This is a genomic window from Variovorax sp. PAMC 28711, from assembly GCF_001577265.1.
Classification (GTDB): Bacteria; Pseudomonadota; Gammaproteobacteria; order Burkholderiales; family Burkholderiaceae_C; genus Variovorax.
The window spans coordinates 3,600,970-3,825,821 of the sequence record NZ_CP014517.1 but is presented as its reverse complement, the minus strand read 5'-3'; the positions used below and the strand labels follow the sequence as shown (position 1 = coordinate 3,825,821).

At 66.6% G+C, this 224,852-nt stretch carries 204 protein-coding genes, 6 tRNA genes, 1 pseudogene and 1 riboswitch; of the genes and pseudogenes, 103 read left to right on the top strand and 108 right to left on the bottom strand.

The window, feature by feature from the left end:
- Nucleotides 1-16: 16 nt before the first annotated feature.
- The 11 genes from AX767_RS18425 to AX767_RS18375 all read right to left on the bottom strand — a co-directional run bounded on the left by AX767_RS18425 (nt 17) and on the right by AX767_RS18375 (nt 12,736).
- Nucleotides 17-109: transfer RNA gene (locus tag AX767_RS18425), tRNA-Leu, on the bottom strand.
- Nucleotides 110-205: 96 nt separating this feature from the next.
- Nucleotides 206-279, bottom strand: a tRNA-Cys gene (locus tag AX767_RS18420).
- 55 nt (nt 280-334) lie between these two features.
- A tRNA-Gly gene (locus AX767_RS18415) sits at nt 335-410 on the bottom strand.
- Nucleotides 411-461: 51 nt separating this feature from the next.
- Complete coding sequence (lon, locus tag AX767_RS18410) at nt 462-2,909, bottom strand: endopeptidase La (RefSeq protein ID WP_068632645.1); 2,448 nt, start codon at nt 2,907-2,909, stop codon at nt 462-464.
- A 9-nt stretch (nt 2,910-2,918) separates the two neighbouring features.
- Nucleotides 2,919-4,187, bottom strand: a complete 1,269-nt coding sequence (gene clpX, locus AX767_RS18405) for an ATP-dependent Clp protease ATP-binding subunit ClpX (RefSeq protein ID WP_068632644.1) — start codon at nt 4,185-4,187, stop codon at nt 2,919-2,921.
- Between the two features lie 100 nt (nt 4,188-4,287).
- Complete coding sequence (gene clpP, locus AX767_RS18400) at nt 4,288-4,896, bottom strand: ATP-dependent Clp endopeptidase proteolytic subunit ClpP (protein WP_068632643.1); 609 nt, start codon at nt 4,894-4,896, stop codon at nt 4,288-4,290.
- 92 nt (nt 4,897-4,988) lie between these two features.
- On the bottom strand, nt 4,989-6,302 hold the full coding sequence (gene tig / locus AX767_RS18395; protein ID WP_068632642.1) for a trigger factor: 1,314 nt from the start codon (nt 6,300-6,302) through the stop codon (nt 4,989-4,991).
- Between the two features lie 26 nt (nt 6,303-6,328).
- Nucleotides 6,329-6,415 (bottom strand) — tRNA-Leu (locus tag AX767_RS18390).
- A gap of 74 nt (nt 6,416-6,489) precedes the next feature.
- Complete coding sequence (locus AX767_RS18385) at nt 6,490-9,672, bottom strand: efflux RND transporter permease subunit (protein WP_068632641.1); 3,183 nt, start codon at nt 9,670-9,672, stop codon at nt 6,490-6,492.
- Nucleotides 9,669-10,775: an efflux RND transporter periplasmic adaptor subunit gene (locus AX767_RS18380; protein ID WP_068632640.1), complete on the bottom strand. Its 1,107-nt coding sequence runs from the start codon at nt 10,773-10,775 to the stop codon at nt 9,669-9,671. The genes AX767_RS18385 and AX767_RS18380 overlap by 4 nt, the downstream gene beginning before the upstream one ends.
- Nucleotides 10,776-10,855: 80 nt before the next feature.
- On the bottom strand, nt 10,856-12,736 hold the full coding sequence (locus AX767_RS18375) for a potassium transporter Kup (RefSeq protein WP_443082754.1): 1,881 nt from the start codon (nt 12,734-12,736) through the stop codon (nt 10,856-10,858).
- A gap of 7 nt (nt 12,737-12,743) precedes the next feature.
- On the opposite strand from AX767_RS18375, the gene hpnC reads away from it, so the two are divergent.
- From hpnC to AX767_RS18355, 4 genes are read left to right on the top strand one after another with little or no spacing between them, the layout of a single operon-like run.
- The gene (hpnC, locus tag AX767_RS18370; protein ID WP_068633868.1) at nt 12,744-13,673 is read left to right on the top strand and encodes a squalene synthase HpnC; all 930 of its coding nucleotides are present in this window, start codon (nt 12,744-12,746) and stop codon (nt 13,671-13,673) included.
- A gap of 13 nt (nt 13,674-13,686) precedes the next feature.
- The gene (gene hpnD, locus AX767_RS18365) at nt 13,687-14,526 is read left to right on the top strand and encodes a presqualene diphosphate synthase HpnD (protein ID WP_068632639.1); all 840 of its coding nucleotides are present in this window, start codon (nt 13,687-13,689) and stop codon (nt 14,524-14,526) included.
- Nucleotides 14,523-15,773: a hydroxysqualene dehydroxylase HpnE gene (gene hpnE / locus AX767_RS18360; protein WP_068632638.1), complete on the top strand. Its 1,251-nt coding sequence runs from the start codon at nt 14,523-14,525 to the stop codon at nt 15,771-15,773. Before hpnD ends, hpnE begins: the two co-directional genes overlap by 4 nt.
- Entirely contained in the window at nt 15,770-16,069 is a 300-nt protein-coding gene (locus AX767_RS18355; protein ID WP_068632637.1) for a hypothetical protein, read from the top strand. Before hpnE ends, AX767_RS18355 begins: the two co-directional genes overlap by 4 nt.
- On the opposite strand, the gene AX767_RS18350 is transcribed toward AX767_RS18355, so the two are convergent.
- Nucleotides 16,066-16,833: an HAD family hydrolase gene (locus AX767_RS18350; RefSeq protein WP_068632636.1), complete on the bottom strand. Its 768-nt coding sequence runs from the start codon at nt 16,831-16,833 to the stop codon at nt 16,066-16,068. The two genes, AX767_RS18355 and AX767_RS18350, sit on opposite strands and share 4 nt — an antisense overlap.
- 15 nt (nt 16,834-16,848) lie before the next feature.
- Here AX767_RS18350 and hemH point away from each other — a divergent pair, with 15 nt between their 5' ends.
- A complete protein-coding gene (hemH, locus tag AX767_RS18345) occupies nt 16,849-17,901 on the top strand; it encodes a ferrochelatase (protein ID WP_068632635.1) in 1,053 nt (350 codons plus the stop codon).
- A gap of 3 nt (nt 17,902-17,904) precedes the next feature.
- On the opposite strand, the gene AX767_RS18340 is transcribed toward hemH, so the two are convergent.
- From AX767_RS18340 to AX767_RS18300, 9 genes are all read right to left on the bottom strand, one after another.
- Nucleotides 17,905-18,411, bottom strand: coding sequence for a DUF1993 domain-containing protein (locus AX767_RS18340; RefSeq protein WP_068632634.1), 507 nt, complete (start codon nt 18,409-18,411; stop codon nt 17,905-17,907).
- A gap of 64 nt (nt 18,412-18,475) precedes the next feature.
- On the bottom strand, nt 18,476-19,351 hold the full coding sequence (locus AX767_RS18335; RefSeq protein WP_068632633.1) for an alpha/beta fold hydrolase: 876 nt from the start codon (nt 19,349-19,351) through the stop codon (nt 18,476-18,478).
- Nucleotides 19,348-20,415 carry a branched-chain amino acid ABC transporter permease gene (locus AX767_RS18330; protein ID WP_068632632.1) on the bottom strand — a complete coding sequence of 356 codons (1,068 nt, stop codon included), beginning with the start codon at nt 20,413-20,415 and terminating at the stop codon, nt 19,348-19,350. Before AX767_RS18330 ends, AX767_RS18335 begins: the two co-directional genes overlap by 4 nt.
- Before the next feature lie 13 nt (nt 20,416-20,428).
- On the bottom strand, nt 20,429-21,370 hold the full coding sequence (locus tag AX767_RS18325) for a branched-chain amino acid ABC transporter permease (RefSeq protein ID WP_068633866.1): 942 nt from the start codon (nt 21,368-21,370) through the stop codon (nt 20,429-20,431).
- Between the two features lie 38 nt (nt 21,371-21,408).
- Nucleotides 21,409-22,137 (bottom strand): ABC transporter ATP-binding protein, encoded by a 729-nt coding sequence (locus AX767_RS18320; RefSeq protein WP_068632631.1) that lies wholly within the window; start codon nt 22,135-22,137, stop codon nt 21,409-21,411.
- Nucleotides 22,134-22,898 carry an ABC transporter ATP-binding protein gene (locus tag AX767_RS18315; protein WP_068632630.1) on the bottom strand — a complete coding sequence of 255 codons (765 nt, stop codon included), beginning with the start codon at nt 22,896-22,898 and terminating at the stop codon, nt 22,134-22,136. The genes AX767_RS18320 and AX767_RS18315 overlap by 4 nt, the downstream gene beginning before the upstream one ends.
- A gap of 129 nt (nt 22,899-23,027) precedes the next feature.
- Complete coding sequence (locus AX767_RS18310) at nt 23,028-24,215, bottom strand: substrate-binding domain-containing protein (protein WP_068632629.1); 1,188 nt, start codon at nt 24,213-24,215, stop codon at nt 23,028-23,030.
- 155 nt (nt 24,216-24,370) lie between these two features.
- Entirely contained in the window at nt 24,371-25,909 is a 1,539-nt protein-coding gene (locus tag AX767_RS18305) for a sigma-54 interaction domain-containing protein (protein WP_082755073.1), read from the bottom strand.
- 40 nt (nt 25,910-25,949) lie between these two features.
- Entirely contained in the window at nt 25,950-26,411 is a 462-nt protein-coding gene (locus AX767_RS18300) for a hypothetical protein (protein WP_156481084.1), read from the bottom strand.
- A gap of 252 nt (nt 26,412-26,663) precedes the next feature.
- On the opposite strand from AX767_RS18300, the gene AX767_RS18295 reads away from it, so the two are divergent.
- The 8 genes from AX767_RS18295 to AX767_RS18260 all read left to right on the top strand — a co-directional run bounded on the left by AX767_RS18295 (nt 26,664) and on the right by AX767_RS18260 (nt 36,476).
- Entirely contained in the window at nt 26,664-26,930 is a 267-nt protein-coding gene (locus tag AX767_RS18295) for a hypothetical protein (RefSeq protein WP_156481083.1), read from the top strand.
- Nucleotides 26,931-26,990: 60 nt separating this feature from the next.
- A complete protein-coding gene (locus AX767_RS18290) occupies nt 26,991-28,775 on the top strand; it encodes an L-lactate permease (protein WP_068632625.1) in 1,785 nt (594 codons plus the stop codon).
- A gap of 85 nt (nt 28,776-28,860) precedes the next feature.
- On the top strand, nt 28,861-29,556 hold the full coding sequence (locus AX767_RS18285) for a CerR family C-terminal domain-containing protein (protein ID WP_068632624.1): 696 nt from the start codon (nt 28,861-28,863) through the stop codon (nt 29,554-29,556).
- Nucleotides 29,553-31,058, top strand: coding sequence for an efflux transporter outer membrane subunit (locus AX767_RS18280; protein WP_068632623.1), 1,506 nt, complete (start codon nt 29,553-29,555; stop codon nt 31,056-31,058). Before AX767_RS18285 ends, AX767_RS18280 begins: the two co-directional genes overlap by 4 nt.
- Nucleotides 31,055-32,194, top strand: coding sequence for an efflux RND transporter periplasmic adaptor subunit (locus tag AX767_RS18275; protein ID WP_068632622.1), 1,140 nt, complete (start codon nt 31,055-31,057; stop codon nt 32,192-32,194). The genes AX767_RS18280 and AX767_RS18275 overlap by 4 nt, the downstream gene beginning before the upstream one ends.
- A complete protein-coding gene (locus AX767_RS18270) occupies nt 32,191-35,307 on the top strand; it encodes an efflux RND transporter permease subunit (RefSeq protein WP_068632621.1) in 3,117 nt (1,038 codons plus the stop codon). Before AX767_RS18275 ends, AX767_RS18270 begins: the two co-directional genes overlap by 4 nt.
- A gap of 1 nt (nt 35,308) precedes the next feature.
- Complete coding sequence (locus tag AX767_RS18265; RefSeq protein ID WP_068632620.1) at nt 35,309-36,043, top strand: hypothetical protein; 735 nt, start codon at nt 35,309-35,311, stop codon at nt 36,041-36,043.
- A gap of 82 nt (nt 36,044-36,125) precedes the next feature.
- Nucleotides 36,126-36,476 (top strand): hypothetical protein, encoded by a 351-nt coding sequence (locus AX767_RS18260; RefSeq protein WP_068632619.1) that lies wholly within the window; start codon nt 36,126-36,128, stop codon nt 36,474-36,476.
- Between the two features lie 6 nt (nt 36,477-36,482).
- Here the strand turns inward: AX767_RS18260 and AX767_RS18255 are convergent, their stop codons facing one another.
- The 3 genes from AX767_RS18255 to AX767_RS18245 form a co-directional block, all read right to left on the bottom strand.
- Nucleotides 36,483-38,003 (bottom strand): tripartite tricarboxylate transporter permease, encoded by a 1,521-nt coding sequence (locus AX767_RS18255; RefSeq protein WP_068632618.1) that lies wholly within the window; start codon nt 38,001-38,003, stop codon nt 36,483-36,485.
- 13 nt (nt 38,004-38,016) lie between these two features.
- A complete protein-coding gene (locus AX767_RS18250; RefSeq protein ID WP_068632617.1) occupies nt 38,017-38,559 on the bottom strand; it encodes a tripartite tricarboxylate transporter TctB family protein in 543 nt (180 codons plus the stop codon).
- Nucleotides 38,560-38,691: 132 nt separating this feature from the next.
- Nucleotides 38,692-39,657 (bottom strand): Bug family tripartite tricarboxylate transporter substrate binding protein, encoded by a 966-nt coding sequence (locus AX767_RS18245; RefSeq protein ID WP_068632616.1) that lies wholly within the window; start codon nt 39,655-39,657, stop codon nt 38,692-38,694.
- Nucleotides 39,658-39,768: 111 nt separating this feature from the next.
- On the opposite strand from AX767_RS18245, the gene AX767_RS18240 reads away from it, so the two are divergent.
- The 3 genes from AX767_RS18240 to AX767_RS18230 are packed head-to-tail and all read left to right on the top strand — an operon-like array spanning nt 39,769 to nt 42,283.
- On the top strand, nt 39,769-40,449 hold the full coding sequence (locus AX767_RS18240) for a response regulator transcription factor (protein WP_068632615.1): 681 nt from the start codon (nt 39,769-39,771) through the stop codon (nt 40,447-40,449).
- On the top strand, nt 40,446-41,846 hold the full coding sequence (locus AX767_RS18235) for a sensor histidine kinase (RefSeq protein ID WP_068632614.1): 1,401 nt from the start codon (nt 40,446-40,448) through the stop codon (nt 41,844-41,846). Before AX767_RS18240 ends, AX767_RS18235 begins: the two co-directional genes overlap by 4 nt.
- 14 nt (nt 41,847-41,860) lie before the next feature.
- Entirely contained in the window at nt 41,861-42,283 is a 423-nt protein-coding gene (locus AX767_RS18230; protein ID WP_082755072.1) for an RNA-binding S4 domain-containing protein, read from the top strand.
- A gap of 19 nt (nt 42,284-42,302) precedes the next feature.
- Here AX767_RS18230 and AX767_RS21445 read toward each other — a convergent pair whose 3' ends face one another.
- Nucleotides 42,303-42,479 (bottom strand): hypothetical protein, encoded by a 177-nt coding sequence (locus AX767_RS21445; RefSeq protein ID WP_156481082.1) that lies wholly within the window; start codon nt 42,477-42,479, stop codon nt 42,303-42,305.
- Nucleotides 42,480-42,531: 52 nt separating this feature from the next.
- Here AX767_RS21445 and AX767_RS18225 point away from each other — a divergent pair.
- The 5 genes and pseudogenes from AX767_RS18225 (at nt 42,532) to AX767_RS18205 (ending at nt 47,648) form a co-directional block, all read left to right on the top strand.
- Nucleotides 42,532-43,337, top strand: a pseudogene (locus AX767_RS18225) (polyphosphate kinase 2 family protein).
- A gap of 58 nt (nt 43,338-43,395) precedes the next feature.
- Nucleotides 43,396-43,701, top strand: a complete 306-nt coding sequence (locus AX767_RS18220; RefSeq protein ID WP_068632612.1) for a hypothetical protein — start codon at nt 43,396-43,398, stop codon at nt 43,699-43,701.
- Nucleotides 43,702-43,784: 83 nt separating this feature from the next.
- On the top strand, nt 43,785-45,383 hold the full coding sequence (locus tag AX767_RS18215; RefSeq protein ID WP_068632611.1) for an MFS transporter: 1,599 nt from the start codon (nt 43,785-43,787) through the stop codon (nt 45,381-45,383).
- 19 nt (nt 45,384-45,402) lie between these two features.
- Entirely contained in the window at nt 45,403-46,179 is a 777-nt protein-coding gene (locus AX767_RS18210; protein WP_068632610.1) for an NUDIX hydrolase, read from the top strand.
- A gap of 5 nt (nt 46,180-46,184) precedes the next feature.
- Nucleotides 46,185-47,648 (top strand): MFS transporter, encoded by a 1,464-nt coding sequence (locus AX767_RS18205; protein ID WP_068632609.1) that lies wholly within the window; start codon nt 46,185-46,187, stop codon nt 47,646-47,648.
- Nucleotides 47,649-47,656: 8 nt separating this feature from the next.
- Here AX767_RS18205 and AX767_RS18200 read toward each other — a convergent pair whose 3' ends face one another.
- The 3 genes from AX767_RS18200 to AX767_RS21100 are packed head-to-tail and all read right to left on the bottom strand — an operon-like array spanning nt 47,657 to nt 50,510.
- On the bottom strand, nt 47,657-48,955 hold the full coding sequence (locus AX767_RS18200; RefSeq protein ID WP_068632608.1) for a lytic murein transglycosylase: 1,299 nt from the start codon (nt 48,953-48,955) through the stop codon (nt 47,657-47,659).
- 10 nt (nt 48,956-48,965) lie between these two features.
- Nucleotides 48,966-49,889 carry a cation diffusion facilitator family transporter gene (locus AX767_RS18195; protein ID WP_068632607.1) on the bottom strand — a complete coding sequence of 308 codons (924 nt, stop codon included), beginning with the start codon at nt 49,887-49,889 and terminating at the stop codon, nt 48,966-48,968.
- Nucleotides 49,890-49,916: 27 nt separating this feature from the next.
- A complete protein-coding gene (locus AX767_RS21100) occupies nt 49,917-50,510 on the bottom strand; it encodes a DUF4142 domain-containing protein (protein ID WP_168164838.1) in 594 nt (197 codons plus the stop codon).
- A 117-nt stretch (nt 50,511-50,627) separates the two neighbouring features.
- On the opposite strand from AX767_RS21100, the gene AX767_RS21620 reads away from it, so the two are divergent.
- Nucleotides 50,628-50,945, top strand: coding sequence for a hypothetical protein (locus AX767_RS21620; RefSeq protein WP_068632605.1), 318 nt, complete (start codon nt 50,628-50,630; stop codon nt 50,943-50,945).
- Here AX767_RS21620 and AX767_RS18180 read toward each other — a convergent pair whose 3' ends face one another.
- Both AX767_RS18180 and AX767_RS18175 read right to left on the bottom strand, forming a co-directional pair.
- A complete protein-coding gene (locus tag AX767_RS18180) occupies nt 50,946-52,085 on the bottom strand; it encodes an MFS transporter (RefSeq protein ID WP_082755165.1) in 1,140 nt (379 codons plus the stop codon). It lies immediately after the preceding gene.
- Nucleotides 52,086-52,129: 44 nt separating this feature from the next.
- Nucleotides 52,130-52,549 carry a RidA family protein gene (locus tag AX767_RS18175; protein ID WP_068632603.1) on the bottom strand — a complete coding sequence of 140 codons (420 nt, stop codon included), beginning with the start codon at nt 52,547-52,549 and terminating at the stop codon, nt 52,130-52,132.
- Between the two features lie 56 nt (nt 52,550-52,605).
- Between AX767_RS18175 and soxR the strand changes: the two genes are divergently transcribed.
- Nucleotides 52,606-53,076, top strand: a complete 471-nt coding sequence (soxR, locus tag AX767_RS18170; RefSeq protein WP_068632602.1) for a redox-sensitive transcriptional activator SoxR — start codon at nt 52,606-52,608, stop codon at nt 53,074-53,076.
- An 11-nt stretch (nt 53,077-53,087) separates the two neighbouring features.
- On the opposite strand, the gene AX767_RS18165 is transcribed toward soxR, so the two are convergent.
- From AX767_RS18165 to cysS, 8 genes are all read right to left on the bottom strand, one after another.
- On the bottom strand, nt 53,088-53,921 hold the full coding sequence (locus tag AX767_RS18165; protein WP_068632601.1) for an alpha/beta hydrolase: 834 nt from the start codon (nt 53,919-53,921) through the stop codon (nt 53,088-53,090).
- Between the two features lie 11 nt (nt 53,922-53,932).
- Entirely contained in the window at nt 53,933-54,187 is a 255-nt protein-coding gene (locus tag AX767_RS18160; protein ID WP_068632600.1) for a helix-turn-helix domain-containing protein, read from the bottom strand.
- Nucleotides 54,188-54,260: 73 nt separating this feature from the next.
- Nucleotides 54,261-54,353 (bottom strand) — tRNA-Ser (locus AX767_RS18155).
- Nucleotides 54,354-54,391: 38 nt separating this feature from the next.
- Nucleotides 54,392-55,660: an aspartate kinase gene (locus tag AX767_RS18150; protein WP_068632599.1), complete on the bottom strand. Its 1,269-nt coding sequence runs from the start codon at nt 55,658-55,660 to the stop codon at nt 54,392-54,394.
- Between the two features lie 72 nt (nt 55,661-55,732).
- The gene (tilS, locus tag AX767_RS18145) at nt 55,733-56,701 is read right to left on the bottom strand and encodes a tRNA lysidine(34) synthetase TilS (RefSeq protein ID WP_082755069.1); all 969 of its coding nucleotides are present in this window, start codon (nt 56,699-56,701) and stop codon (nt 55,733-55,735) included.
- Nucleotides 56,702-56,721: 20 nt separating this feature from the next.
- Nucleotides 56,722-57,702: an acetyl-CoA carboxylase carboxyltransferase subunit alpha gene (locus tag AX767_RS18140; protein WP_068633862.1), complete on the bottom strand. Its 981-nt coding sequence runs from the start codon at nt 57,700-57,702 to the stop codon at nt 56,722-56,724.
- Between the two features lie 17 nt (nt 57,703-57,719).
- Entirely contained in the window at nt 57,720-58,373 is a 654-nt protein-coding gene (locus AX767_RS18135; protein ID WP_068632598.1) for a DNA-3-methyladenine glycosylase family protein, read from the bottom strand.
- A gap of 13 nt (nt 58,374-58,386) precedes the next feature.
- Complete coding sequence (gene cysS, locus AX767_RS18130; protein WP_068632597.1) at nt 58,387-59,763, bottom strand: cysteine--tRNA ligase; 1,377 nt, start codon at nt 59,761-59,763, stop codon at nt 58,387-58,389.
- 209 nt (nt 59,764-59,972) lie between these two features.
- Between cysS and AX767_RS18125 the strand changes: the two genes are divergently transcribed.
- The 5 genes from AX767_RS18125 (at nt 59,973) to AX767_RS18105 (ending at nt 63,341) form a co-directional block, all read left to right on the top strand.
- Nucleotides 59,973-60,575 (top strand): tetratricopeptide repeat protein, encoded by a 603-nt coding sequence (locus AX767_RS18125; RefSeq protein WP_068632596.1) that lies wholly within the window; start codon nt 59,973-59,975, stop codon nt 60,573-60,575.
- A gap of 61 nt (nt 60,576-60,636) precedes the next feature.
- The gene (locus AX767_RS18120; RefSeq protein ID WP_156481079.1) at nt 60,637-61,218 is read left to right on the top strand and encodes a peptidylprolyl isomerase; all 582 of its coding nucleotides are present in this window, start codon (nt 60,637-60,639) and stop codon (nt 61,216-61,218) included.
- Nucleotides 61,219-61,250: 32 nt separating this feature from the next.
- Complete coding sequence (locus tag AX767_RS18115; protein WP_068632595.1) at nt 61,251-61,763, top strand: peptidylprolyl isomerase; 513 nt, start codon at nt 61,251-61,253, stop codon at nt 61,761-61,763.
- Nucleotides 61,760-62,533: a UDP-2,3-diacylglucosamine diphosphatase gene (locus AX767_RS18110; RefSeq protein WP_068632594.1), complete on the top strand. Its 774-nt coding sequence runs from the start codon at nt 61,760-61,762 to the stop codon at nt 62,531-62,533. Before AX767_RS18115 ends, AX767_RS18110 begins: the two co-directional genes overlap by 4 nt.
- A 16-nt stretch (nt 62,534-62,549) precedes the next feature.
- Nucleotides 62,550-63,341 carry a zinc-dependent peptidase gene (locus tag AX767_RS18105; RefSeq protein WP_068632593.1) on the top strand — a complete coding sequence of 264 codons (792 nt, stop codon included), beginning with the start codon at nt 62,550-62,552 and terminating at the stop codon, nt 63,339-63,341.
- A gap of 16 nt (nt 63,342-63,357) precedes the next feature.
- On the opposite strand, the gene AX767_RS18100 is transcribed toward AX767_RS18105, so the two are convergent.
- Together AX767_RS18100 and AX767_RS18095 are read right to left on the bottom strand one after the other, a co-directional pair.
- The gene (locus AX767_RS18100) at nt 63,358-66,219 is read right to left on the bottom strand and encodes a DUF349 domain-containing protein (protein WP_068632592.1); all 2,862 of its coding nucleotides are present in this window, start codon (nt 66,217-66,219) and stop codon (nt 63,358-63,360) included.
- Nucleotides 66,220-66,325: 106 nt separating this feature from the next.
- Entirely contained in the window at nt 66,326-70,063 is a 3,738-nt protein-coding gene (locus AX767_RS18095; protein WP_068632591.1) for a DUF748 domain-containing protein, read from the bottom strand.
- Between the two features lie 612 nt (nt 70,064-70,675).
- Here AX767_RS18095 and AX767_RS18090 point away from each other — a divergent pair.
- The 3 genes from AX767_RS18090 (at nt 70,676) to nrdR (ending at nt 73,414) form a co-directional block, all read left to right on the top strand.
- Complete coding sequence (locus AX767_RS18090; RefSeq protein WP_156481078.1) at nt 70,676-71,509, top strand: lytic transglycosylase domain-containing protein; 834 nt, start codon at nt 70,676-70,678, stop codon at nt 71,507-71,509.
- Nucleotides 71,510-71,532: 23 nt separating this feature from the next.
- Nucleotides 71,533-71,664, top strand: a riboswitch (ZMP/ZTP riboswitch).
- 42 nt (nt 71,665-71,706) lie between these two features.
- Nucleotides 71,707-72,951, top strand: coding sequence for a serine hydroxymethyltransferase (gene glyA, locus AX767_RS18085; RefSeq protein WP_068632590.1), 1,245 nt, complete (start codon nt 71,707-71,709; stop codon nt 72,949-72,951).
- 19 nt (nt 72,952-72,970) lie between these two features.
- Nucleotides 72,971-73,414 (top strand): transcriptional regulator NrdR, encoded by a 444-nt coding sequence (gene nrdR / locus AX767_RS18080; protein ID WP_068632589.1) that lies wholly within the window; start codon nt 72,971-72,973, stop codon nt 73,412-73,414.
- Nucleotides 73,415-73,427: 13 nt separating this feature from the next.
- On the opposite strand, the gene AX767_RS18075 is transcribed toward nrdR, so the two are convergent.
- The 6 genes from AX767_RS18075 to AX767_RS18045 all read right to left on the bottom strand — a co-directional run bounded on the left by AX767_RS18075 (nt 73,428) and on the right by AX767_RS18045 (nt 80,086).
- Nucleotides 73,428-73,856 (bottom strand): type IV pilin protein, encoded by a 429-nt coding sequence (locus tag AX767_RS18075; RefSeq protein ID WP_335338835.1) that lies wholly within the window; start codon nt 73,854-73,856, stop codon nt 73,428-73,430.
- A 33-nt stretch (nt 73,857-73,889) separates the two neighbouring features.
- Nucleotides 73,890-77,192: a PilC/PilY family type IV pilus protein gene (locus tag AX767_RS18070; RefSeq protein ID WP_068632587.1), complete on the bottom strand. Its 3,303-nt coding sequence runs from the start codon at nt 77,190-77,192 to the stop codon at nt 73,890-73,892.
- A 71-nt stretch (nt 77,193-77,263) separates the two neighbouring features.
- Nucleotides 77,264-78,211 (bottom strand): pilus assembly PilX family protein, encoded by a 948-nt coding sequence (locus AX767_RS21095; protein ID WP_082755067.1) that lies wholly within the window; start codon nt 78,209-78,211, stop codon nt 77,264-77,266.
- Complete coding sequence (locus tag AX767_RS18055; protein WP_068632584.1) at nt 78,212-79,024, bottom strand: PilW family protein; 813 nt, start codon at nt 79,022-79,024, stop codon at nt 78,212-78,214.
- On the bottom strand, nt 79,021-79,548 hold the full coding sequence (gene pilV / locus AX767_RS18050; RefSeq protein ID WP_168164837.1) for a type IV pilus modification protein PilV: 528 nt from the start codon (nt 79,546-79,548) through the stop codon (nt 79,021-79,023). Before pilV ends, AX767_RS18055 begins: the two co-directional genes overlap by 4 nt.
- A gap of 7 nt (nt 79,549-79,555) precedes the next feature.
- Entirely contained in the window at nt 79,556-80,086 is a 531-nt protein-coding gene (locus tag AX767_RS18045; RefSeq protein WP_156481077.1) for a GspH/FimT family pseudopilin, read from the bottom strand.
- Nucleotides 80,087-80,303: 217 nt separating this feature from the next.
- Between AX767_RS18045 and ribD the strand changes: the two genes are divergently transcribed.
- The 10 genes from ribD to tolA are packed head-to-tail and all read left to right on the top strand — an operon-like array spanning nt 80,304 to nt 88,014.
- A complete protein-coding gene (gene ribD / locus AX767_RS18040) occupies nt 80,304-81,362 on the top strand; it encodes a bifunctional diaminohydroxyphosphoribosylaminopyrimidine deaminase/5-amino-6-(5-phosphoribosylamino)uracil reductase RibD (RefSeq protein WP_443082786.1) in 1,059 nt (352 codons plus the stop codon).
- A 44-nt stretch (nt 81,363-81,406) separates the two neighbouring features.
- Nucleotides 81,407-82,066 (top strand): riboflavin synthase, encoded by a 660-nt coding sequence (locus AX767_RS18035; RefSeq protein WP_068632580.1) that lies wholly within the window; start codon nt 81,407-81,409, stop codon nt 82,064-82,066.
- A complete protein-coding gene (ribBA, locus tag AX767_RS18030) occupies nt 82,063-83,217 on the top strand; it encodes a bifunctional 3,4-dihydroxy-2-butanone-4-phosphate synthase/GTP cyclohydrolase II (protein WP_068632579.1) in 1,155 nt (384 codons plus the stop codon). Before AX767_RS18035 ends, ribBA begins: the two co-directional genes overlap by 4 nt.
- A 5-nt stretch (nt 83,218-83,222) precedes the next feature.
- Nucleotides 83,223-83,687 carry a 6,7-dimethyl-8-ribityllumazine synthase gene (gene ribH, locus AX767_RS18025; protein WP_068632578.1) on the top strand — a complete coding sequence of 155 codons (465 nt, stop codon included), beginning with the start codon at nt 83,223-83,225 and terminating at the stop codon, nt 83,685-83,687.
- 5 nt (nt 83,688-83,692) lie between these two features.
- Nucleotides 83,693-84,247 (top strand): transcription antitermination factor NusB, encoded by a 555-nt coding sequence (gene nusB / locus AX767_RS18020; RefSeq protein ID WP_068632577.1) that lies wholly within the window; start codon nt 83,693-83,695, stop codon nt 84,245-84,247.
- Nucleotides 84,244-85,428, top strand: coding sequence for a pyridoxal phosphate-dependent aminotransferase (locus AX767_RS18015; RefSeq protein WP_068632576.1), 1,185 nt, complete (start codon nt 84,244-84,246; stop codon nt 85,426-85,428). The genes nusB and AX767_RS18015 overlap by 4 nt, the downstream gene beginning before the upstream one ends.
- Nucleotides 85,425-85,862, top strand: coding sequence for a tol-pal system-associated acyl-CoA thioesterase (ybgC, locus tag AX767_RS18010; protein ID WP_068632575.1), 438 nt, complete (start codon nt 85,425-85,427; stop codon nt 85,860-85,862). The genes AX767_RS18015 and ybgC overlap by 4 nt, the downstream gene beginning before the upstream one ends.
- Nucleotides 85,859-86,581, top strand: a complete 723-nt coding sequence (tolQ, locus tag AX767_RS18005; RefSeq protein ID WP_068632574.1) for a protein TolQ — start codon at nt 85,859-85,861, stop codon at nt 86,579-86,581. Before ybgC ends, tolQ begins: the two co-directional genes overlap by 4 nt.
- Nucleotide 86,582: 1 nt before the next feature.
- Nucleotides 86,583-87,023, top strand: coding sequence for an ExbD/TolR family protein (locus tag AX767_RS18000; protein ID WP_068632573.1), 441 nt, complete (start codon nt 86,583-86,585; stop codon nt 87,021-87,023).
- A 4-nt stretch (nt 87,024-87,027) separates the two neighbouring features.
- Nucleotides 87,028-88,014 carry a cell envelope integrity protein TolA gene (gene tolA / locus AX767_RS17995; protein ID WP_068632572.1) on the top strand — a complete coding sequence of 329 codons (987 nt, stop codon included), beginning with the start codon at nt 87,028-87,030 and terminating at the stop codon, nt 88,012-88,014.
- 11 nt (nt 88,015-88,025) lie between these two features.
- Here tolA and AX767_RS17990 read toward each other — a convergent pair whose 3' ends face one another.
- A complete protein-coding gene (locus AX767_RS17990; protein WP_068632571.1) occupies nt 88,026-88,892 on the bottom strand; it encodes a hypothetical protein in 867 nt (288 codons plus the stop codon).
- Between the two features lie 88 nt (nt 88,893-88,980).
- Entirely contained in the window at nt 88,981-92,493 is a 3,513-nt protein-coding gene (dnaE, locus tag AX767_RS17985) for a DNA polymerase III subunit alpha (protein WP_068633856.1), read from the bottom strand.
- Nucleotides 92,494-92,555: 62 nt separating this feature from the next.
- On the opposite strand from dnaE, the gene AX767_RS17980 reads away from it, so the two are divergent.
- Nucleotides 92,556-93,341, top strand: a complete 786-nt coding sequence (locus AX767_RS17980) for a sulfurtransferase (protein WP_068632570.1) — start codon at nt 92,556-92,558, stop codon at nt 93,339-93,341.
- Nucleotides 93,342-93,359: 18 nt separating this feature from the next.
- Here the strand turns inward: AX767_RS17980 and AX767_RS17975 are convergent, their stop codons facing one another.
- From AX767_RS17975 to AX767_RS17950, 6 genes are all read right to left on the bottom strand, one after another.
- Nucleotides 93,360-93,740, bottom strand: coding sequence for a hypothetical protein (locus tag AX767_RS17975; protein ID WP_068632569.1), 381 nt, complete (start codon nt 93,738-93,740; stop codon nt 93,360-93,362).
- Between the two features lie 34 nt (nt 93,741-93,774).
- On the bottom strand, nt 93,775-96,894 hold the full coding sequence (locus tag AX767_RS17970; protein ID WP_068632568.1) for an efflux RND transporter permease subunit: 3,120 nt from the start codon (nt 96,892-96,894) through the stop codon (nt 93,775-93,777).
- Between the two features lie 326 nt (nt 96,895-97,220).
- Nucleotides 97,221-98,324, bottom strand: coding sequence for an efflux RND transporter periplasmic adaptor subunit (locus AX767_RS17965; RefSeq protein ID WP_068632567.1), 1,104 nt, complete (start codon nt 98,322-98,324; stop codon nt 97,221-97,223).
- Nucleotides 98,321-98,881 (bottom strand): hypothetical protein, encoded by a 561-nt coding sequence (locus tag AX767_RS17960; protein WP_068633854.1) that lies wholly within the window; start codon nt 98,879-98,881, stop codon nt 98,321-98,323. The genes AX767_RS17965 and AX767_RS17960 overlap by 4 nt, the downstream gene beginning before the upstream one ends.
- 20 nt (nt 98,882-98,901) lie before the next feature.
- Complete coding sequence (locus AX767_RS17955; RefSeq protein ID WP_237288491.1) at nt 98,902-100,095, bottom strand: TolC family protein; 1,194 nt, start codon at nt 100,093-100,095, stop codon at nt 98,902-98,904.
- Nucleotides 100,096-100,278: 183 nt separating this feature from the next.
- Nucleotides 100,279-100,608 carry a hypothetical protein gene (locus tag AX767_RS17950; RefSeq protein ID WP_068632565.1) on the bottom strand — a complete coding sequence of 110 codons (330 nt, stop codon included), beginning with the start codon at nt 100,606-100,608 and terminating at the stop codon, nt 100,279-100,281.
- A 58-nt stretch (nt 100,609-100,666) separates the two neighbouring features.
- On the opposite strand from AX767_RS17950, the gene AX767_RS17945 reads away from it, so the two are divergent.
- Both AX767_RS17945 and AX767_RS17940 read left to right on the top strand, forming a co-directional pair.
- Nucleotides 100,667-101,353 carry a response regulator gene (locus AX767_RS17945; RefSeq protein WP_068632564.1) on the top strand — a complete coding sequence of 229 codons (687 nt, stop codon included), beginning with the start codon at nt 100,667-100,669 and terminating at the stop codon, nt 101,351-101,353.
- Nucleotides 101,334-102,464 (top strand): sensor histidine kinase, encoded by a 1,131-nt coding sequence (locus AX767_RS17940; protein ID WP_068632563.1) that lies wholly within the window; start codon nt 101,334-101,336, stop codon nt 102,462-102,464. Before AX767_RS17945 ends, AX767_RS17940 begins: the two co-directional genes overlap by 20 nt.
- On the opposite strand, the gene AX767_RS17935 is transcribed toward AX767_RS17940, so the two are convergent.
- The 7 genes from AX767_RS17935 to AX767_RS17905 all read right to left on the bottom strand — a co-directional run bounded on the left by AX767_RS17935 (nt 102,436) and on the right by AX767_RS17905 (nt 107,966).
- Entirely contained in the window at nt 102,436-103,959 is a 1,524-nt protein-coding gene (locus AX767_RS17935; protein WP_068632562.1) for a tripartite tricarboxylate transporter permease, read from the bottom strand. The genes AX767_RS17940 and AX767_RS17935 overlap by 29 nt on opposite strands.
- Nucleotide 103,960: 1 nt before the next feature.
- Entirely contained in the window at nt 103,961-104,389 is a 429-nt protein-coding gene (locus tag AX767_RS17930) for a tripartite tricarboxylate transporter TctB family protein (protein WP_237288664.1), read from the bottom strand.
- Nucleotides 104,390-104,489: 100 nt separating this feature from the next.
- Nucleotides 104,490-105,188, bottom strand: a complete 699-nt coding sequence (locus tag AX767_RS17925; RefSeq protein WP_068632561.1) for a tRNA-uridine aminocarboxypropyltransferase — start codon at nt 105,186-105,188, stop codon at nt 104,490-104,492.
- A 62-nt stretch (nt 105,189-105,250) separates the two neighbouring features.
- Complete coding sequence (locus AX767_RS17920) at nt 105,251-106,162, bottom strand: pirin family protein (RefSeq protein WP_068632560.1); 912 nt, start codon at nt 106,160-106,162, stop codon at nt 105,251-105,253.
- Between the two features lie 29 nt (nt 106,163-106,191).
- On the bottom strand, nt 106,192-106,743 hold the full coding sequence (locus AX767_RS17915; RefSeq protein ID WP_068632559.1) for a flavodoxin family protein: 552 nt from the start codon (nt 106,741-106,743) through the stop codon (nt 106,192-106,194).
- Between the two features lie 12 nt (nt 106,744-106,755).
- Nucleotides 106,756-107,199, bottom strand: a complete 444-nt coding sequence (locus tag AX767_RS17910) for a DoxX family protein (protein WP_068632558.1) — start codon at nt 107,197-107,199, stop codon at nt 106,756-106,758.
- A 65-nt stretch (nt 107,200-107,264) separates the two neighbouring features.
- Nucleotides 107,265-107,966 (bottom strand): pirin family protein, encoded by a 702-nt coding sequence (locus AX767_RS17905; protein WP_068632557.1) that lies wholly within the window; start codon nt 107,964-107,966, stop codon nt 107,265-107,267.
- Between the two features lie 142 nt (nt 107,967-108,108).
- On the opposite strand from AX767_RS17905, the gene AX767_RS17900 reads away from it, so the two are divergent.
- The 5 genes from AX767_RS17900 to AX767_RS17880 all read left to right on the top strand — a co-directional run bounded on the left by AX767_RS17900 (nt 108,109) and on the right by AX767_RS17880 (nt 113,895).
- A complete protein-coding gene (locus AX767_RS17900; protein ID WP_068632556.1) occupies nt 108,109-109,062 on the top strand; it encodes a LysR family transcriptional regulator in 954 nt (317 codons plus the stop codon).
- A gap of 57 nt (nt 109,063-109,119) precedes the next feature.
- Nucleotides 109,120-110,193 carry an NAD(P)/FAD-dependent oxidoreductase gene (locus tag AX767_RS17895; RefSeq protein WP_068632555.1) on the top strand — a complete coding sequence of 358 codons (1,074 nt, stop codon included), beginning with the start codon at nt 109,120-109,122 and terminating at the stop codon, nt 110,191-110,193.
- The gene (gluQRS, locus tag AX767_RS17890; RefSeq protein WP_068632554.1) at nt 110,190-111,104 is read left to right on the top strand and encodes a tRNA glutamyl-Q(34) synthetase GluQRS; all 915 of its coding nucleotides are present in this window, start codon (nt 110,190-110,192) and stop codon (nt 111,102-111,104) included. The genes AX767_RS17895 and gluQRS overlap by 4 nt, the downstream gene beginning before the upstream one ends.
- Nucleotides 111,104-111,859 carry a tRNA (guanosine(46)-N7)-methyltransferase TrmB gene (gene trmB / locus AX767_RS17885; protein WP_068632553.1) on the top strand — a complete coding sequence of 252 codons (756 nt, stop codon included), beginning with the start codon at nt 111,104-111,106 and terminating at the stop codon, nt 111,857-111,859. Before gluQRS ends, trmB begins: the two co-directional genes overlap by 1 nt.
- A 173-nt stretch (nt 111,860-112,032) precedes the next feature.
- On the top strand, nt 112,033-113,895 hold the full coding sequence (locus tag AX767_RS17880; protein WP_068632552.1) for a M48 family metallopeptidase: 1,863 nt from the start codon (nt 112,033-112,035) through the stop codon (nt 113,893-113,895).
- 19 nt (nt 113,896-113,914) lie between these two features.
- Here AX767_RS17880 and AX767_RS17875 read toward each other — a convergent pair whose 3' ends face one another.
- The gene (locus AX767_RS17875; RefSeq protein ID WP_068632551.1) at nt 113,915-115,813 is read right to left on the bottom strand and encodes an AI-2E family transporter; all 1,899 of its coding nucleotides are present in this window, start codon (nt 115,811-115,813) and stop codon (nt 113,915-113,917) included.
- 355 nt (nt 115,814-116,168) lie between these two features.
- On the opposite strand from AX767_RS17875, the gene AX767_RS21990 reads away from it, so the two are divergent.
- Nucleotides 116,169-119,450, top strand: coding sequence for an autotransporter family protein (locus tag AX767_RS21990; RefSeq protein WP_068632550.1), 3,282 nt, complete (start codon nt 116,169-116,171; stop codon nt 119,448-119,450).
- Between the two features lie 43 nt (nt 119,451-119,493).
- Here AX767_RS21990 and AX767_RS17865 read toward each other — a convergent pair whose 3' ends face one another.
- Complete coding sequence (locus tag AX767_RS17865) at nt 119,494-120,273, bottom strand: TerC family protein (protein ID WP_068632549.1); 780 nt, start codon at nt 120,271-120,273, stop codon at nt 119,494-119,496.
- 164 nt (nt 120,274-120,437) lie between these two features.
- Between AX767_RS17865 and AX767_RS22290 the strand changes: the two genes are divergently transcribed.
- Nucleotides 120,438-120,794 carry a DUF2256 domain-containing protein gene (locus tag AX767_RS22290; protein WP_443082753.1) on the top strand — a complete coding sequence of 119 codons (357 nt, stop codon included), beginning with the start codon at nt 120,438-120,440 and terminating at the stop codon, nt 120,792-120,794.
- Nucleotides 120,795-120,831: 37 nt separating this feature from the next.
- On the top strand, nt 120,832-121,725 hold the full coding sequence (locus AX767_RS17855; protein WP_156481076.1) for a hypothetical protein: 894 nt from the start codon (nt 120,832-120,834) through the stop codon (nt 121,723-121,725).
- A gap of 70 nt (nt 121,726-121,795) precedes the next feature.
- On the opposite strand, the gene AX767_RS17850 is transcribed toward AX767_RS17855, so the two are convergent.
- Both AX767_RS17850 and AX767_RS17845 read right to left on the bottom strand, forming a co-directional pair.
- Nucleotides 121,796-122,224 carry a surface-adhesin E family protein gene (locus AX767_RS17850; RefSeq protein ID WP_068632546.1) on the bottom strand — a complete coding sequence of 143 codons (429 nt, stop codon included), beginning with the start codon at nt 122,222-122,224 and terminating at the stop codon, nt 121,796-121,798.
- 50 nt (nt 122,225-122,274) lie between these two features.
- Complete coding sequence (locus AX767_RS17845) at nt 122,275-122,997, bottom strand: Crp/Fnr family transcriptional regulator (protein ID WP_068632545.1); 723 nt, start codon at nt 122,995-122,997, stop codon at nt 122,275-122,277.
- Nucleotides 122,998-123,092: 95 nt separating this feature from the next.
- Between AX767_RS17845 and AX767_RS17840 the strand changes: the two genes are divergently transcribed.
- Genes AX767_RS17840 through AX767_RS17830 form a run of 3 tightly spaced genes read left to right on the top strand, consistent with a single transcriptional unit; the run spans nt 123,093 to nt 125,178 of the window.
- The gene (locus tag AX767_RS17840; protein WP_068632544.1) at nt 123,093-123,698 is read left to right on the top strand and encodes an HD domain-containing protein; all 606 of its coding nucleotides are present in this window, start codon (nt 123,093-123,095) and stop codon (nt 123,696-123,698) included.
- 11 nt (nt 123,699-123,709) lie between these two features.
- A complete protein-coding gene (locus tag AX767_RS17835) occupies nt 123,710-124,477 on the top strand; it encodes a class II aldolase/adducin family protein (RefSeq protein ID WP_068633850.1) in 768 nt (255 codons plus the stop codon).
- Nucleotides 124,477-125,178, top strand: coding sequence for an ABC transporter substrate-binding protein (locus tag AX767_RS17830; RefSeq protein ID WP_068632543.1), 702 nt, complete (start codon nt 124,477-124,479; stop codon nt 125,176-125,178). Before AX767_RS17835 ends, AX767_RS17830 begins: the two co-directional genes overlap by 1 nt.
- A 15-nt stretch (nt 125,179-125,193) precedes the next feature.
- On the opposite strand, the gene AX767_RS17825 is transcribed toward AX767_RS17830, so the two are convergent.
- The 5 genes from AX767_RS17825 to alaS are packed head-to-tail and all read right to left on the bottom strand — an operon-like array spanning nt 125,194 to nt 131,955.
- Nucleotides 125,194-126,447 (bottom strand): D-amino acid dehydrogenase, encoded by a 1,254-nt coding sequence (locus AX767_RS17825; RefSeq protein ID WP_068632542.1) that lies wholly within the window; start codon nt 126,445-126,447, stop codon nt 125,194-125,196.
- Nucleotides 126,448-126,474: 27 nt separating this feature from the next.
- Entirely contained in the window at nt 126,475-127,488 is a 1,014-nt protein-coding gene (locus AX767_RS17820) for a 2-dehydropantoate 2-reductase (protein ID WP_068632541.1), read from the bottom strand.
- Nucleotides 127,489-127,537: 49 nt separating this feature from the next.
- Nucleotides 127,538-128,215 carry a DUF4276 family protein gene (locus AX767_RS17815; protein WP_068632540.1) on the bottom strand — a complete coding sequence of 226 codons (678 nt, stop codon included), beginning with the start codon at nt 128,213-128,215 and terminating at the stop codon, nt 127,538-127,540.
- A 2-nt stretch (nt 128,216-128,217) separates the two neighbouring features.
- Nucleotides 128,218-129,321, bottom strand: coding sequence for an AAA family ATPase (locus AX767_RS17810; RefSeq protein ID WP_068632539.1), 1,104 nt, complete (start codon nt 129,319-129,321; stop codon nt 128,218-128,220).
- Between the two features lie 9 nt (nt 129,322-129,330).
- Nucleotides 129,331-131,955 (bottom strand): alanine--tRNA ligase, encoded by a 2,625-nt coding sequence (alaS, locus tag AX767_RS17805; protein ID WP_068632538.1) that lies wholly within the window; start codon nt 131,953-131,955, stop codon nt 129,331-129,333.
- Between the two features lie 139 nt (nt 131,956-132,094).
- Here alaS and AX767_RS17800 point away from each other — a divergent pair, with 139 nt between their 5' ends.
- The gene (locus AX767_RS17800) at nt 132,095-132,481 is read left to right on the top strand and encodes a DUF2784 domain-containing protein (RefSeq protein ID WP_068633846.1); all 387 of its coding nucleotides are present in this window, start codon (nt 132,095-132,097) and stop codon (nt 132,479-132,481) included.
- Here AX767_RS17800 and AX767_RS17795 read toward each other — a convergent pair.
- Complete coding sequence (locus AX767_RS17795) at nt 132,454-134,037, bottom strand: GGDEF domain-containing protein (RefSeq protein ID WP_237288490.1); 1,584 nt, start codon at nt 134,035-134,037, stop codon at nt 132,454-132,456. The two genes, AX767_RS17800 and AX767_RS17795, sit on opposite strands and share 28 nt — an antisense overlap.
- Before the next feature lie 210 nt (nt 134,038-134,247).
- Here AX767_RS17795 and AX767_RS17790 point away from each other — a divergent pair.
- The 6 genes from AX767_RS17790 to AX767_RS17765 all read left to right on the top strand — a co-directional run bounded on the left by AX767_RS17790 (nt 134,248) and on the right by AX767_RS17765 (nt 139,142).
- Nucleotides 134,248-134,321: transfer RNA gene (locus AX767_RS17790), tRNA-Gly, on the top strand.
- 258 nt (nt 134,322-134,579) lie between these two features.
- Nucleotides 134,580-135,443, top strand: coding sequence for a branched-chain amino acid ABC transporter permease (locus tag AX767_RS17785; protein ID WP_068632537.1), 864 nt, complete (start codon nt 134,580-134,582; stop codon nt 135,441-135,443).
- Complete coding sequence (locus AX767_RS17780) at nt 135,443-136,450, top strand: branched-chain amino acid ABC transporter permease (RefSeq protein WP_068632536.1); 1,008 nt, start codon at nt 135,443-135,445, stop codon at nt 136,448-136,450. Before AX767_RS17785 ends, AX767_RS17780 begins: the two co-directional genes overlap by 1 nt.
- Nucleotides 136,443-137,237 carry an ABC transporter ATP-binding protein gene (locus AX767_RS17775; RefSeq protein WP_068633845.1) on the top strand — a complete coding sequence of 265 codons (795 nt, stop codon included), beginning with the start codon at nt 136,443-136,445 and terminating at the stop codon, nt 137,235-137,237. Before AX767_RS17780 ends, AX767_RS17775 begins: the two co-directional genes overlap by 8 nt.
- A complete protein-coding gene (locus AX767_RS17770) occupies nt 137,224-137,931 on the top strand; it encodes an ABC transporter ATP-binding protein (protein WP_068632535.1) in 708 nt (235 codons plus the stop codon). The genes AX767_RS17775 and AX767_RS17770 overlap by 14 nt, the downstream gene beginning before the upstream one ends.
- A 53-nt stretch (nt 137,932-137,984) precedes the next feature.
- Nucleotides 137,985-139,142 carry an ABC transporter substrate-binding protein gene (locus AX767_RS17765; protein WP_068632534.1) on the top strand — a complete coding sequence of 386 codons (1,158 nt, stop codon included), beginning with the start codon at nt 137,985-137,987 and terminating at the stop codon, nt 139,140-139,142.
- 182 nt (nt 139,143-139,324) lie between these two features.
- Here AX767_RS17765 and AX767_RS17760 read toward each other — a convergent pair whose 3' ends face one another.
- The 3 genes from AX767_RS17760 to AX767_RS17750 form a co-directional block, all read right to left on the bottom strand.
- Nucleotides 139,325-139,735 carry an Hsp20/alpha crystallin family protein gene (locus AX767_RS17760; RefSeq protein ID WP_068632533.1) on the bottom strand — a complete coding sequence of 137 codons (411 nt, stop codon included), beginning with the start codon at nt 139,733-139,735 and terminating at the stop codon, nt 139,325-139,327.
- 31 nt (nt 139,736-139,766) lie between these two features.
- Entirely contained in the window at nt 139,767-140,201 is a 435-nt protein-coding gene (locus tag AX767_RS17755; protein ID WP_068632532.1) for an Hsp20/alpha crystallin family protein, read from the bottom strand.
- Nucleotides 140,202-140,325: 124 nt separating this feature from the next.
- Nucleotides 140,326-140,589, bottom strand: coding sequence for a hypothetical protein (locus tag AX767_RS17750; protein ID WP_068632531.1), 264 nt, complete (start codon nt 140,587-140,589; stop codon nt 140,326-140,328).
- Between the two features lie 248 nt (nt 140,590-140,837).
- Between AX767_RS17750 and AX767_RS21435 the strand changes: the two genes are divergently transcribed.
- The 6 genes from AX767_RS21435 to AX767_RS22080 all read left to right on the top strand — a co-directional run bounded on the left by AX767_RS21435 (nt 140,838) and on the right by AX767_RS22080 (nt 142,620).
- Nucleotides 140,838-140,975, top strand: coding sequence for a hypothetical protein (locus tag AX767_RS21435; RefSeq protein ID WP_156481075.1), 138 nt, complete (start codon nt 140,838-140,840; stop codon nt 140,973-140,975).
- Nucleotides 140,976-141,076: 101 nt separating this feature from the next.
- Nucleotides 141,077-141,232 (top strand): hypothetical protein, encoded by a 156-nt coding sequence (locus AX767_RS17745; protein WP_156481074.1) that lies wholly within the window; start codon nt 141,077-141,079, stop codon nt 141,230-141,232.
- Between the two features lie 23 nt (nt 141,233-141,255).
- The gene (locus tag AX767_RS17740) at nt 141,256-141,618 is read left to right on the top strand and encodes a hypothetical protein (RefSeq protein WP_156481073.1); all 363 of its coding nucleotides are present in this window, start codon (nt 141,256-141,258) and stop codon (nt 141,616-141,618) included.
- Between the two features lie 8 nt (nt 141,619-141,626).
- Nucleotides 141,627-142,007: a phage holin family protein gene (locus tag AX767_RS17735; RefSeq protein ID WP_156481072.1), complete on the top strand. Its 381-nt coding sequence runs from the start codon at nt 141,627-141,629 to the stop codon at nt 142,005-142,007.
- Complete coding sequence (locus tag AX767_RS17730; protein WP_068632527.1) at nt 142,000-142,449, top strand: hypothetical protein; 450 nt, start codon at nt 142,000-142,002, stop codon at nt 142,447-142,449. Before AX767_RS17735 ends, AX767_RS17730 begins: the two co-directional genes overlap by 8 nt.
- Before the next feature lie 45 nt (nt 142,450-142,494).
- Entirely contained in the window at nt 142,495-142,620 is a 126-nt protein-coding gene (locus AX767_RS22080) for a hypothetical protein (protein WP_257721701.1), read from the top strand.
- 3 nt (nt 142,621-142,623) lie between these two features.
- On the opposite strand, the gene AX767_RS17725 is transcribed toward AX767_RS22080, so the two are convergent.
- On the bottom strand, nt 142,624-143,754 hold the full coding sequence (locus tag AX767_RS17725; RefSeq protein WP_068632526.1) for a sensor histidine kinase: 1,131 nt from the start codon (nt 143,752-143,754) through the stop codon (nt 142,624-142,626).
- 299 nt (nt 143,755-144,053) lie between these two features.
- Between AX767_RS17725 and AX767_RS17720 the strand changes: the two genes are divergently transcribed.
- Nucleotides 144,054-145,031, top strand: a complete 978-nt coding sequence (locus tag AX767_RS17720; protein WP_068632525.1) for a ferritin-like domain-containing protein — start codon at nt 144,054-144,056, stop codon at nt 145,029-145,031.
- A gap of 51 nt (nt 145,032-145,082) precedes the next feature.
- Here the strand turns inward: AX767_RS17720 and AX767_RS17715 are convergent, their stop codons facing one another.
- The 8 genes from AX767_RS17715 to AX767_RS17685 all read right to left on the bottom strand — a co-directional run bounded on the left by AX767_RS17715 (nt 145,083) and on the right by AX767_RS17685 (nt 157,516).
- On the bottom strand, nt 145,083-147,251 hold the full coding sequence (locus AX767_RS17715; protein WP_068633842.1) for a hypothetical protein: 2,169 nt from the start codon (nt 147,249-147,251) through the stop codon (nt 145,083-145,085).
- Between the two features lie 47 nt (nt 147,252-147,298).
- Nucleotides 147,299-148,489, bottom strand: coding sequence for an OmpA family protein (locus AX767_RS17710; protein WP_068632524.1), 1,191 nt, complete (start codon nt 148,487-148,489; stop codon nt 147,299-147,301).
- Nucleotides 148,480-150,075, bottom strand: a complete 1,596-nt coding sequence (locus tag AX767_RS17705; RefSeq protein ID WP_168164836.1) for a serine/threonine protein kinase — start codon at nt 150,073-150,075, stop codon at nt 148,480-148,482. The genes AX767_RS17710 and AX767_RS17705 overlap by 10 nt, the downstream gene beginning before the upstream one ends.
- 106 nt (nt 150,076-150,181) lie before the next feature.
- Nucleotides 150,182-150,304 carry a hypothetical protein gene (locus tag AX767_RS22075; protein ID WP_257721700.1) on the bottom strand — a complete coding sequence of 41 codons (123 nt, stop codon included), beginning with the start codon at nt 150,302-150,304 and terminating at the stop codon, nt 150,182-150,184.
- Between the two features lie 254 nt (nt 150,305-150,558).
- On the bottom strand, nt 150,559-151,452 hold the full coding sequence (locus tag AX767_RS17700; RefSeq protein WP_068632522.1) for a LysR family transcriptional regulator: 894 nt from the start codon (nt 151,450-151,452) through the stop codon (nt 150,559-150,561).
- A 147-nt stretch (nt 151,453-151,599) separates the two neighbouring features.
- Nucleotides 151,600-152,544, bottom strand: coding sequence for an ornithine cyclodeaminase family protein (locus AX767_RS17695; protein ID WP_068632521.1), 945 nt, complete (start codon nt 152,542-152,544; stop codon nt 151,600-151,602).
- A gap of 31 nt (nt 152,545-152,575) precedes the next feature.
- Nucleotides 152,576-156,043, bottom strand: a complete 3,468-nt coding sequence (locus tag AX767_RS17690) for a molybdopterin-dependent oxidoreductase (protein WP_068632520.1) — start codon at nt 156,041-156,043, stop codon at nt 152,576-152,578.
- Nucleotides 156,044-156,058: 15 nt separating this feature from the next.
- A complete protein-coding gene (locus tag AX767_RS17685; protein ID WP_068632519.1) occupies nt 156,059-157,516 on the bottom strand; it encodes a short-chain fatty acid transporter in 1,458 nt (485 codons plus the stop codon).
- Between the two features lie 113 nt (nt 157,517-157,629).
- Between AX767_RS17685 and AX767_RS17680 the strand changes: the two genes are divergently transcribed.
- The gene (locus AX767_RS17680) at nt 157,630-158,574 is read left to right on the top strand and encodes a LysR family transcriptional regulator (RefSeq protein WP_068632518.1); all 945 of its coding nucleotides are present in this window, start codon (nt 157,630-157,632) and stop codon (nt 158,572-158,574) included.
- A 144-nt stretch (nt 158,575-158,718) separates the two neighbouring features.
- Here AX767_RS17680 and AX767_RS17675 read toward each other — a convergent pair whose 3' ends face one another.
- From AX767_RS17675 to AX767_RS17650, 6 genes are all read right to left on the bottom strand, one after another.
- Nucleotides 158,719-161,004: an ATP-dependent DNA helicase gene (locus tag AX767_RS17675; RefSeq protein ID WP_068632517.1), complete on the bottom strand. Its 2,286-nt coding sequence runs from the start codon at nt 161,002-161,004 to the stop codon at nt 158,719-158,721.
- Complete coding sequence (locus AX767_RS17670; protein WP_068632516.1) at nt 161,001-161,777, bottom strand: hypothetical protein; 777 nt, start codon at nt 161,775-161,777, stop codon at nt 161,001-161,003. Before AX767_RS17670 ends, AX767_RS17675 begins: the two co-directional genes overlap by 4 nt.
- A gap of 18 nt (nt 161,778-161,795) precedes the next feature.
- Nucleotides 161,796-165,143: an error-prone DNA polymerase gene (locus tag AX767_RS17665; RefSeq protein ID WP_068632515.1), complete on the bottom strand. Its 3,348-nt coding sequence runs from the start codon at nt 165,141-165,143 to the stop codon at nt 161,796-161,798.
- Nucleotides 165,136-166,446, bottom strand: a complete 1,311-nt coding sequence (locus AX767_RS17660; protein WP_068632514.1) for a hypothetical protein — start codon at nt 166,444-166,446, stop codon at nt 165,136-165,138. The genes AX767_RS17665 and AX767_RS17660 overlap by 8 nt, the downstream gene beginning before the upstream one ends.
- Complete coding sequence (imuA, locus tag AX767_RS17655) at nt 166,415-167,209, bottom strand: translesion DNA synthesis-associated protein ImuA (RefSeq protein ID WP_068632513.1); 795 nt, start codon at nt 167,207-167,209, stop codon at nt 166,415-166,417. Before imuA ends, AX767_RS17660 begins: the two co-directional genes overlap by 32 nt.
- A 94-nt stretch (nt 167,210-167,303) precedes the next feature.
- Nucleotides 167,304-168,233: a MerR family transcriptional regulator gene (locus tag AX767_RS17650; protein WP_168164835.1), complete on the bottom strand. Its 930-nt coding sequence runs from the start codon at nt 168,231-168,233 to the stop codon at nt 167,304-167,306.
- 144 nt (nt 168,234-168,377) lie between these two features.
- On the opposite strand from AX767_RS17650, the gene AX767_RS21085 reads away from it, so the two are divergent.
- The 9 genes from AX767_RS21085 to AX767_RS17610 all read left to right on the top strand — a co-directional run bounded on the left by AX767_RS21085 (nt 168,378) and on the right by AX767_RS17610 (nt 177,332).
- Nucleotides 168,378-168,875, top strand: a complete 498-nt coding sequence (locus AX767_RS21085; protein WP_082755062.1) for a thiol-disulfide oxidoreductase DCC family protein — start codon at nt 168,378-168,380, stop codon at nt 168,873-168,875.
- 64 nt (nt 168,876-168,939) lie between these two features.
- A complete protein-coding gene (locus tag AX767_RS17645; protein WP_068632511.1) occupies nt 168,940-169,350 on the top strand; it encodes a fasciclin domain-containing protein in 411 nt (136 codons plus the stop codon).
- A gap of 83 nt (nt 169,351-169,433) precedes the next feature.
- Nucleotides 169,434-170,261, top strand: a complete 828-nt coding sequence (locus AX767_RS17640; protein ID WP_210392510.1) for a bacteriorhodopsin-like — start codon at nt 169,434-169,436, stop codon at nt 170,259-170,261.
- 55 nt (nt 170,262-170,316) lie between these two features.
- Nucleotides 170,317-171,264 carry a polyprenyl synthetase family protein gene (locus AX767_RS17635; RefSeq protein WP_068632510.1) on the top strand — a complete coding sequence of 316 codons (948 nt, stop codon included), beginning with the start codon at nt 170,317-170,319 and terminating at the stop codon, nt 171,262-171,264.
- Nucleotides 171,261-173,693, top strand: coding sequence for a phytoene desaturase family protein (gene crtI, locus AX767_RS21080; protein ID WP_082755060.1), 2,433 nt, complete (start codon nt 171,261-171,263; stop codon nt 173,691-173,693). Before AX767_RS17635 ends, crtI begins: the two co-directional genes overlap by 4 nt.
- Entirely contained in the window at nt 173,623-174,864 is a 1,242-nt protein-coding gene (locus AX767_RS17625) for a lycopene cyclase family protein (protein WP_082755059.1), read from the top strand. Before crtI ends, AX767_RS17625 begins: the two co-directional genes overlap by 71 nt.
- Nucleotides 174,861-175,793 carry a Brp/Blh family beta-carotene 15,15'-dioxygenase gene (locus AX767_RS17620; RefSeq protein ID WP_068632508.1) on the top strand — a complete coding sequence of 311 codons (933 nt, stop codon included), beginning with the start codon at nt 174,861-174,863 and terminating at the stop codon, nt 175,791-175,793. Before AX767_RS17625 ends, AX767_RS17620 begins: the two co-directional genes overlap by 4 nt.
- A gap of 7 nt (nt 175,794-175,800) precedes the next feature.
- Nucleotides 175,801-176,571, top strand: a complete 771-nt coding sequence (gene ubiG, locus AX767_RS17615; RefSeq protein WP_068632507.1) for a bifunctional 2-polyprenyl-6-hydroxyphenol methylase/3-demethylubiquinol 3-O-methyltransferase UbiG — start codon at nt 175,801-175,803, stop codon at nt 176,569-176,571.
- Nucleotides 176,568-177,332, top strand: a complete 765-nt coding sequence (locus AX767_RS17610; RefSeq protein ID WP_068632506.1) for an SDR family NAD(P)-dependent oxidoreductase — start codon at nt 176,568-176,570, stop codon at nt 177,330-177,332. The genes ubiG and AX767_RS17610 overlap by 4 nt, the downstream gene beginning before the upstream one ends.
- A gap of 41 nt (nt 177,333-177,373) precedes the next feature.
- Here the strand turns inward: AX767_RS17610 and AX767_RS17605 are convergent, their stop codons facing one another.
- A complete protein-coding gene (locus AX767_RS17605; RefSeq protein WP_082755058.1) occupies nt 177,374-177,937 on the bottom strand; it encodes a cytochrome b in 564 nt (187 codons plus the stop codon).
- An 83-nt stretch (nt 177,938-178,020) separates the two neighbouring features.
- Here AX767_RS17605 and AX767_RS17600 point away from each other — a divergent pair, with 83 nt between their 5' ends.
- On the top strand, nt 178,021-179,523 hold the full coding sequence (locus tag AX767_RS17600; RefSeq protein WP_210392508.1) for a glycosyltransferase family 2 protein: 1,503 nt from the start codon (nt 178,021-178,023) through the stop codon (nt 179,521-179,523).
- 411 nt (nt 179,524-179,934) lie between these two features.
- The gene (locus tag AX767_RS17595; RefSeq protein ID WP_237288489.1) at nt 179,935-180,744 is read left to right on the top strand and encodes a fasciclin domain-containing protein; all 810 of its coding nucleotides are present in this window, start codon (nt 179,935-179,937) and stop codon (nt 180,742-180,744) included.
- Nucleotides 180,745-180,781: 37 nt separating this feature from the next.
- On the opposite strand, the gene AX767_RS17590 is transcribed toward AX767_RS17595, so the two are convergent.
- Nucleotides 180,782-181,591, bottom strand: a complete 810-nt coding sequence (locus tag AX767_RS17590) for a DODA-type extradiol aromatic ring-opening family dioxygenase (protein WP_068632505.1) — start codon at nt 181,589-181,591, stop codon at nt 180,782-180,784.
- Between the two features lie 131 nt (nt 181,592-181,722).
- Here AX767_RS17590 and AX767_RS17585 point away from each other — a divergent pair, with 131 nt between their 5' ends.
- The 4 genes from AX767_RS17585 (at nt 181,723) to AX767_RS17570 (ending at nt 187,344) form a co-directional block, all read left to right on the top strand.
- A complete protein-coding gene (locus tag AX767_RS17585) occupies nt 181,723-183,567 on the top strand; it encodes an ABC transporter ATP-binding protein (protein WP_210392506.1) in 1,845 nt (614 codons plus the stop codon).
- A gap of 321 nt (nt 183,568-183,888) precedes the next feature.
- Entirely contained in the window at nt 183,889-185,265 is a 1,377-nt protein-coding gene (locus AX767_RS17580; protein ID WP_068632503.1) for a DUF2868 domain-containing protein, read from the top strand.
- Entirely contained in the window at nt 185,262-186,716 is a 1,455-nt protein-coding gene (locus AX767_RS17575; RefSeq protein ID WP_068632502.1) for a GTPase/DUF3482 domain-containing protein, read from the top strand. The genes AX767_RS17580 and AX767_RS17575 overlap by 4 nt, the downstream gene beginning before the upstream one ends.
- 10 nt (nt 186,717-186,726) lie before the next feature.
- Nucleotides 186,727-187,344 carry a CDP-alcohol phosphatidyltransferase family protein gene (locus AX767_RS17570; protein ID WP_068632501.1) on the top strand — a complete coding sequence of 206 codons (618 nt, stop codon included), beginning with the start codon at nt 186,727-186,729 and terminating at the stop codon, nt 187,342-187,344.
- Nucleotides 187,345-187,353: 9 nt separating this feature from the next.
- Here the strand turns inward: AX767_RS17570 and AX767_RS17565 are convergent, their stop codons facing one another.
- Nucleotides 187,354-188,793: an amidase gene (locus AX767_RS17565; RefSeq protein WP_068632500.1), complete on the bottom strand. Its 1,440-nt coding sequence runs from the start codon at nt 188,791-188,793 to the stop codon at nt 187,354-187,356.
- Between the two features lie 121 nt (nt 188,794-188,914).
- Between AX767_RS17565 and AX767_RS17560 the strand changes: the two genes are divergently transcribed.
- The 5 genes from AX767_RS17560 to AX767_RS17540 are packed head-to-tail and all read left to right on the top strand — an operon-like array spanning nt 188,915 to nt 193,864.
- Nucleotides 188,915-191,311 carry a penicillin acylase family protein gene (locus AX767_RS17560; protein ID WP_068632499.1) on the top strand — a complete coding sequence of 799 codons (2,397 nt, stop codon included), beginning with the start codon at nt 188,915-188,917 and terminating at the stop codon, nt 191,309-191,311.
- 5 nt (nt 191,312-191,316) lie between these two features.
- Nucleotides 191,317-191,961, top strand: coding sequence for a histidine phosphatase family protein (locus AX767_RS17555; RefSeq protein WP_068632498.1), 645 nt, complete (start codon nt 191,317-191,319; stop codon nt 191,959-191,961).
- A 20-nt stretch (nt 191,962-191,981) separates the two neighbouring features.
- Complete coding sequence (locus tag AX767_RS17550) at nt 191,982-192,959, top strand: DnaJ C-terminal domain-containing protein (RefSeq protein ID WP_068632497.1); 978 nt, start codon at nt 191,982-191,984, stop codon at nt 192,957-192,959.
- A gap of 4 nt (nt 192,960-192,963) precedes the next feature.
- Nucleotides 192,964-193,302 (top strand): chaperone modulator CbpM, encoded by a 339-nt coding sequence (locus AX767_RS17545; RefSeq protein WP_068632496.1) that lies wholly within the window; start codon nt 192,964-192,966, stop codon nt 193,300-193,302.
- Nucleotides 193,303-193,306: 4 nt separating this feature from the next.
- Nucleotides 193,307-193,864, top strand: coding sequence for a DNA-3-methyladenine glycosylase I (locus AX767_RS17540; RefSeq protein ID WP_068633832.1), 558 nt, complete (start codon nt 193,307-193,309; stop codon nt 193,862-193,864).
- An 80-nt stretch (nt 193,865-193,944) separates the two neighbouring features.
- On the opposite strand, the gene AX767_RS17535 is transcribed toward AX767_RS17540, so the two are convergent.
- Together AX767_RS17535 and AX767_RS17530 are read right to left on the bottom strand one after the other, a co-directional pair.
- Nucleotides 193,945-194,298 carry a hypothetical protein gene (locus AX767_RS17535; RefSeq protein WP_068632495.1) on the bottom strand — a complete coding sequence of 118 codons (354 nt, stop codon included), beginning with the start codon at nt 194,296-194,298 and terminating at the stop codon, nt 193,945-193,947.
- Between the two features lie 155 nt (nt 194,299-194,453).
- Nucleotides 194,454-195,353: a LysR family transcriptional regulator gene (locus tag AX767_RS17530; protein WP_068633829.1), complete on the bottom strand. Its 900-nt coding sequence runs from the start codon at nt 195,351-195,353 to the stop codon at nt 194,454-194,456.
- A gap of 103 nt (nt 195,354-195,456) precedes the next feature.
- On the opposite strand from AX767_RS17530, the gene AX767_RS17525 reads away from it, so the two are divergent.
- Both AX767_RS17525 and AX767_RS17520 read left to right on the top strand, forming a co-directional pair.
- Nucleotides 195,457-196,437, top strand: a complete 981-nt coding sequence (locus AX767_RS17525; RefSeq protein ID WP_068632494.1) for a Bug family tripartite tricarboxylate transporter substrate binding protein — start codon at nt 195,457-195,459, stop codon at nt 196,435-196,437.
- Nucleotides 196,438-196,439: 2 nt separating this feature from the next.
- A complete protein-coding gene (locus AX767_RS17520; protein ID WP_068632493.1) occupies nt 196,440-197,408 on the top strand; it encodes a succinylglutamate desuccinylase/aspartoacylase domain-containing protein in 969 nt (322 codons plus the stop codon).
- Between the two features lie 20 nt (nt 197,409-197,428).
- Here AX767_RS17520 and AX767_RS17515 read toward each other — a convergent pair whose 3' ends face one another.
- The 8 genes from AX767_RS17515 to AX767_RS17475 are packed head-to-tail and all read right to left on the bottom strand — an operon-like array spanning nt 197,429 to nt 207,365.
- On the bottom strand, nt 197,429-199,039 hold the full coding sequence (locus AX767_RS17515) for an AMP-binding protein (protein WP_210392504.1): 1,611 nt from the start codon (nt 199,037-199,039) through the stop codon (nt 197,429-197,431).
- A gap of 2 nt (nt 199,040-199,041) precedes the next feature.
- Nucleotides 199,042-200,241 (bottom strand): acyl-CoA dehydrogenase family protein, encoded by a 1,200-nt coding sequence (locus AX767_RS17510; protein WP_068632492.1) that lies wholly within the window; start codon nt 200,239-200,241, stop codon nt 199,042-199,044.
- 6 nt (nt 200,242-200,247) lie between these two features.
- Nucleotides 200,248-201,378: an acyl-CoA dehydrogenase family protein gene (locus AX767_RS17505; RefSeq protein ID WP_068632491.1), complete on the bottom strand. Its 1,131-nt coding sequence runs from the start codon at nt 201,376-201,378 to the stop codon at nt 200,248-200,250.
- Between the two features lie 38 nt (nt 201,379-201,416).
- Nucleotides 201,417-202,121 (bottom strand): ABC transporter ATP-binding protein, encoded by a 705-nt coding sequence (locus tag AX767_RS17500; protein WP_068632490.1) that lies wholly within the window; start codon nt 202,119-202,121, stop codon nt 201,417-201,419.
- Nucleotides 202,114-202,893 (bottom strand): ABC transporter ATP-binding protein, encoded by a 780-nt coding sequence (locus AX767_RS17495; RefSeq protein ID WP_068632489.1) that lies wholly within the window; start codon nt 202,891-202,893, stop codon nt 202,114-202,116. Before AX767_RS17495 ends, AX767_RS17500 begins: the two co-directional genes overlap by 8 nt.
- Nucleotides 202,890-204,848, bottom strand: a complete 1,959-nt coding sequence (locus tag AX767_RS21720) for an ABC transporter permease (protein WP_210392502.1) — start codon at nt 204,846-204,848, stop codon at nt 202,890-202,892. Before AX767_RS21720 ends, AX767_RS17495 begins: the two co-directional genes overlap by 4 nt.
- A 2-nt stretch (nt 204,849-204,850) precedes the next feature.
- Nucleotides 204,851-206,104: an ABC transporter substrate-binding protein gene (locus AX767_RS17480; RefSeq protein ID WP_068632488.1), complete on the bottom strand. Its 1,254-nt coding sequence runs from the start codon at nt 206,102-206,104 to the stop codon at nt 204,851-204,853.
- A gap of 10 nt (nt 206,105-206,114) precedes the next feature.
- A complete protein-coding gene (locus AX767_RS17475) occupies nt 206,115-207,365 on the bottom strand; it encodes an ABC transporter substrate-binding protein (RefSeq protein ID WP_082755055.1) in 1,251 nt (416 codons plus the stop codon).
- A 170-nt stretch (nt 207,366-207,535) separates the two neighbouring features.
- Here AX767_RS17475 and AX767_RS17470 point away from each other — a divergent pair, with 170 nt between their 5' ends.
- The 6 genes from AX767_RS17470 to arsH all read left to right on the top strand — a co-directional run bounded on the left by AX767_RS17470 (nt 207,536) and on the right by arsH (nt 211,938).
- Nucleotides 207,536-208,174 carry a DUF938 domain-containing protein gene (locus AX767_RS17470; RefSeq protein WP_068632486.1) on the top strand — a complete coding sequence of 213 codons (639 nt, stop codon included), beginning with the start codon at nt 207,536-207,538 and terminating at the stop codon, nt 208,172-208,174.
- Nucleotides 208,165-209,058 (top strand): DMT family transporter, encoded by an 894-nt coding sequence (locus AX767_RS17465; protein ID WP_068632485.1) that lies wholly within the window; start codon nt 208,165-208,167, stop codon nt 209,056-209,058. Before AX767_RS17470 ends, AX767_RS17465 begins: the two co-directional genes overlap by 10 nt.
- A 77-nt stretch (nt 209,059-209,135) precedes the next feature.
- A complete protein-coding gene (locus AX767_RS17460) occupies nt 209,136-209,459 on the top strand; it encodes an ArsR/SmtB family transcription factor (protein ID WP_068633824.1) in 324 nt (107 codons plus the stop codon).
- Nucleotides 209,460-209,467: 8 nt separating this feature from the next.
- Complete coding sequence (locus tag AX767_RS17455; protein WP_068632484.1) at nt 209,468-210,754, top strand: arsenic transporter; 1,287 nt, start codon at nt 209,468-209,470, stop codon at nt 210,752-210,754.
- Nucleotides 210,755-210,797: 43 nt separating this feature from the next.
- On the top strand, nt 210,798-211,235 hold the full coding sequence (gene arsC / locus AX767_RS17450) for an arsenate reductase (glutaredoxin) (RefSeq protein WP_068632483.1): 438 nt from the start codon (nt 210,798-210,800) through the stop codon (nt 211,233-211,235).
- Nucleotides 211,186-211,938: an arsenical resistance protein ArsH gene (gene arsH, locus AX767_RS17445; RefSeq protein WP_068632482.1), complete on the top strand. Its 753-nt coding sequence runs from the start codon at nt 211,186-211,188 to the stop codon at nt 211,936-211,938. Before arsC ends, arsH begins: the two co-directional genes overlap by 50 nt.
- Nucleotides 211,939-211,969: 31 nt before the next feature.
- On the opposite strand, the gene AX767_RS17440 is transcribed toward arsH, so the two are convergent.
- A complete protein-coding gene (locus tag AX767_RS17440; RefSeq protein WP_068632481.1) occupies nt 211,970-212,872 on the bottom strand; it encodes a LysR family transcriptional regulator in 903 nt (300 codons plus the stop codon).
- Between the two features lie 158 nt (nt 212,873-213,030).
- On the opposite strand from AX767_RS17440, the gene AX767_RS17435 reads away from it, so the two are divergent.
- Complete coding sequence (locus AX767_RS17435) at nt 213,031-214,095, top strand: phosphotransferase (RefSeq protein ID WP_068632480.1); 1,065 nt, start codon at nt 213,031-213,033, stop codon at nt 214,093-214,095.
- Between the two features lie 5 nt (nt 214,096-214,100).
- Complete coding sequence (locus tag AX767_RS17430) at nt 214,101-214,790, top strand: VOC family protein (protein ID WP_068632479.1); 690 nt, start codon at nt 214,101-214,103, stop codon at nt 214,788-214,790.
- A gap of 11 nt (nt 214,791-214,801) precedes the next feature.
- Here AX767_RS17430 and AX767_RS17425 read toward each other — a convergent pair whose 3' ends face one another.
- On the bottom strand, nt 214,802-216,895 hold the full coding sequence (locus tag AX767_RS17425; RefSeq protein ID WP_068632478.1) for a 3-hydroxyacyl-CoA dehydrogenase NAD-binding domain-containing protein: 2,094 nt from the start codon (nt 216,893-216,895) through the stop codon (nt 214,802-214,804).
- Between the two features lie 162 nt (nt 216,896-217,057).
- Between AX767_RS17425 and AX767_RS17420 the strand changes: the two genes are divergently transcribed.
- Together AX767_RS17420 and AX767_RS17415 are read left to right on the top strand one after the other, a co-directional pair.
- Nucleotides 217,058-217,516, top strand: coding sequence for a MaoC family dehydratase (locus tag AX767_RS17420; protein ID WP_156481068.1), 459 nt, complete (start codon nt 217,058-217,060; stop codon nt 217,514-217,516).
- 39 nt (nt 217,517-217,555) lie between these two features.
- Nucleotides 217,556-218,815 carry an acyl-CoA dehydrogenase family protein gene (locus AX767_RS17415; RefSeq protein ID WP_068632477.1) on the top strand — a complete coding sequence of 420 codons (1,260 nt, stop codon included), beginning with the start codon at nt 217,556-217,558 and terminating at the stop codon, nt 218,813-218,815.
- 39 nt (nt 218,816-218,854) lie between these two features.
- Here AX767_RS17415 and AX767_RS17410 read toward each other — a convergent pair whose 3' ends face one another.
- The 4 genes from AX767_RS17410 to AX767_RS17395 all read right to left on the bottom strand — a co-directional run bounded on the left by AX767_RS17410 (nt 218,855) and on the right by AX767_RS17395 (nt 223,773).
- Entirely contained in the window at nt 218,855-220,525 is a 1,671-nt protein-coding gene (locus tag AX767_RS17410) for an AMP-binding protein (RefSeq protein WP_068632476.1), read from the bottom strand.
- Between the two features lie 181 nt (nt 220,526-220,706).
- On the bottom strand, nt 220,707-221,711 hold the full coding sequence (locus AX767_RS17405; RefSeq protein WP_068632475.1) for a tripartite tricarboxylate transporter substrate binding protein: 1,005 nt from the start codon (nt 221,709-221,711) through the stop codon (nt 220,707-220,709).
- Between the two features lie 38 nt (nt 221,712-221,749).
- Complete coding sequence (locus AX767_RS17400) at nt 221,750-222,829, bottom strand: tartrate dehydrogenase (protein ID WP_068632474.1); 1,080 nt, start codon at nt 222,827-222,829, stop codon at nt 221,750-221,752.
- A 14-nt stretch (nt 222,830-222,843) separates the two neighbouring features.
- The gene (locus tag AX767_RS17395) at nt 222,844-223,773 is read right to left on the bottom strand and encodes a dihydrodipicolinate synthase family protein (RefSeq protein WP_068632473.1); all 930 of its coding nucleotides are present in this window, start codon (nt 223,771-223,773) and stop codon (nt 222,844-222,846) included.
- 127 nt (nt 223,774-223,900) lie between these two features.
- Here AX767_RS17395 and AX767_RS17390 point away from each other — a divergent pair, with 127 nt between their 5' ends.
- Complete coding sequence (locus AX767_RS17390; protein ID WP_068632472.1) at nt 223,901-224,809, top strand: LysR family transcriptional regulator; 909 nt, start codon at nt 223,901-223,903, stop codon at nt 224,807-224,809.
- The last annotated feature ends 43 nt before the right edge of the window (nt 224,810-224,852 follow it).

Sequence of the window (224,852 nt, the reverse complement as noted above, 5' to 3'; positions counted from 1 at the left end):
CTCCCTTGTGTCTGGTTGGTGCCCGGAGCCGGAATCGAACCGGCATGCCCCTTATGCAGGAAGCGGCGGATTTTAAGTCCGATGTGTCTACCAGTTTCACCATCCGGGCGGCGGGTCGATGAGCGACGATACCCCAAACAAAAACAGCCCCGACAACGACGGTTGACGGAGCTGCCTGGTGGGTTTCGATGGGGTTCAAATTGGGTGGAGGCGCGACCCGGAGTCGAACCGGGCTACACGGATTTGCAATCCGTTGCATAACCGCTTTGCTATCGCGCCACGCTTGAATCTGTCAAAAAAAAGGGAAAGCAAACGCTTTCCCTTTTTCGAAATCTGGAGCGGGATAAGAGACTCGAACTCTCGACCTCAACCTTGGCAAGGTTGCGCTCTACCAACTGAGCTAATCCCGCGTTTCGAGCCTCGAATTATATACCAGCTTTCGGTGGCTCGGCAAATCTCGCTCAGTGCTTCACCGAAGAAGAGTCGTCTGCCGGCGGCTGGAGGCTGCGCTGCTTTGCCAGCTCGGCCACCGCAGCAGCCGATGCCGCGACTTCCTCGTCGGACAGCGGCGTGGGCATCTTTTCCAGCGCGATTTCCAACACCTTGTCGATCCACTTGACCGGCACGATCTCGAGGCCGTTCTTCACGTTCTCGGGAATGTCCTGCAAGTCCTTGGCGTTCTCTTCCGGAATGATCACGGTCTTGATGCCACCGCGCAGCGCGGCGAGCAGCTTTTCCTTCAGTCCGCCGATGGCGGTGACTTCGCCGCGCAGCGTGATCTCGCCCGTCATCGCGACATCGCCACGCACCGGAATGCCGGTCAGCGCCGACACGAAGGCCGTCGTCATCGCCGCGCCCGCGCTCGGACCGTCCTTCGGCGTCGCCCCGTCGGGCACGTGGATGTGGATGTCGCGCTTCTCGAAGACTTCGTCCTTGATGCCCAGCCGGCGAGCGCGACTGCGCACCACCGTGCGCGCGGCCTCGACCGATTCCTTCATCACGTCGCCCAGCGAGCCGGTGCGGCTGATGATGCCCTTGCCGGGCATCGAGACGGCTTCGATCGTGAGCAGATCGCCACCGACTTCCGTCCACGCCAGACCGACCACCTGACCGACCTGGTTCTGCTTCTCGGCCAGGCCGAAGCTGTACTTGCGCACGCCGAGGAAGTCGTTGAGGTTGCTGCCATCGACCGTCACCTTGGGCGTCAGCTTCTTGAGCAACAAGCCCTTGACCGTCTTGCGGCAGATCTTCGACAGCTCGCGTTCGAGCGACCGCACGCCGGCTTCGCGGGTGTAGTAACGCACGATGTCGCGCACCGCTTCTTCGGTGACCAACAGTTCCTCTTCCTTCACCCCGTTGTTCGTCATCTGCTTGGGCAGCAGGTAACGCAGCGCGATGGCGGTCTTCTCGTCTTCGGTGTAACCCGACAGGCGGATCACTTCCATCCGGTCCAGCAGCGCCGGCGGAATGTTCATCGAGTTCGAGGTCGCCACGAACATCACGTCGGACAAGTCGAAATCGACCTCGACGTAATGGTCGCCGAAGGTGTGATTCTGTTCGGGGTCGAGCACTTCGAGCAGCGCGCTCGACGGATCGCCGCGGAAGTCTGTGCCCAGCTTGTCGATCTCGTCCAACAAGAACAGCGGGTTGCGCGTACCGATTTTGTTCAGGCCTTGCAGCACCTTGCCCGGCAACGCGCCGATGTAGGTACGGCGATGGCCGCGGATCTCGGCCTCGTCACGCATGCCACCGAGGGCCATGCGCGTGTACTTGCGGCCGGTCGCCTTCGCGATCGACTGCCCGAGCGAGGTCTTGCCGACACCCGGCGGGCCGACCAGGCACAGGATCGGCGCCTTCACCTTGTCGACACGTTGCTGCACCGCGAGGTATTCCAGGATGCGGTCCTTGACCTTCTCGAGCCCGAAGTGGTCAGCATTGAGCACCGCTTCGGCGTTCGCGAGGTCGTGCTTGATCTTGGTCTTCTTGCTCCACGGCAAGCCCACGAGCACGTCGATGTAGTTGCGCACCACCGTCGCCTCGGCCGACATCGGCGACATCAGCTTGAGCTTCTTGAGTTCGCTCTCGGCCTTCTTGAGCGCTTCCTTGGGCATCTTGGCGAGCTTGATCTTCTTCTCGATCTCCTCGATGTCCGCGCCGTCCTCGCCTTCGCCGAGTTCCTTCTGGATCGCCTTGACCTGCTCGTTCAGATAGAAGTCGCGCTGGTTCTTTTCCATCTGGCGCTTCACGCGGCCACGAATCTTCTTGTCGACGTTCAGGATGTCGACTTCGCGCTCGAGCTGCCCATACAGGTTTTCGAGCCGCGCCTTGATGTCGTCGAGGTCGAGCACCGCCTGCTTGTTGTCGAGCTTGAGCGGCAGGTGCGCGGCAATCGTGTCGGCCAAGCGGCCCGGGTCGTCGATGCTCGAGATCGACGTCAGGATCTCGGGCGGGATCTTCTTGTTGAGCTTCACGTACTGGTCGAACTGCTGCATGACCGCACGGCGTAACGCCTCGACCTCGGTGCCCTTCTGGGCGCCCTCGACTGCTTCGACCGGCGTCACGTTGGCCGTGAAGTGCGTTTCGCTGTCGTCGATACGGTTGACGCGTGCGCGCTGCTGCCCTTCGACCAGCACCTTCACGGTGCCGTCGGGCAGCTTGAGCATCTGAAGAATGGTCGAGACGCAACCGACCTCGAACATGTCCTCGACAGACGGCTCGTCCTTGGCCGCGGCCTTTTGCGCCACCAGCATGATGCGGCGCTCCGCCTCCATGGCCAGTTCGAGCGCCTTGATGCTCTTGGGACGACCCACGAACAGCGGGATCACCATGTGGGGGAAGACCACGACATCGCGCAGCGGCAACAGCGGCAGGTCGAGGGCTTCGGGGGGGAGCGGTGTATGACCGGACATCAAAATCCTTTAGGCCTTTTTCGCAGCTTCGCGGTACACGAGCAGCGGGGGCTTGTTTTCGTCGATGGTCGATTCCTCGACCACCACCTTGTCGACGTTGATCGCGTTCGGCAATTCGAACATGGTGTCGATCAGCGACTGTTCAAGAATCGACCGCAACCCGCGCGCGCCGGTCTTGCGGGCCAGCGCCTTGCGGGCGATCGCCTTCAGCGCGGCCGGCCGGATCTCGAGGTCCACGCCCTCCATCTGCAGCAGCTTGGTGAACTGCTTGACGACCGCATTCTTGGGCTCGGTCAGGATCTGCACCAGCGCGTCTTCGCTCAGTTCCGCCAGCGAGGCGACCACCGGCATGCGGCCGACCAGTTCGGGGATCAGCCCGAACTTGATCAGGTCTTCGGGCTCGACCTCGCGGAACACCTCGGTGATGCTGCGCTGCGCCTTGCTCTTGACCATGGCGCCGAAGCCGATGCCCGAGGCCTCGGTGCGGTTCTCGATGACCTTTTCCAGGCCCGAGAAGGCACCGCCGCAGATGAACAGGATGTTGGTCGTGTCGATCTGCAGGAAATCCTGGTTCGGGTGCTTGCGGCCACCCTGCGGCGGCACGCTGGCCATCGTGCCTTCGATGAGCTTGAGCAGCGCCTGCTGCACGCCCTCGCCCGACACGTCACGCGTGATCGACGGGTTGTCCGACTTGCGCGAGATCTTGTCGATCTCGTCGATGTAGACGATGCCGCGCTGCGCCTTCTCGACCTCGTAGTTGCAGCTTTGCAGCAGCTTCTGGATGATGTTCTCGACGTCTTCGCCGACGTAGCCGGCTTCGGTCAGCGTGGTGGCGTCGGCCATCACGAAAGGCACGTCGAGCATGCGGGCGAGCGTTTGCGCCAGCAGCGTCTTGCCCGAACCGGTCGGGCCGATCAGCAAGATGTTGCTCTTGTTGAGCTCGACCTCGTCGCCCTTGGTGTTCTTTTCCTTGTGGCGCAGGCGCTTGTAGTGGTTGTAGACCGCCACCGACAGCATGCGCTTGGCCGGCTCCTGGCCAATCACGTAGTTGTCGAGGTTGGTCTTGATCTCAAGTGGGGTCGGCAGGTCGTTGCGGGCATCGCGCGCCTCGTCGCCCGCAGGCAATTCGTCACGAATGATTTCATTGCACAGGTCGATGCACTCGTCGCAAATGAAAACCGACGGGCCCGCGATCAGTTTCTTGACCTCGTGCTGGCTCTTGCCGCAAAACGAGCAGTAAAGCGTTTTTTCGCTCGAAGAGCCTTTTTTCTCGGCCATGCAGGTGCCTCGTAACTGGGATAAACAATGATAGCGAAACAAAAACGGCGTTTCCCGTGTGGGAAACGCCGTTTTCAGGCCCGCTCATGCGGTGCGCCGATCAGTCGCGCTTGTGGATGACCTTGTCGACGAGGCCATAAGCCTGGGCTTCGTCAGCCGACAGATAGCGGTCGCGTTCCATATCGAGTTCGATCTTTTCGATCGGCTGACCCGTACGCTCCGAGTAGATCTTGTTCAACTGATGGCGCGTCTTGATGATCTCGCGCGCATGGATCTCGATGTCGGTGGCCTGTCCCGATGTGCCGCCCGACGGCTGGTGAATCATGACCTTCGAGTTGGGGAGCGCAAAGCGCTTGCCCTTGGCGCCGGCCATGAGCAGGAACGAACCCATGCTCGCCGCCATGCCCATGCACAGGGTCGAGATCTCCGGCTTGACGAACTGCATCGTGTCGTAAATCGCCAAGCCGGCCGTCACGCTGCCGCCCGGGGAATTGATGTAGAACGAAATGTCTTTGTCGGGGTTTTCGCTCTCGAGGAACAGCAGCTGCGCCACCACCAAATTGGCAACCTGATCGTTCACTTCGCCGACCAGGAAGATCACGCGCTCCTTGAGGAGGCGCGAATAAATGTCATAAGACCGCTCACCGCGGCCCGACTGCTCGATCACCATCGGCACCATGCCGAGGCCTTGAATGTCCAGTGCGCTCATGTTTTCTCCGGAAGTGGTCTGACTGTAAGTCCTAACGAAATGGGGCTCGTGCCGTAAAGCACAAGCCCCATCCTGGCGAAGGCCGATCAGGATCAGCCTTGCTGGGCCATCAGTTCGTCGAACGACACCGACTTGTCGGTGACCTTGGCCTTGCCGAGGACGAAGTCGGTGACATTGTTCTCGATGACGACCGCTTCGACTTCGGCCAGGCGGTTGTTGTCACTGAAGTACCAGCGGACCACGTCGGCCGGCTTTTCGTAGCTGGCAGCGAGCTCGTCGATGTGTGCCTTGATCTGGTCCGGCTTGGCTTGCAGCTCGTTGCTGCGCACCAGCTCGGCCACGACCAGACCCAGGCGCACGCGGCGCTCGGCTTGCGGACGGAACACTTCGTCGGGAATCGGCGCCTTGTCGGCGTCCTTGATGCCGCGTTGCTTCAGTTCGGCGCGGGCGCCCTCGACCATGCGGTCGACTTCGGCCTGCACGCTCGAATTCGGCAGGTCGAGCTCGGCATGGGCGACCAGCGCATCCATCACGGCGTTTTTGTTGCGGGCCAAGAGGCGGAACTTCACTTCGCGCTCGAGGTTGCGCTTGATGTCGGCGCGCAGGCCGTCGACCGTGGCGTCGGCGATGCCGAGCGACTTGGCCAGCTGTTCGTTGACTTCCGGGAGGTGCGAGGCTTCGATCTTCTTCACGGTGACCATGAAGTCGGCTTGCTTGCCGGCTACATCCTTGCCGTGATAGTCCTCGGGAAACGACAGCGGGAAGGTGCGGCTGTCACCGCTCTTCAGGCCGCGGACCGCGTCTTCGAATTCCTTCAGCATCTGGCCTTCGCCGATGATGAACTGGAAGTCTTCGGCCTTGCCGCCCTGGAAGGTTTCGCCTTCGATCTTGCCTTCGAAGTCGACCGTCACGCGGTCGTTGTCCTGCGCCTGGGCGTCCATCGCGCGCTGCGCGAAGGTGCGGCGCTGCTTGCGCAGGATGTCGATCGTCTTGTCGATCGCGTCGTCGCCGACTTCGGCGGTGAGGCGCTCGACTTCGGCGCCGGCGAGGTCCTTGATCTTGACTTCAGGGAACACTTCGAAGACCGCGTCGAAGGAAAGCTCGCCTTCAGGCGATTCTTCTTTTTCGGTGATGCGGGGCTGGCCGGCCACACGCAGCTTGGCTTCGTTGGCGGCCTGCGAGAACGCCTCGCCGACCTTGTCGTTCATGACCTCGTAGTGCACCGAGTAACCGTAGCGCTGCGCCACGACGTTCATCGGCACCTTGCCGGGACGGAATCCGTCCATCTTGACGGTGCGGGCCAGCTTCTTGAGGCGCGAATCGACTTCGTTCTGGATGGTGCCGACCGGCAGGGTCAGCGTGATCTTGCGCTCGAGTTTTTCGAGGGTTTCAACGGTCACGGTCATTTTGGGTTCCTCAAGAGAAATGGGGCTGGTGCGCGGGGCCGGACTCGAACCGGCACGTTCTTGCGAACGTCAGGACCTAAACCTGGTGCGTCTACCAATTTCGCCACCCGCGCGATCAGGTGAATGGATGCGAAAACGGGCGGCCTCTGAATGCAGACCACCCGCTCGAAATCGGTAACCGCGCATTTTAGCCGCTAACCGGCAGCTGTTCCGGTTCCCGCTTGACACGGAACGCTGCGGCGTACATCGCCGGAAGCGCCAGCAGGGTGAGCACGGTCGCGACGATCAATCCGCCCATGATCGCGACCGCCATCGGCCCCCAGAACACGCTGCGCGACAGCGGGATCATCGCCAGCACCGCCGCCGCCGCCGTCAGCACGATCGGCCGAAGGCGTCGGACTGCCGATTCGACGATCGCGTCCCAGGCCGGCACACCGGCCGCCCGGTCGCTCTCGATCTGGTCGATCAGGATCACCGAGTTGCGCTGGATCATTCCCATCAGGGCGATCACGCCCAGCAGCGCGACGAAGCCGAACGGCCGGTTGAGCAACAGCAGCGCGCCCGCCACGCCGGCGATGCCGAGCGGTCCGGTGATGAACACCAGCAAGGAGCGGCTGAAACTGTGCAGCTGCAGCATGAGCAGCGTGAACACCAGGAACAGCATGATGGGCACACCGGCCACGATGGACGACGACCCCTTGCTGCTCTGCTCGACCGCGCCCGCCACGCCGATGCGGTAGGCGCCCTGCCCGGCCGCGAGCCACTTCGCTTCGAGCGCTCGCAGTTGCGGCAGGAGTTCGTTCGTCACCGTCGCGCCCTGCAGCCCTTCGACGATGTCGCCCTGCACGGTGATCGCGTAGTCGCGGTTTTCGCGCCACATCACGCCCGGTTCCCAGTCGAACACCGGCTTGGCGATCTGCGTCAACGGAATCGAGCGTCCTGACGCGGTCGGCAGGTAGGCGTTGCCGATGTCGGAAATGGCCTCGCGCTCGTCGGGCGACTGGCGCAGCACGATGTCGATCAGGCGATCGTTCTCGCGGTATTGGCCCACCGTCGTGCCGCTGAACATGGTTTTTGAGGCCTGGGCGATCGCCTGGCTCGTCACACCCAGCGCGCGCGCCTTGGCCTGGTCGACCTCGAGGCGGATCACCTTGACCGACTCGTTCCAGTTGTCGTTCACCCCGCGCATGCTGGCGTTGTCGCGCAGGATCGCCTTCACCTCGTCGGCATGCACGCGCAGTTGCGCCGGGTCGTTGCCGATCACGCGGAACTGCACCGGATACGCCACCGGCGGCCCGTTCGGCAGCAGCTTCACACGGCCCCGCACTTCCGGGAATTCCTGCGCGAGGATGCCGGGCAGCTTGAGCCGCAGCAGTTCGCGCTGCTTCAGATCCTTGCTCAGGACGATCAGCTGTGCGGCATTGCTTTGCGGAAAGATCTGGTCGAGCGGCAGGTAGAAGCGCGGCACGCCGGAGCCGATCCAGGTGCTGACCGTCGCCACGCCGGCCTCGGTCAGGAAACGCTTCTCGACCCGCTTGGCCACGTCTTCGGTCGCCGCGAACGACGTGCCTTCGGGCGACCACAGATCGACCAGGATTTCCGGCCGGCTCGAATCGGGAAAGAACTGCTGCTGCACGCGCCCCATGCCGACGATGCCCAGCGCGAAGATCAGCACGGTCGCGCCGATGGTGAGCCAGCGGTATTCAACGCACCCGTTCACCGCACGCCGGAAGCCGTTGTAGAACGGCGAGTCGAAGAGTTCGTGCGGGGGCGCCTCGGGATCATGGGCCTTCACCTTGAGGATCAGCGTGCCGAGGTACGGCACGAAATACACCGAGACGACCCAGCTCAGCACCAGCGCGATCACGGTCACCGCGAAGATCGCGTAGGTGTATTCGCCCGTCGTCGATTTCGCGAGCCCGATGGGCAGGAACCCGGCCGCCGTGATCAGCGTGCCCGTCAACATCGGCTTGGCCGTGACGTCGTAGGCGAAGGTGGCGGCGCGCACCTTGTCGTAGCCTTCTTCCATCTTCCGCACCATCATTTCGACCGCGATGATCGCGTCGTCGACCAGAAGGCCGAGCGCGATGATGAGCGAGCCGAGCGAAATCTTGTGCAGTCCGATGCCGAAGTAGTTCATTCCCAGAAAGGTGACGGCCAGCACCAGCGGAATCGTGATTGCCACCACCAGGCCGGGCCGCATGTCGATGTACCAGCCGCGCGTGTAACGCGTCCAGCGCGGGCCGCCGCCCTGGTGCAATCCGAGCGCGATGAAACTCACGGCCAGCACGATCGCCACGGCTTCCATCAGCACGCTGACGAATTCGCTGACCGAACTGGCGACCGATACCGGCTGGTCTTGCACCTGCGCCAGCTTCACGCCGGCGGGCAGCTGCTTGTCGATCAAGGCCGTCGTCTCGCGCAGCGCCTTGCCGAGCGCGATGATGTCGCCGCCCTTGGCCATCGAGATGCCGAGCGCCACCACTTCCTTGCCCTGATGCCGCACTTTGATCGACGGCGGATCGACATAGCCGCGACGGATGTCCGCGATGTCGCCGAGCTTGAGCTGGTTGCCCGAACTGCCGCGGATCGGCATGTTGCGCAGCTGCTCCACACTGGTGAACTGGCCGGCCACGCGCACCTGCACCACATCGAGCGGCGACTGGATCGTTCCCGCGCTCTCGACCGCGTTCTGCGCGCCGATCTGCTGCAGGACCTGGTTGAAATCGAGCCCCAGCTGCGCCACGCGCTTTTGCGAGACTTCGATGTAGACCTTCTCGTCCTGCACGCCGAACTCGTCGACCTTGGCCACGTCTTTCACCCGCAACAGCCGCTGGCGCACATCGTCGGCCAGGTTGTGCAGCTCCGCGTGGCTGAAGCCCTCGCTTTCCAGCGCGTAGATCACCCCGTAAACGTCGCCGAAATCGTCGTTGAAGAATGGGCCCTGCACCCCGGCCGGCAGCGTGCCCCGCATGTCGCCGATTTTCTTGCGCACCGTGTACCAGACGTTCGGTACCTCGTTCGCCTTCGAGGAATCCTTGATCTCGAAAATGATCTGCGACTCTCCCGGCTTCGAATAGCTGCGGATCTTGTCGGCGTAGGGCGCCTCTTGAAGCGTGCGCTCCAGCTTGTCGGTGACCTGCTCGGCCACCTGCTGCGCCGTCGCGCCTGGCCAGTAGGTGCGCACGACCATGACGCGGAAGGTGAACGGCGGATCTTCGTCCTGGCCGAGCTGGAAGTAGGCGGCGAAGCCCAGCAGCATCAGCACCAGCATCAGGTAGCGGGTGAGCGGGCCGTGGTCGAGCGCCCATTTCGAGAGATTGAATCCGCCGGACTTCGCCTCTTCGACCGACTCGTGGCCGGTCGTCATGGCTTGGCGCCCGGTGCGGTCTTCTCATCGTAGATCGACACCTTCTGGCCGGGCGACAGCACATGCACACCGGCCACAACGACCAGCATGCCGGGCGTCACGCCGCCTGCGATGACGGCGGCATTGCCATCGGCCGTCGCCACCTGCACCGGCTGCGAGCGCACCTGCATCGACGCCTTGTCAAGCACCCAGACTGCCGTGCCCTGACCTTCATGTCGCAGCGCGCTGGTCGGCAACTTGATCACCGCCGTGCCGGTGCGCGACAGGCTCGCGGGCCGCGCGTAGACCGTGGCACCGAGCGGCGGCGCGGTGGCGGCGTCGATCGCCACCTTGACGGTGAAAGTGCGCGTCACGGCATCGGCGCTGCCCGCCACCTCGCGGACCTTGCCTTCCAGTTCGGGCCCGCCCGACCAGGCGCGCACTGCGACCGACGATCCCGGCGTGATGAGCGAAGCGCGGTCTTCCGGTACCGCGAACACCACGTCGCGTGCGCCGTCCTGCGCGACGCGAACGACGGGCGAGCCGGCGGAAACCACCTGCCCCGGCTCGGCCTCGATGGCGGTGACGATGCCCGGCACGTCGGCCACCAGCGTCGTGTAGTTCGCCTGGTTGCCCTGCGACGACAGCTGCGCCTGCGCCTGCTCGTACTGCGCTTGTGCGGCCTTGAACGTGGTTTCGCGGCGCTCGATCTCGGCGCCGCTGATGAAGTTCTGCTCGCGCAAGCCCTGATAGCGTCTGAGGTCGGCCGCCGCCAGATCGCGGTTCGTCATCGCGGCCGCGAGTTGCGCCCGGGCGCCGTCGGCGGCCAGCTTGTAGTCCTGCGGATCGAGCTGCGCCAGTACCTGGCCGGCGTTCACGTGCTGCCCGAGTTCGGCTTGCCGCTTGGTGATCTTGCCGGCCACCCGGAAGCCGATGCGCGATTCGACACGCGCACGCACCTCGGCGGAAAACTCGGGTTCGGTGTCGTAGGCCGACGCGCCCACGGTCATGACCTTGACCGCACGGACCGGATCTGCCGGGGGCGCCGGGCGGGAACAGGCAGTCAGCGCCAGCGCGGCGACCAGCAGCCAACCACCGCTGTGAACAGGAAATGAACGGGACATGAAACCACCTCGAAAAGCGTAACGGCGGCCATTACTGACCAAGCGGTTAGTAATCTAGGGTAAACGCGAACCGCTGTCAATTAGGTCAGCTGGCCGAGCTCCACCACGCGGTTGCCCGGCAAGTGGAAGTAGTCGGAGGCCCGGCTGGCGTTGCGCTGGAGCCAAACGAACAACGCTTGCCTGACCGGGTTCATGCCAGGCAGATGACCTCTCACGACGGTCGCACGCGACGTGAAATACGAGGTCGTCATCGCGCCGCACGCCAGCCCCTGCTGGTACGCGAAGATGCCGACGAACGCGGGCACGTCGGGCGTTTCCATGAAGCCGTGCCGGGCAATCACCGTCCAGATGCCGTGGCCGAGCGACTCGGCCTCGATGCGTTCGGCGGCCTGCACGCGGGGCGTGTCGCAGGGCTGCACCTTCAACACGATCACCTGGTCGTGCATCACCTGGTTGTGCTTCAGGTTGTGCAACAGGGCGTAGGGCACCGAGGTCACGTCGCCGTTCGGGAACACGGCGGTGCCCTGCACCCGGTGCGGCATGCTCATCGCCAGCGAGGCGATGAACGGCTTGAGCGGCAACTGGTCAGCCTCCGCGGCTTGCAGCCCCAGTCGGCGGCCCTTCGCCCAAGTCGTGAACACCACCATCACCCCGGCCGCCACCGCCAACGTCAGCCAGCCGCCCTCGGCGATCTTCAGGCTGTTGGCGACCACGAAGGTGATGTCGACCACGGCGAACAGCACCACGCCGACGACGACCGCGATCCGGTTCCAGTGCCAGAGGCCATACGCCACCACGCCGGCCAGCAGCGTGGTCGTCACCATCGTGATCGACACCGCGATGCCATAGGCGGCGGACAGCGCGCTCGAACTCCTGAAGCCCAGCACCAGCAGCAGCACGCCGACCATCAACAGCCAGTTGATCGCCGGCACGTAGATCTGTCCGATCGCTTCGCCCGAGGTCTGCACCACGCGCATGCGCGGAAGGTAGCCCATGCGCATTGCCTGCGCGGTCAGCGAGAACGCGCCGGAGATCACCGCCTGCGAGGCGATCACCGTCGCCATCGCGGCCAGCACGACCATCGGCAGCACGCCCCACGACGGAAAGAGCCGGAAGAAGGGGTTGTCGATGGCCGCCGGATTGCCGAGCACCAGCGCGCCCTGCCCGAAATAGTTGAGCACGAGCCCTGGCAGCGCGATGAACGTCCAGGCCAGCCGGATCGGCCGCGCGCCGAAATGCCCCATGTCGGCGTACAGCGCCTCGCCGCCCGTGAACGCCAGGAACACCGCGCCGAGCACCGCCAACGACTGCGCCCGGTGCGTGAACAGAAAGCCGATGGCGCGGCGCGGGTCGAGTGCTTGAAGCACCTGCGGATATTGAACGATCTGCCACAGGCCGGCCACCGCCAGCACGCCGAACCAGAGCAGCATGACCGGCCCGAACACCTTGCCAACCACGTGCGTACCCTTGCTTTGCACTGCGAACAGCACCACCAGGATCACCATCGTGATCGGAATGACGAAGCGCTGGAGCGCCGGCGCCTGAACCTCCAGACCCTCGACCGCCGACAGCACCGAGATCGCCGGTGTGATCACGCTGTCGCCGTAGAACATCGCCGCGCCAACCAGCCCGAGCAACCCCAGCCCGCGCCAGAGCCAGGACGAGGTATTGCGCCCCTCCATCGCGCGCCGTGCCAACGCCTGCAGCGCGAGGATGCCGCCCTCGCCGTCGTGGTCGGCCCGCAGCACGAACACCACGTACTTCAGCGTGACCACGAACATCAGCCCCCAGAAAATCAGCGACAGCAGCCCGAGCACCGCATCGGGCGTGAATGCCACACCGTGCTCCGGGTTCAGCGTTTCCTTGAAGGCGTAGAGCGGCGAAGTGCCGATGTCGCCGAACACCACGCCCAGCGCGGCGATCATCAGGCCCGGCCCGGCGGCCTTCGTAGGAGCGGTCATAAAGAAGATGCGGAATGGAGAGGCCGCGAGCATAGGCCGACTCGCTGACAATCGCCGCGTGCCCCAATCCCTTGCCCCCGACCATTACGAAAACTTTCCCGTAGCCTCGTGGCTCTGCCCGCCCCGCTTGCGCCCGCCGATTGCCGCGATCTACCATTTCGCGCGGACTGCGGACGACATTGCCGACGAGGGCGATGCATCCCCGGACGAGCGCCTCGCCGAGCTGCACGCCTACCGGACCGATCTGGCCGCCGCCGCGCGCGGCAACGGCACTTCGGTTCGCTGGCCTGCCGTGTTCGGCCCCTTGCGCACGGCCGTCGCGCAGTTCGACCTGCCCGAGTCCCTGCTGGCCGACCTGCTCTCGGCCTTCGTGCAGGACATCGAGAAGACCCGCGACGGCACCGCCTACGCCGACCGCGCTGCGCTGCTCGACTACTGCCGCCGCTCCGCCAACCCGATCGGTCGCCTGCTGCTGCACCTGTACGGCGTGTCCGATGCTGCGGCACTCGCGCAGAGCGACGCGATCTGCAGCGCGCTGCAGCTCATCAATTTCTGGCAGGACCCGAGCGTCGACCTGCCGCGCGGTCGTTTCTATTTCCCGCTGACGGACTGCGCGGCGCGTGGCCTCGTGCGCCAGGACTTCGACGCGTGCTGCCCTCTGATCCCCAGCCGACCCCCGCGAGCGGTCATCGACCTGATCGCTGACGAGGCGCGATGGGCGCGCGAACTGATGCGCGAAGGCGCGCCGCTCGTGCACCGACTGCCCGGTCGCGCCGGCTGGGAGCTGCGCTTCGTCGTGCAGGGCGGCCTTTGCATCCTCGACAAGATCGAGGCGCTCGGCTTCGACACGCTTTCCAGCCGTCCGACCCTCGGCAAGGGCGATGCGCCTTTGCTGACATGGCGCGCCTTGCGGATGCAGGGACAATCGCCCGCATGAAAGTGCACCCGCGATGAACCCCGAGCAATACGTCCAGGAGAAGGCCGCCGCATCGGGCAGCAGCTTCTACTACGCGTTCCTGTTCCTGCCCAAGTCGCGTCGCGCGGCGATCACGGCGTTCTATGCGTTCTGCCGCGAGATTGACGACGTGGTCGACGAGGTGCGCGACCCCGGCGTGGCGGCGACCAAGCTGGCCTGGTGGCGCAGCGAAGTCGCGCAATCCTTTGCCGGCGAGCCGCACCACCCGGTGATGAAGGCGCTGATGCCGCACGCCACCGCGTTCGGCATCGAAGCGAGGCAGCTGCTGGAAGTGATCGAAGGCTGCCAGACGGACCTCGACCAGACGCGCTATCTCGACTTCCCCGCGCTGCGCCGCTACTGCCACCTCGTCGCCGGCGTGGTCGGCGAAGTGGCGGCGCGCATTTTCGGCCAGACCGATCCGCGCACCACCGAATACGCCCACAAACTGGGCCTGGCGCTGCAGCTCACCAACATCATTCGCGACGTCGGCGAAGACGCGCTGATGGGCCGCATCTACCTGCCGGTGAACGAGCTGCAGCAGTTCGACGTCAAGGCGCACGAGATCCTGAACCGCGTGCACTCCGAGCGCTTCGTTGCGCTCATGAAATTCCAGGCGGCGCGCGCCCACGCGACTTACGAAGAAGCCCTCGCGCTGCTGCCCGCCGCCGACCTGCGGGCGCAAAAGCCCGGATTGATGATGGCGAGCATTTACCGTTCGCTGCTGCGCGAGATCGAACGCGACAACTTCCAGGTGCTGACCCAGCGCACCAGCCTCACGCCGCTGCGCAAGCTCTGGCTCGCGTGGCGCGTTCAGGCGCTGGGCCGGATTTGAAGGTCGCGATCGTCGGTGCGGGCTGGGCGGGCCTGGCCTGTGCCGTCGAGGCCACGCGGCTCGGCCACGCGGTCACGCTGTTCGAGGCGGCGCGCACGCCCGGCGGACGCGCCCGCCGGATCGACGGCGACCGTGGGCTGGCGCTCGACAACGGCCAGCACATCCTGATCGGCGCCTACCGCGCCACGCTCGCATTGCTGCGCGACGTTGGCGTCGACCCCGACGCGGCGCTGCTGCGCCTCCCGCTGTCGCTGCGCTTCGCGGACGGTGGCGGACTGAAGCTGCCCCGGCTGCCGGCGCCGCTCGACCTCCTCGCCGGCATCGCAACGGCACGCGGCTGGACGCTGCGCGACAAGCTTTCTTTACTGCGCGTGGCGCTGCGCTGGCGCCTGACCGGATTTCGCTGCGCCTCCGCCGACAGCGTCGCGATACTGTGTGCCGGCCTCACGCCACGCGTCATGCAGGAGCTCGTCGAACCGCTGTGCGTGTCGGCCCTCAACACGCCGGTGGAGCGCTCGAGCGGCACCGTGTTCCTGCGCGTGCTGCACGACGCGCTGTTCAGTGGCTCAGGCGGTGCCGATCTGCTGCTGCCGCGCGTCGACCTCGGCGCGCTCTTTCCCGATGCGGCGATGGCGTGGCTCGCGCAGCGCGGCGCCGACCTGCGCGTCGGGCATCGCGTTCGGACGATCGCGCCCGATGCCGGCTGCTGGCAGGCCGACGGCGAACCCTTCGAACGGGTCGTGCTGGCCTGCGCACCGTGGGACGCCGCGCGCCTCGTTCGCACGAGCGGCGCGGCGGCCGACGCATGGTGCGAGACGACCGAGGCACTGCGCTTCGAAGCCATCGCCACGGTCTACCTGCGCGGTGCCAGCCCGCTCGCCGAACCAATGCTGGCATTGCGCAGCGATGCGAACGCACCGGCGCAATTCGTGTTCGACCGCGGCCAGCTCGGGGGCCCCGCCGGGCTGCTCGCGCTGGTCGTGAGCGCGAACGAGGCACCGCGCGACGCACTGGAACGGCAGTCGCTCGCACAAGCCGCCGCGCAGCTGGACCAAGCCGGTCTCGACGTGGTGCAGACCGTCGTCGAGAAGCGCGCGACCTTCGCCTGCACGCCCTCGCTGGTGCGACCCGCGATGACCATCGCGCCGGGGTTGCTGGCCTGCGGCGACTACATCGACGGGCCGTACCCGGCAACGCTGGAAGGCGCAGTGCTGAGCGGCCTCGCCGCGGGCGAGGCGCTCGCATGACGACGCTGCGCTACCTCGACTTCGACTACAGCGAAGACACCGAAGGCATCGGCACCTTCGACGCGATGGCGTCGACCGCGCCGGATCGCATCGCCGAAGTGCAGGCCGAGATCGATGCGGTGATCCGCTGGGCCGAAAGCGTTTTCCCGGACACGCGGGGCGCGCTCGCCGACGGCGCCGATTGGGATGCCGACCTGCAGGAACTCGACGACGGCCCTGACCGCCGCACGCTGGTCCTGTCGCTCAGCGGCAGCGAGGCCTTTTGCGAGGCCCTGCGCGAGCGCTTCGGCCTCTAGTCCGCCAGTTCCTGGTACGTCGACGCGCCCTGCCCCGCCTCGAGCGCCATGCAGAGCGCGTGCAGGTTGGGCACGATCAGTTGCGGGCGCCCCTCCTGATCCCACGCACGCTCGTCGCGCACCAGCCAGGCTGCCTGCATGCCGGCGTCGAGCGCGCCCACCACGTCCAGATGGGCATCGTCGCCGACGTGCAGCATGTCGCGCGGCAGCAGGCCGACCGAGGCCGCCGCCGCCCGAAAGATCGGCGCATGCGGCTTGCCGCTGCCGAAGGCGCGCGCGCTGAACGCGGTGCGAAACCAGCGGCCGACACCGGTGCGGTGGATGTCGGCATTGCCATTCGAAATCGCGACCAGCGGATAACGTTCGCTGAGCCACTTGAGCGCAGGCAGCGCATCGTCGTAGAGCACCACGCGCTGGCGTTCTGCGAAGAAGGCCTCGAAGGCCGGGTCGGCCAATTCCGGGTCTTCGCCTGCACGCTTGAGCGCGGTGCGGATCGATTCGCGGCGCAGCGCGCTGAGGTCATGGGCGAGGTCCGACCGTTCTTTGGCCGTGGCCTCGCGCAATTCGCGCAACACGCCGGGCGTCAGGAGCAGTGCGGCGGTTCGAGGCGCCTCTTTGAGCAGCCAGGCCTGCAGCACGCGCTCGGCGCGTTCGATGGTCGGCCACACCGGCCAGAGGGTGTCGTCAAGGTCGAGGGAGATTGCCGAAATCCGCTTCACGTCGAGCGGTGCCGGCACGACGGGGGCCGAGGCTGCAGAGGTCATGCGAGAGAATATCGCATGCCTTCAAGCCCTGCGCCCCGCACTGTCTCCCCCGTTCCAGCCTCCGCTGCGACCGCGCTCCCCGAGCCCACCGCCGTGCTCTGGTGCAACCTCGGTTCACCCGACGAACCCACCGCGCCCGCGGTGCGTCGCTACCTCTCGCAGTTCCTGCACGACATCCGCGTGGTCGAAATCCCGCGCGCCATCTGGTGCCTGATCCTGCACGGCATCATCCTGCGGGTGCGGCCGGCCAAGTCGGCCGCCAAGTACGCGAGCATCTGGCTGCCCGAAGGCTCGCCGCTCAAGGTGTGGACGAAGAAGCAGGCCGGCATGCTGGCCGGCTGGCTCGGCGAGCGCGGTCATCGCGTCACCGTGCGCGACGCGATGCGCTACGCCAACCCGTCGATCGCGTCGCAGCTCGACGCGCTGCAGGCCGAAGGCGTGACCCGCGTGCTCGTGATGCAGGCCTACCCGCAGTACTCGGCGACGACCACCGCCAGCGTGATCGACGCGGTCACCGCCTGGACGCGCCGCCAGCGCCGGCTGCCGGAGTTTCGCTTCGTCAACCGCTACCACGACGATGCCGGCTATATCGATGCGCTGGCGCAAGGCGTCGAGCGCTACTGGCAGCTCAACGGGCGCGGCGACGTGCTCGTGATGAGCTTCCACGGCATCCCGGCGCGCAACATCGCGCTGGGCGATCCATACCAGGGGCAGTGCCTCGAAACCGCCCGGTTGCTCGCGGAACGATTGCAGCTCTCGCCCGCCCAGCATCGCGTGACCTTCCAGTCCCGCTTCGGCCGCGCCAAGTGGCTGGAGCCCTACACCGAGCCGACGCTGCGCGAACTCGGCGCCGCCAAGACGCGGCGCGTCGACGTGATGTGCCCCGGCTTTCCCGCGGACTGCCTGGAGACGCTCGAAGAAATTGCGATGGAGGGCCGTGAGGCCTTCGTCCACGAAGGTGGCGGCGAGTTCCACTTCATCCCCTGCCTCAACGACAGCCCGGCGTGGATCACCGCGCTGGCCGATATCGCCGAGCGCCACCTCGCGGGCTGGTCGACGAAGTCCTGACGGTCAGGCGCGGCCGAGGAAGTCGCGCTTGCCGATGTCGACACCGCTGTGGCGAAGGATCGCGTAGGCGGTCGTCACGTGAAAGAAGAAGTTCGGCAGCGCGAAGTGCAGCAGGTAGGGCTGGCCGACGAACTCGATTTCGGTCGGGCCGGCCTTCATCGTGAACTGGCGTTCTTCGCTGCCGGCGAAGGCCTCGCGCGGCACCGACTTCAGGTAGTCGCGCGTTTTTTCGATGCGCGCCTTCAGTTCCTCGAACGTGGTCTCGGTGTCGGCAAAACTCGGTGCCGCGACGCCGGTCAGGCGCACCACGGCCAGCTTGCTCGCGTCGCTCGCGCTCTGGATCTGGAACGACAGCGGACGCATGTCGTCGGCCAACTTTGCGTTCACCAGCGTGGCCGGATCGATGCCCTTCGCCGTGGCGTGCACCATGCCCTTGTCGAGCAGATACGAGAGCTGCTGCAGGTTGTGCATGAAGACGGTGACAGAAGCGTCGTACATGGTGAGGGACATGGCTTTTCCTTGGGGTTGTTAGGGTGTGCGCAATGGCGCGGCGCGATTCTCGCGCCGAACGCCTTCACACGCCGGCTGCACGGATGAAGGCCTCGATCGGTTCCAGATGCGCCGACACGTTCAACGCGGGCGCGTGCCCGCAGCCCGCCACTTCGATCGTCTGCAACGCGCCCGCCGCGCCGGGGCCGCGACCGCGCATTTCGTCGATGACGGCCGGCAGCACCAGATCGGAATCGACGCCGCGCAGGCTCAGCACCGGCACCTCGATCGCGTCGTAGTGCGGCCAGATCAGATAGTCGTTGTCGTGTGCGCTGAACTGCCGGACCATGAGTGGGTCGTAGTGCGGCGTGATCTTGCCGTCGGGCAATCGGCGCGTCGACGTTTCGGTGAGCCGCCGCCACTGCGCATCGCTCAGCCAGCCGTACGGCTTGTAGACCGTGCGAAAGAAGTTCTCGAGTTCGGCGACCGTGTGGAACGCCGGCGGGCTCCCCGCATAACCGCGAATGCGTGCGATCGCCGCGTCGGCCACTTGCGGGGCGGTGTCGTTCAGCACGAGGCTCACGATGCGCTGCTTCATGCGCGGCTCGAACAGGCCCGAGGCGCACACCATGCCAATCGCCCCGCCCATCGACGTGCCGACCCAATGCACGCGATCGAGCGCCAGCGCGTCGCAAAAGTCGGCCGCGATTCGCGCATAGAACGAGAGCTGGTACTCGTCGTCCGGCAGCGGGCTCCACTGGCTCAGGCCGCGGCCGATGGTGTCGGGGCACAGCACGCGGAACCCCTTGCCCGCGAAATGCACCGCGAGCTCGTCCATGTCGCGGCCCGTGCGCGCCAGGCCGTGCCACGCCACGATGACCGGGCCGTCTTTCGGACCCCAGTCCATCCAGTGGATTTCGCGACCTGCGAACGTGGCGTAGTTCGATGTCGACAGGTTCATTTCAATGCCCTCGTGCGCAATTTGCCGACGATGCCCGTCGGGAAGTAATAGACCGACAGCACGAACAGCACGCCGAGCCACAGCAGCCAGCGGTCGGGCGACAGCAGCGCGGCGAGCCAGGGCAAGCCGCTCGAGGCATCACTCGCCAGCTTGAGCAGGTCCTGCAGGTAGCTCTGCGCGACGACGAACAGCGCCGCGCCGATGACCGCACCGTAGATCGTGCCCATGCCGCCGATCACGACGATGAGCAGCACGTCGACCATGATCTCGAAGCTGAGCGAGGTGTCCGGCCCGTTGTAGCGCAGCCAAATCGCGAGCATCGCGCCGGCCAACGTCGCGAACAGCGCCGACAGCACCGCGGCCGTGGTGCGATAGACCACCACGCGATAGCCGATCGCCTCGGCGCGGAACTCGTTCTCGCGGATCGCCTGCAACACACGGCCGAAGGGAGAGTTCACGATGCGCAGCAGCGCCAGCACCAGCACCACCGTGGCGACGAACAGCAGGTAATAGCAGAGCAGCCGCCCGTCGAGCGACACGCCGAGGAATGGCGCTTGCGCGAACTCGAAGCTCGGCGAGATCAGTTCGGGCAGCTTGAAGGTCAGACCGTCTTCCCCGCCGGTGAACTCGGAAAGTTGCGACGCCAGCGTCTGGAACGCCGACGCCACCGCCAGTGTGATCATCGCAAAGAAGATCGCGCGCACCCGCAGCGAAAAGAGGCCGATGGCGAGTGCGAGCAACAGCGAGACCACGAGCGATGCGCCGAGGCCAATAAGCAGCGCGTCCCACCCCGCGCCGAGGCGCGAGGCCGAGATCGCGATGCCATACGCGCCGATGCCGAAGAACATCGTGTGGGCGAAGCTCACGATGCCGGTGTAGCCCAGCAGCAAGTCGAAGCTCGCGACCAGCACGATGAAAACGAGGACTTTGGCCGCGACGCTCAGCGCCTTGACGCCCGGAAACAGGAAAGGCGCGAAGGCCAGCGCGAAGAACAGCGCGATGAGGATCAGCGCGAGCCAACGGCTGCGCGGCATGTCGTTGGAGAAAAGGCGTTTCAGGAACATGACGTCGCTCTTTTCACCGGCTGCTCGCCACGGGATAGACGCCCTGCGGCCGCCACAGCAAGATCGCCACCATCAGGAAAATGCTCGCGAACTGCGTGAGCGTTGGCACCAGGAAGCCGACGTAGTTGGTCATCAGCCCGACCAGCAGCGCGCCAATGAGTGCCCCGCCCGTCGAGCCCAGCCCGCCGATGATGATGACGATGAAGATCAGCGTGTTGACCTGCGCGCCCATCTGCGGAACCAGGTTCTGCTGGAACAGCCCCCACATCACGCCGCCCAGCCCCGCCAGCGCGCTACCGACGACGAACACGCCGACGAAGAGCTGGCCGATCCGATAGCCGAGCGACTCGACCATCTCGCGGTCCTGCACGCCGGCGCGGATCAAGAGGCCGATCTTGGTCCGGCCCAGCGTCCAGGCCAGCAGCCCGAACACGACGACGCCGACGGCCACCGCGAGCAAGCGGTATTTGCTGATGGCCGCATCGGCCAGGAACACCGACCCGCGCAAGGCCTCGGGCAGCGGCAGTGGAATCTGCGCCGGACCCCAGATCACCTTGATCAGCTCCTCGCCGATGATCATTCCGCCCATCGTGATGAGAATCTGCTTCAGGTGCTGGCCGTACACCGGCCGCACGATGAAGCGCTCGAACGCGAGGCCCACCGCGCCGGCGACGAGCATCGCCACCAGCATGGCCGGGAACACCGCGACGAGGTTGCGCCAGAGCTCGCCGGAGCCCGTCCAGTCGCCCATCAGGCCGAGCACGCTGCTCGCCACGAACGCGCCGAGCGCGATGAACACGCCGTGGCCGAAATTGAGCACGTCCATCAGACCGAAGATCAGCGTGAGGCCCGAGGCGATGATGAAGATGATCATGCCCATCGCCAGACCCGCCACGGTGAGCGTGAGCCAGGTCGAGAACGAACCCGTGAGCGGCAGCGCGACCAGCGCGACCATCGGCGCCAGCAACAGTGGCTTCCAGTCCAGATCGAATTTCACAGTGCCAGCCCCAGCAGCGATTGCTGCAGTTGTTCGTCGGCCGAGAACGCGGCCATGGTGCCGGCGTGCACGACGCGGCCGTTGTCCATCACCGCCACGTGGTCGCCCAGGCGCTGCGCGAAGTGGATGTTCTGTTCGACCAGCAGGATCGTCACGCCTTGGCGCTTGAGCTCGCCGAACGCATCGATCAGGTTGTTGATGATCGCGGGCGCCAGGCCCTTGCTGGGCTCGTCGACGATCAGCAGCTCGCGCGGCTCGACGATGGCGCGTGCCACCGCCAGCATCTGTTTCTGCCCGCCCGACAGCTTGCCGGCCGGGTGGTTCCAGAACTTCTCGACCGCAGGGAAGAGCTTGAAGATCCACTTCAGGCGGGTGTCGTCCATCGCCTCCGCGTTCTTCGCGCCGCGCGCGGCCAGCAGCATGTTCTCCTTGACCGTGAGGTCGCTGAAGATGCCCATGTTCTCGGGCACGTAGGCGATGCCGAGTGCGGCGATGTCGGGCGTGCGCAGGGCCGTGATGTCGCGGTCACCGAAGCGCACGCGCCCTTGCGAGGCATGCCACAGGCCCATCACCGTGCGCAGCGTGGTCGTCTTGCCCGCCCCGTTGCGGCCCAGCAGCATCGTGAGCTGGCCTTTGGGCACGGCGAGGTCGACGCCGTGGAGGATGTGGTACGCGCCGATGTGCGTTTGCACGGCCTCGAGCATCAGCAGGTTGGCGGTGCTCATGCGGCCTCCTTCGTCACGCCCAGGTAGGCTTCCTGCACCACCGGCGAGGCGATGACTTCCGCCGGCTCGCCATCGGCCACCAGCTGCCCGTTGTGCAGCACGATGATGCGGTCGGCCAGCTCGCGCACGACGTCCATCTTGTGTTCGACCAGGAGGATGGTCTTGGTCTTGTCCTGCTTCAGTTGCCGGATCAGGTCGAGGATGACCGGCGCTTCCGCCGCGTTCATGCCCGCGGTCGGCTCGTCGAACATGAAGACCTTCGGCTCCAAGGCCATCAGCAACGCGACTTCGAGCTTGCGCTGGTCGCCGTGCGGCAGGCTCGCCACGGTGGCGTGCTCCTTGGCCTTCAGGTTGACCTGCGCGAGCAGCTCATCAGCGCGCGCGGTTAACGCCTTGTGGTCGCTCCAGATGCTCCACAGGTTGAGGCCGTGGCGGTGCGCGCCCGCGCGCGTGGCCTGCACCGCGAGGCGCACGTTCTCCAGCACCGTGAGATTCGGGAAAAGGTTCGTGAGCTGGAACGCCCGGCCCAGCCCCGCGTGCGTGCGCGCCGACGGCGACAAGCCCGACAGCGATTGCCCGTCGAGCGACACCGTCCCGGCGCTCGCCTTGAGCTGGCCCGAGATCAGGTTGAAGTAGGTCGTTTTACCCGCGCCGTTCGGGCCGACGATGGCAGTCAAAGTGCCCGGTGCAAAGCTGCACGAGACATCGTTGACCGCGACGTGACCGCCGAAACGGATGGTTAGATTTTGGGTTTCAAGCATGGAGGCAAGCGAAGCGAGGCCCGTTCGTGGAACACCGCGGAACCGGCTGTGCCGGGCCGCAGGTGTTGCCCCCGGAAGGGGGTTGGCGAAGCGACACGAAGTGCGCGGAGACTGGGGGGGAGCCCAGGACTAGCGCTTGTTTTTGATAGGGATGTCCATCTCTTCCGGCTTGATCTCGTGGACCAGCTCGGGCACGCCCCAGGCGAACGCCGGGTCGTTCTTGATCTTGAAGTGGTACATCGACTGCATGGCCTGATGGTCTTCCTTGCGGAAGGTCATCTTGCCCTTGGGCGTGTCGAAGCTCATGCCTTCCATCGCGGCGATCAGCTTGTTGGCGCTGGCGTCGCCGTTGGTCTTCTTGAGCGCGGTGACGGCGGCCATCGCGGCCGAGAAACCACCCGCGGTGAAGAAGTCTGGCGGCGTCTTGAACTGCTTGTAGTGCTGCGCGACCATCGCCTCGTTCACCGGGTTCTTCGGGATGCCGAAGTAGTAATACGCCGCGCCTTCCATGCCCGGCAGATTCTTGTAGGCGGCCATGGCCGGCAGGATGTTGCCGCCGGTAGCGATCTCGATGTTGTAGCGCTTGAGGTCGAGATCGACGATCTTGAACGGGTTGCCCGCGCCGGCCCAGACGATCCAGATGATCTTGCGGCCCGGCACGTCTTTCAGCTTGTCGATCAGGCGCTGTGCGCCGGCCGTGAAGTCGGTGGTCGCCGGCGGCAGGTATTCCTCGTGCACCAGCTTCGCCTTCTTGATGGCGCCGGCAAAGGCCTTCACGCCGTCACGGCCGAAAGCGTTGTCCTGCGCGAGCGTGGCGAGCGTGACGCCCGCCTTGTCGACCGCCACCGCGTTGGAGATCGCGTCCTGCGAGCTGTTGCGGCCGGTGCGGAAGATGTACTTGTTCCACTTGTCGCCGGTGATCGAATCGGCCACGGCGGGCTCGACGATCAGGATCTTCTTGTATTCCTCGGCGACCGGCAGCATGGCCAGCGCCACGCCTGACGACGTCGGGCCGATGGCCAGCGCGGCCTTGTCATCGGAGTACGCGGCGGCGAGCAGCGACTTGCCCAGGTCCGGCTTGCCCTGGTCGTCTTTTTCGATCAGGACGATTTTCTTGCCGTTGACCATCATCGTGCCGCCCGTGGCGTACTCCAGGCCCATCTGCAGGCCGACCGCGGTCTGCTTGCCGTAGGCCTCGAGCGGGCCGGTCTTGCTGTAGATGTGGGCGATGCGGATTTCGTTGGACTGCGCAAGCGCAGTGCCCGATGCGGCAATGGTGGCCAGCGCGGCGGCGGCGATGAGATGACGACGGATCATGGTGTGTCTCCTGGTTGGAATGGCTGAATATTGCACAGGTCATGCCAACCCGGGAAACGCGTCCATTCACTGGAATTCGCCTCTTGCGCACCGCGAGATGCACAACGCGCAGACAACCAAATTGCCTGCAATTCAGACAACTGTCTGGGATTTATTCAGGGTTTTCCAGCGCTTCGCATTCCATCGCCGGCCATGCGGTCGTACAGCGTCGCGCGCGAAATCCCGAGCAGGCGCGAGGCCGCCAGCTTGTTGCCGCCGGTCGACGCCATCGCGGCGTCGATGGCGCGCTGCTCCAGTTCGGCGATCTGGGCCGCCAGCGGGCGCAGCAGCGCGGCCTCGTCGTCGGCCTGCACGGCGGTTGCCGACGCATCGGGCAGCGCGATCTTTTCGAGGCCGGTCTCGGCCAGCACGCGCTTCATTTCCGTCGCGTCGATACGCTGCAGATCGCTGCGCATGCCCATCTGTTCGAGCACGTTGCGCAGCTCGCGAATGTTGCCGCGCCAGTGCTGGCCCGCGAGCAGCGCCAGCGCGTCGGGCATGAGTTCCGGTGGCGCCTCGCCATTGCTGCGCAGTGCGATGTCTTCGCCGAGTGCCTCGACCAGCGCCGGAATGTCGCTGCGACGCTCCCGCAGCGGCGGCACGCGCAGCGGCAGCACATTGAGGCGGTAGTAAAGATCTTCGCGAAACAGCCCCTTGCGCACCAGCTCGGGCAGATCGCGTGAGGTCGCGGCGATCACTCGCGCATCGAAGGGCACGAGCTTGTTGGAGCCCAGCGGCTCGATCTCGCCTTCCTGCAGCGCACGCAGCAGCTTGGCCTGCAGGCCGAGCGGCATGTCGCCGATCTCGTCGAGGAACAAGGTGCCGCCGTCGGCCAGCTTGAACTTGCCGTCGCGCCCCTTGCGGTCGGCGCCGGTGAAGGCGCCGGGTGCGAAGCCGAAGAACTCCGACTCGAGCAGCGTGTCGGGCACCGCCGCGATGTTGACGCTCACGAACTGGCCCCGGGCCCGTGCCGATGCCGCATGGATCGCGTGCGCGAGCAGCTCCTTGCCGGTGCCGGTTTCGCCCAGCAACAGCACCGGGCTCGACGACTGCGCCGCACGCCGCGCGTGGCGCTTCACTTCGACCGCCGCCGGGCTGCTGCCGATGAAACTGGCGAAGGTGTATTTGGAGCGCCGCTGCCCGTCGACGGTCTGCTGGTACAGCGGGTTGTTGCGTTGGCTCGCCAGCTCGCGCCGCGCATCGTCGAGGTCGCGCTGCAGCAGCGCGAATTTGCTGATGAGCGGTTGCAGCGTGGTCTCGGGCTGGTCGAACAGCACGATGCCGATGGCACCGATCACGTCGCCCAGCACGTAGCCGGCATCGCCTTCGCGCTCTTCGTGCAGCGGGATTCGGCTCACCACGAACGTGCCGGCCTTGTTGGTCAGCAGGTCGATGAGGATGGGCTGGCCCGTTTCGAGCACCTGCCGCATCTGCGTGTTCGGGATCACGTCTTCGACCATGCGGCCGAGGAACTGGTCGACCGACGAAAACCCGAGTGCCGGCAGGAAGCGCTTGTAGCCTTCGTTGACCCACACGATGCGCCCGCTCCGATCGACCAGGAACATGCCCTGGCTGATGCTGGAGAACAGGTGGAACATCGATCGCGCAGCAAGCGCGAGGATGCCGTCAGGGTCGAGAGGGAGCGCAGGGGGCATGGCGCGGATCGTAGCGCGCAGCCCGCTGAGGCCGGGCGGGCTACGGGTTCTTGCGCGTCAGCTGGCCGAAGCGTTCGTAGACCGCAGCGGTCAGCTTTCTGATCTCGGTCTTGGCATCGACCTTGGGCAATTCGCGACCCTCGAGAATGGCGGCCGAATGCTCGGCCAGCCGGGCCGAAGACTGCGCCTCGTTCGCGCAACGCTGCGACTCCCTCAAGCGCTCGGGGTACTCCATTTGCGACAGGTCTTTCATGAGCGCCTCGCACACGCGCAACGACGCTGCGGCCGACGCCAGGGCCGCATGCACGCCCGCACGCACGCGGTTGCCATACGCAATTTCTTCTGCGTTGCGGAGCTCAGCTTCCTGCATCGAGGGCGGCAGGACACCGATCTCGGTGGGTGCGAAATAGGGCACGGCGGCCGTGGCGTGCGACCGCTCGCTCATCGCGTTCTTGACCAGTGCCAATGCCTTTTGAACTGCTCCCAGATCAGGGGATTCCATAGCGACTTCTCGTTGATACAACGTGGCAGTCTGAGCCGGAACCGGGGTCGCGGGTGTAGTCAATGGACGGGCATGCCCCCTTATTTGAAGAGGCGTGGACTTAAGTAGTCACTTTCGGGCTGTCGTGCTGCAACCTCGTCGCGTCGCACACCGCTGGCCCGTCGCAGACCAGATGCAGCGGGGGTCGCAATCGCGTGGTGCGGGCCTTCCAGAAGGCCAATGGCGCCGCGACGACCGGCAGGCTGCCGCCGCGTGGAAGGTTCCGATGCGCTGCCGCTCGGCACGATGAAGATCACCAACGAAGTGAAGAACCTCCCCGCGGGCCAGCTCGCGTCCTACGACGCGCCGAACGCACCCCACCTTCACTTCGCGGTGTTCCGGCTGGGGCCGGAAAGACAGTGGTGGGAGAGACCGCGCTCAATCTGTACCCCGCGCTACCGCGCATGCCCTGAAAGCGCAAGAAAAACCGCGATGCTGCAGGGCGATAAGCGCATCCAGCGGAACAGGGAGCCCGCTTAATATCTTTGTCACAAGCGCCTCGCACGGGACGCACCCTTCGACGTTCACCAAGGTTCTTGCATGAGTCCCGTCTACAGTCTTCTGGCCCTCGGGCCCATCGTCGTCGTCTTTCTGCTCATGGTCGTGCTTGGCCGCTCTGCCCGTCTTTCGATGGGCGCCGCCTATGCGATCACGGCGTTGATGGCGCTGTTCGTCTGGCAGGCAAGTGGCGCGGTCGTCGCGGCGGCGACCGTCAATGGTCTGCTGACCGCGATCACCTTGCTCTTCATCGTGTTCGGCGCAATCGTCTTGCTGAACACGCTGAAGGAGAGCGGCGCGATCGCGTCGATACGACAGGGCTTCATCGACGTATCGCCTGACCGGCGCGTGCAGGTGGTGATCGTGGCCTGGCTGTTCGGCTCGCTGATCGAAGGTTCTTCCGGTTTCGGCACGCCTTCGGCCGTGGGTGCACCGCTGCTACTGGCACTGGGGTTTCCGGCCATGGCGGCGGTGATGTCGGTGTTGGTGATCCAGTCCACCCCGGTCTCCTTCGGTGCCGTGGGTACGCCGATGCTGGTGGGTGTTCGTGCAGGCGTGGACAACAAGGCCGACGTGGCTGCAGCCATTGCGCCCATGCAACCGATGGACTATCTCCAGCAGATCGTGGAGAACGTCGCGCTGCTTCATGCGCTGACCGGCTTCGTGATTCCACTGATCCTGTGCGGCTTGCTGACGCGCTTCTTCGGCGAGCGCCAGTCGTTCACCGAAGGACTGAAGGCCTGGAAATTTGCCCTCTTCGCCGGCGTCGCTTTTACCGTGCCCTATTACCTGATCGCACGGCTCCTCGGCCCTGAATTCCCATCCATGGTGGGCGCAATGATCGGGCTGCTGATCGTCGTACCCGCCGCGCGACGCGGATGGTTCGTGCCGAAGGAGACCTTCGACTTCCCACCGCGGGAACGCTGGCTTCCTAGTTGGCTCGGAACGGTCGAAGCGCACGACGAGAAAATGCCCGCGCGCTTTTCGGTTCTGCGCGCGTTCTCCCCCTACGCGCTGGTCGTGCTGCTGCTGATCATCACGCGGACCGTGGCGCCGGTGAAAGCATTCCTGACCGGTCCCGATACGACGCTGCGCTTTGCAAATCTGTTCGACACCCCCATCTCCGCCTCGGCGCAATTCCTGTACTCGCCGGGCTTCATCCTGATTCTGGTGTCGCTGCTGTGTATCGCCCTGTTCCGCATGAGCGGGCAGCAGTATGTGCGCGGCATCAAGGACTCGGCCCGCACGATGCTCGATGCCGCACCAGCGCTGCTGCTGGCGGTGCCCATGGTCCAGGTGTTCATCAATTCGACGTCCGCCGATGGCAGCTTGGTGAGCATGCCGATGGCTCTGGCCGAGGGCGCGGCCGCGCTGGCCGGACAAGCGTGGCCTAACGTGTCGCCGTGGGTCGGTTCGCTCGGCGCGTTCATCGCCGGGTCCAACACCGTCAGCAACATGATGTTCTCGTACTTCCAGTTTTCCACGGCTCAGCAGATCGGGCTCGGCGTCAACGGCTCGGCCATCGTCGTGGCGTTGCAGGCGATCGGCGGGGCAGCCGGCAACATGATCTGCGTTCACAACGTGGTGGCCGCCGGCGCGGTGGTCGGAATGATGAATCGCGAGGGCGAGATCATCCGCAAGACCCTGATCCCGATGGCCTTCTATTGCATCCAGGGCGGCCTGATCGGCCAGGCACTGATCAGCGGCGATATGGTCTGGTGGGCGGCTGCAGCGATCTGGCTGGCCATCTTCCTTGCCATGATGTCTTTTGCAAAGGGCACTCCGCTGACTACCGCCCGCCGCACAGGAGCACCGCTCACCGCCTGAGTGGGCGCCTGCCCGATCCGGATCCAAAAGGGTCTCTAGCGGATAGATCAATCAATCGATTGATCTAGTGGTTTAATCACGCTCTATGAGCACTTCCATCCTCCCCGACGCGACAGTGCGCGTCTCGCGCAGCGACGGCATCGAAGCCCGCTCGCGCCTTCTCTACGCCGCGCTCGCCCTCTTCGCCGCCAAGGGCTACGCCAAAACCTCCACGCGGGAGATCGCCAAGGCGGCGGGGGCCAACATCGCGGCGATCAGCTATTACTTCGGCGACAAGGCCGGGCTCTATGCAGCGACCTTCACCGAGCCTTTCGGCGGCGATCCGCAGGAACTGATCGCGCAGTTCACGGCGCCCGGCCTCCCGCTCGAGGCGGCGCTGCGCATCTTCATGGTGGGCTACCTCGACGGGCTGAAGCAAGGCGACATCGCGCGGCAATGCATGCGGCTGCACATGCGCGAACTGATCGACCCGACCAGCGAGTGGAAGCACGCGATGGAGAAGGACATCCAGGCGCCGCACGAGGCACTGGCCAGCGTGCTGTGTCGGCACCTCGAAGTGAAGCGATTCGACGACGACATCCATCGCCTCACCTTCTCGGTCACCGGGCTCGCGATCCAGCTCTTCGTGATGCAGGACATCGTGGACGCGCTGCAGCCCCAACTGCTCGGCTCGACCGCGCAAATCGATGCATGGGCCGACCGGCTTGTCGCGTACGGTCTCGCGCTGGTCGCTGCCGAAGCGGCCCGCCGCCGCAAGTCATCAAGGAAGCAAGAGAAATGAGAAGACTGCAACGCATCGGCGTGCTTTGTTGCCTGCCCTTGGCGCTGGCGGCGTGCGTGACGCGCCCGCCGCCGCAAGTCGAGAGCCGCGCCCCCGCGCAGTGGAACGCCCCGCTGCCGCACGGCGGCTCGACCCTCGCGCTGGCCGACTGGTGGCGCCAGCTGGACGACCCGTTGCTGGTCGAGCTGATCGAGGCGGCCGAGGCGCAGAGCCCGACCCTCGCGAGCGCCGCGGCGCGGGTGAGCGAGGCGCGGGCCACCCGCGTGCAGGCCGGCGCCGCGTTGCTGCCAAGCCTGGACGGCAGCCTCTCGGCCTCGCGCGGCAACTCGTCGTCCTTCGGCGCCTCGGGCGCGACCGGCAGCGCCGGTGCCTCGTCGTCGTCCAGCCCGGCATCGACGGTGCCGCTCACGACGCTCTCGGCCGGCCTGCAATCGCGCTGGGAGGTCGACCTGTTCGGCCGCCTGCGTGCCGACCGCGACGCCGCGACCGAGCGCCTGGACAACGCCGATGCCAAATGGCACGAAGCACGCGTGGCGGTGGCGGCCGAAGCGGCCAACGCCTATTTCGCAGAGCGCGCGTGCGCGCAGCAGTTGGCGGTGGCCATCTCCGACACGCGTTCGCGCAGCGAGACCGCGCGGCTCACCGACCTCTCGGCGCGCGCGGGCTTCACCGCGCCGGCCGACGCGGCGCTCGCACGAGCGAGTGCGGCCGACAGCTCCGCGCGGCTCACGCAACAGCGCGCAACCTGTGCGGTGCAGCGCAAGGCGCTGGTCGCGCTCACGGGCCTCGACGAGAAGGCACTCGCGCAAAAAATAGCCGCTGCGCCTGAGCAACGTCCATTGCCGGCACTCGGGTCGGTTGCGAGCGTGCCGGCGCAGTTGCTGGTGCAACGGCCCGATGTGTACGCGTCGGAGCGCGCGGTGGCAGCGGCAAGTGCCGACGTCGGTTCGGCCGAGGCCGAGCGCTATCCCAAGCTCACGCTCTCGGGGAACATCAGCCGCCTGCAGATTCGCGGCAGCGGCTTCCGCGAGGCCTTCAACAGCTGGAGCGTCGGCCCGATCACGCTGACCGTGCCGCTGCTCGACGGCGGCGCGCGCGTCGCGAACGTCGACGCGGCCAAGGCGCGCTACACCGAGGCGGTGTCGCTCTACCGCGCCAACGTGCGCACGGCGGTGCGCGAGGTCGAGGAGGCGCTGGTCAACCTCGACGCCACCGCGGCCCGCACCGGCGATGCCGACATCGCGGTGCAGAACTACCAGACTTCGTTCAACGCCACGCAGGCGCGCTACGACAGCGGCCTGGCCAGCCTGTTCGAGCTCGAAGACTCGCGCCGCTCGCTGTTCGCGGCGCAAACCTCGCGCGTGTCGCTGGCCCGCGAACGCACCGAAGCGTGGGTCTCGCTCTACCGCGCCATGGGCGGCGGCTGGACGCGACCCGACAACGCCACCGCCACTGTTTCTCCCTCTGCCTCCACTGCCGCTGCTGCAGCGACCACGCCATGAAAACCATGAAACGTTCCACCCTCGTCATCGTGTTGCTGGCCGCGCTGGTGCTCGCCGGCGCGGCGTTCTTCGTGTTGCGCGGCAAGCCGGCCGACGGCACCAAAGGCAAGGACGGCAAGGCCGTGGCCGCACCGAAGGCGTCGCTCACCGTCACCGTCGCCAAGCCGGAAACCAGCGAGCTCACGCTCTCGCTCGCGGCCAACGGCAACGTCGCGGCCTGGCAGGAGGCCAGCGTCGGATCGGAGTCGAACGGTTTGCGCGTGGCCGATGTGCGCGTCAACGTGGGCGACGTGGTCAAGAAGGGCCAGGTGCTCGCCACCTTCGCACCCGAGACGGTGAATGCCGACGTCGCGCAGGCGAAGGCCGCACTGGCCGAAGCCCGGGCCAACGCCGCCGATGCGGCTGGCAACGCAACCCGCGCCAAGACGCTGGAGCAGACCGGCGCACTGAGCCAACAGCAGATCAACCAGTACCAGACCTCTGCGCAAACAGCGAAGGCCAAGGTCGAGGCCGCCGAAGCAGCGCTTGCTGTGCAGCAGGTGCGCGGCCGCAACACGCAGGTGCTGGCACCCGATGACGGCGTGATCTCGGCGCGCACCGCCACGGTCGGCGGCGTGGTCGCGTCCGGTACCGAGATGTTCAAGCTGATCCGTCAGGGCCGGCTGGAGTGGCGCGCCGAAGTGACGGCTGGCGAACTCACGCGCATCGCGGTCGGCACGCCGGTGTCGGTGGTGAGCGCGAGCGGCGCGCAGGTGAACGGCAAGGTGCGCAGCATTGCGCCGACGGTCGATCCACAGACCCGCAACGCGCTGGTGTATGTCGATGTGCCGAACGTGCTGCAGAACACCGGGCTCAAAGCCGGCATGTTCGCGCGCGGCGATTTCCTGCTCGGCCGCAGCAGCGCGTGGACGGTGCCGCAGGCGTCCATCGTGCCGCGCGACGGCTTCAATTACCTCTTGCTGCTGCAGCCCGACAACCGGGTGAGCCAGCTCAAGATCGAGACCGGCCGCCGCGTCGGTGACCGCGTCGAGATCACGACCAAGCTCCCCGCCGACGCCCGGGTGGTGGTGCAAGGCGCGGGCTTTTTGAACGACGGCGACCTCGTGCGCGTGGCGCCTGAAGGAACCAAGCCATGAACGTTTCCGCCTGGTCCATCCGGAACCCGATTCCGGCGGTGATGTTGTTCGTGCTGCTCACCTTCGGCGGCCTGCTGTCGTTCAACGCGATGAAGGTGCAGAATTTTCCCGACATCGACCTGCCGACCGTCACCGTCTCGGCCGCACTGCCCGGCGCCTCGCCCTCGCAGCTCGAAACCGACGTCGCACGCAAGCTCGAGAACTCGATCGCCACCATCCAGGGCCTGAAGCACATCACCAGCAAGGTGCAGGATGGCCAGGCGACGCTGATCGTCGAATTCCGCCTCGAGAAGCCGGTGCAGGAAGCGGTCGACGACGTGCGCTCCGCCGTGCAGCGGGTGCGGGCCGACCTGCCCGCCGACGTGCGCGACCCGGTCGTCACCAAGCTCGACCTGGCAGGCCAGCCGGTGCTGGCCTTCACCATCGCCTCGACCCAGCTGGACGCCGAGGCGCTCAGCTGGTTCGTCGACAACGACGTGACCAAGAAGTTGCTCGCGCTCTCGGGCGTGGGCGCGGTGAATCGCGTGGGCGGCGTCACGCGCCAGGTGCACGTGGACCTCGACCCCGCCAAGCTGCAGGCGCTGGGCGCCAGCGCGGCCGACATCTCGCGCCAGCTGCGCCAGGTGCAGACAGAAAGCGCGGGCGGCCGCTTCGACCTGTCGGGCAGCGAGCAGCCGGTGCGCACGCTCGCCACGGTGCAGTCGGCCGGCGAACTCAATGCCCTGCAGATCGCCCTGAGCGATGGCCGCCGCGTGCGGCTCGATCAGGTCGCGCGCATCAGCGACACGATCGCCGAGCCGCGCTCCGCGGCGCTGCTCGATGGCAAGCCGGTGGTCGGCTTCGAGGTGGCGCGCAGCCGCGGCGAGAGCGAAGTCGAAGTCGGTGGCCGCATCCAGAAGGCGCTCGCAGAACTGCGTGCCGACCATCCCGACATCCAGCTGACCGAGGCCTTTAACTTCGTGACGCCGGTTGAGGAGGAGTACGACGGCTCGCTGCACCTGCTGTACGAAGGCGCGATCCTCGCGGTGCTGGTGGTGTGGCTCTTCCTGCGCGACTGGCGCGCCACGTTTGTCACCGCGGTGGCGCTGCCGATGTCGGTGATCCCGGCGTTCATCGGCATGCATTTTCTGGGCTTTTCGGTCAACGTGATCTCACTGCTGGCGCTGTCCCTCGTCGTCGGCATCCTGGTCGACGACGCGATCGTGGAGGTCGAGAACATCGTGCGCCACCTGCGCATGGGCAAGAGCCCGTACGAGGCGGCGATGGAAGCGGCGGACGAAATCGGCCTCGCGGTGATCGCCACCACCTTCACGCTCATCGCGGTTTTTTTGCCGACGGCCTTCATGAGCGGCGTGGCGGGCAAGTTCTTCAAGCAGTTCGGCTGGACCGCTTCGCTGGCGGTGTTCGCGTCGCTGGTGGTGGCGCGAGTCCTGACGCCGATGATGGCGGCCTACATCCTGAAGCCGCTGGTCGGTGCCGAGAAGGAGCCGCGCTGGCTGCAGGTCTACATGCGCATGGCCTCGTGGTGCATGACGCACCGCTTCACGACGATGGTCCTGGCGACGCTGTTCTTCATCGGCTCGCTCGCGATGATTCCGCTGCTCAAGACCGGCTTCATCCCGCCGGACGACAACTCGCAGACGCAGGTCTACATCTCGCTGGCACCCGGTGCCACGCTGGCGCAGACCACCGCCACTGCCGAAGAAACGCGGCGTCGCGTGATGGAAGTGCCGCATGTACGCAGCGTCTACACGACGGTGGCGGGCGGCAGTGCGGGCGGCGATCCGTTCGCGAGTTTCGGCACGCCCGAAACGCGCAAGGCCACGCTCACCATCAAGCTCGATCCGCGCGGCGATCGGCCGCGGAAGCAAGTCATCGAAAACAACATTCGCGCCGCGCTCGAAAGCCTTCCGGGCGTGCGCAGCACGGTCGGTCTCGGCGGCTCGGGCGAGAAGTACATCCTGGCGTTGTCGGGCGACGACCCGGTCGCGTTGACCACCGCCGCGCGCAGCGTCGAGCGCGATCTGCGCACGATTCCCGGCCTCGGCAACATCACTTCGACCGCCAGCCTGATCCGCCCGGAAATCTCGGTGCGGCCCGACTTCGCGCGCGCCGCCGACATGGGTGTCACGAGCGCGGCCATCGCCGAGACCCTGCGCGTCGCCACCCTGGGCGACTACGACGTGTCGCTGCCCAAGCTCAACCTGGCGCAGCGGCAGGTGCCGATCGTGGTGAAGCTGGAAGACTCCGCGCGCCAGGACCTCGCACTGCTTGAACGCCTCGCGGTGCCGAGCGCCAAGGGTCCGGTGATGCTCGGCCAGGTCGCCAACCTCACGGTCGAGGGCGGGCCGGCAGTGATCGACCGCTACGACCGCTCGCGCAACGTGAACTTCGAGATCGAGCTGTCGGGCACCGGCCTGGGCGAAGCGAAGGAAGCGGCGATGAAGCTGCCCTCCATCGTCAACCTGCCGCCCGGCGTGCGCGTGACCGAAGTGGGCGATGCCGAGGTGATGACCGAGCTCTTCGCGAGTTTCGGCCTGGCGATGCTCACCGGCGTGCTGTGCATCTACATCGTGCTGGTGCTCCTGTTCAAGGACTTCCTGCATCCGGTGACGATTCTTTGCGCGTTGCCGCTGGCGCTGGGCGGTGCCTTCGTCGGCCTTTTGGTGGCGCAGAAGGCGTTGTCGATGCCCTCGCTCATCGGGTTGATCATGCTGATGGGCGTGGCGACGAAGAACTCGATCCTGCTGGTCGAGTACGCCATCGTCGCGCGCCGCCACCATGGCATGAGCCGATGGGATGCATTGCGCGACGCCTGCCACAAGCGGGCCCGGCCGATCATCATGACGACCATCGCGATGGGCGCCGGCATGCTGCCGATCGCCGTCGGCTTCGGCGCTGCCGATTCCAGTTTCCGCTCGCCGATGGCGGTCGCGGTGATCGGTGGCCTCATCACGTCGACGGTGCTGAGCCTCCTGGTCGTGCCCGCCGTGTTCACCTACATCGACGACATCGAGCACTGGATCCGGCGCACGGTGCGCAAGTTGCGCGGGCAACCTGCCGACCTGCACAGCGACGACGACCTGAAGCCGACGCCGCACGCGGCGAACTGACATGGGCGGCCGCATCGCGCTCACCGCCGGTGTCGCCGCACTGGCCGCAGGCTTCCTGTTCGAGGGCCACTTGCCCGCCCGCGAAACCCTGCGCGCCGAGGTGCAGACCGACCCGTTGCAACGCGCGGTCGGCATCCCTGCTTTCTATGCGCAAGCGGGCAAGGTCGACTACAGCGTGGCGCCGGTCGCCGACTACGAGATCACCGGCCTGGTCGTGAGCCGGCACGACTCCGATGCGTGGTGGGACTGGATCCACGCGGCCAGCAACGACCACCTGAACGTGGTCGACCTCTGCATGGTGTGGGGCGCCAACGCGGCCAGCGGCGCCTACGAAAAGATGTCGTTCTCCAGCGGCCAGTTCGTCTGCTATCACCAGAGCCGTGACATGGACGCGCTCGCGCCCGCCAACGTGCGCGCCCTCTCCAACAACCACCTGCTCACCGACAACCCGGCCATCGCGCGGCGCTTGCGCGACGTGGTGGTGGGCGATCAGGTTCGCCTCACCGGCCAGCTCGTTTCGTACAGCCACAACGCGGGCTTCGCGTTCACGCGGGGCACGTCGACCACGCGCGACGACACCGGCAACGGCGCCTGCGAAACGCTGTTCGTGCGCGATGTCGAGGTGCTCAGGAGCGCATCGCCCTGGCCACGCTGGTTGCGCTGGATCGGCGCGGTGCTGCTGGCCCTCGGGCTGGTCCGCTGGTTCGCCGCGCCGCATCGGCCGCGCAATTCGTGACGGAGGATGTCGGGATGCGCTGACACGTTCGCGCTGCATCGGGTGGCACGATCACGTTGTCGTCAACGGCCAGGAGCCTCGCATGAAAGCAACACGCATCCACACCGGTATCGCCTTCTGCGCGATGGTTTTCGCAGCCGCTGCCAGCGCACAGACCGTCGATGCTGCGCAGCAGCGCTACGCCAATGAAATCGCCCGCTGCAACAGCGGCAACCTGGCGGCACCCGCGCGCGAGGCGTGTGTGCGCGGAGCCGGGCTGGCACTTGATCGGGCGCGCGGTGGTCCTCCTGTCGAGGTGCCACGGCAGACGCCGGACGGCCGTTCGACGGTGATCGCGCCCGCCGGCTCGCCGCCGCCCGCGACCGATTCGGACACGCGCACTTCGGGTGACGGCCGCGCCACCATCGTGCTGCCGGCCGGCCGCACCCCGTGAAGCGGGTCAGGCGTCGAGCTGCGCCAGCCGCTTGAGCTTGCGTTCGCTCATGCGCTTGGCCAGGCGCGGCAGCACCAGCACGGCGACCACGATGACGATCAGTGCGAGCGACATCGGACGCTGGAAGAACACGACCGCACTGCCTTCGCCGATCGACATCGCGTTGCGCAATTGCGCCTCGGCGAGCGGGCCGAGGATCATGCCGACCACGACCGGCGCGGTCGGGAAGTCGAAACGCCGCATCACCACGCCGAGAAGGCCGATGCCGAACAGCAGGAACAGGTCGAACGCGCTCTGGCGCATGCCGTAGGCACCCACCGTCGCGAAGATCAGAATGCCGGCATACAGCTGCGGCTTCGGGATCTTCAGGAGCTTGACCCACAGTCCGACCATCGGCAGGTTCAGCACCAGCAGCATCACGTTGCCGATGTAGAGCGAGGCGATCAGCGCCCACACCAGCGCTGCCGATGTGGTGAAGAGCTGCGGACCCGGCTGGATGCCGTAGTTCTGGAACGCGCCGAGGAGGATGGCGGTGGTGTTGCTGGTCGGGATGCCGAGCGTGAGCAGCGGGATGAGCGCCGCAGTCACGGTGGCGTTGTTGGCGGCCTCCGGGCCAGCCACGCCTTCAATGGCGCCGGTGGTGCCGAACTCGGCCTGGTTTTCGCCCTTGGCCAACTTCTTTTCCATCGCGTAGCTCAGGAAAGTCGGAATCTCGGTGCCGCCCGCAGGAATGCAGCCGAAGGGCGCGCCGATCACGGTACCGCGCAGCCAGGCCGGGACCGAACGCTTCCAGTCGCGCTTGGTCATGTGGACTTTGCTGAGCTTGTTCTGCCCTTCCTTGACCTTGCCTTCGTACAGCACCGCGTACATCACTTCGGCCACTGCGAACAGGCCGACCGCGACGAGCACGATCTCGATGCCGTCGAGCAGTTCGGGCACGCCGCCGGTGTAGCGACCCTGTCCCGATATCTGGTCGAGGCCGACGCAGCCGGCCGCGAGGCCGACGAACAGCGCCGTCATGCCACGCAACGTGCTCTTGCCGAGCACCGCGCTCACGGTGGTGAAGGCCAGCAGCATCAGCATGAAGTACTCGGGCGGGCCGAGCAGGACCGCGTACTTGGCCACGAAAGGCGCGAACAGCGTGACGATGACGGTGGCGATGGTGCCGGCGACGAACGAGCCGATGGCCGCGGTGGCGAGCGCGGCGCCCGCCCTGCCGCTCTTGGCCATCTTGTTGCCCTCCATCGCGGTCACCATGCTGGCCGTTTCACCGGGCGTGTTCAGCAGGATTGAGGTGGTCGAGCCGCCGTACATGGCGCCGTAGTAGATGCCCGAGAAGAAGATCATCGAAGCGGTGATCTCGACCTTCGCGGTGATCGGCAGCAGCATCGCCACGGCCACGGCCGGGCCAATGCCGGGCAGCACGCCGACGGCAGTGCCCAGGGCACAGCCGAACAGGCACCAGAGCAGGTTGATGGGGGTGATCGCAGCGGCAAAGCCGCTCATCAGGGCGTTGAAGATTTCCATGATGGCGTTGCGGTCAGAGCCAGCCGGTGGACGTGAGTCCCGGCAGGCTGATGGCGAGAAACTTGGTGAACATCCAGTACACCGGGGCGGCGATCAGGAAGCCCGTGACCAGGTCGCTGATCCAGGTCTTCGGCCGGTTGACTTCCGTCTGGCCGGCCGCGCGGCGCAGGCCTTGCACCGCCAGCACGTAGCAAAGCGTGCAGCTCAGGATGAAACCGATGACAGTGATCAGCGAAGCGTTGAGCAACAGACCCGCCGAGAGCCACACGAAGCCCGACCAGTAGGCCGGGTCTGCGCTCGGGTCCGCCGCCTCCATCTCGCGAAAGCCGCCACTGCGCGCCTCCCAGATGATCCACCCACCGCACAGCGTCAGCACGATCGCACACACCCAAGGCAAGAAATTAGGTCCGACGCCGCCATAGCCGGCCTCGGACGGAATGCTGATGGCGCCGAAGGCCAAGCCCAGCCCGGTCAGCAAGACGCCGACGCCGACCAGCGTCTGCACGCGCACCGCAGCCGGCGACGCCACGGGTTGTGGAAGGGAGTCTGTTGTCAATTCTTATCTCCAAAAAGCGAACGTGCATTCGTTCGCGGAACACCGCGGAACGGGCTTCGCCCGGCCGCAGGTGTTGCCCCCGGTAGGGGGAAGGCGAAGGCGACACGCAGTGCGCTGCAGCCTGGGGGCGAGCTAGATCATCCCGGACTTGGCCATGATCGCGCGCAGGCTGGCGAAGTCGTCCTCGACGAACTTCGTGAACGCATCGCCGGTGAGCACGGCGGATGTCCAGTCGTTCTTCTTGAGGGCTTCCTGCCAGGAAGCGCTCTTGAGCGCGACCTGCAGCATGTCGATGGCGGCCTTGCGCTGCTCGGGCGTGATGCCGGGCGCGCCGTACACGCCGCGCCAGTTGCCGATTTCCACGTCGATGCCCTGCTCCTTGAGCGTCGGCACGTTGATGCCCGGCAGGCGCTGGGCCGAGGTGACGGCGATGGCCTTCATCTTGCCGTCGGCGATGTACGGTGCAAATTCGCTGTAGCCGCTGCCGCCGACCGTGACGTTGCCGCCCAGCACGGCCGCGGTGGCTTCACCGCCGCCACGGAACGCGACATAGTTGATCTTCGAGGGGTCGGCGCCGACCTTCTGGGCAATCATGGCCGCGGCGATGTGCTCGGTGGACCCGCGCGAACCGCCGCCCCACTTGACGCTGCCCGGGTCCTTCTTGAGCTGCGCCACGACATCGGCCATGGTCTTCAGCGGCGAGCTGGCCGGCAGCACGAACACGTTGTATTCGGTGGTGATGCGGGCGAGCGGTGTGGCCTGCTCGAGCTTGACCGGCGGCTTGCCGGTGATGATGCCGCCCAGCATGACCGAGCCCATGACCATCAGCGCGTTGGCATCGCCCTTGGAGCCGTTGACGAACTGCGCCAGGCCCAGGGCACCGGCAGCGCCGCCCTTGTTGTCGAAGGACACGGTCTCGGCCGCCTTGGAATCGGTCATGGCCTTGCCGAGGGCACGACCGGTGGTGTCCCAACCGCCGCCCGGGTTGGCGGGGATCATCATCTTGACGTTGCCGGCGGCTGCGGCCCACGCCGACATCGGCAGGGCACCGGACGCGGCCAGTGCCGCCAGAGTTTTCAGAAAGGTATCGCGACGCATGCTGTCTCCTTCGAATTTGAAGCTGAGTAGAACCTGAACCCCACTATCATGCGGCGCCCCGCTGTCAGTTGGCTGTCCGCCGACTCGGGGAAAACACTGAAGCCCCGAACTGTGAAGCTGTTGCTGATCGAAGACGATCCGACGATGCAAACCACCCTGCAGCGGGCACTCGCGCGCCGCCAGATCGACGTGCGCATCTGCGGCGACGGGGCCGACGCGGTGGCGCAGTGGCGCGCGCTGGAACCCGACGTGGTCGCGCTCGACCTGAGCCTGCCCCACCTCGACGGCTTGCAGGTGCTGGCGCAGGCACGCGCCGCCGGGTTGCGCACGCCGGTGCTGTTATTGACGGCGCGCGGCACGGTCGGCGACCGCGTGGTCGGCCTGAATGCCGGCGCCGACGACTACCTCTCGAAACCCTTCGACCTCGATGAGCTCGAGGCGCGGCTGCGTGCGCTGCGCCGCCGTCACCAGAACGCCGGCCCCGAATCGGCGGCCAGCCCGCAGCAAGTCGGTGCGTTGCGCTATGAGATCGACAGCGGCGCGATCTACCACAAGGCCCGGGTGCTGGAGCTCACGCCGAGAGAGCTCGCCTTGCTGAAAGTCCTGATGCTGAAGCCCGGCCACGCCGTCACGAAAGAACGCCTTTTCGAACTGGTGTTCCCCGGCGAAACCGAGGTGCAGTACGAAGCCATCGAGGTGGTGGTCTATCGACTGCGCAAGAAGCTCGCCGGCACCGGCGCCGCACTCATGACGCTGCGCGGCCTGGGCTACCTCTTGCGCGAAGAAGAATGACGCGCAACGTCTCGTTGCGGCGCACCCTCCTGATCGGCATCCTGGCGCCGGTCGCGTTGTTCATCGTGATCAATTCGGTGGGCCTGTACCGCCAGAGCCTGGCCGCCGCCACCACCGCCTACGACCGCACATTGCTCGCGTCGGCCAAGACCATCGGCGAGCAACTCGATGTCGAAGGCTTCGACGCGATGGCCGTGCTGCGCGCCAAGGTGCCCTACTCCGCGCTGGAGGCTTTCGAGGCCGACAACCAGAGCAAGCTCTACTACCGCGTCTCGGCGATCGACGGCGAAATGGTGTCGGGCTTTGCCGAATTGCCGTTCTGGCGCGGCCGCATCCCCGACAAGAGCGCCTATGCGGCACTGGTCGATTTCTACGATGCCGAATTCCGCGACAAGCCGGTGCGCGTGGCGGTGCTGCTGCAGCCGGTCGCGAGCGAGCGCGGCCGCGGGATGGCAGTGGTGCAGGTGGCCGAAACGCTCGAGCTGCGCGAAACGCTGGCGCGCAAGATCCTGGTCGACACGCTGTGGCGCCAGCTGCTGCTGCTCGGCGTGATCGCCGCCGTGGTGGTGTGGGTGGTGCAGCGCGCGACGCGGCCGGTGCGCGCGCTCGGCGCCGCCATCGAGGCCCGCGCCGCGGACGATCTCTCGCCGATCGACGCACCGCATGCACCGCGCGAACTGCGGCCGCTGGTGGACGCCACCACGCGGGTGATGGACCGGCTGCAGCGCCTGCTCGACCACCAAAAGCGCTTCGTGCGCGACAGCGCCCACCAGTTGCGCACCCCGCTGGCCGTGCTCAAGGTGCAGGTTCAATCGGCGCGCCGCGGCGATGTGGCATCCGACCAGGCACTGCGGGAAATCGGAGAGACGGTCGAGCGCGCCACCGTGCTGGCCAACCAGATGCTGTCGCTCGCCAAGGTCGAGCAGTTGCGCCAGCGGCCCGAGTCGGCCACGCACGCCTTCGATGCGGTCGTGCGGCAGGTCGCGCTCGACGTGTCGCCGCTGATCGCGGCCAAGGCGCTCGAATTCGAGCTCGACACCGCGCCGGTCGCCGTGCACGCCCATCAGTGGATGCTGCAGGAACTGGCGCGCAACCTCCTGCACAACGCCATCAAGCACAGTCCGCGCGGCGGCGCGCTGTCGGTGCGCGTGACGTCCGTCGGCGACGCGGCGGTGCTCACCGTCGCCGACGCCGGGCCGGGCATCTCCGCCGAACTCCGCGAGCGCCTGTTCGAGCCTTTCTCGGCCGGTGAAGTCAGCAGCGGGTCGGGGCTTGGACTGGCAATCTGTCGCGAAATCGTCCTCGCCCTGGGCGGTTCGCTGACGCTCGACAATCGGGTTCAGGGTGGCGCCGTGGTGGGGCTTGACGCCCACGCCCGCCTGCCGCAGCAAGGATGAACCCGAGGATCACGATGGACCGTTTGCGCATCGACAAGTGGCTCTGGGCCGCGCGCTTTTTCAAGACCCGCTCGCTGGCCGCCGAGGAGATCGGCAAGAACCGCGTGCAGGTGAATGGCGAGGTGGCCAAGGCCTCGCGCGAGGTGAAGGCCGGCGACACCGTCGCGATGCGGGCCGGCGCGATGACGCGGACGGTCGCGGTCAGGGGCGTGAGCGCGCAACGCGGCCCGGCGCCGGTCGCGCAGCTGCTCTACGAAGAAACGCCGCAGAGCATCGCCGCGATGGCCAATGCACGCGAGCTGCGCCGGATGGGCACCGAGCCCGGCCTGAGCCTGGAACAGGGGCGGCCCACCAAGCGCGATCGCCGGCAGATCGACGACGCCACCGGCGGCTGGGGCGATCGCTGGAGCGCCAGCGTCGACGATCAGGACCACTGAACGCGCAACGGCGCGCGCTTCACTTGCAGCGGGCGTCGACGGCGCTCGCGCCGGGCTCGGCACAGCGCGGCTGCGGCACGACCATGCGCGGCGGCGGCTCGATCTCGCTGGTGAGCGGCCGCACATCGCCACGCGTCTGGCAGCCTGCCAGGCCCAACACACCCATCAACACCCAAAACGACAGCTTCTTCTGCATCGGAAACCTCCCGGATCACGTACGCTGTCATTTTTGCATTCGGGACTTCAGCATGGCCAGCTTCAAGGCATACCGCGTCGGCAACAAATTCAGGCTCGCAAGCATTTCTCCCGGAGAAACCCCGTTTCTTGAGGGCAGCGAAGCCGCGCAGAAGAAGGCGCTCGATGCGCTGGCGATCGAACTCGACACGCTGCAGAACGTGCTGCATGCCGAGGGCCGGCGCAAGGTGCTGCTGGTGTTGCAGGGCATGGACACGAGCGGCAAGGACGGCACGATCCGCTGGGTTTTTTCGCGCACCTCGCCGCTCGGCGTGCGGGTGGCGGCCTTCAAGGCGCCGACCGAAGAAGAAAAGGCACGCGATTTCCTGTGGCGCTGCCATGCCGTCGTGCCGCGCGCGGGCGAACTGGCGGTCTGGAACCGGAGCCACTACGAAGACGTTCTGGTGCCGGTGGTCGAGGCTGGATCGAGAAGGACGCCATTCGGCAGCGTTACGCCCAGATCAACGATTTCGAGCGGCTGCTGACCGCCACCGGCACGGTCGTCGTCAAGTGCATGTTGCACATTTGTAAGGACGAACAGCGCGAACGCCTGCAAGAACGCATCGACACGCCCGACAAGCAGTGGAAATTCAGCATGGGTGACCTGGCGGTCCGGGAAAAGTGGGATGCTTACCAGCGCGCCTACGAGAAAATGATCATCGCCACCTCGACGCCCGAGGCGCCCTGGTACGTGATTCCGGCCGACAGCAAGCGGCACCGCAACCTGATGATCGCCCGCCTGCTGGTGAAAACGCTCGAGGACCTGAAACTCAAACCACCGCCGGCCGACCCGGCGTTGAAGGGTCTTGTCGTCAAATAGCCGCACCCGGACGCCAAGGCGTTGTATCGTCGCCCCCTTCACCACCCCGAGACCGATCTTGTCCGACCTGCCCCAACCGATCGAAAAAGCGCTGGCGCAAACCAACGAAACACATGCCAAGCTGACGTCTGGCGTGCACGAGCTGGCGGTCACCAACGCCGTCCTGCAACAGGAAATCCCTGAAGAAGTCCGGACCGGCGATGTCGCGCTCGCCATCGAGAAAAACGAGGCGCTCGAGGTCAGGGTGCAGGAATGCGTGGACGATCTGGAAGACGTGAGCACCGCACTCGCCCAGGAAATTGGGCGCCGCAAGAAGCTGGAAAAAGCGCTGAAGGAAGCCGGCGCCGCGCCTTCGGACGCCTGAACACGCATAGGCGACAGCGACGGCGAAGCGGCGTCGCTACGATGCCCCATCATGGACAAATCGACGACCGGACGTCCGGTCGAATGACCGGCATCGCATCGACCTGGCAACCCCTGCGCCGCGCTGAATTTCGCGCGGTCTTCTTCGGGGTTCTCTGCATGCACACCGCGACCTGGGTCAACCAGGTCGGCGGCGCGACGCTCATGAGCACGCTCACGCCCTCCCCGCTCATGACGGCGCTGGTCCAGACCGCGGCCAGCCTGCCAGTCGTGCTTCTCGGGCTGCCCGCCGGCGCCATTGCCGACCTCGTCGATCGCCGGCGCTGGATGATGGCGATCCAGGTCGGCATGCTGACGGCGGCGCTGCTGGCGCTGTTGTTCGTCGCATTCAGCGGCCTTTCCCCCACGGCGCTGTTGCTGCTGACCGTGCTGGTCGGCATCGGATTGGCCCTGCAGGCGCCGGCTGCCCAGGCCGTCTACGGCGAAGTCGTCCCCAAAGAAGAACTGCCCCAGGCCATGGCGCTCGGGAGCATGAGCTTCAACATGTCGCGCATCGTCGGCCCCGCACTCGCCGGCGCGGTGCTGGGCATAGCCGGCGCGGTCGGCTTGTACGCGACGCTCGCGCTCTGCAGTGCGCTGGTGCTGGTCAGCCTCACGCGCTGGCGCTCGCACGGGGAGCGCAGCCGGGTGCCGCCCGAACGCCTGTGGAGCGCGCTGCGCGGCGGCATGCGCTACGTGCGCCATTCGCCGGATTGCCACCGCCCCTTGCTGCACACCTTCGCGTACATGAGCTGCGGCAGCGCGGCCTGGGCTTTGCTGCCGGTCCTGGCGCGAGATGCGTACAGCCTCGGCACGCAGGGCTACGGGCTGCTGCTCGGCGCCTTCGGCATCGGCGGGCTCGCGGGCGTCTTCCTGATGCCGGCGGTGCGGCGCCGGCTGTCGCTTCCGCGCATCGTCGTGGCTTCCACCACGATCTTCGCGGTGGTCACCGCGGTGCTGGCGCTGGCCGCGCCGCTGCCGCTGACGCTCGGCGCGCTGCTGGTCGGGGGTGCCGTCTGGATGATCGGCGCGACGCTGATGTACGCCGCGCTGCAAGACACGCTGCCCGATTGGGTGCGCGCCCGCGGCCTGTCGATCTACAACCTGGTGTATTTCACCGCGATGGCGGGCGGCGCGGCGCTCTGGGGCCTGCTGACCGCACCCGTCGGCACCCGCGGTGCGCTGGGCGCCGCGGCCGTCTGCATGGCGGTGGCGGCGGTGGCGTTCACCCGCTGGCCGCTGCACCCCTCGACCGCGAACCACCTCCGCGCAGCGACCTCCTTCTACGGCGACGAGCCGCCGCTCGGACCGACGACGACGGATGCCGGCGACGGCCCGCTGATCGTGCAGATCAGCTACCACGTGCGTCCGGAATGCACCGACGATTTCCTCCGCGCGGCCCACGAAGTCGGCCGCTCGTGCCGGCGCAACGGCGCGTTGTTCTGGCGGCTGTTCCGGGAGATCGACACACCGGACCTGTACGTCGAGCGTTACATGCTCGACTCCTGGCTCGACCACACGCGCCACCTCGACCGCACGACCGCCACCGATCTCGCCTTGCGCCACCGCATGAAGGCGTTCCTGACACCGGGTCGCGATCCGGTGATCCGCCACCAACTCGCGGAAAGCCTGCCGGGCGATTGACCACCGAAGAACAACGACCATGAATTCAACAAGCGAAGGCGCCGAAGCGCCGGGACGCCTCGAAGCGTCGGCGACCATCGTCCTGCTGCGCGACGGCCCCGAGGGAATGGAAGTCTTCCTGATGAAGCGCGCCGCCGAAGCCGCCGTGCTGGGCGGTGTCCATGTCTTTCCGGGCGGCAAGGTCGATGCGGCGGACCGCGACCACGCCGTGCCGCTCGATCGCGATGCGGCCGACCTGCAAGCCGCGCTGGGCGAAGCGGATTTAACTGCCGTCGAGGCCCGCGCCATCCACGTGGCCGCGCTGCGCGAACTGCAGGAGGAATGCGGCGTGGTGCTCGCGGCGAGCGAGATCGCGCCCTGGTCGCGCTGGATCACGCCCGTCATCCCGGGCATGCAGCGCCGGCGCTTCGACACGCGATTTTTCGTCGCCGTGATGCCGGAGGACCAGACCGCGCGCGTCACCGACCGCGAATCGACGCTCGGCGTGTGGCTCGGCCCGCGCACCGCGCTCGAGATGTACTGGCGCGGCGAGATCGATCTCGCCCCGCCGCAGATCACCACGCTCGCGCATCTCGCGCGCCACCCGGATTCGCGGACCGCGTTCGACACCGCTTCGCGCACCCCGCCGCGGCTGGTGCAGCCGCACGTCGTCGAGGTCGACGGGCAAAAGATCTTCTGCTACCCGGGCGACGCACTGCATCCGGTCGGCGAGCGCGCATTCCCCGGCGTCTCGCGCCTGCTGCTGCGGGCCGGACGCTTCGAACCGCTGGCCGGCTTCGACGGGTTCTTCGATTGAGCGCGATGTCTCCCTCGACCACCCGCCGTCCGCTGGTCATCGCGGCCGTGATGGGTTCGATGGCGATGGTCGCGATCGAAGCGACGATCGTCTCGACCGTCATGCCGCACATCGCCGCCGAGCTCGGCGGGCTCAGCATCTACAGCTGGGTGTTCGCGTCGTTCCTGCTGGCGCAGACCGCCATGACGGTGGTCTTCGGCAAGCTCGCCGACGTCTACGGGCGCAAGCCGGTGATGCTCGTGGGCATCGCGGTGTTCCTGGTCGGCTCTGTGCTGGCCGGCTTCGCGTGGTCGATGCCTGCGCTCATCTGCTTCCGGTTGATCCAGGGCGTCGGCGCCGGCGCTATCCAGCCAGTGGCGCTCACCATCGTGGCCGACCTCTACCCGGTGCGCGAGCGCGGCAAGGTGCAGGGCTACCTCGCGAGCGTGTGGGCGGTGTCGGCGGTGCTGGGGCCGCTGGTTGGCGCGCTGCTCGTGCAGAGGCTCAGCTGGGCGTGGATCTTCTGGATCAACGTGCCGATCGGCATCGCCGCCGCCGCAGGCTTCTGGTTCTTCCTGCGCGAAGCCCCCGTGGTGCGCCGCGCGTCCATCGACGTGCTGGGCGCGGTGCTCTTCACCGTCGGCATCACGGCCGTAATGGTCGCGCTGACCGAATTCGGGCTCGGCCACACGGCGACGGCGTGGGCGTGGTCCGCGCTGTTCGGCGTGGTGGTCTGGCTGTTCATCGTCCAGGAGCGGCGCGCCGCCGACCCGATGGTGTCTTTCGGGCTCTGGCGCCGGCGCTTGATCGCGACGGTCAACGGTGCGGCGCTGTTCTCCGGCATGGTGCTGATCGGCATCACGACCTTTCTCCCGATGTACGTGCAGGTGGTGCTCGGCCAGTCGTCGGTGGTCGCGGGGCTCGCGCTCACGATGGTGATGCTCGGCTGGCCCATCGGCGCCACCTTCGCGTCACGCACTTTCCAGCGCTTCGGCCTTCGGCCGCTGGCCGTGGCAGGCGCGACGCTGGTGCCCGTGGGCGCATCGGCTTTTGCACTGCTGGGCGCGACCAGCTCGCCGGGCGTCGCCGCGCTCGGCTCGTTCGTCTTCGGGCTCGGCATGGGGCTGCTGAGCCTGAGTTCGCTGATCCTGGTGCAGGAAGCCGTCGATGTGAGCGAACGCGGCAGCGCGACCGCATCGAACATCTTTTCTCGCAACCTGGGCAGCGCGCTCGGCGCGACGTTCTTCGGCGCGGTCTTCAACTTCGGGCTGACGCGCCAGGGCAGCGCGGTGTCGATCAGCGACGACCAGTTGCGCCGGCTTCTCGAAGGCCTGCCGCACGCGGGTTTCGATGCCGTGGCTGCGCGGCTGCTGCTCGGAAGCTCGCTGCACCTGACCTTCGTCGCGATGCTCGCCATCAGCGCTCTCATGCTCGTGCTGATCCTGATGCTGCCGCGCCGAGGCCTGCACGGCCAGCCCGCTGCGACCTGAGTCGACGACTAGCGCGCGCCCAGGCGCTCGAGCAGCGCGGCGTCGGGGTAGCCATCTGCGGGCAGGCCGACGCTGCGCTGGTAGCGGCGGAGTCCGTCGCGGGTCGCGGGGCCCATCACGCCATCCGCCGCGCCGGTCGCAAATCCCCGCTCGTTCAGCGCGGTTTGCAGCGACACCATCTGGGTGCGCGTGAGGGCTGCCAGGTCGCGCGGCCACGCCGCCTGCACGCTACCGCTGCCCGCCAGCCGCTGCGACAGCAAACCGACTGCCAGCGCATAGCTCGTCGAGTTGTTGTAGCGCAGGATCGCGCGGAAATTTCGCCCGACCAGGAACGCGGGGCCGCGCGCGCCGGCGAGCAGCAGGAGCGTGGCTTCGGCCATGTCCGGAAGCGCTTGCCCATCCATGCGCGTCACACCCTCGCCGGCCCACGCGATGGCGGGCTGCCGCACCTGCGGATCTGCGCGACCGAAATCGAAGCCTTGCGGCAGTTGCACCTCCACGCCCCAGGGCTCGCCCGCCTGCCAGCCGGAGCGCGAAATGAAGTTCGCGGTCGAGGCCATGACATCAGCCATGCTGCCCCAGATGTCGCGCCGGCCATCGCCGTCGGCATCCACCGCGTAGGTCAAGAAGCTCGACGGCATGAACTGCGTCTGGCCCATCGCGCCGGCCCACGAGCCGATCATGTGGTCGTGGTCGATGTCGCCCTTGTCGATGATCTTCAGTGCGGCGAGCAACTCGGCGCGGGCCCAGGCCTCGCGGCGGCCGTCGAAGCCCAGCGTCGCCAGCGCGTCCACCGTTGGCGTGCTGCCGAAATTGCTGCCGTAGTTGCTCTCCATGCCCCAGACCGCCACGAGCACATTCGCCGGCACGCCGTAGCGCGCGGCGGCTGCATCGGCTTCGCGGCGAACCTGCTGCAACTTGTCCCGTCCGGTCGCGACGCGTTGCGGTGTGACGGCGCTGTCCAGGTAGGCCCACACCGTGCGCGTGAACTCCGGCTGAGCGCGGTCGAGTTCGACGATCCGCGGCAGGTATTGAACCGGGTCGAGCGCTGCGCGCAGCGTCGCGTCGCTGACGCCTTGCGCCAGCGCGGTGGCGCGAAAATCGGCGACCCAACGGGCGTAGCCGGCAGCCGAAGCCTGGGGCGATGGTTCTGTCGGTGGCAAGGGCATCGGCGTCGGCGCTGGAGCGGTCGTCGCAGGCGAAGAGGCAGCAGGCTCTGCGGCGGGCGGCGCCGACGCGCATCCCGCCAACGTTGCGAGAACGGCCAGTGCGACGGCATGGAACGAAGGCGTGCGGAGTGAATGCATGCGCTGATTCTTACCCGGTCTGCGCCTCGGAGTCCGGCGGCGCACCCGTCTCGATGAAGAGACGCTTGATCATCGGATAGCGCGTCTGGATGTCGCGCCGAAGCGCGGCCATCGCAGCAGCCGCTGATTCGGTCGACGTGCCGGCGTCGAAATCCAGATCGAGCGTCACAAACACATCGTCGGCACCGATGTACATCGACAGCACGTGGCCCACCTCGCTCACGCCGGGTTGCGCCAAGGCAAGGCGCCGGATCTCACGCGCCGTTTCAGGCTGGACGCCCTCGCCGATCAAGAGCCCACGCGATTCGCTGATGAGCACGACCGCCACGCCGGCCAGCAAGATGCCGATGAGCACCGAAGCCACGCCGTCGAGCACGGGCATGTCGAGCTGGTGACTGGCAAAAATGCCGAGCCCCGCGATCGCCAACCCCACCAGCGCGGCCGAATCTTCTGCCAGCACGGTGTAGGTCGTCGGGTTCTTGCTGCGGTGCAGCGATTTCCAGAACGGCCGCCCCTTGGACTCCAAATGGAACTGACGCAGCGCGATGGCGAAACTGGTGCCTTCGAACAACGCGGCAGCGCCGAGCACGATGTAGTTCCAGGTCGGGTCTTTCATGGGCTCCGGGTCTCGGATGTGCTGCACGCCTTCGTACAGCGAGATGCCGCCGCCGAGTCCAAAGATCAGCACCGCGACGATGAGGCTCCAGAAGTAAAGCTCTTTACCGTGGCCGAACGGATGTTCTTCTGTGGCCGGGCGCTTGCTCAGCTTGAGCCCCACCAGCAACAGGATGCCGTTGAACGTGTCGACCGCCGAGTGGATGCCCTCGGACAGCATCGCTGAGCTGCCCGTCACGCCTGCCACGATGAACTTGGTGACCGCAATCGCGACGTTGGCGCCGATCGCGCCGTAAATGGCTATTTTCGATTCGGCCATGGCCCCAACGTCACTGAGCGGCGGCGATCACGGAAGACGGATGGCTTCAGCAGCGGCCAGATGACGCTCGAGCACCGGCAGTGTCTTCGCCGCCCACATCTTCAAGTCCTTGTCACGCGAAGAGCGCGCCGCCGTTGCGTACGCCTTGACCGCTGCTTTGTGGTCTTCGATGCCGGCCTGCCGGATGTAGGCCGCATCGAAAGCGACACCCGACTGGCCGCTGAGCGATGCGACGAAAGCCTCCTGTTTGTCAGACATTTTGGCGGGCAATCCGTCGAACGACTTCGACTTGGCGAGCGCCTGCAATTGCCGGTTGGCTGCGGTGTGGTCGGTGAGCGTCATCCCGGCGTACTTCTTCACCTCGGGCAATTGGGCGCGGGTGGCCGCGAGCTTCGCCGCCTCCACTTCATAGAGGCCTGACTCGGCCGCCTCTTTCATGAAAGCGCGCTCGTCGCTGGCCAGACGCATCGCTGCGGGGGCATTGGAGGCGCTATCGACGGCCCATACCGGCGCGCTGATGGCACCGAGGGCGACAACGATGAAACTGAGGAGCGGGTGGCGGCAGCGGGCATTTTTCATTGTCAAAAGGTAGCGAAGAACCAACAAAAGCCGCGCGCGCATACAGAGCATGCCCCGGTAGGACGGCCTCCCGAGTGCGCCGCACGCCCCACGTGAATACACTTGGGGCCCGGCGAGCATTGCGCATATTTTTAAATTGTTTCCCAAACCACGAGATCCATGGCCCGACAACCTCTGAAACTGCGTCTCGGCAACGAGTGGCAGATGTTCGCGCAGCCCCACGCGGACTACCGCCTGCTTGGCACCGTGCAGGACGGCATGCAGATCGGCGCCCTGGCCCAGACACAAAGCGGCGGCTATGTCCAGCTGAACGGCGACGTTGTGCGCGAACTCAACACCAGCCGTGTCGAACATGCCCTGGATCGCGTCACCGGCGCGTCGCGTGACGGCTTCCGCGGCGTCGTGGCCGCGCCGGTGGCGCCGACGCAAACGACTGTGGTGATCAAGAAGCGCCGCCGCATCCCGACGCCCGTGTAGTCAGGCGCCGGGCCGCACGAGCCGCTGATCGCGCCAGAGCGCGCAACCCGCAGCGGCCGCCAGCGCCGCGCCCAGCGCACAGGCGGCCGTCCAGCCACCGAGACGCCATGCCAACGCACCCAGCGCCGAGCCGGAAGCGGCGCCGGCGAAGTAGCTCGTCATGTAGACCGCATTGATGCGCGAGCGGGCCTCGGGTGCCAGTTTGTAGATCACGTTCTGGTTGCTGATGTGCACACCGGGCAGACCGATGTCGATGATCAGCATGCCCAGCAGGAACCAGCCGAGACTGTCGATGCCGCGCCACAGAAAGAACCAGCCCGCCGCCATGAGCAGCACCGAGACCGCCGTCGTCGCCTGGCCCCAGCCGCGGTCGGCGAGCCGGCCCGCGACGCTGGCCATCAATGCGCCGGCCACGCCGACGAGTCCCACCATGCCGATCTGCACGTCGGTCATCGTGTGGCCCGGTCCCGACAGCATGAGCGCCATCGTCGAGAACAGCACGCTCACGGACGCGAAGCTCAGCGCACCGATCAGCGAGCGGCTGCGCAGACGCGGATGCGCGCGCAACAGCGTGACGAGCGAGCGCAAGGTGCGTGCATAGCTCTGCGGCGCCGGGTTGCGTGACGAGGGCAAGACGCGCCAGAGCATCGCGGCGACGACCACCATCGCGATGCCGGCAACGCGGTACACCGTGTGCCAGCCACCCGCCGCCGACAGCAGGCCGGCCACGCTGCGCGCCGCCAGAATGCCGGTGAGCAGCCCGCTCATCATCAAGCCGACCGCGCGACCGCTTCGGCGCGGGTCGGCCAGCGTCGCGGCCAGTGGCACCAGCGTCTGCGCCGCGACCGAGAACAGGCCGGTCATCGTGGTACCCACGACCAGCATGGCCAGCCCGGATGCGAAGCCGCTCACCAGCAGCCCCACCGCGGCCAGCAGCATCAGCCCGACTGCCAGTCCGCGCCGCTCGAGCTTGTCCCCGAGCGGCACGAGCAGCAACAGGCCGCAGGCATAAGCCACCTGCGCCAGCGTGACCGTCGATGCCGCTGCCGCATCGCTGATGTGCAGCCCGAGCGCGATGGAGTGCAGCAACGGCTGGTTGAAGTAGTTGCTGCCGGCGCACAACCCGGCGGCGACCGCCATCAGCAGCAGCACCGGCGTGCGCAGGTGCGCGGGCGCGGCGGTGCTCAACGCGGCGCCCCCGTCGGCACGACTGCGGTGGCCTCGATTTCGAACAGCATGCCGTCGAGCGCAAGCCGCGGCACCGGGATGAGCGTGCAGGCCGGTTCGCGGCCTGGTGGCCAAGCCGCGCGCAGGGCCCGGCTCAGAACGGCGAGCCGAGCCTCGCTGTGGTCGACGATGAGCACGACCAGCCTGACCACATCGGTCCCGCGCGCACCGGCCGCCGAAAGTGCCGTCTGGAGATTGCGCAGCGCCTGATCGACCTGCCGTTCAAAACCGGGCGGCAGGACGCCATCGGCGTCCTCGCCGCCCTGGCCCGCCACGTAGATCAGGGTTGCAGGTGCGTGCGCGACGACCACGTGCGAGTAACCGTTGGGCTGCGGGTCGTAAAGGCCCGGCGGATTGACAAAGGTGAGCAGGTTCATGCCGCGAAGTATTCAACCTCAACTAAACTTGAGGTCAAGCACTTTTTGAAGGTCCCATGCCACGCACGCTACCGGCCATCACGACCATCGAAGAGACACCCGCCGTGCTCAGCGTCGGCGAAGTCGCCCGGCGCAGCGGTCTAGCGGTGTCGGCACTGCACTTCTACGAAGCCAGGGGGTTGATCCACTCGCTGCGCAGCGACGGCAACCAGCGGCGCTACCCGCGCTCGGTGCTACGGCGCGTCGCGGTCATCAAGGTGGCCCAACGCACCGGCGTGCCGCTGGCGTCGATCGCGCAGGCCTTGCAGTCGTTGCCTGAAGCCCGTACGCCCAATGCGGCCGATTGGCGCCGCCTCTCGCGCGAATGGAAGCAGGAACTGAATGCGCGCATCCAGGCGCTCACGCAACTGCGCGACCAACTGGACGGTTGCATCGGTTGCGGCTGCCTGTCGCTCAAGGCCTGCCCGCTGCGCAACCCGGCGGACACGCTGGTCAACGAAGGACCGGGGCCGCACTTTCAGAGCTGACCGCGGTGACGCTACGCAGCCTCGGGCGCTGCCAGCACGCTGGTCAGTGCGAAGTCCACGAGGTGAAGCCAGGTCACTTCGAGATCGATGATGCTGTGGTGATCGGAACCGGCGATCGTCTGCACCGATACGGGCGTCGGCCAGGCCTCAATTAGGCGCGCAGAGCGTGCCGGCAACACCACATCGTCCTGTTCGGCCAGCAGCACCTGCGTCCTGGCGGCGACGCCGACGCAGTGCGCGAGCGAATTGAACTGATGCCGCAGCAGCAGCGACAGCGGCACCAGCGGAAAGCGCTTCTTCGCCACCTCCAGCATCGAGTCGTACGGCGTGATCAGCTGCAGGCTCGCGAAGGCCTGCTGCGCCACGAGCTGGATCGCCACGCCAGAGCCCAGGCTCCGACCGACGACATGCAGCCGCGCCTGCGGAAAAGCACGGCGCAAATGATTGGCGAACTGCGCGGCATCCGCCACCGAGGCAATCTCCGACGGATGGCCCTCCGAGTCCGCCACGCCGCGGTAGTTGACCGCCGCAAAGCCGAAGCCTTGCGGCAGCCAGTGCAATGCCTTGGCGGTGGCACGCACATCCTCGCCGCGGCCCGCGAAGTAGATGAACAGGTCCCGCAACGACGCTTCGCCTTGCGGGTGATAGACGTAGCCGCGCACCATCCCGCCGGGGACCGGGTGGGAGTAGGTGGAAAACTCGGCCGACAAGTGCACGACCGGCAGCTTGCGCGCGTCGAAGAGGATGTCGCCTTGGCGGGTTGCGAGCAGCGCCCAGTAGGCAGCGATGCCGCCGAGCGCGGCGGCCGACACCGACAGTGCGGCGCGATGGACTCTGGATGGCAAGTAGCGATCCCTCAAGATTCTGCCGAGACCCACGCCGCACGCAGTCCGTACAGCGCCAGCAGACCGAGCACATGGCCCACCGCCACGCCCGGCTCACCGGATTCGACGCGCGCGATGGTCTGGACATGCACGCCGAGCCGGCCCGCCGCGACGGCCTGCCCCTCACCAGCGCCGATGCGTGCCTGCTTTGCAGCAAGACCCATCGCCTTGATCGCCTGGAGCGTGGTGTCGTCAATGTCGACCGAAACTCGTTTGCCTTGTGCCATGTCGGAAGTATCAGTGGATGCGGCGGAAATGAAAAAAGCCGTTGATAAACAACGGCTTTTTTACGATTTGCATTGGCGGAACCGGAGGGATTCGAACCCTCGATGAGGCTCTACACCCCATACTCCCTTAGCAGGGGAGCACCTTCGGCCACTCGGTCACAGTTCCTGAAAGACAGCCGGCATTATGCCAGTTTAAGTGGCGCTTCAAGCCGGCGGTTGGTCCAGATCGAAGGCTTTGTGCAGTGCGCGCACCGACAGTTCCATGTACTTCTCGTCGATCACGACCGACGTCTTGATTTCGCTGGTCGAGATCATCTGGATGTTGATGCCTTCTTCGCTCAGCACCCGGAACATCTTGCTCGCCACGCCCACATGGCTGCGCATGCCGATGCCGACGATGCTGACCTTGCAGATCTTGGTGTCGCCGACGATCTCCGCGGCGCCGAGCGTCGGCAGCACCTTGGCCTTGAGCAGGTCCATCGCCTTGGCGAATTCGTTGCGGTGCACCGTGAAGCTGAAGTCGGTCTTGCCGTCCTTGCTCAGGTTCTGGATGATCACGTCGACCTCGATGTTCGCATCGGCGATGGCACCGAGGATGTGATACGCGATGCCCGGCTTGTCGGGCACGCCCAGCACCGAGATCTTGGCCTCGTCACGGTTGAACGCGATGCCCGATACGACGGCTTGTTCCATTTTTTCGTCTTCCTCGAAAGTGATCAGCGTGCCGGACTTGGCTTCTTGAACGATGTCGATGTCCCACGGCGTGAAGCTCGACAGCACACGCAACGGAACCTTGTACTTGCCGGCAAATTCGACCGAGCGGATCTGCAGCACCTTGGAGCCGAGGCTCGCCATTTCGAGCATCTCTTCGAAGCTCACGGTCTTGAGGCGCCGTGCGTCGGGTTCGACGCGCGGATCGGTCGTGTAAACACCGTCGACGTCGGTGTAGATCAGGCACTCGTGCGCCTTCATCGCGGCGGCGATCGCCACGGCCGAGGTGTCGCTGCCGCCGCGCCCCAGCGTCGTGATGTTGCCTTCGTCGTCCACGCCCTGGAAGCCGGTGATCACCACCACCTTGCCGGCGTCGAGATCAGCACGAACGCGCGTGTCGTCGATGCTTTCGATGCGCGCCTTGGTGTAGGCGCTGTCGGTGCGCACCGAGACCTGCCAGCCGGCGTAGCTCACCGCTTCCATGCCTTCGGCCTGGAGCGCGATGGCGAGCAGCGCGGACGACGCCTGTTCGCCCGTCGAGGCCAGCATGTCGAGCTCGCGGTTGTGCGCATCGGTGGATTTACCGGCGGCGAGTTCCTTGGCAAGGCCGAGGAGGCGATTCGTCTCGCCGCTCATGGCGCTTGGAACGACGACCATCTGGTGGCCGGCCCGCGCCCACTTGGCGACGCGCTTGGCGACGTTCTTGATGCGCTCGGTCGAGCCCATCGACGTACCGCCGTATTTGTGAACGATCAATGCCATGGGTGAGAAATCAGAGGAAAAAAGAGGGCCGCTTTTCAAAAGCGGCACGCCTGCAACCGACGGGCGAGAAGCCTACGGTGAGGGCGCGGAATTGTACCAATGCAGATGGCTGCCTCGTCGCTCGACGAATCCGCCAGCCACCTTGAGCGCGATGCGATGGCCGCGCGTGGTGCATGCCGCCACCTGGCTTTGCAGTTGGTCGAGCTGCGCCGTGCTGGGGGCCACGCCATGCGCCCGCTGCAGCCAGTGGCGCAACACGTTCGCCTGACGCGCCTTCGAAAGCGCTTGCAGCCCGACGAGGCTCGGTGGCTCGCCCAGCTGGGCAAGGTCGAGCGCAGCGAACTCGTCGAGCAACGCCTGCGCCTGTGCGGCATGGCGGGCGCTGCGCGCGAGCGTGGCACGGAACTGATCGAAGGTCTGGTCGAGCGCAGGCAGCAGCACCGCGCGAATGCGGTTGCGTGTGAAGCGGGTGTCGGTGTTGCTCGGGTCGTCGATCCAGGGCAGCGCACGGTCGGCCAGCCAGCGGCGAATGTCGGCAGCGTCGACCGCCAGCAGGGGCCGATGCAACATCAACCCGCCGCGCAGCGTTTGCGCCGGCATGGCCGACAGGCCCGGGAGGCCCGCGCCGCGCGACAACGCGAGCAGCAGCGTCTCGACCTGGTCGTCCGCGTGATGGCCGATGGCGATCGATTGCACGGGCGGTTGGACCGTCCCCATGCGGGCCATCGCCAGCAACGATGCATACCGCGCGTCGCGGGCGGCGGACTCGGGGCTTTCTCCGGGCGCATGCGTTGCATCGACGCGGCGGCTCTGCAGCGGCACGCCGATCTGCTCACAGACCGCGACGCAGTGCCGCTCGAAATCATCTGCTGCGGCCTGCAGGCCGTGATGCACGTGAAAAGCGCGAACCTGGCCGGGCCAGCGCTCGGCGCATGCGACGAGCAGCGCGGTCGAATCGGCGCCTCCGCTGAATCCGACCGCCAGCGGCAAGGCGGGCTCGAAGGCCGCGATGGCCTGCTCAAAGGGCATGAAATGCGCCATGGGGAGGCGCCGTCGCTCGCCTACTTGCCGTTGTCGGCTTTGGTGTCCGAGAAGCGGCCGTAGCTTTGCAGCCGTTCGTAGCGACGATCGAGCAGTTCCTTCACTTTCAGGTCGCTGACCTGCCGGAACGCATCGTTGAGCGCGCGCTTCAGGAAGGCGGCCATCTGCTTGTGGTCGCGGTGCGCGCCACCGACCGGCTCGTTCACGATCTTGTCGACCAGACCCAGTGCCTTGAGGCGGTGCGCGGTGATCCCGAGCGCGTCGGCCGCTTCCTTTGCCTTCTCGCTGGTCTTCCAGAGAATCGACGCGCAGCCTTCCGGGCTGATGACCGAATAGATCGAGTACTGAAGCATCACGAGCTGGTCGCCGACCGAAATCGCCAGCGCGCCGCCGGAGCCGCCCTCGCCGATGATCGTCACGATGATCGGCACTTCGAGCTGCGCCATCTCGAAGATGTTGCGGCCGATCGCCTCCGACTGACCGCGCTCTTCAGCGTCGATCCCGGGGTAAGCGCCCGGCGTGTCCACGAAGGTGAACACCGGCAGCTTGAACTTCTCCGCGGTCTTGAGGAGCCGCAACGCCTTGCGATAGCCCTCGGGCTTGCTCATGCCGAAATTTCGGGCAGTGCGCTCCTTGGTGTCGCGCCCTTTCTGATGGCCGATGACCATGCAAGGCACGCCATTGAAGCGCGCCAGGCCGCCGATGATCGACAGGTCGTCCGAGAAATGCCGGTCGCCGTGCAGTTCGACGAAATCGGTGAAGATTTCATGGACGTAGTCGAGCGTGTAGGGGCGCTCCGGATGCCGGGCGATCTTGGTGATCTGCCAGGGCGTCAGGTCGCTGTAAATGTCTTTGGTGAGTTGCTGGCTTTTCTTGCCGAGCTGATCGATTTCTTCCGAGATGTCCACCGCCGATTCGGTCTGGACATATCGCAGTTCTTCGATCTTGCCTTCGAGTTCCGCAATGGGCTGTTCGAAGTCGAGGAAGGTTCGTTTCGCCAACGTCTTCTCCTGTGTTTTCAATACGCGACCGGAACCGGGTCGAGCGATCGCCAAATATACCAAGTCGCCACGCTGCAATAAGGAGCCCAGGCCACCGCCACCTCGCGCGCATCGCTGCGGCTCACGGGGTCGCCCGAGAAGTAGCTGGCGCTGATGCCGTTGAGCAGGCCGACGTCGTCGAGCGGCAGCACGTTCGGCCGCATCAGATGGAAGATGAGGAACATTTCGGCCGTCCAGCGGCCGATGCCGCGAATGGCGACGAGCTCTTCGATGATGAGCTCGTCGGCCATGTCTTTCCAGGCGTCGACGTGCACCGCGCCCGAATCGAAATGGATGGCGAGGTCGACCAGGTATTCGATCTTGCGGGCTGAGAGCCCGGCCGCCCGCATGTCGTCGACCTTCAGCTTCAGCACGCTGGTCGGCGCCATCTTGCGGGGCAGCGCCGCGAACCGGTCCCACACGGTCTGCGCCGCCTTGACCGAAATCTGCTGGCCCACGATGCTGCGCGCCAGGGTGGTGAACGCATCACCGCGCGACTCCAGCCGGACATCGCCGAACTGCGGGATGAGCCGCTTCATGACGCGGTCTTTCTTTGCCAGATGCTTGCACGCCTCTTCCCAGTAATCGGGCGTGAAGATTTCGATGGCAGGTGGTTTTTTGGTCGCAGGCACGCGGGTCCTCAGTTCACTGCGCCGAAGCCCAGGTGGTGCCCGTGGGCGAGTCTTTCAGCACGATGCCGTGGTCGAGCAGTTGCTGGCGAATGCGGTCGGCTTCGGCGAAGTTCTTGGCCGCCTTGGCGGCCGCGCGTGCCGCGATCGACACCTGAATGGACGCGTCGTCGATCACACTGCCCGCCTGCAGAAAGGCCTGGGGATCGCCTTGCAACAGCCCCAGCGTCGCGGCCAGCGCCTTCAACACGCCGGCCAGGTCCGACGAGCGCGTGCGATTGATTTCGCCGGCCAGGTCGAACAGCACGGCGATCGCTTCGGGCGTGCCGAAGTCCTCGTCCATCGCCGCCTTGAAGCGCGCGGCATGCGGTTGCGTCCAGTCGATCGCCCCCTCGGCCGGCGTCACGCTGCCGAGCGCCGTGTACAGGCGCTTGAGCGAATTGCGTGCGTCGTCCAGATGCACGTCGCTGTAGTTCAGCGCGCTGCGGTAGTGCGTCCGCACGAGGAAGAAACGCAGACTTTCGGCATCGTATTTCGCGAGCACTTCGCGGATGGTGAAGAAGTTGCCCAGGCTCTTGGACATCTTCTCGTTGTCGACGCGAACGAAGCCGTTGTGCACCCAGAAACGCGCGAGCGGCTTGCCGTGCGCGCCTTCGCTCTGCGCGATCTCGTTCTCGTGGTGCGGGAACTGCAGGTCGGCACCGCCACCGTGGATGTCGAAGGTTTCGCCGAGCGTGGCGCAGCTCATCGCAGAGCACTCGATGTGCCAGCCGGGGCGTCCGGTGCCGAAATGACTTTCCCACTTGGCATCGGCAGGCTCGGCCGGCTTGGCGGCCTTCCACAGCACGAAATCGAGCGGGTCTTCCTTGCCATCGAGCACCGCGACGCGCTCGCCGGCATGCAACTCATCGAGCGATTTGCCCGAGAGCTTGCCGTAGCCGGGAAACTTGCGGACCGCGTAGTTCACGTCGCCGTCGTCGGCGCGATACGCGAGCCCCTTCTGCTCCAGCGTGTGAATCAGCTCGAGCATCTGCGGGACGTAGTCGGTCGCGCGAGGTTCGATCGTCGGAGGCTCGATGCCCAGCGCGCCGATGTCCACGTGCATCGCGGCGACCGTCTCTTCGGTCAGTGCGCGGATCGTGATGCCACGCTTCACCGCGCGCTCGATGATCTTGTCGTCGATGTCGGTGATGTTGCGCACGTAGGTGACGGCGTAGCCACTCGTACGCAGCCAGCGTTGCACCACATCGAAAGCCATCATCATTCGCGCATGGCCGATGTGGCAAAGGTCATACACCGTCATGCCGCACACGTACATGCGGACCTGGCCGGGTTGCAGCGGAGAAAACTCCTCCAGGTCACGCGACAGCGTGTTGTAGATGCGAAGACTCATGAAGGCTCGGAAAGCGGCACTTCGCGCCCAGAAGGCAGGGAGCGCGAACGGTGTTTGTCAGGGGCAATGGGGTGCAGCGACAAGGCGATTCACAGGACCCCTCGGCTACAATCGTCCCCAGTATAAACGGCCGTCGCGCCTGCTTTCCGGGTGTTTTTCGAGGCCCGCGTCCATCCCCTTTCGCGTTCATTCGCTTTCTCCGAGGCTTCATGAAGCACGCCCTGTTCTCCCGACTCTCTCTCGCCACCGCCCTGCCCGCCGCCCTGTTGCTGGCGCTGCTGAGCGGTGCGGTGCATGCCGACGACTACAGCGACGTCAACGTGCTGCTGCGCCAGGGCAAGTCCACCGAGGCACTGGCCAAGGCCGATGCCTACATCGCCGGCAAGCCGCGCGACCCGCAAATGCGCTTCCTGCGCGGCGTGATCCTCACCGAGCAAGGCAAGCAAGCCGATGCGACGGTGGCCTTCACGCAGCTCACGCAGGACTTCCCCGAACTGCCCGAGCCCTACAACAACCTCGCCGCGCTGTATGCCGCGCAGAGCCAGTTCGACAAGGCGCGCGCTGCGCTCGAAATGGCGATCCGCCTGAACCCGAACTACGCGACCGCTTACGAAAACCTGGGTGACGTGTACGCGCGCCTCGCCGCGCAGCAATACACCCGCGCGCAGCAGTTCGCATCGGCCAACGCCACCGTCGCGCCGAAGCTCACGCTGATTCGCCAGCTCTTCGGTACGCCCACGGCCGCCGCGCCGGCGCAAGCGCCGCTGCCGGATGCGCCGGTCACGGTGCGCAAGCCGGTTCGCGCCAAGTAACTTCGCGTTGGCCGCCCGGCAGGTGCGGCGCCCCTTCCATCTTTTGCCACCGAGGTCGCTCTTGAACATTCACGCCTTCTCCCGCCGCAGCGCTGTGCTGCTCGTCGCATCGTTCGCGCTCTGCGCTACTGTCTGGGCGCAAAGCGCACCACGCGTGAAGCTCGCCACCTCGGCCGGCGACATCGTGCTCGAACTCGATCCCGCCAAGGCACCGAAGACCGTCGAGAACTTCCTGCAGTACGTCAAGGACAAGCACTACGACGGCACGGTGTTCCACCGCGTCATCGACAACTTCATGGTCCAGGGCGGCGGCTTCACGGCCGACATGCAGCAAAGGCCGACGCGTGCGCCGATCGCGCTGGAGGCCGGCAACGGCCTGAAGAACGACAAGTACACCGTGGCTATGGCGCGCACCGGCAACCCGAACTCGGCCACCTCGCAGTTCTTCATCAACGTGAAGAACAACGACATGCTCAACGCGCCCAACCCCGATGGCTACGGCTATACGGTGTTCGGCAAGGTCGTCGCGGGCACCGACGTCGTCGACAAGATCCGCGCCGCGCGCACCGCCGTCAAGGGCGGCATGCAGGACGTGCCGGTCGATACCATCACCATCCAGTCCGCCACCGTGGTGGCGAAGTAACCCGCCTCATCCGAAGCAACAAGGAGCACCTCATGAGCAACCCCCAAGTCGAACTCAGCATCAAGAACCACGGCGTGATCACGCTCGAACTCGATCGCGCCAAGGCGCCGAAGTCGGTCGAGAACTTTCTGGCTTACGTCAAGAAAGGTCACTACGACAACACCGTGTTCCACCGCGTGATTCCCGGCTTCATGGTCCAGGGCGGCGGCTTCGAGCCGGGCATGACGCAAAAGCCGACGGCCGCTGAAATCGAGAACGAAGCCAACAACGGCCTGAAGAACAACAACTACACCGTGGCCATGGCACGCACCAGCGCACCGCACTCGGCCACCGCGCAGTTCTTCATCAACATCTCCGACAACGCCTTCCTCAACCACACCGCACCGTCGGCACAAGGCTGGGGCTACGCCGTCTTCGGCAAGGTCACCGGCGGCACCGACGTGGTCGACAAGATCAAGGCTGTCAAAACCGGCCGCAAGGGCTTTCATGACGACGTGCCGCTCGAAGACGTGGTGATCGAAAAGGCCACCGTCACCGTGGAATGACCGATGACGCGACGGTGATGGCCGAGCTGGTCGCACCCGCCAGCTGGCGCACCGTCGACCTCCTCTCCGACCTGCACCTGCAGGCGCACGAACCCGCCACCTTCGACGCGTGGCGAGGTTATCTGGAGACCACGCCGGCCGATGCCCTCTTCATCCTCGGCGATCTGTTCGAGGTGTGGATCGGCGACGACGCGGCGGCGCAACCCGGCTTCGAAGCGGAGTGCGCCGAACTGCTGCGCAGCACGGCCGAGCGCTTGCCAGTGTTTTTCATGCACGGCAACCGCGACTTCCTGGTCGGCCCGGCGCTCGCAGCGCAGAGCAGCTTCAGGTTGCTCGACGACCCGACCGTGCTGGTGCTGCATGGCACCCGCTGGCTGCTGAGCCACGGCGACATTCTTTGTCTCGAAGACACCGACTATCTCGCCTTTCGCGCGCAGGTGCGCACACCCGAATGGCAAGCCGCCTTCCTCGCGCGGCCGCTCGAGGAACGTCGTGCCCTCGCCCGTTCGATGCGCGAGCAGAGCGAGGCGCGCAAGCACACCCCCGGCATGGTGTGGGCAGACGTGGACAACGAGGCCGCGCGGGCGTGGCTTCGGCAAGCCGACGCCGACACGCTGATCCACGGCCACACGCATCGGCCCGCCCACCACGAGCTGGGCGATGGCCTGCAACGCATCGTTTTGAGCGACTGGGACGCTGCGGCGCACCCGCCGCGCGCGCAGGTGCTGTGCCTCTCGACCGCCGGCGCGCAGCGCGTCGACCTGCGCTAGCCGCGCGCCGCCGACGATGTTCAAGTGGTTGCGCAACCTGCGCGCCCTCCCCGAAATCCCCGAAGCGGGTTGGCAGGCGACGCTGGCCCGCTACCCGTTCCTGGCCGCGCTCAGCACGCCGGAACGCACGCAGCTCCGCACGCTGGCGGCCGAGTTCTTGCGCGACAAGGAATTCCACGGCGCGCACGGCTTCGTCATCACCGACGAAGTGGCGTTGGCAATCGCGGCACAGGCCGTGCTGCCCGTGCTGCACCTGAAAGGCGGGCTGGCCTGGTACGACGATTTCGTCGGCGTGGTGGTGCACTCTTGCGAGGTCGTGGCGCAGCGCACCCACATCGACGAGGCGGGCGTGGTCCATCAATACCAAGAAGTGGTCGCGGGCGAAGCAATGGAGCGTGGCCCGGTCATGCTGAGCTGGCAGGACGTGCTGGCCAGCAGCATCACAGACGACACGGGCTACAACGTCGTCGTTCACGAGTTCGCCCACAAGATCGACATGCGCGCCGGCCAGGCAGACGGCTGCCCACCGCTGCCACCGGGCTTCGCCGGGATGCAGAGCGCCCGCGAGGCACAGGCGATGTGGCTCACGACCTTGCAGACGGCCTACGAGACCTTTCGGGAGCAGACCATCGTGGCCGAGCGTTTCGGGGGCGACGCACCGTGGCTCGACGCCTACGGCGCCGAGTCGATCAGCGAATTCTTCGCCGTCGCCTGCGAGGCCTACTTCGTGAACAGGCCACGTTTCGCCGCCGAGTTTCCGGCGTTGCGCCGGCTGTTCGACGAATTCTTCCAGCCAGAACGGGCCTGACAGCCCGCCCTGCCTGTCACTTGCGTAGCAGCGCCTTCAGGGCGTTCTGCAGGCGGCGTGCCGACGCAGCGTCGTGCGCCGCAGCGAGCACCTTGCCGGCGTCCTGACCCCAGGTCTGTGCCGGTGCGGGGTCACCACGCCGGGTGAGCAACTTGAGCTGCAGCGCGCGGCGCGCATCGAGTTGATCCGCAGGCGTCGGCACTTCGGCGGCCATTTCGAGGCGCAACAGCGCCTCGGCGGCATCGTTGCCACTGGCCGGCGTTGCCCCCACCGACTGCGACCAGGCCGTGCGCACCGCCGGCGTCACCGCGCGGCCAAGTTCCTGGACGCTCGGCAGCTGCGAGGCATCGCGCTTTTCCCATGCGCCCAGCACTTGCGACAGCGCCTCGCCATGCGCCTGCGCCGCGAGCTTGCGCAGCGCGAAGTCGGCACGTTCGAGGGCTTCGCGTTGAGCACGGAAAGCCGCGTCGCCCAGACGCGGGCCGCGGTCTTCGAAACGTGGCGGACGATCGCCGAAACGCCCGCCCGGTGCGCCGCGGTCGCCACGATCACCGCCGCGGTCGCCACCCGGACGTCCAGGTCCGCCGGGGCCGGAACGGCTGTCGCGGCGGTCGCCGAACTTGCCGCCGCCACGCGTTGCGGCGGCGGCGTCGTTCTTCTTGCTGCCAGGGCGGTCGTCGCCGCGCATGGCCACCACTGGCTTCGGTGCCGGCTTGGGGGGCGCTGCGGGCGCCGCCGCAGCAGCCGCTTCGTCGGCCGGCGTGTCCGCCAGCGCACCGGCGTCGGCGCTGCCTTCGGGCGCGATCAGGTCGCGCGGTGCGGTCGCCTTCGCATCGCCTTCGATTTCGGGTTCAGTCGATTCGACGCGCTTGTCGTCTTCGGCCGGGGCACTGCTCGGCTGCGCGCTCTCCGCAAACTCGTTCGCAGCCTGCTCCGGCGCGACGATTTCGGTCGCGCCTTCGGAAGGACCGTCCGGCGCGGTGGTCGGTGCCGGCGCCGACACCGGTGCGGCAACCGGCGCTGGCGGTGGCGCCTCGCCTCGCATCGCACCCTCGAGGCGCGCGATGGCGGCACGGATCTTCTGCACATCGCCGCCAGCGTTGGCGGCGTCGAGTGCCTTGGAAGCGTCGAGCACATGGCGGTCGTGCTCGCTCATCGCGCCAGAAACCTTTTCGCGCTCGGCGGTCTTGCGGTTGAAGGCTTCGTCGATGGGCGCGCGGAACGCGTCCCACAGCTTTTGTTCCTGGCGGCGGTCGAGCGGCACGCTCTGCGCCTCGGCCTGCCAGCGCTGTTGCAGCGCCTTGACCGCGTCGATGCGCAGCATGGGCTGCGCGCCGAGCTCGGTCGCTTCGGAGATCATGGCCTGACGGCGATCGAGGCTGGTCTTCTGAGCGGATTCGAAGGGCTCGCGCGCGGCGCCGAAGGCATCGTTCCACAGCGGCTGCAGTTCGGCAAACACCTTTTCGCCGACATGACCGGCATCGCGCCAGCGGTCGGCGAACTGGTGCAGCGCGCGGTTGTGCGCCTTCAGGTCGGACCCGGCGGCATGGGCCGCGGCCCAGGCCTTCACCTCCTCGATCAGCGCGATGCGGTGCGCGCGATGTTCGACGGCGTCGGCGCGCACCTTGTCGAGCCAGGCTTCGACCACCTTGTGCGCTTCGTTGCACGCTTCGTCAAAGCGCTTCCAGAGTGCGTGATTCGGCACACCGCCCTGGTCGGCCTGCTTCCACTGGTCGCGCAGCGTGCGCAGGGTTTCCTGCATCTTGCGACCACCGAGTGCCTGGCCTTCGGGACGCTTGAGCAGGCCTTCGGCCCGGGCGACGAGGTCTTCGCGCACCTTGTCGGCGCTCCAGCGCTGCCAGCCTTCGAGTTCACCGGCGGCGATCAACGCAGCGTGCACGCGGGCTTCGAGTTCGGACTCGACCAGCTTGCCGTGCTGCTTCAGCACCGCGCGCAACGCGGCTGCGGCACCGGCGCTGGCCTTGCCGTGTCCTTCGGCGGTTTCCTGTTCGAGCTTGCCGAGCGCCGCCGTCACTGCGTCCTGCGCGGCTGCGCGGACCGACGGATCGACGGCCGGCTTCGCAGTCTTGACCGGCGCAGCCTTGGGCGCGACGGCCTCACCGCGTGCAGCTCGGAGCTCGTCGGCCCACACCGGCACCGGCGGCAGCGGCGCCGCGGCGTCGGCTGCGGCGGCTTGCGCCAGCACGAGTGCACTGTGGAAGGCATCCGACACGATCAGCAGCTGCGCCTTCGACGCATCGAGCTGCGGCGCGAACTTGGCGTCGAGGCTGCTCCAGTTGGCATCGGCGGCGATCGCGTCGGCCTGCTCTTTCCAGTGCGCGACGTCGCCACGCAAAGATTCTTCGGCGGACTGGGCGTCCTGCCAGCCCTTGGTCGACAGCACCTCGAAGCGCTGGGCCAGCAGCACGGCCGCCTCGCGGTGCACCTGCGCACGGTGCTGCAGATCTTCGATGCCCTTCACCCGTTCGGCGAGCTGGCCCTTGAAACCGGCGAGCGGCTCACGCGACAGCGGTGCGCCGGCCTTGGCCGCGTCGCGCTGCCAGGCGAGCGCGTCGGCGATGTTGAGCTTGCCTTGCGCCAGCAGCGCCTCGGCCTTCTGCGCCCACTCGGCGCCGATGGCTTCCTGGCCCTTGGCGCGCTTGATTTCGTCGAGCTTTTCGCGCAGCAGGCGCGCAGCGCCCTTGTCGCGGCCGCTCAGTTCCTTGAACACCTCCTGCATCAGCTCGGGCGTGGGATTGCCGGCGAGCCAGTCGCGGATGCGCCCTGCGCGCTCTCCGGAAGTCGATGCGGTGAAGGCGCCGCCGGTCAGCGTGTCGAGGGCCTGAATGTCGTGGGGCTTGGAAGAAGTTGAAGTCACTGCGCGGATGAACGTTGTCTTGTCTGAGGGAAATGCGAAGGCGCCGGGGTACTGGGAAGTACGGACCGGCGCACCGCTCCATTTTCACCGACTTGGGGCCCGCCCGTCAGCGGGTCGCCAGATTGAGCTCGGCGCCGGGTTTCCAGTCGGTGCCGCTGGCGTTGGTGCGCACCGCGCCGAGGAACAGTCGTTCGCTCGGCAGCTTTTGCGCCAGAAGGTAGTCGCGCACGACGGCGCCGCGCTCCACGGCGAGCTGCCGGATCGACTCTTCATCGGCCGGAATGCTGGTGAGTAACAGGTCTTCCATCTCTTTTTGCGGCAGGTCTTTCGCGAGGCCGACCATGTTGCGTGGCTTGGTGATGTCGGCGCGCTTGTAGACCGCCGTGAGCAGCTCGGGGTATTCGGCGTCGGTCACCGGCGCCACGTCGGTGGCATCCTTGCCGGCGCGGGCCGCGATGCGGCGCTTTTCGGCCTGGGTGAGTTGGCGCAGCCGCTGGCGTTGGTAGGCGTCCTTTTCTTTTTCGAGGTTGGAGGTGCCGACCACGGTCATCTGCAACGCGGGGCGATCGGTCAGCGCCTTGGCCACCTTGTCGAGACTTTCCTTGGCGCCCGCACTGAGCGTCGCGCTGCCGGCATCGAAAACGATCGCGCTCGACTCGCCGGAACCGCCGCCGAGGCCGCCCGTCAACAGGCTGAACGGCGCCGTCGCGGCCTTGGCGATGAGGTTGATGATGGCCTTGAAGATCAACGGGCCAATGCTGAACTGCGGGTCGTTGAGGGACCCGCGCAATGGCAGGTCGACGTCGATCACGCCGTTGCGGTCGGACAGCAGCGCCACCGCGAGCCGCACCGGCAGGCTGTTGGGCGCGCCCTTCACTTCCTCGCCGAACTGCAGCTGGTTGAGCACCAGCTTGTTGGCGGCCGTGAGCTGGCCATCGGCGGCGATCTTGTAATTGACGTCCATGCTCATCTTGCCGCGCTCGATGCCGTGGCCCGCGTAGCGCACCGAATACGGCGAGAGCGGCGCCAGGTCGAGGTCGCGCATCTTGGCGGTGATGTCGAGCTCCAGCGGCTTGACCAGCGGATTCAGCTTGCCGGTGATTTCCAGCGCCGCGGTTTGCTGCGCCTTGCCGCGCAGTTCGAGGTCGGCCAGCGCGACCTTGCCGTCGGCGCCCGGCGCGGGCCTGGACGAGAACGCGCTGAGCTTGCCGGTCAGTTCGCTCAGGTCGGCCGAATAGTTCGGCTTCACGAACAGATCGGTGAAGTCGATCTTGGCGTTGACCAGGCTCATCGGACCGAAGTTGATCTCCGGTGCCGGGCCGGCTTCGGCGGCAGGCGCTGCGGCAACGACGGGCGCGGATGCCGCAGTGGCGGGCGCCGGCGCCGTGGTGGTCGTGGTGCCGCCGAGGCTGCGGCGGCTCGTGGCATCGGTTGTGGCTTGTGCCTTGGCGGCGCCTTCCTGCTCGCCTTTTTTTGTCAGGTTCTGCAGGTTCAGCCGGCCCGTCGGGTCGACGATCACGCGCGCGAACAGGTCGGTGAGCGTGGTCTCGCGCACGTCCACGCCGAGCGGCGCGCCCGGCGCCATGGCGACTTGCAGCCCCCGCAGGTTGAGCGTTTTCCAGCTCAACAACTGGTTGGTGCTGCGGTCGAAGCCCGGCGATTCGGTCAGCGACACGCTGTTGGCGCGGAAGTCGTCGAGCGCGGTATCCCCGGCCAGCTTGAGGCTGATGCCGGCCGTCGCCTGCGCGAAGCGCACCGTGCCGCGGTAGCTTGCGAAGGCGCGACGGATGTCGACGTTGAGCACGTCGCCGTAGTACGCCTTGAACGCGTGCGCCGGGAACGATGCGACTTCGAGCCGACCTTCCGCCGACACCGGCTTGAGCACGACGTTGCCCTTGTAGTCGAAGCGGCCCGCGTCCGCGCGCCCGGCGCCGATGCGGCCGGACACCTGCAGCGGCGACACGCCGGCCGTGTCGGGCGCGATCTTCTGGGCGCTCACCTTGAGCGCGGTGATCTCCACCGCCACCGGGGTCGCGCTGGCCTTGTCGGCGTAGCTGATCGCGCCGTTGTCGACGGCGAAGGTGCCGATCGTCAGCGCCCAGGGCGTCGTGTTGGCGGCCGGCGCGGCGGGCGCGTCCGCAGCTGCGGGCTTGGGCGCGGCGACCTTGGCATCGCCGCCTGCCGGCGCCCGCAGCCAGCGATCGAACATCCAGCGCTTCTCGCTGTCGCGCTCGATCCGCATTTTCGGATTCGTCACGGTGAACGAAGCGATCGCGAGCGTGTGCTTCGTCATGTCGACGTCGGCATCGGTCAGTTCGAAACGGCCGACGCTCGCGAGCGCCGTCTTGGCCTGCGTCAACGCGAGGCCGTCGAGCGACAGCTTGCGCGCCTTGAATTTCAGGTCGGGGTTGGCCCAGGCGATGTCGATCTGGCCGCTCAGCTTGCCGTCGAGCGTCGGCTCGAGGCTGCGGGCGAGGTACGGCGCGGCGAGCGACAGCGGCAACGCGTCGACTTCGGTTTGCACGTTCGCGATCTTGTCGGTGGCCTCGCCCTTGAACTTGAGCGATGCCCCGGCGATGGTGGTCGCGCCGCTGATCCGGGCCGGCTGGGTCATCGGCCAGGTCACGCCGCTGACGTCGACGTTCAGATCCTTGACGTCGACCGCAGCGGCCGGACGGGTGGTTTCGTCGCGCCAGCCGATGCGACCGCCGTCGAGCGCGACCTTGTCGACCTGCACGCGCAGCGCCGCCTTCTTTTCGGGTTCTTTCTGCGCGGCGGCACTCGCAGGTGCCGCAGGAACCGCCACCTTCACCGTGGCGCCGGTGCCGGGATCGGTCGCCAGCAAATTGAGCTTGCCCTCGGCATCCCGCGCGACGGCAAGTTGCGGGCCCGCCAACGCAACCTCGCTCAGGTGGACGACGCCCTCGAGCGGCCGAACGTCGGCCAGCGCGAGCTTGAGCGAATCGAAGCTGAGCAGGTCGCGGCCCCGCGCATCGGCAACTTTGGTGTTGTGCGCCTCGATCGTGCCGCTGATCTTGAGGCCGCCCGACTGCGCGCGCTCGAAATCGACCTTGAGGTTGGCGTCGAGCGTGCCGGCCTGCAGTTTGGCCGGCAAGCCGCCCGGGATGTAGCCGAGGTAAGGGGCGAGGTCCAACCCGGTGAACTGGATCTGCGCGTCGGTCTTGCGGTTGTCGGCGAAGGGCGTACTGAAGGCGGTCGAATCGAACTTGCTGCCGTTGAGGACGAAGTCCAGCTTGGGCTCCGTCTTGATTTCGCGCTGGGACGTGAGGTTGCTCAGGAAAGGCACGTTCAACACGAAGTCACGCAACTCGTGCTTGCGGCGAACTGTCTGGTCGTCGAAGTCGACCGCGCCGTCGTTGATCTTGATGTTGTAGACCGCGAAGCGCGCCGGATCGCTCTTCGGGTCGGAAGGCGCACTCGCCAGCTTCGCGAGGATGTCGTCGATGTCGTACTTGCCATCGGCCAGGTGCGTGAGCTGGACCGTCGGGGCATCGATGGTCAGCGCGTCGATCACCGGCGCAAGACGCAACGCCGACTGGAGTTCGGCATCGACATAGATGCGCGAGACGGCCAGTTGCGATTGCTTGCCGTCGGCCGTGGCCACGCGCAGATCGCTGAGCGTGAGTTCGAGCGTCCAGGGCTTGAAGTCGATCTTGCCGACCGTGACCTGTCGCCCCAGTTTCTCGCTGGCGATCTTCTGGATCTGACTCTTGGCAATCGGCGGGACAGCCAGCCATGCTACGGCCCAGATCACCAGCAAGGCCAACACCGCGACGATCCCACGTCGCACCCACTTGTTCTGTTTTATCGAAGCAGCGTTCATTGAAACGGAGTGTGCCGCAAAGCCTTCGGACAGGTCCATGAACAAGAAAGCCCGGTGACGCGACGCGAAGTCTTGTCACCGGGCTCGATGGCGGGTCGAAAACCCATGCCATCTTTTCGCGCAACCGGAAGTTCAATCGTTCCGTTTGCACGGGTGGCAAAAGATTGCCACCGAGAGTGGCCTCGATCGCCGAACCACCGGGCTTGACGCCGTGGGTTGCAGGACCTGGGCAGATGCCTGAATCAACAGGCATCTGCAGGTTAGACCTCCGGCTCGCGCTTTGCAAATCGGATTTGCAATCGAATATTGCGGGGCGATTTATGCAGTAATGCGCAGTTGTATTTATATGTAAATTAGAATATCAACCCTATTTGTTATTCTTGACCGTGTATGTAGCGGCTCCTAGAATCCGCGTTGCCCTGTGATGCCAAGCGCCCGGGCCCCTCTCTCAATCTGAAGAATCCGCTGCCGAGTCTCTCGGCTTGATCAGGCTGCCGCGCTCACTCCCCCTCCGCGCGGACCCGATCCGTACCCATCCAACGACGTCGCTCTTCGAACGGCAACCCCTTGATTGGGTTGCACGCTCCAGGCGCCGGACCGAAAGGAAGAGCGATGAAACTGGCTATGGAAGCCACAGCCAAAGGGCTACGGACCTTCGTGTCCGATGTCACCGACGGCTTTTTCGAAATCACCCACAACGGTTTTGCGTTGCTCGGATTGGCGATCGTGTTTGCTGCCCTCGCACTCGTGGCGCGCCCCGACCTGCGTCAGACCGGAGAAGACCAGCTGATGGGCTGGCTCCAATCCCGCAAGCCCGCGCCGGAAGCGACCGACCTCGAGCCCACCGCCATCGAGCGGACCACGGCGGCCAGTCCGCTGGACCTGCCCAAGCAGCAAGCCGCCGTTGCTTACTGGCTCAGCAAGAAGTACCGGGTTGCGGCGGAACCGTTGAGCGTGCTGGTCGCCGAGGCCTACGACATCGGCAAGCGGACCAAGCTCGACCCGACGCTGATCCTCGCGATCATGGCGGTGGAATCCAGCTTCAATCCGTTCGCGCAGAGCCAAGTGGGCGCGCAAGGCCTGATGCAGGTCATGACGCGGATCCATGGCGACAAGTACGAGAGCGCGGGGGGCACGCTGACGGCGTTCGATCCGGTGACCAACATGCGCGTCGGCGTCAAGGTGCTGCAGGAATGCATCGCCCGTGCCGGTTCCGTGGAGCGCGGCCTGCGCTTCTATGTCGGCGCGGCCAATCTGGAAGACGACGGCGGCTATGCCGCCAAGGTTCTGGCGGAGCATGAACGCCTGCGCCAGGTCGCTGGCGGTCGCACACCTTCGATCACGCCGGCGTTGCCGGGCCTGCGCACGCAGCCGATCCCGGTGGTGGCGCCTGCCAAGCCGGAAACCACCAATACCCAGAAGGTCGCGCTGCTCGGCGACCTGTAATTGCGGGAGCGGTCGGCTACACTCGCCGGGCACGCGACTGGCGATAGGCACACCCCCTCTTGAAGGTATTTGTGCTGACGTGGAACACCACTGGGAAGCGTGCCGCCTGCGGGATTTCTTGAGCAGGCGTTCAGCCGTTCGCCTGGGCAGCCCTTGTTTGCTAGAACAACAAGGATCTTCGTCTTCAAAGGACTGCCATGTACTCACGCAATCATCTCGTCGCCCAGACCGATCCCGAAATCTGGGCCGCCATCCAGGCCGAGAACGCCCGCCAGGAACACCACATCGAGCTCATCGCGAGTGAAAACTACGCGTCGCCGGCCGTCATGGCTGCGCAGGGTTCGCAGCTGACCAACAAGTACGCCGAGGGCTATCCCGGCAAGCGCTACTACGGTGGCTGCGAGCACGTGGACGTGGCGGAGCAACTGGCCATCGACCGGATCAAGCAGATCTTCGGCGCCGACGCAGCCAACGTGCAGCCGCATTGCGGTGCCTCGGCGAACGAGGCCGTCATGCTGGCGTTCCTGAAGCCCGGCGACACCATCATGGGCATGAGCCTGGCCGAAGGCGGTCACCTGACGCACGGCATGCCGCTCAACATCAGCGGCAAGTGGTTCAACGTGGTGAGCTACGGCCTGGATGCCAAGGAAGAAATCGACTACGACGCGATGGAACGCAAGGCGCACGAATCGATGCCTAAGCTCATCATCGCGGGCGCGTCGGCCTACTCGCTGCGCATCGACTTCGAGCGCTTCGCCAAGGTCGCGAAGGACGTCGGCGCGATCTTCATGGTCGACATCGCCCACTACGCAGGCCTGGTGGCCGCGGGCGTGTACCCCAACCCGGTGCCCCACGCCGATGTGGTCACGTCCACCACGCACAAGAGCCTGCGCGGCCCGCGCGGCGGCATCATCCTGATGAAGTCGCAGCACGAGAAGGCGATCAACAGCGCCATCTTCCCCGGCCTGCAGGGCGGCCCGCTGATGCACGTGATCGCGGCCAAGGCGGTGGCGTTCAAGGAGGCGATGGCGCCGGAATTCAAGACCTACCAACAGCAGGTCGTGAAGAACGCGCAGATCGTGGCGGACACACTGACCCAGCGCGGCCTGCGCATCGTGAGCGGCCGAACCGAAAGCCACGTCATGTTGGTCGACCTGCGTGCCAAGGGCATCACCGGCAAGGAAGCCGAAGCCGTGCTGGGCGCCGCGCACATGACGATCAACAAGAACGCCATCCCGAACGATCCGGAAAAGCCGATGGTCACGAGCGGCGTGCGCATCGGCACCCCCGCAATGACGACGCGTGGTTTCAAGGACGAAGAGGCGCGCATGACGGCCCACCTGATCGCCGACGTGCTGGAGAACCCGCGCGACCCCGCGAACATCGACGCCGTTCGCGCCAAGGTGCACGCGCTGACCAGCCGCTTCCCGGTCTACGGTTGAACGCCGTCAAGGTGGTCGCATGAAATGCCCTTTTTGCAGCCACCTTGAAACGCAGGTTGTCGAGACCCGCGTCTCGGAAGACGGTGACTTCGTACGCAGGCGGCGCCAATGCGGCGCCTGCGACAAGCGCTTCACCACCTACGAGCGGCCCGACGTCAATTTCCCGGTTGTCGTGAAAAAGGACGGCAGCCGGGCCGACTTCGATACCAACAAGGTGCGCGCATCGATGATGCTGGCGCTGCGCAAGCGCCCTGTGAGCATCGAGCAGATCGACGGCGCCTTGCTGCGCATCGAGCAAAAGCTGCTGGCCAGCGGCCTTCGGGAAATCGAATCCACCAAGGTGGGTGAACTCGTGATGCGCGAGCTCAAGCGCTTGGACAAGGTCGCGTACGTGCGGTTTGCCTCGGTGTATCGCAGCTTCGAAGACGTGGACGAGTTCAGGCAGCTGCTGCGGGATATCTGAGCCTGGCGCGGCCTCAGCGGCTCCAGCAGCGCTGAACCGTCGCTGGGTCGCTGCCCGTTGATGTGCCTTTCTGTCCCAGGTTGTCGAGGCTGAGCGTGCCGCACTCGTCGGCCGCCTGCGCGCCCTCTGGCACCGCCTGCAACAAGAATGCAGCATCGGAAGCGCTGAAGGCGCTCACGACATAGTTCGCTGCGCCCTGCGCCGGCGACTGGCGCAGACCGTCGGGCAACACCGGGCTCGTCCCGGACGGGTACTTGAAGTTCACCGTGTAGGAACGCTCCATCCATTGCGCGGCCTGCAGCAACACTTGCTTGGCATCGGCCCGCTTGGCGCGCATGACGTAGCGCGTGTAGCTCGGGTAGGCAATCGCGGCAAGGATGCCGATCACCGCCACCACGATCAGCAGTTCGACGAGCGTGAAGCCCGGGTTTCGGTCTCGCACTGTGCGATTTCGGTTCGGCATCGGCGTGGTCCTTCAGTTGGCAGGCAGCAGGCTTCGCCAGCCGAATCGGCGGCCCGGTTTTTTTAAATCGACAACTTTGGTTTTGCCGTTCGTGTCGATCAGCGTGACCCCGCCCGGCGTGCCCGAATTGAGGGACGTCACGCGCGATGCCTTGCCGTTGTGGTAGCCGCCGAGCGCGGTCGCATCGGTGTCGCCGATGCCGAAGATGTCGGTTCCGGGCGAACTGCCACTGAACAGATCGAGCAGCATCGTCCAGCCGGTGTCGGGCTGTCCGCTGGTGCAATCGACGCTGTTGCTGGCCGTCCCGGGAATCAGCGTGGAGAACAGGCCAACGCTGCTGTTGAGTGCTTCACCGTTCAGCACCACGCGCTCTTTTGCGTCCGGCAAGACGAGGAACCATCCCCGCTTGCCGTCCTTTCCGTCATAGGACACACCACCCTGTTGCAACGTGCGGTAGAGCTCACCGCTCACGTTCTTCGTGGCAGTGACGGCTTGTTGCACGAGATCGGCCTCGACCGCTGTTTGTGAGGCGTTGTCCCAGATCCCGTAGAGCGCCTGCTGTGACGCGGCGGCGTGATCGTCGGTCGTGAACATTCGGCCGGTGCCGAAGGCCACCAGAAAGCCATTGCGCGGATGCGACACCACGACGGGCGCGCCCGTGATCGGCCGACTCCTTCCGGCATCGAACAAGGGTTTGCCGTCGCCGCCGCTCGCCGCTCCCGACGTGACGCGCCACAGACTGGCATCGCTGGCGCTGAGGTCGAAGCGCCACATCTGTCCGCGCAGATCCCCCGCGTAGACGATGTCGACCGTCCCGTTGGCGTCGCGGTCCACCGTCTGCGGTGCAGAGAGCCCGTTCGCGCTGCCGGTTGGCTGGCCGACCGGCGCATAGACCTTTCGCAATTCGCGAGCGCCGTCCAGGTACTGAACCAGCAACACCGCCTTTTCGTCGCGGCTGTTGTACCCATTGCCCATGAGCAGTGCCGGCCGCCCGTCGTTCAGGCGGACGAATTGCTTGGCGCGCCGTGCGGCACCGCCGACGACCGGCTGCTGGTATTGATGGCCGATGTCGACGTCGTTGCCGCCCGTGTTGTCGAGCAGGACACTCGCCTGGGCAGCACCCTCCGTGATCGAGGACGAATCGGTCACGTCGAGAATGAAGTAGCCCTTTCCGCCTCCGCCCAGCGTGCCGACGAGCAGCGATTTCCACTGGCTCGCCATCGCTTCGTCGCTGTCCTTGGAACCGGGTGCGCCGAAATACACGTCGCCGACAAAGGGCGAACCGTCGACGAAATAGCGATGCTGGTAACTGACTTGACTGAGCTGCTTGAGCAGCGGGTCCGTCGCCGACCCGTAGACGCCTTCAGGCACGAACGCGAAGAGCTCCTGGCCGCCTCCATTGCCGGTATCGGCCGTGAAGCCGTGCAGCATGCCGTCGTTTGCACCGACATAGAGCATCGGCGTCCGGGTAGCCCGGCGCGCTGCGAAAGCGGCGTAGCCGTTGCCGACGAAACCGGCGTTCGGCTTTCCGGTGTACCAGATCGAAGACCCGACGATGTCGCCCAGCACATGCTGACGCTCACGCAACCCGCCGGTTTTCGATCCTTCCTGGCTTCGGTCACCGCGCAAGAAGCTCAGAACCTGTTGCCCGGTTGAGGTGTCGGTGGCGGCCGTGATCGCGGCGCCCTGCAATGCCTCTTGCTGCCGCGTGCTCAGGCGGTCCCATCGAAACGGGATGCCGATTCCTGCCGCGGCGCTCAGGACGGTGCGATTGTTGTCGTGGCCCGCGTCCTGCACCTTGCTGTCGAGCAGCGCACGCGCAGACCACACCGGCAGCAGTTGCGCACCCGACGCGCTCGATGCCAGGAGAGTGCCGGACCAGTCCCCGGTGTCGTAGCCCGCGCGATAGAAGACGGCGCCGTTCTGGAATTTGCTGCTCCCTGCCGCGATCGACGTCAGGGGCGCGCTCGTGTTGCTGAGGATGCCGGTCAGGATGGACTGGAACGCGTTGTCCAGGGCCGCCGCATTCGACGCCGGGGTGAAGGTGCCTCGCCCATTGATGGCGGCATGCCACAGGTCCATGCGGACCGCCGATTGCTGCGCGTCGCTGAAGCCTTCGTGCCAGTACCCCGCCGCCGTGCCACCGCTGAACCAGCCGAAGAAGTTGCCGCTGACCGGCAGCGTGCCCGACAGCGGATCGCGCCAGGCCATCGAGCCCGCGACAAGCCTTGCATAGTCGCCGCTGTAGGTCGGACTCGCTTCGTTGGCCGCTGCGCCGATGCGCGGGGTCGCGCCCCAGGTGGCGGCAGCACCGAAGCCGATGGTCGATGTGTTCATGTGCTGCCAGTTCGCCGGATCGTTCTTCGGATTCCAGAACCTGGGCACCACGACGCCACCCACGGTTTCATCGGCCTTGACGGCTTCGATGGGCGCCACGTTGTCGGCAATGCCCGGCTGCAGGTCGTCTGCCCAATAGCTGAACGCCAAGTCGGCCAGCGTCGGTCGGTATTCCGAGTCGGGCTTCCAGCCGGACGTTGCGTCTGCCTTCGCCACCACCGACCAGTGGCCCGGTACGTTGTGCGCGCCGGCACCGTCCTTGAAAGGCGCCCGAGGCACATAGGGCGGCGCCGGCGCCGGCAACGCGCGAGCGGTGCCGTCAGCGTTGCCGACGTCCGGAATGCCGAGCAGAGCGGGCGCTTCGCGACCGCCGAACAGGTTGTAGTCGCCGTCGGTCATGAAAATATGAAAAGTCTTGCGGCACGAGGAGCGGGTCGCACTCGCGTCGGCCGGGTCGTCCGAGAAAGGACTGTCGGGCCCGGTGGTCTTCAGGTATTCGCCGGCCCGGGCCATCATGGAATGCAGGGGCGTGCCACCGCTGGATTTGAGTTTGTCGTTCACCCAGCGCATGAACGCGTCCCGGTGCTGCGCATCGAGCGTTTGCATCCTGTTGGCATTCGCCCGACCTTCAATCGTGCAGATGCTGCCACCGGCCGCGCCGAGAAAGCCCACGCAGTCGTTGTCGACGTTGTGGTTCATGGCCTGCCAGGCCAGCCGGATGCGGTTGTCCGGAATGCGGTCGGGCGCGAAGTTTCGAATGAGCGCGTCCTGCAGTGCCTTCATTCGCGTCGGCGTGCGCCCGGTCGGTGGCAACGATCCATCGGCGGAGTTGGACGAATAGGCCATGCTCCCGGAGTTGTCCACGGACACGATCACGTTGGGACTGGGCTCGGCGACGGCCGTGTTCTGTGGCATGCGGGACAACGCATACGGCGACGCCTGGGCCACCACCTGCGTCGTGATCAGGCAGCCCACCATCCAGCGTTTTGCGATTCTTGATGCGCTCATTTTTTCTCCCTGTCGTTGCTGCCTTGTGGCTGGCTTTTTTGTCAGCTTGGTGGCGGTGGAGGTGGAGGTGGAGGTGGAGGTGGTGGTGGAGGTGGCGGTGGCGGTGGCGGTGGTGGTGGCGGTGGTGGTGGCGGTGGTGGTGGCGGTGGTGGTGGCGGTGGCGGTGGCGGTGGCGGTGGCGGTGGCGGTGGCGGTGGCGGTGGTGGTGGTGGTGGTGGTGGTGGTGGTGGCGGCGGCGGCGGACAGTTCACCGCACCGGGAACACACGACGACCCGCTGTTCAACACCACGGGATCCGGGTCGTAGTTCGTCTGCACCGCGACCTGGGTCGTCCCGTCCGCGCCGCGCGTTCCGGTCGACATCGCGGTGATGCGGTAGAGATAGCCACCCTGCATGGAGTCGTCGGTCGGCAGGCGCACCACCTCTGTCCAGTACCGCGTGTTCTGCAGCGCCTCCCGGCCCTCGACCGGCAGTGGCGCACCGGTGAACTGGCCGAACTTCGCAGCCATCCCGGCGCCCCGGTAGGTCGGCTTCGTCCAGAACTTGAATCCGGGTGCGGCGCTTCCCACCACGTTGTCCGCGAACACGCAGATGCCGTCATCGCAGGTGTTTTGTTCGTAGGCGGCGAGTCCGTTCGAGTCCGGGTCGGGGTAGTTGCGCAGACCGGGCGCACGCCGACAGACGTCAGTGGAGACGACCGCGCCGGGGCAACGCTCGAAGCGCTTGCTGGTGCCGTTGTAGTACGTGCGATCGATGTCGCGCTGCGCATCGAGCAAGCCCGCCTCGGCGGCCTCGAAGGCACGGTCGTACTCCCTGCGGCTGCCGCCCATCGCTTCGAGCAGAACGGCAACGCGTGCGCCGCCGACTACGAGCAGCACCGACAGCAACAGGATGATGAAGACGATGAACAGTGAAAAGCCGCGCTGCCGGCGTCGCGATGCCACGCGGCGCACCGGCTCTCGCCGCGCGATGCTTCGGGTTGGGGTCATTCAGAGCGCTCCCAGGTTGTTTCGGAGCGCGAAGACGGACACGAAGACGCCTCGCTGCCTGCCGTCGCTGCTGGTCTGCGGGGCGCCATCGCAGTCGACGTAGCGCTGTGCCACGTTGGCAGCCGAACGCGCGACCAATTGCAAGCAGACTCGGACGCTGCGAACCCGGTTGAACCCGCCTGTGCTCACGCTGGTGGCCGACACGTACTGATGGATCTGCGACTCGGCGACCGCGCCACTGACGCCATACGTCACATCGAAACGCTCGACACCGCTGACGAGGGGCTGCGACGTGCCTTTCCCCCCGCTGCCCCTGCACCGAAGATTGCCGCCCTCGACATAGAACTCGCTCGCGACGAGCCGCTCGTTTTCCAACGCGGTCGGGTTGGTGGCGTCGTACTTCACCGCGCGGCCCAGGCAGTCTTCGAAGAAGTCCGGCGACGGCGCGAAACCGAGCTTCAAGGTATCGCTTTTCGCCGGGCCACCTTCGGTGCCCTTGACGGCAAAAAACACCGGCTCGCCGACGACATTCGTCAGATCGCTCGGGTTGACCCTGAAGTAACCGCGGTTGCCGTCCAGCACATCGATCGGCATGTACCCGGCCTGCGTGATGTGCTGCTTGAGCAGCTGGAAAGCGCGCGCCGACGATTGCTGCAGTTCGCTGACATCTTCGCTGGCGAGCGCGGCCGACCGGGTGCCGAACAGGCTGGCCACCGCCGCGAGCACGACCAGCATGCCGATCACGAGCGCCACCAGCAGTTCGACGAGGGTGAAACCGAGCCGCGCACCACGCGAAGTCAGGCGTGCGTTCATGGCTTGGGAATCCCGACGACGATGCGGTGGCAAGACCGCGTGCTGCTCGGCGGGCACCCCGACCCGTCACCCGGTGACGCAACGAACTGCGCGTTGTCTTGCCAGGTGATGACCACGCGCAATTGCCCGGCTTCCTGGAAGACTGCGGCATCCCCCTCCGGCAGCGCGTTGACGACGGCGGTCTTCCACGCCCAGATGTCGAAACTGCCGATGTCCCAGGTGCTGCACGACGTCGTGCTGCAATCGGGTGCCGGCTTGTTTCCGGGCGCGCCCCAGTCGCCACGCTCCGCGTAAAAGCTCACCCCCGGCCTCCCTGACGCATAGGGGTTGGCACGAATCCGTTCGGCCATGTCGCTCGCCAAGCGAGCGGCCTGATCACCGAAATTGGCGCTGGCGCTGCTGGCCAGCACGCGCACCTGAAAGCCTGCAATGGCCAGCAGCCCGAAGCTCAGGATGACGACCGAGACCATGGCTTCGATCATCGAAATGCCACGTTGGCGGCGCAAGGGCGTGGATGTCTTCATGCCGACCTCATGCATCGCATCTGTCGCTGCCGCTCTGGCGGCGCACCCGGCCGCTCATCCCGACGCACAGTCGAATGGCATTGGCGGAAGACGACTGGCCCACCGGATCGATCTGGAAGCTCCCCCACGGCGTGATCTGGCCGAACGCGCCGAACTCGAACGCGCCCGCGGTGGCTTCGACGCTCAAGGCCGCGTCTTGCGGCTCTCGCCGGAGAATTTCGTTGCCTGCGCGAACGGTCCAGCCGCAGCTCCATGCCGTGAGCCCGGTCGCGCCACAGCCCGATTCGGCTTTCAACTGGACCGCGCTGGCCCGGCGAATGGCCTCAACCCGGGCGAGACTGAGAGAGGATTCGAGGGCGCCGGCCCGACCCGAAACGCGATAGCGCTCGATCAGGCCATTGAAGCTGGGCAACGCAAGTGCCAGCAGGATCGCGAGCAGCGTGATCACGGTCATCATTTCGATGAGCGTGAATCCCTTGCGGGCCCTCGCGCGGCGCGCCAAAGGCAACGCGCCGATGCGGCGTGCTTGAATCGACACGATTCCCCCCTGTTCTTATTGCGCCGCGATCCTAACTTTGGAGTGAATCGATTCGCTTCTGATGCCGCTGGACGGTTCTATTGAGCCTCCGGGCGGTCAAATAAAATTGCCAGATTAATTTCTAAATAAGAACTACTGTTTCCGCGCGCAAAAGCCCATGAACGATTCCGCCTCTGCCATTTCACAAAGCCTCGCACTGGCCGGGCTCAGTCAACGGATGGCATCACCGAATCCATCGGTCGGCTGCGTCCTTGTCAGCACCGGCGGCCAGACGATCGGCACCGGCCACACCCAGCGCGCCGGCGGGCCTCACGCCGAAATCATGGCGCTTCGCGATGCCGAGGCCCGGGGTCACACGGTGGCTGGCGCGACCGCTTACGTCACCCTCGAACCCTGCTCGCACCACGGCCGAACCGGCCCGTGCTGCGATGCGCTCATCGCCGCCGGCATCGGCAAGGTCGTGGGGTCCATCGCCGACCCGAATCCGCTGGTGTCGGGGGGAGGATTCGCCAGGTTGCGTGCCGCCGGCGTCGCGGTCGAGGTGGGCCCCGGCGCCGCCGAGGCGCGCGAACTCAACATCGGGTTTTTCAGCCGGATGATCCGCAAGATGCCGTGGGTGCGTCTCAAGGTCGCGGCATCGCTGGACGGCAAGACAGGGCTGCACAACGGCGTGAGCCAGTGGATCACCTCCGAAGCGGCCCGCACCGACGGCCACGCCTGGCGCGCGCGCGCCGGCGCCATCCTGACGGGCGTGGGCACGGTGCTGGAAGACAACCCGCGCCTCGATGTCCGGCTGGTCGAAACGACGCGGCAACCGCATCTGGTGGTGGTCGACAGCCAGCTGCAAACGCCGCCGGACGCCCAACTGTTCCGCGCGGGCCGCTCGGTGTGGATCTACGCAGCCGCCCGCAACGACGACAAGGCCGCGGCGCTCGAAGCGCGAGGCGCGACGGTCAACTACCTGCCCAATGCCCAGGGCAAGGTCGACCTCGGCGCGATGCTGCAGGATCTGGCGCGGCGCGAGATCAACGAGTTGCACGTCGAATCGGGCCACAAGCTCAATGGCTCGCTGATTCGCGAAGGCCTGGTCGACGAAATGCTGGTGTACCTGGCGCCCAAGCTGATCGGCAGCGGCCTCGACATGGCCAGCTTCGCCCTCGGCAACGGGCCGCTCACTTCGCTGGCGGACGCATTGCCGCTGGAATTTCGCTCGGTCGACAAGCTCGGGCCCGACCTCCGGATCGTCGCGCGCGTGGCAGGCCGCGACAGCTTCTAGGGTTTGCCCCGGGGCCGGGGCGCTTTCTCTGCGAAAATGCGCGGATGTTCACCGGAATCATCACCGGCGTGGGGCGCATCGCCGCCGTCCACGACCTCGGAAGCTCTTCATCCCACGGCAAGCGGCTCAGCATTGCGACGCCTCCAGGTTATCTGGACGACGTGGGCCTCGGCGACAGCATCGCGCTGAACGGCGCTTGCATGACGGTCACGTCGCTCGACGTGCCGCAGCAGCGCTTCACCATCGACATCTCTGCCGAATCGCTCGACAAGACCGCCGGTCTGGCCGAAGAAACCGGCTCGGTCAATCTCGAAAAAGCCCTGCGCGCGCACGACCGGCTCGGCGGCCACATCGTGTCGGGCCACGTCGATGGCATCGGAACGGTCAGCCGCTTCGTCGAGGTCGGCGAAAGCTGGGAACTGCGCATCGTCGCGCCGCTGGCCTTGGCCCGCTTCCTGGCCTACAAAGGCTCGATCACGGTCAACGGCGTGAGCCTCACGGTCAACACGGTGACCGACCAGGCCGACGGCGCCGAGATCAGCATCAACCTCATCCCGCACACGGTCGATAACACGGGCCTCGGCACGTTGAAGGCCGGCAGCCAGGTGAACCTCGAAATCGACACCGTCGCCCGCTACGTGGAGCGAATGCTCCAGGCCGGCGTCCTTCCCGCCTCCACGCAGAAGAAAGAAGACACCGCATGAATGCCTCCGTCACACCGATCTCGGCCTCCCGCAGCGGCCGGGCCGCCGCACCGATTTCGCCGGTCGAGGAAATCGTCGAGGAACTGCGCGCGGGCCGCATGGTGATCCTGGTCGACGAGGAAGACCGCGAGAACGAAGGCGACATCGTGATCGCCGCCGACCACATCACCGCCGAGTCGATCAACTTCATGGCGCGCCATGCGCGCGGGCTGATCTGCCTCACGTTGTCGCGCGATATGTGCGAACGACTGCAATTGCCACCGATGGTGACGCGCAACGGCGCCAAGCATTCGACAGCGTTCACCGTGTCGATCGAAGCGGCCGAAGGCGTGACGACCGGCATCTCGGCCGCCGACCGCGCGCGCACCGTGCAGGCCGCCGTGGCACGCGACGCCGTCGCGGCCGACCTGGTCCAGCCCGGCCACATCTTTCCGCTGCAGGCGGTCGATGGCGGCGTGCTGATGCGGGCCGGCCACACCGAAGCCGGCTGCGACCTGGCCGCCATGGCGGGCTGCTCGCCCGCATCGGTGATCTGCGAAGTGATGAACGAAGACGGCACGATGGCGCGCCTGCCGGACCTCCAAGTGTTCGCGGCCGAGCACGGCCTCAAGATCGGCACCATCGCAGCGCTCATCGAGCACCGCAGCCGCAACGAATCGCTGGTCGAAAAAGTCGGCGTGCGCGAGATCCAGACCACTGCCGGCTGGTTCACCGCCCATGCCTTCACGGACAAGCCGAGCCATGGCGTGCACCTGGCGCTGGTGCGCGGCACCTGGTCGCCCGACGAAACCGTCGCCGTGCGCGTGCATGAACCGCTCTCGGTGCTGGATGCACTCGAGGTCAATCGCTCGTTGCATTCCTGGGGCCTCGACTCCAGCCTCGCGTACATCGCCAAGGAAGGCAAAGGCGTGGCGGTGCTGGTGAACTGCGGTGAATCGGGCGCCGAGCTGCTTGCGCAATTCGACGGCACGGCGCGCCCGGCGCAAGCCCCCGAGCGCGGTCGCATGGACCTGCGCAGCTACGGCATCGGTGCGCAGATCCTGCGCGAATGCGGCGTGCGCAAAATGAACCTGCTCGGCACGCCGCGTCGCATGCCGAGCATGGCGGCGGGCTACGGCCTCGAGATCGCCGGCTACATCACCAAAGACTGATCCACATGCTGCATGCCAACAAGGGCGCCGAAGCGCCGCTCAACGGAACGGGTCTTCGCATCGGCATCGTGCAGGCGCGCTTCAATGCCGACATCACCGATGCACTGGCGACGGCCTGCCTGGCCGAGCTCGAAACGCTCGGCGTGACGGCCAACGACATCGATCACGTGCATGTGCCCGGCGCGCTCGAAGTGCCGATCGCGCTGCAGGCGCTGGCCGAGCGCGGCGGTTACCACGCGCTCGTGGCGCTGGGCTGCATCATCCGCGGCGAGACGTATCATTTCGAGCTGGTCGCCAACGAGTCCGGTGCCTCGGTGAGCCGCGTTGCCCTCGACTACCGCCTGCCCATCGCCAACGCGATCCTCACCACCGAAAACCTCGAACAAGCCGTGGCGCGCCAGACCGACAAGGGCCGCGATGCGGCACGCGTAGCGGTTGAAATGGCGCGCCTCGTGGCCGACCTGACCTGATCTCCATGACCGACGACACCACCACTCCCGCCGCAGGCGCCCCGAATCACGACCCGAAAGCGCGCCAGTCGCGCTCCGGTCTCACCAGCACCGGCGTGCGCAAGGCATCGGCCAAGTCCAACCGCAGCCGCGCGCGCGAATTCGCAGTGCAGGCGCTTTACCAGCATCTGGTGGGCGGCAACGACGCGGCAGCGATCGATGCGTTCACGCGCGACCTCGCGGGATTCCACAAGGCCGACGCGGCGCACTACGACGCCTTGCTGCACGGCTGCATCGAAAGCGCCGCGCAGCTGGACGTCCTGATTCTTCCGCTGCTCGATCGCGAGATGGAACGCATCTCGCCGATCGAGCATGCGGTGATGTGGATCGGCGTGTACGAATTCCAGCATTGCCTCGATGTGCCGTGGCGCGTGGTGCTCAACGAATGCATCGAGCTCGCCAAGGAATTCGGCGGCACCGACGGCCACAAGTACGTGAACGCGGTGCTCAACAGCCTGGCGCCCCAACTGCGTGCTGCCGAGGTCGAAGCCGACCGCGCCAGCGGCAAAGCCCGTCCATGAGGGTTTCGGGCCGGGCCGAAAAGATCGAGCCGTTCTATGTGATGGAGGTGGCGAAGGCCGCCTCTGCCCTCGCACGGGAGGTGGCACACACCGATCGCCCGATGATCTTCCTGAACATCGGCGAGCCGGACTTCACCGCCCCGCCGCTGGTGCAGGAAGCCGCCGCCCGCACGGTGCGCCAAGGTGCAACGCAATACACGCAGGCCATGGGCCTGGACGCCTTGCGCGAACGCATCAGCGCCTGGTACCGCCAGCGTTTCGGCGTCGATGTGCCAGCCCGGCGCATCGTCGTCACCGCCGGTGCGTCGGCGGCGCTGCAACTCGCCTGCCTCGCGCTGATCGACGTCGGCGACGAAATTTTGCTGCCCGACCCGAGCTACCCGTGTAACCGGCATTTCGTGAGCGCAGCCGACGGCACCGCCGTGCTGGTGCCGACCACGGCGGCCGAGCGCTTCCAGCTCACCGCCGAGAAGGTCGAGGCGCACTGGACCGGCAAGACGCGCGGCGTGCTGCTGGCCTCGCCCTCCAACCCGACCGGCACCTCGATCGCCCCCGACGAACTGCGGCGCATCCACGAGGTGGTGACGAAGCGCGGCGGCATCACGCTGATCGACGAGATCTACCTCGGCCTGTCCTACGACGATGCGTTCGCGCAGACGGCGCTGGCCATCGACGACCAGGTCATCAGCATCAACAGCTTCAGCAAGTACTTCAACATGACCGGTTGGCGCCTCGGCTGGCTGGTCGTGCCCGATGCGTTGGTCCCGGTGATCGAGCGCCTCGCGCAAAACCTGTTCATCTGCGCGAGCACCGTGTCGCAACACGCCGCCCTCGCCTGCTTCGAAGCCGACAGCATCGCCGAGTACGAACGCCGACGCGCGGAGTTCAAGGCGCGCCGCGACTGGTTCATTCCGCAACTGAATGCGCTCGGCCTCGCGGTGCCGGTCATGCCCGATGGCGCTTTCTACGCGTGGGCCGATTGCAGCGCTTTCGCGAAGAAGCTGGGCATCGACGGCAGCTGGGATTTCGCCTTCGAAGTGATGAAGCGCGCGCACGTCGCGGTCACGCCAGGCCGCGATTTCGGCACGGCCGAAACCTCGCGCTTCGTGCGCTTCTCGACCGCCAGTTCAATGGAACATCTGCAGGAAGCGATCGCACGATTGAAGGCGCTGGCCGGATGAGCTTCACGTTTCCGATCCGCATCTACTGGGAAGACACCGATGCCGGTGGCATCGTGTTCTATGCGAACTACCTGAAGTTCATGGAGCGCGCGCGCACCGAATGGCTGCGCTCGCTCGGCGTCGAGCAGCGCAAGCTGCGCGACGAGACCGGCGGCATGTTCGTGGTGAGCGAAACCCAGCTCAAATACCATCGCCCCGCGCGCCTGGACGACGAACTGCTGGTTACAGCCCAAGCAAAGCAAATCGGCGCCGCGTCCTTGATAATCGCCCAGCGCGTGCTATCAAAAACGGAGCAAGGCGTGCTTCTCTGCGAAGGCACGATCCGGCTCGGCTGGGTGGACGCCGCCACTTTGCGTCCTGCGCGCATTCCGGCCCAAGTTTCGGGAACCCTCGAGCGCTCCGGCAGCTCCATGTCTCAACCTCAGAAGCCATGAATCAAGATCTCTCCATCGTCAATCTCCTGCTGCACGCGAGCTTCGTGGTGCAACTCGTCGTGCTGCTGCTCGTGATCGTCTCGATCGCCAGCTGGGCCGCCATCTTTCGCAAGTTCTTCGCGCTGAAGCGCATGCGCGCGCTCAACGACGAGTTCGAGCGCGAGTTCTGGTCGGGCACCAGCCTGAACGAGCTCTTTTCTTCGGCCGCACAGAATGCCAAGTTCGCCGGCCCGATGGAACGCATCTTCGCGTCCGGCATGCGCGAGTACCAGAAGCTGCGCGAGCGCCATGTGACAGACGCCAGCACCTTGCTCGACGGTGCCCGCCGTGCGATGCGCGCCAGCTTCCAGCGGGAGCTCGATGCGGCCGAGCAGAATCTCTCGTTTCTCGCCACCGTCGGCTCGGTCTCGCCCTATGTGGGTCTGTTCGGCACGGTATGGGGGATCATGCATGCCTTCACCGGCCTGGCCTCGCTCACGCAGGTGACGCTCGCCACCGTGGCGCCCGGCATCGCCGAGGCACTGGTCGCCACCGCCATCGGCCTCTTCGCCGCGATCCCGGCCGTGGTCAGCTACAACCGGTTTGCTCGCGAGATCGACAAGATCGCGATCGCGCTCGAGACCTACATCGAAGAGTTCTCCAACATCCTGCAGCGCAACCTGTCGGCCAACGTGAACCCGGCCGCGGCAGCCACGAGCAGCAGCAGCACCGGTCACTGACATGGCGGCAGTCTCTTCCCGCGGCCGCGGCCGCCGCACGATCAACGAGATCAACATGGTCCCGTTCATCGACGTGATGCTGGTGCTGCTGATCATCTTCATGGTCACGGCGCCCCTGATCACGCCGAGCGTCATCAACCTGCCGACGGTCGACAAGGCGAACAAGCAACCCGACAAGCCGATCGAGATCGTCATCAAGAGCGACGACGAAATCCAGATCAAGAAAGACCCGTCGACCGGCACCGGCGGCGCGTCGATCCCGATGACGCAGATCGGCGCGGCCGCCAAGCAGGCGCAGGGCGGGGACGACCAGCGCCCGGTGGTCATCAGCGCCGAAAAGACGGTGAAGTACGAGACCGTCGTGAAGGCCATGAACCAGTTGAAGCGCAGCGGCATCGAGCGCGTGGGCTTGTCCGTCACCGCCACGGGCGCGGGCAAATAAAGGCATGTCGCTCGCTGCCGATCGCCCCGAGTTCGCGCCACCGCCCCCCCGCGGCACGCCACTCGCCATCGTTTTTGCGCTGATCGCGCACGTGCTTCTGATTGCCGCCCTCACCTGGGGCGTCAGCTGGAAGCGCGAGGCGGAAGACGATGCGGTGGAAGCCGAATTGTGGTCGTCGACCGTGCAGCTGGCCGCGCCGCGCCTTTCCGCCCCGCCAACGCCCGCACCGGCGCCCACGCCACCGCCGCCTGCTCCGACGCCTCCGCCTCCACCGCCCCCCCCACCGCCACCTCGGGTGGTGACGCCCGAGCCGCCTGCGCCGCGCGCGCCCGACATCGCACTTGAACGCGAGAAGAAGCTGAAGGAACAAAAGGAGCGCGAGCGCGAGCTGGAAGAAGACCGGCAGGAAAAGCTGAAGCAGCAGCAGGCCGCCAAGAAGGCCCAGGAAAAGAAGGAGCTCGAGGCCAAGCAGCGCGCCGAAGACGAGGCCGAGCGCAAGAAGGACCAGCAGCAAAAGCTGGCCGATGCGAAGAAGAAGCAGGAAGCGGATGCCAAAAAGGCGGAGGCACAACAAGCTGCCGCCGAAGCCAAGAAGGCCGACGCCGCCAAGCAGGCGGCAGCCGATCGGGCCGCGACGCTCAAGCGAATGCAGGGCATGGCGGGCGCGAGCGGCGCGGACGATTCGAAAGGCACTGCACTGAAATCATCCGGACCGTCGGGCGGTTACGGCGGAAAGGTCAATGCGGCGGTTCGGCCAAACGTCGTATTCCCAGGGGCCGACATGGTCGACGGCAATCCTGGCGCTGAGTTCGATGTTCGTCTCGCGCCGGATGGAACCATCGTCGGTACGCCATCGCTGACAAAGTCCAGTGGCCTAACCAGCTGGGACGAGGCAGCGTTGCGCGCACTTCAGAAAACGGGAAAGTTGCCGCGCGATATTGATGGCACGGTTCCGGCGCGATTGATCATCACGCTCCGACCGAAGCGCTGACTGAACAGGCGTTACTTCAGCGCCTGCTTCACCCCCGACACCGCGCCCCATACGCTCGACTTGGCGCCGTCGCGCCATGCGTGCTGACCGACTGGCTTGGGCGTGATGCCGAGACGGCCGAGGAGCCGGCGCGCGTAGTGGTTGAAGGTCATCGCGCGGCGCCAGGCCATGCTTTGCGCCGTGTTGAAGGTGATCGACATCGAGATCGAGACGTCACCGCTGCCGTTGCGCACCTGATGGCCGCCAATAAAGGGCACGTGCAACGCCTCGCCGGGATGAAACTCGAACTTGCTGCCCAGCGTGTCGGCGTCCAGTCGAACGGGCAGGCGCGCGTTCGATTGGGCAACGAAGGCATCGCGGTTTGCCGACGACACCACGCGCTCGTCCCACTGCGGAAACACCGCGATTTCTCGACTCCCGCGGAACTGCATGGAAAACGCGGAATGCCGTTCCATGCGGAACGGGGTGGTGCCGCCCGGTGACGCCATCAGCAGGTGGAGTTGCGGATCGATCGCGTGACGACCCACCCCGAGCCGCTGCATCACGATTTCGACATCGCCGATCAAGTCGCGGTAGAGCGACCTGAACGAAGGATGCACCTCCGGCCCGGTGACCATCACGTAAGAATCGGACACGCGGAGGGTTTCGAGGGTCTGTTCGATCGAACGCTCGACCGGGTGAACCTTGAAAGTCTCTTCGAACCCGTCGCCGTTTTTCAGTTTGCCCAGCGCGTAGGTCACCCGGTTTCGAGGCATGACCGGAATGGTTTCCGACAGGTTCTCCAGGCTCAGCGCCGGATGGTCCAGCAGCTTGTGAGTGAACTTGAAAGCGTCGCGGTCCAGCAGGTCGAGCGAGTCGGAATCGTGAAAGCACTGCATGGCGTCGGACCTGTTTGATTGAAGTCAAGAGACTTACTGTGTTGCCGCGACGAAATGTAGTACTTTTTCGCTAAAAAACCAAATTGTCTCATTCGTAAACGATGGCCGCCTTGCCTGCTTCGGCTTGCGCTGTCCAGCTCGCGAGCGCGGCGTCGGTCGGAAAGAACTTCGCGCGCTCGCCCAATTGCAGTTCGACCTGCGCGCCGCCGCGGGCCATGCTCAGGCGCACCGGCAGACCCTGCACAAGGTCGCCGTGCTCGCTCGATTCGGTGCGCGGCGGAAAGTCCTTCACCAGCCGCGCGATGTCCGGCGCCTTGCCGTTCACCGCCACGCGCAGGAATTTGCCGAATCGGCAGCGGGCCGTCGCCAGGTCCCACACCTGTTGCACCTGGAAGCGCGCTTCGAAGCCGCCACGCCCCGGCTGCAGACGACCGCTGACGATCACGAGCTCGTCGTCTTTCAGCGTGTTGCGGTTGGCGTTGATCAAGGCTTCGTCGGCGGTGGCGTCGATCGCGTCCGAGGTGTCGTCGAGCTTGAAGATCGCGAGGCGCCCGCGCTGCCCGTTGATGACGCGCATGTCGCTCACGATGCCCGCGATGATCTGCGGCTCGCGGCTGTCCATGAGCTCGCCGATCTCGCGCTTGCAGAAGCGCCGAACCTCGTGCGCCACCTCGTCGAACAGATGACCCGAGAGGTAGAAACCGACGGCGGTTTTTTCGAGCGTGAGCCGCTCCTTCACGCCCCAGGGCGTGGCATCGACCAGCGCCGGTTCGGCAGCGGCCGAGCCGTGCTCGCTGTCGCCGAAGATGTCGACCTGCGCCGCATTGGCCTCGGTCGCGCTCGCGAAGTCGAACGCGCGGTCGAGCGATGCGCTGAGCGATGCACGGTTTTGCTGGATTGCGTCGAACGCGCCCGCCTTGATGAGCGCTTCGACGGTGCGCTTGTTGATGCGCTGGCGGTCTACCCGCACGCAGAAATCGAACAGGCTCTTGAACGGGCCGCCTCCGTCGCGCGCCTTGACGATCGCTTCGACGGCGAGCTGGCCTGTGCCCTTGACGGCGCCGAGGCCATAACGGATCGACTTGTCGGTGACCGGCGCGAAGCGGTAGCCGCCTCTGTTGACATCCGGCGGTTCGAACGTGATGCCGAAGTTCTTTTGCGCGTCTTCGAACAGCACCTTCAGCTTGTCGGTGTCGTCCATTTCCACGGTCATGTTCGCGCAGAAGAACTCGGCCGTGTAATGGACCTTGAGCCAGCCGGTGTGATACGCGAGCAGCGAATACGCAGCGGCGTGCGACTTGTTGAAGCCGTAGCCCGCGAACTTCTCCATCAGGTCGAAGATCTCGTCGGCCTTGTCCTGCACGATGCCGTTGACCGCCGCGCCCTTGCGGAAGATGGCGCGGTGCTCGGCCATTTCCTCGAGCTTCTTCTTGCCCATCGCGCGGCGCAACAGGTCGGCGCCGCCGAGCGAGTAGCCGCCCAGGATCTGCGCGGTCTGCATCACCTGTTCCTGGTAGACCATGATCCCGTAGGTCTCGCTGAGCATCTCGGCCACCAGCGGATGCGGATACTCGACCGGCTCGCGGCCGTGCTTGCGCGCCACGAAGCTGGGGATCAGGTCCATCGGGCCCGGACGGTACAGCGCGTTGAGCGCGATCAGGTCTTCGAGCCGGGTGGGCCGTGCGTCTTTCAGCATGCCCTGCATGCCGCGAGATTCGAACTGGAACACCGCCTCGGTCTTGCCGTCGGCAAAGAGGCGATAAGTGGCCGCGTCGTCGAGCTTGATGTCTTCGTAGGCGAACTTTTCCTGGCCCTTGTGGCGCGCGACGATGAAGTCTTTTGCGATCTCGAGAATCGTCAGCGTGGCCAGGCCCAAGAAGTCGAACTTGACCAGGCCCACGGCCTCCACGTCGTCTTTGTCGTACTGGCTCACGGCCGAATCGCTGCCCGGCTGCTGGTAGAGCGGCGTGAAGTCGGTGAGCTTGCCGGGCGCGATGAGCACGCCGCCCGCATGCATGCCGATGTTGCGCGTCATGCCTTCGAGCTTTTGCGCGAGCTCGACCAGCATGCGCACTTCTTCTTCCTTCTCGATGCGCGCGGCGAGCTGCGGCTCCATCTCGATGGCGTAGTTGTTCTTGTCGCCCTCCACCTTCGGGTTGGGCGGGTACTGGATCGTGACCGGCTGGCCGGGCTTGTTCGGGATCAGCTTGCTGATGCCATCGCAGAACATGTAGCTCATGTCGAGCACGCGGCCCACGTCGCGGATGGCGGCGCGCGCCGCCATCGTGCCGAAGGTCGCGATCTGGCTCACCGCATCGCGCCCGTACTTGTCCTTGACGTAGTCGATCACGCGGTCGCGATTGCCCTGACAGAAGTCGATGTCGAAGTCGGGCATCGACACGCGTTCGGGGTTCAGGAAACGCTCGAAAAGCAAGTTGTATTCGAGCGGGTCGAGGTCGGTGATCTTCAGCGCGTAGGCCACCAGCGACCCCGCACCCGAGCCCCGGCCCGGACCCACCGGACAGCCGTTGTTCTTGGCCCATTTGATGAAGTCGCCCACGATCAAAAAGTAGCCGGGGAACCCCATGCCCAGGATCGTGTTGATCTCGAACTTGAGTCGCTCGACGTAGCGTGGCCGCTCGGCATCGCGCTTCGTCGCATCGGGGTAGAGGTGTGCAAGACGCTGCTCCAGGCCCTCAAACGATTCGACGCGGAAGAACTCGTCGATCGGCATGTGCACGCCGTCAACCATCGGCGTCGGAAAGTTCGGCAGTTGCGGCTTGCCGAGGACCAGCGTCAAATTGCAGCGCTTCGCGATTTCGATCGTGTTGGCAATGGCGCTCGGCACATCGGCGAACAGCGCTTCCATCTCGGCCTGCGATTTGAAATACTGGTCGGCCGTGAACTTGCGAACGCGGCGCGGGTTGCCGAGGATTTCGCCCTCGGAGATGCAGACACGGGCCTCGTGCGCCTCGAAATCTTCAGCAACCGGAAACTGCACCGGATGCGTTGCCACCACCGGCAGCTTGAGCCGAGCTGCCAGCTGCACGGCAGCGATCACATGCGGCTCGTCTTCAGGCCGACCGGCACGTTGCAGCTCGATGTAGAAGCGATGCGGGAACAGGCTCGCCAGTTGCAGTGCGAGTTCGGTCGCCCGCTGCGCATTGCCCTGCAACAAGGGGCCGCCGAGCGGCCCGGCCTGCGCGCCCGACAGGCAGATCAACCCGCCCTGCAATTCTTCGAGCCACTCGCGCTTGACGCAGGCGTTGGTCTGGCCGCGGCCCGTGTTTTGCGTCCAGGCGCGTGCGAGCAGCTCCGAAATGTGCAGGTAGCCCTCGTTGTTTTGCACCAGCAGCACGATGCGGGTGAGCGCACCCGGCTCCTTGCCCAGACCGTCCACGAACACCTCGCAGCCCAGCACCGGCTTGACGCCCTTGCTGCGCGCTTCCTTGTAGAACTTGACGGCGCCGAACAGGTTGTTCAGGTCGGTGATCGCCAGCGCGGGCTGCTTGTCTTTGGCCGCGGCCTTGACGACTTCATCGATGCGGTTGGTGCCATCGACGACGGAAAACTCGGTGTGCAGGCGCAGGTGAACAAACATCCCGCCATTGTAGAAACCGAGCACTCCACGATGCGATGTGGCAGTCCCTAAAATCGCGTCCTGTGCAAGAGATTCTGAATATCGCGGCCTACAAGTTCGTGGCCATCGACGACGGCGACACGCTGCGTGAAGACCTGCGCGCGCGGACGCAGTCGCTGGGCCTCATGGGCACCATCCTGCTGGCGCCGGAGGGCATCAACATGTTCCTGGCCGGCGCCGCGGCGTCGGTTCATGCGTTCATCGACGGGCTGCGGTCCGATGCGCGCTTCGCCGACCTCGAAACGAAGGAAAGCTGGTCGGCCACGCAGCCCTTCCGTCGCATGCTGGTCAAGCTGAAGCGCGAAATCATCCGCATGGACCATCCCGCCATCCAGCCTGCCGCGGGGCGCGCGCCTGGGGTCGACGCGCCGACGCTCAAGCGCTGGCTCGACCAGGGGCACGACGACGCCGGCAAGCCGGTCGTCATGCTGGACACGCGCAATGCGTTCGAGGTCGACCATGGCACGTTCGACGGCGCGATCGATTGGCGCATCGAAAAATTCACCGAGTTTCCAGCGGCCCTGCGCGCGAACCGCGACGCCTTCGCAGGCAAGACCGTGGTGAGCTTCTGCACCGGCGGCATCCGCTGCGAGAAGGCGGCCATCCTTATGCGCGAAGAAGGCGTGGACGACGTGCTGCAGCTCGAAGGCGGCATCCTCAAATACTTCGAAGAGATCGGCGGCGCGCACTACACCGGCGATTGCTTCGTGTTCGACGGTCGACGCACGCTCGGACCCGACCTCGTCGCCACCGGCAACGCCGCCAGCGCACGGGCCGCCGAAGACCCGGACATCGCCATCAAGCAGTGACGCCGGGCCTCGCGCCGCTCACTTCAACGTGAAGCGTGCGGTCGAATTCGACTTGCTCGCGCCCGTCACGATTGCGATCGCCTTGGTGCCCGCACCCACCTTGAAGGCGCCCGTGGCTTCGAGCCTGTCGCCGGCCGGCTTGAGTTCGACCTCCTGCTTCTCGCTGCCCGTCAGCAAGGTCACCTTGGCGCTGGCCTTGCTCAGATCGACCGGCTTGCCGTGGTCGGTGAGATAAAGCTGGATCACCCCGGGCTTCGCGACCAGTTCCTGGTCGAGCTGTTTGGTTTCGACGACCACGCCGCCGTGCTTCGGCGCATGGCCGTGGTCATGGTCTTCGCTCGCGAACGCAGGTGCGGAGAGCGCCAGCGCGCTGACGATGATGATCGATTTCAAGTTCATGAGAGTCCTTGGAAGGTTGGAGAAGGAAAAAAGGTCACAGCGCCTCGACGTCGCGGTCGTTCATCAGCCGCTCGGCGGCCTTGCGGCCGAACAGCCAGAACATCAGCGGCGTGAGGAAGGTGTCGAGCAGCGTCGAGCTGATGAGCCCCGAGAAGATCACCACCGCCACCGGGTGCAGCACCTCGGTGCCGGGCTGCTCGGCCTCGAACAGCAGCGGCGCGAGCGCGAAGGCGGTCACGAGCGCGGTCATCAGCACCGGCGCGAGCCGTTCGAGGGAGCCGCGCAGGATCATCTTCTGGTCGAAGGTCTCGCCCTCGAAGCGCATCAGGTTGACGTAGTGGCTCACCTTCAGGATGCCGTTGCGCACCGAGATGCCCGCCAGCGTGATGAAGCCGACCAGCGCCGCCACCGAAAGCGGCTGCCCCGAGAGCCAGAGCCCCAGCACCGCGCCGACCAGCGCCAGCGGAATGTTCGACATGATCAGCGCCGACAACACGGCCGATTGGTAGCGGCTGTACAGCACCACGAACATCAGCGTGAGCGAGACGAGCGACAGCAGGCCGACCAGCCGCGACGCTTCTTCCTGCGCCTGGAACTGGCCGCCGAGCGTGATGAAGCTGCCTTCGGGGAGCTTCGTGTCGGCCACCACGGCGCGGATGTCCGCCACCACCTCCGACAGCGCACGCCCCTGCGCGTTGGCCGACAGCACGATGCGGCGCTTGCCATCGTCGCGGCTGATCTGGTTGGGGCCGTCGCCGTCCTCGATGGTGGCGATCTTCGACAACGGAATGCGGCCGCCGGGCGTCTCGATCAGGATTTGGCCCAGCCCCTCGACCGACCGCGCGGTTTCGGGCAGGCGCACCACCAGCGCAAAGCGGCGCCCGCCCTCGACGATCTGCGCGACCTTCTCGCCCTCGACCAGGCTCTGCAGCGTGGTCAGCACCTGCGGTGCGGGCACACCGTACTGCGCGGCAGCGGCGTAGTCGATGCGCACCTTGATCTGTGGCGCCAGCACCTGCTTCTCGATCTGCAGGTCGGCGATACCGGGGATGGCCGCCAGCTTCGCGCGCAACGCGTCGGCCTGTCCGCGCAGCGCGTCGAGGTCCTCGCCGAAGATCTTGATCGCGATCTGCGAGCGCACGCCCGAGAGCATGTGGTCGATGCGGTGCGAGATCGGCTGCCCGATCTCCAGCGCCGCCGGCAGGTTGACCAGGCGCGCACGGATGTCCGCCCTGATCGCGTCCATGCTGCGCGTGAGTTCGGCCGTCGGCTTCAGACCCACGTCGAGCTCGCTCACGTGCACGCCCTCGGCATGCTCGTCGAGTTCGGCACGGCCGCTGCGCCGGCCCACGTGCGTGACCTCCGGCACTTGCTTGACCAGCACCTCGGCCTGGCGCGCGAGCGCCGAGCTTTCGGCCAGCGTCACGCCGGGGTTCAGACGCAGTCCGACCAGGAGCGTGCCCTCGTTGAACGGCGGCAGGAAGGTCGTCGGGAAGAACGGCACCGCCGCACCGGCCAGCAACACCGCGGCCCCGGCGGCCACCAGCGCCGCCTTCGGTCGCGCCAGCACGGCCACGAGGCCACGGCTGTAGCGCGCCTTCAGCCACGCCAGCACTTTCGTATCGCCATGGTCGAGCGACTTCATGCGCGGCAGCAGGTAGGAACTGAGCACCGGCGTCACCGTGACCGACACCAGCAGCGACGCCAGCGTCGACACGATGAACGCGATGCCGAGCGGGATGAAGAGCTTGCCCTCCAGCCCCGGCAATGCGAACAGCGGCACGAACACCAGCACGATGATGACGGTCGCGTAGAGGATGCCCGAGCGGACTTCCATCGACGCCCGCGCGACCAGCGCGATCGTGTTCTGCCGCTGGTCCGGATGCCGGCTGCGGTTTTCCTTCAGACGACGCAGGATGTTCTCGACGTCAACCACCGCGTCGTCGACCAGCCCGCCGATCGCGATGGCGAGGCCGCCCAGCGTCATCGTGTTGATCGACAGCCCGAAGTACTGGAAGACCAGCGCCGTGATGAAGATCGACACCGGGATCGCGGTGAGCGCGATCACCGTCGGCCGCAGCGTGCCGAGGAAGAAGAACAGGATCACCGCGACGAAGACCGATGCGCCGATGAGCTTGCCCTGCAAGGTCGTGATCGACGCCTCGATGAAGCTGGCCTGCCGGAACGTGACCTTCGGCGCCTCCATGCCGGGCGGCAGCGAGGCTTGGAGCCCGACCAGCGCGTCCTCGATCGAACGCGTGAGCGCGATGGTGTCGGCCGTCGGTTGCTTCTGGATGCCGAGGATCACGGCCGGCTTGCCTTCGAAGCCCGCGTCGCCGCGCTTGGGGGCTGCAGCGAACGTCACGTCAGCGATCTGCCGCAACAGGATCGCCTGGCCGCCTTTCGCGGTCAAGGCGAGATTGCTGAGGTCTTCCAGCCGCGACGTGCGGCCGATGTTGCGGATGAGGTATTCACGCCCGTTCAATTCGAGAAAGCCGCCCGACGTGTTGCCGGAGTAGCCCTTCAGTGCCGCCTCAAGCTGTTCGTGCGTGATGCCGAGTTCGCCCATGCGCACCGTGTTCGGCTGCACCTGGAATTGACGCACCTCGCCGCCGATCGGGATGACCTGCGCCACGCCGGGCACCGAGAGCAATCGCGGGCGCAGCACCCAGTCGGCGTATTCGCGCACCGCCATCGGACTGATCTTCGCGGTGTCGACGGGAATCGCGATCTGCATGATCTCGCCCATGATCGAGCTGATCGGCCCCATGCGCGGCGTCACGCCCGCGGCGATGCCCTCCTCCATCGATGCCAGTCGCTCCGACACGAGTTGCCGGGCGCGAAAGATGTCGGTGCGCCAGTCGAAGGTCACGTAAAGAAACGACAGCCCGGCCGACGAGACGGAGCGCACCGACTCGACGCCGGGCAGTCCGTTCATCGTGGTTTCCAGCGGAAAGGTGATGAGCTGCTCCACTTCTTCCGAGGCCATGCCGCCCGCCTCGGTGATGAGGGTCACAGTCGGCTTGTTGAGATCGGGAAACACGTCCACCGGGGTGCGCGAAAGCGTGAAGGCGCCGTACGCCATCAACACGACGCTGCCGATGAGGACGAGCAGGCGGTTGCGCAAGCTGTTGTCGAGTAGCCACTTGAACATGTCAGTGACCCCGCTTTGTGTTCGCGTTTGCGATGGAGTCGAATGCGTTCGGGGCGCGTACCGAGGCCACGGGGTATCTCCCTCCGCGAATGTCCCCCGGCTTCGGCTCCTCCCTTATTTCGCTGCGGGAGACACCCCATACCCTCGGCACGGGTGACGCCGCTTGGCATCCGCCACTCAACCACCGCTCTGATGGCTCACGTCGATGGCGTGCTCCCCGCAGCGAAATAAAGGAGGAGCCCGAAGGGCGGGGGACATTCGCGGAGGGGAGTACGCCGTCGGCGTGAGCCCGCCACGAGCCTCTAATCGGAATTTCGCGCTTCATTTCAACGCACCTGGTTGATGAGGGTCGCCCCTTGAGTCGCCACGCGATCGCCTGGCTCCAGCCCCGATGTCACCGCGACGTTGACGCCGTCCAGCGGCTCGGTCGTCACGGTGCGCGGCGCGAAGCTTTCGGCGGCGGTCTTGACCCACACGATGGTCTGGTTGGCGGGGTTCTTCATGAGCGAAGCGACCGGCACGGAAATGCCCTTGACCTTCTGCTTCGTCTGCACGAACACGCGCACCGGCTGGCCGACCGCGAGCTTCGACAGCACGGCGCCTTCGGCACGAAAACTCAGCGGCAACGCCTGCTCGCGCAGGCTGCGCGCCGCGCCGATGAAGGTCAGCGGCAGACGCTCTTCACCCAACGCCAGCGCGGCGCCGCCGATGTCGGCGGCCAACGCCGCATCGAAGGCGAGGGCCTCGATGCGCAGGCGCGACGGGTCGACAATCTCGAAGATCAGCTCTCGCGCGTCGACCACCTGGCCGGCCACCGCGTTCGCCGAGGCGATCACGCCCGACACCGGTGCGACCAGTGCATCGCGGCTGTTCAGACCGGCGCCGACGGCGGCAGCGCGGGCCCCGAAACTCGCTGCTTCGCTTTCGGCCGATTCGATGTCCTTGCGCGGCACCGTATCGGCCAGCTCCCTCAGCCGCGCGACACGCTTGTTGGCGAGCGCCTGGCCGGCACGCAGTTCCGCGAGTTGCGCAGCCTGGTTCGATCGCTCGATCGGTGCGGCGCTTGGCGCGACCCACGCGAGCAATTCACCCTTTCGCACGGCTTGGCCTGCCTCCGGCAAGCCTTTCGGCCCCGGCTCGATGCGCCCGGCGACCACGGCTTGCACCTTACCGCCGGCGTTCGGGTCCATCAGGACGCGGCCGTTGAGTTCGACCGTGCGCGGCAACTCGCGGGCCACCGTGACCAGGGTGCGCACACCGAGCTGGCGCTGCGCAGGCTTCGGCAGGAAGACGCTGCCGTCCGCCTGGCGTTGCGGGCCGTTCGTGTTGGCGGCAACCGGCGCGTCGCCGTGGTCATGACCTTCGCTGGCGTGCGAGGGCGAGCCGATCAGCGCCAGCACGAACCCGGTGAGTGCGAAGACGCGCTTCATGCAGCACCGCCGACGCACGACCGGCGCGCGGTTGATGTGCGACGGATAAACGCAGCGAACAAAGCTGCGATGACGACTGCCGCCACTGCGCCGAACCCCCACAGGGCGATGCGCTGCCAAAGCGGCTTCGCCACTGCATCGGCATGGGCTGCCTCGTGGATATCGAGCTCGCCGGCGAGCAGATCGGACTCGTTGCCCGCCACGACGGTGGCGGTGATCGACAGCACGCCCGCCGTCGGCACCTGCGCCAGAACGGCCTCGAATTCGCCCTCGCCGTGCGGCTCGACCTTGACGCCGGCGCCGTCGATTTCGAGTGAAAGTTGCGCGTCTTTCACCGGGCTGTTGTCGGCGAAGCGGTCGAGGTACATCGTGAGCTGCATGCCGTTCAGCACGCCGACCATCTCGAAGGTTTCTGACACGGCCGTGAAACGCGGCAGCGCCGGGCCGCCGGAGGCTGCGGGCGCGTCGTGGTCATGGCCGTCGGCGGCCGACACGGCGCCCGCGAACAGGAAAAGCAGGGCTGCGCAGAGGGCAGCGCGTGAGAAAAGTGGGTTCATGGAACGGTTGTCCTGTGCGTTCATTCGGGGAGCAGACCGAGGGCCTGCCGCCATTGGGAGATCGCCGCGGCGACCTCGATGCGTGCGCTCGCGGCCTGGCGTCGCGCCTCGGTCGCCTCGGCTTCGATGCGAAGGCGGGTCGGCAGATCGGTCTCGCCCAGGCGGAACGACTTGTCGAAAAAGCCGAGCGATGCCTGTGCAAGTGCGGCCCGACGCTCGGCCGCGGCGAGCTGCGCGCGGGCGGAAACCACACGTTGCCCGGATGTCGCCTGCTCCGCGCCGATGCGCTCCTGCTCGAGCGCCAACTCGGCCTGCAGCTCGGTCGCTTCGGCCTGTGCGGTAGCGGTGCGCGCCGCATGGCGGCTGCCGGCGCCGAACGGAATGCGCAGCGCCAACGTGATCGACGGGTCGTAGCGCTCACCCCGCACATCGCGCTCGCGCGTCGTGGCAAGGGTCAATTCCGGGTTGGCGCGGGAACGCACGGTGCCCAGTGCCGCAGCGCTTTCGGCCACGGCCGCGCGGTCTTGCAGCGCCGCCAAGGCGGGGTGCATCGACGGCTCAAGGGTCGTCGCTGCAGCGCCGGACGGTTCCGGCTCCGATGTCGTCGACGCCGCGCCGCCTGCCACCGTGGCGATGCCACCCGAAGCAATGCGCAGCTGGCCGGACGCTGCAGCGAGTGCCGCCACGCCGCGTGCTTCAGCCGACTCGGCCGCCGCCACGGCACCGTCGGCCTGGTGCTGATCGGCCCGCGCCAGGTCGCCCGCTTTCATACGCCGGGTCACATCCGCGGCCAGTGCGCGCGCATTGGCCAACTGGTCGCGTGCCACATCGAGCTCGACCTGCGCGCGCTGCCGCTGCCACCAGGCTTCCCGCAACACGCCCGCCGTGCGCAACTGCGCGGCCAGCGCGCGGCTTTCGACGCCACGGGTTTCCGCATCGGCCAGGGCGCCACTGCGTGCACGTTCGCCGGGCAGCCAGAGCGGAATCGCCACGCCGACTTCAAGCTCGCGCGCGCCCATGTCGCGCTGGAACCGGTCTGTCTTGTTCGACAGCGTGAGCGCCAGCGGCTCGGGCGTCCAGGCTTGCGCGGCCTGCTGCTGCGCCAGCGCGGCATCCCGGCGCAGCGCCAGTGCGATGGCTTCGGGTTGACGCGACCAGGCCGCGTCGAAGGCTTGCTTCAGGGTCTGGGCGCCAACGCCCGACGTGGCGGTCAAGGCGGCAAGGCAAGCCAGGGTCAGGGCCGCGTGGCCCGCTGTTCGTCTTCTTCGGTGCATCCGATTCTCCGGTGATGTGGAAACTCACGAGAGATCGGCAAGGCGCGATCGGGGTGATCGCCGCGAACGGCGCCATGCCGGTCGCGAACGGGAATCAGGGAAGTGAAAGGCCCGCCTCGCCGATCAGGCGAGGCCAACCCATTTCGGGCGATCGAGCGGTGTCGGCGGCCGCAGGCGCAAGGGCCCACTGACATGCGGTGCGGGCCGGCCGTTGTCGTCGCGGCTCAACACCGTCTGTGCGAACACGAACGTGGCGCCGGGGCTGTGGCAATGGTCGCAATCGGAAGCGGCACTGCCGGCGTTGTCGCCTGCTTCGTCGGCATGCTGGTGCGGGTGATGACCGAAGTGCCGCACCTGTGCATCGGGCGTGTGCTCGCAGTAGGCCGCGACCGCGCTCCAGCTCGACAGGAGCGGGACCACGAACAGCAACAACAGGGAGAGCCAACGACGCATCGCGGCGCAGTCTAGCAGCGCGAAAATTGCCCTCTTTCGTTCCGGGTATCGTTGGCCCATGCGTATCCTGCTGGTGGAAGACGAACTCGACATGGCCTCCTGGCTGGTCCGCGCGTTGGGGCAAAGCGGCTTCGTGCCGGACCATGCGCCCGATGCCCGCACCGCGGAGGCCTTCATGGCCGGCACCGAGTACGACGCCGTCGTGCTCGACCTGCAACTGCCCGACCGCCACGGCCTGACCGTGCTCACCGCGATGCGCGCCGCCGACAACCGCACGCCGGTGCTCATCCTCACCGCGCAAGGCGCGCTGCAAGATCGCGTACGCGGCCTCAACCTGGGGGCGGACGACTTCCTCACCAAGCCTTTCGAGCTGGCCGAACTCGAGGCCCGCCTTGCCGCGCTGGTGCGCCGCAGCCGCGGGCGCCAGCACCCGCGCATGCAATGCGCCTCGCTTTCCTACGACGGTGAGAGCCATGCCTTCACGCTGCGCGGCGCCCTGCTCGCGCTCACGCCGCGCGAGCACGCCGCGTTGAGCGCCCTGCTCTTGCGCAGCGGCTCGCCCGTCGGCAAATCCCAGCTCTTCGGCAAGGTGTTCAGTCACGACAGCAGTGCAGGGCCCGATGCGATCGAAGTCGTGCTGCACCGGCTGCGCCGCAAGCTCGAAGGCAGCGACGTGCGCATCGTGACCGTGCGCGGCCTGGGCTACATGCTCGAGGGCATCGGCGATGACGACCTCGCCCGCTGAACCGCGCGGGCCCTTCGGCCTGCGAGCGAAGCTGCTGGCGCTGCTGCTGCCCGGCCTGGTCGCGCTGCTGGCGTTCGACAGCTGGAACGACTACCGCGCCCTCACCGAGACGATGGCCGCCACACACGGCGAGCTGCTCGGCCAGTGGCTGCGCCAGGCGTTGTGGCGCGACACGCGCATGTTGCTCGTCGTGGCCCTGCTGATTTGGCTCGGCGTGGCGTGGACCCTGCGCCCGCTCGAACGGCTGCGCGCCTCGCTGCACCAGCGCCGACCCGACGACCTGCAACCGCTCGATGCCAGCGGCGTGCCGCAGGAAGTGAAACCGCTGGTCGACGCAGTCAACCACCACATCGAGAGCCACCGACGCATGCTCGCCGAGCACGCGCAGTTTCTCGCCGATGCGTCGCACCAGTTGCGCACGCCGCTCGCCATCTTGTCGATCCAGGCCGGCTACGCGGTGCGCGAGACCGACCCCGAGCGCATGCGCGAATCGCTCGACGCCATCGTGGTGCAGCTGGCACGCACGCGGCGGCTCAGCGAGCAACTGCTCGCGCTGGCGCATGCCACGCACGACGACACCGCCGCCCGGCTGCCTGCGCGAATCGATCTCACGTCCGTGGCGCGCGCGGTGGTGCTGCAATACCTGACCCTCGCCCGCGAAAAGCAGCAGGACCTGGGCTGGATGGACGAGGCCGTCGACACGGGAAGCGCGGATGACGGGCCCCCGCCGCTTTCGGTCGATGCCAACGAGGCCGAGTTGCACGAGGTGCTCTCCAACCTCGTGCACAACGCGATCAAGTACACGCCGCCGCACGGCACGATCACGGTGTCGGTGCGGCGGGATGCGGCGAGCGCGATGGCCGAAGTGAGCGACAACGGGCCCGGCATCGCGCCGGACAGACGCACCGCGGTGTTCGAGCGCTTCCAGCGCCAAGGCATCGGGGCCATGGCGGTGACGCAGGGCGCCGGACTCGGCCTCGCCATCGCGCGGAGCTACGCGCGGCGCAATGGCGGCGAGATCGAGCTCACGGCGAACGCAGCAGCCGGCGGACTGCGCGCGACCCTGCGCCTGCCTCTTGCCGTCAGCCCGCCGCCACGCCTTCTTCCGTGACCAGCACAGGCGGCTGCGACTTGCGCAGGTTGCGGAAGAACACGAAGAGCTGCCAGAGCACCACGATCGCGATCACGCCCAGCAGCGTGCCGGCGATCGGCCGCGTGACGAAAGGGCTGAAACTGCCTCGGCTCAGCAACATCGCGCGACGGAAATTCTCTTCCAGCATCGGCCCCAGGATGAAGCCCAGCATGAGCGGCGCGGGTTCCATGTCCAGCCGGAGGAACAAATAACCGACCAGGCCGAACACGGCCGTGGTGTAGATGTCGTCCAGGCTGTTGTTGATGCTGAAGGTGCCAACGCAGCAGAAGAACAGGATCCCCGGGAACAGCACGGTGTAGGGGACCTTGAACACCGACAGCCACAAGCGCACCAGCGGCACATTGAGCACCAGCAGGAAGCAGTTGCCCACCCACATGCTGGCGACAAGACCCCAGAAGAGCTCGGGGTGCGAGGCGATCATGTTCGGGCCTGGCTGAATGCCTTTGACGATGAACGCCGCCATCATCAGCGCCATGACCGCGTTTTCGGGAATCCCGATGGCCATGAGCGGAATGAAGCTGGTGCGCGCCGCCGCTTCATCGGCCGCAGCCTGACCGGCCACGCCTTCGATACAGCCCGTGCCGATCTCGTGCTTGTACTTGCTGAACTTTTTGTCGGCGGCGTACGCAGCGAACTGGGCAATGGTCGGTCCACCGCCGGGCAGGATGCCCAGGACGGAACCGATCACGCTGCCTCGCAAGGCACTCGGGATGATGCGCTTGAACTCCGGCCAGGTCGGCATGAGCTTGATCTTCCCGTTGAAAGGCGTGAGCACGTTCTTGTTGTCGAGGTTCTTCACCACCTCGGCAATGCCGAAGCAGCCCAGCGCGATGCTGATGATCCCGATGCCGTCCTGCAGGAAGGGCAGGCCCATGGTGTAGCGCGCCACGCCGCTGTTCACGTCGGTCCCGACCATCCCGAGCAGAATGCCGACCATGGCCATCGCCAGGCCATTGAGCAAGCTGCCGCTGCTGACGAAGCTCACGCAGAAAAATCCCAGCAGCATCAAGGCGCAGTAGTCGGCCGGGCCGAACAGGAAGCCGACCTCGCCGAGGGCCGGCGCCATCGTCGACAGCACCACGATGGCCACGGTGCCGCCGATGAAGCTCGAGAAACCCGCGGTGAACAACGCCAGGCCGGTCTTGCCCTTGAGTGTCATCTGGTACCCATCGATACACGCCACGATGCTGCTCGCGTGCGGAATCTTCATGGTGATGGCGCTCACACTGTCGCCGTACTGCGCGCCGTAGTAGATGCCGGCCAGCATGATGAGCGCGCCGGTGGTGGGAATCGAATAGGTCAGCGGCAGCAACAGGCTGATGGTGGAAAGGGGGCCCAGTCCGGGCAGCAGCCCGATGAGCGTGCCCACCGTGCACCCGAGAGCGCAATAAAGAAGGTTCGGAATGGTCAGCGCGTGCTCGAAACCGAACGCGAGGTTGTGCAGGACTTCCATCTCAGTACAGCGGCAGGCTCAGGCCGAGAAAGTTCTTGAAGGCAAAGGCGATCGCGATCAGCCCGAGCGAAATCTTGATGTTCCGCACGACCGAGTAGGAAGTGCCGGCGAAGGTGGAGCAAAACACGAGGAACACGATGCCCAAGATCATGTTCACGTATTCGGAAAGCACCGCGAAACCCACCAGACTCAACAGGACGAGCGCAATGTTCTTGACGTTGTAGCTCATCAGAACGGGTTCGACGAAGCGCGACCGGACCGTGATGATCAGGCCGATCACAAAAAGGAATCCGCTCACCATCAGGGGGAAGAGCCCGGGGCCCGAGCGGTGTAACGCTCCGATCGCGTAGCGCGAAGCGAGGGTGCCAAAGAGCAGCGCAATGGCCATCAGCACCAACCCCCGCATGAAGTTCCGATTGTTCAAACCCATCTGCGTCTCCTTTTGATTGGAGCGGATGGTAGGAATCGAGGCTTCCAATCTGCTTTCGTTTTGCAGATCGAGGCCCTAAATACGTGTTATCACTAACTGCCTAAGCGCACGCTTCGCGCAGCCGCCGATGCGCTGCGCTGTCCCGGTCGATGGGCTTCTGGTTCTTGGCCTGCAGGTAGTGATACGTGAACACATCGAGGTAGGCATCGAGTGTTTGCGCGGCGCGCTGATCGCCCGCCAGGTGCATGCACATCGCGGCCACTTCGCTGGTGCAGAAATGGTCTTCGCGGCCCGAGTTACGCAACTTGTATTGCGGCGGCCGGTCGGGCCGCAGGCTCAGCACCGGCAGCGATGCCAGGTACGGGCTCTTGCTGAACATCTTGCGTGCCTCGGCCCAGGTGCCATCGAGCAGGACGAACAGCGGGCGCTTCGGGGCTGCATCGCAAGCGGCGTCCGGCAGTCGCACGGTGTGCACCACCCGCTCGGGCGCCGCGTACTGCCCCGGGAACACCAGGTACGGTTGCCACTGCGGATCGCCGAGCACCGCGAGCAGCGCCGGGTCGACCTCGGTGCGCATCCAGCCGAAGGCAAAGGTGTCGGGCACCACGTCGGCGATCAGCCACCCGGTGTTGGTCGGCTTGAGCGTCTCGATGTCGGCCATGAGCAGGCACACGGCCGCGTTTGTCGGGACGCACGGTCGCAAGGCGCACAGGCAGTGGCTGGGCACCACGCGGCAGCCGGCGCAGCGCTCGCGCTTGAAGCCGCCGCGGGCCAGAAAGGGTTTGCCGCTGCGTTCCATGCGCTCGGTGCGCAGGCGCGAGACGGCGTGCGGAAAACGACCGTCCTCCGGAGAAGACACGTTCAAACGGGCGTGGTCGTGACGTTGGGTTCCTGCACGCCGAACGGGTGCCCGGGCAGCGGGATGAACTCGGTCTCGCCGGGCACATGGCCCATGCGCTGAGCCGCCCAGTCGGCGCCGGCCTCGAGGATGCGTTCCTTCCGGCTCGACACGAAATTCCAGGTGATGTAGCGCGGGCCGTCGAGCGGCTCGCCGCCGATCACCACGATCTGCGTGGCAGCGGCCGCCTTCAGCATCGCGCCGCCACCGTCCGGCAGGAACGCCATCGTGTGGGCGGGTACGTCGGTGCCGTCCACCGACACCGCGCCGTCGACCACGTACACCGCGAGCTCGGGTGCCAGTGCGGGCAGTTCGAATGGGCCGCCCGCGGGCAACTGCACATCGAGATAGACCGTGGGCGCGAAAGTCTTGACCGGCGACGTGACGCCGAAGGCTTCGCCGATGAGCACGCGAACCTTCGCGCCCTGCACTTCCAGCGCCGGAATGTCGGCGGCCGCCGTGTGCGCGAAGCTGGGCTCGACTTCCTCGAAGGCCACAGGCAACGCGGCCCACAGCTGCAGGCCGTGGTTGGTGTAGGTCTCGTTTTTGAGCTGCTCGGGCTTGCGTTCGGAGTGCACGATGCCGCGGCCCGAGGTCATCCAGTTGATCGCGCCGGGGCGGATTTCCTGGTTGTTGCCGAGGCTGTCGCGATGCATCATCGCGCCCTCGAAAAGATAGGTGACCGTGGCGAGGCCGATGTGCGGGTGGGGCCGCACGTCGTGCGCGCTGTCGGGCACTTCGGTGGCCGGCCCGAAATGGTCGAAGAACACGAAGGGCCCGACCGAGCGCCGCTTGGCCGATGGCAGCAGACGCCGCACCGTGAAGCCACCCCCCAGGTCCTTGTCGGCGGGGCTGAGCAGTTGCAGTGCGGTCATCGAGCGATTCCTTCGGGGGTCGGGGTCTTTCAGCCGCGCGATCTTGCCACTTCGGCGATGCGCTCGCCGAAGGCACGCGCGGTGTCGAGGTCGCCCTGCGACATCTCGGCGGGGCTCGCATCGGACGGCGATTGGGTCAGCAGGCCGCCGTAGCCGCCGACGTAGTTGCGGTCGTCGCGCGCCGCGGCCTTGGTGTTGCTGGGCATCATGCCCATGCTCGTCCACTGGCCGCCGTGCTGCATCGCCAGCGTCCACAGGCCGATCATCGTGGTGCCCTTGTCGCCGCTCATGCTGGCGCTGTTGGTGAAGCCCGCGAAGAGCTTGTCTTTCCAGCCTTGCGTGAACCAGACCTTCGACGACGCGTCGGCGAATTTCTTGAACTGCCAACTCGCGCCGCCCATGTAGGTCGGCGTGCCGAACACGATGGCGTCGGCCGCGGCGAGCAGTTCCCAGCCGCCTTCGGGCAGGTTGCCATCGGCGTCGATCGCGAGCAATTGGGCGTCGGCGCCATCGGCCACGGCTTGCGCCACGCGCTGCGTATGGCCGTAGCCGGAATGGAAGACAACAACGATGTCGGTCATGGGATGCTCCTTTTAACGCTTGTCGACGCTGAGGCGACCGGCGCCGAAGGCGACGAACGCGAGCAGGCCGCCGGCAATGGCGATGTTCTTGTTGAAGTTGATCTGCTGCATCATTTTCATGGCTTCGGGCACCGCCCAGAAGTTGTGGAAGATCACGGCGGTCGCCACGGTGAAGACGGCGAGCACCACAGCAGCGATGCGCGTCTTGAAGCCGACGAGCAGCGCGATGCCCAGGCCCAGTTCCACGAGGATCGCAATCACGGCGCCGACTTCAGGCAGCGGCAAGCCCTTCGAGTTGATGTAGCCGACCGCACCGGCAAAACCCATCAGCTTGCCGAAGCCGGCAGGAATGAACAGGTACGCGATCAGCACGCGGCCGACGAGCGCAAGCACGTCCTGCATCGAGGTGGTGGTGACGCCCGAGGACGACAAGGGTGCAGTGGTGGTGGATGCCATGGAGTAACTCCTGAGTTGAAAAAAAAGACCGAAAAAAAGACCGCTCGGAGGCGGTCTGGAAGACATCAGGCAGCGAGGTCGAACACCAGCACTTCGGCGTCGTTGCCGGCGGTGAGCGTGAGCGACGATTCGCCTTCGAGCATCGCCGCGTCGCCGGTGGCGAGCTTCTGGCCGTTCACTTCGAGCTCGCCGCGCACCAGGTGCACGTAGCTCTTGCGCGACGGGTCGAGTGCGAGGCTGGCTTTCTCGTCGCCGTCGATCAGGCCGGCGAAGAGCCGCGCATCGGCGTTCATCGAGACCGAGCCTTCGGCGCCGTCCGGCGATGCCACCAGGCGCAGCTTGCCGCGCTTTTCGACGACGCTGAATTCCTTTTGCTCGTACCCCGGCGTCACGCCGATCGCCTTGGGCTGGATCCATATCTGCAGGAAGTGCGTGGTCTCGTCGGCCTTGTGGTTGAACTCGCTGTGCGTCACGCCGCGCCCTGCGCTCATGCGCTGCACGTCGCCCGGCGGAATGGACTTCACGTTGCCCATGCTGTCCTTGTGCGCGAGTTCGCCCGACAGCACGTAGCTGATGATTTCCATGTCCTTGTGGCCGTGCGTGCCGAACCCGGCGCCCGCTGCCACGCGGTCTTCGTTGATGACGCGCAGGTTGCCGAAACCCATGTGGGCCGGGTCGTAATAGCCTGCGAAAGAAAAGCTGTGAAAGGACTTGAGCCAGCCGTGATCGGCGTAACCGCGTTCCTGTGATTTACGGATTTGCAACATTGTTGAACTCCTGACCCCTTCGGGTCGCTCTGCAAGCCGCGCCGGATGCGCAGCGGATGAGAAGAACTTTAGGCCTTGCGACCCGCCCTGAAGAGCGCGGCATTTGATGGCACCATTCAAATTATTTGAATGATGATTCGCCATGCCCAGCGCCCGTGACGTCCTGACTCCCGATGCCCTCGCCATGCTGCAAACGGTGGCGAGCACCGGCAGCTTTGCCGGGGCGGCCCGCGCCCTGAACCTGGTGCCCAGCGCGCTCAGTTACCGCGTGCGCCAGATCGAAGACGCGCTCGACGTGCTGCTCTTCGATCGCAGCGCGCGGCAGGCGCGGCTCACCGAGGCCGGCGCCGAGTTGTTGCGCGAGGCGGCGCGGCTGCTGACCGAGATCGATGCGGTGGCCAACCGCGTCAAGCGCATCGCCACCGGCTGGGAACCGCAGCTCACGATCGCGGTCGACAGTGTGATCGCACGCGATCCGCTGCTCGACCTGGCCGGCGCCTTCTTCGCGCTGACGCCGCCGACGCGCCTGAAGCTGCGCGACGAAACATTGCTCGGGACCATCGAGGCGTTGACGACCGGCGAAGCCGACCTGGCGATCGGCGCCGTGCTGGATGCGGCGAGCCTGGCCTTCACCGCCACCGGCATTCGCAGCAAGCCGCTCGGCGAGCTTGCCTTCGTCTACGCCGTGGCGCCACACCATCCGCTCGCCAGTTTCAACGGCCCGCTCACCGAAGCCGTGTTGCGGCAGCACCGCGCGGTGGCCGCCGCCGACTCGTCGCGCACCGGGCCGAGCATGACGGTGAACCTCGTCGGCGGACAGGACGTGCTCGCCGTGGCGACGATGCAGGCCAAGCTCGCGGCGCAACTGCACGGCCTGGGCGGCGGCTACCTGCCCGAACCGATGGCGCGGCCGTACATCGAGGCCGGCCACCTTGTCGAATGCCGCACCGAGCGGCCGATGCACACCGTGAGCCTGCACTGCGCGTGGCGCGTGCGCAGCGCCGGCAAACCCGGCCGTGCGCTGGAATGGTGGCTCGCGCAGTTCGAACACGAAGGCACCCGCAAGGCCCTGCTCGAGCGCCATCGGGGCCGCTGATCCCGATGTAGAGTGGCAGCCAGCCTGAAACCAACGATTCGAAAAGAGGAGACCCCCATGACCCCACGTCCCGCCGCAGAGCGTCACCGACCCCCTGCCGCCGCACCGCGTCACTATGCGGTCGTTGGCGCCGGCATCGCCGGCATCGCCGCTGCGCGCACGCTGGCGCAAGCCGGCCACCAGGTGACGGTCTTCGAGCGGGAATCACAGGTCGGCGGACGCATGGCGAGCGAGGCCACGCAGTTCGGTCGCTTCGACTCGGGCGCGCAGTACTTCACCGTGCGCGATCCGCGCTTTCAGCGGGCGATCGAGACCACCGCGCCGGGCCTGTGCCGCCCCTGGAGTGCGAATGCCGTTCGCGTGCTCGACCCGCACGGTCGCGTGGCCGAAGCCGCGCTGCCGACGCGCGAGGCGCACTGGGTCGCGCAGCCAGGCATGGATGCACTGGTGGCGCAGTGGGCCGCGCCGCTCGGTGCCAGCGTGGTCACCGACACGCATGTCGCGAAGATCGAACGCGACGCGCTCAACGACAAGCAGTGGCAGCTGCACACCTCGGGCGCAGACGATTCGCTGCATGTGTATTCGGGCTTCGACGCGGTGCTGCTCGCGGTGCCGCCATCGCGTGCGCGCCAGTTGCTGGGCAGTCATGCGGCCTCGCTCACGAAGGCGATCGAGAAGGTCAAGATCGCGCCCTGCTGGACGCTGATGATCGCGTTCCCGCAGGCCAACCAGGCCAACATGTCTCACCTCGGCCCGCAGTGGAACGCGGCGCGCAGCACGCACCACCGCGTGGCCTGGCTCACGCGCGAATCGTCCAAGCCGGGCCGCGACCGCATCGAGCGCTGGACACTGCAGGCCAGCGCACCGTGGTCGCAGGAGCACCTGCGCGACGACAGCGCACGCATCGAAGCCAAGCTGCTGCGCGCCTTCTCGGAGATCACCGGCATTCGCACCGAGCCGAGCTTTTCGCGCACGCGATGCTGGGCCGAAGCGCAGACGCAGGTGCCGGTCGGCAAGCCGCATCTGTGGGACGCGAAGACGCGCTTCGGCATCGCCGGCGACTGGTGCATGGGCCACCGCGTCGAAGACGCTTTTCTTTCGGGCCTCTCGCTCGCCCTCGCGGCGTTGTGAACACCGGCGGGGCCGCCGTCCGGACCGGCCGGTTCGCGCCCTCGCCGACCGGCCCGCTGCACGCGGGCTCGCTCGTGGCCGCGCTCGCGAGCTGGCTCGATGCCCGCGCGCAAGGCGGCCGCTGGCTGGTGCGCATCGAAGACGGCGACACCGAGCGCTGCCTGCCGGGGTTGGGTGAACGCATCCTCGCGCAACTGGCCGCCTGCGGCCTGGTGCCCGACGCCACACCGGTCTGGCAGACGCAGCGTCTCGCGCGCTATGAAGAAGCGCTCGCCGCGCTGGTTGCAGCGGGCCTTGCCTACCCCTGCGGCTGCACCCGCGCGGAGATCGACGACGCGCTCGCGCGGCAAGGCGTGGTGCACGCTCGCCACCAGGAGCGCGTGTACCCCGGCACCTGCCGCGACGGGCTTCACGGCAAGCCGGCGCGCGCCTGGCGATTCGCCACCCACAAGGTCGACGCCGACGTGTCGTGGACCGACCGGCGCCTCGGTCCGCAGCAGCAGGACGTGACACGCGAGGTCGGCGATTTCGTGCTGCGCCGCGCCGACGGTCCGTGGGCCTACCAGCTGCGCGTGGTGGTCGACGATGCCGCCCAGCACATCACCGACGTGGTCCGCGGCGAAGACCTGACCGACAACACGGCGCGCCAGATCCTGCTGCAGCGCGCGCTCGGACTGCCGACGCCGCGCTACCTGCACGCACCGCTCGTGCGGGGCGCGGACGGTGAAAAGCTGTCCAAGCAACTCGGCGCTGCGGCGTTCGACACCGACACGCCGTCCGCTGCGCGGGCCGAGCTTTCGAAAGCCGCGCGCGTGCTCGGTTTGCGGGCAGCCGACCCCACCGATGCGCCGGCCGATGCGCTCGCGCGCTGGGTGCCCGAATGGGCGGCTCTCTACAATCCGCCGCCGTGATGTCCCTTCCTGAAACCGATCCGCCGCCAGGCGACGCCCCCTCCGACAACGGCACGCCCGCAGCGGACGAGCCGCACCCGCTGCACCGGCGCCTGAAGAGCTTCGTGCGGCGCGCCGGCCGCACCACCGACGGCCAGGCCCGCGCCTTCGCCGAACTCGGCCCGCTGTTCCTGCTGCCCTACAGGGCCGAACCGATCGACCTCGCCGCCACCTTCGGCCGCGAGGCGCGCACGGTGCTCGAGATCGGCTTCGGCATGGGCGAAGCCACGGCCCACATCGCCGCGCTGATGCCCGAGACCAACTTCCTGTGCTGCGAAGTGCACGAACCCGGCGTGGGTGCGCTGCTCAAGCGCATCGGCGAACAGGGGCTCGCCAACATCCGCATCTGCGCGCACGACGCGGTCGAAGTGCTCGACCACATGCTGCAGCCCGACACCCTCGACGGCGTGCACGTGTTCTTCCCCGACCCGTGGCACAAGAAGCGCCACAACAAGCGGCGCCTGTTGCAGGGGCCGTTCGTCGCCAAGCTCGCCGCACACCTGAAGCCCGGCGGCTACCTGCACTGCGCGACCGACTGGCAGCCCTATGCGGAGCAGATTCTCGACGTGCTGGAACACGAGCCGCTGCTGCGCAACACCGCGACCGATGCGAGCGGCTATGCACCCAAGCCCGACTACCGCCCGCTCACGAAGTTCGAGAACCGCGGCATCAAGCTCGGCCACGGTGTGTGGGACGTGGTGTTCGAGCGCCGATAGATGACGCCGTGGCGGCCGAAGGCCTCGACCGCTCGCGGGGTTGGTCGCGGATGGGCCAGGAGCCGGACTCGATGGGCGGCAAGGACGTGGTCGCGCCGCTCGACGCGCTGCCGATCAGTGCGCGCTGACACGGGCATACCGCCCGCATCAAAGAACACATCGTCAGGATCAAGATGACCTCCCCTCGCACTGTCCAGTCAGAACTCCTTCGCACGTTGGTTCTGACGCTGGTCTCTCTCTTCGTCATCCCGGCTGCGACCCTGTTCTTCACGCACTACGTCGCGCGCACCCAGGACGCAGCCTTCCTGCAATCGATCGAGCAACGGATCGCGGCCAGCCCGAAGCTGTCCGGCCCGGAGCGGGAGGAGGCGCTGGGCTTCTACCGCAGCCATCCGCTGTCGGGCGCTTGCGACGCCACCGCCGACGAAGACCGCGATTTCCACGACAAGGTTTGTGAGCGCTATGGCTTCCAGTGGCAGTTTCACTGGGTCGAGCGCCTCGCGCTCTGGACGATCATCGGCGGCGGGATTTTGCTCGCCACAGCGCTGGCGCTGGGAGCCATCGCTTTCGTCAACCGAGGCCTGCAATACGCGAGCTTCGTGACCGGGTGGCGGTTGATGACGGCATCGAGCGCGGTCGAAGTGCTGGTGCAAAGCGTGATGGTGGTCTGGCTCTCGTTCTGGGTCACGGCCTATTTCTGGGAGCGCTACTACATCAAGCTGGTTGGCGTCGCTGGCATCGCTGCGGCCGTTGCCGTTTTCTATGCCATCTGGACACTGTTCAAAAAACTCCCCGCCCACAACGAGATCGAAGGCGAACTGCTGGCGGAACAGGATGCACCGCGCCTGTGGCAACGCGTGCGCGAGTTGGCGGCAAAAGGCCAAACCGCGCCGCCCGACCAGATCATTGCAGGCATCGACACCAACTTCTTCGTCACCGAATCACCCGGCACGGTCGGAGACAGCGCGGTGCGGGGCCGCACGCTGTTCGTGAGCGTGCCGCTGCTTCGCGTGTTGAGCACTGCGGAAGCTGATGCGGTGCTCGCGCACGAGTTGGCTCATCTTGGCGGTGGCGACACCCGCAGCAGCGCGCTGCTGGGGCCCAAGCTGCGCCAATTCGATCAGTACGCGTGGCAGATGCGCAGCGGCGGTCTGACGATCGTGGCGCATTACGTGTTGCGGCTCTACCGCATGATTTTCGAGTTCGCGCTGGCGCGTGACAGCCGTGAGCGTGAATACATGGCCGACCGCGCTGCGGCGACCCTGACTGCACCCGAATCGATCGTGCAATCGCTGATCAAGATTTCAGCCTATGCCAGCTACCGCAACGACGTTGAGCGCAGGCTCTTCGCCGAAAGCCGCCGGCATGAGGGCGACCTGGGCATCGCACGTTTCGTCGCCGAAGGCCTGCATCCCTACGCTGGCTCTCCAGACTTCCTCGAGACCATGAAAACGGCCAACGTGCCGCACCCGTACGACAGCCATCCGCCATTGCTGGAACGGATGCGCAACGTCGGCCACAGCGTCGACGAAAGCCGCTACGCAGCCGTCGTGACGGCGGTGCCGGCAGCGACCTGGGTCGAAGAGATGCCGACCGCCGCTGCCATCGAGGCGCGCTTGTGGAACGTGTACGAGCAACGCTTCGCGGCGAACCACGAATACAGCCTGGCCTATCGTTACGAGCCGTCCAATGACGAGGAGCGCGAAATCGTGCTTCGCTACTTTCCGCCTGTCGTTTTCGATCTGTCCAAGGGTGCCCGGATCGAAATCAGCTATGCGGGCATCCACGCCGACGCCAGTGAGTCGGGCGCTGTGTCGTGGGACGATGTCGGCGGTCTTTCCTTCAAGGACGGCAACTTCGGCGCTTCGCTCGTGATCTCGCACCACGACAAAGGCGTGCTCGGCGCACGCAAGACCAAGATCTCGCTGAAGGGCATCGGCAAGCACAAGGCCGCCTTCGACGCCACCGTCAGCGAATACTGGCGGCGTCACCAGATCATGCGGGCGCAACAAGCCGAGGCGCGTGATTTGAAGTGACGACCGCCAGCAGCAGCCTTCAACCCGCTGCTGCGATCGCGGCCCCCGGCTGCCCATCGGGCGCATTGCCCTGCAGGACGAAGGCTTCGGCCTCTGCATAGGAGCGCACGACCAGATCGACGTGCTGCTTCACACGCTCTTCGTCGCCCACGTCGTCCCTGAACAGGCGAAGCTTGATGGTGGCGAGGATCGCCTGGGGAAGCGCGGCGCGCAACTCGGTCGCGATGGCGCACCACTGATCGATCGCTTCCTGCTGCGGATACACGAGAAATGCAGTGCCCACCAGGATCGACTTGTCAGCCGCGGCCGGGTCTTGCGGATCGTCGAGCGACACGCTGCGCGCATCGACGCCGTTCTCGCGCAGGGCGCGCACCGTGAGCTCCATCAGAAGCTCGTCGCGTTCGGTGCCGAAGCCCAGGCACAACACGATCGACCGTGAAGGCACGTCCAGCCGGCCCTGCCATTTGCCCATGCGCGCTTCGCGCATCTTGCGCAGATGCGCGCCGATGTTGGCGTCCACCAGCGACACCGGTGGCCGGCGCCGGCTCGCACGGCGCTCGGGCTGCGTCGCCGACAGCGATTCCGCCAACCGGACGATGTTGGCCTGGACCCGCTCGCGCTGAGGGCCGTCGATCCGGCCGACACTGAAATCGGCCGCACTGAGCGCCAGCCCCGGCAGCAGCACGTGATCGCAGTATTTCGCGAAGCTGCCGCGCCGCAAATAGAGGCGCGCATCGCGCAAGATCGCTTCGGAGTTGCCGGAGAGCGCCCGCTGATAGAAGCGCTGCCCCGCCGTGAGGCCCGGCGCTTCGCTCAGAAGAATGGTCAGCGGCTCCAGCGCGCGGACGTGACGGCCGATCACGACGAGGCACAGCGTGAGCGGCGTGGAGAGCAGCAAGCCCACCGGCCCCCACATCGCGCCCCAGAACAAGGCCGACACGATCACCGCCAGCGGTGCGAGTCCGGTGCTGTGCCCGTACACCTGCGGCTCGACGACGTGGGCGACCAGCAACTCCAGCGCGAGGAAGAGCCCGAGACTCCAGATCACGAGCGACCAGCCCGGATCGACCGCGGCGCTGAAAACCCCGATCAAGGCCGCGGCGCCGAAGACGCCGACGTACGGAATGAATCGCAGCAACGCACTGACCACGCCCCACAGCGCGGCATGCGGCACGCCAAGCGCCCACATGCCGAGCGCGACGACCAGGCCGAAGGTCGTGTTCACGAGCGCCTGCGACAAAAAGAACTTCGACACGCCTTCTGCAGCTTCGGTGAGCGTCTGCACCGTGACGCCGAGTTCCGCCTCGCCGACCAGCCGAATGACGCGATCGCTCAGCGACTCCCGCTCCATCAGGATGAAAACGAGCAACACGAACACGATGCCGGCCTCGCCCAACGGGCCCCACAGCGCAGAGACGAGCTTGGAAACCATGTCGCCGGCGGATTGCGGCACCTGGTGGATCTGCACGGCCATGAGCGTCTCGACGGCTTCGGCCGCAGGCAGTTGCCGGTCGGCCGATCGGGCGGTGCTCGGACCCTGCGGAAGCACGCCTTTGAGTTCGGCCTCGATCTGCTCGAAGGGTCTGAGCGTTGACGCCCGGATCGACTCGACCTTGGTGGCGATGGCCGCCTTGTACTGCGGCAGATCCGCGGCCACGGCCACCAGCTGGATGGCCAGCACCGCGCTGATCCACACCACCACCGCGCCGACGAGGAGCACCGACACCAGCGTGGAGACCGTTCGGCCCAGGCCACTCGCAGCGAGCTTGCGCGCCAGCGGCGTGATGACCAGGCTCAGGATCGCAGCGACGGCGATCGGCTTCAGGAAGTCCTGCCCGAAATGCAGCAGCGCGAGCGCACAGGTCAACGGCACGATCCGGCCGAGAACGATGCGGGTGTCGACGGTCGGAACATTCATACGGGACGCTTGTACCAGCAGTCCCGGCGCTTCGCGCAAGACGCAGACCACCCTGTCCAGCGGTTCGATCGGTTGGCGACCCCGGTGCACAAACGACCCGGCGTGGTGTTGTCTTACGTCTAAAGTACCCATACTCCACGGCAAGATGAGTAGTAATGTTTTAGTATTGTCATTTTCCGCCCCATTTCGGTGCATTACAGCGATCCTCCAACGTCGCTTCCCCTTCTTCAGAAACTCAATCGCCGTGTCGTCTTCCACCCGTCTCCCTTCTTCCATTCCTTCCGCCAATCAATCTGCATCGGCCTCTTTCGCGCGTCGTGCGGTAGCGCTTGCATCTCTTGTCGCGATTTCGGCCTTGTCGGCCCACGCCAACGCACAAACGACCCTTACCTTCGGCGGCGGTTCGGGCAGCAAGGCGGCCATCACTGAAGGGCAAGGCGGCCTCGCCGGACTCGCCGGCGGTGGTGGCGGCGGTGGCGGTGGCTATAAGGATGACCCCAATTCCGGCATCGGCGGCAGCGGCGGTGCTGGCGCGCGGGAAAGCGCGCCAGCACAAGCCGGCGTGAATGGCGGTGACAGCCGCATCACCAGCGGCCTGGGCGCGCCGGCGGGCGCACCGGGCAGCTCCGACCTCAGCGCAGGCGGCGGCGGTGGCGGCGGTGGCGCGCTTGGCGTGGCGAACGGGACCGCTGGCGGCGATGGCGGTGCAGGCAGCGAAAGCGGGGCGACATCGACCACGCTGGGCGCTGCCGTCAACGGCACGGCCGGTGGCGAATCCCGTCCCGTGCTCGGCTACGCGGGCGGCGGCGGCGGCGGCGGTGGCGCGTTGGTCCTGACAGCGGTCGGCGCCGTGATCGACACCAACGGTCAGACCGTGACGGGCGGCGCCGGCGGCGGATCGCCGATCGATGGCGGCGGCGGGGGCGGTGCCGGGCTGGTGCTGGTGAACGGCGGCAGCATCGCCAACGCCACCGGTCGCATCGTGGCCGGTGCGGGCGGCGACGGCTATGCGGGCGGCGAAGGAGGCACTGGCGTCTTTCTTTACAAGGGCGGCACGCTCGCGAACGGCGCCAATGGTGTGTTGAGGGGCGGCGCAGGCGGCGCCGGTGGAACCTTTGCCTCCCTCCCTGACATCGGCCGAGGCGGTCAGGGCGGCGACGCGGTGCGCAGCAACGGCGGCCAGATTACCAATGCCGGATTGGCGCAAGGCGGTGACGGTGGCGCCGCCACGGTGGGCGGCAACGGCGGCAACGGCATCGTGGTGAGCGGCACGGCCACGGTGACCAGCAGCACGACCGGTCGGGTGATTGGCGGCGCTGGCGGCGCTGGCGGCATCGTCGTCGGCCTTGAAACCGTCTCAGCGGCGGGCCGTGGCGGCAGCGGGGTCGTCCTGCTGGACACCGGCGCCACGCTGGTCAACAGCGGCACGGTGACCGGCGGCAACGCCGGCGCACGGGGTGTCGGCACCTCCGCAGCGGGCGGCGTGGGCGTCACAGGTTCGGCCAACGGCGGCACCACGGTGGTCAACGCCGGCCGCATCGCGGGCGGCCTCGACAGCAACGCGGCGCGCGCCAATGCCGTGCAGTTCCAGGGCGGTGGCAACACGCTCGAACTGCGCTCGGGCGCTGTGTTCGACGGCAAGGTCGTCGTGGCGCCGGGCAACACCGGCAACACGCTGGCACTCGGCGGCGACGCGACCACGGACAGCTTCAACGTCGCGACCATCGGCGCGGACTACCAGGGCTTCGATCGCTTCAACAAGCGCGGAACCAGCGTGTGGACGCTGTCCGGCAGGCAATCGGCCGTCACGCCCTGGACGGTCGACGGCGGCGTGCTCGCGCTGACCGACAACGCCAACCTGGGCGACGCCGCCGGCAAGCTCACGCTGAACGACGGCACGCTGCGGCTGTCGGCCGACAACCTGCGGATCGCGAACGCGGTTCAGCTCGGAAGCGGCCAGCCCACGGTCGACACCGGCGCCTTCAACGGCACGCTCGCCGGTGCCATCGACGGCAGCGGCTCGCTCACCAAGATCGGCGCCGGCGCGCTCGTGCTGACCGCCGCCAACACCTACACCGGCGCCACCAATGTCGGCCAGGGCACGCTGCGTGCCGGGGCGGTCAACACGCTGAGCGCCGCATCGGCGCACACGGTCGCGACCGGCGCCACGCTCGACCTCGGCGGCTTCAACCAGACCGTCGCCTCGCTGACCAACGCGGGCACCGTGTCGCTGCTGAGCGGCGCACCGGGCACCACATTGACCGTGAACGGCGCCTACGTCGGTAACGGCGGCGTGCTGCGTCTGGGCACGGCGCTGGGCGGCAACGGCAGCGCGACCGACCGCCTGCTGCTCAACGGCGGCAGCGCCAGCGGCAACACCACGATCCAGATCACCAACCTCGGCGGCCTGGGTGCGCAGACCACGGGCAACGGCATCGAAGTGGTGGCGGCGCGCAACGGCGCCACCTCGACGCCAACCGCCTTCGCGCTGGCCAACGGCCACGTCGACGCCGGCGCTTTCGCGTACACGCTGCACGGCGCCGACCAGAGCTGGTTCCTGCGCTCGGACACCGGCGCGGTCACGCCCACCACGCCTGTGACTCCCGGCACGCCCGCTATTCCGGGCGTGCCCGGCTCGACCCCTGGCGGCGCCTTCCCGCAGATCACCACGCCGACGTACCGCACGGAAGTTCCGCTGTTCGCCGCGTTGCCACAGCAGCTTCGCCAGGCCGACCTCGCGATGCTCGGCAACCTGCACCAGCGCATCGGCGATGAGCCCGTGGCCGGCGCCGGCACCCCGGCCGCCAATGGTTCGCGCAATGCGTGGGGCCGCGTGATTTCCACCGACATCGACGTGCGCCAGCAAGGCACCGTGTCGCCCGCGAGCAAGGGCCGTGTCGACGGCTTCCAGGTCGGCACCGACCTGTACGCCGACGCCCACTGGCACGCCGGCGTCTACGTCGGCCAGCTCGACGGCGACGTGCAGACCAGCGGCTTCGCCAATGGCGTGCGCGGCAACGTGGGCAGCAACGACCTGCGCGCGCGCTATCTCGGCGCGTACGCCACCTGGATGAACGGCAACGGCTTCTATGCCGACGCCGTGCTGCAGGGCGGCGATCACCGCTACACGCTGCGCCCGCAAGGCAACGCCCAGGTCACCGGCAAGGGCGACAGCCTGCTGGCGTCGATCGAGGTCGGCCAGGCGTTCGCGCTGGGCCAGGGCTGGACGATCGAGCCGCAACTGCAGCTGATGCACCAGCGCGTCGACCTCGACGACGTGTTCATCTCGGGCGCCCGCGTCCAGCAGAACCCCGACAACGGCTGGATCGCGCGTGCAGGCGTGCGTGTGAAGGGCGAGATGAGCACCTCGCTCGGCGCGCTGCAGCCGTACGGCCGCGTCAACCTGTACCGCGCTTCCAGCGGCACCGACATCTCGCGCTTCGTCGGCCCGGCCGGCACCACCGACATCGCAACGCGCACCGGTGGCAGCTGGGGCGAAGTGGCCGCCGGCGCGACGCTGGCCCTCAACCCGACGTGGGGCGTCTACGGCGAAATCGGCCGGCTCTTCGCGATGGGCGGCGACGCGCGGGTCAAGAGCGGCCTGCAAGGCTCGCTGGGCCTCAAGGCCCGCTGGTAAGCCAGCCACTGAATGCCCGGCCGTTTACCGGGCATTCAGGCTGTCAGGCCGCTCGACCCTTCGAGCGCCGCGACAGCATGTTGAGCACTTCGACCAGCGTGGAGAAGGCCATCGCGGCATAGATGTAGCCCTTGGGCACATGAACGCCGAAACCGTCCGCGATCAGCACGGCACCGATCATCAGCAGGAACCCGAGCGCCAGCATCACGACGGTCGGGTTGTGGTTGATGAAATTGGCCAGCGGCTCGGCTGCGATCAGCATGACGGCGACGGCGGTGATCACCGCGATGACCATCACGGCCAGGTTGTCGGTCATGCCCACGGCGGTCAGGATCGAGTCCACCGAGAACACCATGTCGAGCAGCACGATCTGCACGAGGACCGACGAGAAAGCGATGGCCGCGGCACCGGCGGCACCACCCGCTCCGGTGGCCGGTGTCGGGTCGACGTGATGGTGGATTTCCTTCGTGGCTTTCCAGATCAGGAACAGGCCGCCGGCGATCAGGATCAGGTCACGCCACGAGAACTGCGTTTCGAAGCTGGGGGTGCCGTTGGCATCCAGCGCGCCCTTCAGGCCGAGATCGAAGACAGGCGCCGTCAGCCCGACCAGCCACGCGATCATCGACAGCAACGCGAGCCGCATCACCAGTGCGAGGCCGATACCGATGCGGCGTGCCCGCATGCGTTGGTGCTCGGGCAGCTTGTTGGACAGGATCGAGATGAAGATCAGGTTGTCGATGCCGAGCACGACCTCCATGATCACCAGGGCGACCAGCGCCGCCCAGGCAGTCGGGTCGGAGAAAAGGGCTTGAAGGCTTTGCACGGTGTTCCTAGGCTGAAATCGGGTCGCCGGATGATGCCCGCTGCCGGTTCGCCACGGCCTATTTCCAGCGTTTGAATGGGCCTTTTCGAGGCGCGCGCATTGACGCGCATGTCGGAGAGCCCTCCGGCGTTGGACAGCGCAGGTCGCGACCTTCGAAAACGTCGATGAAGGCCTTGAACTGGCCGACCGTCACTTCATGCCGGCCCATCCATAACGCGCGAGCGATGCGCACCCCGAGCACCGGGCGCTCGTCTGAAAATTCACTCAGGCGCCCTGCGGGCAACTCCACGCGACCGAAGCGTGACGGCAGCAAGGGGCTCTTCATCCGGGAACAATGTCGGGATTCCATGAAATCAGCCAACTCGCCATCGTTCAAGGGCAACAAGCGATCGCTGCCGAGCAAGCCGTGCGTCGCCTGCGGCCGACCCATGACCTGGCGCAAGCGCTGGGCGCGCACCTGGGACGAGGTGAAGTTCTGCTCGGATGCCTGCCGCAGCACGAGTAAGAACAGCAAACCGTAAATAGTGGCCCTACACCGCCCTCACCAGGAGATTCACCATGCCATCACCTTCCCTCAGCCGTCGGTCGCTGCTAGGTCTCCTTGCGCTGCCTTTGCTGAACGGATGCAGCTCGCCGCTGCCGCTGGTGGCCGCACCGCCCAGCCAGGCCGACGCCACGCGCATCCTGCGCGAGAGTGCGGAGGCGCACGGCCTCGCCGCCTACCGTCGACTCACCGACATCAACATTGCCTATGACGGCCAGTGGCGACCGCTGATCGGCCGCATCCAGCCCGAGGTCACCGACACCGGGTTCCGTGGCAGCTCCCAGGAGCGCCTGATGCCGAAGATCGGCGCTTCGGCACAGGCGTACACAGGCGCGATGGGGCGCAAGCAGGTGACGTGGCGCCGCGGCAGCGGCACCGCCGACGACCTCGGCGAAGTCGCCGTCTGGTTCAACGGCATTCGCAGTACCGACGCGGCTGCGCAGCAAGCCGCGGCGTTGGTCGCCGAAGGCTACGGACTCTTCCTCTTGGGACCGCTGTGGCTCATCGACCGCGACCTGCCCGCCGCACTGGCCGGCACCGAACGCGTCGACGGGCGGCTCTGCGATGTCGTCGAGGTGTGGATGTCGCCGGGCCTCGGCCGCGTGCGCTCGGACCGCATCGCGCTGTGCGTGGACCGCGCCGACCGCATCACCCGGCGCATTCGCTTCACGCTCGAAGGCTTCGGCAACACGCAAGGCGCGGTCGCCGAAGTCGACACCTTCGACCACCAGCGCCGCTTCGGCGTGATGTGGCCGATGCGTTCTTTCGAACGCGTGGTGCATCCGATCGCGCTGCCCGCGCACGACTGGCACATCACCGGGCTGGACGTGAACCGGGGCTACAGCGTGCAAGCACTGACAGGGTCGGATTTCACCGCTGGCGCCGCGGCGCCCGCTGCGCCGCTGTGACCGCGATCCGTGGCTCTCGCCGGCTGCGCGGCCCATTTGCGCCGCGCCGGCCGAAGGCGGATTCGCCAGTTCAGCGGGCCTTTGTCGGGCAGGCCGCGCGCAGCAGCCGGCTGGTCGGGTTGGGCACCATGTCGCGGAGCAGCATGGGTCGCGGATCGCCGCGATATTCTGTCTCGACCGCAGCCTCACCGCCCCACAGCGCCTGCGTGTAGTAGCGCACCTGCACATAGTCGGCACGGCGCGCCTGACAGTCGAAGACCACACGCGATTCGAAGGAACGGTACGGCACGTCGTCCCAGTTCAGTCGCGACGCGGCGCGATTCACCCGCACGTTCATGGTCTTAGACCGTCCTTCAACGGACACCGCCACCGGGTCGACCTGCACGGTGTCGACCGACCCATCGGCCGCGTCGCCCATCACCGTGAACCACTCGCCCTGCGCATGCGCAGGGGCACCCATGCAACCACCCAGACAGAGCACCGCCATCCACGATTTCATGTCACGTATTTCCTCGAATTTTTTGCGCATTCTAATAACGCAACAGCCCATCACGGCGCGCTGCCCAGCCTTTGCAAGGCATCGAGCGAACGCAGCTCGATGTAGCCGTAACCCAACCCGACGACCTCTTCGTGCGCCAAGGCGTTGAGCTCTTTCGACAACGTCTGACGCGTGATGCCGAGCATCATGGCCAGCGCCTCTTGCGGGAGCCTGACTCTCTGGCGCGGTTCTGCGGATTGGGTGGCGTCGCCGCGTGCCAGCGTGAGCAGGCGGCGCGCCACGCGGGCACGCAAGCCCCGCAGCGTCGCGTCTTCCATCAGGCTGTAGAGGCCCCGCACGCGCGCCGCGAGCAACGCAGACATGGCATTGGCGAAGGCGTTGTCGCGCATCTGCTGCGCGAAGGCTTCGGGCGGCACGACCAGCAGATCGAGCGCGCTCAGCGCCGTGGCGTCGTGCGTGCGTGGCGAGCCGTCGATGAGCGTGATCTCGCCGAACCAGTTGCCGGGCTCCAGCACCGCGAGGATCGCCTCGCGCCCGTCTTGGCGCAGTGTCGAAATCTTGATCGTGCCAGCCGCCAGCCCGTAAAAGCCACCGCCCGCCACCTGCAACGGATCGCCTTGGCGAAACACCATCGAGCGCCGCGGCAAGTGGACCAGATCCGCCGATGCGAGCAGCGCTTCGCGCTGCGCGCGCGGAATGGCGGCGAACCACGGGTTGCCTTCCATCGCGCGACGATGCGGTGGCGAAAGACGGGCTTTAGGGGGAAGAGGCATGGGGTTTACCAGAGCGGTCTATTGTCAAATTTCTGACAGTTGCGCGTCAAGCCCGGGTCTACAGTGGCCGCACCCCACAAGAACGGAGACACACGATGAGTGCACGAGCGAATTTCGTCCGCATGCAGGACAGCACCCGCGAGGACTGGCAGGTGATCGGCGGCGAATTCATGCAGTTCGCAGGCGGACTGCCCGAGCGCGTCGTCAAGCACCTGCAAATCCTGCAGGGCGACTACGGCGGCTTTCCGGTCGACCGCTACACCCATTCTCTGCAGACCGCCACCCGCGCGCTGCGCGCGGGCCGCGACGAGGAATACGTGGTGTGCGCGCTGCTGCACGACATCGGCGACACGCTCGGTTCCTTCAACCATCCGGACATCGCGGCCGCCATCCTGAAGCCGTTCGTCGGCGAACAGAACCACTGGATGGTGCAGAACCACGGCATCTTCCAGGGCCACTATTTCTTTCACCACATCGGCCTGGACCGCGACATGCGCGAGAACTTTCGCAGCCACCCGAACTTCGACCACACGGCCGAGTTCTGCGAGCTCTACGACAACCCGGCGTTCGACCCGAAGGCCGAAACGCTGCCCATCGAGGAATTCATGCCCATGCTCAAGCGCGTGATGGGCCAGCCGAAGCAGAGCATCTACAAGGCCGCGCTGCAACCCGCATCTGCCGCCATTCCCGAAACCGTTTGAAGGACGCCGCCATGAACGCCACCACCCAATCCGAAATCCAGCAGCTTGTCTCCGCCGAAGAATGGCAACTGCGCGTCGACCTCGCAGCCTGCTACCGCCTCGTGGCGCTGTACGGCTGGAGCGATCTCGTCTTCACGCACATCAGCGCGCGTGTCGCCGGGCCGGAGCACCATTTCCTCATCAATCCCTACGGCCTGATGTTCGATGAGATCACGGCGTCCAGCCTGGTCAAGGTCGACCAGCAGTGCAACAAGGTGATCGACTCGCCCTACCCCGTGAACCCGGCCGGCTTCGTGATCCACAGCGCGATCCACGCGGTGCGGCACGACGTGCAGTGCGTGCTGCACACGCACACGCGCGCCGGCATCGCCGTGAGCGCACAGAAGAACGGCGTGCTGCCGATCAGCCAGCAATCGACCTTCGTGCTGGGCTCGCTCGCGTACCACGACTACGAAGGCGTGGCGATTCGCGACGACGAGAAGTCGCGGCTGCAGGCCGACATGGGCGAGGCCAACTTCCTCATGCTGCGCAACCACGGCCTCCTCACTTGCGGCAAGACGGTGGCCGATGCGTTCCTCTCGATGTACACCTTCGAGAACACCTGCCAGATCCAGATCGCCGCGCAGTCGGGCGGCGGCGAACTGACGCAGGTCAACCCGAAGATCGTCGAAGGCGTGGGCCTGTCGATGAAGGTGCAGACCGGTGGCCTCGGCGGCAGCTTCGTCTGGCCTTCGCTGATTCGCAAGCTCGACCGCATCGACGAGAGCTACAAGAACTGATGAATTTCGCGCCCACCGGCACACTGCGCGCGGCCATCAACCTGGGCAACCCGATCCTCGCGACGCGCGACGAGCACGGTGCGCCGGTCGGCGTTTCGGTCGACCTGGCGGAAGCTTTCGCAGCGCGCCTGGGCATCGGCCTCGAACTGGTGGTGTTCGAGAAGGCCGCAGCATCGGTCGACGCGGTGCGCGCAGAGCAAGCCGACATCGGCTTCTTCGCCATCGACCCGGCCCGCAGCGAAGGCCTGCGCTTCACCGCGCCGTACGTGTTGATCGAAGGCAGCTACCTCGTGCCGGATGCGTCTGCACTTCAGGACAACGCCGACGTCGATCGGACCGGCACGCGCATTGCCGTCGGTGCCGGCAGCGCCTACGACCTGTTCCTCACGCGCGAGGCCCGGGCCGCGGAGATCGTGCGGGTGCAGGGTGCGCCGGCGGTGATGAGCGCGCTGCGCACCGGTGACGTCGAAGTCGCAGCGGGCATCAAGCAATTGCTCGAAGCCGAAGCGCGCAGGGCACCCGGCGTGCGCCTGTTGCCCGGTCGTTTCATGGTGATCCAGCAAGCGATGGGCACGCCTGCCAGCCGGGGTGCGGAGGCGCAAAAGCTGCTCGGTGATTTCGTCGAAGAGATGAAACGAAGCGGCTTCGTCTCCGACGCGCTGAAGCGGCATCGCATCGAGGGCGCGGGCGTCGCGCCCTGAAGGTCGACCAGGCGGTCAGGCGTAGCGCGCGACCGTCAGCCCTTCCATGTCGATCTCCGGCGCGCGGCCATCGATCAGGTCGGCCATCACGCGGCCGGTGCCCGCAGCCATCGTCCAGCCCAGCGTGCCGTGGCCGGTGGAGAGCATCAGATTGCCAATCGGCGTGGCGCCGATCACCGGCGTGCCGTCGGGCGTCATGGGGCGAAGGCCGGTCCAGAAGCTTGCGTCGGCCACGTTGCCGCCGCGCGGGAACAGGTCGGTGACCACGTGCTCGAGCGTGTCGCGGCGGCCTTGGTCGAGTGCGAGGTCGAAGCCCGACAGCTGCGCGGTGCCGCCGACGCGGATGCGGTCGCCCAGGCGCGTGACCGCGACCTTGAAGGTCTCGTCCATCACCGTCGATTCGGGTGCGCCGCTCGCGTCGGTGATCGGCACGGTGATGGAGAAGCCCTTGACCGGGTAGATCGGCAAGGCGATGCCGAGCGGCTTGAGCAACATCGGCGAGTAGCTGCCGAGGGCGACGACGTAGCGATCGGCCGTGAAGGTGCCCGCGTCGGTGCGCACGCCGGTGAGGCCTTTGGCGTCGCGTTCGATCGACTGGATGGTCACGCCGAACTTGAACATGACGCCGGCCGCTTCGGCCAGCTTGGCGAGCGCGTTGGTGAACTTGAAGCAGTCGCCGGTCTCGTCGCCGGGCAGCCGCAGGCCGCCGACGAACTTGTCCTTGACGCCGGCGAGCGCGGGCTCGTATTGCACGCAGCCTTCGCGGTCGAGCACCTGGTAGGGAACGCCGGACGCCTTGAGCACTTCGATGTCCTTGGCCGTGCCGTCGAACTGGTGCTGGGTGCGGAACAGCTGCAGCGTGCCGAGCGCGCGTTCGTCGTACTGGATGCCGGTGTCGGCGCGCAACGTCTTCAAGCAGTCGCGGCTGTATTCGGCCAGCCGCACCATGCGCGCCTTGTTGATCTCGTAGCGGGCCTCCGTGCAGTTGCGCAGCATCGACAAGCCCCAGCGCCACATCGCCGGATCGAGGATCGGCTTGATGACCAGCGGGCTGTGCTGCATCAGCATCCATTTGATGGCCTTGAGCGGCACGCCCGGTCCGGCCCAGGGCGCCGAATAACCGGGAGAGACTTCGCCGGCATTGCCGAAGCTGGTTTCCAGCGCCGGGCCGGCTTGCCGGTCGAGCACCGTGACCTCATGGCCGCCGCGTGCGAGGTAGTACGCCACGGAGGTGCCGATGACGCCGCTGCCGAGGATCAAGACTTTCATGCAGACCTTGTTGGTTGTGCCGAACGGCTAGAGACCCAGCACACTCTGCAATTGCTGTGCCGACCAGCGCTGCGGTTGCGCTGTCGCGGCCTCCAGCAGCGCGACCATCTCTGCATTGCGCGGCGCGCGGGCACCGTGGGCGCGCGCGAGCCGCACCACCTCGCCGCTCAGCGCATCGATCTCGGTGCGGCGGCCGAGCGCGAGGTCGTCCGCCATGCTCGAGCGCGCCCGGGGATCGATCTTCAGCATGCGCGCCGCGACGATCCTGAAAAGCCAGTCAGGGAGCCGCAGCACCGCAAGCAGTTTCTTCGGCGGCAGGGCCGCGACCTGGGCCGGCGCGATGCCGGCTGCAGCGAGCGCGACGAGCGCCTCGTCGATCAGCGCGGCGAAGCAGCGGCGGTAGCCGCGCTGCATCAGTTCGTCGCGCAGCGGCAGCCCCGACAGTGCGTTGACCGGGTTGTTCAAGTTGAGGAGCAGCTTGCCCCATTGCACGGGCAGCAGGTCGCCATGCAGGTCGAGTGGCATGCCGGCGCGCTCGAACACCGGAAGCCACGCCCGCAGCGCCGGATGGTCCTGTGCAGCGAGGCGCCCCGGCGTGCCGCGATGAAAGGCGCCGGGTCCGACTTCGGCCACGTTGTAGGGAACCATGGCCGGCAGGAACCGGAGCGCCTGCGCGGCACCGGCCGCCACCGTCGCGTTGGAGATGCCGTTCTGCAGCGACAGCACCAGCGTGCGTTCCGGCAGCACGGCCGCGAGCGAAGCGGCGGCTTCGGCGGTGGCGCCGCTCTTCACGCAGAGCAGCACCAGCGCGGGACGTGCGTCGCCGGGGACCGATTCGCTCGCCGCCAGCGAAGCGGCCGGCAGATGACGATGGACGCCATCGAGGTCGGTGAGCGTGAGGCCGTGTTCCGCAAGCCCTTGCAGCACGCGCGGCCGGCCCACGAAGGTGACGGGCACGCCCGCTGCCGCGAGGCTGCCGCCGATGAAGCAGCCGATCGTTCCCGCCCCCATCACGAGGATTTCACCGGGCACGACGGTCATCCTGAAATTGGTTGCGTCGCTTCAGATACGACTTACGCAAATGGCACGCTCACAGCGGCGTCAGCCGCCCAAGATGGTCAACCCATGAAGCAAAGTGTTTGCACTGAGCAACGATGGTGGAAAGACCCATCTTCTGCCCGATGAGCGGCGCATGCGTTGTCTTCCTGTACCTAGGTTGCAGCAAGGTCGCGAGGCGAGCCGACGGTTTGGTGTCGTAGCCATCGTTGATGTGCTCCGGTGTCTCGAAACTCTGACGGACAGCTTTCAGGCTCTCGGCCGCAACGGTCCAATCCGGTACGCTCTGCGCCAACAGTTCCGTGTTGGAGAAAAATAGGCCTTCCAACTCATATGGCTGGATATACACAAACAATCGGTCGGCACGGAAGTCAAGCTTCTGTCGTAACGCCGCATGAAGTTCCGCCTCGATTCGCGCAGCCTTCAGCAACGGATTGTCCAAGTTCCGCGAAGCCGCAATGCCAGGCATCTCGGAATCAAGCGCATACAGATCGAAAAAGGTAGTGAGGTAAGTCTTGGCACTCTGCCTGAGCGTATTGCGCACGTTGTGGCACAGGCGGTCGAAATTGATCGCACCGCCCGTGCTGTCGCGCGACGTGTGCAAGGTCTGCGGCTTGAGGAAAATCTGCCGCCCATGCAATGCCGGCGCCACGACCCGCTTAAGAAACTGCTCGTCACTCGGCCCCTCCGCAAACACGATCACCTCAAGCATGCTCAAGGCCTCCCGCCCAGAACATTGCGAAGCCAAAGCTCGCCAAGCGGCGTATAGCTTTCGAGCCATCCAGCCAGTTCGGTGCTATCGAGTCGTTGAAACCTGGACTCATCTCCCTCGCGATCAACCACCACGACGTCTTCCGGTGAGAGCGCATTGAGCAGTTCAACCGACTGAGTGGAAACAATAAGCTGCCGCTTCTCGGAGACCTGCTTGAGGAGGTCGGCCAACACCCCGATGGCATAGGGATGCAACCCCAACTCAGGTTCGTCGATCAAGACTGTGTCGGGCAACAGCCACCAAGGTTGCAGCAACAACGTGGCCAGACAAATGAATCGAAGCGTTCCGTCAGAAAGAGCGGCGGCACCATAAGGTGTGTCCGGATCCACCTTTTGCGTCCACTCTAACTCGACGGTGTCTTCTGCCTCGTCTCGCTGAACAAAATCACCAAAAAATGGCGCGACCAATCGGACTGTTTCGACAATCTGTTTGTAGTGCTCCAAATGCTGCCGGCGCAAGCGGCCCAGATACGCCGCCAAGTTTCCTGCGTCGGTCTTCAGTCGCAAGGTGTCTTTGGCACTATGCGCTTGCTTCACGGCAGCCAGATCACTAGTGTCATGAAAGTGATACTGACGCCAACTTTGCATCATCGAACGGACGTAGCGGCCCACTTGAGTCGCATCACTTCGAACCAAAGCCTCCTCGTGATTTCGGCCCAGCGAGTAGACCCGCCCACCCTTGGGAGTTAGCGGGCCGTCTACCCAAGTCTCTTCCCTCGTAAAGATGAACCGGTTGTCGTTCGTGGCCTCCAACGTGATCAAGTAGCCGTTAGAAAAATCCCCGTTCGGTTGCCCGAAAACCTCAAACTCCATCGTCTGGGTTTGCTTGCGCCCGCCGTACAGCAAGGCGCCAGGCTTGCCTTGTTTCTGAACGTAGCCCGGGAAGTTGTCGCCGGCAACTTCCGACAGAAAACGTAAAGCGCCGATGAAATTACTCTTGCCCGCGCCGTTCGGTCCAATCAGCACATTCAGCGCACGCAACTCGAAAGTTTCAAGTGATCGAATCGACTTAAAACCCTTAACGGTAATGGTCTTGATCTGCGCCACTGCAATTCCTTAGGCGCGCTCGGCGACCCATCCGTGCACGGACGCCAGCGCGGCCGGCAGTGCCGCGGCATCGGTGCCGCCGGCCATCGCCATGTCGGGCTTGCCGCCGCCCTTGCCGCCGACCTGCTGCGCGACGAAGTTGACCAGCTCGCCGGCCTTGACTTTGCCCGTGGTGTCGCTCGTGACGCCGACCGCGATTTGCACTTTGGCGCCATCGGCGGCGGCCAGCACGATCACCGCGCTCTTGAGTTTGTCCTTGAGCTTGTCCATGGTGTCGCGCAGCGTCTTGGTGTCGGCGCCGTCGAGCTTGGCGACCAGCAGCTGGATGCCATTCACGTCGATGGCCTGCGTCACCAGCTCGTCGCCCTTCGACGACGCCAGCTTGCCCTTGAGCGTCGTCACTTCGCGATCGAGGGCCTTCAACTGGTCGAGCATCTGCGCGAGGCGCGGTTGCAGTTCGCTCGGCGGGGTCTTGAGCGCCTGGGCCACCGAATGGACGGTCGACTCGAGGTCTTGCAGATAGGCCAGCGCGTGGGCACCGGTGATCGCCTCGATGCGGCGCACGCCGGCGGCCACGCCGCCTTCGCTCGTCACCTTGAACAGGCCGATGTCGCCGGTGCGGGTGACGTGGGTGCCGCCGCACAGCTCGCGGCTGGAACCGATGTCCAGCACGCGCACGCTCTCGCCGTACTTCTCGCCGAACAGCATCATCGCGCCGGTCTTCTGGGCCGATTCGATGTCCATGGTGCGCGCTTGCGTCGCCACGTTCGCCAGGATCTCGGCATTCACCCGCTTCTCGATTTCGAGGATCTGCGCCTGCGTGACCGCCGCGTTGTGCGCGAAGTCGAAGCGCGTCTTGTCGGCATCGACCAGCGAGCCCTTTTGCTGCACGTGCGTGCCGAGCACTTCGCGCAGCGCCTTGTGCATGAGGTGGGTGACGCTGTGGTTGCGCATCGTCGCGGCGCGGCGCTCGCCGTCGACCGCTGCCTTGACCCCATCGCCGACCTTGAGCGTTCCCTGCGTCTGCGTGCCGTGGTGACCGAACACGTCGGCCTTGATCTTCTGCGTGTCGTCCACACCGAACTGGACGCCTTCGGCGCTCAGCACGCCCTGGTCGCCGATCTGGCCGCCGCTCTCCGAATAGAAGGGCGTGGTGTCGAGCACCACGATGCCGGGTTGGCCCTCGGTGAGTTCCTGCACAGAGGCGCCTTCGAAGTACAGCGCCTGCACGGTCGCCGTCGATTCGAGGTGTTCGTAGCCGGTGAAGGTGTTGCCCGCGCCGGCGTACTCGACGTTGCGGTCCATCTTGAACTTGCCGGCCGCGCGGCCGGCGGCCTTTTGCTTTTCCATCGCGGCGTTGAAGCCGGCTTCGTCGACTTCAACGTCGCGCTCACGGCAGACGTCGGCCGACAGGTCGAGCGGAAAGCCGAAGGTGTCGTGCAGCTTGAAGGCGACTTCGCCGGGCAGCACCTTGGCGCCACCGGCCAGCGCTGCATCGAGGATCTCCATGCCGTTGGCCAGCGTCTCGAAGAAGCGCTCTTCCTCCGCCTTCAGCGTGTCGGTGATGTGCTTCTGGTCGGCCACGAGCTTCGGGTAGGCGTCGCCCATGGTCGCCACGAGGTCGGGCACCAGCTTGTGGAAGAACGGCTTCTTCTGGCCGAGCTTGTAGCCATGGCGAATCGCGCGGCGAATGATGCGGCGCTGCACGTAGCCGCGGCCTTCGTTGGACGGGATCACGCCGTCGGCCACGAGGAACGCGGTGGCGCGGATGTGGTCGGCGATCACGCGCAGGCTCTTGTTGGCCAGGTCCTTCTCGCCGGTTTCGCGCGAGGCCGCCTTGACGAGCTTGTCGAACAGGTCGATCTCGTAGTTGCTGTGCACGTGCTGCAGGATGGCCGCGAGGCGCTCCAGGCCCATGCCGGTGTCGACGCAGGGCGCCGGCAGCTTCTTGACCGAGCCGTCGGGCTGCATGTCGAACTGCATGAACACGTTGTTCCAGATCTCGATGTAGCGGTCGCCGTCTTCATCGGGCGAGCCGGGCGGACCGCCGGCGATTTCAGGGCCGTGGTCGAAGAAGATCTCGGAACACGGGCCGCATGGGCCGGTGTCGGCCATCATCCAGAAGTTGTCGGACATGTAGCGCCCGCCCTTGTTGTCGCCGATGCGTACCACGCGCTCGGGCGGCAGGCCGATGTCCTTCGTCCAGATGTCGTAGGCCTCGTCGTCCTCGATGTAGACGGTGGCCCAGAGCTTTTCTGCGGGCAGCTTGTAGACCTCGGTCAGCAGCTCGAAGGCCCACTTGAGCGACTCGCGCTTGAAGTAGTCGCCGAAGCTCCAGTTGCCCAGCATCTCGAAGAAGGTGTGGTGGCGCGCGGTGTAGCCCACGTTCTCCAGGTCGTTGTGCTTGCCGCCGGCACGCAAGCAGGCCTGCACCGACGCCGCCCGCACATAGGGGCGCTTGTCTTCGCCGAGGAACACGTCCTTGAACTGGACCATGCCCGAGTTCGTGAACATGAGCGTCGGGTCGTTGCCCGGCACCAGCGAACTGGTCGGCACCACCGTGTGCCCCTTGGACGCGAAGAAGTCGAGGAAGGTCTTGCGGATGTCGGCAACGGAGAAATTGGGCTGGCTCATCTGGGGAATCTGGTTCTGCCCCAAGTGCCGGAATGCACCCGATTGGCAGCTGAATGCGTGATCGCACGGAACATTCGATTATAGGTTTTGGCCTCTTCTCCGACCGGCGTGGGGAATGCCGGGCGCCTATGCTGAGGCCATGATCAACCGACTGCTTGCCGATGCCGTGCTGGTGGTGCACGGCCTCTTCATCGTGTTCGTGCTGCTGGGCGGCGTGCTCGTATGGCGCTGGCCACGACTCGCCTGGCTGCACCTCCCCGCCGTCGCGTGGGCGGCGTGGGTCGCCTGGGCCGGCTGGATCTGCCCGCTGACGCCCATCGAAAACGCCCTGCGTCACGCCGCCGGCCAGGCCGGCTACAGCGGCGGATTCATCGACCACTACATCGCAGCCGCGATCTATCCGGAGGGACTGACACGCGGTGTGCAGATCGGCCTGGGCGTGTTCGTCGCGCTGCTGAACCTCACGGTGTACGCGTTGCTGTGGCGACGCGTTCGACATCAGCGCCCGCGGGGCGCTACCGCGTGACGGCCGCGGCCGCTCTGCTTTGCCGCGTACATGGCCTTGTCGGCGGCATCCATCAGCGATTGCGGTGTCGCACCGCCGCCCGCGACCGCAACGCCGATCGACACGCTGACGACGGCCTGGACACCGCACACCTGGAGCGGTTCGGCGACCGCGGCAATGCATCGCTCGGCCAGCGTCAGCAACGCCTGTTCCGCAGGCTCTTCAAGAGCAGACGTCAATAGCACGAACTCATCACCGCCAATGCGGGCGACGGTGTCCGTCGGACGCACGAGGCCAAGCAGCCGGCGCGCAATTTCGCAGAGGGCCTGATCGCCAGCCTCATGACCGAAGGTGTCGTTGAGCTGCTTGAATCCGTCGAGATCGAGATAGAGAACCGCGACAGGCGCAGCTCGCTCTCTGGCCTGTGTCAGTGTCTCTCGAAGCCGATCAACCAGCAGCTGCCGATTGGGCAAGCCGGTCAAAGTGTCGTGTGTGGCGAGACGCTTCAACTCGGCCTGGTTGTCGGCCAGCCTGGACAACAGTCGATTGAAGGCGCTGGTCAAATGCCCGATCTCATCGTCTCTCACCACCGGGAAAGGCGCCAGTTCGACTTCGCCGCGTGCCATCCTCTCGGCTTGAACGGCAGCCCGGCTCAACGGGCGCAGCAGCCAAGCCAGGATCAAGCCGATCATGCACAGCACCGCCAGCACGGCGGGGGCACGTTGCGTCAGGATGAACGATTGCATCCGCGCGACAGGCGACAGTGCCTCGGCCATAGGCAAACGCGCCACCACGAACCAATTTGAGCTGGGCACCGATGCGATCGCAGAGATCTCCTCGATGCCTTGTGCATTGCGGGTGGTCCCGCTGCCGCGAAATCCTTGCATCGCCTGGTCGTGCAGCAAATTGATGCCGGCGGGCGGCGTCGACTTGAGGGACATCGTGGTGTCGGTTGATGCGACGAAGAGCTGGTCGCGCGGCGACACCAGCAGAATGCCGCCGGTTTCTCCCACACGGCCGCCCTGCAAATGGTCCAGCAGGCCGTCGGCCGAAAGGTTCGCGGTCCCGACCAGCACCGCGACGACCCGCCCCGCGCTGTCTTGCACTGGCGCGGCGATCGGCAGGCCCACATGGTTTGCGACCGCCAGCGGTTTTCCGACCGTGGTTCGACCGCCCAGTGCGCCCACGAATTCGACCGCGCCAACGACGGGTTGGTCGGCACCCGCCAGCCAGTTGCCTTTGTCGTCTGCGACGACCAGACCGAGCGAAAAAGCAGTGCTGTCTTTGGTGCGTTCGGCCAGCCAGGCATGGAGCCGTTCGGGCTGCGTCAAAAGCCCCTGCGGCAGCCCCAAGGCCACACGTTGCAAAAACGACAGCTTTTCACGCAGGTAATGGTCTACATCGCGGGCGATGTAATTGGCCAGAGCCGTCTGTTGCAGCTGCGCCGACTTGGTCAGGTCCGCGCGCAAAAACCGGGTGAGCTGGAAATAGCTGGTCGCCGTCCCGACGATTGCCATGAGCAGGCCGAGAAGAAGCAGCCGCGTCAACAGACTGCTGGTGAATTTTTTGAAGATCACGTGTTTCGCTGGGTGCTCAGCTTTTCTGGATGCCACTGCGAAGGCGCATCACTCAAGGTCTGCGAACGCGCGGAGCATAAAGCAAAGCGACTGCGTGAAATGGCGCGGGGCGGGCATTCGATCAGCCTCCGGCAAGTGGAAGGAAATCGTCTCGTGCTAGACGGTTTCGCTCAGGCGCCATCAGGACGGACGCTAGAATCCGCAGCCACTGCGGGTGTAGTTCAATGGCAGAACGGCAGCTTCCCAAGCTTCATACGAGGGTTCGATTCCCTTCACCCGCTCCATTGGTTTCCTCGATAGCCAGACCCGTCAAGGGCTTGGCGGGAATCAAATGGTTCGCCTTGCTGTGTCAGTCCACAGCGAACTGCCGTCACATCACCTCGGCACCCGGGACTGCGCAAGCGCAACGGATCGTCGCCGCGAGCCATCCGCATTTGCCCTAGTCCCGGAGGTGACGGCGGCACGGCCCAATTTCGTCCATTGTCTGCGCTGCGCCGAAGCTCTCCCAGAGCGGTCGGCGCCAGAACAAAAACGGAGACGCCATGGATCTTTTTCTTCAGCAGGTGCTCAACGGGCTGACGCTGGGCGGTATCTACAGCCTCGTCGCTCTCGGGCTGACTTTGGTGTACGGCATCCTGCACGTGCCCAATTTTGCGCACGGCGCGTTCTACATGGTCGGCGCCTTCGTCTCCTTCCATCTCATGGTGGCCTGGGGATTGAACTACTGGGTGGCGATGGCGGGGGCCGCCGTGTGCGTGGCGGCACTCGCCACGCTGGCCGAGCGGCTGGTGTTCCATCCGTTGCGCAACGCCGGCGGGCTGCATCCGATGATCGCGGCGATCGGCTTGCTGCTTTTTCTGGAAGCCGGCGCACAAGCCCTCTGGGGCGCGGACTTCCATCGCATGCCGACACCCTATGGCGGGATGGTCGAATTGGGCGGCGTCACCGCCCCGGTGCAGCGCCTGCTGATCATCGGCGCGGCGTTCGGGCTGATGCTGGCGCTGCACCTGTTCCTGACACGCACCGTCATGGGCTCGACCATCGTGGCGATGGCGCAGAACCGCGATGGCGCTTCGCTCGTGGGCATCGATGCCAACCGCGTGGCGATGCTCACCTTCGCCATCTCGGGCGCCCTCGCCGCCATTGCAGCGGCGCTGTTCGCCCCGATCAACCTGGTGTTTCCATCAATGGGCAATCTGGTCATCACCAAGGCCTTCGTGATCATCATCCTGGGCGGCATGGGAAGCGTGCCGGGCGCCATCGTCGGCGGGCTGATCATCGGCTTCGCGGAGAGCTTCGGTGCCTTCTACATCTCGACCGACTACAAGGACATCATCGCCTTCGCCATCCTGGTGATCATCCTGTCGTTTCGCCCGCAAGGCATCTTCTCGAAGGGGGCGCACTGATGAGCGCGCGCGCCGCGCGCATCGGCTGGGCCCTGCTGTTCCTGGCCGGCATCGCATTCCCCCTGCTGGCCCGAAACGACTACCACCTCACGGTGATGTCGACCGCCTACATCTTCGCGCTGGCCACTTTGGGTCTCAATTTGCTGGTGGGCTACACGGGGCAGTTCAACCTCGCGCACAGCGGCTTCATGGCCGTGGGTGCCTATACGGTGGGCATCCTCACCGTCGACCACCACGTTCCGTTCTGGATCGCCTTTGCGCTGTCGGGTGTTTTCGCCACGGTGCTGGGCTTCTTCGTGGGCATCGTGTCGTTGCGACTCAAGGGCCATTTCTTCTCGATCTTCACCCTGTCGGTCGGCTACATCATGTTTTTGGTCATTGAGAAATGGGACAGCCTGACGCATGGCGCCGTCGGCATCATCGGCATCCCGGTGCCCACGCCGATCGGCCCGCTCCACTTCGACACGCCGCTGTCGCTCTACTACCTGGTGTTCGCGGTGCTGGTGGTGGGCGTGTGGCTGATGCAGCGCATCACGCGCTCGCTGCTCGGGCGCACCTTTATCGCCATTCGCAACAGCGATGCGCTGGCCGAGTCGCTGGGCATCAACCTGATGCGAAACAAGTTGCTGGCGTTCATGCTGTCGGTGTTTTACGCGGGCATGGCGGGTGGCCTCTATGCCGGCTTCGTGCGCTTCCTCGGGCCCGGCCTCGCCGGCGTCGAAACCACCTTCGACATGACCGTGTCGATGCTGGTCGGTGGACTGGGCACCGTGCTCGGTCCGCTGCTCGGCGCGATCATGATGCCGTGGCTCGCGCAGTACCTGCAGTTCCTGCAGGAGTACCGTTTCATCGTGTTCGGGCCGATCCTCATCCTGCTGGTGATCTTCGTACCGCACGGCATTGTCGGCACGTTCGTGGCCTGGCGCGTGCGGCGTGCTGCGGCACAGCGCTCGGCCACGCCGCCAGCGACGACTGCGGCTGCGGCTGAAGGAGCGCGTCGTGCTTGAAATCAGTCATCTCACCAAACGCTTCGGCGGGCTCGCGGCGGTCAACGACGTGAGCACCACGATCGAAGCCGGCCGCATCAACGCCATCATCGGACCCAATGGCGCGGGCAAGACGACCTTCTTCAACCTGATCAACGGCGTGCACCGGCCCACGAGCGGCAAGATCGTGTTCAAGGGGCAGGACGTCACCAACCTCCCCGCCGACCAGATGGCACGGCTGGGCATCGCGCGAACCTTCCAGGCCACGTCGCTGTTCGACGTGGCGAGCGTGCTCGACAACCTGATCGTCGGCCACCGCCTGCGCACGCACTCCAATCTCTGGGATGTGCTGATCGGCTCCAGGCGGCTCAAGCAGGAGGAGCACATCTGCCGCGAGAAGGCGCGTGCGGCGCTCGACTTCGTCGGGCTCGCGCACCTGGAGCATCGCGTGGCCGGCGACATCTCGCAGGAAGAACGCAAGCGGCTCGCGTTTGCGCTGGCGATCTCGACGGAGCCCTCGCTGGTGCTGCTGGACGAACCCGCCGGTGGCGTCAATCCCGACGAGACCGTCGGCCTGGCCGACCTGATCCGCAAGATGGTGAAGAGCGGCCTCACCGTCTGCCTGATCGAGCACAAGATGGACATGATCATGAGCCTTGCCGACAAGATCCTGGTGCTGAACTACGGGGAGCGAATCGCCGAAGGCACGCCGGCCGAGATCCGCGCCAACCCGGCCGTCATCGATGCCTACCTCGGCACCGATCACGAGGGCATCGACCACCTGGAGGCCGTCGATGCTCGCGCTTGACAACGTCAGCCTCAACTACGGGAGCTTCCGTGCGCTCGACGGCGTGACGCTGCACGCGCGCGAGGGCGAACTGGTGGTGCTGCTCGGCGCGAACGGCGCTGGCAAGAGCTCCATCTTCCTGACCGCCAGCGGCCTGCAGAAGGCCGCCGGCGGAAGCATCAAGTTCCACGAGCGCGAGCTGGTCGGCATGAAGCCCTCGCAAATCGTTTCGTCGGGCGTCGTGCAGTGCCCCGAGGGACGCAAGCTCTTTCCGCAGATGTCGGTCATGAAGAACCTCATGCTGGGTGCCTACGTGCACCGGAGCGACCGGGCCGGCAACCAGAAAGTGCTGGAAGAAGTGCTCGGTCTGTTCCCGATCCTCGACGAGAAAAAAGACGATCCGGCCGGCTCGCTGAGCGGCGGCCAACAGCAGATGGTGGCGATCGGACGCGCGCTGATGGGGCGACCCAAGGCGCTGCTGCTCGACGAGCCGTCGTTCGGGCTCGCTCCGCTGGTGGTCAAGATGGTGTTCGAGGTCATCAGCCGCATCAACAAGGCCGGCACGACCGTGTTGCTGGCGGAGCAGAACGCGTTCGCGGCGCTTCGCATCGCCCATCGTGCGTACGTGCTGGAGCGCGGGCGCATCGTGCTCGAGGGCAACCCCGAAAGCCTCCTCAACAACGAGGCGGTGCGGCGCGCATACATCGGCGCTTGAGCGGCGCGGCGCCGGCCCGCGATGAGTTTTTTCAACACACGAAGGAGACTGACATGAGCTTGAAATTCACCCGTCTTGCCACCGCATTGGCGGCCGGCCTGGCACTCACCGCCCCCGCACTGGCCCAGGAGGTCGTGAAGATCGGCTTCTCGGGGCCGCTGAGCGGCGGCGCCGCGCTTTACGGCAAGAACGTGCTCGACGGCATGACGATGGCGGTGGACGAAATCAACGCCGCCGGGTTCGAGGTGGCGGGCAAGAAGTACAAGCTCGAAATCGTCGCGCTCGACGACAAGTACAACCCGTCGGAAACCGCCATCAACGCCCAGCGCCTCGTGCAGGAAAGCAAGACGCCGGCGATTCTGGTGCCGCACTCGGGCGGCATCTATGCGCTGCAGACCAACAACGAAGCGCAGAAGTATCTGGTGCTGGCCTACAGCAGCACGCCGCAGATCACGGCCCGCGGCAACAAGCTCACGCTGCGGATTCCGCCGGACTTCACCACCTACATCGAGCCGTTCATCAACTACACGACGAAGAAGTTCGGCAAGAACGTCGCCATCGCCGATGCCGACCACGACTATGCGAAAGCATGGAACGCCGCCTTCAAGCCACTGCTCGAAAAGGCCGGCGGCAAGGTAGTGGCCGACAACCCCATGAGCTACACGCGGGCCACGGACTTCTACAGCGGGGTCAGTCGCGCGCTGGCCGGCAAGCCGGACGTGATGTTCATCGGCGGCCCATCGGAGCCGACCGGGCTGGTGGTCAAGCAGGCGCGCGAGCTGGGCTTCAAGGGCGGCTTCATCCTGATCGACCAGGCCAAGCTGGACGAGGTCGCCAAGGTCAGCGGCGGCTACGCCTCGCTCAACGGCGCCATCGGCGTGTTGCCCGTCATGGAAGACAAGCTGCCCGAGTCGGTCGCGTTCGTGCAGCGCTTCCAGAAGCTCTATCCGAACCGGCTCGCGACCTCCGAAACCTCGCTGAACTACAGCGCGGTGCAAGCGACCGCGCGGGCCATGAAGCTGGCCGGCACGGTGACGGATGCCACCGCCATCCGCGCCAAGCTCAGCGAAGCGTTCAAGACGATGCCGCGCAAGGAAAACATGTTCGGCGTGTCCGGCGTGGACGCCACCGGCAGTTCGGAAGCCGACGGCCGCGCGGGCGTGGTCGAGGACGGCAAGATCCGGGAAGTCATGCTGAACTCGTTCAAGTAAACGCAGCGTCGCCGGCCACGCGCCCGGCGACGCCTAGCGGCAACTCGCCGCCGCGACCCAGGTGTCCCGCATGAACCTGCACGCCGCCCGGACCTCCGGCTCCCGGGCCAGCCACGGCGGGAATCGGCAATCACTTGCGCCGTCATGGCGACCTCCATTTCTGATGCCGTTGTCGCCGGGGCTCACGCCACATGGACCGCGATGCGTCGCGGCTTCGCATGCTCTGCCCTGGGGATCGTCAGCTTGAGCACGCCGTGGCTCATCTCTGCCGCCACACGGTCGACGTCGAGCTCCTTGCTGAGCGTGAAGCTGCGCCGGAACCGCTGGAAGCCGACCTCGGTGTGGCTCGACTGCAGTCCCTGCGGCAGCGACAGGTCGAGCCGGGCATCGATCTTGAGCGTCCCGGCCTCGATCTCCAGATGAAGCGCTTCCCGGTTCACGCCTGGCAGGTCGGCATAGAGCGTGATGGCATGGGCGTCTTCCACCACATCCACCGGTGGCATCAGCGTGGACTCACCTTGGGGGTTGCGGTCGTCGACCTCGCGGCCCTGCACCGCGCGAGCGGCACGATCCTGGTTTCGAAGTTCGTTCATTGGCGTCTCCTTCAAACGTTGGGTCTGGATGTCACTGGACCGGGATGCGCCGCGGTTGCGCCGAAGCGCGGCGCGGCACCGTGATGCGCAGGATGCCGTTCTCGTAACGCGCGTTCACCGCTTCGGGGTCGGCGTCTTCGGGCAGGCTCAGCACACGCTGGAAGCGCCCCGCGAACCGCTCGTTGATGTGGACGGCGGCCTGCGCGTCGCGCTGCACGCTGGCTGGGCGCTCGCCGGACACGGTCAGGATGCCGCGGTCGAGGGAGATGTCCAGGGTGGCCGGATCGAGGCCGGGCGCGAAACCATGCACATGGATCGCGTCGCCGGTGCTGCCGACATTCAGGGCCGGGAAGCCGCCCCTTCCGAAGCCTCGGATGGCGGGAGAGAGTTCGAGCGCTTGCTGCATGTCCCGCTGCAGCTGCTCCAGTTCAGCGTACATGTCCCGCGGGAAGAGAGATCGGTACATCGCAAATACCTCCATTCAGGGTTGAACAGGGCACCAGAGGCGTCCTCCGGCGCATCCGGCATCTGAACTAGAGGCGGGCAAACGCTTTTCAAGGGGCTTTTTTTTCAGCCGCCCCGCGGCCGGACTAATCCCGACTTTTTTGCCGGTGGCTCGACTCGGCGAGTGCCTCGATGCGCGTGTATTGCGCCACTGCGGCCGCCAGGTCTTCGCCGCGGATGCCGTGGGCTGCGGCGCGATGGCGCATCTCGTCGGTCAGCGCACGCGGCGCATTCGCGGGCGCGCTGGCGAGACGCGTCGTAGCGTTGCAAAAAGTTTCCGCGAGATCGCGGACTTCCTGCGGAAAGCGGGCCTTGTAGGCAAGTAGGAGCTCTTCGAGAGTGGGTTCCATGGGTCGGTACAAAAAGTGTTTGAGAGCCTTTGCATGGTGACGGCAATTCAGCCCTTCATTTGCGCAAAGAGCGCTCGTCCTGCAAGGCGTCGCTGCTTGTACCGGGATCGACAGTGGCCGCCCGACAGGAACGTCAGCCTCTCTCTCGAGGGAAACACATGGCCGACGACCTCGACAACAGCGGCGTGCAGGTCCGCATAAAGCAGTGACGACCCTCAAGCCGGATCGGCATGCGCCACCGCCAGCGCATGCCTTTTTCCGCGTGCGCCGCGCGCAAGTACAACCTTCAGAACGTCGACGGCCTGCCGCCGGCCGTGGCGCTCCAGCAGCAGCGCGGCACGCCGAGTACGCGCTCGTCGCTCGCCGGACCATCGCACATTTTGTAAGGCGGTGTGCGACGGGTAAGGCCATGTAGTTTTCGCATCCGTTCGAACGGGCCCCGCGTAAACGGCGCATGAAATCTGCCTTGAATCCGAAACCCGACCTGATGACCAAGCCCCAAGATCTGCAAGACGATGAATTGCTGGCGCTCTCGTTCGAGTGGCGTCGTCGCGTGCTGCGCGGCGTGAAGGATGCGCGCGCTTACGCCAACGCGCTTGCGAGCGAAGTCCGTTCGCGCTTCGGCCCGGCACGTGACGCCTGAGACGATCCCCACGAGGGTTGGGCATGCGCCTACGCACCGATCCCGGTATGCCCCACAGACAGGCGGCGCCGCGCGCGGCACAGTTCTTTTCACGCTGGCGCGGTGCCGGCGACAACAAAGGAACTCTCATGAACGACTTCAACAAATCTCCGGAACAGCTTGTCGACGACGCCGCAGACACGGGCCGCGCCTATGCCAAGGACGCCGTCAACGCGACGGGCAAGAAAATCGACAGCGTGAAGTCGCAGTTGAGCCAGACCACCGATGCCCTGACGAAGGCGATCCACGATGAGCCGGTGAAGGCGGTGCTGATCACCGCCGTCGTCAGCTCGGTGCTCACCGCGCTCGTCATTGCCGCGATCCGTGGCGAAGACCATTACTTCTGAGCAGCGCCGTGATCCATCCCATTTTCATGACGGCGTTGCGCCGTCCTGAACTGCTGTTCAACCACTTCGCGAACTACGCCGAACTGGTCAAGTCGGAGGTCACCTCCATCGGCTCGTCGCTCGCGATTCGGGCGGCCAGCGCGGCCATCGCGGTGGTGGCCCTGCTGCTGGCGCTCGGCCTCACCGGCGTTGCCGTCATGCTGGGCGTTCTTCGCGCCGAATTCCATTGGGTGCTGGTGATCGTTCCTGGCGTGGCATGGCTGCTGGCGCTGATCGGCGCAACGCTGGCGATGCGTTCGACCATGAAGCGCAAGGTCGACGATGTCACCGACGAAGTCGAGGCCGACATGACCATGCTGCGCCTCATCCAGAAAGCCAAAAATGATTGATGCTGCGACACCCCTCACTGCCAAGGCCAAGCTGGCACTGTCGAGGGCCGAACTGCTGGCGGCCATGGGCTACGAAGCGCTGGACAGCGCGACCGATGGCGAGGCGGCCGTGGCGCCTTTGCCCAAGCCCGCGTCGACCTCGGCTGGTGCCTCCATCGCCGCGAAGGTCAGCCAGAGCTTCGTGGGGCAGTGGTGGCATCGCCATCCGCTCAACAGCGCGGTGCAGCTCGCGCAGCCATTTCTCGAAAGCTACGCCGACAAGAATCCCGGCAAGCTGATCGCCTATGGCGCCGGCACCGGCGCGCTGCTGTGGGTCATCAAGCCGTGGAAGCTGCTCTCGGCCGCGACCGTGGTGACGCTGGTTCTCCGCAGCTCGAACATCGCCGGGATCGTCGCGAACGCGGTCACCAACGTGGGCCGTCCACGGGGTCCTGGCGCCTGACCGACGCCCCTGCCATGTCGTGAGCTCAGCAGAAGGATCCCGTCGATGCCGTCCCCCGCAGAAAAGCCACCGAAGCGCATGAATCTCTGGCTGCGTGGCGGCCTGGTCATCGGGACCGCGACCGCCGTGGTGTGGGTCTGGCCCTACGTGCTGCGCCGGATGTTCGAATGAGCGCTACGCCAGCCTGCGCAGCGGCAGACTGATCGTGAAAACGCACCCCTTGCCCGGCAGGTCTCGCACGGTCAAGCGTCCACGGTCCGCCTCGACACTGCGTCTCGCGATGGACAACCCCAACCCGAGGCCCCGCTTGTCGTCGAAGCCTTGCTCAAAAGGCTTGAAGAGCGTATCGGCGCTGCCCTTGGGAAGTCCGCCACAGCAGTCCTCGACATCAATGTCGATCGAATCAGAGGACGAATGCACGTGGAGCTTGATCTCGCTCCCCGGGCGGGTGAACTTGAAGGCGTTCTGCAGCAAGTTACCGAGCGCCGCCAACAAGAGTTCGCGATTGCCTTCGATGGCGAGTGGGGCTTCCACTTCCGCAATACGGAGCGTGCACCCCGTGTCGGCCGCGTAGAGCTCGGCGACGCGACCGGCATCCGCCACGAAAATTGCGAGCGAGAAGAGGCGCGGATTCAAGGGCCCCAGAGCCGCATCGCGGACAGCCGCCAAGGATTGGTTGATCAAGCCTTCCATCGAGCCGAGGCTGCGCTTGAGCACCGCACCCGTCGAACCGCCCACCGGAAGCCTGCCTGACTCCAGGGCTGCAAACGCGAGCTTGGCGACATGCAGGTGGTTGCGCAACTCGTGCGCGAGAAAGCCTAGCCGTTCGTTCTCCTCCTCGGCCTGTCGTCTCGCCACTTCCACGTCGCGCTGGGCAGCGAACTCGGTCACTGCGTCGGCGATGGCGTTGTCTAGGCAGCGGTTCAACGTGCGGAACTGATCGACCGAAAATGGCGCGTCGCGCTCGACGGCGAGGTCCGTGATGGCCTGGCACAGATCGCCATAGTCATGGACGACTTGGTCAACGGTGTAGCCGAGCCCGAGCAGCTCGCCGCCATGAATCGTCGCCGAAACGCCCATCTCCGAGAGCGCCGAACCGTCGCCTCCCGACGCCCCTGAAATTTGAAGTCCACCGGCAGCGTCACCCTCACCCTCGGCTTCCAGCGTGCGCGCCAGTTGATCGAGAAACATCGGGACGCCGTGCGACAGCTGCTGCAAGGTCGCGTCTCGCAACGGCCTCAACGCGACCTTGGCCTTGCATCGTCGAATGAGTTCGTCGCGATTGTTCAGTAGGAAACGGCGCATGGCGATGGCCCTGGTGGGCTGCGGCGTGGCGCCGGTCGCAGCAGGGTGGTGGCGGAATCGTCTCGCGTCGCCGGAATTGGATTGCAGTATGCGCCAAGGTCGAGGGGTGGCGACTCACTACCGATCGCGGAGTGCACAGAGAGTGCGGATCGGCTCTCGGTCGCCGTTGTCGAGATCGCTGCGAGGACTTTGGCGGGGCTGTGCGCCGCCGGCCTACGCCGATGGTGAGAGCGCGACGACACGGGCGTTCCGTTCGCAAGGAGACATTGACGCTTCCTTTTCATTCTCAGGAGACTCAGATGGCAACAGACGACGGACAACTCGGCAACGGCGAACCGAATCGCGACCCCCTCACCGGTGCGCGCGGTGCGCATCCGGTCGGTACGGGTGTCGGCGCCACCGGCGGTGCGGTGGCGGGTGCCGCAGCCGGCTCGCTCGCCGGCCCCGTCGGCACGGTGGTCGGCCTGGTGGCCGGCGCCGTGGTGGGCGGTCTGGGTGGCAAAGCCGCCGCGGAAAGCATCAACCCGACGATGGAAGAAGCCTACTGGCGCGAGAACCATGCCAAGCAGGATTACGTGGTGGGCAACCGCCCGTACGACGACTACGGCCCGGCCTACGAGATGGGCTGGAGCGGTCGCGCAGAGCGCGGAACCGATTTCGCCGCCGTCGAACCGGCAATGGCCAGCGAATGGGAAACGCGTCGCGGAAGTTCCAGCCTGGACTGGGCCGACGCACGCCCCGCCACGCTCGCGGCCTGGGACCGTGTCGACGACACCTACTACGGCAAGCAGGCGAACGGCAGCGACATCGTGAACCACGAAGACCTGTCGAACGACGACGTGGTCGACATCCTGAACGACCTGCTGGAAAACGCGCGCGACGGCGAGTACGGCTTTCGCGCATGCGCCGAGCAGGTCGAAACGGCCAACGCGAAGCAGCTGTTCGCGAGCCGCGCCGACGGCTGTCGCAAGGCGGGCGAAGAACTGATGTCGTTGATCCGCAGCTACGGCGGCGAACCGGCTTCGGGCGGCACGGCAGCCGGCGCGCTGCATCGCGGCTGGGTGCAAATCAAGGGCAGCGTCGGCGCCGACAGCGAACTCTCGATCCTCGAATCGTGCGAGCGCGGCGAAGACACCGCCATCGCGCGCTATCGCAAGGCACTCAAGCAGAGCCTGCCGGCCGACGTGCGCGCCGCGGTGCAGGAACAGGCCGATGGCGCCCAGCGCAACCACGACCAGATCCGCGACCTGCGCAACGCTGCACGCGAACGCGCCTGATCGACAGCCCATTTAAAAAGGCCCCTCGGGGCCTTTTTTTCGTCTGGGGTCTCAGGGCAGCGGCGACGCGACGCTGGCCGGTGGCGCGTGCCGCCATGCCGGCGGCAGTCGCCCATCGAGCCAGTCCATGCGCCACGCCAGAACCGCGAGCGCGCAAACGAGCACCACGACCGCGCCGAGGCAGGTCTTGCCATGGCGATCGCGGTAGCGATTGCCCCCGACGCGCTCGGCGCCGGCCGGCATGCGCGCGGTTTGCGAGAGCATGCCGCCCAGTCGCACGTTGACCTTCATGCGCCCGTTGATCGCCCACCCGCTCGCATCGAGGATCGGCCCCAGGCTGCGCTGCCGCAGCTTGAGCCACGCGATCAGCATGCTCGGGCCGGAAATGGCGATGACGATGCCGAGCAACGCCACCGGAATCCATTGCCCCAGGTCGATGAACTTCGCAAAGATGCCGACCATGACCGCGCTGATGCTGCCCATCGCCACGCCGATTGCGGCGACCGTGCCGACATCGATGCGGCCGCCCGGTGCCATCGCGACCGGCTTCGCCGCGGGGGTGCCGGCGGCGCCCGCTTTTCCTGGCACCGCCAGCGTGCTGGCGAGCGATTGCAGCGAGCCCTGCGCGCTCGCATCGCTCGCGGCAGCGCGCTTGGCCACCTGCTCCTCGATCATGCGAACGAATTTCTTGTAGGGCGAGAAAAATGCCTGCGCCACGCTCGTCGGGTTCTCGATCAGCTTGGTCACGGTCGCGTCCCAGTCGCGGCCCCGCCGGTCGTAGAACACGCCGTTGCGCCCGGCAAAAAGAAAGTCGACGTCGCCTGCGGTGAAGGCCGCGACGATGCTCATCTTTTCGCCCTGCCGCGTGCAGTCGCAGTACGCCAGGCAGGTCTTGGCAAGACCGGCCAGTGCCGCGTGTCTGGCCGTGTCTTGCACCTGCACGGTGAGCTCGCAACTGCGGCCGTCCAGGTACAGGGTGCCGGCCTGGAAGATCGCCCCTTCGCGCTGATAGAACGCGCGAAACGACACGAAGTTGTTGAGCAGCACCACCAGGTCGCGCTGCAGCCGCACCAGCTTTTCGAGGTCGACCAGCATCGTGTTGTGGGCCTCGACCGCCAGGTCTTCGTCGATCAGTGCGCGCACCGCGTCGCGTGAGCGCAAGGCGTCGTCGATCGCCTCCGCAGCCCACGCCGACAGCGCCCCGACGGGCCGCCGGGCGCGCCAGCCGTCGCACGGTGCGAGCCGCGCCTGCACCGCCTGCCACTGCGCATCCGACAGGCTCTCGCACGGCCCGAGCAACGGCACCACGGCGGCCTCCACAAAGGCATCGAGTGCGTCCGTCCAGGCCGGGTTGAGACTGCTGCCCGCGAGCGGCAATGTGCGGCCCGGCGTGACCGGTGCCAGCGGCAGTTCCGCGATGGCGCCGGCGCCCAGGTCGAGGGTCGACAACGACAGTGCATCGTAGTTTTCGGGCGACGGGTTGAGTGCCGTCACGGCCTGGATGTCGTAGGCCGCGACACGGCAGCGCGCAAAAAAATCGTCGACTTTCGCGCGCACCGCATGCAGGGCTTCGGAGGCCGCCTGCGTGCGGTCGCCGAGCGGCATCGAGGCCGCGTCCTGCAACACGGCGTCGGTCTGCCAGGCGTGCATGGCCTCGGCGGCTTCGAAGAAGGCGTCGGCACGCGCGCGGTCGATGCCCGGCCGTGCGTCGTGGCGATCGGGGACACCGCCCTGCGTGTCCAGAATGCGTTCGATCGTGGTGCGCACCGCCGCATCGTCGGCGGTGTCGGGCGTGACGATGCCGTCGCCGTTGAAGCGCATCGCAGCGAGCCATTCGCTGCGTCCCGAAATATCGGCGAGCGTGAACGCCGTGGCAGCCGGTTTGCCCAGCAGGTCGAGCATCCGCCGCGCCTCGCGGGCGAGTTGCGCACCCGCCGCCGTGTTTTCGTCCAGATCGGCCAGCGCCACCGTGTCGCCACCGGCCAGCAAGGTGTCGGGGTTGCGCAATCGTTCGCACGCCCACAGGCACGCCGCGATGAGTTCGGGCGGACGCACGCGTGCATCGCCGTCGGCATCGATCAGATCCAGCGTGCGGCCGTCGACCTGCAGGCCGCGCGTCGGGCAGGCCAACGCGACCCACAGCTTCTGGTCGAGCTCGCCGAGGCGGGCGATGTCTTGGCCACTGCGAAAGACGACCTGGTCGACACCGCCGGCGCGCATGAACTGCCACCGGTGCGGCGCGATGGTGGCCGGCACTGCGGCGTCTGTCAGCTCGCGCAAGTCACGATCTGGAATTCGACGCGGCGATCGGGCGCATCCACCACGTCGTCGGTGCCGGTGCCCACGATGGTCTGCCTGGAACCCCTGCCCTCGGTGCGCAGCCGGCTGGCGAGCTCGCTCGATTCACTCGACAGGCGACGCTTGATGTACTGCGCACGCCGCGAAGACAACGAATCGTTCACGGCCTCGGTGCCGGTACTGCTGGTGTGCCCCAGCAAGTCCATGCAGATCTTGGCCGCGCTCGCCTGCCGCGCGATCTGGCGCAACCACATGCTGTATGCGCTGCTCACCCGCGCATCGGACCAGAATTCGGTGCTGCCGGGGTTGAACAGGAACTTGACGCTCAGCGCGTTGTTGGCGAGTCCATACGTGACGAGCCGTCCGAAAGCTTCTTCAGCCTCTGCCGATTGCCCCAGCTTCATGAGGCTCAGGTAGATGCCGTTGAGCACCCGGATCTGGTCGCCCGCTGGCATTGCCAGGGCACTGCGGTAGCCGCCCAGCGCTTCGCGATACCGCGCCGCGTTGTAGAGCAGGGTCGCGTCGTTGATGACGGCCGCCGTCGCGATGCGCGCGAGGTAGTCGGCATCGGCTTTCTGGCCGGGCACCGTCGTGCTGGTGCGCACAAGGCCGTCGACCACCTTGTCCTTCACCAGCACCGGGCTGTCGCGGTAGTACGCGAGCGGCGCCATGTCGACGCCTTCCGGCCGGGCCAGTGCCGACGACTGGGCGATCACCGTGCTCGCCTTGAGGTCGACCAGCGCGAGGTTGATCCGGAAACCACCTTCGGCCCGCGTCAGCGTGCCCGTCATGACATACGGTGCTTTCCCCAGGTTGGCCGCCTCGAACGCGAGCAATTCCACCTTCGGGAAGTTCTGCTTGGCCCGGTCGGCGATGAGTTGGTCCAGCTGGCGCGTCGCGTTGGTCTGCTGGCCGCTGGCGGCGTCCAGCGTCGGGTCGAGCACGACGGTGCGGGTGCTCGTGCCGGACAGCAGCGTCGAGGGCGTTTGAAGAAGACCGTCGGTTGCGGTCGCAGCGGCCTGCGCAAACGGTTGCGCGACGTTGTCGACCGCAGGGGCGGTGGGTGCGGTGCTGCAACCGGCCACGGCGGACACCAGCAAGGCGGTCAGGAAAACGGAGAACGCGTTGCGGGCGGTGGGTCGGAGGCGGTCTATTTGCATGTACTTCGCAGATATGCGATGTCGTCGGGACTGAGGGACTCCAAGGATGCTTTCAGCACGAGTTCTGCGCACCTAGGTGGCCGGCGCCTTTCCACGTAGGAAGGCGACGGATCCGCGCGCTCTTCGACAGGGCGGTCGACGGGCGGCGAAGCAAGCGGTGCGGCCACTGGCGCGATGGCACCCGGAGGCTTGGGCGTGCGCTGGGTGCGTGGTTTGGCGGTGGCGACCGGCGGCGATGCGGGTGCGGGTGCGGGTGCGGGTGCGGGTGCGGGTGAGGATGCGGGCGTCACGATCGCAGGCGGGGCCACCACGGCGGGTGCCAACGGCGTCGGCTCAGCCGGCACTGTTTCAACTGGCGCCGGCGCCCTTACCGTGGCCGGCGCGACCGTCGTGGCTGCGGGCGTCGCGGTCGGCGTCGGCGCGCTGCGCAGCCCCCACCAGAGCGCGGCGCACAGAACGAACGCGAGACCGCCCGCGATGGGCGACCATCGCACGGAACGGCGCGTCACTGGCCCATCGGCCAGGCCGCCGAATGCCGACGCGACGGGTTCCGGTGCCGGGCTTTCCGCAGCTGCCACGGCCAGAGGCGCAGCAGCGACAGCAGCCGCCATCGGTTCTTCTCCGAGCAGCGCGAGCAACTGCGTCACGTCCTGCGGCCGGCCCTCCGGCCGAACCGCCAGCACCGCGTCGATCGCGCGCAGGAACTCGTCGCTGTAGCGGGCCGCCCAGGTCCTGGCGAGCGAGGGCTGCAGGTCTTCCACCACGCGCACGACCGCGGCCACGGGGGCGCGGCCGGTGATCGCGTAGTGCACCACGCCGCCCACCGCGTAGAGGTCGGTCCATGGGCCCTGCGACTGCGCGCCGCCGTACTGCTCGATCGGCGCGAAGCCGGGCTTGAGCATGGTGGTGAGCACCTGCGTGCGATCGCTGATCACGCGGCGCGCCGCGCCGAAATCGAGCAGCAGCGGGCCGGTAGGCGTGAGCAGGATGTTGTCCGGCGCGATGTCGCGGTGATAGCACTGCTCGCCATGGATCAGCGCCAGCGCATGGAGCAGCGGGCGCAGCCACGACCGCAGCTGCGCTTCCGACGGTGGCCCGTCCATCGCCGCCAGCGCCGCCTTGAGCGTCGGGCCTTCGTAGTACGGCATCGCCATGTAGGCGGTCCGGTGGCCTTCCCAGAAGCGCAACACCTTGACCAGCGCCGGGTGGTCGAAGCGCGCCAGCAGCCGCGCTTCGTTCACGAAGCTGCGCAGGCCCGCGTCGAAGGTCTCGCGGTCGCGCTCGGAGCGGGTCGTCACCTCGAGCGAGAACGCCCCGCGCATGCACAGCGACAGCGGCATGTACTCCTTGATGGCCACGTGCCGCTCGAGCGCCACGTCCCAGGCCAAGTAGACGACGCCGAAGCCGCCCTCCCCGATGACCCGCACGATCCGGAAGCCTTCCACCAGGGTGTCGACCGGCAGGAACGCGCTGGTGAGGGTGTCGGGACGCGCGCTCGGCTCGAACGCGGTCGCCATGTCGGTATCGCGGATCGGCGGCACCCGCAACGTCCGTTCGATCGCGGCGTTGTCTGGCGTGGACGCCATGGGCGCGACGCACTCCATGCAGAACTTCGCAGCCGGCCGGTTGCGGGTCCCGCAGCGCTGGCAGACGGTGTCCATCCGCATCAACCGAGCGCAGCGCGCCGTGTCATCACGCGCACTTCTGGTCGGTGAGGATGGACGCGGCACGGTCAGGTTGCGATTCGTAGCGCGCCTGGTCGAGGGCGGCCAACGCCGTTGCGAGCCGCGGGGGGTCTGCGAGGCGATCGATCATGAAAAGAGGCAACGGGACATGGAAAAAACAGGCGGTGCAAAGCCGCTACATTCGCTAACAATCTCGAATATAGGTCGGATGTTTGTGCGCTCGGCATTTTGCGGACACAACTGTCACGAAGTGCCAAATGTTGCGCAATCTGATGTGGCGCGGGCACGTCGACGCGCTCTTGTGGCGGCACCGGGCTCGAGCGCCCCGGCAACGCCCCATGCCACGCCACGGGGTCCGTCAGCGAGGCCGACGCAGGTCGGCTGTCACATCTGGCGGAAAACGTCCCGCATGTAGTCGACGAACACCTTGATCTTGGGCGCGTTGCGTCGCCCGGGAACGTACAAGAGGTTGATTTCGCGCGGCGACAAGCCCAGTTCGGGCAACACTGCGACCAGCGCCTGCTCATCCAATTGTCGTGCCACGAGCAATTGAGGAATCAATGCGATTCCTTTGCCAACGACCGCCAGCTTCACTAAAAATTCCGGGTCATTGCTTCTGAGGACACCGTGGCCCCGGATGCGATGGATTCCATGGGTGCTGCAAAGCATGATGGCCTTGTCGCGGGCCTGCGTCTCGGTTGTCAGAAAGAAATGACGGGCCAGATCCGGCAAATCGTGGATCTCCGGGTGTTGGGCCAGATAGGCCGGCGCGGCGCACAGCACCATTGGCTCGGTTCGCAGGCGGCGCGCCACCATTTCCTCGCAGCCTTCACGACCGCAGCGGATCGCAACGTCGGCTTCGTCGCGGAAAAGGTCGACCGTGTCGCGGCACGACTCGATGCTGATTTCCAGGTTCGGATACAGCGCCATGAAGCCCGGCAGGTGCAGTGCCAGCAGGTCGCGGTCGACACCGTTGGCCATGGCAATGCGCAAGCGCCCGGTGACGGCGTCGCCTTCGAAAGACAGGTTGGAGAGCGTCTGGTCGAGTGCGGCGAGCACGGTCTGGGCGGTCGAGAGGAAGGCACTGCCCTCCTCCGTCAAGGCGAAGCGCGTCGACCCGCGGTGCAGCAGCACATGGCCCAGGGTGGCCTCGAGCCGCTGCAGCTGGCGAGAGGCGGAGGCTTTCGGCACCTTCAGCACGTCGGCCGCGTGACTGAGGCCACCCAGTTCCACCGCCTTGGTGAACAGTCGTACGTCGGACAACGAAAAATCTCTCATGGCGCTGAAGCGTTCTTTTCTTCCCTTGCCGCGGATTTTCCCGGAGCGCGCAGGTGCGGCGGCGGCGATGGCCGCCGCTTTGTCGCATCGAAGACCTTTATTTGCATTGCCGCGTGAATGTCATCACGGCGGCCCGAGCGCGCAGGCTCAGCGCGCGATGTGCGCGTACACCAGCATCGCCGCGGCTAGGTCTTCGAGGGCCGTGCCGACGGATTTGAAAACGGTGCGCTCCTGCGCGCGCTGGCGTCCGGCGACCGTGCCGCGCGCCAGGTCGGCGAGCGTGCCTGAGACGTCGCCGGCCGCGAACACGCCGCGCGACATCGGCCCGAGCAGCTCACCGCTTTTCTGCAGCGCCTCGGCGGTGTCGACGTAGAGGCGCGCGCCGTCGGCGAAGCAGGCGTCGTCGGCCTCGCGCATCTGCGGCGTGAAGCTGCCGATGAGGTCGAGGTGGGTGCCGGGGCGCAACCACGCACCCTGCACCAGCGGCGCGGTGGCGAGCGTTGCACAGCTGACGATGTCGGCGTCGGCCGCGGCAACGTGCAGTTCACCGGCCGGGTGTGCATCGATGCCGTCGGCGCGCAGCCGCTCGACCAGGGCCTCTGCACTGGCGGGTGCGCGGTCCCACACCGTCACCCGCTCGATCGGCAACACCGCGCGGTAGGCCGACGGCAGCAGGCTGCCGACACGGCCGGCGCCCACCACCAGCAGATGCCGTGCGTCAGTGCGCGCCAGGAAAGAAGCGGCCAGCGCCGAGGCCGCGGCCGTGCGGCGCGAGGTGATCTCGTCGCCATCGAGCTGGGCCAGCGGAACGCCGGTCTGCGCATCGAACAGCAGGTAGGTCGAGTGCAGGCCCGGCAGGCCGCGCCCGGCGTTGCCCGGAAAGATGCCCACCGTCTTGATGCCGAGACAGGCCCCGGGCTGCCACGCCGGCATGATCAAGAGCGTGCCCGCGGCGTCGCCGCCAGCGTCGGCCAGCGTGTGCGTGTGCCGCAGCGGCACCTCGCAGCCGGCCACGAACATGGCGCGCAGCGCAGGGATGAGGCGGTCGAACGGCAGGGCCTCGCGCGTGGCGGCGGCATCGATGATCTTCATGGGCGGTGCGCTTCTTTCTTCGTCGGTGAGGTCATGCGTCGAGCACGATATCTTCCAGCGGAATGGCCTGGCAGGTGAGGCAGGTGTCTGGGTCGGCGGGCTCGGTGCCGTGCAGATGCCGCACCCGCCCGGACAGCAAACGGACCGCGCAGCTCTCGCATTGTCCGACGCGGCACCCGCTGGGCATGGCACGGCCGAGCGATTCGCCGAAAGTCAGCAGCGTCCCCTCTGCCGGCGACCAGGTTGCGGGGGCGCCACCGGAACGCGCGAAGCGCACGGCGAAGCGCTGATCGCCCACGAGCGTCGGTGCTGCCGGTGAGCGGAACACCTCGCTGAAGATATCGAAGCGCGGCACACCGCGTGCGACCAGTCCCGCGACGAGCGCGTCCATCATCGGCGCGGGGCCGCAGAGATAGAAGCGGGCGCGGCGCGCGATGAGCGCATCGCTCACGACCGACGCGTCGACCAGCGCCTGCGACGCGAAGTCGACACCGGCGCGATCGTGCGGCAGCGCGGCGCTGTAGTGGTCGGTCACCCGCAGGCACGGCAAGCGCGCCGCATGTTCGGCAATGCGTTGGCGGAAGGCGTGCGTGGCGCTGTTCTGGTTGGCCCCGTAGAGCCAGATCTCCGGTCCGTCCGCCCCGTCGGGCAGCGATTCGAGCAGGCTCAGAAAGGGCGTGATGCCGATGCCGCCGGCCAGCAGCACCAGCGGCTGCGGCGATACGCGCGGCAGCACGAAGCCACCCGATGGCGCGCGCAACGAGGCGACATCGCCCACCTGCAACGCGCGATGCAGATGGCCCGAGACATGCCCTTCGTACGGCGCGCCATCGGCCGTGCGCCCGCGCTGGTGGCGCACCGCGATGCGGTAGTGCGTGCGCTCGGGCACGACCGCGGCGCCGGTCAGCGAATAGGCGCGCGTCACGGCCGGTGCGCCGGCAGAAGGCTGCACCTGCAGTTCGATGTGCTGGCCCGGCCGGTAGTCGGGCAGCAGGCCGCCATCGACCGCTTCGAAGGTGATCCCCAGCACGCCGTCGGCCTCGGCCTGCAACGCGCTCACCCGGAACGGCCGCCAGCCGGGCCAGCGCCGCTGGCGCGCTTCGGTGGCCGGGTCGCGCGCGATGTCGCACAGGAACGAGCGATGCGGCACCGAGCCACTGACCGGGTCGCTCGCATCGGCCGACACCATCGCATTGAAATTGCTGCCGAGCGCGCCTTCGACCGGCTGCGCTTCGCGGTCGAGTTCAGGGCAGGCCTGCCACCAACCGAACTCGGCCACCACCACGTCGTCGGCCAGCCCCGGCACCAGACGCGCCACGAAGCGCGCCGCGCCGGTCCGCGTGGTGATCCGCACCCAGTCGCCTTCGGCGATCTGCCGCGCCGCAGCGAGCGCAGGGCTCAACTCGACCACCGGATCGGGCGCACGCTTGCGCAGCGACACCAGGCTGCGGTGCTGGCTGTGGCAGTAGAGGCCGTTCTTGGCCGAGCTCAGCACCAGCGGGTAGCGCCCGCCGCGCGTGGCTGCGGCGTCTCGCGGGGAATCGGCCGGTTCGACAAAGCGTGCGATGGGTGGCTGCCCGTGGCGCAGCAAGCGCTCGGAATACAGCTCGACGCGGCGGGTCTCGGTGTCGAAGCCATTCAGCCGGCCCTGTGCGTCGGGCAGCGCGTACTTGCGCTCGCGCACATCGATCGCGCAGTTCGCGCCAGCCGGTTGGGCGCGCAGCTGCGCCACGCTGAGCCCCGTGGGCGCCAGCATGTGATCCCACCCGGCTTCGAGGCTGCCGCCGAAGAAGTCGCCGCCCATGCCGAGGCGCACGGCGAGGTCGAACACGATGTCGTTGTCGCTGCGCGACTCGCCGCGGGTCGTCACCATCTGCTGGCGCAGCTGCACCCGCGCGGCGGCTGCGTCGTCGATCTCGAAACCCATGCGCAACCCTTCGCGCTCCCACGGCGTGTTGATGGGCAAAAGGATGTCGGCGTACTGCGCGGCAGGCGTCTCGAAGAGATCGCAGTGCACATGAAATTCCAGTGCGCGCAGCGCCTCGTGCGCCATGGCCGTGTCGGCTTGCGACACCGGCAGATTGGTGCCGAAGGCCATCATCGCGCGCACCGGGTAGGGCTTGCCGTCGAGGATGGCGCGGTAGGTATCGCGCGCCGTCACCCAGCCGTGCGCGGGCGGGCCGAGCGGGCGTTCTTCGAGGCCGAGCGCCTTGGCGCGCTGCGCCTCGGACAGCAGGGACAGGGGGTTGATGCTGCGCGTCTCGGGCGGCGTGCGCACCCGGTTGCCACCGACGGTGTCGAAGCTGCCGGTGAGCGCGTAGAGCGTGGCGACGGCGCGCTCCGCCTGCGTCGCGTTGGTGTGCTGACCGATGCCGGTCCACGCGTGATAGGCCACGCGCCGGCCTTCGCCGAAAAACGTGGCCGCCGCGCGCAGCGGCACCTCGGTCACGCCGGTGATGCGTTGCACCTCGGCCGGTGTGTACGCAGCCGCGGCCTGCGCCAGCCATTCGAACGCGGGAGCGCACGGCAACGACTGCGCGCCGGCCCGGCCTTCGGCCAACGCCACGATCACCTCGCCGCGCAGCCGGAAGTTGTCGGCGCCCTGTGCATCGGCTGGCACTTCGGCATCGAAGGGCACGGGGCCTTGGCGCGCGTCGTCCCACACCATGTAGCGGTTGCTCGCAGCCCTCGGCCACAGGTCGCGTTCGCGAAGGAAGAGGCCGTTGTCGCTGCGCACCAGCAGCGGCGCGTTGGTCCATTCGCGCACGAAGGCGTGGTCGAAGCGGTCGTCGGCGATGAGCAGATGGATCAGCCCGAGCGCGAGCGCCGCGTCGGTGCCGGGGCGCACCGGCAGCCACACGTCGGCCTGGTTGGCCAGCGCGGTCGGCCTCGGATCGATCACCACCATCTTCGCGCCGCGCGCGCGCCCGCGGCCGATGGCATGCGCCTGGGCCAGCCAGGTATTGGCCGGGTTGTGGCCCCACAGCACGATGAGCTCCGCGTTCGCGTAATCGGCCGGCGGCATGCCGCAGCCGAACGTGAACGCGTGCGCAAAGTCCTTGTGCCAGTTGCACACCTCGGTGGCGTAGCAGATGTTGGGGCTGCCGAAGAGGCGCACGAAGCGCTCGATCCAGTCGATGCTGTCGCTCAACGGCGTGCCGCTCGGCGTGGTCACGGCGAAGACCACCGATTCGGCCCCGCTCTCGGCGCGGATCGCACCCAGGCGCTGCGCGGTTTCGGCCAGCGCCTCGTCCCAACCGATGCGTACCCAACCGGGGTCCGAATCGCCCTTGGGGCGCGTGCGCCGCATCGGGTAGTGCAACCGGTGCGGGCTCTCGACCAGCTCCGGTGCGGCCCGGCCCTTCATGCACATCGCCTGGCCCGTCGGGTGCGACGGGTCGGGTCGCACCGCGATCAGTCGATCGTTCTCCACGGCGTTGAGCGTGCCGCAGCGCGATCGGCACAGCGTGCAGTAGCCCTGTTTCTCTTCGATGGCCATGAGCGGGCCGCAGGGTCAGGGGAAGACAGGTGCGACGTAGGTCAGCGTGCGCGCAAAGAACCACAGCATGAACAGCACCAGCGGCGTGTGCACGATGAGTTGCAGGAAGGTGAAGCCGACGATGTCGCGGGCCCGCAGCGCGAGCACGCCCAGCAACGGGAGCATCCAGAACGGATTGATCAGGTTGGGCAGCGCTTCGGCGGCGTTGTAGACCTGCACGGCCCAGCCCAGGTGCACCTTGAGGTCGTTGGCCGCCTGCATGACATAGGGCGCCTCGATGATCCACTTGCCGCCACCCGAGGGGATGAAGAAGCCCAGCACGGCCGAGTACGCCCCCATCACCACGGCGAAGCTGTCGACGGTGGAGATGCTCACGAAAACATGCGCGATGCGGTCCGACAGCGTGATGCCGCCGTCACCCTTGGCAGCCGTCAGCATGGCGGCGATCGCGCCGTACAGCGGGAACTGGATGATCACACCCGAGGTGGCAGGCACGGCGCGCGACACCGCATCGAGAAAGCTGCGCGGACGCCAGTGCAGCAGCAGGCCCAGCATGAGAAACAACAGGTTGTAGGTGTTGAGCGAGGAGATCGCGATCAGCGGACTCTTGCTCGTGAATTCCTGCACCAGCCAGCCGAAGCCCAGCGCGCACAACAGCAGCGTGATGAGCGGGCTGCGCTCCAGCCACTCGCCGGGGCGCCGCGGGCCCGAGGGCGCAGCGGCTGTCGGCTCGGCCAGGTCGATGCCCAGATCCTGGGCCGTCACGGCGCGGTTGGCGCCGGGTGTCGACCACCATGCCACGGCGACCGAAACGACCATCAGGACCAGCGCCATCACGGCCGACTGCCAGAGAAAGATGGTCTCGGTGAAAGGAATCACGCCGGTGATGGCAAGGATGCTCTTGGGCAGACTGCTCGCATTGGCCTGCAGCTGCGCGGCCGAGGAACTCAGCCCGAGCGCCCACGTCGCGCCCATGCCGAGGTAGGCCGCGGCACCGGCGGCGCGGTAGTCCATGCGCAATTCGGGCCGCCGCGCCAACGCGCGGGCATACAGCGCACTGAAGATCAGGCTGATGCCCCAGTTGAAGAGCGACAGGATCACGCTGATCGCCGCCACATAGGCGATCGCCTGGCGGGCGCTGCCTGGCACGGCGGCAAGGCGCGCGATGAGCCGTGCGGCCGGCGGCGAACTCGCGACCACGTAGCCACCGATGGCCACCAGCGCCATCTGCATCGTGAACACGATCAGGCTCCAGAAGCCGTCGCCGAAGGACTTGGCGATCACTTGCGGACTCGACCCGTTGGCCAGCGCAGCGATGGCGACCACCGCGACGGCGATGGCCGCGAACACGAAGGCATCGGGAAACCAGCGCTCGGCCCAGGCGGTGAAGCGCAAGCCGAGCTGCGTCAGCACGCCGTCCCGTTCGGGGGCTTCGACAGGGGCGGTTGGACGGGAGGAAGAAGTCGATGGCATGGGTTACTCCTGCGGCAGGCAACGGGGGTGTCGGACGGTGGCGGCCCGATCCTAGCGAGCGCCGTTCGCAATCCCTAATCTCAATTTTTGATATGACGATATAGACTGAATCTATGTCCATCACCCTCAAGCAACTGCAGCACTTCGTCGCCGTGGCGCACACCGGCCAGGTGTCGCGGGCCGCGCTGCGCTGCTATGTGAGCCAGCCATCGCTCACCACTTCGCTGAAAACATTGGAGACGGCGTTGAAGGTTCCGCTCTTCACGCGGCACGCGGACGGGCTGCGGCTCACGGCGCAGGGCGAGAGCTTCTTGCGACATGCAGAACACATGCTCAGCACGCTCGAAGCCGCGGTGGCGGAAACGCGCGGCAGCGCCTCGTCGGTGACCGGCCATGTGCGCATCGCGATCACCGACACGGTGTCCGAATACCTCTTGCCGAAAGTCATCGCGGCGGTGCGACGTCAACTCCCGCTGATCGCCTTCGAGCCGGTAGAACGCAACCGCATCGAAATCGAACAAGGACTGCGTGACGGCGAGTTCGATCTGGCGGTGGTGCTGGTGTCGAACCTGTCGACCGCGGCCGACATCCGGCGCGAGAACCTGCTGAAGTCGCCGCGCAGGCTCTGGACCTCACTGGACCACCCGCTGGTACAGCAGAAATCGGCGTCGCTGCGCGAGATCTCCGCCCTGCCCTACGTGCTGCTCGACATGGACGAGCATGTCGAGACGGTCGACCGCTACTGGAGCGCCATGAAGCTCAAGCCGAAAGTGGTGTTCCGCACCAAATCGATCGAGGCGGTGCGCAGCCTGGTGGCGCAGAACGTGGGCGTGACGATTCTGTCGGACCTGGTGTTCCGGCCGTGGTCGCACGACGGCGGACGCATCCGCCGCACGGCCACGTCGACCGCCGTGCCGTCGATGGACCTCGGGCTGGCCTACCGCCGCGGCGCGACCTTGTCGGAGGCGACCAGTGCGTTCGCCGGCGCACTCCGCTTGCTGGCCAGGACGCTGACGCGCGAATCGCAGTTCCAGGCGATGGAAGAATGCGGGGCCTGAGCCATTCACAGCGCGCGCAATGTGCCCGGAGCGCTGAGCGAAGAGATGCGGATGCCGCGCGATGGCGAGTCGTGCGCCACGGGCGAGTTGCGGCGCCTGTCCCGCCTGCTGATCATCGCCATGAACGACGATCAGCGTGCCCTCCTACGCCGCGGCACCTGAGGTTTTTTCGCCAGCCAGCTGCAGGTGCCACCACGGCGGCAGCAGGCTGCGGATTTCGGGCCTCGCGAAGCGGTCGTCCAGCAGGTGCAGCACCCCGGCGTCTGCCTCGGTGCGGATCACCCGGCCGGCCGCCTGCACCACCTTGCGCAGCCCCGGATAGAGATAGGTGTACTCATAGCCCTGTCCAAAGGTCGCGTCCATGCGCTCGCGCATGACTTCGTTCATCTCGTTGTGCTGCGGCAGGCCGAGGCTGGCGACGAACGCGCCGATCAGCTGGTCGCCGGGCAAGTCGATGCCCTCGCCGAACGCGCCGCCCAGCACCGCGAATCCGACGCCCTGCCCTTCGGCTGCGAAGCGCGCGACGAACGCTTCGCGCTCGGGCTCGCGCATGCCGCGCGACTGCGTCCACACCGGCACGTTTGGATGGCGCCGTGCGAGCGCATCGCGCGCCGCGTCGAGGTAGTCGAAGCTGCTGAAAAAAGCGAGGTAGTTGCCGGGCCGCTCCGCGAACTGTGCGCCGATGATGTCGGTGATGCGGTCCAGCGAACCGGCGCGGTCGCGCCAGCGCGTCGACACGTTCATGGCGACCTGCACCCTGAGCTGTTGCGTGCGAAACGGCGAGCCCACCTCGAGGCCGACTGTGTTTTCGGGCAAGCCCAGCGCGTCGCAATAGAAGCGGAACGGCGCGATGGTTCCCGAGAAACACACGGTCGACATCGACGCCTCGAAACGCGGTCGCAAGAAGGTGGCGGGGATCAGGTTGCGGATCGCCAGGTGGTCCTTGCCTTCCTCGCCCACGCGGCTCTCGAAGACCGAATGGTTCGCGAAGGAATCCGACAGCCGCGAAAAGTGCAGCACGTCGAAGAAGAACGCCTGCAAGGGGCCGTGCGCCGCATCGGGAAAGGCCGCGAAATGCTCGGCCAGCACGGCGACGGTGTCCTGCAAGGCGCGTTGGAACGCTTCGGGCACCGCGTTGGCCGGAACGTAGGGCGCGGTCTGCAAAGCCTGCACCGCGCGCCACTCGCGATGCAGATGGCCGATGACGCGCCGGAGGGTGCCGGGCGCGACCCGGCGTGCAGCATCGAGCGCCGCCTCGTCGAGCTCGGCCGAGTACATGCCGCGCGCGCGCTCCAGCAGGTTGTGCGCCTCGTCGACGAGCACCGCGACCTTCCAGTCCTCGTCTTTCGTGAGCGCGTAGAGCATCGCGCTGCCGTCGAAGTAGTAGTTGTAGTCGGCGACCACCACGTCGCTCCAGCGCACCATTTCCTGCGCGAGAAAGTACGGGCAAACCGCGTTTGCGAGGGCCACTTCGCGGATCGCTTCGCGACCGAGCCACGACCGCTCGACGGCGTGCTGCCGCGCGACCGGCAAGCGGTCGTAGAAGCCCTGGGCCAGCGGGCACGCATCGCCATTGCAGGCACGGCCGGGGTATTCGCACACCTTCTCGCGCGCGACCAGCTCCACCACGCGCAACGATGCACAGCCTTCGCCGAGCACGCGCAGCGATTCGAGCGCCACCCCGCGGCCGGAGGTCTTGGCCGTCAGGAAAAAGATCTTGTCGGTCTGCCGCGCGGTCCAGCCCTTGAGCAACGGAAAGATCGTCGCGACGGTCTTTCCGATGCCCGTCGGCGCCTGCGCGACCAGGCAGCGCCGCGACGCGGCGGCGCGAAACACGCCTTCGGCCAGCTCGCGCTGTCCGGCACGAAAACCGCCCGCGTGCGGGAAGCCCAGCGCATCGAACGCCGATGCGAGCGCAGCCCGATGTCGCGCCTCCTGCCGCGCCCACAGCGCGAAGCGGCCGCACAGCGCTTCGAAGCCCTCGCGCAACGCCTCGCGGGTGCAGTGTTCTTCGAGCACTGTTTCTTCGCCGCTGTCGAGGTCGAGGTACACGAGCGCCACCATGAGGGCCGGCAGCCCGTGCAGATCGCACAGCATCGCGCCGTAGGTCTTGGCCTGCGCCCAATGCAGCGCGCGGTGGTTGCCCTTGATGCGTTCGAAGTCGCCGCGAAAGGTCTTGATCTCTTCCACGCGATGGCGCTTCGGGTGGTAGCCGTCCGCGCGGCCGCGAACGCGCAGCCCTTCGAAGATCGTCTGGAGCGAGACCTCGCTCTGGTAGTCATCCTCGCGCCGCGACTGCACCAGGCTGTGCCCGGCCACGCCTTCCTGTGCGCTGGGCGCCGGCACGAATCGCAGATCGAGATCCCCGGCCTTGGCACCGAACGCGCAGAGCGCCTTGACGGAAACGGTCCACTCGAAACCCGGCGTCATTCAGGTGCAGGTCCGGTCGCCGTCGATAGCGGAATCTGCACGTCCTCCTCGAAGCCGGCCACCGGCTGGGCCTTGGCAAGCGCCATCCAGACCGCAAACGGCAGGCGTGGCAAGGCGCGGTGCACCGCGGCGCGGGCCACGACCAGGCGGCCCGCTTCGGAAATGAGCACGCCGCACTCCGGGGGAATCTCGTCGGGCGCGCCGATCGGCCGACCGCGCGCATCGCAGCCCAGCACGTACCAGCACTCGCCACCGAGGTCGAGGTAAGCGGCGCGCTTGTCGGGCTTTTTCAGGTCGCCCAGCAGGTCGGCCCGGCGCACCTTGATCTCGTGGACGATCGGCTGCGCATACGCTTCGACGCTGGTGTTGCGGATCGAGAAGACATCGGGCCGCGCGATGCACCAGCGCGGCTTGCCGCCCTCTTCCGGCGGCGCGAGGCGCGCGCGCAGGCTGAGGTTGCGCCAGGCGATACGGCCGGCCCGCGTCATCTCGCGCGCGACTTGCTCGACCAGCGCCTCGTGCGCCGACATCGCTGCCCGGTTGACCACCAGCGAGCTCGCGATGTGCGCGATGCCGGCATCGGTCACGCGCAGGGTTTCGTGGCCGAGCCCCGAGCGCACGCGTTCGAGCAGGCCGGCTGCGAGCAGGTCGACCTCGATCGCATCGCAACACGGCCAGCCGGACGAGCGGTACACCTCGCGCAAGCGGCGCGCATGGATGCGGCCGAGCGCCGGTGCAGCAGGCGGGATGTCGTGTTCGAGGGGAGCGAGCATGGGGCGAAAGGTTAAGGGCTAATGGAAGTCGCGGCTCGTGTGGTTGTGCGCCAGCCGGCCCATCAGCGGGGTCAAATCCTTGAAGCCGGTCGCGACCAGGTGGCACACCTTGCCGCCGGTCGCGGTGTCGCGCTGCCAGGTGCCCTGCACCGCCAGCAGATGCGACTGCAGCAACGGTCCGCGCCAGGCCTCGACCACGCTGTTCCAGACGATCACGTTGACGTTGCCGGTCTCGTCTTCGAGCGTGACGAAGATCGTGCCCTTGGCCGTTTGCGGGCGCTGCCGCCCCATCACGATGCCGCAGGCGCGCGCCGTCACGCCATGGGGCAACGCGAGCAACTCGTTCGCGCTCAAGAGCTTCATGCGCGCGAGCCGCGGGCGCAGCAGCTTGAGCGGGTGGCTGCGCAGCGTGAGTCGCAGCGAAGCGTAGTCGCCGACGATTTCTTCGCCCTCGGGCGCCGCGGGCAGTTGCAGTGCGTGCTCGAGGATGGGAACACCCTTGAGCAAGGCGGGTGAACGGCGTTGTGCTGTGGCGTCCCACACCTGTTGCCGACGGTGCCCCGACAGCGCCATCAATGCGTCGGCGCCGGCCAGCGCGGCCATGTCCTTGCCCTCGAGCCCCGCGCGCACGGCGAGGTCTTCGGTGCTGGTGAAGGGCGCCTGGCCACGGGCTTCCAGCAGGCGTTCAGCGCCGGCCTCGCTCAGGCCCACGATGCGGCGCAGGCCGAGGCGCACCGCGGGTTGATCGGGGCGCCCGGAACGGTTCAGAAAGCGCGGATCGACGTCGGGCTCGCCGGCCGAGCGCGCTTCGATCGTGCAGTCGAGTTCGCTCACCGTCACGTCGACCGGCCGCACCTCGACGCCATGGCGCCGCGCGTCCTGCAACAGCTGCGAGGGCGAATAGAAACCCATCGGCTGCGAATCGAGCATCGCGGCCAGGAAACACGCAGGCTCGTGGTACTTGAGCCAGCAACTCACCACCACCAGCAGCGCGAAGCTGGCCGCATGGCTCTCCGGAAAACCGTACTCGCCGAAGCCTTCGCACTGCTTGAAGATGGCTTCCGAAAACGGCCGGTCGTAGCCGTTTTCGATCATGCCTTCGACCAGCTGCTTCTTGAACTTGTCGATGCCGCCGCTGCGCTTCCAGGCGGCCATCGCGCGGCGCAGGCGGTCGGCCTGGTCGGGCGTGAAGCTCGCCGCGATCATCGCGATCTGCATCACCTGCTCCTGGAAGATCGGCACGCCGAGCGTGCGGCCGAGCGCCACCTTGAGCGCCGGATAGCGGTATTCGATGGCAATGCCCTTGCGCTCCTTCTCGCGGTTCTTCAGGTACGGATGCACCATGCCGCCCTGGATCGGCCCGGGCCGCACGATGGCCACCTCGACCACCAGGTCGTAATAAACGCGCGGTTGCAACCGCGGCAGCATCGACATCTGCGCGCGGCTCTCGATCTGGAACACACCGACCGTGTCGGCGTCGCAGATCATGTCGTAGACCTCGGCGTCGTCGTCGGGCACCTGGTGCATCTCGAGCGTGCTGCCGCGCCACTGGTTGACGAAGTCGAGCGAGCGCCGGATGGCGCTCAGCATGCCGAGCGCGAGCACGTCGACCTTCAGCATGCCCATGGCTTCGAGATCGTCCTTTTCCCACTGGATGACCGAGCGGTCTTTCATCGACGCTTTCTCTACCGGCACCAGCCGGGTGAGCTTGGTCTGCGTGAGCACGAAGCCGCCCACATGCTGGCTCAGGTGACGCGGAAAGCCCTTGATCTGCTGCGTGAGCGCCAGCCATTGGCGAAGGCGCAGCGTGCTCTCGCGCACGCTGGCGACCGCCATCGCTTCCTCGAGGCGCGTGTCGAGGATGTCGGTGTCGAACCAGTGGTGGTCGCTCGCGAACGCATCGATGAGTCGCTCGTCGATGCCGAGCGCACGGCCCACGTCGCGCAGCGCGCTGCGCGTGCGGTAGCGGATGACGACAGCGGCGATGGCGGCGCGCTCCCGGCCGTACTTGTTGTAGATGTACTGGATGACTTCTTCGCGCCGCTGGTGCTCGAAGTCGACGTCGATGTCGGGCGCCTCCTTTCGCTCGCGCGAGAGGAAGCGCTCGAACAGCATGTTGCCGACCATGGGGTTGATCGCGGTGATGCCCAGGCAATAGCAGACCGCCGAATTGGCCGAGGAGCCGCGGCCCTGGCAGAGGATTTTTTTCTCGCGCGCGAAGCGCACGATGTCTTCGACCGTCAGAAAGAACATCTCGTATTCGAGCTCGGCAATGAGGTCGAGCTCGTGGTGCAACTGGCGCCGCACCTTGTCGGGAATGCCCGCGGGATAGCGCCCCGCTGCGCCTTCCCAGGTGCGCCGCACCAGCGTTTCTGTCGGCGTTTCGCCGCCGCCGACGAGTTCGAGCGGGTACTTGTAGGTGGTGCGGATCACGTCGGGATCGAAGCGGCAGCGCTCCATCACCACCAGCGTGTTGGCGAGCATGTCGGGCGGGTACAGGTCGGCCAGCCGCCGGCGCGAGCGCAGGTGGCGTTCTGCGTTGGGTTGCAGCGCAAAGCCGCAATCGGCCACCGGCCGGCCTTCGCGGATGGCAGTGACCACGTCCTGCAGCGGCTTGCGCGAACGCAGGTGCATGTGCACGTCGCCGCTGGCCACCAGCGGGACGCCGGTTTGCGCCGCCAGCGTCTGCAGCGCGGCCAGCCAGAGGTCGTCGTCGAGTTCATCGAGCAGCTCGACGGCGATCCAGAGTTGCGAGGCGAACAGGGCGACGGCCTTTTCCACATCGGCGCGCGTGGCTTCCATGTCCATCGCCATTCCTGGGTGGCGGCGTGGCACGAACAGCACCTCGCAGCGCTGCAACGAGGCCACGTCGCTGGCCTCCCAGTCGACCTGGTATTCGCCCTTGGGCGCTTCGGTGGTGCGTGCGGCGGTGATGAACTCGCACAGGTTGCCCCAGCCTTCGAGGTCGTGCGCGATGGCCACCAGCCTGAAGCGGCCGAAGTCGAATTCGCTGCCGAACAGCACGCGCAGATCCGGGTTGCGCGACTGCCGGGGTTCGTCCGGGTGGTCTCGCTCGAATTCGTTGAGCGCCTCTTCATGCTCGCGCTTGGCCAGATGGGCCCGCACGATGCCGGCGACCGAACACTCGTCGGTGATCGCCACCGCCCGATAGCCCAGCTGGTAGGCGCGGGCGACCAGTTCCTCGGGGTGCGACGCGCCGCGCTGGAAGCTGAAGTTGCTCAGGCAATGCAGCTCCGCGTAGTCGGGCAACCGGGCCGGCGGCACAAGCACCGGCTCGCGCACGGGCAGCACGTGCAGCTTGGACGGCTGGCGCGCGGCCAGTTGCTTGTCGCTGAGTTCAGGCATAGAGCCCCTGCAGGTACCAGCGGTGGCCGTGCTGGCCTTCCTGCGCCTCGAAGGGGCGCTCGCAGTAGATCCACAACAGGCCGGCCCCGGGACTTTCCGCGATGTAGTAGTCGCGCACCGATGGCGAATGGTCGGCTTGTTCCACCGCGTCCCACCAGCCCGTCTTGAAGCGCTGCGGGCCGACCAGCCGACGCAGCTTGCCGCGGTAATGCGGATGATCGCCGCGCATTTCGAGGGGCACGGGCTGGCGCAGGAGCCACGGCGGATAGAGGCTGTCGGGCTGCACCGCGGGTGGGCTGCGGCTCGGGGTCAGGGCGGGTCGCCAGCCCTGCATCGCTTCGGGCCGGTGGTCGGCCTGCGCGACCTGCACGACGACCTGCTGCGCACCCAGCCGGGCACTGAGCCGCTCGACCAGCTCGTGCAGCTTGTCGCCCTTGCGGTTGTCTTCGGGCAGGAAGCTCGTGCTGGCGCCGGCCCAGGCCGAGGTTTCGAGCGTGCGCAGCCGCAGCCAGCTGGCGGGCGCGGCGAGCTGCGTGAGCGCCAGCCGCTCGCTCATGAGGCGACGCAGATGCGCCATGTCCTGCGTCGGCTCGGCCGTGCGCACCGTGATGCTCTGGTGCGGCGGCAGGTCGACGCCGTTGTAGCGCTTCAGGTCGAGCGTCCATTCCAGTTCGAGCGCCACCGCACCGCGCTGGCGGGCGCGCAGCCAGATCTGCAGCGCGGCGAGCAGGCGATTGGCCGACCACATGAGTTCGGGCGCACCTTCGGCCAGCGCGGGCAGTTCGAGCTTTTGTTCGAACACATCGGGCAGCGTGAGCCAGCGGTGCTGCTCGGGCGCCAGGCCCCAGGCCACGTCGAGCGCCTCGCGCAGCGTCTTGCCGAAACGCCGCGCCAGCCCGCCGCGCGGCAGCCGCGCCACGTCGCCCCAGGTGCGGCAGCCGAGGCGTTCCAGCACGTCGAGATGGCCGCGCGCCGCGCTCAGCGTGTGCAAGGGCAACGCCACCGGCACATCGGCCGGTGGCTGGACGCCCGCCGCGTACAAGCGCAGCCGCGCCAATGCGATCAGGCTGGTCGCGCCCTGCGCCTGCTGGATGGGCGCCTCGGCCGGGCTGGAGGCCTGGATTTGCCGCATCAACGCGCGCTTGCCGCCCCACAGGCGCTCGCACGCTTCCACTTCGAGCAGCAGGCCTTCGTCGAGCCAGGCGACGCGCGGCGTGAATTGCAGCGCCCACCAACCGAGCGCATCGAGGGGCGGCAAGGGCTGCCCGGCTTCAGGCTGCCATCGAAGTGCGATCCAGTGCATGCGACGCCTCCTTTCTGCGCAGGTCGAGGCGCACCACCGTCGAACCGGATTCGACCGGCGCCACGCCCTGCTGCTGCCCACGCGCCTTGCGGCGCAGCTGGCTGGCGGCCAGCAGCGCGGTCAGCCGTTCGTTGCGCGCCGGCAAGGTGAGCGGCGCTGCCAGCGGCGGCCCCCGGCGCTTGAGCAAATGCACGTCCATCTGCCCGCCCCCGGCCGACACCACCTGCAGGCGCAAGCGCGCAGGCGATGCCGACTGCGCGACCGACTCGGGCCGGAACACGAAAAGCACCCCCTCGTGCTGCGCTGCCGCCAGCTGCAAGCGCCGCAATTCCCCCACGCGCGCTTGCGGCAACCAGGCCAGCACGGCCGCCACGTCGGCGCAACGCAAAGCCTGCTCACAGGCCCAGAGCCGTGCCGCCGAGGCCTCGCTGCGCACCCACATCAGCGCCTCCACCGGCAGGCCCGCGGCGGCCAGCGACGGCCCGAAAGGCTCGTGCGGCGCGCCGACCAGCACCACCGGCCCGCCCCGCGTGTCGACCGCCTTCGCCAGCGCGGGCAGCAACAGCTGCCACACATGCGATTCGGGTGAGGACTGCAGCACCTCCGTCATGGCCCCGACCGGCCAGCCGCCCCCCGGCAGCTCGGCATCGAGCGCGCCGTGCCCCGTGCCGAGCACCTGCGCGTCGGCACTGCCCAGCGCATCGCCGCGCCAGACGTTGTGCCCGGAGGACACGGAGGAAGGATCGAAGGAAGGGAGGCCCATGATGGTTGAATGACTGTATTTTTATACAGTATTCACCATCGCGAACTTTTTGTTTTTGCATGCCCGAGTCGATCGCTCGGCAACAGCCGTGCCGCTACACCACAAGCCCTTCTTCGATCACCACACGCGCCAGCGCCTGCTCCAGCAGCGTTCTGGCTGCGCCCGTGACTTCATGAAGATGGCGATGCAATGCGGCGTCGTTCGGATTTCGCACAGCGCATTGCGTGTTGTAAAGCTCGAAGCCCACCAGCAACGTGACGATCTCGGCCAGATGACGCGGGCACTCGCAGGCGACCATCGACGGCATCTCCGTCAGCGTCACCAGTTCGGCATCGCTGAAGCGCCTGCTGTCCGCAGGGGTTTTGCTTGCAACCGATGGCACCACCGGTCTCGATGCACTGATCAGCCGTGCCAACTCCTTGCCGGACACCGGCTCGCGGCACACCGTCATGCCGGCCGTGCGCAGGGCTTCGGCGAGCGCTTCCGTGCCAAAGGTATAGACCACGATGACATGGGCGGCGGGCAGGCTGGCCTTCAGTGTCATCAGGCGCTCCGGTATGGACGCGTCCAGTGAAGGCACGTGAATCACCAGCACATCGGCGGCACCGGCAACGGCCACTTCGAGTTGCGCGTGCGCCAGGTCGTCGAACACCTGAGCCGGCACGGGTCGCAGTCGGCCTTCGAGCTTCCTCGCGGCGGACTGACCGACGACGAAAACCTTCTGCGCGCCTTGTAAAGCGGTCTGGCTGCCCGCAGAAAGCGCGACAAGCGCATCGATATCGAGACGCGCCACCGTCCCGACCGCATGGCCCTCCAGCGTGAGCCGCTTGACGAGCCGCAGGCGCTCGATGTCCTGCATGGAGTACGTGCGCTGGCCGGAGGTGGTCTTGGGAGGCGCGACCACGCCATACCGGTGCTCCCAGATGCGCAGTGTCGAGGGGGAAAGTCCGGCGAGGCGAGCTGCGGTTCCGCTGCGCATCAGCGTTTTTGCGTCCGACCGATCAGCGGAGTTCGATGCGTTCATGGCGTCCTTTTTCGGATGTTCATTCATTCCAGATATTGTGTGCCAACGTGTTTGACACGGTATTGAAACGCAAACATGAGCGTTTAAGTCGATATTTCTGTTTCATATACGTTTCGTTTTGAAAGATCGACCTACACTCGATGCATGTCAACGAAACCACTCCTCGACTGCGCTCCGGCCGCAGGGCAGCGCAGCGAAGAGCTCACCATTTATTTCGACGGCAGCTGCCCGGTCTGCTCGCGGGAAATCGCGATGTATCGGCGCCAAACAGGCGCCGATCGATGTGCCTGGATCGACGCGGCCACATGCCCTGAATCCGACTTCGGGCCCGGGCTATCGCGGAACCTGGCGCTCGCGCGCATTCACGTTCGACGTCGGGACGGCGTGTTGGTCGATGGCACCCGGGGATTCGCGCTCTTGTGGCGCACATTGCCGCGCTTCGCCTGGGCAGGTCGCTTGGCGTCGGCCGGGCCTTTTCCTGTGCTGCTCGAAGCGGCGTACCAGCTCTTTTTGCGCGTCCGCCCGCTCTGGCGAAGGCAGCGTCCGCCGGTCGATGTGTCTCCCGGCCATCGCCATCCAGCGTCACGCCGATTGGCTCCACCCGTTCGTGGTGAGCCAGCCGGTTCGCAGGTGCAGGACTGAATGTCTCGCACCGCATCTTGTTCGGCCATCGCTGAACGTATTCACTCCCATCAGAAAGCAAACCATGCACGACATCATTGACACCGCCGTTGCGGCCGGAAGTTTCAAGACCCTCGCTGCGGCATTGACCGCCACCAATCTCATCGACACGCTCAAGGGCCCAGGCCCGTTCACCGTTTTTGCGCCGACCGACGAGGCCTTTGCCAAGCTGCCTGCAGGCACGGTGGAAAGCTTGCTCAAGGACATCCCCACGCTGACCGGCATCCTGACTTACCACGTGGTCGCCGGCAAGGTCATGGCCGCAGATGTGATGACGATGGACGGCCAGTCGGCCAAGACGGTCAACGGCGCCGAACTCGCGATCGGCACCCAGGGCGGCGTCAAGCTCAATGGCAAGTCGACCGTGACCCAGACCGACATCGAATGCACCAACGGCGTCATTCACGTGATCGATGCCGTATTGATTCCTCAATAACTCGCGCGGCGGCGGAGTGCCGCGAAGCGCGCTCCGCCGCCCGATGTTCAACGAGCGCCTTGCTCACTTACTCAAGAGACACCATGAACAACGTGATGAATTCGCCGGAAGGGTTCTGGCACAAGAGAAGGTTGGCGGCCATGGGAACCGCGCTGGTCGGGGCCGCCCTGGCAGTGGCCTCGCGCGCTACGCAGGCAGCCACGAGCGAGACGCTGAAGCAAGACGACTTCGTCGGCATTTCGTTCTGGATCATTTCGATGGCACTGATCGCCTCGACGGCATTCTTTTTCCTTGAGCGCGACCGAGTGTCGGCCAAATGGAAGACTTCGCTCACGGTGTCGGGGCTGGTCACGCTGGTGGCTGCGGTGCACTACTTCTACATGCGCGAAGTCTGGGTGACCACCGGTTCGACGCCTACGGTCTTCCGCTACATCGACTGGCTCATCACGGTGCCTTTGTTGATGATCGAGTTTTATCTGATCCTGGCTGCGATCACCAAAGTCCAAAGCGGGATTTTCTGGCGCCTGATCATCGGCACGCTGGTGATGCTGATCGGTGGCTACCTGGGTGAAGCGAGGTATCTCTCCGCCTGGCCGGCATTCATCATCGGCATGGCGGGCTGGGCGTTCATCCTCTACGAGATCTTTTTCGGTCAAGCCGGAAAAATCAGCGCAACCGATGCACCGCCGTCGGTCCGGTCGGCCTTCAATACGATGCGCCTGATCGTGACGTTCGGGTGGGCGATCTATCCGATCGGCTACTACTTCGGCTACCTGACCGGCGCCACTGCTGCCGACAGTGCCAACGCGCTCAACATCATCTACAACGCCGCTGACGTGTTGAACAAGATTGCCTTCGGCTTGATCATCTGGTCGGTTGCGGTCAGCGAATCCGAGAAGACGAAGGCCTGAGGGCCCAACAGGGGGTCGAGGCGAGAGCTTCGACCTCGTGACCAGGATGCCTCCCATGCCGACCTTGGCTGATTTGCGTCCGGTGCCCGTCGGTCGGGTCACGGATGAAGCGCTCGTCGCGCTCGAACGACGGATGCTGACCGTCGTTCGCAGCAACGACGCGTTCGACGCCGACGCGCCCTGCCAGGCGGTCGTCGCAGCCCTGTATCACCTGGCGTCGGGTGGGCGGCGTGTGAGGGCCACGCTGGCTTTGCACGCCGGCAATAGCCTGGGCCTGGGTCGAAAGGACAGCGAGACCTTGGCGGCCACGTGCGAACTGCTGCACAACGCCTCGCTGGTCCACGATGACCTGCAGGACCGCGACACCCACCGCCGGGGACAGGCCAGCGTGTGGCACAGATTCGGCGACGAGGTCGCGATCTGCGCTGGCGACCTGCTGCTTTCTGCGTCCTATCTGGCGCTCTCGCAATTCGACCGGGTGGCCTGCCTGCCGGAACTTTTCGCCCTCGTGCACGCCTGCGTGCGCGACGCCGTCCGCGGCCAATGCGCCGAATTCGGACCGCCCCCGGGCAACGGGGCGACGACCCACGATTTCGAGAAGATCGCATTGACCAAATCCGGGGCCCTGCTCAGTCTTCCGACGGAATTGGCGCTTGTCGCCGCTGGCCAGCATCGCGCACTGGGCCAAGCGCGCCACGCCGCCGAACAATTCGCGCTGGGCTACCAGATCTACGACGACTTGCTGGACGTCGAAGACGACGCCGCACGCCACGCCCTGGAAAGTCGATGGCAGCAGGGCGATGCCCATGCCAATGCCTGCAACATCGTGTTGGTCCTGCAGGCCGACATGACCCGCGCCGACGCCAGGAATGTAGCTGCGCAGATCGGCTTGCAACATCTTCAGCTCGCCGCCTCGGCCAGCGCAGAACTGCCTTTTCATGCCGGGGGTGCCCTCCACACCATCGCCATGCAGTTTCATGAAAAATTGAGAGCCATCGAATGAAAGCCATCGTGGTCGGCGCCGGTTTTGGCGGCATTGCGGCAGCGCTGCGCCTGCGCGCCAAAGGCTACGAGGTCTCGCTCATCGATCGATGCGCCGGTCTCGGTGGGCGGGCGCAGGTCTTCGAACGCAACGGCTTCAGGCACGATGCCGGGCCCACTGTCATCACCGCGCCGTTTCTGTTCGAAGAACTGTTCGGCTTGTTCGGGGAAAAGTTCGAAGACCACGTGCGACTGGTGCCCTTGACGCCCTGGTACAGGTTTCACTTCTCCGACAACACGCAATTCGACTACGGCGGCACGCTCGACCAGACGCTGGCCGAGATTGCCCGCATCGAGCCTGACGATCGCGAGGGCTATCGCAGTCTTCTTGTGCAATCCGAAAAGATATTCAGAGTCGGCTTCACGCAGCTCTCGGCCGTGTCGTTTCATCGCTTCAGCGCGATGGTCAGGCAGATTCCGGCACTGCTGCGGCTGCGCAGCCACGACACCGTCTGGCAACTGGTGTGCCGGCACCTGAAGAACCCCAAGCTTCGACAGGCGTTTTCGATCCAGCCGTTGTTGGTGGGCGGCAACCCGTTCGACACCACCAGCATCTATGGCCTGATTCACTACCTCGAACGTGCCTACGGCGTGCACTTCGCGATGGGCGGTACGGGAGCCATCACGGCTGCGCTTGGCGACCTGATGTCGAGGCATGGCATCGAGGTGAAGCTCGACACGACCGTTCGTCGCATCCATGTCGACGAGGGCGTCGCGACCGGCGTGACATTGGCCGACGGGCAGACGATGGCGGCCGACGTGATCGTGTCCAACGCCGACCCCGCGCACTTGTACAGCGCCATGATCCGGCCCGAGGATCAGGCGGCCCCGACTCGTCTGAAACTTGCCGCTGCCGAGTTTTCGATGGGCCTTTTCGTCCTGTATTTCGGGACGACTCGCCAGTATCCGGACGTGGCACATCACACCATCTGGCTTGGCGAACGGTATCGCGAGCTGCTGGCCGACATTTTTCACGACAAGTTGCTGTCCGAAGACTTCTCGCTCTACCTGCATCGTCCGACGGCCACCGACCCCAGCTTTGCACCCGCGGGTTGCGACAGCTTTTATGTGCTGTGCCCCGTGCCCAACCTGAAGGGGACGGTCGACTGGGGCGTCGAAGGGCCGCGACTGCACCAGCGAATCGTCGCCGCGCTCGAAAAGACGATCCTGCCGGGCCTGGGTGACTGCATCACGAGCGAGTTCACCATGACGCCCGAGAACTTCCGCAGCGACTACCTGAGTGCCTATGGCGCGGGATTCTCGGTTGCGCCCCTGTTTCGCCAATCGGCGTGGTTCCGGTTCCACAACCGGGCGGAGGGCATTCGCAACCTCTATCTCGTCGGCGCCGGAACCCATCCAGGCGCCGGGTTGCCGGGCGTGCTGTGTTCGGCGAAAGTGATGGACTCCCTGGTGCCAGCCGCGGACGTCGCAGCGATCCGGTCATCGAGCCGCAGCCAGACCCCTGCATTGCGCAGCGCGGACCGGGTGCTTGCGCAGAAGGGCAAAAGCTTCCACTGGGCCCGTCACTGGATGGCGGCTTCCCACGCGGCACGGGCGACACGCCTCTACGGTTTCTGCCGTTACGTCGACGACATCGCGGATGAAGACTGTGCTGGTCAGGACCCGCGCACGGCCCTCGCGCTCGTTGCGAAGGACGTCACACGCGGCGCCTCGAACAACCCGATCGTGGCGGACGCGATCGCGTTGATGCGCGAATGCGACATCCCGCCCGCGCTCGTCCTGACCTTCATCGACGGCATCACGTCCGACTTGGATACCGTCCGCTTGCAGGACGAAAGCGCGCTGCTGTGCTACTGCTATCAGGCCGCCGGGACGGTGGGTTCGATGATGTGCAGGGTGCTGGGTTGTGACGACCCGGTCGCGTTGCGACACGCGGTCGATCTGGGCATCGCGATGCAACTCACGAACATTTGCCGCGATGTCGCTGCCGATGCGACAGCCGACCGCCGCTACCTCCCGGCCTCGCTGATCGGAGACATCGCGCCGGCAGAACTGGTCGACCCGGCGTCGCCGATGCGGCCCCGGCTCCAGGCCGCGATCGCGCATCTGCTGGACACAGCCGACCGTTACTACCGAAGCGGCGAGGCGGGCCTGGCCCACCTCCCGCTCGGCGCGCGCTGCAGCATCCTGGTCGCCGGGCGCGTCTATCGCGCCATCGGGACGCGGCTTCGCGAGCGCGACTGCGCCTACTGGCTTGGCCGCACGGTCGTCCCGCAGCGAACGAAGGGCCTGGTGACCTTGGGCGCACTGTCGTCGACCCTTGTCCTTCCGGGCTTCTGGGTGCGCGCACGGCGCCACGATGCAGCGCTGCACGGATCCCTGTCGTCCTTTCTCGGCGTGGAAGAACCACTCGAAAACCCTCGTGGCTGAGACGTTCGACCTGGCGGTGCTCGGCGGTGGGTGTGCCGGCCTCAGCCTTGCCATGGACCTCGCCGCGCATGGCGCGCGTTGTCCGCGCACACTGGTCGTCGAGTCGCGCGCCGAATACACGAACGACCGGACATGGTGCTACTGGACCGATTCCGCGACGGCCCCGCCCTACCCGATCGTGCATCGGTGGCAAACGATGCGGGTCGCCCATGCCGGCCATAGCGTGTCGCTCGACTGCGCCTCGACGCCGTATCAGATGCTGGCAGCGCAGGACTTCTACGCCGCCGCACGGGCGTCGATCGATCGTCGACCGGAGATCACCTTGCAGCGCGGCACGACGGTCGTCGCTGAGCCGTTTCGCAGCAACGGTCTGTGGCTGATCCCCACGAGCCACGGCACCGTCGCGGCCCGTTCGGTCGTGGACACCCGACCGCCGCAAGGGTCGCGCCGCGGCGCCGCCACGCTGTGGCAATCATTCTCTGGCCAGGAGATCGAATGCAGCGCAGCGATCTTCGACCCGTTGTCGATGGACTTGATGAACTTTCTCGCCCCGGACCCACGACACGTGGCCTTTGTGTACGTGTTGCCGGTGACACCGACGCGAGCACTCATCGAGGTCACAGTGTTCGGTGCAGCGCCACTCACCCCCCGGGAGCTGGTCGACCGGCTGGCCGCCGCGGTAGCGGAGCGTGTTGGCGACGCTGCCTTCACAACACTGCGTCGCGAGCACGGCGTTCTGCCAATGGGCCTGAGCGAGAACTTAAAACCGGCGCTCGAGCGCTTCGTCAGGGCGGGTGTGATGGCGGGCGGCGCTCGACCCAGCACGGGCTTTGCCTTTCAGCGCATTCAGCGCTGGGCCCGCGAGTGCGCTCAATCACTGGTGAGCAACGGCCGACCGATCGGGCACAAACCCGACCCCTTGCCGTTGCGTGTGATGGATCGAATCCTTCTCGAAGTGTTGCGCGCCGATCCGAAGCGCGGCGGTGCGCTCTTTTTCTCGCTGTTCAACCGCGCCGAGCCGAGCCGTGTCATTCGATTCCTGAGCGGCGACGCAGGCGTGGTCGACAGCTTGGCCGTGATCGCTGCGATGCCCGTTTCGCCATTCGTTCGCGCGGCCCTCGCACTGACGCTTCGACAAAGCCGCATCAGCGAATCGAAGGGGATCGCATGACCCTCAGGTTCCAGGGTCTCGCCTTCAGTGCATTGGCCTGGCTCTTGCTCGGTGCAAGCCTGTGGCTCCCGGACATCGATGCGCAGACGCAGCTCCTGGTGCTGTCACCGGTCATTTTGTTGCTGGGCGTGCCGCACGGTGCGTTGGATTTGGTCTTTGCGAGGCAACTCGGTGTAGCGCGATCGGCGTTGGGATGGAGCCTGTTCACGATCGTCTATATCGCAGCGGCAGCGGCCGTCGTCGGTCTGTGGTGGTTTGCACCGGGCGTCTTTCTGGCCGCCTTCCTGCTGCTGTCGGGGCTTCATTTTTCAGGAGACCCGTTGGGCGAGACCCCGGCGCCGTTTCGAATGCTGTATGGCGGCGCGCTCATCTTCTGCCCGATCGCGCTGCATGCGGTGGAGGTCACTCGACTGTTCGCGCTGCTCGCCGGTATGCCCGCCGCACAATTGATTGTGTCGGCCGTGCAATGGGCCGCCTGGCCGTGGATTGCTGCCATCGGCCTTGCCGCGATCACCGGTGCGAAGCACGACCTTGCGCGCAGCACCGAACTGGTGTCGGTTGCGGCAGTGCTGACCCTTGCACCACCGCTCATCGGTTTCACGTTTTTTTTCTGCGGCATGCACAGCGCCCGGCATGTGTTGAGAACGCGGGACTATTCGAATGCGGGCACGTTCGCGCACCTGCTGGGCATCGCCGCGTGGCCGATGCTGTTCACGGTGGCCGGCGTTGCCGTCGTTTCGTGGCTGTCTGGAGGGAAGTCGGTCGACGCGCGCTTCGCGCAGCTTTTATTCGTCGGCCTCGCCGCGCTCACCGTGCCGCACATGCTGGTGGTGGAGCGCGTGCGGTTCACGGGTTGGACGCTGGGCCGCAGAACGTCAACGCCCCCTTCGCGCACGGCGCGCGTCGCCATCGGCAAGACTGTTGATTGAGACCGCAATGACCGTGATCGCTTCCGAGATCGAGCGCTTCGACCGTTTGAGCGCGACCTGGTGGAATCGCCGCGGGCCCATGCGCGCGCTCCACGTGGTCAACACACTGCGGCTGCGCTACATCGAGGACCGCATCGAGCGGCACTTCGGACTGGCGCGCGGCGCGCCGCTGAAGGGGCTGCGAATCCTTGACCTCGGCTGCGGTGGCGGGCTGCTCTCGGAGCCTCTTGCCCGGCTCGGGGCCAGCGTCGTGGGCATCGACGCTTCGATGGGCAACATCGCCGCAGCCCGACTGCACGCCGGGCGAGGGAATGTTTCGGTCGAGTACCGGATCGGCGAGCCTGAGGCCGCCTTGCGGAATGAAGAGCGCTTTGACGTGGTGCTGGCGCTCGAGGTGGTCGAGCATGTGAGCGATGTCGACGCCTTCGTCGCGACAGCGGCGCGTTGCGTCGCTCCGGGCGGCATGCTGTTCGCGTCGACCATCAATCGCACATGGAAAAGTTTCCTGCTTGCCATCGTCGGTGCGGAATACGTGCTTCGCGTACTGCCGCGCGGCACGCATCAGTGGCAGCGCTTCGTCCGGCCTGCGGCGCTGGCTGCGCCGGTCCGGCGGGCCGGGATGGTACAGACCGACTTGATCGGCATGCGCTACCTGCCACTTTTGCACCACGCGTCCTGGACGCCGGACACGCAGGTCAACTACCTCTCGGTCTTCATCCGCGAGCTCCCGGATCGGTCGCCACGCACCGGCACCCTCGAAACCAAGGATCACCGATGACTTCATTTCCTCCCACACGGCCTGAATCCCGGGTTGCGATCGTCACCGGAGCGCGCGGCGGTATCGGCCGCGAGGTGGTAGCGCGCTTGCGCGCCAGCGGCCACCGAGTGGCTGCCGTCGGACGCAGTCCGGAGACGCTGGTCTCGGTCGAAGCCGACGCCCACATCGCCGCCGACACGACCACGCCCGAAGGCGCTGCGGCCGCAGTGGCTGCATGCCGGGAGCAAGTGGGCAGTGCGCCATCGCTGTTGGCGCACTGCGTGGGCAGCACGCTGATTGCGCCGCTGCACCGCAGCACGGCCCTGCAGATCCGCGAGGTGCTGCGCATCAATCTCGACAGTGCCTTGTTCATGCTTCAGGCATGGATCGAAGCCCTGCGCGCCGTCGGCGAACCGGGTTCGGCGGTGCTGGTGTCCAGCGTGGTCGCGCGCATCGGCGTGGCCAACCACGAGGCGATTGCCGCGGCCAAGGGCGGCGTCGAAGCCCTCGCGCGCAGCGCCGCAGCCACCTATGCGGCGGCGGGCTTGCGGATCAACGTGGTCGCGCCCGGCATGACCGAGACACCGCTGACCGCCAGCATGCTGCGCGCCGACGTCGTGCGCGAAGGCGCGGGCAGGCAGTACCCACTGGGCGGCGTGCAGACAGCGGCTCAGGTGACCGACACGATCGCCTGGTTGCTGTCGGATGGCGCAACGCGCATCACCGGTCAGGTGATTGCCGTCGATGGAGGTTTCACCACGGTGAGGCCCCTGGTGCGGTGAGCGTGGCCCGGCCCAGCGCGAACCCCTGAGCCCGGAGGCTTTCAGGGCAGCATGCGCTGCAGTTCTTTTTCGCCGTCCAGGAACTGGTGCTTGAGGGCGCCCAGCACATGCAGCGCGAAGATCACGTACAGCACGTAGCCCGCCCAGGTGTGCAGCGCGCCGAACGCGTCGTGCAGCATCTCTTTGGTCGCAGGCTCGATGGCCATGATCCAGCCGATGCGCGGCCACGGCACCAGACCGAAGAGTTGCATCGGGTGCGTGGCGGCGTCTTTCCAGGCCGAGTCGTGCATCCAGCCCGAGAGCGGCAGCAGGATCATCAGGAGGTACAACACACCGTGCGCCGCATGTGCCGCGAAGCGCTCGAGCCGGCCGTAGCTGCCGGGCATGGCGGGCGGCTTGTGCGTGGCGCGCCACAGCAACCGCACGATCACCAGCCCCAGCACCGTGATGCCGATCGACTTGTGCGTGTCGACCACTGGCCGCACCCACTCGTCGGGAAACTGCTCGACGGTGAGGATCAGCACGATATTGAGGATCATGAGCGCCGCAATCACCCAATGAAGCAGGATGGCGGTCTTGGTGTAACGATCGGGAATCATGGGCATGGGGAATTCTCGCGGATGAAACGAGTCCATCGAAACCATCGGGCCGTGGTTTGCGTATCTGTTGTCTCCACCTGGATTATCTTTTGACCGACCTTCCCGAGCGCGCACGCTCCGCTGAACTGTCCGCGGCCTTCGCCGCGTCCTCCCCGCGCCTGTCGCCGCCACCCACGCCGGCCCGCACCGTGCTCATCCACGGCGGCGTGCTGCTGCTGTGGATCGCCCTCTTCGCCATGGCCTTCCAGCATGGCGGCCGCATGTCCGTGACGGGCGGCAACGTCTGGTCGTGGTCGGTCGGCGTGGCCTACGTGCTGTACGACACGGTGCTGCTGCTGTTCGTCGGGTGGAAGACGCTGTCGATCCTGCGGCCGCCGACACCGGCCCTCATGGACGCCGCACCGCGTGCCACGCTCGGCGTGATCGTCGCATCGCACAACGAGGCGGCCGTGCTGCCCGTGACGCTGGCCGCGCTGCTGGGCCAGACCGACCTGCCCGACCGCATCGTGATCGCCGACGACGGCTCGACCGACGGCACGGCCGAACTGCTGACCACGCGCTACGGGCTGGTCGCGCCCGCGCTGGGGCAGCTCAGCGCCGCCAGCACGCTGCACCCGTCGCTGGCCTGGCTGCGTTTGCCGCACGGCGGCAAGGCCGTGGCGCTGAACGCGGCCATCGTGTGCATCGACACCGAGACGGTGCTCACCGTCGACGGCGACACGCTGCTCGAACAGGGCGCCATCGCCGCGGTGCGCCGCGCCTTTTCGGCCGAACCCGAACTGGTGGCCGCCACCGGCGTCATCACGCCGGTCTGCAGCCGAACGCTGGCGGGGCGCTGCTTCCAGTGGTTCCAGACCTATGAATACATCCGCAACTTCCTTTCGCGCTACGCGTGGATGCGCGTCGACGGCCTGCTATTGATCTCCGGTGCCTTCGCCGGCTTCCGGCTCGACGCGGTGCGCGCGGTCGGCGGCTTCGACACCGACTGCCTGGTCGAGGACTACGAGCTCATCCACCGCCTGCACCGCTACGCGCAGGCGCACGGTCTGCCCTGGACCGTGCGCGTGCTCGGCGACGCCCAGGCGCACACCGATGCACCGAGCGGCGTGATGCCCTTTCTGCGCCAACGCCGTCGCTGGTTCGGCGGCTTCCTGCAGACGCAGTACTGGTACCGCGCGATGGTCGGCGACCGGCGTTACGGCTGGCTCGGCACCGCCATGCTGCCGGTCAAGGCCATCGACACACTGCAGCCGTTCTATGGACTGGCCGCCTTCTTCCTGCTGCTGACCTACCTGGTGCGCGGCGACCTGGGCATCCTGGCGCCGGTGGCCGGCGTGATCGGCGCCAAGATCGCGCTCGACCTGCTGTTCCACCTGTGGTCGGTGCATCTCTACCGGCGCTGGATCGGGCAGCAGAGCGACACGAACATGGTGCAGGCCTTCCTGGCTGCGCTGGTGGAGCCCTTCACCTTCCAGATCCTGCGGCACACCGGGGCGGCGATGGGCTGGTGGATGTTCCTCACGGGCAGCAGCACTTGGGGTCGTCAGTCCCGCGTGGGGCTGGTGGACGACGACGGCGTGCGGCGCAGCTGAGCTGACGGAATCGCGGCGCTGCGTCCTGGGTCGCGCAGCAAATTGCAGAACCATGAGAGCACGATTTCAGTAACAAGTCTTCACACGTCATTTAAATACTAACTGGTCACTATTTGTTCAATTGAGTATAAAAACGACGGCGCCGACTTGGCGCACGGGCGGTCCCCCTTCGTCGATCCTTCAATCCTGGAGTTGCTCATGAAAACCGAAATGCCTCGTCGGTCCTTTGTTCTCACCGCTGCCACCCTCGGCGGCGCGCTTGTGCTGCCTGGATGCGGCGGCGGCGGCAATGACAATGGTGTTTTCTTTCCGTCGCCAGCGCCTGCCCCGGCGCCCGCGCCCGCGCCTGCACCTGCACCTGCACCCGAGCCCCCAAAAAATATCGTTCAGCTCGCGGTTGCGACGCCGCAATTGAGCCTTCTTGCCGAGGCGGTGGTCGCCGCCGGCCTGGTCGACACGCTGTCTGCCACCGGGCCCTTGACGGTTTTTGCACCGAACAACGACGCTTTCAGCGCACTCCTGGGCGAACTCGGGGTGAGCAAGGACGTGCTGTTTGCCGACAAGACCCTCCTCACCGCCGTCCTGACCTACCACGTGCTGACTGGCAAGGTGCTCAAGGCCGACATTCCGCTGGGTCGCGCGATCGAGCCGGTGGGTGGTGGGTTCTTCAAGATCGAAGCCCTCGCCGATGCGGTGAAGATCACCGACGGGCGAAACCGTCTGACCACCATCCTCAGCACCGACACCGTGGCGTCGAACGGCGTGGTGCATATCGTGGACCGGGTGCTGCTGCCCGCGAACAAGGACATCGTCCAGACCGCGCAGGCCACGCCCTCGTTAAGCATTCTGGTGGAAGCCGTGGTCGCGGCAGGGCTGGTCGACACACTCAAGGGCAAAGGCCCGTTCACGGTGTTCGCGCCGACCGACGATGCTTTCGCCGCGCTCCTGGTCGAGCTCGGCGTCACGAAAGACGCGCTCCTGGCCGACACCGAACTGCTCTCCACGGTGCTGACTTACCACGTGGTCCCGGGCCGCGTGCTCAAGGCCGAGATTCCGCTCGACACGCCGATCACGACGGTTCAGGGTCAGGCGATCCGCATCAGCGCAAGCCTGCAGATCACCGACGCGAGCAACCGTGCCTCCGGCATCACGGCGACGGACATCTTCAACACCAACGGCGTGGTGCACCTGATCGACAAGGTGCTGCTGCCAGCGGCTTGAGGAAGGGCAAGCGGCCGGCGGCCGCGTGCCGCGGTCGCTACCCGAACCGGAAGCTCGACACCACGAGCCCGCCCATGAACATGTCCTCGTGATAGACGCGTTCGCCGACGTCGTCTTCGGCGGCGCCCACCGCCACCATCAGCGGAATCAGGTGCTCTTCGCGCGGATGCGCGATGCGTGCGGCGGGCGCGGCAGCCCAGTTGACGAGATGCGCCGCGCGCTCGCCGGGCGCACCCTGCACCACCGCGGCGTCGAGCCAGTCGTCGAACGCCTTCGAGACGTCGTGCGCCTGCGGGCCGAAGTTGCGCAGGTTGTGATAACTCAGGCCGCTGCCGACGATGAGCACGCCTTCGTCGCGCAGCGGCGCCAGCGCACGGCCCAGCGCGAGGTGTTCGGCGGGGTCGAGGCCGCGCCGCAACGAGAGCTGCAGCACCGGCACATCGGCTTCGGGATAGATGGCGCGCATCGGCGAAAACGTGCCGTGGTCGAAGCCGCGCTCAGCGTCGATCGCGGCCGGCAGGCCGGCGGCCTCGACGAGCTGCTGCACCCGGCGCGCGATGTCCGGTGAACCCGGCGCGTCGTAGTGCACTTGGTAGGTGTGCGCCGGGAAACCGCCGTAGTCGTAGATCATGGGCGGCTTGGGGTTGCCCATCACGGTGAACACCGTCTCTTCCCAGTGTGCGGACACCATGAGGATGGCGCGGGGCTTGCGGCCGACCTGGCGCGGCATGTCGGCGAGCGCGGCCTCAAGCCGGGCGTAGGCATCACCCATTTCCTTTTTCATCCACGGCCAGGGGCCACCGCCGTGCGAGATGAAGTAGGTGGGCAGGCGTACGTGGGTTGTCATGTGGGACTCCTTGATCGCCTCGAATGTAGACACTTCACTGGCGCTGCGCCGGCCCCGAAGACCGCGCGGAACGATCGGAAGGCCGGATGTCCCAGAATCCGCCTCGCGCCATTCGCTGGAGACACCCCGCCTTGTTCCGTTTTTTCGAGAAGCTTCTCACCCCTTATCCCCCCGCCGAACCCACCCTGCCGCCCGACGGTTTCTTCGCCTTCGTGTGGGCCTGCACGACTGGCGTGCGCGGCAAGATCGCCACGATGGCGCTGCTCACTGCGGCGATGTCGGCCTTTGAGGCACTGCTCTTCGCCATGCTCGGGCGCATCGTCGACTGGCTCGGCGGCCAGGTGCCGGCGCGCCTCTGGGAAGACCGCGGCACCACGCTCCTGTGGCTCGGCCTCGCGCTGGTCGCGAGCATCGGCGTCGTCGCGCTGCAGACGATCGTCAAGCACCAGACGCTCGCCATCAACCTGCCGATGCGCCTGCGCTGGAACTTTCACCGCCTGATGCTCGGCCAGAGCATGGCCTTCTACCAGGACGAGTTCGCCGGCCGCATCACGGCCAAGGTGATGCAGACCGCGCTCGCGGTACGCGACACCGTTTTCGTGCTGGCCGATGTGCTGGTCGCGATGGGCGTCTATGTCGCGACCATGATCGTGCTGGCGGCCGTGCTCGACAAGCAGCTGATGCTGCCCTTCGTTGTCTGGCTGCTGCTCTACGTCGCACAGATCGCGTGGTTCGTGCCGCGCCTGGGCAAGATCGGCAAGGCGCAGGCCGACGCGCGCGCCAACATGACGGGCCGCATCACCGACGCCTACACCAACATCGCGACGGTCAAGCTCTTCTCGCACACGCAGCGCGAGGCGGGTTTCGCGCGCGACGCGATGCGCGATTTCATGCACACGGGCTACGGTCAGATGCGGCTGGTGAGCCTCTTCGAGATCACCAACCACACGCTGAGCATGGGCCTCACCGCCGGCATGGCCGGCATGGCGCTGTGGCTCTGGTCCCAGGGCGCCATCGGCATCGGCATCGGCGCCGTGGCCGCGTCGACCGCGATGGCGCTGCGGTTGCAGGGCATGTCGCACTGGATCATGTGGGAGATGACGAGCCTGTTCGAGAACATCGGCACGGTGCAGGACGGCATGAAGACGTTGTCGCGCCCGCGCACCGTGCTGGATGCGCCCGACGCCACCCCGCTCGCCGTGCCGCGCGGCGAGGTGCGCTTCGAGCACGCCAGCTTCAAATACGGCGATGCGGGGCGCCGGGTGATCGACGACCTGACGCTGACGGTCGCACCCGGTGAAAAGATTGGGCTGGTCGGCCGCTCCGGTGCGGGCAAGTCGACGCTGGTCAACCTGCTGCTGCGCTTCCACGATCTGGATGGCGGTCGCATCCTGATCGATGGCCAGGACATCGCACAGGTCACCCAGGACTCGCTGCGCAAGCACATCGGCATGGTCACGCAGGACACCTCGCTGCTGCACCGCTCGGTGGCCGACAACATCGCCTACGGCCGGCCGGATGCAGGCGAAGCGGCGGTGCGCAATGCGGCCGATCGGGCCGAGGCGCACGACTTTATCCAGACGCTCGGCGACGCCAAGGACCGCCGTGCCTACGACGCGCACGTGGGCGAACGCGGCGTCAAGCTGTCGGGAGGCCAGCGCCAGCGCATCGCGATCGCCCGCGTCGTGCTGAAAGACGCGCCGATCCTGCTGCTCGACGAAGCGACCAGCGCGCTCGACTCCGAAGTCGAGGCGGCCATCCAGCAAAGCCTCTATACGCTGATGGAAGGCAAGACGGTGATCGCGATCGCGCACCGGCTGTCGACCATCGCCGCGATGGACCGGCTCATCGTGCTGGACGAAGGCCGGGTGGTCGAAGACGGCGACCACCAGACCCTGCTGGCCAAGGGCGGGCTCTACGCGCGGCTGTGGGCTCACCAGAGTGGTGGCTTTCTGGGCGACGGGATCGACAGCTGACCCCGGTTCACTTCGGGCGTCCTACAGCGCACGCCGACCGCCGCCGACAGGTCGGGCGCGTCCTCCCGACGAAGCTCTCTATGTCTTAAACAAAGAGGAGTGCTTGCCGTGAATTCCATCATTTACATCGTCGGCCTGGTGGTCGTCGTGGTTGCCGTGCTTTCGTTCTTCGGCCTGCGCTGAAACACCGCACGAGAAAAAAGGGGCCGCTCGCGGCCCCTTTTTTCGTTTCGGTGCGGCGCTAGCGCGGGAGGAGCACGCGGGCATAATTTCCGCGCCCCCGCAGTCCGCGGTGCGGCTTCATGTTTCGAAGGGACTCGGTTGAACGCCGCATTGCGAGAGCTGACTTTTCCGGATGCGGTGGTCACCGAATCGATCCGGTGGGTCGAGCAACAAGGCCCGCTCGACGATGCCGAAGCCATGCGTACCGCGGTCGCACAATCGAACGAACCCGAGCGCTGCGTCGCGCGACGCGCCGCGATGCTCGGCGAACGGCTCGGACTGCAGGCCGAATTGGCGCGCATGCGGCACTGGGCGCCCTGGATGTTGCTGGCCATCGTCGTGCTGATCGTCATCGCGGGTCTGGGCGCTGCGGGCAATGTGATCGGCGGTGGCGAGCGGCGGATCAACGTCATCGTGGCGCTGGTCGGCCTGCTGGGCGTGCATCTCCTCACCCTGCTGGTCTGGCTGCTCGGCCTGGTGGTGTCCCCGGCTTCGTTCGCGACGTCGCTCGGCGGACTCTGGCTTGCGCTGACCGCACGCGTTGCCGGCGGTCGGCGCGGCCAGGCGCCCTTGCTGGTGCGCGCGGCCACGGGGTTACTGACACGCGCACGTCTGCTGCCCTGGACGCTCGGCTTCGTGAGCCACACGATCTGGGCCATCTCCTTCGCCGTGGTGCTGGCCGCCCTGCTCTTCGCGCTGGCCTTCCGCAACTACACGCTGACCTGGGAGACGACGATCCTCGATCCGGCGTTCTTCGTGAACGGCGTGCGACTGCTCGGCGTGGTGCCGTCGTGGCTCGGCTTTCCGGTGCCCGACGCGCAAACCGTGCTGTTGCCCGCCGCGGGCGCCAGCGGCCAGCGAGTCTGGGCGCTGTGGTTGACCGGTTGCGTGCTGGCCTACGGCCTGGTGCCGCGCATGCTGCTGGCCGCGCTCTGCCTGGCGGTGTGGCAGACGCGCAAGCAACGGTTGCGCCCCGATTTTTCCGACCCCTACTACCGCAAGCTCATCACGCGCTTCGATGCATTGCGGCCGCCGACGGTGCTCGACGCCGACCCGGGTCGCGTGCGGCACGCCGCGACGACCGGCCTGGCCGCTGACCGGACGCGCGATGCGTTGTGGGTCGTGGGTTTCGAACTGCCGGACGACATCGCCTGGCCGCCAACCGGCTTGCACGCGACGGTCGCCGAACTGGCGAAGGTCGATGGGAGCGCAGCGCAGCGCACCGGGCTGCTCGATCGCCTGACCGTGGCGCGGCCCGCCCGCGTGCTGCTGGCTTGCCATGGACTCTCGAGCCCCGACCGCGGCACCGAACGCTTCCTGCGTGAAGTGCAGGCGCAGTGCGGCGAATGCCGGCTTTGCCTGCTGGGCGCCGCCCAAACGCCCGCGCGCTGGCGCGACTGGCTGACCGATGCCGGTCTCGGTGCGCTCCAGGTCGATGTGCAACCGGAGGCCTTGTTGAACGGCTGGCAGCCATGAGCGCCGACCTGCCGGTTCGCATCGCCGTGGTCGGCCATACCAATGCGGGCAAGACCTCGTTGCTGCGCACGCTCACGCGCCGCGTCGACTTCGGCGAGGTGTCCGACCGACCCGGCACCACGCGCCATACGGAAGCGGTCGACCTGCAGGTCAATGGCCGTGCCGCCGTGCGCTTCGTCGACACACCCGGGCTCGAAGACGCGGTCACGTTGCGCCAGCACTTCGACGCCTTCGACCCGGCGCTGACCCCGCCCGACCGCATCCGCCAGTTCCTGCAAAGCCCCGAAGCGCACGGCGTGTTCGAGCAGGAGGCCAAGGTGCTGCGCGCCCTGCTCGAAGCAGATGCGGCTTTTCTCGTCATCGACGCGCGCGAACCGGTGCTGCCCAAGTTCCGGGCAGAAATCGAACTGTTGAATTCCTGCGCACGGCCCGTGTTGCCGGTGCTCAATTTCGTGCGCGACGGCGCGAGCCGCGAACCGGCCTGGCGCGAATTGTTATCGGCCTATGGCCTGCACGTGGTGGTGCGCTTCGACGCCGCCGCACCTTTCGTCGGCGCCGAGCGCGAGCTCTATCGCGACCTGGCCACCCTGCTGCGCGACCGGCGCGAACACTTCAGCCGGGTGATGGACTTTCTCGAAGGAGAAGTCGATCGGCGACGTCAGGCAGCGGCGACGCGCATCGCCGATCTGCTGGTCGACGCAGCGGCGCTCCGCCGGCCCGCGTCGGCGGAACAATTCGCGGACGCCGCACGACGCCAGACTCTGACGGCCGCACTTCAAAAGGCAGTGTTCGACAAAGCACAGCGATGCACCGACGACCTGCTCGCGCTCTACGGTTTTCGCGAGGGCGATGCCGACGAGGCGCCGCTGCGCGCCATCGAAGGCCGGTGGACGATGGATTTCTTCCAGCCCGAGGCGATGAAAGAGGCCGGCGTGCTGCTCGGCAAGGGTGTCGCGGTCGGTGCGGCGGTGGGCGTCGTCGCCGACCTCGCACTGGCCGGCTTGTCGCTCGGTGCCGGTGCGGCACTCGGTGGCGCGATCGGCGGTGCCGTGTCCCAGGGCTGGGGCCCGTTCGGCCGCAAGCTGGTCAACAAGCTGCGCGACGTGCAGGAGCTCACGGTGGAAGACGGCGTGCTGTTCGTTCTGGTGGCCTGGCAGGTTCGGCTGGTGCAGGCGCTGGCCCAACGCGGGCATGCCGCCACCGGACGCATCGCGACGGTGACGGACGAGGGCGCGCCCCCCTCGGGCGACACGTCGACGCGCGCCATCGCGCGTGCCATTCGCGGCGCGCAGGCCGCGCGAAGCCATCCCGATTGGGAGACGGGCACGCGCTTGCGCTGGCATGCGCCGGCCGGGCGCGAGGCCTTCGTCGCGAATCTCGCACCGCCGCTGCAAGAAGCGATCTCGCTGCATCAGACACCGACTACACCACCCGCAGGCGCTTTGCGCTAAGGTCAAACGCATGGTCAAGAAGCACTTTTCGATGATTCGCGAGTTCCACCTTGCCGATGCGTTCACGCTCGGCAACGCAGCCTGCGGCGTGGGTGGCGTGTTCCTCGCCATGGCGTACATGGCGAGCGCCGACTTGCACCTCTTCTACTGGGCCGCCGCGCTGGCGCCGGCCGCGTTCATCTTCGACGTGTTCGACGGCCGCATCGCACGCTGGCGGCAAACGCATTCGGCGCTCGGCCGAGAACTCGATTCGCTGGCCGATGTGATCTCCTTCGGCGTGGCGCCCGCTTCGCTGGCTTTCGCGGCCGGCGCCAGCGGGGGGTGGGACGCCCTGCTGCTCATCTATTTCGTGTGCTGCGGCGTGAGCCGGCTGGCGCGCTACAACGTCACGGCCGAGTCGCTCTCAGAGGGGGCCGACAAGGTCAAGTATTTCGAAGGCACCCCCATCCCGACGAGCGTCGTGCTTGTGGGCCTGCTCGCGCTGGCCGCCTGGCAGGGCCACATTGGCGACACGCTCTGGGGCGGTGTCTGGACCATCGGGCCCTGGTTGCTGCACCCGTTCTCGCTCTTGTTCGCGCTCTCGGGCACGCTGATGATCAGCAAGACCCTGCACATCCCAAAGCTCTGAGCAACGGGCTCAGACGTTTGCCGGCTTCCGGCTCAACAGGTCGCTCGCGAGCCGTTCGTAGCGATGCGCGATGCGCAGCAACGCCAGATCGGCCTGGGGCCTTCCGATCAGCTGCAGGCCCATCGGCAGGCCGTTGGCGCCGAAGCCGGCCGGTACGCTGATCGCAGGCAGCCCGGCCAGGGTCGCGTAGATCACGACCTCCATCCAGCGGTGGTACGTGTCCATGGCGCGGCCGGCCACCTCGCGCGGCCAATGCTGTTCGACCGGAAACGGCCAGACCTGTGCGACCGGCAGCGCCAGCACGTCATAGCGCTCCAGCAAGCGCCGCATGTGCTGGTAGAGCGCCGTGCGTTCGGCACACGCAGCGAACACGCGCGCGGCGAGCAGGCCCTCGCCTTGCGCAATTTCCCACAACGCCTCAGGCTTGATCTGGCTGCGCTGGGCGTCGCCCGTGGAAAACGCCGACAGCTTGCCTGCGACCATCCAGGCGCGCAGCGTGATCCAGGTGTTCCAGGCGCGCACCGGGTCGTAGCCGAACGCGATGGATTCGACGTCGCAGCCATCACCCGCAAAGCGTCCGAGCGCCGATTCGCACACCGACAGGATGCCCGGCTCGATCGCCAGATAGCCCTCGAGATCGCCCAGCCAGCCGATGCGCAGCGCACCGGTGTTGCGCGCCAAGTCCATGGTCTCCCCCGGCCACCGGCCTGCGACCGACAGCGGCGCACGCGAATCGCGCCCGGCCTGCACGGCGAGCAGTTGCGCCAGGTCGTCGACGTTGCGCGCCATCGGTCCTTCGGTGCCGAGTTGGCTCACGAACTGTTCGTCGAGCGGGCCGTGCGGCACCAGCCCCTGGCTGGGCCGCAGACCGAACACATGGTTGAAGCCCGCCGGATTGCGCAGCGATCCCATCATGTCGCTGCCGTCCGCCACCGGCAGCATGCGCAGTGCCAGCGCCACGGCCGCGCCGCCGCTCGAGCCGCCGGCGCTCAACGCCGGATCCCAGGCGTTGCGCGTGGCTCCGAACACGGGGTTGTAGGTATGGGAGCCGAGACCGAATTCGGGCGTGTTCGTCTTGCCGATCACGATGCCGCCCGCCGCCTTCATGCGCTCGACCAGGATGCTGTCGGCCTGCGGCACGTTGCGCGCGAGCAGCGGCGAGCCGAAGGTTGTCAGGATGCCGGCCGTGGGGCTCAAGTCCTTGATCGCCATCGGAAAGCCGTGCATCCAGCCCAGGCTGTGGCCGGCGTCGAGCTGACGGTCCCGCTGGTCGGCCTGCGTGAGCAGCTGGTCGGGGTCGACCCGGCTCACGATGGCGTTGTGGGTCGGATTGAGTCGGTCGATCTGCGCCAGGAAGGCACTCATCACCTCGCGGCAGGACAACGCCCTGGCGTGGATGGCTCGGCTGAGCGCGCTGGCAGGCCAGTCGACCGGCGAGGGGTGCAACATCTGTGTCCTTGAAGTGGTCTGAAAAAAAATGCTACCACCGCGACACGCAGAGTCGCCCAGTCGCGCGACACTGCGGAGCAGGCCCGACGTCCCGCCGATGGCCCCAAGCAAAAGAACATCCATGACACCCGAGACAACTTCCACACGCTCCTCCCGCTTTCCGCGGGCCGCAACCTCGCTCGCACTCGGCGCGCTGATCGCGGGTTGCGCGAGCGCACCACCACCGACCGGCCGCGCCGTCACCATCGAGCGCACCACATTCGGCATTCCGCACATCACCGCGCCCGATTGGGAAGGCATCGCCTACGGCACGGCCTACGCGCACGCGCAAGACAACGTGTGCCAAACGGCCGAGCATCTCGTCACGCTGCGCGGCGAACGTTCGCAGTTTTTCGGTGCGCAAACGCCCGGCGACTTCGGTCTGGGAAAGCTGCCGAACGCGCAGATCGACCTGTTCATCCGTTATCACATGAACGATGCGGCGCTCGCGCAAGCCGCCACCACCACGTCGCCGCAGGTGCAGCAGGCGCTGCGCGGCTACGTCGCGGGCTACAACCGCTTCCTGCAGGACGCCGGCCCGGGCGGCCTGCCCGAAGCCTGCCGCGGCAAGCCTTGGGTGCGCCCGATGACGCTGGCCGACCTGTCGCGCGCCACCGAGCAATCGATGATCCAGGGCGGTCTCGGCGCGCTGGCCGGTGCGGTGCTCGCCGCCACGCCACCCGTCACCAAGACCACCGCGGCACCGGTCGACCTGCAGCAAGCCGCCGCCGAGATCGCGCGCTACAGCTTCAATGCCAACCCCGAAGGCGGCGAGTTCGGCTCCAACGGCTGGGCCTTCGGCCGCAATGCGACGCCCGACGGCAGGGGCGTGCTGCTCGGCAACCCGCACTTTCCGTGGACCGGCACCAACCGCTTCTGGCAACTGCACCAGACGATTCCCGGCCAACTCGACGTGATGGGCGCCACCGGCGGCCTGAGTCCGGTGGTGTCGATCGGCTTCAACAAGGACGTGGCGTGGACGCACACCGTGTCGACCGGCAAGCGCTTCACGCTGTACGAACTGAAGATCGACCCGAACGATCCGACCGTGTACTGGGTCGACGGCCAGCCCAAGCGCATGGCGGTCCGCACCATCACCCTGCCGGCCGTCGCGGGCAGCGCCACACCGCCACAGCACACCTTCTATGCGACCGACTGGGGCCCTGTCGTCTCGCTGCCGCGCGCCGGCCTCGGCTGGACTGCGCAGCGCGCCTATGCCCTGCGCGACGCGAACACGATGAACGTGCGAAGCGCCGACAGCTGGATGCGCATGGGCCAGGCCCGCAACGTCGCCGAATTGCGCGCCGCGATGGGCAACCAGGGCATGCCGTGGATCAACACCCTCGCGGCCGACCGCGACGGCAACGCGATGTACGCCGACCTGTCGGCCGTGCCCGACGTGTCCGCCGCCATGCTGCAAAGCTGCACCCCGACGCCGCAAGCCGCCGCGCTGCTCAATGCCGCGGGCCTGCCGGTGCTCGACGGCTCGCGCAGCGTGTGCGCCTGGAACCGCGATGCCGCCGCCGCGCAACCGGGCTTGATCCCGGCCGCGCGCATGCCGGTCGTCATCACGCCCGACTACGTGCAGAACAGCAACGACAGCTTCTGGCTCAGCAACCCTGAAACGCAGCCGATGCCGGGCGTGTCGCCGCTGGTCGGCTTCATCGGCACGCCGCAGCGCCTGCGCACGCGCAGCGCCATCCTGGAAATTCGTGGCCGGCTCGCCGGCACCGACGGCCTGCCGGGCAACCGCATGGGCGCAGCCGAGGTGCAGAGCGTGATCTTCCGCGACAAGAACCTGGCCGGCATGCTGGTGATGGACGACCTGCAGGCTGCCTGCGCCGCAAGCGCCACCGCGCTCACGCCCGACCAGCAAGTTGGCTGCCGCATGCTGTCGGCCTGGGACCGCACGAGCAACAGCGCATCGAAGGGCGCGCCGCTGTTCCGCGAGTTCTGGCGCAAGACCAAGGACGTGCCGAAGGTGTGGCGCGTGCCGTTCGATCCGGCGCAGCCCGTGACCACGCCGGCCGGCCTCGACATGGCGACGCCGGCGACGCGCGATGCGGTGTTCAAGGCGCTCGGCGAAGCCGTCGGCACGCTGCGGGTGGCCGGTTTCGCGGCCGACGTCGAACTCGGCGTGCCGCAATCGCGCCTGGTGCGCGGCCAGAAAATACCGCTGCACGGCGGCGACGAATTCGAGGGCGTGCTCAACAAGCTCGAATCGCAGGGCCAGTCGCTCATCGACCCGAAGGGCTACGCCATCAACTACGGCAGCAGTTACATGCAGGTCGTGACTTTCGATGCGCGCGGCCCGGTCGCAGAGGGCTTGCTGACGTACGGCCAGAGCAGCGACCTCGCCTCGCCGCGCGCCTACGATCAGCTGCCGCTGTTCGCGGCCAAGCAGTGGCACCCACTGCCCTTCCACCCCGCCGACGTGCAAGCCCAGCGCGAAGGCAAACCGGTCCAACTGGCCTACTGAACACCATGAGCGCTGCACCCCATTTCACCGTCCAGCACCCGGCCGGCTTCGACGAGCTGGTCCGCCTCGCGTCGGCGGCGCCGCTCTCGCCGGCCTGCGACCACTTCTACTTCCTGCGCCACGGCCAGACTGGCGGCAACGCCCTGCGCATCTTCCAGGGCGTCGACGAGCCTCTGAGCGAACTTGGCTTGCAACAGGCTGCGCGGGCCGCCACGCTGCTGGCCGGCGAGCCGATCCGCACGCTGGTGGCGAGCGACGCGCACCGTGCGCTCACCACCGCCAAGGCCGTGGGCGCCGCGCTCAAGCTGGTGCCGCTGGAGCGCGAGAACCTGCGCGAGCGCCACTTCGGCGATCTGATCGGCACCTCGTCCGCCAACCTAGACTGGGCCTGTGCGCCGGCCAATGGCGAGACGCTGCCCGGCTTCGTGGAACGCAAGCGCGCCGCGCTCGACGCCGCGCTGGCCGAGCCCGGCCCGGTGCTCGTCGTTGCGCATGGCGGCACGCTCTACGTGCTGGCCGCGTTGCTCGGCGTGCCGATCGGCCCCGACGTGCTCGGCAACGCCCAGCCATTGCGTTTCGAGCGCAATGGCCCCACATGGACCGTGCGCGCGCTGGCACAGGATGTGGACGGCGGCGCCGCCATCGCCTGAACACCACGCCACCGGACCCCATGGACTTCAAGGACTACTACAAGACCCTCGGCCTCGCGCACACCGCGTCGGAAGACGAGGTGCGCAAGGCCTACCGGAAGCTGGCGCGCAAATACCATCCCGACGTCAGCAAGGAAGCCGACGCCGAAGTGAAGATGCGCGACATCAACGAGGCCAACGACGTGCTGCGCGACAAGGAAAAGCGCGCCGCCTACGACGCGCTCGCCGCGCGCGTGGCCCGCGGCGGCAGCGCCGATGCCGGCGGCGGGTTCCAGCCGCCACCCAACTGGGACGAAGGCTTCGAGTTTCGCCGTGGCCCCGGGGGCGGACCGGCCGACCAGGCGGACTTCAGCGAATTCTTCTCGTCGATGTTCGGTGCCTCCGAACGCCGGGGTGCCGAGCGACGCCAGCACCGCGCGCGCGGCGAAGACCACCATGCCGCCATCGAGATCTCGCTCGAAGACGCGCTGAACGGCGCCGAGCGTGAGATCACGCTGCGCGCGATGGACACCGACGCGCAGGGTCAGCCCACCTTCGTCAACCGCACGCTGAGCGTGAAGATTCCGGCTGGCGTGCATCCGGGCCAGTTCATCCGCCTCACCGGCCACGGCATGCCGGGCCACGGTGGCGAGCCGGCCGGCGACCTGTACCTCGAAGTGCGCATCGCGCCGCACAAGCTGTACCGCGTCGAAGAGCGCGACCTGTACATGACGCTGCCCATCACCCCGACCGAAGCCGCACTCGGTGCGCAGGTGCAGGTGCCCACGCCGGGCGGCGGCGTGGTCGAGGTGACGGTGCCGCGCAATGCGCGCAACGGGCTGAAGCTGCGCCTGAAAGAGCGCGGCCTGCCCGGCAAGCCACCGGGCAACCTCTACCTGCTGATCGACATCGTGCTGCCGTCGGCCGACAGCGACGCGGTGCGGCAGGCCTATGAACAACTCGCGACGGCGGCGTCTTCTTTCGACCCGCGCCGCCACCTGGGAACCTCGGGAGCCTGACGCCATGGCGCACTACACCGTCACCACTGTCACCACCACCTCGACCGCGATCGGCAACGCCCGCCCGCTGGCGGCCGCCGAACTCGCGCACGCGGTCGGCGCTGAAATCGATTGGGTCGTCGAGCTGGTCGAGGTCGGCATCGTGCACGTCCCGGCGCCGCGTCCGGCACCGGCCGAATGGCGCTTTCACAGCGCCGACCTGCAGTGCGCGCTCGAGGCGAGCCGCCTGCAGCGCGACTTCGGCGTCGGCCTGGACGCGGCTGCGTTGATCCTCGACCTGCAGCACGAGGTGCGCCGCCTGAAGTCGGTGCTCGGTGCGCAGGGCCTCGGCCGCGACCTCTAGCGTGATGGTCACGCCCGCGCGCTGCGCCTGGGCCGAGAGCGATCCGCTGCTCGCCAGCTACCACGACACCGAATGGGGCGTGCCGGAGCACGACAGCCGCGCTCTGTGGGAAAAGCTCATGCTCGACGGCTTCCAGGCCGGCTTGTCGTGGCTCATCATCCTGCGCAAGCGCGATGCGTTTCGCGCGGCGTTTCAAAATTTCGATCCCGAAAAAGTCGCGCGCTTCGGCGAAGAAGATGTCGAGCGGCTGGTGCAGGACGCCGGCATCGTGCGCTCCCGCTCGAAGATCCAGGCGGTCATCGGCAACGCCCGCGCCTATCTGGCGATGCAGGCCGCCGGCGAGGATTTGTCGGCGTTCGTCTGGACGATGGCGGGCGGCACGCCGGTGCGCAACGCGAGCGCCGAGCGCCTGGTGAAAAGCCCGCTGTCCGAAGAGATGTCGGCAGCGCTCAAGAAGCGCGGTTTCAAGTTCGTCGGGCCGGTGATCGTGTATGCGTGGTTGCAGGCGGTCGGCGTGATCGACGACCACGATCACCACTGCTTTCGGCACGTCCCGCACTGACGCCGCGCACGACAAAAAGCCGGCCCGACGCTTGCGCGCGGGGCCGGCTTTTTCAACGGGCGCCTCGGCGCCCGGGCCGATTACAGGCCGGCCTGGCGCGGCGCCGGCTGGCTGGTGTACTGCGCGGGCACGGCGCTGTTCACGAAGGCACCGCGGCTCAGATTCTGGTTCGGAGCCTGCGCAGCCGCCGTGGCTTCCGCATTGATGCGCGAGCGGTCGGCTGGGCTGGTCAGCAAAGGCGTCACGCGCGAGCCATTGGTCACGTTCTGGTTGGGTGCCGACGCCGCGGCGACCGCTTGCGCGTTCATTTCCGAGCGGCTCTTGACGCTGTTGAACGCCTGCGCGCCTTCATAGGTTTCGGCGTGGGCGGCGCCCGTTGCGGCCATGACGGCGATGGCAATGGCAATGGCGGAGAGGATTTTCGAGACGGTCATTTCAGTTCTTCCTTCATTGTTTGTTGTTCACGCAGACCGCCCTTGCGGGCCGGTCTGTGGGATGAAGTTTGAGCCGCAAGCGTCCGTAAAAACTTTCAGAAAATGAATCGCGGTGTTCGCGCGGCGGAAACAATGACACGGGCCGATCCTTTAGATCAGGCCCCGCCGCGCGCGGCCGATTTCCAGACCGCCTCGACGAGGCCGCCCAACCGGCGCTTCGGCCGGTAGAGCCGCACTTCCATCTTGACTTCCATCCGCCGGTCGCCCGCCAGCGCGAGCCGTCCTGCCTTGCATTCGCCCTGGACCATCGACCACGGCAGCCAGGCAATGCCGAAGCCTTTGTGAACGTATTCGAGCAGTGCATCGGCGGAGTCGCATTCGATGCGGCGCTCGACCTGAGGCACAAGCGGGTTGTTGGCGAGGTGGTCGTCGAGCAGGCGTGCCAGCGCGAGCCCGCGGCCGTAGTCCAGCAACGGAACAGGACGGCTGCCGTTGATCGAGTGGATGGGCAACCCGTCGGCGCCCGCGCGTGCGACCGGCACCAGCTTGTCCGACGCCAGAGTCACATGCGAGAACTGTCGCGCGTCGAGTCTCACGGTGAGCACCGGGTGGTGATACACAACGGTCAGGTCGACCTCGTTGCGCTCGAGCAGGTGCGCGGTGTCGGCCAGGCTGCCGGTGACGATCCGAACCCGCGCATCCCGCACCACCGGCTGCAATCGCACGAGCCAGTCCGCGACGACGGTGCGGGCCAAGGTGCGGCCGGTTGCAATGGTCACGGTGCGCGCAGAGCGCCCTGCCTCGCCAAGCAGTTCGAGCCGCGCGCTCTCCAGGCCGCGCACGGTTTGCGTCGACGCTTTGAGAAACCGCTCACCGGCAGCGGTGAGCGCGACCGGGCTTGCGCCGCGCTCTACCAACGCCGTGCCTGCCCAGGCCTCGAGCGCCTGAATGCGACGTCCGAACGCAGGATGCGTGACGTTGCGCAGTTCCGCCGCACGGCTGAAGTTGCGCGTGAGCGCCAACGCCATGAAGTCTTCGAGCCACTTGATCTGCATGTCGATGCTCGCTTGCCGAATGAGCAGGAGATTGTGCCGTTTCGGCACAGGACGAACGACTACCGGCTTTGAGAATGTCTGCACATTCCACCTCGAGGTCCCCATGCAAAAACCCGCTTTCGCCCCTGCACTGAGCCTGCTGATCGCCTTGGCGGTACCCGCGTCGCAAGCCATGGCGCAAGCCGCGCCCTACCCGCAGCGCCCGATCACGCTGGTGGTCGGCTATCCCGCCGGCGGCAGCACCGATCTGGTCGCGCGCACGCTGGCGCTCGATCTCGCGGCACGGCTGGGCCAACCCGTGGTCGTCGAGAACGCAGGCGGTGCCGGCGGCTCGATCGGCGCACAAAAAGTCGCTTCGGCCACCCCCGACGGCTACACGTTGCTGGTCGGGGCCAACAACGAGATGGCCATCAACGGACTGGTCCGGAAGTCGGTGAAGTATTCGCTGAAGAACTTCACCCCGATCGGCCTGCTCGGTTCTCAACCGCTGGTGCTCACCACGACGCCCACCAGCGGCATCAAGTCGACGGCCGACTTCCTGCGCAGCGCCAAGTCGCGGCCCGGCCAGATGACCTACGGCAGTTCCGGCGTCGGCACCGCGCTGCACGTCGCCGGCGAAATGGTGAAGCAGCAAGGCGGCGTGTTCCTCACGCATATCCCGTACCGCGGGACAGGCCCCCTGACCACCGACCTGATCGGCGGCAACCTGGACCTCGGCGTGTTCGTGATGTCAAGCGCGCTGCCGCTCATCAGGAGCGGCAAGCTGGTCGCACTCGGCACCACGGAATCGAAGCGCTCGGCGGTCTTGCCGAATGTTCCTGCACTCTCGGAAACGCCCGCCCTCAAGAACGTCGACATCGGCGTCTGGTTCGTGCTGGTCGGGCCGTCCGGCATGCCGGCGCCAGTGGTGGCGCGGCTCAAGACCGCGTTGACCGAAACGCTCGCCGCGCAGGACTACCGCAAGACGATGGAAGCTTCCGGCTCGGTGGTGCCGACCGGGCAACCCGACCTCGACAAGTACCTCGTCTCGGAAACCGAAAAGTATCGGAAGATCGTCGAGTTCGCCAACATCAAGGACGAGTGACGATGCAGCAGGATTCACCGCCTTTCGCGCTTCCCGCACCGGACATCGCGCCATGGCGCGCAGGCAACACCGGCACCGAAGGCGTGTGGCGCTTCGCGTCCAGCGCGCCGGGACGCCAGGTGCTGATCACCGCACTGGTGCACGGCAACGAACTCTGCGGCGCCTGGGCGCTCAAGGGGCTGCTGGAAGCCGGGCTGCGCCCGCGCCGGGGCACGCTGACGCTGGCGTTCTGCAACCTTGCTGCGTTCGATCGATTCGACGCCGCCGACCCCGACGCGTCGCGCTTCGTGGACGAAGATATGAACCGCCAATGGTCGCCCGACCGCCTCGCAAACGCCACGAGTCGCGAACGCCGTCGGGCGGCCCAACTCGAACCGCTCGTGCGCGAGGCCGACTGGCTGCTCGACCTGCATTCGATGCACGAACCGGGGTTGCCGCTCACGTTGAGCGGCATGCAGCAGGAGAACATTGCACTGGCCGTGCAGATGGGCTCGCCCGCCCATATCGTGGTGGATGCCGGCCACAAGGACGGCACCCGCATGCGCGACTTCGGCCGCTTCGGCGACCCTGCGGCGGTTGCGGCCGGGGCGCGCTCGCTGCTGGTCGAATGCGGCTTTCATGGTGCAGCGGGCAGCCGCGACGTGGCGCAAGACCAGTGCCTTCGCTTCCTGCTGGCAGCCGGCACGATCGAGCAGTCCGACGCCCGGCAACGCATGCCAGGCTGGCATCTGCCCGACGCGCCCGATCCGTGGATTCTCGACGTGACCGGCGGGGTGGTCGCACGCGACGCGAACGTCGCGTTCACGCGCCCGCTCAGTGGCCTCCAGGTGATCGCCGATGCCGGCACCGTGATCGGCCACAACGGCGGCGAACCAATCGTCACGCCGTACGACGACTGCGTGCTGGTGATGCCTTCGCTACGCCAGGCGCGCGCCGGTGTGACCGTCGTGCGCTTTGCGCGACGACGCTGAGCGCGACCGACGCCGCCTTCTCAAGCCGCCTTCAACAACCGTCGCAACACCTTGCCGGTGCCCGTGGCCGGTAGCGAGTCGCGCAGCTCGAGCTGGCGCGGCACCTTGTAGTGCGACATGTTCTCCCGCGCCCACCCGAGCAGCGTGTCGCTGTCGAAGGGTTTCGCTGCGCCACCACTCGGCACGATGAACGCCTTGACGACCTCGCCCTTGTCGGCATCGGGCACGCCGATCACGGCGACCTGTCCCACGTCCGGATGCAGGATCAGGATCGACTCGACCTCTTCCGGGAACACGCTGAAGCCCGACACCTTGATCATTTCCTTGATGCGCCCGACGAAGGTGAGATAGCCATCGTCGTCCAGCTTGCCGATGTCGCCGGTGTGCACCCAGCCGTCGCGCAGCACTTCGGCTGTGGCTTCAGGCTTGTTCCAATACCCATGGAACACGCCACGACTGCGCACCACGATCTCGCCGGTCTGGCCATTCGGCACGGTCTCGCCGTCGAGGTCGATGATCTTGAGATCGACGCCTTTGCCAGGGACGCCGTTGGTGCCCCAGCGGATGCCGTCGCGTGGCATCAGCACGTCGTTGGTGTGCGTCTCCGACAGCCCGTAGCCCGCTTCGTAGACCAGGCATCCGTTGGCGAACGCGCTCCACTTGGCTGCCAGCTCTTCGGTCAGCTTGATGCCGAAGCTGGTGCCCATGGTGGTTTGCAGCGACGAGAGATCGAAGCGCTTCGCATCGGGCTCGTTCATGGCGGCCACGAGCATCGGTGCCATCGCGTACCACCAGGTCACCTTGTGGCGGTCGATCGCCTGCAGCACCGCGAGCGGGTCCATCTTGTTGAGCAGCACCACGGTCGCGCCGGTGTAGGCGAGCAGGGTCACGCCGCAGATCATGCCGGCGATGTGATAGAGCGGCGCGACAGCCAGCATCACGTCCTCGTTGCGGATGCGGAACATCTCCTCGCCCACGGCCGTCTTGTAGAGCGCGTTGCGGTAGCTCAGCATCGCGCCCTTGGGCATGCCGGTCGTGCCCGAGGTGTACGTCATGAGCGCGACGTCGTCCATCGCCAGTTCGACGCTGGGCGCAGGCGCACCGGGTGCGGTGATGACGGCATGGAAATCGATCGTGCCTTCGGGCAACGGACGCCGGGCCGCGACCTCGTCGGGCACGCGAAGGGTCGGCTCGGCGGGCAGCAGGTCGGCATAGCGCACGCTGAACACATGCGGCACGTCGACCCGGTCGCGCACCGACTGCACGATCGGCACCAGGTGGTCGGCCACCACCAGCGCCTTCGCGCCGAGGTCGCCCACCTGGTAGGCGAACTCGTGGGCCTTGAACATCGGACTGCACGGGCTCACGATCGCGCCGATCTTCTGGATGCCGAAGTGCGCCACCTGGTACTGCGGGCAGTTCTGCATGAAGAGCGCGACGCGGTCGCCCTTGCGCACGCCGCGCGCATGCAGGTCGTGCGCGAACGCGTCGCTGAAACGGTCGAGCTCTGCGTAGCTGATTTCGCGCCCGTACCAGACGATGGCCGTCTTGTCGGGATGGCGTCGCGCATGTTCGCGCAGGTAGTCGTGAAGTGGCTTTTCGCCTTGAAGGTAGTCGATGTCGTCGGTCATTTTTAAAGGCCGAGCGTGTGCTTGGCCATGATGTTTTTCTGAACCTCGGTGCTGCCGCCGTAGATGGTCATGGCGCGGCAGAAAAGATAGGTCGCCACCGGGCCGAGCGCGTACTCGGGGCCGATGAGCGCCGCGTCGCTCTGGTCGAACAACGGGCCTGGCTGGTAGCGCTGCGCATCGGCGCCGCTGGCCTGCACCAGGAGCTCGGTGATGCGTTGCGCGATCTCGGTGCCGCGGATCTTGATGAACGACGATTTGCCGGCCCCCACGGTCGCGCCGGCGTGCATGTCGGAGAGCGTGCGCAGCAGGCCGATCTCGAGCGTCTTGAACTGGATCTCGACCGCGCTCACCGCCGCCGCGAAGGCCGGGTCTTCGATCAGCGGCCGGCCCTTGCTCCGCACCTCGCTCGCCACCTTGCGAAGCTTTTGCAATTCCTGCGTGATGAAGCGAAGGTTGGCGTTCTCGACGCGTTCGTTCTCGAGCAGGAACTTCGCATAGGTCCAGCCGCGGCCCTCCTCGCCGATCAGATTCGCACGCGGCACCTTCACGTTGTTGAAGAAGACCGCGTTGAGGTAGTGCCGCCCGTCCATCATGCGGATCGGCTGCACTTCGACGCCGGGCGTCTTCATGTCGATGAGCAGGAAAGAGATGCCCTCCTGCTTTCGGCCTTCGCGGCTGGTCCGCACGAGGCAGAACATCCAGTCGGCGTGGTGCGCGAACGACGTCCAGATCTTCTGGCCGTTGACCCGGTAATGGTCGCCGGCATTCTCGGCCTGCGTCTGCAATGCCGCGAGATCGGAACCGGCACCGGGTTCCGAATAGCCCTGGCACCACCAGATCGACGAATCTCGGATCGCCGGCAAATGCTGCGACTGCTGCTCGGGCGTCCCGAAGGTGTAAAGCACCGGACCGACCATCGCCGGCCCGAAAACCTGCAGCTCCGGGCAATGCATCTCGCCCGCGACGCGGTTGAAGATGACGGTCTGCATCGGGCTCCATTCATGGCCGCCGAAGGCCTTCGGCCAGGCACCGGTGAACCAGCCCTGCTGGCCGAGGATCTGCTGCCAGCGCATGAAGTCGTCGCGGCCGAGGTGACGGTCAAGGCGCACCTTCTCGCGGATGTCGTCGGGCAAGTTGTCTGCGATGAAGGCGCGCACCTCGCCTTCGAAACGCTGCTCGTCGGGGGATAGCGTGAGGTCCATGGCGACTCAGCCCCCGGCGTAGCGGCGCAGGTGCCAGTCGCGGTCGCCGAAGCTCACGCCGATCATCGACAGCCGCTTGAAGTAGTGGCCGACCGCCAGCTCTTCGGTGACGCCCATCGCGCCATGCAGTTGCACCGCTTCCTGCCCCACGAGGCGAGCCGTGCGATCGATCTCGATCTTGGTGGCCGAGAGCGCCTTGCGGCGTGCGGCAGCGTCGGGCTCGGTGAGCATCAGCGCGCCGTAGAGTGCCATCGAACGCGCCTCGTCGAGCGCGATGTACATGTCGACCATGCGGTGCTGCAGCGCCTGGTTGGTGCCGATCGGCCGGCCGAACTGCTGGCGCGTCTTGAGGTAGTCGAGCGTCATGTCGACCAGCGTGGCCATCGCGCCCACCGCTTCGGACGCCACGGCGGCGATCGCCTGGTCGATCACGAGCTCCAGCGACGCGAGGGCCTGGCCCTCTTCGCCGAGCAGGCGGGCCGCATCGACCCGCACGCCCGCGAACGCCACATCGGCGGCGCGCTGGCCGTCGTGCAGCGCATACGGCGTGATGCCCAGGCCCGGCGTGCCGGCATCGACGACGAATGCAGAGAGACCGTCGCGGTCGTCGAGGTTGCCTGCGGTGCGCGCGATCACCACGAAGGTGTCGGCCTTGCTGCCGCCGTACACGAGCGACTTGCGGCCGTCGATGACCCAACCGCCGCCGTCGCGACGCGCAGTGGTGGCGCAGGTGCTGATCTCGTAGCGCGCGCCGGGCTCGCTGTACGCAAGCGCGAGCTTGCGCTGGCCGAGCATCATCGGTTGCAGCCATTCGGCCTTCTGGCCCGCATTGCCCAGTGCGCTGATGACACCACCGGCCAGCACGACGTTCGCGAGGTAGGGCTCCAGCAGCAGGCCGCGGCCGACGCCTTCCATCACGATGCCGGTGTCGGTCGCGTCGCCACCGATGCCGCCTTCTTCTTCGCTGAAGGGAATCGCGAGCCAGCCGAAGTCGGCGTACTGGCGCCAGCAACTCTCGTCATGGCCGGCATCGCTGGTCACCAGCTTGCGACGACGGGTGAAGTCGTATTCATCGCGCACGAAGCGCTCGACGCTTTCGCGCAATTGGTTCTGTTCGGGGGTGTATTGCAAATCCATGGCAAGGGGCTTGAAGCTGAATGGAAAAAATGAAGGACTCAGAGCGCGAGATAGCGCTGCTGAACATGCGGGTTGCGGTCGAAGGTGTCCCAGTCGCCTTCGAAGACGATGCGGCCGGTGTCGATCACGTAGACGTAGTGGGTGCAGCGGCGGGCGAACCAGATGTTCTGCTCGCACAGCAGGAGCGCGACGTTCTTGTCGGAGCAGGTGCGCACCACGTCGTGCGCCATCTCCTCCACGATGATGGGCGCGAGCCCCTCGGTCGGCTCGTCGAGCAGCAGCAGCGACGGGTTGGCCGCCATCGCGCGCGCCACGGCCAGCAGTTGCTGCTGGCCGCCGCTGAGCTGGCCGCCGTAGCGCTGCTGCAGCGGCGCGAGCATCGGGAAGCGCGTGATGATGTCCGCCACCGGCACGGCCGGCCGGTCTTGCGCCGCACCGTAGCGCGCCATCGAAATGTTCTCCGCCACCGTGAGGTGGGTGAAGATGCGCCGGTCTTCCGGCACCAGCGAAAGGCCCATGCGCGTGCGCTTGTGCGTCGGCAGGTCGCGCAGGTCCTGGCCGTTGAAGCGCACGATGCCGTTGACCCGGGGGCCCGCGTTCATCACGCTTTTCAGCAGGGTGGACTTGCCGGCGCCGTTGCGCCCGAGCAGCGCGACGCGTTGCCCGGCTTTCACCGAAAGCTGCAGGCCGAGCAGGATGTGGCTGTCGCCGTAATAGGCGTCGAGTTCGCGGACTTCAAGCACCGACCATCTCCTTGCCGAGGTAAACCTCGCGCACCTTCGGGTCGTTGCGCACCTCGTCGACGGTACCCGTCGACACGACCTCGCCGTAGTTCATGACCATGATGCGATCGGCCAGGCCGAACACCACGTCCATGTCGTGTTCGGTCATGACAACCGTGATGCCGCGCTCCTTGCGGGTGCGCGACACCAGCTTCGCGATGTCGGCGCGGTCGCTCGGCGACATGCCGGCGGTGGGTTCGTCGAGCATCAGGATGGTCGGACGCCCGGCCAGCGCAATGACGAATTCGAGGCGCTTCTTGTCGCCGTGCGAAAGGAAGCGCGCGGCGCCGTCAGCGAGCGCATCGAGCTTCACGTCGGCCAGCAGGGACATCGCCTCGTCGCGCACATCGGTGAACGGCGCGCAGTGGCGCCAGGAGCCGAGCGGCTCGCCGGTGTGGCGGCGACGCGCCTCGATCGCGACGATCACGTTGTCGAGCACGGTGAAGTCGTGGAACACGCGGGCCACCTGGAAGGTGCGGCCGAAGCCCAGGCGCACGCGCTCGTGCGACGGCATGCGGGTCACGTCCTTGCCATCGAAGTGGATGGTGCCGCCATTGGAGGCGACCTCACCGGTCATGACCTTGAACATGGTGGTCTTGCCGGCGCCGTTGGGACCGATGATCGCGAAGACCTCGCCGCGCGTGACCGACAGGCTCACGCCGTGCAACACCTGGATCGGGCCGTAGCGCTTCTTGACCGCGTCGACGCGCAGCAGTTCGGTGGTGGCGCTCATCGCACACCGCCCGCTTCGAGTTTGCCGACGCCCGGCTTGTCGGACGCCTTCTCGCCGGGCAACGCCGGCCGGCGGCCCCAGATGCGTTCTTCGATGTTGCGCCAGACCCCGACCGCACCGTTGGGCGCCAGCAGGATGATGGCCAGCAGCCCGGTGCCGACGATCAGCTCCGACAGGCCCATCATGGTCCGCGTGGCATAGGTGATCGCGGCGAACAGGCCAGCGCCGACCACCGGGCCCCAGAACGAGCTCACGCCGCCGAGCAAGGTATTGAGCATCGGCTGCGCGGAGGCGAGCCAGTTCACTTCCTCGACCGTGACGATGCGCGACCACGGTGCGTACATCGCCCCCGCCACCGCCGCCACCGCGCCGGAGATCACGAAGGCGGCCAGGCGGTAACGGGCCACGTCGGTGCCCATGAACGCCGCGCGCTCCGCGTCCTGGCGAATGGTCTGCAACGTTCGCCCGAAGCGGCTGTGCAGCAGCCACCACAGGAAGCCGGTGATCAGCACCGTCGTTGCCAGCAGGAACCAGTAGTACGCGGTCGAACTCGTCAGGTCGATGCGGAACAGGCCGAAGTCGAGCGCCGGCCGAGGGATGTCGGTGATGCCGTCTTCCCGGCCGAGGAAGGTCGAGAACCCGATGATGAGGCGCAGCGCTTCGGCCAGCGCCACCGTCAGCACGGCCAGGAACACGCCGGTCATGCGCCGCAACGCCAGCACGCCGATGCCCCATGCCGCGATCGCGCCGAACACCGCCGCGCAGGCCAGAACGCCGAGGAACGGCACACCTTCGATGTGCCGCAACGCCAGCGCCGTGAGGTAGGCGCCGATCGCGAAAAAGCCCGCATGGCCGAATGAGACGAGACCCGTGTAGCCGAAGAGGATGTTCCACGAGAGCGCGAACACGATCTGGATCAGCACGGTGCCCACCACGTACAGCGGACCGGCGTTCACCCACAGCGGCAGCGTGGCGAGCAGCACCACGGTCGCGGTGCCGAGCGCCTGCCACACCGGCCGCGAGATGCGCGGGCGATGCAAGCCGCCGGAGCCGTGCGCTTCGCTGCCCGCCTCGGCTTGCGCGCCGACCGCCGGGAACAGGCCGTTGGGCTTCCACAGCAGGAAACCGGCGAGCACCACGTAGATCGCGAGACCCGGCACCGCGGGCAGCAGCACCGTGTTCAGGCTCTGCACGAGGCCCAGCACCAGCGAACCGATGAACGCACCGCGGATATTGCCGAGGCCGCCGATGATGACCGCGAAGAAAGCGAACATCAGGTACGAATCGCCCAGTCCTGTCGACAGGCTTTGGTTGGGCAGCAGCAGCCCGCCCGCGAGACCCGCCAGGAAGAAGCTGGCCATCACGCTCAACGCGATGCCGAACGACACGTTCAGGCCCAGCACGCCCGACATCCATGGGTCGGCGGCGAGGGCCTGCATCAGCTTGCCGAACCACAGGCGGTGGATCGCCACCTCGAGGATCAGATACACCACGATGCCGGAGCCGATCACGAAGAGCTGGTAGGCCGAGAAGAACAGGCCGAACGGATTGAGCGGCTGATCAAGTCCGGGTGGCGGGTTCACCGAGAAGAAGTCGACACCCCAGATCAACTTGGTGACGCCGGTGCACACCATCATCAGCGCGAAGGTGGCGATCAGTACGTAGTGCGGGTCGACGTTGCGCAGGCGCTTCAACACCAGTCGGTCGGTCACCAAGCCGAGCAGCGCGACGACGACGCCGCCGACCAGCGACGCGAAGAGGAACATGCCGAGCGACTGCACGTCGCGGCCCATGACCGAATACGCCGTGTAGGCGCCGATCATGAAAAAGCCGCCCTGCGCCATGTTGAGCAGGCGCATGAGCCCGAAAATCAGCGTCAGGCCCGCGGCGACCACGAAGATCGCCATGCCGAACGCAGCGGCGTTGAACACCGCGAACATCAGTTCATTGACCACGCTCAGCCCTCGTACTTCTTGCCAGGCGTGGGCGGCTCGACGATCTCGGATTCATTGATCGTCACCACTTCTTCAAGGCCGTAGCCCGGCGCCGCATCGCGCGCGCCGATCTTGGCGAAGTACGCGGTGCCGATGCCCTGGTGGTCTTCCTTGCGAATGCGGTAAGGACCCGCCGCGCTGTCGAACGCCAGCCCCTCCAGCGCCTGGATCAGCGCCTCGGGGTCGGTCGATCCGGCTTTCTTCAGCGCGTGGAAGATGGCGAGCGCCGAACGGTGCGTGGCCTGCACGATGCCCGGCGGGTACTTGTCGCCCGTCACCTTGACGATGTTTTCCATGAGCTTGGCGCTCTGCGGATACTTGCTCTTGAACGGTTCGAGCTCGGGCGCCCAGAAGGTGGTTCCCCAAAGGTTCTTGGGCGTGGACTTCTGCATCGCCTTGGCGATCAGGAGTTCGGTCCCGGCTTCGCCGATCACCTTGAACTTCTTGTCCATGCCGACCGCCCGGCCCTGCTGCAGCAGGCTGACGCACGGTGCGGCGGTGAGGCCGATGAAGAGGCCCTCGGCCCCCGAATTCATCAGGCTGTTGATCTCGACCTTGTAGTCGGCCTTGTTGAGCGAGGCGTAGATCGGCTCGATCACCTTGGTCGGCTTGCCGGTCTTGGCGGCCGCGCGCTCCACGCCGAGCTTGAAGTAGCGCACCACGTCGCGCCCGTTCTCGCTGTCCGGGGCGATCACGGCCCAGCTCTTCACGTCGGAGAAACGCGTGGCCATGATGTTGCCGATACCGCCGTAGAGGATCAGCCCGTTCGATGCCGCACGGAAGAAATACTTGCTGAAGTTCTCGTGCGTGAGCGACATCGCGGTGGGCGCCGGCGCGACCACGACGGTCTTGAGTTCCGCCAGGATCGGCGCAATGGCCAGACCCATCGGCGACTGCCCGGCACCGATCGACACGGTGATGCCCTCGCCCGCCAGCTCGCGCGCCGCGGCCACCGCACCGGCGCTGGTGAATTTGTCGTCGCGCACCACCAGCTCGATCTGCCGGCCGAGCACGCCGCCGGACTCGTTCCACTGGAGCTGCGCCGCCTTGATGCCGGACAGCCACGCAGTGCCCACCTCGGCGCCGATGCCGCTCATCGGCAGCATCACGCCCACCCGGATGGGTGCGTTCTGCGCGCGCACGATGCGCGTCGCGCCGAGACCGAGCGCTGCGGAACCTGCAGCACCCTTGAGGAGATCGCGTCGTTTGAAGTTCATGGTCGTGTCCTTAGAGTTCCAGCGGTTTGCCGGGCGATGGCGGCTCGGCCACTTCGGCTTCGTTGTAGGGGATCGCGTCGATGATTCCGTAGCCCGGATCCGCATCGCGAACACCCACGTTCGCGATGTAGGCCGTGCCGAGACCCTGGTGGTCTTCCTTTCGGATGTGGTACCTGCCGACGGCCGTGTCGAAGTCGAGGCCCTCGAGCGCGGTGATGACCGCATCGGTTTCGGTGCCGCCGGCTTTCTGGATCGCGTTGAACAGCGCGAGCGCACAGCGGTGGCTCGACTGCACGATGCTCGGCGGGCTTTTGTCGTTGGTGAGCTTCACGTAGGCGTCGTAGAGCGGTGTGCTCAGCGCGTTGCGCTTGCCCACGTCGGTGCCCGGCACCCAGTAGCTGATGCTCCACAGATTGGCCGGCGTCGACTTCTGCATCGCCTTGGCGATCATCAGTTCGGTGCCGGCGTCGCCGATCACCTTGAACTTCTTGTCCATGCCGACCGCGCGACCCTGTTGCAAGAGGCTGATGCACGGCGCCGCGGTGAGGCCGACGAACAGCCCTTGCGACGGGGCGTTCATCAGGCTGTTGATCTCGACCTTGTAGTCGGCCTTGTTGAGGCTTGCGAAGACCGGGTCGAGCACCTTCACCTGACGGCCAGCCTTGGCCGCTGCACGCTGCACGCCGACGGTGAAGTAGCGCGCCATGTCGCGTCCGTTCTCGCTGTCGGGCACGATGCACGACCAGGTTTCGACCTCCTTGAAGCGGGCCGTCAGCATGTTGCCGATGCCGGCGAACGCGATGTACGCATTCCACGAGAGGCGGAAGAAATTGCGCTGGAAGCCTTCGTGCGTCAGCGTCATCACCGTGGGGCACGGCGCGACCATGACTGCCTTGAGTTCCGGGAGCAGCGGCGCGGTGGCCAGCGCCATCGGCGATTGCGAGCCGCCGATCAACAGGTTGATGCCGCTGCCCGCGAGGTCGCGCGCGGCGGTCACGGCGCCGGCGCTGCTGAACTTGTCGTCGCGCGCCACCAGTTCGATCTGGCGCTTGAGCACGCCGCCCTTTTCGTTCCACTGCGCGACACCGATCTTCGCGCCGGCCAGCCAGGCGGCGCCGGCTTCGGCACCGATGCCGCTGAGCGGCAGTATCACGCCGATGCGGATCGGCGCGGTCTGCGCGTGGGCGGCGCGCACGCCCGGCAGGCCCATCACGCCAGCCGCCGCGGTGGCTTGAAGAAAGTTGCGTCTTTTCATGGGCATCGTCGTCTCCTGGTGCGCATCACTTTCGCAAAGCGCTATTTGTTATAACAGATTTGCGATGTTGGGAGTCCAGGGCGTTGTTGTCATTGGCACAAACCCGCATGCCCGTCGGCTCGCCGGTTTGTCCACGGCTGCTACCGTCGGGCATCCCCGACTCACGCTTCGCACCGATGTCCGAACTCCTTTCAAGCCCTGCCGCCGAACGCAACAAGCGACCCATCCTCGAGGCCCTGCGCGACGTGCTGGGCTCGCATGGCGTCGCGCTCGAAATCGCTTCGGGCACGGGGCAACACGCGGTGTGGTTTGCCGCGGCGCTGGCCGGTTGGGCCTGGCAACCGACCGATGCGGACCCCGCGCTGCTGCCCGTGATCGCGAGCCACATCGCACAAAGCGGATTGCAGAATCTGAGGCCGCCCGCCTTGCTGGACGTGATGTCGGAACGCTGGCCGACAACCGGCGACGCGTTCAACGAGCGCTTCGACGCCCTCTTCTGCGCCAACATGCTCCACATCGCGCCCGCCGCCACCTGTGCCGCCCTCATGCAAGGCGCGGCCCGCCACCTGAAGCCGGGCGGCGTGCTCATCACCTACGGCCCCTATCTGGAAGACGGCCCGGTGGCGCTAGGCAACGAGGCGTTCGACCAGAGCCTCCGGGCACGCGATCCGGCCTGGGGCATCCGCCGACTGGACGACGTGGTGCGCGAAGCCGCCTGGTCAGGGCTTGACTTGCGCGCAAGGCGGGCGATGCCCGCGAACAACCTCTTGCTGGTCTTCAGCAACTCCCCCGAAAGCACCGCGCCATGCCATTGACCGGAACGCTGCGCGGCATTGCCGCGATGCTGCTGGCCTGCGCTTTCTTCGCCTGCATGGACGCGCTGCTCAAGAACCTGGCCGGGCACTACCCGCCGGTGCAGGTGATGGCGCTGCGCGGTCTCACTGCGCTGCCCCTGGTGTGCGCGTACATCGCCTGGCGGCGCGAGACTGCGGGCGTGTTCAACCGCCGCCTGCGTTGGCGCCTGCACCTCCTGCGCACCACGCTCAACATGGCGATGCTGGTGCTCTTCGTCCAGGGCCTGAAGACGCTCGGCCTGGCCGAGGCGTACACGCTCAGTTTCATTGCGCCGTTGCTGATGGTGCTCATCGCGGTGCCGATGCTCGGCGAGTCGGTCCAGCCACGGCACTGGTTCGCCATCGGGCTCGGCTTTGTCGGCGTCGTCATCGCGCTGCAGCCCGATCAGGATGCGTTTCTGTCGACGGGCGCGTTGGCCGTGCTCGTCGCGGCGGTCTGCTATGCGCTGTCGAACATGCTGGGCCGGCTGATCAGCCGGACCGAATCGAGCGCCGCCCTCGTCTTCTGGACCACGGCCGGCATGGCGTTGGGCGGCAGCGTGCTGGCTGCACCGCACTGGGTGCCGATCCAGCCCGCGCACCTGTGGGTGCTCGGCGGCCTGGCCATCAGCGGCTTTCTGGGCCAGATGTGCATCGCCGAGGCTTTCCGCCACGGTCAGGCCGCCGCCATCGCGCCCTTCGAATACAGCGCGCTGGCCTGGGCGCTTGTGCTGGACTGGTTGTTCTGGCAGGCGACGCCCGATGCGTGGACCCTGGGCGGCGGCGCGCTGATCATTGCGAGCGGGCTGTGGTTGGCGCGCAGCGAAGCGCCGAAGGGTGCGAGCCGCAAGCAGCGCACTGCCTGAGCGCTGTCGCCGTCATCGATGCGGCGATCAACTCCTTAACGGTTGCATCGATCCATCTATTCAACAATAATTGAATGATGGAAGAAGACAACGTCGTCAGAGCCCTGGCCGCCCTCGCTCAACACAGTCGCCTGCGTGTGTTCCGCGCCCTCGTGATTGCAGGGTCGGACGGCCTGACCCCCGGTGCGTTGAGCGATGCACTGGCACTCCCCGCGACCAGCCTATCGTTCCATTTGAAGGAACTCACCCATGCCGGCCTGGCCTCGCAAGAGCGCCAGGGCCGCAATCTCATCTACAGGGCGGCGTTCGACCAGATGAACGGCCTGCTCGCGTACCTCACCGACAACTGCTGCCAGGGCGAGGACTGCGCGCTGGAGACGCCCGTCGCCTGCGGCTGCTGACCGCTCCCATGCTGACCGCCATTCTCCTCTTCATCTTCACGCTCGTTCTGGTCATCTGGCAGCCGCGCGGCCTGGGTATCGGCTGGAGTGCATCGCTCGGCGCGGTGATCGCTTTGCTCCTGGGCGTTGTTCACCTGGCCGACATCGCCGTGGTCTGGGGCATCGTCTGGAACGCGACCGCGACTTTCGTGGCCGTCATCATCATCAGCCTGCTGCTCGACGAGGCCGGCTTCTTCGAGTGGGCTGCGCTGCACGTCGCGCGCTGGGGCGGTGGCCGAGGGCGGCTGCTGTTCGCCTTCATCGTGCTGCTCGGTGCCGCCGTGTCGGCGCTGTTCGCCAACGACGGTGCAGCGCTCATCCTCACGCCCATCGTGATGGCGATGCTCATCGCGCTCGGCTTCACGCCGGCCGCGACGCTGGCCTTCGTGATGGCGGCCGGCTTCATCGCAGACACGGCGAGCCTGCCCTTGATCGTGTCCAACCTGGTCAACATCGTGTCGGCCGATTTTTTCAAGATCGGCTTCAACGAATACGCCTCGGTGATGGTGCCGGTGAACATCGCCGCGGTGCTGGCCAGCCTGCTGGTGCTGATGCTGTACTTCCGCCGCAGCATTCCGACCACCTACGACGTGAGCCAACTCAAGCCGCCCGGCGACGCGATCCGTGACCCCGCCACCTTCCGCGCGGGATGGGTGGTGCTGGTGCTGTTGCTCGTCGGCTTCTTCGGGCTGGAGCCGCTGGGCGTGCCGGTGAGCGCGGTCGCCGCGGCGGGCGCGGTGATCCTTCTGGCCGTGGCGGCGCGGGGTTCGGTGATCAGCACGAAGAAGGTGTTGCGCGGTGCGCCGTGGCAGATCGTCGTTTTCTCGCTGGGCATGTACCTGGTGGTCTACGGGCTGCGCAACGCCGGGCTGACCGATCACATCGCGTCGCTGCTCAACGTTTTCGCTGAAAGCGGCGTCTGGGGAGCCGCGATGGGCACCGGCTTCCTCACCGCGATCCTCTCGTCGGTGATGAACAACATGCCGACGGTGCTGATCGGCGCGCTGTCGATCGACGCTTCGAACGCCAGCGGCATCGTCAAGGACGCGATGATCTATGCCAACGTCATCGGCTGCGACCTCGGCCCGAAGATCACGCCGATCGGCAGTCTCGCAACGCTGCTATGGCTGCACGTGCTCGCCAAAAAGGGCACGACGATCGCCTGGGGCTACTACTTCAAGGTCGGCATCGTGCTGACCGTGCCGGTGCTGTTCGTCACCCTCGCCGCGCTGGCGCTTCGGCTCGGCGTTGCCTGAGCCGGCCGTGCCTGCGTCTTCACTCACCCCTTTCGCTTCGACCATGACCGACATCACGATTTATCACAACCCGGCCTGCGGCACATCGCGCAACGTGCTCGCGCTCATTCGCAATTCCGGTGAAGCGCCGACCGTCATCGAGTACCTCAAGAATCCGCCGGACCGAGCCACTCTTCAGACGTTGATCGCCGCGATGGGCGTGCCGGTGCGGGAGGTGCTGCGCCAGAAAGGCACGCCTTACGACGAACTGGGTCTGGCCGATGCCAAGTGGACGGACGCGCAGCTGATCGACTTCATGCTGCAACACCCCGTCCTGATCAACCGGCCGATCGTTGTCACGCCGCTCGCCACGCGTTTGTGCCGGCCGTCGGAGGTCGTGCTGGAGATCCTGCCGCAGCCGCAGCCGCAGCAGGGAGCGTTCGCCAAGGAAGATGGCGAAGCCGTGGTCGACGCGAAGGGCCAGCGTGTCGCCAAGCCCTGACCTTCCCAACGTCGATGCGGCGCTGTTCCAGCAGCCCGACATGCAACGGCTGCTGCCTGCAAGGCGAGCCGCGCATCCGCCGCGGATCCTGCTGCTCTACGGTTCGCTGCGTGAACGCTCGTACAGCCGGCTCGTGACCGAAGAGGCTGCGCGCCTGTTGCAGGCGATGGGCGCCGAAACGCGCATCTTCGATCCGGGCGGCTTGCCGCTGCCCGACGCCGCGCCCGAGGATCACCCCAAGGTGCAGGAGCTGCGCGATCTGGCGCAATGGTCCGAAGGCATGGTGTGGTGCTCGCCCGAGCGTCACGGGGCCATGACCGGCATCATGAAAGCGCAGATCGACTGGATTCCGCTGGCCATCGGATCGGTGCGGCCGACGCAAGGCAAGACGCTGGCGGTGATGCAGGTGTCGGGCGGCTCGCAGTCCTTCAATGCGGTCAACCAGTTGCGGGTGCTCGGCCGGTGGATGCGCATGATCACCATCCCGAACCAGTCGTCGGTCGCCAAGGCCTTCATGGAGTTCGAGGAAGACGGCCGCATGAAGCCGTCGCCCTACTACGAGCGCGTGGTCGACGTGATGGAAGAGCTCGTCAAGTTCACGCTGCTCACGCGCGATTGCGCCGACTACCTGGTCGACCGCTACAGCGAGCGGCGCGAGAGTGCCGAGGCGTTGTCGAAACGGGTGAACCTGCGCAGCATCTGAGCGACCGCTCTGCAGCGGTGCCCTTGCGCCTTCAATGCCCGCAACAACGCAGCATCACCGAGCGCAACCAGCGGTTTGCCGGGTCGTTGTCGGTGCTGGCGTGCCAGTAGAGGTACGCGTCCATCGAGGACAGTGGTGCCGGCATCGCGAGCACCTGGTTGCCGAACTGCTTGTTGGCCATGTGCGCGTAGCTCTCGGGCATCGTCAGCACCAGATCGGTCTGCGACACGGTGCGGCACGCGGCAAAGTAGAACTGGCAGCGCAGCGCGATCTGCCGCTGCACGCCGAGGCGCCTGAGCTCGATGTCCTCGAAGCCCGGCCCCTGGCGACGCGAGGTGACGAGCACGTGGCGCTGGGCCAGGTAGGTCTCGAGATCGACGTCACCGCGGATCGCCGGATGGTCCTTGCGCGCAACCACGGCCAGCCCGTCGACGCTGATGCGCTTGACCTTGACCGCGTCCGACAGCGGCAGCAACACGTCGAGCGCCAGGTCGAGCGTGCCGGCCGCGAGTTCACTTTCCAGGCTGCCGCGATTGGCGCGCACGCTCGAGACTTCGATGTCGGGCGATTCGGTGGCAAGCGCCCGCATGAGCGGCGGCATCACGGTCGATTCCATGAAGTCGCGCAGACCGATGACAAAGCGCTTCTTGGCGGTGGCCGGCTCGAAACTCTGGGTGTCGTTGAGCAGCGAACCGATCGATTGCAGCGACCCGCGCAACGGATCGATCAACCGTTTGGTGAGCGGCGTGGGCACCATCTTGTGGCCCTGTCGCTCGAACAGCGGGTCGTTGAAGAGGTCGCGCAGGCGCGCCAGCGCATGACTGATCGCCGGCTGGGTCAGGTGCAGTTTTTCGGCGGCCTTGGTGATGCCACCTTCCGTGTAGATCGTGTCGAGCACGACCAGCAGATTCAGATCGACTCGCGAGATATGCATGTGCTGTATCCAGATCCATTCCAAGCATTCATTGGCTCACCGGGCGCGGCCCTTAGGCTTGGTGCATCGAACGCGCGCCATCATGCGCGATAACTTCTGCACGCGCATTCACCGAGGAGACAACCGTCCATGGCCGCATTCCACCCTTCCGTGCCCGCATGAGCGAACAATTCAGCGGCACCATCGAAGTCCAGGAGCGCCAGCGCTTCGACGAGGCAGCGCTGCAGCGCTGGTTCACGCAACAGGTCGGTGACAGCGCGGCGCGGTCGTTCCGCATCTCGCAATTCAAGGGCGGGCAATCCAACCCGACCTTTCTGACCGAGACGGCTTCGGCCCGCTACGTGGTGCGGCGCAAGCCCGCCGGCGTGCTGCTGCCATCCGCCCACGCGGTGGAGCGAGAGTTTCGCGTCATGCAGGCGCTGGGCGGCACCGACGTGCCGGTGCCGAAGGTGCATGCGCTGTGCGAAGACCCGTCCATCATCGGCACGAGCTTCTACGTGATGGCCTTCGTCGACGGCCGCGTGCTGTGGGACCCGCATCTGCCGGGCGTCAGCGCCGCCGAGCGCGCGGCCATTTGCGACGAGATGAACCGCGTGCTTGCCGCCTTGCATGCGGTCGACCCTGTCGCTGTCGGCCTCGGCGACTACGGCCGCACCGGCAACTACATGGGCCGGCAGGTCGACCGCTGGAGCAAGCAGTACCGAGCCAGCGAAACCGAACCCATCGATGCGATGGAGCGGCTCATCGCATGGCTCCCCGCGCACCTCCCGCCTCAGGCGACGACGACCATCGTGCATGGGGACTACCGGCTCGACAACCTGGTGTTCGCGCACGATGCGCCGCGCGTCGTGGCCGTGCTCGATTGGGAACTGTCGACACTCGGCGACCCGATGGCCGACTTCGCCTACCACTGCATGGCGTGGCATCTCGCCCCACCGTTCCGCGGCCTGGCCGATCTCGATGCCGCAACCCTGACCGAGCTCGGCCTGCCGACCGAGCAGGCCTATGTCGACGCCTACTCGCGCCGCCGCCAGCTGCCGCCTGTCGACCCGGTGCACTGGCGCACCTACATGGCGTTCAACCTCTTTCGTGCCGCAGCCATCGCGCAGGGCATCATGGGCCGCGCGCTCGCGGGCAACGCCTCCAACGCGCACGCGCTCGAAGCCGGCCAGCAGGCGCGCGAACTGGCCGAGCTCGGCTGGGCGCAGGTCGCACAGGACTGACGCCGATGTGGCCCGCCCTCGACCGGCCGACCCTGCAAGGCGTGCAACTGGCCGTGCCGGACCTCGACGCGGCTGTGGCATTCGCCGAGCAGGTTCTGCGACTCGAGCGCACAGCACCCGACGCTGCGTGCTTTCGGCTCGGTGCGCAATGGCTCGCGTTCGTGCAGCACCCCTCTGCTGCGTCGGCGGGCAATGTGGCGACGCTCCATTGGCGGTGCAGCGACCTGCGGCGCCAGCGCACGTTGCTCACGCAACTGGGATTCGATTCCCAGGGCGATTCCGAGCCGGACGACGTGACGCCCCTGCGCGTCGTCGCGGCGGACACCGGCGCATGCGCCTTGCAATGGGTGGCCGACAACGAGCGCAAGACCAATGAGCGACCGCCCTCCTCTTCCTCGCCGGGCATCACCGCGCTCGTGCTGCACGCGCGCGCACCCGAGCGCGTCGCGGCGCACTGGGCGCAGATTTTCCAGGTGTCGGTCGAGCGGCACGCGGCGGGCCTTCCGCGCCTGGTGCTCGACGGCATCAGCCTTCAGTTCGTGTTCGTCGAGGAAGGTGCCGGCGGCGTGGGGCGCATCACGCTCGCGCTGGACGATGCCGGCGCCGTGCGCGAACGCGCCATCGCCTGCGGCACGACCGTCGACGGCGATGCGCTCACGCTGCCCGGCCTGACGATCGGCCTGCCGGGCGCCTGAGCGGCGCGCGCCTAGTCGAAGCTCTTCCCCTCCCCCACCAGTTTCTGGATCAACGCCGCCGGCTGCCAGAACGCCGCATCGTCGCGCGGGTTCTTCGCAAAGCGCTTCATCGACTCGGCCACGTTGTACAGACCCACCTGCCCTGCGTAGTGCATCGGGCCCCCACGGAAGATCGGGAAGCCGTAGCCCGTCAGGTACACCATGTCGATGTCGCCCGCCTTGCTGGCGATGCCGTCTTCCAGGATGTGCGCGCCTTCGTTGACCAGCGCATAGACCAGGCGCTGGACGATCTCTTCGTCGGAGATCTTGCGCGGGGTGATGCCCAGTTCCTTTCGGTGGTCCTCGATCATCTTGGTGACCAGGTCGCTCGGGATGGCGTCGCGCTTGCCGGCCTGGTAGTCGTACCAGCCGGCGCCGGTCTTCTGGCCGAAGCGCCCGAGTTCGCAGAGCTTGTCGGCCGTGCGGCTGTATTTCATGTCGGCGCGTTCGCTGGCGCGGCGCTTTCGGATGGCCCAGCCGATGTCGTTGCCGGCCAGGTCGCCCATGCGGAAGGGGCCCATGGCGAAGCCGAATTTCTCGACGGCCTTGTCCACTTGCTGGGGGGTGGCGCCTTCGTCGAGCAAAAAGCCGGCCTGGCGGCTGTACTGCTCGATCATGCGGTTGCCGATGAAGCCGTCGCAGACGCCGGAGACGACGGCCGTCTTCTTGATCTTCTTGCCAATGGCCATGACGGTGGCCAGCACATCCTTGGCGGTGTGCTTGCCGCGCACGACTTCCAGCAGTTTCATGACGTTGGCAGGACTGAAGAAGTGCATGCCGACGACGTCTTGCGGACGTTTCGTGAAGGCAGCGATCTTGTCCACGTCGAGGGTGGAGGTGTTGGAGGCGAGGATGGCGCCGGGCTTGGCGACACGGTCGAGTTCGTTGAAGACTTTTTCCTTGACGCCGAGTTCTTCGAAGACGGCTTCGATGATGAGGTCGCAGTCCTTGAGGTCGTCGTAGCTGAGGGTGGTGGACAGGAGCGCCATGCGCTGGTCGTATTTGTCTTGCTTCAGCTTGCCGCGCTTGACCTGGGATTCGTAGTTCTTCTTGATGGTGGCGAGGCCGCGGTCCAGGGCTTCCTGCTTCATTTCCAGGATCTTGACGGGGATGCCGGCGTTGAGGAAGTTCATGGAGATGCCGCCGCCCATGGTGCCGGCGCCGATGACGCCGACAGTCTTGATGTCGCGCTTGGGGGTGTCTTCGGGGACGTCGGGGATCTTGCTCGCCGCACGCTCACCGAAGAAGGCGTGGCGCAGCGCCGCGCTCTCCTTTGTCCACACCAGTTCGGTCACGGCTTCGCGCTCGTAGGCCAGCGCGGCATCGAAACCCATGCGCGTCGACTGCGCCACACAATCCAGGCAGCGCAGCGGCGCCGGATAGTTCTTCGAACTCGCCGCCACCATGTTGCGTGCGAACTGCAAGTACGCCTCGGGCGCCGGATGCTCGACACGAAGGTCGCGCACGCGTGGCAGTGGCCGGCGTTCGGCGATGCCACGCGCGAAGGTCACGGCCTCGGCGACCACGTCGCGCTCCACGAACTTGTCGAACAACTTCTGCCCGGGGAGCTCCGCGAGCACTTCGCTCATCACGGTGTCGCCGGTGACGATCATGTTGAGCGCCATCTCCAGGCCGAGCAGGCGCGGCAGCCGCTGCGTGCCGCTCGCACCGGGCAGGATGCCGATGCGCACTTCGGGCAGCGACACCATCGTGCCGCGCTGCACCACGCGGTAGTGGCACCCCATCGCGAGCTCGAGCCCGCCGCCCATCACGATGCTGTGGATCGCGGCGACCACCGGCTTGTCGCAGCGTTCGATCAGGTTGATCACGTCGATCAGGTCCGGCGCCATGGTGGCTTCGGGCCGGTTGAACTCGCGGATGTCGGCACCGCCGCAAAACGCGCGGCCGTGGCCGGTGAGCACGATCGCCTTGACCGACGGGTCGTCGCTCGCCCGGGCGATCGACGCCGCGATGAAGCGCCGGTTGCCGATGCCCAGGCTGTTGACAGGCGGGGTGTCCATGGTGACGACGGCAATGCCGTCCTGTACGTCGTAGCGCGCGGTCACGGGTGTCCTTTCGGTGTGGATGCCGGGTCATGTTCGGCCCGCCACCGGGCGAGCGCATCAACAACCCGCATGCGGCCGATGAAAAGGCTGCATGCCCGCACGCGTCGCACGCCGACGAGTCGCGGCACCATTGCCGCACCGTCACTTTTTTCCCTCCTTGCCATGCCCATGCTGACCCGAGACAACCTGCAGCAATCCGTCGGCCAGTCGATCGGTACCTCGTCGTGGATCGAGGTGCCGCAGTCGCGCATCGACGCCTTCGCCGAGTGCACCGAAGACCGCCAGTGGATCCACATCGACGTCGAGCGCGCCCAGCGGGAGAGCCCCTTCGGCGCGCCGATCGCGCACGGCTTTCTCACCTTGTCGCTGCTGCCCATCACGACCTATGAACTGCTCGGTGGCCTGAAGGCGACCAAGTCGGTCAACTACGGCCTGGACAAGCTGCGCTTCATGTCGCCGGTGGCCGCCGGCTCGCGCGTGCGCAACCACGTCAAGCTGCTGGCCGCCGACCAGCGCGACGACGGCTGGACGATGGTCCGCACCGAAAACACCGTCGAGATCGAAGGCCAGCCGAAGCCGGCGCTGGTCGCCGTGTCGCTCGGCCTGTTCTCCTGGGACTGAGTCGCCCACCCCCACCTTCATCGAAAGCACGAAACACCCATGGATTTCGAATTCACTCCCAAGGTCCACGACCTGCGCAAGCGCCTTCTCGCCTTCATGGACGAGCACATCTATCCGAACGAAGAGCAGCACGAACGCGAGGCGAAGAAAGCCGCACGCGACGCTGAAGGCGGCGGCAGCTACACGACGCTGCCGATGATGCAGGGCCTGAAAGACAAGGCACGCGCCGCCGGCCTGTGGAACATGTTCCTGCCGAAATCGGCGCACGTGCCCGACGGCCTGACCAACCTCGAATACGCGCCGCTGTGCGAGATCATGGGTCGCCGCCTCTGGAGCACCGAGGTGTTCAATTGCAGCGCGCCCGACACCGGCAACATGGAAGTGTTCGAGCGCTACGGGACGCCCGAGCACCAGGAGCGCTGGCTCAAGCCGCTGCTTGCCGGCGAGATCCGTTCATCGTTCGCGATGACCGAACCGGCAGTGGCTTCGTCCGACGCGACCAACATCGAATGCAACATCCGGCGCGACGGCGACGACTACGTCATCAACGGCCGCAAGTGGTACATCACCGGCGCGATGAACGAGCGCTGCAAGGTCTTCATCCTGATGGGCAAGACCGACCCCGACAACGCCGACCGCCATCGCCAGCAATCGATGATCGTGGTTCCGCGCGACACCCCCGGCGTGACGGTGGTGCGCGACATGGCGCTGATGGGTGTGTACGACCCGCCGTACGGCCACCCCGAGGTGCTGTTCGACAACGTGCGCGTGCCGGCATCGAGCATCCTGCTCGGCGAAGGCCGCGGCTTCGAGATCGCACAAGGCCGCCTCGGCCCGGGACGCATCCACCACTGCATGCGCATGATCGGCATGGCCGAAGCCGCGCTCGAGCTGATGTGCCAGCGCGTGGTGTCGCGCGTGGCCTTCCACAAGCCGCTGGCGGAACAAGGCGTCTGGCGCGAGCGCATCGCCAAGGCCCGCATGCTGATCGACCAGACCCGCTGGATGGTGCTGCACACCGCCTGGCGCATGGACACGGTGGGCAACAAGGTCGCCGCGAAAGAGATCGCAATGATCAAGGTGCTGGCGCCCAACAACTGCGTGCAGGTGATCGACGATGCGATGCAGGCGTTCGGTGCGATGGGCCTCAGCCAGGACACGCTGCTGGTGTCGTTCTATGCCTATGCCCGCCACCTGCGCGTGGCCGATGGTCCCGACGAAGTGCACCGCAACGCGATCGCCAAGCACGAGCTCGCGAACTACCGCGCGCCGATTCCGGCGACGGTCAACGCGCGCTGAGCGCGCCGCACGATCCCGCGCGGCCGATGCGTCGGTCGTTCAGTTGGCCGACAGCGAGGCCACGGGGTCGTGCAGCATGCGGCGCAAGAGCTTGCCGCTTTCCGACGCCGGCAGGCCGCTGCGGAAGATCACGGTGCGCGGCACCTTGTAGTGCGACATGTGCTTCAGGCACCACTCGATGATCTTCTGGTCGGAGCGGTCTCGCACCTGGCCCGCGCGGTCGATGGAAAGGCGCGCCGCCGCCTCCGACTTGAGCACCACGTAGGCCTGCAGCGACTCGCCGCGGTCGGGGTCCGGCATGCCGACCACCGCCGCCTGGCGCACATCCGGGTGCGTGGCGAGGATCGCCTCGACCTCTTCCGGAAACACGCTGTAGCTCCACACCTTGATCATTTCCTTGGTGCGGCCGAGGAAGGTGAGATAGCCCTCGTCGTCGAGCACGCCGACATCGCCGGTGCGGATCCAGCCATCGACGAAGAGCGTCTGCGTCGCCTCCGGCCGCAGCCAGTAACCCTTGTAGGTGACCGGGCTGCGCAGCAGGATCTCGCCGCGGGTGCCGACCGCCGCGTCGACGCCGGTGACCGGATCGACGATGCGCACCTCGACACCCGGCACCGGCTTGCCGTTGGTGCCCCACTTGATCGCGTCCGCCGGCATCAGCGTATCGCAGGTGTGCGTTTCGCTCAGGCCGTAGCCGGCTTCGTACACCAGGCAGTGGTTGGCGAAGCGGCTCCACTGCCCGGCCAGCTTTTCGGTCAGGCGAACGCCGAAGCTGGTGCCGACGGTGGTCTTGAGCGACGAGAGATCGTAGGTGGCGGCATCGTCGGCGGCCATGGTCGACGGCAACGAGGGTGCCATCGAATACCACCAGGTCACCTTGCAGCTCTCGATCGCCTGAAGCACGGCCGTGGCGTCGAAGCGCTGCAGCAGCACCACGGTGGCACCGCAGTAGATCGGCAGCGTCAGGCCGGTCATCATTCCGGAGATGTGGAACAGCGCGACATCGGCCAGCATCACGTCGTCCGCCCCGAGGCGAAAGCCGTCGGCGCTGGTCGCGGTCTTGTAGAGCGCGCAGTCGTAGCTGATCATCGCGCCCTTGGGCAGCCCGGTGCTGCCCGAGGTGTAGGCCATCAAGGCCACGTCGTCCATCGCGATGGTGTCGACCGGCTCGAACGCGCCGGCTTGCGCCAGCGCCTCGCTGAAATCGATGACGCCGGCCGGCAGCGGCGGCGCGGGCTCGTGCGGCAGCCGGATCGAGCGCGGCACGTCGATGGCGAGCACACCCGGCAGCATGTCGCCGTAGCGCACCGCGTAAACGTGTTCGATGCTGCGCCTGGCACGCGATGCGAGCACCACCTTGAGCAGTTCTTCGCCGGCCACGATGGCCTGTGCGTCGAGGTCGGCCAGCTGGTGTTCGAGTTCGTAGGCCTGTGCATGCGGGTTGCACGGGCTCACGATCGCGCCGAGTTTCTGGGCGCCGAAATGCGCGATGAGGTAGTGCGGGCAGTTCTCGAGAAACAGCGCGACCACGTCGCCCTGCCCGATGCCGCGGTCGCGCAGGCTCTGGGCGAAGCGGTCGCTGAGGTCGTCGAGTTCGGCGTAGCTGATGCGCCGGCCGTACCAGACCAGCGCCGCCTTGTCGGGCGTCTCGCGCGCATGGTGGCGCAGGTAGTCGTGCAGCGGCCTCTGGCCGTGGCGGTAGTCGATCATCCTGGCTTGTCTCCGTATCGGTCGGGCCGGTGCGGGTTTGCCATGGCAGTCGGCATCCCGCTTGTGTCCACGATGATGACGGCAAGGCCAGCAGTCGGCAACCGGGGCGGATGAATATTCGGCATGCAGGTGCATCGTCCTGCTGCATGCGGCGCGCGCTGCGCCTGCGAGCAACCCAGATTTACTCGATCGCCAGATTGCCTTGCTTGACGATCTTGGCGAACTTGACGGTTTCGTTCGCGATGCGGCTCGCGAACTCGGCCGGACTGCTGCCCAGCGGCTCGCAGCCAGCGTCCTTCATGCGCGCGGCGAATTCCGGCGACCTGATGACCTTGAGCATCTCGGTATTGAGCTTGGCGACGATGGCCGGCGGGGTCGCCACCGGCGCGAGCACGCCATACCAGGTCTCGATGTCGAAACCCTTCAGGCCGGCCTCTTCGAGCGTCGGAACGTCGGGCAGCATGGGCGTGCGCTTGTGTGTGGTGACGGCCAGCGCGCGCAGCTTGCCGGCCTTGATGTGCTGGATCACAGGCGTGATGCTGTCGAAGGACATCGTCACCTGGCCGCCGAGCAGGTCGGTGGTCAGCGGGGCGCTGCCCTTGTAGGGCACGTGCAGCAGGCTCGTGCCGGTGTCGAGCTGAAACAGGGTGCCGATCAGATGCTGGGCGGTACCGTTGCCGTTCGAGCCGAAGGTCAGCTGGCCGGGCGAGGCCTTGGCCAGCGCGACCAACTCGGCCACGCTCTTGGCAGGCGTCAGCGCTGCATTGACAGACAGCACATTGGGCACCATCGCCACGGTGGTGACCGGCGCGAGATCCTTCTGGAAGTCATAGGGCAGCTTCTTGTAGACGCTGGGCGCCACGGTGTGATGGACCGCACCCATCAGCAGCGTGTAGCCGTCGGGCTTGGCCTTGGCCACGTAGTCGGCGCCCAGCGTCGTGCCGGCGCCCGGTTTGCTTTCGACGAGGACCGGCTGGCCGAGGCTCTTGGACAGCGATTCGCCGAGCGCACGCGCCACCGCGTCGGTGGTGCCGCCGGCCGGGAACGGCACGACAATGGTGATGGGCCTGGCTGGCCAGTCTTGCGCGAAAGCCAGCGTCCCGAAGGCGCAGCTGCCCCACACGGCCGCCTGAAGGGCGATCGTGAGCGCCAGGCGGCGTGGTCGCCGAGAGAATGAAGCGGTCATGGTGTTTGTCTCCGACATCGTTGTTGTGAAAGCAGTGTTCAGTGCGGCGCGCGGTGGGCCAGATGGGCGCATACAGCTTGCGTCACGTCGGTCGTTCCTGCGCTACCGCCGAGGTCGCGGGTGTGCAGCGCCTTGTTGGCAGTGACGTGTTCGACAGCCGCCATCACGCGTTGCGCCGCAGCGGTCTCGCCGAGGTGCTCCAGCAACATCACCACCGACCAGAAGGTGCCGACAGGGTTGGCCAGGCCCTTGCCCATGATGTCGAAGGCCGAGCCGTGGATCGGCTCGAACATCGACGGGTAGCGGCGCTCGGGATCGATGTTGCCGGTGGGCGCGATGCCCAGGCTGCCAGCCAGTGCGGCGGCCAGGTCACTGAGGATGTCGGCGTGCAGGTTGGTGGCGACGAGCGTGTCGAGCGTGGCCGGCCGGTTGACCATGCGCGCGGTGGCGGCATCGACGAGTTCCTTGTCCCAGCGGACGTCGGGAAACTCCTTGGCAATCTGCACCGCGATCTCGTCCCACATGACCATCGCGTGGCGCTGCGCATTGCTCTTGGTGACGACCGTCAGCAGCTTGCGTGGCCGCGACTGCGCGAGCTTGAAGGCAAAACGCATGATGCGTTCGACCCCGGCGCGCGTCATCATCGACACGTCGGTCGCCGCCTCGATCGGATGGCCCTGATGCACGCGACCGCCGACGCCCGCGTATTCGCCCTCGGAGTTCTCTCGCACGATCACCCAGTCGAGGTCGTTGGGGCCGCAGCGCTTGAGCGGGCCGTCGATGCCGGGCAGGATGCGCGTCGGCCGGACATTCGCGTACTGGTCGAAGCCCTGGCAGATCTTCAGGCGAAGGCCCCACAGCGTGATGTGGTCGGGGATGTCGGGGTCGCCGGCCGACCCGAACAGGATCGCATCCTTGTCGCGCAGTGCGTCGAGCCCGTCGGCGGGCATCATCTCGCCGTGCTCGCGGTACCAGTCGCCGCCCCACCCGAAGTTCTCGAACTCGAAGGCGAAGTCGCTTCCCGAACCGGCCAGCGATTCAAGCACCGCGCGGCCGGCGGGGATGACTTCCTTGCCGATGCCGTCACCCGGAATGGTGGCGATCTTGTAGGTTTTCATGGGTGTCTCCTGGGTCAGCCGCGCGAGGTCCGCGGGTATGCGGGCATGTCGAATTCGACGCCACGCAAGGCGGCCAGGACGACCGCGGCAGCGGCCTCGTCGAGCGCGACTAGCGGTGGCCGCACGCTGGACCAGCCCGGGTCCTGTGCAAACTCGGCGACCACGCGCTTCATCGCCGGAATCATCGGCGCGGCCTGGAAGATCAGCCGCACCGCGTCGGCCTCGGCCTGCAGCGCTTCGCCCTGCGGCGTGTTCCAGCCGTCGAACAGCGCACGGATGCCGCCCGGGTTCATGTTGATCGTGGCGCTGATGCAGCCGGCACCACCGATGGCCAGCGACTTCGACAGCAGCGACTCGCTGGCTGGGAACACCGCGAAGCCCTCGGACGCATAGCCTTCGATCATGGCCTTCGAGTTGTTCCAGTCGCCCGAGGAGTCCTTGGCGCCGCGCACCGTGTCCGGATAGCGCTTGAGCAGACGTTCGATCAGGCTCAGCGTGATCGGCACCTGCGTGAACTGGGGGATGTGATACAGGTAGATGCCCAGCTTGTCGCTGCCGACCCGCTCGATGATCTCCGCGTAATACGCGAACACGCCGTCGTCGGACACGTTCTTGAAGAAAAACGGGGGCAGCATCAGCACGCCCGGCGCGCCGCTGGCCACCGCGTGCCGGGTAAGCGTGACCGCGTCGGTCAGCGCGCAGGCACCGGTGCCGGGCATCAACCGGGCCGCCGGGATGCCGGCCGCCAGCAGCGCGTCGGTCAAACCGATGCGCTCGTCGACCGACAAGGAGGCGGCTTCGGAATTGGTGCCGAAGACGGCCAGGCCGGCACCACTGTCGACGACCCATCGGCAATGTGCAATGAAACGGTCGACGTCCGGGGCCATGTCTTGATCGAACGGCGTGAGGACGGGCGCATAGACGCCGCGCAGCGGGGAACTCATGGCTCTCTCCTGGTGGGATCGCCTGAGTATGAAATCGCCTCCCGACAACAAACAGTACGGTTCGCCGCCGTCAGAACATAAGATTATTGTTGTTCGCCCATAGGGAGATCAAGACAAGGGCGTTTCCATGGATCTGCGTTACCTGCAAAGCTTCGTCACCGTCGTCGAGTTCGGCTCGCTGGCCGAAGCGGCGCGCCGGCTCGACCTGACGCCGGCCGCCATCGCCGCGCGGGTGCGGGCGCTCGAGGACGATCTCGGCACCGCCCTGGTCAAACGCGCGGGGCGTTCCGTCAAGCCGACCGAGGCCGGCGTGAAGATCCTCGACCATGCGCGCGCGGTCCTGCGCGACATCCGCGACCTGCGCGCCGTTGCGGCCGATGGCCAGGCACTCGGCGAGTTGCGGCTCGGCGTGTTCGTGTCGGCGATGACCAGCGTGTTGCCGCCGGTGTTGAAGGGGCTGTACGACAAACATCCCGAGCTGAATGTGTTCATCGCGACCAGCAGCTCGGTGGAGCTGTGCCGCCAGGTGACCAGCGGCGCGCTCGATGCGGCCATCATCGTCGAGCCGCAGTTCGCGCTCGGCAAGAACTGCGACTGGTGCGCGCTGGTCGAGGAGCCGCTGGTCGTCGTCGCACCGGCGGCGCTGGCCAGCCGGGCCGATGCGCATGAGCTGCTGCGCACCCAACCCTTCATCCGCTACGACCGCTCGGTGCTGGGCGGCCAACTGGCCGACCGATACCTGCGCGACCACGGCATACGCCCGCAGCAGCGGCTCGAACTCGACGGCTTGATGGCCGTGGCCGCGCTGGTCGCGCAGGGGCTGGGCGTGGCCCTGCTGCCCGACTGGAAGCCGATGTGGAACAGCGGCATGGCGATCGCCCGCATCGCGCTCCCCGAGCGCGCGCCGGTGCGCCGGGTCGGCCTGGTCTGGGCGCAGCACGGGCCGCGCGCCGCATTGGCGCAGGCGTTTTTGCTGCAGGCTCAGGCCGTGTTCGGCAACCCGGCCGACGGCAACTCGCGGTCGAGGAAACGCTGAGGGCGAGCGCTATGGCGTCTTGCCCACGGTATGCGCGGCGCGC

What these genes read in the sequence shown, in the direction of transcription:
- lon (WP_068632645.1), bottom strand. Translation starts at nt 2,909, where the DNA reads ATGTCCGGTCATACACCGCTCCCCCCCGAAGCCCTCGACCTGCCGCTG.
- clpX (WP_068632644.1), bottom strand. Translation starts at nt 4,187, where the DNA reads ATGGCCGAGAAAAAAGGCTCTTCGAGCGAAAAAACGCTTTACTGCTCG.
- clpP (WP_068632643.1), bottom strand. Translation starts at nt 4,896, where the DNA reads ATGAGCGCACTGGACATTCAAGGCCTCGGCATGGTGCCGATGGTGATC.
- tig (WP_068632642.1), bottom strand. Translation starts at nt 6,302, where the DNA reads ATGACCGTGACCGTTGAAACCCTCGAAAAACTCGAGCGCAAGATCACG.
- AX767_RS18385 (WP_068632641.1), bottom strand. Translation starts at nt 9,672, where the DNA reads ATGACGACCGGCCACGAGTCGGTCGAAGAGGCGAAGTCCGGCGGATTC.
- AX767_RS18380 (WP_068632640.1), bottom strand. Translation starts at nt 10,775, where the DNA reads ATGTCCCGTTCATTTCCTGTTCACAGCGGTGGTTGGCTGCTGGTCGCC.
- AX767_RS18375 (WP_443082754.1), bottom strand. Translation starts at nt 12,736, where the DNA reads ATGACCGCTCCTACGAAGGCCGCCGGGCCGGGCCTGATGATCGCCGCG.
- hpnC (WP_068633868.1), top strand. Translation starts at nt 12,744, where the DNA reads ATGCGGAATGGAGAGGCCGCGAGCATAGGCCGACTCGCTGACAATCGC.
- hpnD (WP_068632639.1), top strand. Translation starts at nt 13,687, where the DNA reads ATGAACCCCGAGCAATACGTCCAGGAGAAGGCCGCCGCATCGGGCAGC.
- AX767_RS18355 (WP_068632637.1), top strand. Translation starts at nt 15,770, where the DNA reads ATGACGACGCTGCGCTACCTCGACTTCGACTACAGCGAAGACACCGAA.
- AX767_RS18350 (WP_068632636.1), bottom strand. Translation starts at nt 16,833, where the DNA reads ATGACCTCTGCAGCCTCGGCCCCCGTCGTGCCGGCACCGCTCGACGTG.
- hemH (WP_068632635.1), top strand. Translation starts at nt 16,849, where the DNA reads ATGCCTTCAAGCCCTGCGCCCCGCACTGTCTCCCCCGTTCCAGCCTCC.
- AX767_RS18340 (WP_068632634.1), bottom strand. Translation starts at nt 18,411, where the DNA reads ATGTCCCTCACCATGTACGACGCTTCTGTCACCGTCTTCATGCACAAC.
- AX767_RS18335 (WP_068632633.1), bottom strand. Translation starts at nt 19,351, where the DNA reads ATGAACCTGTCGACATCGAACTACGCCACGTTCGCAGGTCGCGAAATC.
- AX767_RS18330 (WP_068632632.1), bottom strand. Translation starts at nt 20,415, where the DNA reads ATGTTCCTGAAACGCCTTTTCTCCAACGACATGCCGCGCAGCCGTTGG.
- AX767_RS18325 (WP_068633866.1), bottom strand. Translation starts at nt 21,370, where the DNA reads ATGGTCGCGCTGGTCGCGCTGCCGCTCACGGGTTCGTTCTCGACCTGG.
- AX767_RS18320 (WP_068632631.1), bottom strand. Translation starts at nt 22,137, where the DNA reads ATGAGCACCGCCAACCTGCTGATGCTCGAGGCCGTGCAAACGCACATC.
- AX767_RS18315 (WP_068632630.1), bottom strand. Translation starts at nt 22,898, where the DNA reads ATGCTTGAAACCCAAAATCTAACCATCCGTTTCGGCGGTCACGTCGCG.
- AX767_RS18310 (WP_068632629.1), bottom strand. Translation starts at nt 24,215, where the DNA reads ATGATCCGTCGTCATCTCATCGCCGCCGCCGCGCTGGCCACCATTGCC.
- AX767_RS18305 (WP_082755073.1), bottom strand. Translation starts at nt 25,909, where the DNA reads ATGCCCCCTGCGCTCCCTCTCGACCCTGACGGCATCCTCGCGCTTGCT.
- AX767_RS18300 (WP_156481084.1), bottom strand. Translation starts at nt 26,411, where the DNA reads ATGGAATCCCCTGATCTGGGAGCAGTTCAAAAGGCATTGGCACTGGTC.
- AX767_RS18290 (WP_068632625.1), top strand. Translation starts at nt 26,991, where the DNA reads ATGAGTCCCGTCTACAGTCTTCTGGCCCTCGGGCCCATCGTCGTCGTC.
- AX767_RS18285 (WP_068632624.1), top strand. Translation starts at nt 28,861, where the DNA reads ATGAGCACTTCCATCCTCCCCGACGCGACAGTGCGCGTCTCGCGCAGC.
- AX767_RS18280 (WP_068632623.1), top strand. Translation starts at nt 29,553, where the DNA reads ATGAGAAGACTGCAACGCATCGGCGTGCTTTGTTGCCTGCCCTTGGCG.
- AX767_RS18275 (WP_068632622.1), top strand. Translation starts at nt 31,055, where the DNA reads ATGAAAACCATGAAACGTTCCACCCTCGTCATCGTGTTGCTGGCCGCG.
- AX767_RS18270 (WP_068632621.1), top strand. Translation starts at nt 32,191, where the DNA reads ATGAACGTTTCCGCCTGGTCCATCCGGAACCCGATTCCGGCGGTGATG.
- AX767_RS18265 (WP_068632620.1), top strand. Translation starts at nt 35,309, where the DNA reads ATGGGCGGCCGCATCGCGCTCACCGCCGGTGTCGCCGCACTGGCCGCA.
- AX767_RS18260 (WP_068632619.1), top strand. Translation starts at nt 36,126, where the DNA reads ATGAAAGCAACACGCATCCACACCGGTATCGCCTTCTGCGCGATGGTT.
- AX767_RS18255 (WP_068632618.1), bottom strand. Translation starts at nt 38,003, where the DNA reads ATGGAAATCTTCAACGCCCTGATGAGCGGCTTTGCCGCTGCGATCACC.
- AX767_RS18245 (WP_068632616.1), bottom strand. Translation starts at nt 39,657, where the DNA reads ATGCGTCGCGATACCTTTCTGAAAACTCTGGCGGCACTGGCCGCGTCC.
- AX767_RS18235 (WP_068632614.1), top strand. Translation starts at nt 40,446, where the DNA reads ATGACGCGCAACGTCTCGTTGCGGCGCACCCTCCTGATCGGCATCCTG.
- AX767_RS18230 (WP_082755072.1), top strand. Translation starts at nt 41,861, where the DNA reads ATGGACCGTTTGCGCATCGACAAGTGGCTCTGGGCCGCGCGCTTTTTC.
- AX767_RS21445 (WP_156481082.1), bottom strand. Translation starts at nt 42,479, where the DNA reads ATGCAGAAGAAGCTGTCGTTTTGGGTGTTGATGGGTGTGTTGGGCCTG.
- AX767_RS18215 (WP_068632611.1), top strand. Translation starts at nt 43,785, where the DNA reads ATGACCGGCATCGCATCGACCTGGCAACCCCTGCGCCGCGCTGAATTT.
- AX767_RS18210 (WP_068632610.1), top strand. Translation starts at nt 45,403, where the DNA reads ATGAATTCAACAAGCGAAGGCGCCGAAGCGCCGGGACGCCTCGAAGCG.
- AX767_RS18205 (WP_068632609.1), top strand. Translation starts at nt 46,185, where the DNA reads ATGTCTCCCTCGACCACCCGCCGTCCGCTGGTCATCGCGGCCGTGATG.
- AX767_RS18200 (WP_068632608.1), bottom strand. Translation starts at nt 48,955, where the DNA reads ATGCATTCACTCCGCACGCCTTCGTTCCATGCCGTCGCACTGGCCGTT.
- AX767_RS18195 (WP_068632607.1), bottom strand. Translation starts at nt 49,889, where the DNA reads ATGGCCGAATCGAAAATAGCCATTTACGGCGCGATCGGCGCCAACGTC.
- AX767_RS21100 (WP_168164838.1), bottom strand. Translation starts at nt 50,510, where the DNA reads ATGCGCGCGCGGCTTTTGTTGGTTCTTCGCTACCTTTTGACAATGAAA.
- AX767_RS21620 (WP_068632605.1), top strand. Translation starts at nt 50,628, where the DNA reads ATGGCCCGACAACCTCTGAAACTGCGTCTCGGCAACGAGTGGCAGATG.
- AX767_RS18180 (WP_082755165.1), bottom strand. Translation starts at nt 52,085, where the DNA reads ATGGCGGTCGCCGCCGGGTTGTGCGCCGGCAGCAACTACTTCAACCAG.
- AX767_RS18175 (WP_068632603.1), bottom strand. Translation starts at nt 52,549, where the DNA reads ATGAACCTGCTCACCTTTGTCAATCCGCCGGGCCTTTACGACCCGCAG.
- soxR (WP_068632602.1), top strand. Translation starts at nt 52,606, where the DNA reads ATGCCACGCACGCTACCGGCCATCACGACCATCGAAGAGACACCCGCC.
- AX767_RS18160 (WP_068632600.1), bottom strand. Translation starts at nt 54,187, where the DNA reads ATGGCACAAGGCAAACGAGTTTCGGTCGACATTGACGACACCACGCTC.
- AX767_RS18150 (WP_068632599.1), bottom strand. Translation starts at nt 55,660, where the DNA reads ATGGCATTGATCGTTCACAAATACGGCGGTACGTCGATGGGCTCGACC.
- tilS (WP_082755069.1), bottom strand. Translation starts at nt 56,701, where the DNA reads ATGGCGCATTTCATGCCCTTTGAGCAGGCCATCGCGGCCTTCGAGCCC.
- cysS (WP_068632597.1), bottom strand. Translation starts at nt 59,763, where the DNA reads ATGAGTCTTCGCATCTACAACACGCTGTCGCGTGACCTGGAGGAGTTT.
- AX767_RS18125 (WP_068632596.1), top strand. Translation starts at nt 59,973, where the DNA reads ATGAAGCACGCCCTGTTCTCCCGACTCTCTCTCGCCACCGCCCTGCCC.
- AX767_RS18115 (WP_068632595.1), top strand. Translation starts at nt 61,251, where the DNA reads ATGAGCAACCCCCAAGTCGAACTCAGCATCAAGAACCACGGCGTGATC.
- AX767_RS18110 (WP_068632594.1), top strand. Translation starts at nt 61,760, where the DNA reads ATGACCGATGACGCGACGGTGATGGCCGAGCTGGTCGCACCCGCCAGC.
- AX767_RS18105 (WP_068632593.1), top strand. Translation starts at nt 62,550, where the DNA reads ATGTTCAAGTGGTTGCGCAACCTGCGCGCCCTCCCCGAAATCCCCGAA.
- AX767_RS18095 (WP_068632591.1), bottom strand. Translation starts at nt 70,063, where the DNA reads ATGAACGCTGCTTCGATAAAACAGAACAAGTGGGTGCGACGTGGGATC.
- AX767_RS18090 (WP_156481078.1), top strand. Translation starts at nt 70,676, where the DNA reads ATGAAACTGGCTATGGAAGCCACAGCCAAAGGGCTACGGACCTTCGTG.
- glyA (WP_068632590.1), top strand. Translation starts at nt 71,707, where the DNA reads ATGTACTCACGCAATCATCTCGTCGCCCAGACCGATCCCGAAATCTGG.
- nrdR (WP_068632589.1), top strand. Translation starts at nt 72,971, where the DNA reads ATGAAATGCCCTTTTTGCAGCCACCTTGAAACGCAGGTTGTCGAGACC.
- AX767_RS18070 (WP_068632587.1), bottom strand. Translation starts at nt 77,192, where the DNA reads ATGGTGGGCTGCCTGATCACGACGCAGGTGGTGGCCCAGGCGTCGCCG.
- AX767_RS21095 (WP_082755067.1), bottom strand. Translation starts at nt 78,211, where the DNA reads ATGACCCCAACCCGAAGCATCGCGCGGCGAGAGCCGGTGCGCCGCGTG.
- AX767_RS18055 (WP_068632584.1), bottom strand. Translation starts at nt 79,024, where the DNA reads ATGAACGCACGCCTGACTTCGCGTGGTGCGCGGCTCGGTTTCACCCTC.
- pilV (WP_168164837.1), bottom strand. Translation starts at nt 79,548, where the DNA reads ATGAAGACATCCACGCCCTTGCGCCGCCAACGTGGCATTTCGATGATC.
- ribD (WP_443082786.1), top strand. Translation starts at nt 80,304, where the DNA reads ATGGCATCACCGAATCCATCGGTCGGCTGCGTCCTTGTCAGCACCGGC.
- AX767_RS18035 (WP_068632580.1), top strand. Translation starts at nt 81,407, where the DNA reads ATGTTCACCGGAATCATCACCGGCGTGGGGCGCATCGCCGCCGTCCAC.
- ribBA (WP_068632579.1), top strand. Translation starts at nt 82,063, where the DNA reads ATGAATGCCTCCGTCACACCGATCTCGGCCTCCCGCAGCGGCCGGGCC.
- ribH (WP_068632578.1), top strand. Translation starts at nt 83,223, where the DNA reads ATGCTGCATGCCAACAAGGGCGCCGAAGCGCCGCTCAACGGAACGGGT.
- nusB (WP_068632577.1), top strand. Translation starts at nt 83,693, where the DNA reads ATGACCGACGACACCACCACTCCCGCCGCAGGCGCCCCGAATCACGAC.
- AX767_RS18015 (WP_068632576.1), top strand. Translation starts at nt 84,244, where the DNA reads ATGAGGGTTTCGGGCCGGGCCGAAAAGATCGAGCCGTTCTATGTGATG.
- ybgC (WP_068632575.1), top strand. Translation starts at nt 85,425, where the DNA reads ATGAGCTTCACGTTTCCGATCCGCATCTACTGGGAAGACACCGATGCC.
- tolQ (WP_068632574.1), top strand. Translation starts at nt 85,859, where the DNA reads ATGAATCAAGATCTCTCCATCGTCAATCTCCTGCTGCACGCGAGCTTC.
- AX767_RS18000 (WP_068632573.1), top strand. Translation starts at nt 86,583, where the DNA reads ATGGCGGCAGTCTCTTCCCGCGGCCGCGGCCGCCGCACGATCAACGAG.
- tolA (WP_068632572.1), top strand. Translation starts at nt 87,028, where the DNA reads ATGTCGCTCGCTGCCGATCGCCCCGAGTTCGCGCCACCGCCCCCCCGC.
- AX767_RS17990 (WP_068632571.1), bottom strand. Translation starts at nt 88,892, where the DNA reads ATGCAGTGCTTTCACGATTCCGACTCGCTCGACCTGCTGGACCGCGAC.
- dnaE (WP_068633856.1), bottom strand. Translation starts at nt 92,493, where the DNA reads ATGTTTGTTCACCTGCGCCTGCACACCGAGTTTTCCGTCGTCGATGGC.
- AX767_RS17975 (WP_068632569.1), bottom strand. Translation starts at nt 93,740, where the DNA reads ATGAACTTGAAATCGATCATCATCGTCAGCGCGCTGGCGCTCTCCGCA.
- AX767_RS17970 (WP_068632568.1), bottom strand. Translation starts at nt 96,894, where the DNA reads ATGTTCAAGTGGCTACTCGACAACAGCTTGCGCAACCGCCTGCTCGTC.
- AX767_RS17965 (WP_068632567.1), bottom strand. Translation starts at nt 98,324, where the DNA reads ATGAAGCGCGTCTTCGCACTCACCGGGTTCGTGCTGGCGCTGATCGGC.
- AX767_RS17960 (WP_068633854.1), bottom strand. Translation starts at nt 98,881, where the DNA reads ATGAACCCACTTTTCTCACGCGCTGCCCTCTGCGCAGCCCTGCTTTTC.
- AX767_RS17950 (WP_068632565.1), bottom strand. Translation starts at nt 100,608, where the DNA reads ATGCGTCGTTGGCTCTCCCTGTTGTTGCTGTTCGTGGTCCCGCTCCTG.
- AX767_RS17945 (WP_068632564.1), top strand. Translation starts at nt 100,667, where the DNA reads ATGCGTATCCTGCTGGTGGAAGACGAACTCGACATGGCCTCCTGGCTG.
- AX767_RS17940 (WP_068632563.1), top strand. Translation starts at nt 101,334, where the DNA reads ATGACGACCTCGCCCGCTGAACCGCGCGGGCCCTTCGGCCTGCGAGCG.
- AX767_RS17935 (WP_068632562.1), bottom strand. Translation starts at nt 103,959, where the DNA reads ATGGAAGTCCTGCACAACCTCGCGTTCGGTTTCGAGCACGCGCTGACC.
- AX767_RS17930 (WP_237288664.1), bottom strand. Translation starts at nt 104,389, where the DNA reads ATGGGTTTGAACAATCGGAACTTCATGCGGGGGTTGGTGCTGATGGCC.
- AX767_RS17925 (WP_068632561.1), bottom strand. Translation starts at nt 105,188, where the DNA reads ATGGAACGCAGCGGCAAACCCTTTCTGGCCCGCGGCGGCTTCAAGCGC.
- AX767_RS17920 (WP_068632560.1), bottom strand. Translation starts at nt 106,162, where the DNA reads ATGACCGCACTGCAACTGCTCAGCCCCGCCGACAAGGACCTGGGGGGT.
- AX767_RS17915 (WP_068632559.1), bottom strand. Translation starts at nt 106,743, where the DNA reads ATGACCGACATCGTTGTTGTCTTCCATTCCGGCTACGGCCATACGCAG.
- AX767_RS17910 (WP_068632558.1), bottom strand. Translation starts at nt 107,199, where the DNA reads ATGGCATCCACCACCACTGCACCCTTGTCGTCCTCGGGCGTCACCACC.
- AX767_RS17905 (WP_068632557.1), bottom strand. Translation starts at nt 107,966, where the DNA reads ATGTTGCAAATCCGTAAATCACAGGAACGCGGTTACGCCGATCACGGC.
- AX767_RS17900 (WP_068632556.1), top strand. Translation starts at nt 108,109, where the DNA reads ATGCCCAGCGCCCGTGACGTCCTGACTCCCGATGCCCTCGCCATGCTG.
- AX767_RS17895 (WP_068632555.1), top strand. Translation starts at nt 109,120, where the DNA reads ATGACCCCACGTCCCGCCGCAGAGCGTCACCGACCCCCTGCCGCCGCA.
- trmB (WP_068632553.1), top strand. Translation starts at nt 111,104, where the DNA reads ATGTCCCTTCCTGAAACCGATCCGCCGCCAGGCGACGCCCCCTCCGAC.
- AX767_RS17880 (WP_068632552.1), top strand. Translation starts at nt 112,033, where the DNA reads ATGACCTCCCCTCGCACTGTCCAGTCAGAACTCCTTCGCACGTTGGTT.
- AX767_RS17875 (WP_068632551.1), bottom strand. Translation starts at nt 115,813, where the DNA reads ATGAATGTTCCGACCGTCGACACCCGCATCGTTCTCGGCCGGATCGTG.
- AX767_RS22290 (WP_443082753.1), top strand. Translation starts at nt 120,438, where the DNA reads ATGAAGGCCTTGAACTGGCCGACCGTCACTTCATGCCGGCCCATCCAT.
- AX767_RS17855 (WP_156481076.1), top strand. Translation starts at nt 120,832, where the DNA reads ATGCCATCACCTTCCCTCAGCCGTCGGTCGCTGCTAGGTCTCCTTGCG.
- AX767_RS17850 (WP_068632546.1), bottom strand. Translation starts at nt 122,224, where the DNA reads ATGAAATCGTGGATGGCGGTGCTCTGTCTGGGTGGTTGCATGGGTGCC.
- AX767_RS17845 (WP_068632545.1), bottom strand. Translation starts at nt 122,997, where the DNA reads ATGCCTCTTCCCCCTAAAGCCCGTCTTTCGCCACCGCATCGTCGCGCG.
- AX767_RS17840 (WP_068632544.1), top strand. Translation starts at nt 123,093, where the DNA reads ATGAGTGCACGAGCGAATTTCGTCCGCATGCAGGACAGCACCCGCGAG.
- AX767_RS17835 (WP_068633850.1), top strand. Translation starts at nt 123,710, where the DNA reads ATGAACGCCACCACCCAATCCGAAATCCAGCAGCTTGTCTCCGCCGAA.
- AX767_RS17830 (WP_068632543.1), top strand. Translation starts at nt 124,477, where the DNA reads ATGAATTTCGCGCCCACCGGCACACTGCGCGCGGCCATCAACCTGGGC.
- AX767_RS17825 (WP_068632542.1), bottom strand. Translation starts at nt 126,447, where the DNA reads ATGAAAGTCTTGATCCTCGGCAGCGGCGTCATCGGCACCTCCGTGGCG.
- AX767_RS17820 (WP_068632541.1), bottom strand. Translation starts at nt 127,488, where the DNA reads ATGACCGTCGTGCCCGGTGAAATCCTCGTGATGGGGGCGGGAACGATC.
- AX767_RS17815 (WP_068632540.1), bottom strand. Translation starts at nt 128,215, where the DNA reads ATGCTTGAGGTGATCGTGTTTGCGGAGGGGCCGAGTGACGAGCAGTTT.
- alaS (WP_068632538.1), bottom strand. Translation starts at nt 131,955, where the DNA reads ATGAGCCAGCCCAATTTCTCCGTTGCCGACATCCGCAAGACCTTCCTC.
- AX767_RS17800 (WP_068633846.1), top strand. Translation starts at nt 132,095, where the DNA reads ATGATCAACCGACTGCTTGCCGATGCCGTGCTGGTGGTGCACGGCCTC.
- AX767_RS17785 (WP_068632537.1), top strand. Translation starts at nt 134,580, where the DNA reads ATGGATCTTTTTCTTCAGCAGGTGCTCAACGGGCTGACGCTGGGCGGT.
- AX767_RS17780 (WP_068632536.1), top strand. Translation starts at nt 135,443, where the DNA reads ATGAGCGCGCGCGCCGCGCGCATCGGCTGGGCCCTGCTGTTCCTGGCC.
- AX767_RS17770 (WP_068632535.1), top strand. Translation starts at nt 137,224, where the DNA reads ATGCTCGCGCTTGACAACGTCAGCCTCAACTACGGGAGCTTCCGTGCG.
- AX767_RS17765 (WP_068632534.1), top strand. Translation starts at nt 137,985, where the DNA reads ATGAGCTTGAAATTCACCCGTCTTGCCACCGCATTGGCGGCCGGCCTG.
- AX767_RS17760 (WP_068632533.1), bottom strand. Translation starts at nt 139,735, where the DNA reads ATGAACGAACTTCGAAACCAGGATCGTGCCGCTCGCGCGGTGCAGGGC.
- AX767_RS17755 (WP_068632532.1), bottom strand. Translation starts at nt 140,201, where the DNA reads ATGTACCGATCTCTCTTCCCGCGGGACATGTACGCTGAACTGGAGCAG.
- AX767_RS17750 (WP_068632531.1), bottom strand. Translation starts at nt 140,589, where the DNA reads ATGGAACCCACTCTCGAAGAGCTCCTACTTGCCTACAAGGCCCGCTTT.
- AX767_RS21435 (WP_156481075.1), top strand. Translation starts at nt 140,838, where the DNA reads ATGCCTTTTTCCGCGTGCGCCGCGCGCAAGTACAACCTTCAGAACGTC.
- AX767_RS17745 (WP_156481074.1), top strand. Translation starts at nt 141,077, where the DNA reads ATGACCAAGCCCCAAGATCTGCAAGACGATGAATTGCTGGCGCTCTCG.
- AX767_RS17740 (WP_156481073.1), top strand. Translation starts at nt 141,256, where the DNA reads ATGCGCCTACGCACCGATCCCGGTATGCCCCACAGACAGGCGGCGCCG.
- AX767_RS17730 (WP_068632527.1), top strand. Translation starts at nt 142,000, where the DNA reads ATGATTGATGCTGCGACACCCCTCACTGCCAAGGCCAAGCTGGCACTG.
- AX767_RS22080 (WP_257721701.1), top strand. Translation starts at nt 142,495, where the DNA reads ATGCCGTCCCCCGCAGAAAAGCCACCGAAGCGCATGAATCTCTGGCTG.
- AX767_RS17725 (WP_068632526.1), bottom strand. Translation starts at nt 143,754, where the DNA reads ATGCGCCGTTTCCTACTGAACAATCGCGACGAACTCATTCGACGATGC.
- AX767_RS17720 (WP_068632525.1), top strand. Translation starts at nt 144,054, where the DNA reads ATGGCAACAGACGACGGACAACTCGGCAACGGCGAACCGAATCGCGAC.
- AX767_RS17715 (WP_068633842.1), bottom strand. Translation starts at nt 147,251, where the DNA reads ATGCGCGCCGGCGGTGTCGACCAGGTCGTCTTTCGCAGTGGCCAAGAC.
- AX767_RS17710 (WP_068632524.1), bottom strand. Translation starts at nt 148,489, where the DNA reads ATGCAAATAGACCGCCTCCGACCCACCGCCCGCAACGCGTTCTCCGTT.
- AX767_RS17705 (WP_168164836.1), bottom strand. Translation starts at nt 150,075, where the DNA reads ATGGCGTCCACGCCAGACAACGCCGCGATCGAACGGACGTTGCGGGTG.
- AX767_RS22075 (WP_257721700.1), bottom strand. Translation starts at nt 150,304, where the DNA reads ATGATCGATCGCCTCGCAGACCCCCCGCGGCTCGCAACGGCGTTGGCC.
- AX767_RS17700 (WP_068632522.1), bottom strand. Translation starts at nt 151,452, where the DNA reads ATGAGAGATTTTTCGTTGTCCGACGTACGACTGTTCACCAAGGCGGTG.
- AX767_RS17695 (WP_068632521.1), bottom strand. Translation starts at nt 152,544, where the DNA reads ATGAAGATCATCGATGCCGCCGCCACGCGCGAGGCCCTGCCGTTCGAC.
- AX767_RS17690 (WP_068632520.1), bottom strand. Translation starts at nt 156,043, where the DNA reads ATGGCCATCGAAGAGAAACAGGGCTACTGCACGCTGTGCCGATCGCGC.
- AX767_RS17685 (WP_068632519.1), bottom strand. Translation starts at nt 157,516, where the DNA reads ATGCCATCGACTTCTTCCTCCCGTCCAACCGCCCCTGTCGAAGCCCCC.
- AX767_RS17680 (WP_068632518.1), top strand. Translation starts at nt 157,630, where the DNA reads ATGTCCATCACCCTCAAGCAACTGCAGCACTTCGTCGCCGTGGCGCAC.
- AX767_RS17675 (WP_068632517.1), bottom strand. Translation starts at nt 161,004, where the DNA reads ATGACGCCGGGTTTCGAGTGGACCGTTTCCGTCAAGGCGCTCTGCGCG.
- AX767_RS17670 (WP_068632516.1), bottom strand. Translation starts at nt 161,777, where the DNA reads ATGCTCGCTCCCCTCGAACACGACATCCCGCCTGCTGCACCGGCGCTC.
- AX767_RS17665 (WP_068632515.1), bottom strand. Translation starts at nt 165,143, where the DNA reads ATGCCTGAACTCAGCGACAAGCAACTGGCCGCGCGCCAGCCGTCCAAG.
- AX767_RS17660 (WP_068632514.1), bottom strand. Translation starts at nt 166,446, where the DNA reads ATGCACTGGATCGCACTTCGATGGCAGCCTGAAGCCGGGCAGCCCTTG.
- imuA (WP_068632513.1), bottom strand. Translation starts at nt 167,209, where the DNA reads ATGGGCCTCCCTTCCTTCGATCCTTCCTCCGTGTCCTCCGGGCACAAC.
- AX767_RS17650 (WP_168164835.1), bottom strand. Translation starts at nt 168,233, where the DNA reads ATGAACGCATCGAACTCCGCTGATCGGTCGGACGCAAAAACGCTGATG.
- AX767_RS21085 (WP_082755062.1), top strand. Translation starts at nt 168,378, where the DNA reads ATGTCAACGAAACCACTCCTCGACTGCGCTCCGGCCGCAGGGCAGCGC.
- AX767_RS17645 (WP_068632511.1), top strand. Translation starts at nt 168,940, where the DNA reads ATGCACGACATCATTGACACCGCCGTTGCGGCCGGAAGTTTCAAGACC.
- AX767_RS17640 (WP_210392510.1), top strand. Translation starts at nt 169,434, where the DNA reads ATGAACAACGTGATGAATTCGCCGGAAGGGTTCTGGCACAAGAGAAGG.
- AX767_RS17635 (WP_068632510.1), top strand. Translation starts at nt 170,317, where the DNA reads ATGCCGACCTTGGCTGATTTGCGTCCGGTGCCCGTCGGTCGGGTCACG.
- crtI (WP_082755060.1), top strand. Translation starts at nt 171,261, where the DNA reads ATGAAAGCCATCGTGGTCGGCGCCGGTTTTGGCGGCATTGCGGCAGCG.
- AX767_RS17625 (WP_082755059.1), top strand. Translation starts at nt 173,623, where the DNA reads ATGCAGCGCTGCACGGATCCCTGTCGTCCTTTCTCGGCGTGGAAGAAC.
- AX767_RS17620 (WP_068632508.1), top strand. Translation starts at nt 174,861, where the DNA reads ATGACCCTCAGGTTCCAGGGTCTCGCCTTCAGTGCATTGGCCTGGCTC.
- ubiG (WP_068632507.1), top strand. Translation starts at nt 175,801, where the DNA reads ATGACCGTGATCGCTTCCGAGATCGAGCGCTTCGACCGTTTGAGCGCG.
- AX767_RS17610 (WP_068632506.1), top strand. Translation starts at nt 176,568, where the DNA reads ATGACTTCATTTCCTCCCACACGGCCTGAATCCCGGGTTGCGATCGTC.
- AX767_RS17605 (WP_082755058.1), bottom strand. Translation starts at nt 177,937, where the DNA reads ATGCCCATGATTCCCGATCGTTACACCAAGACCGCCATCCTGCTTCAT.
- AX767_RS17590 (WP_068632505.1), bottom strand. Translation starts at nt 181,591, where the DNA reads ATGACAACCCACGTACGCCTGCCCACCTACTTCATCTCGCACGGCGGT.
- AX767_RS17575 (WP_068632502.1), top strand. Translation starts at nt 185,262, where the DNA reads ATGAGCGCCGACCTGCCGGTTCGCATCGCCGTGGTCGGCCATACCAAT.
- AX767_RS17570 (WP_068632501.1), top strand. Translation starts at nt 186,727, where the DNA reads ATGGTCAAGAAGCACTTTTCGATGATTCGCGAGTTCCACCTTGCCGAT.
- AX767_RS17565 (WP_068632500.1), bottom strand. Translation starts at nt 188,793, where the DNA reads ATGTTGCACCCCTCGCCGGTCGACTGGCCTGCCAGCGCGCTCAGCCGA.
- AX767_RS17560 (WP_068632499.1), top strand. Translation starts at nt 188,915, where the DNA reads ATGACACCCGAGACAACTTCCACACGCTCCTCCCGCTTTCCGCGGGCC.
- AX767_RS17555 (WP_068632498.1), top strand. Translation starts at nt 191,317, where the DNA reads ATGAGCGCTGCACCCCATTTCACCGTCCAGCACCCGGCCGGCTTCGAC.
- AX767_RS17550 (WP_068632497.1), top strand. Translation starts at nt 191,982, where the DNA reads ATGGACTTCAAGGACTACTACAAGACCCTCGGCCTCGCGCACACCGCG.
- AX767_RS17545 (WP_068632496.1), top strand. Translation starts at nt 192,964, where the DNA reads ATGGCGCACTACACCGTCACCACTGTCACCACCACCTCGACCGCGATC.
- AX767_RS17540 (WP_068633832.1), top strand. Translation starts at nt 193,307, where the DNA reads ATGGTCACGCCCGCGCGCTGCGCCTGGGCCGAGAGCGATCCGCTGCTC.
- AX767_RS17535 (WP_068632495.1), bottom strand. Translation starts at nt 194,298, where the DNA reads ATGACCGTCTCGAAAATCCTCTCCGCCATTGCCATTGCCATCGCCGTC.
- AX767_RS17530 (WP_068633829.1), bottom strand. Translation starts at nt 195,353, where the DNA reads ATGCAGATCAAGTGGCTCGAAGACTTCATGGCGTTGGCGCTCACGCGC.
- AX767_RS17525 (WP_068632494.1), top strand. Translation starts at nt 195,457, where the DNA reads ATGCAAAAACCCGCTTTCGCCCCTGCACTGAGCCTGCTGATCGCCTTG.
- AX767_RS17520 (WP_068632493.1), top strand. Translation starts at nt 196,440, where the DNA reads ATGCAGCAGGATTCACCGCCTTTCGCGCTTCCCGCACCGGACATCGCG.
- AX767_RS17515 (WP_210392504.1), bottom strand. Translation starts at nt 199,039, where the DNA reads ATGACCGACGACATCGACTACCTTCAAGGCGAAAAGCCACTTCACGAC.
- AX767_RS17510 (WP_068632492.1), bottom strand. Translation starts at nt 200,241, where the DNA reads ATGGACCTCACGCTATCCCCCGACGAGCAGCGTTTCGAAGGCGAGGTG.
- AX767_RS17505 (WP_068632491.1), bottom strand. Translation starts at nt 201,378, where the DNA reads ATGGATTTGCAATACACCCCCGAACAGAACCAATTGCGCGAAAGCGTC.
- AX767_RS17495 (WP_068632489.1), bottom strand. Translation starts at nt 202,893, where the DNA reads ATGAGCGCCACCACCGAACTGCTGCGCGTCGACGCGGTCAAGAAGCGC.
- AX767_RS17480 (WP_068632488.1), bottom strand. Translation starts at nt 206,104, where the DNA reads ATGAACTTCAAACGACGCGATCTCCTCAAGGGTGCTGCAGGTTCCGCA.
- AX767_RS17475 (WP_082755055.1), bottom strand. Translation starts at nt 207,365, where the DNA reads ATGCCCATGAAAAGACGCAACTTTCTTCAAGCCACCGCGGCGGCTGGC.
- AX767_RS17470 (WP_068632486.1), top strand. Translation starts at nt 207,536, where the DNA reads ATGTCCGAACTCCTTTCAAGCCCTGCCGCCGAACGCAACAAGCGACCC.
- AX767_RS17465 (WP_068632485.1), top strand. Translation starts at nt 208,165, where the DNA reads ATGCCATTGACCGGAACGCTGCGCGGCATTGCCGCGATGCTGCTGGCC.
- AX767_RS17460 (WP_068633824.1), top strand. Translation starts at nt 209,136, where the DNA reads ATGGAAGAAGACAACGTCGTCAGAGCCCTGGCCGCCCTCGCTCAACAC.
- AX767_RS17455 (WP_068632484.1), top strand. Translation starts at nt 209,468, where the DNA reads ATGCTGACCGCCATTCTCCTCTTCATCTTCACGCTCGTTCTGGTCATC.
- arsC (WP_068632483.1), top strand. Translation starts at nt 210,798, where the DNA reads ATGACCGACATCACGATTTATCACAACCCGGCCTGCGGCACATCGCGC.
- arsH (WP_068632482.1), top strand. Translation starts at nt 211,186, where the DNA reads ATGGCGAAGCCGTGGTCGACGCGAAGGGCCAGCGTGTCGCCAAGCCCT.
- AX767_RS17440 (WP_068632481.1), bottom strand. Translation starts at nt 212,872, where the DNA reads ATGCATATCTCGCGAGTCGATCTGAATCTGCTGGTCGTGCTCGACACG.
- AX767_RS17435 (WP_068632480.1), top strand. Translation starts at nt 213,031, where the DNA reads ATGAGCGAACAATTCAGCGGCACCATCGAAGTCCAGGAGCGCCAGCGC.
- AX767_RS17430 (WP_068632479.1), top strand. Translation starts at nt 214,101, where the DNA reads ATGTGGCCCGCCCTCGACCGGCCGACCCTGCAAGGCGTGCAACTGGCC.
- AX767_RS17420 (WP_156481068.1), top strand. Translation starts at nt 217,058, where the DNA reads ATGCCCATGCTGACCCGAGACAACCTGCAGCAATCCGTCGGCCAGTCG.
- AX767_RS17415 (WP_068632477.1), top strand. Translation starts at nt 217,556, where the DNA reads ATGGATTTCGAATTCACTCCCAAGGTCCACGACCTGCGCAAGCGCCTT.
- AX767_RS17410 (WP_068632476.1), bottom strand. Translation starts at nt 220,525, where the DNA reads ATGATCGACTACCGCCACGGCCAGAGGCCGCTGCACGACTACCTGCGC.
- AX767_RS17405 (WP_068632475.1), bottom strand. Translation starts at nt 221,711, where the DNA reads ATGACCGCTTCATTCTCTCGGCGACCACGCCGCCTGGCGCTCACGATC.
- AX767_RS17400 (WP_068632474.1), bottom strand. Translation starts at nt 222,829, where the DNA reads ATGAAAACCTACAAGATCGCCACCATTCCGGGTGACGGCATCGGCAAG.
- AX767_RS17395 (WP_068632473.1), bottom strand. Translation starts at nt 223,773, where the DNA reads ATGAGTTCCCCGCTGCGCGGCGTCTATGCGCCCGTCCTCACGCCGTTC.
- AX767_RS17390 (WP_068632472.1), top strand. Translation starts at nt 223,901, where the DNA reads ATGGATCTGCGTTACCTGCAAAGCTTCGTCACCGTCGTCGAGTTCGGC.